Here is a 223,394-nt window from a genome sequence, read left to right as displayed (position 1 = left end):
GAGCGATATGCCAGCTCGCCGGCGTGCGAACCATGCTGCGTATCTGCGCGGGGCAGCGAATATCACACCGCTGCTGCTCAGCCAGGCATTGCCACAATGCCAGTTGCAATACCCGATTTTCCACCATAAATCCCAATTCGGGCAGGTGCAGGTCGTCAGCGTTGAAAGCAACGCGTGCATCATCCCATTCCCAGGTTTCCAACCGACTATAAGGCGCACAGCGCATCTGCTCAACGCCCGACCATGCTCCCAACGACTTTAACAGTGCAACAGAGGCATATCCCAACGCTGACACCCGAATATCCGGTACACCGTCGTCCATAAAGGCAGCGGGGGCAGCCTGCTCCAACACCGCGACCTGAAAACCGTTGCGCGCGAGTCCGAGCGCGACTGCGGCACCGACCATCCCGCCACCGACCACGATGGCATCATACCGTTGATTTATTCCGTTCATCGTGCCTAAATCGACTCAAACTGTGTGACTGATAGGCATAGTGTACTGGATTTTCGACGACCGCGTTGACTCTGCGAAAAAACGCTCAACAAATTTCGCGCGCTGGTCACAACCGCAGCAAAAGATTACAATACGTGCCCCGTCCGTATTTCCGGGCATCTATGATTTGGTAATACGCTTTTTCACCCGCACTGAGTAATGACAAGTCGATGACAAAGAAACTGCACATTAAAACCTGGGGCTGTCAGATGAATGAATACGATTCATCCAAGATGGCTGACCTGCTGGAAAGTACACACGGTTATGAGCTGACCGAGGTGGCCGAAGAGGCTGACGTTCTGCTGCTGAATACCTGTTCTATCCGTGAAAAGGCAGAGGAAAAAGTTTTCCATCAACTTGGCCGCTGGAGAGCGCTGAAACAGAACAATCCCGACCTGATTATTGGTGTGGGCGGTTGTGTTGCTTCTCAGGAAGGCGAGCATATTCGCGAACGCGCCAGCTATGTCGATCTGATTTTTGGCCCACAAACTCTGCACCGCCTGCCAGAAATGATTAACCACGTTCAGGGCACACATAGCCCGGTGGTGGATATCAGCTTCCCGGAAGTTGAAAAATTTGACCGACTGCCGGAACCTCGTGCCGAAGGACCAACGGCATTTGTTTCCATCATGGAAGGCTGCAACAAATACTGCTCATTTTGCGTGGTGCCTTATACGCGCGGTGAAGAAGTCAGCCGCCCTTGTGACGACGTCTTATATGAAATTGCGCAGTTGGCCGCACAAGGGGTACGCGAAGTTAGCCTGTTGGGTCAAAACGTCAACGCCTATCGTGGCGAAAATTTTGATGGCAGCATCTGCTCGTTTGCCGATTTGCTGCGTCTGGTGGCCGCGATAGACGGTATCGACCGCGTGCGCTTTATCACCAGTCACCCGATTGAGTTCACCGACGATATCATCAGCGTCTATGAAGATACGCCAGAGCTGGTGAGTTTCCTTCATCTGCCGGTGCAAAGCGGTTCCGATCGTATTTTGACTATGATGAAACGCCGCCATACTGCGTTGGAATACAAAGCCATTATTCGTAAACTGCGCAGCGCGCGACCGGATATTCATATCAGCTCCGACTTTATTATCGGCTTCCCCGGTGAAACCCAGGAAGATTTTGAACAAACTATGAAACTGATTGGTGACGTCAATTTTGATATGAGCTTTAGCTTTATCTACTCTGCACGTCCGGGGACACCTGCCGCAGACATGGTTGATGATGTCAGCGAAGAAGAGAAAAAGCAGCGCCTGTACATTCTGCAAGAACGTATCAGCCAGCAGGCAATGCAGTTCAGCCGTCGTATGTTAGGCAGCATCCAACGCATTTTGGTGGAAGGAACATCACGTAAAAGCGTAATGGAACTGTCAGGCCGCACGGAAAATAACCGCGTGGTTAATTTCGAAGGCACCCCGGATATGATCGGTAAGTTCGTTGACGTTGAAATTGTCGACGTTCGTCCGAATTCACTGCGCGGAGTGGTTGTCAAAACCGAAGACCAGATGGGCCTGCGCATCAGCGAATCTCCGGCCTCCGTGATTGCACGTACTCGTAAAGAGAATGATATCGGCGTTGGCCTCTACCAACCCTGATGAATGCGCCGCACGGGCGATGTCCTCGCCCGTGCACTTACCTGCTGCACACCATTACATACCCTACATACTTCGAGTTGCAGGACAAAACGTTAACGTTGTGAATAGCGTTTGCGCTGGCCCTTTAGGGCGAGGCTGATTAATGAGTCTCGTAACGCGGCAAGCGAATGAATCCCGATGCGCTTACTCAGGTCAGTGATCCGGGTGAGTGAACGCCGCCAACGCTTCTGCAACTTGAGGTATGCACTGGTCAAGTAAATCAGGACACTTTTTTCTCAGCCATTTGTTCATAACGCACCGGAGACAGATCCCCGTTAGCGGCATGATGCCTGTCTAGGTTGTAGTAGCGGATATACGTCGCCGCCCCATTCCCACTCGAAACGCAACAAAGTGACCCACTGGCCAGAGTCGGATAAAATCACCGTTCTGGCCCTACTGGAGATCCCGTTGCATGCAGGGAAAACATCTGACTCACAAAGAACGGTTCTACATCGAAAAGCGGCGTGGTGATGGGGTTAACCAGGCCACCATCGCCCGGGAACTGGAGCTTCCTCGTTCTATAGCTAAACGACTTAATTTTGATTACATTATTTAAATGAGCTATTCAATTGATTTTAGACGTAAAGTGATATCTACACGGAAAAACGAAGGGTTGAGTATCCGAGAAACAGCGAAGCAATTTCGGATTGGCCCTGCCTCTGTATCGCGTTGGATTAATCAAATAGAGTCAAAAGCATCGACCACGCGTCAGCGAAAGATCGATAAATCCGAGTTGATAAAAGATGTTGAACAATATCCAGATGCTTACCAAAAAGAACGTGCAGAGCGTTTTGGCGTTTGTCAGAAGGCCATTTGGCAAGCGCTTAAAAAGCTGGGATTGACCTATAAAAAAAACTCTACGTCATCCGAAAGCCGACGAAAACGCCCGGCAGGGATTTCAACAAAAAAAACAACAGTATGAAAAAGAAGGTAAACCTATTGTTTTTATTGATGAAAGTGGTTTTTCACACGATACCCCACGGACTCACGGCTATTCCCCAAAAGGTCAACGGTGTTTTGGCCTGAAGAACTGGGGAGCTAGGGGAAGAACAAATGTTATCGGCGCTTTATTAGGCACAACGCTGTTTGCTATCGGATTATTTGATATCAATATTAACAGCGATGTTTTCTATGCCTGGGTCACACAAGTCCTTATCCCAGTACTCCCTAAAAACAGTGTAATCATGATGGACAATGCCACTTTTCACAAAAAACATAATATTCAACAAGTCATCATCGATGCAGGGTATATGGTGGAGTATTTGCCTACATATTCGCCAGATCTTAACCCAATTGAGCATAAATGGGCACAAGCAAAAAGCAAAAAGCAAAAAGCAAAAAAAGAGAGATGGGTTGCGATACAGAGAGTTTGTTCTCAGTCCATATGGTGTAATCAAAATTAAGTCGCTTGGCTATACCATCAGCAGGGAACTCAGACGCAATACCGACGCCGCTTTCAACGGGGTCTATTCCTGCAGAAGGGCCGAAACGTTGGCCAGAGGGCGGCGGCAGAAAACACGGCCGGACAGCGTGATTAACCAGCTTGAACCGCACATTCAGGACTTTATCAGAACGGCGCTGTCTACCCACACCTCACCTGAGGTCATCAGTGGGCGCCTGGTCCTGGAATTTGGCCTGTCCGTCAGCAAGAACTCGCTCTATCGCTATATCCAGCAGGAGCGCCGGGCCGGCGGTGAGCTGTATCAGCAGCTCCCTCATCGGGGTAAACGGTATAACTATCAGACCGATGAGAACAAACGCGGTCCTATTCCCAACCGTGTTGGCATTGAGCAGCGGCCGGCCGTTGCTGACCTCAAGCAGGAACCCGGGCATTTCGAGATTGACACCATCTTTGGCAAAGATCAGAAATCATTCCTGCTGACGGTGGTCGATAAAGCCGTCAAGCTGGTCATCATTCGCAAACTGCCCAACAAGCGAGCAGAGACAGTGGTAGCGGCCTTCAGGGACATCGTTGCCAATACCTTCTGCGAGTTTAAAACCCTGACTGCTGACAACGGTTCTGAATTTTCCCAGCACGGGGAAATTACAAAAGTCACGGGGGCACCGGTCTACTTTGCCCGGCCATATCATTCCTGGGAACGCGGGTTGAATGAGCATACCAACGGGCTGATACGGCGTTTTTACCCGAAGGGAACGGACTTCAATTATGTCACCCATCGCAAGGTTGCAGCACTCGAACACCTGCTCAATACGCGAGGCCGAAAATCGCTGGGTTATCGTTCTCCAAATGAGGTATTTTTAACGCACTTACAGGCGGCATAATGCCCTACCGTTTTGTTGCGTTTCGACTGGGAATGGGGCGCCACATCATGCTCCATGTAAGCCCGTGTTGGCTGGGGTACCAGCAGCAACCATTCATGTTTCAGACTGCCCCAGAAGCGCTCCATCACCGCATTATCCCAGCAGGCACCCACGTCTCCCATACTGCTCCTCAGCCTGTAGCTGCTCAGCAGCGCCTGAAAGCGTTGTCCCGTGTACTGCGCCCCCCTGTCCGTATGCACCACCAGGCCCGGCGGGCGAGTTCGCAGGTTATATGCCTTCATCAGGGCCCCGCAGACCAGCGATGAGGTCACCCGTCTGTCCACCTGCCAGCCCACTATCTGCCGGGAGTACAAATCCATAATAGCCGCCAGATACAGCCAGCCTTCACCGGTCTTCAGATACGTGATGTCACTCGCCCACACCTGATTTGGTCCCGGCGGGTTAAAATTCTGGTTCAGCAGGTTTGGGGCCACCTCTGCACCCGGGCGGGGTTTTGTCGTGACCTTATAAGTCCGGCGCTGTCGGCAGACCAGCACCTCTTCCTGCATGAGTTTCCTCACCTGCCAGCGGCTGATTATGATGCCTTCTCCACAAAGCCTTTTGACCAGCGTCCGGCTTCCTGCTCCCTGCCTGCTGGCGGCGAACAGCGCCTTTAACCTGACCCGGACCTCCACGTCTTTTTGCAGCGGTTCGGCGGGCTTTTTTCGCCATGCATACCAGGCAGAGGCCGTCACACGCATGACCCGACAGAGTGTACGAACGCTGAAGTCAGTGGCATTGTCGAGAATGAACCGGTATTTCACCACATATGTTTCGCGAAGAAGGCACTCGCCTTTTTTAGTATCTCCTTCTCTGCACGTAACTCTTTGTTTTCCTTTTGTAACCGTTTTAACTCTGCACGTTCATCATCGCTGAGTACGCCGTTGCTCTGCTCGCGTGCCAGCGAGACCCATGTATGCAGGGTTTTGTTGCTTATGCCCAGCGATGCTGCTGCCCTGGCTATCGTATAGCCCTGCTCTGTTACCAGGGCAACGGCTTCCTTTTTAAACTCAGGGGTAAATTGTCGTTTATGGTTCACTAAACACCTCCGTTTTGGATGTAAGTTTAGTGTCCTGATTATTCAACCACTACAGTATGACGGGTATGAACATATTGCCACTTGCACCTTTCCCTATTACCGATAAATAATTCAATCATCATCTCGCACTTTATTGTTCTCATCACTCACGATGACGAGCCTTGATATACCAAGAGGAATAATTTGAACGTTACGATAAAAGAGATTGCCCTCGAACCTGCTGATAATAAACGCCTGCTCAACCTGTGCGGCCCCTTTGATAGTAATATCAAACAGTTAGAGCGCCGCCTCGGAATCGAAATCAACCGTCGAGACAATAAATTCAAACTGGTCGGAAAAGGCCTGTGCATTGAGGCGGCGGCAGACATTCTGCAACGTCTCTATGTTGATACCGCCCCCGTGCGTGGCGTGGAAGGGGATATTGACCCCGAGCAGATTCATTTGGCAATCAAAGAATCGGGCGTGCTGGATCAAAGCGCCGAGAGCGTGCCGGATTTTGGCAAGGCGATCAACATTCGTACCAAACGCGGCATCATCAAGCCACGCACGCCGAATCAGGCGCAGTATATCGCCAACATACTCGACCATGATATTACCTTCGGCGTAGGCCCTGCGGGTACGGGGAAAACCTATCTGGCAGTCGCGGCGGCGGTGGATGCGCTCGAGCGTCAGGATATCCGCCGCATTTTGTTAACGCGCCCGGCCGTTGAAGCGGGAGAAAAACTCGGCTTTCTGCCCGGTGATTTGAGCCAAAAGGTCGATCCTTATCTGCGCCCGCTCTACGATGCGTTATTCGAAATGCTGGGGTTTGAGCGCGTGGAAAAACTCATTGAGCGCAACGTGATTGAAGTAGCGCCGTTGGCCTATATGCGCGGTCGCACGCTGAACGACGCCTTCATCATCCTCGATGAGAGTCAGAACACCACGATCGAACAGATGAAGATGTTTTTGACCCGTATTGGCTTCAATTCCAAGGCCGTCATCACCGGCGACATCACCCAGATTGACCTGCCACGCAATATCAAATCGGGGCTACGCCACGCCATCGACGTATTGGCCGATGTGGAAGAGATCAGCTTTAACTTCTTTCACAGTGAAGATGTGGTACGCCATCCTGTGGTCGCACGCATCGTCAACGCCTATGAAGCCTGGGAAGAAGCCGACCAGAAACGTCGTGCCGCGCAGGCAGAAGAGCGTAAACGCGAAGCACAAGCCGTCAGTACACCCGCCGCGTCAGAGGCTGGTGATAAGCAGGAGTTACAATGAGTCAGGTTATTCTCGATTTACAGATCCCCAGCGACAATACAACAGGACTGCCGAGCGAACAGGATTTTCAGCGTTGGCTGGAGGCGGTACTGCCGCAGTTTCAGCCAGAAGCGGAAGTGACCATTCGTATCGTCGATGAAGCGGAAAGCCATGAGCTGAATCACACCTATCGCGGCAAAGACAAACCCACCAACGTGCTCTCTTTTCCCTTTGAAGCACCGCCGGAAGTCGAACTGCCGTTATTGGGCGATCTGATCATTTGCCGCCAGGTGGTGGAACAGGAAGCCATTGAACAGCAATTAACCGCAGACGCTCACTGGGCACATATGGTGATACACGGTTGCCTGCATCTGCTGGGTTATGATCATATCGAGGACGACGAAGCGGAAGAGATGGAAGCGTTGGAAACCGAGATCATGCAGCAAATGGGTTATGCGGACCCTTATCTGTCCGAAAAAGAGTAAGCCGATACACCAGCAAGTTGAAGTATCGCGGGTATATTCTGTTATGATGAAAAATGCAGTAGATTACGATAAGCCTCGGTATTTTTCTTGATGGCGCACTTTTCGCTATGATGCCGTCTTCGTCATCATAGCGTAACGGCGTTATGGTTAAAAATAACGCCACGCGCGGTTATCACCGTGCACCTTTATATCAACCCGCCCGCGCGCCTGATGGTCTTACAGCGCATGCCCCTTTTGCGTAGTTGATGATGATTGACTAACCAGAGATACAGTAAATAAAACGCCATGAGCGACGACCATTCTCAAAACAGCGATAGCCCCAGTCCCAAGAAAGGATTCTTCTCACTGATCTTTAACCAGCTTTTTCATGGTGAACCCAAGGATCGTAGTGACCTCCTCGCCTTTATCCGTGATTCCGAACAAAACGATCTGATCGATCAAGACACCCGCGACATGCTCGAAGGCGTAATGGATATCGGGGAGCAACGCGTACGGGATATCATGATACTCCGTTCACAGATGATCACACTGAAACACAATCAAACGCTGGAAGAGTGTTTGGATGTGATTATCGAATCAGCGCATTCGCGTTTTCCGGTGATCAGCGAAGATAAGGATCACATTGAAGGCATCCTGATGGCCAAGGATCTGCTGCCGTTTATGCGCAGCGATGCTGAGCCATTTAGCATGGAACAGGTGCTGCGTCCCGCGGTCGTGGTGCCAGAAAGCAAACGCGTGGATCGCATGCTGCACGAGTTTCGTTCGCTGCGTTACCACATGGCTATCGTCATCGATGAGTTTGGCGGTGTTTCTGGTCTGGTCACCATTGAAGATATTCTTGAGCTGATCGTTGGCGAAATTGAAGATGAGTACGACTACGAAGAAGATCGCGATATCCGTCAACTGAACCGACACACCTATACCGTGCGTGCGTTAACACTGATTGAAGATTTCAATGAGGCGTTTGGCACCCAGTTCAGCGATGAAGAAGTGGACACCATCGGCGGGCTGGTGATGCAGGCCTTCGGCCATCTGCCAGCGCGTGGTGAAACCATCGACATCAACGGTTACCTGTTCAAAGTTGCCATGGCGGACAGCCGACGTATCATTCAGACTCATGTCAGAATTCCTGACGAGGCGCCTCAACCAACACTGGAACCTTAATTCGACAATGTCTGTCATGTCTGTTTTACGACGCCAACGGGTGCGCATCGTGTTGGCGCTGTTCTGCGGTGCCTGGGGCACCCTGGCGTTTTCACCGTTTGATTTCTGGCCTGCCGCGCTGGTTTCGCTGTGCGGATTGCAAGCCCTGACGTTGAACAGAACCTGGCGGCAATCCTCCGCCATTGGTTTTAGCTGGGGCTTTGGCCTGTTTGGCAGCGGCGTGAACTGGGTGTACGTCAGCATCGCCGAGTTCGGTGGCATGCCGGAAGCCGTTAACGTGTTTCTGGTGGTGCTGCTGGCGCTCTATTTGTCGCTTTACCCCGCGCTCTTCTCAGGACTGTTAACACGTATATGGCCGCGAACGACGCTGGTGCGTCTGATCGTGGTCGCGCCAGTCCTGTGGCAGTTCACTGAGTGGTTGCGCGGTTGGGTACTCACCGGCTTTCCCTGGCTGCAATTTGGCTACAGCCAGATTGACGGCCCGCTACAAGGCCTGGCTCCACTGCTTGGGGTTGATGGTATCACCCTCTTGTTGGTCATCGTTGCCGGTCTGCTGGTGTTCGGTACCACACGGCGCAAAACTATCCCGCTTTACTGCGCCATTGCGCTGCTGCTGCTTCCCTGGCCGTTGAAGTTTATCCACTGGTTTACGCCTCAACCCGAGCGCGCGGTGAACGTTGCATTGGTGCAAGGCAATATTGCTCAGGCCCAAAAATGGGATCCCAACGCGCTGCAACAGATTCTGAATATCTACCGCGACGCCACGCTGCCTTATCTGGATAAAGCACCGATCGTTATCTGGCCAGAATCGGCCATCCCTGATATAGAAACGCGTCAGCAAGACTACTTGCAGTACATCGACGACTTGCTGCGTGCACACAACAGCAGTCTGGTCACCGGCGTTGTGGATGCTCGCCGCCGCACAAACGAGCAGGTTGACTTCTACAACAGCATTATCGTGCTGGGTGGCAGCGAACCGTACCGTTATCCCAGCACCAATCGCTACAACAAGAATCATCTGGTGCCGTTTGGTGAGTTTGTTCCGCTGGAAACGCTGCTCCGCCCGTTAGCGCCGTTCTTCGATCTGCCGATGTCTTCGTTCAGCCGTGGTCCTTACCAACAGCCTCAGCTCACGGTCAACGGCATACGGATGACTGCCACGGTGTGCTATGAAATTATTCTCGGTCAACAAGTACGCGATAATTTCCTGCCTGATACCGATATGCTGCTGACCATTTCAAACGATGCCTGGTTTGGTCGTTCTATCGGCCCATGGCAACATTTCCAGATGGCACGCATGCGTGCTCTGGAGTTAGGGCGTCCACTGCTGCGTGCGACCAACAATGGCGTGACTGCCGTTATCGGCCCGCAGGGTGAGATCAGTGCCGAACTGCCGCAGTTTACGCGCAAAGTGCTGCTTACCAAGGTGACACCGACCAAGGGCATCACCCCTTATGCCCGCTTTGGCGCCTGGCCAATGTGGATCATTCTCGCCGTACTGGCCGGTATAGCCTGCGCCACTCGCCTGCGGCGTTAACGTGACCACCGGCAGGCACGGCCTGCCGGTTTCTCATCAATCCCCACCATACCTTTGTGTAATATAGCTAAGCGACATTATTTTGATAACAGCCAGCTATGCTTCTTTGCCACATATCAGGGCATCGGCTGTAATCATTTTTAAGTCGGTTGGCTATACCTACCATCTCCCATTTTCACAATTGGCACATTATTTGCTTTTTTATTGAATAACAGAGTGTAACGGGATGATTCCGTTGTTTGTTCTCTGAAAACCAGCGAAAAAGCACCCTAATGGGGCAATTAGCGCACCAAAATAGTGCTAAATGATTTTAGTGCAGTGATTTAGTGCAGTTGAGTTCTCAAAAGACAAACAAATTTATTTCATTTTGTTCACAATCGGCTATTTTTTAAAGATAAAGGCAAGTACTCGCTCTTTTATGGTGCATACCCTGTCTCATCCGAGAGAGCGCTCTATCGACATGATTGAATTCGCAACCGCCTTAGCGTCATAGCGACTGCCGTCATCACAACAGCAAAGGAGTTACAACATGCAAATGCGTAAACTGGCACTGTCACTGCTTCTGATTGGTACAGCCGCAAGCAGCCTGGCTCATGCAGAAGAATTAACGGGGACGCTCAAAAAAATCAAAGACAATGGCGTCATCGTTGTAGGCCACCGTGAGTCTTCCGTGCCATTTTCCTACTATGACAACCAGCAGAAAGTAGTTGGTTACTCTCAGGATTATTCGAACAAAATTGTCGATGCGGTGAAAGCGAAAATTGGCGTTGCCGATCTTCAGGTCAAACTGATCCCGATCACGTCTCAGAACCGTATCCCGTTGCTGCAAAACGACACCTTTGATTTTGAATGTGGTTCCACCACCAACAACTTGGAACGCCAGCAGCAAGCGGCTTTCTCCAATACCATCTTTATCGTCGGTACGCGTCTGCTGACTAAAAAAGACTCCGGTATTAAAGACTTCCCGGATCTGGCAGGCAAAACCGTGGTTGTTACCTCCGGCACCACCTCTGAGAAATTGCTGAATAAGCTGAACGAAGAGAAAAAACTGGATATGCGTATCATCAGTGCCAAAGACCATGGCGATGCCTTCCGCACCATGGAAACCGGCCGTGCCGTTGCCTTTATGATGGATGATGCGTTGCTGGCTGGTGAACGCGCCAAAGCCAAACAACAGGGCGACTGGGTGATCGTCGGTACTGCACAATCCGAAGAAGCTTATGGCTGTATGCTGCGCAAAGACGACCCGCAGTTCAAAAAACTGGTTGATGACACCATCGCGACGTTGCAAACCTCCGGTGAAGCGGAAAAATCCTTTGATCGCTGGTTCAAACAGCCAATTCCGCCTAAAGATCTCAACATGAACTTCGATTTGTCAGCAGATATGAAGGCGCTGTTCAAAGCCCCTAACGATAAAGCATTAAACTAACAACAAGTGAAAACAAGGGCAGACAGCTTGCCCTCGATTGTTGACTCGTGGCTGGACAGACAGGCGTCAGACGGTCGTTCCCCGTCTGGCGTCCCGGCCCACACGGTGGAATCTCAGGTGTTGATTAACCGCACTGCCCTTTCACCAATGGATTATCGCCACTCATCAATCTTCAGGGTAGCTCTGCTACCCTTTTTTTACCGGAGTTTGCTATGTCTATAGATTGGAACTGGGGTATTTTTTTACAAGCCGCCCCATTCGGTAATACCACTTATCTTGGGTGGATTTGGTCTGGGTTACAGGTCACTGTGGCTTTGTCCATTTGCGCCTGGATCATTGCATTCGTTGTCGGCTCTGTTTTCGGCATTTTGCGCACCGTACCCAACCGGTTTCTGTCAGGTCTCGGCACCTGCTATGTGGAAATGTTCCGTAACGTTCCGCTTATCGTCCAATTTTTTGCCTGGTATCTGGTGGTTCCCGAATTACTGCCGCAAAATATCGGCATGTGGTTTAAAGCGGAGCTGGATCCCAACATTCAGTTTTTCTTCTCCTCCATGGTCTGCTTGGGTCTGTTTACCGCGGCTCGCGTCTGCGAGCAGGTTCGCGCAGGTATCCAATCACTGCCGCGCGGTCAGAAAGCCGCTGCACTTGCCATGGGGCTGACGCTGCCGCAGACCTACCGTTACGTTCTGCTGCCCAATGCGTATCGTATTATCGTACCGCCCCTGACGTCTGAAATGCTCAACATGGTGAAAAACTCAGCCATCGCCTCGACTATCGGGCTGGTAGACATGGCGGCACAGGCGAACAAGTTGCTGGATTACTCTGCGCACGCCTATGAGTCGTTTACCGCCATCACGCTGGCGTATGTCGCGATTAACGCCATTATCATGCTGATTATGCAAGTGGTTGAGAAAAAGACCCGTTTGCCCGGCAATATGGGGAGTAAATAATGTACGAATTTGACTGGAGCTCAATTGCGCCAAGCATGCCCTACCTGCTGCAAGGGCTAGTGGTCACACTGAAAATCACGGTGATTGCCGTGGTGTTTGGCATCCTGTGGGGAACCATTCTGGCGGTAATGAGGCTGTCACCTATCGCCCCGATTCGCTGGTTTGCCAAAGGCTATGTCAACATCTTCCGTTCCATCCCGTTGGTGATGGTATTGCTGTGGTTCTACCTTGTGGTTCCTAGCTTATTACAAAATGTGCTTGGGCTATCACCAAAAACGGATATTCGTCTGATCTCCGCTATGGTAGCCTTTTCGCTGTTTGAAGCCGCCTACTACTCTGAAATTATCCGTGCGGGCATACTCAGCATTTCACGCGGACAATCATCCGCTGCGTTGGCGCTCGGCATGACACAGTGGCAATCCATGAAGCTGGTGATCCTGCCGCAGGCGTTTCGCGCCATGGTCCCATTGCTCCTGACGCAAGGGATCGTTCTGTTTCAGGACACCTCGATGGTGTACGTCCTGAGCCTGGCTGACTTCTTCCGCACCGCGTCAACCATTGGCGAGCGTGACGGAACCCAGGTGGAAATGGTGCTGTTTGCCGGGTTGGTTTATTTCGTTATCAGCATTAGCGCATCAATGCTGGTCAGTTACCTGAAAAGAAGGACTGTTCGATGATTACTCTAAAAAACGTTTCCAAATGGTATGGTCACTTTCAGGTGCTCTCCGATTGTTCAACAGAAGTGAAGAAAGGTGAAGTGGTCGTGGTATGTGGGCCATCAGGCTCGGGGAAATCCACGTTGATCAAAACCGTTAACGTCCTTGAACCCGTGCAGCAAGGTCAGATTTACGTTAACGGCATCTCGGTTAACGACAAGAAAACCAATCTGGCGCAATTGCGTTCCAAAGTGGGCATGGTGTTTCAACATTTTGAACTGTTTCCCCACCTTTCCATCATTGAGAACCTGACGTTGGCGCAGGTGAAAGTGCTTAAGCGTGACAAAGAGGCCGCGCGTGAAAAGGCCACCAAGTTGCTCAATCGCGTGGGGTTGTCCGCGCACGCTAACAAGTTTCCCGGCCAGCTTTCCGGCGGGCAGCAGCAGCGTGTCGCCATTGCGCGCGCACTCTGCATGGATCCGGTAGCCATGCTGTTTGATGAACCGACTTCTGCGCTCGATCCGGAAATGATCAACGAAGTACTGGATGTCATGGTTGAGTTGGCGCACGAAGGCATGACGATGATGGTCGTTACCCACGAAATGGGCTTTGCGCGCAAAGTAGCACACCGCGTCATCTTCATGGATGAAGGCAAGATAGTGGAAGATACGCCAAAAGACGAGTTCTTTAACAATCCTAAATCCGATCGTGCCAAAGATTTTCTGGCGAAGATCCTGCACTAAACCATCATCCAGCATCGCGACATCAGGCGCTGCGTCTCTCGTTCCCGCGCAAGCGGGAACGTACTTCTCTTAAGCTACCCCGTCAGGGCTGAAAAGGTTGACGCTGAAACTGATCGTGCTCGCACTTCGGGCAACGAGGCAGCACTTCCGGCGTATAAAATGCCACATGGTGATGGCAGTTTTCGCACACCAAATTTCCCAATCCGACCACTTCACCACTGTGGTAAACGCCGTGATGGCTGACATCTTTAAACAGCGCTTGCCATTCCAGCTGGGTTTTATCCGTGATATCCACCAACTCTTGCCACAGACTCTCCTTGATGACACGCAGAAACACGCTATCGGATAAATCCTCTTCCTAGCTGTCCGTGTAACGCTGAGCAAATTCAGCCAAATCGCGCTCTACGGACTGAATAATGTCTTCGCGTTCGCGGTGGGTGAGGTCTTCGCTGTCGTGCAAGCTCTCTCTGGCGTGTTGAAGCATCTGCGTCAGATCGCGTTCACCGGCGCTTAAACGCGTCATGATGGAAGACATCAGCGCACGATAATGCCGAGCTTTCTTGTTCATGGTGCCTATATGAACGCATCCCGTTTGCAAAGCATTCGTGGTGTTGACATTGACGGTAGGTTGCAGCTCTATATTCGGCCTTGTTGCAGCCGCTGCTGCGGGCATCGATGAGATTCGCTGACTCACACCTCATTCTACTGGCGAGCTTTGTAGTGGTTGAATAATCAGGACACTAAACTTACATCCAAAACGGAGGTGTTTAGTGAACCATAAACGACAATTTACCCCTGAGTTTAAAAAGGAAGCCGTTGCCCTGGTAACAGAGCAGGGCTATACGATAGCCAGGGCAGCAGCATCGCTGGGCATAAGCAACAAAACCCTGCATACATGGGTCTCGCTGGCACGCGAGCAGAGCAACGGCGTACTCAGCGATGATGAACGTGCAGAGTTAAAACGGTTACAAAAGGAAAACAAAGAGTTACGTACAGAGAAGGAGATACTAAAAAAGGCGAGTGCCTTCTTCGCGAAACATATGTGGTGAGATACCGGTTCATTCTCGACAATGCCACTGACTTCAGCGTTCGTACACTCTGTCGGGTCATGCGTGTGACGGCCTCTGCCTGGTATGCATGGCGAAAAAAGCCCGCCGAACCGCTGCAAAAAGACGTGGAGGTCCGGGTCAGGTTAAAGGCGCTGTTCGCCGCCAGCAGACAGGGAGCAGTAAGCCGGACGCTGGTCAAAAGTCTTCGTGGAGAAGGCATCATAATCAGCCGCTGGCGGGTGAGGAAACTCATGCAGGAAGAGGGGCTGGTCTGCCGACAGCGCCGGACTTATAAGGTCACGACAAAACCCCGCCCGGGTGCAGAGGTGACCCCAAACCTGCTGAACCAGAATTTTAACCCGCCGGGGCCAAATCAGGTGTGGGCGAGTGACATCACGTATCTGAAGACCGGTGAAGGCTGGCTGTATCTGGCGGCTATTATGGATTTGTACTCCCGGCAGATAGTGGGCTGGCAGGTGGACAGACGGATGACCTCATCGCTGGTCTGCGTGGCCCTGATGAAGGCATATAACCTGCGAACTCCCCCGCCGGGCCTGGTGGTGCATACGGACAGTGGGGCGCAGTACACGGGACAACGCTTTCAGGCGCTGCTGAGCAGCTACAGGCTGAGGAGCAGTATGGGAGACGTGGGTGCCTGCTGGGATAATGCGGTGATGGAGCGCTTCTGGGGCAGTTTGAAACATGAATGGTTGCTGCTGGTACCCCAGCCAACACGGGCTTACATGGAGCAGGATGTGGCGACGTATATCCGCTACTACAACCTACACAGGCATCATGCCGCTAACGGGGATCTGTCTCCGGTGCGTTATGAACAAATGGCTGAGAAAAAAGTGTCCTGATTTACTTGACCAGTGCACTTTAAGCTCAACACCCCATTCAGGTTTAGTGAGTCACGGTCTTACCTGTCGTTGTCATCACTACGGCTGCCCTAGCAACCTTTCAGCATTCACCCTTCTATTAAAAGAGTTAATGTTTTGCCAGTATCTGTCGTTCAGAACGGCCTGACACTGACGTGTTTTTTGTCGTAAGTTCGGCTATGTGCCACCAGGGCCCACACCGTGCGCGCTATCTTGTTAGCCATCCCCACCACCGCAACGCTGGTTGTCCGTCTTTTCAGCAGCTCCGTAACCCACGGGTTCGGCTCTTTCGCCAGCAGCGTCGCAGCACTGGCTCCGTGGATAAACAGCGTCCGCAGATAAGCAACGCCGCGTTTACTGATGCCCAGAAGCCTCACTTTGCCGCCGGTGCCTGTTTGCTTTGGCACCAAGCCGATGTAGGCTGCGAACTCCCGTCCTGATCGGAAGGCTCCCGCATCTCCCATGATGGTAACTGCTGCGGTGGCAACCAGTGGGCCAACACCTGGAATGTCCATAATCCGCCGACAGACCTCATTCTGTTTCGCCCAAGTGGCAAGCTGTTTTTCGATACCCTCTATCTGCATATCCAGGTCATTGAGGCGCCGATGCTGGTCTTCAAACTGGTAGATCAGGAACGGTGGCAGTTTTTCCTTAAGTCGCTCAAGCACCTCTGGCATCGCCTTGTCCAGTGACGCCCGGCCTTTACGCACAGTTTCGCCGAACTCCAACAGCAATACGTGCAGCGCGTTGATTTGCGCGGTGCGGAACTTCACTAACTGGCGGCGCATTTTGTGCAGCGACAGTACTGCCTGCTGTTCCTCAGTTTTGACGGCAACGGCTTTAGCTGGCTGCTGGACCGCCATCCAGATAGCACGGGCATCCATCACGTCATTTTTATTGCCCATCACGAAGGCCTTGACGAATTTGCCCTGGAGTAGTCTGACCTTATGCCCCAGTTTTTCCAGCTCCCGCGCCCAGTACTGGGAACCGCCGCAAGCTTCCATGCCAATCAGGCAAGGCTCCCGATTGCTGAAGTATTCCAGCAGCGCGTCGCGCTTTATCTGTTTATCGATGACTTCACCGGTATGTTCATTAATGAAGTGAACCTGCATCAGATGTTTTGCGATATCGACGCCAACAGGGGTATATTTCATGTCGTGGATCCTCCAGTTATCAGGGAGCTTTATGCATCCCGTGTTGGGCACAATGATGCCGGAAGTCTGCGAGGATCCACACCTTACCTGCCGAACCCTTCGCTGCTCTCAAATGTGTGGGATGCGTTCATCTCATTCTCCTGATTACGCGGATTGATTAACATTGACGGGGCAATGACGATACCTGTTTAGCTATCCCTCTCTATTTTAGACGGTTTTAAACACTATTCTTGCTCATCACTTCGCTTTGCCCCACTTTTTACCAACTTTGCGGCTTGCATCCGTATACCCTGAATAATTCGAGTTGCAGCAAGGCGGCAAGGGAAAGACAAATTTGTCTGGAACCAATTTGAACAGCGCCTGCGCTGGCCCGTAGGGTGAACCTCAGGGATGAGTTTCATTCATCCTGAATCGCCTACTCAGGTAAGTGATTCGAGTGACAAATCTGCCGGGAGCAGATTTGAATGCCGCGTGCGGCCGCCTCGTAAGCGGTGAGGCCCAAGGATGGGCTGAATAACGCGTGTAGCCAACGCACCTGCAACGTGAAGTATGACGGGTATAAATCGGCGCTTAGGGTGCAGAGACGGTTGTTGCCAGCGCTGCTTATCAGCTATGCTATGCGGATCATTATGATGAATCGGAATACGCTACGGGTGTAGCGCTTCTTTACTCAATAGGACCCCTGGCTGCCATGCAAGAGCAATACCGCCCAGAAGAGATAGAAACTCGCGTCCAGCTTCACTGGCAAGAAAACAAAACGTTTAAAGTGACCGAAGAGCCCGGCAAGGAAAAGTACTACTGCCTTTCCATGCTCCCCTACCCTTCTGGCCGCCTACACATGGGGCACGTACGTAATTACACCATCGGTGACGTTATTTCCCGCTACCAACGTATGTTGGGGAAAAACGTCCTGCAACCGATCGGGTGGGACGCTTTCGGCTTGCCGGCGGAAGGCGCTGCGGTAAAAAACAACACCGCACCGGCCCCCTGGACCTATGCCAACATTGATTACATGAAAAACCAGTTGAAGCTGTTGGGCTTTGGCTATGACTGGGATCGTGAAGTCGCCACCTGCAAACCCGATTACTACCGCTGGGAACAGTGGTTCTTCACCAAGCTGTATGAAAAAGGTTTGGTCTACAAAAAGACCTCAGCGGTGAACTGGTGCCCGAACGATCAGACGGTGCTGGCCAACGAACAGGTTATCGATGGCTGCTGCTGGCGCTGTGACAGCAAAGTAGAGCGCAAAGAGATCCCGCAGTGGTTTATAAAAATCACCGATTACGCCGATCAGTTGCTCAACGATCTGGACACGCTGGAAAGCTGGCCGGAGCAGATCAAAACCATGCAGCGCAACTGGATTGGCCGCTCTGAAGGGGTGGAAATCACCTTTGACGTGGCAGACAGCGCTGACAAGTTGACCGTCTACACCACGCGTCCGGATACCTTTATCGGTGCCACCTATGTCGCTGTAGCTGCGGCACATCCGCTAGCGCTGCGCGCCGCCGCCACTAACCCGGCGTTGACCGCGTTTATCGATGAATGCCGCAACACCAAAGTTGCCGAAGCAGATATGGCGACCATGGAGAAAAAGGGCATGGCAACAGGCCTGTTCGTGGTGCATCCACTGACCGGCGACAAACTGCCCGTGTGGGCAGCCAACTTCGTGCTGATGGATTACGGCACTAGCGCGGTGATGGCCGTTCCGGGCCACGACCAACGCGACTGGGAATTTGCCACAAAATATCAGTTAACGATCAAACCCGTTATCCTGAACCTGGACGGCAGCGAACCCGATATCTCAGCACAAGCCATGACCGAGAAAGGCGCCCTGTTCAACTCAGGCGAATTCAGCGGTCTGGATCACGAGGCGGGCTTTAACGCCATTGCTGACAAGCTGGTCGCACTCGGCGTTGGCGCACGCAAAGTCAACTATCGCCTACGCGATTGGGGTGTTTCCCGTCAGCGTTACTGGGGTGCACCGATCCCGATGGTGACGTTGGAAGATGGCACTGTTATCCCGACACCCGAAGATCAACTGCCGGTGATTCTGCCGGAAGACGTGGTGATGGATGGCATTACCAGCCCCATCAAGGCCGAACCCTACTGGGCGAAAACCACCGTCAACGGTCAGCCTGCGCTGCGTGAAACAGATACCTTCGATACCTTTATGGAATCCTCCTGGTACTACGCGCGTTACACCTGCCCACAATACGATCAGGGTATGCTCGATCCGGCGGCGGCCAACTACTGGCTGCCGGTCGATCAATATGTAGGCGGCATCGAACACGCCATCATGCACCTGATGTATTTCCGTTTCTTCCACAAGCTGATGCGTGATGCTGGTCTTGTCACCTCCGATGAACCCGCCAAGCGTTTGTTGTGTCAGGGTATGGTGCTGGCTGATGCCTTCTATTACACCGGCAACAACGGCGAACGTATCTGGGTATCACCGTCTGACGTCAACGTGGAACGCGATGACAAAGGGCGCATCCTGAAAGCCTTCGATGCAGAAGGTCGCGAAATGGTGTATGCCGGGATGAGCAAGATGTCGAAATCGAAGAACAACGGTATCGACCCGCAGGTGATGGTAGAGAAATACGGTGCCGACACCGTGCGTCTGTTCATGATGTTCGCCTCTCCGGCAGAAATGACGCTGGAATGGCAGGAATCAGGCGTTGAAGGGGCTAACCGCTTTCTCAAACGCGTGTGGAAACAGGTGTACGACCACACGGAGAAAGGCGCTACCCATGCGCTGGATGTGACCTCGCTGACGGAAGGCCAAAAAGCACTGCGTCGCGATCTGCATAAAACCATCGCTAAAGTCACCGATGATATTGGTCGCCGCCAGACGTTCAACACGGCTATCGCCGCCGTGATGGAACTGATGAACAAGCTGGCCAAAGCGCCGCAACAGAGCGAGCAGGATCGCGCGCTGACCCAGGAAGCACTGTTGGCCGTGGTGCGCATGCTGTATCCGTTCACACCGCACGCCTGCTTCACGCTGTGGCAGGCGCTGGGCGGCAATGGCGATATCGACACGGCTCCGTGGCCTATCGCCGATGAAGAAGCCATGGTGGAAGACTCCAAGCTGGTCGTGGTGCAAGTGAACGGCAAGGTGCGCGGTAGAATTACCGTTGCCGCCGATGCCACGCAAGAGCAGGTTCAGGCACGTGCCGCACAGAAACATCTGGTGGCAAAATACCTGGAAGGCGTTACAGTACGTAAAGTCATTTACGTTCCGGGCAAACTGCTTAACCTGGTTGTCGGTTAAGCCAAGGAGGCACTATGCGACATCGTTTATTCACGTTGTTGCTGGGGTTGGCGGTGTTGGTCACCGCCGGCTGCGGTTTTCATCTGCGTGGCACCACACAACTGCCGAGCGAATTGAAGGTATTAACGCTGACCAGTAACGATCCCTTTGGTCCGTTGACCCGAGCCATTCGCGATCAGTTGCGTGCCAGTGATGTACGAATCGAAGAAAACGCTGCGCGTCAGGATATCGCGTCCCTGCGTATTCTCGACGCCACGGAAACCAGAGACACTGTCTCTATTTTCCAGGATGGGACCACCGCAGAGTATCAGTTGGTACTGACCGTTCATGCGCAGCTACTGCTGCCGGGTGAGGATATTTATCCACTCTCGGTCACGGTGTTCCGCACCTTCTTTGATAACCCGCTCGCCGCGTTGGCAAAAGACGCCGAGCAGGACATTATACGTAAGGAGATGCGCCGTCAGGCTGCCGAGCAGTTAGTGCGTAAACTTGTGACCATCAATGGCAGTGATGAGGTGAAAAAACGTCAGCAACGTGCCGCCGCCATTAGCGCTAACAACGGGCGTTCATGATCCGTATCTATCCGGAACAGCTTGCCGCGCAGCTCAATGAAGGGCTGCGCGCTTGCTATCTGCTGTTTGGCAACGACCCACTGTTGTTGCAGGAAAGTCTGGATACGCTGCGCCATCGCGCGCGTGAGCAGGGCTTCACCGAGCATTTCAGCTTCACACTCGATCAAAGCACCGATTGGGATGCTATTTTCAGCGTTTGTCAGGCACTCAGCCTGTTCGCTTCTCGGCAGAGCCTGTTGCTGCAACTGCCGGAAAACGGCCCCAACGCGGCCATGGCAGAAAATCTGGTCAAATTGGCTGGGCTGCTGCATCAGGACGCCTTGCCTATTCTACGCGGCAGCAAACTTACCAAAGCGCAAGAAAACAGCGCCTGGTATAAATCTCTGTCACAAAACGGCGTAATCATCAACTGTTTAACACCAGAACAGGCGCAATTACCGCGCTGGGTGGCGCAACGCGCCAAGCAATGCAAACTGCAACTGGATGATGCCGCCACGCAACTGCTGTGTTACTGCTATGAAGGCAATCTTCTGGCGTTGATGCAGGCGCTGGAACGTCTGTCACTGCTCTATCCTGACGGCAAGCTCACGCTGCCACGGGTTGAGCAGGCGGTAAACGATGCCGCACATTTCACGCCGTTTCACTGGCTGGATGCCGTGCTGGCAGGTAAAAGCAAACGCGCCTGGCATGTGTTGCAACAGTTACAAGCAGAAGACAGCGAACCCGTGATTCTGCTACGCACACTGCAACGTGAATTGACGCTGTTGGTAACCTTACAACGCAACATGGCGACGACACCGTTACGCACCCTGTTTGATCAGCATAAGGTGTGGCAAAATCGACGTACTCTGCTCACTCAGGCACTTCAACGGCTCAATGGACGCCAGTTGCAACAGGCTATGCACCTGCTGACGCGATTGGAACTGACGCTCAAACAGGATTATGGCCAATCCATCTGGCCAGAAATGCAAACGCTGACACTGTTATTGTGCGGCAAAGCGCTTGCGCCGGGAATGGTCAACGCCGATGACTAGCGCAACACCCGCTAAATTGATCGCCTATTTCGGCGGCACTTTTGACCCGATTCATTATGGCCATGTACGCCCAGTCACCGCGTTGGCGGATGAAATAGGCGTAACGCGCATCACGCTGATGCCCAATAACGTACCGCCCCATCGCGAACAACCAGAAGCCACCGCGCAACAGCGAAAACGCATGGTGGAACTCGCCATCGCCGAGACGCCGTTATTCAGCGTGGATGACCGTGAATTGCAGCGTGTGACACCGTCCTACACTATCGATACGCTGGAAACGCTCCGTGGCGAAATGGGCGATGACCAGCCGTTAGCGTTTATCATCGGACAGGATTCGCTGCTCACCTTGCACACCTGGCATCGTGGGCGCGATCTGCTCAACGTCTGTCATCTGCTAGTCTGCGCCCGCCCTGGTTACCGCACCACGCTGGACACGCCAGAGCAGCATGCGTGGCTGGAAGCGCACAGCGCTGGACATGCAGCCGCCCTCCACGCGCAACCGCACGGATTGATCTATCTGGCGCATACGCCGCTGGTCACCGTTTCTGCCACCGATATTCGCCAGCGCCGCCAAAAGGGTGAACCCTGTGACGACTTGGTTCCACCTGCAGTGCTGCATTTTATGGATGCTCACGACTTATACCGTTAACCCGCTTCTCACGTACCACTCTTTCACCGGGCATGCTATACTCCGCCGCTGATTTTTCAATCCAGTAAAAAACCGTAAAACGCATTGTCTACGCCACCAAATGGGTCGTTAATACCCTGAAACACCAGCGGGGCGTCACGCATAAACACGCAATCTTTTTTATCCCGCCGGAGCACATTTCTCCGGATGAACCGCCAGGCAGGAGGAACCTTTGCAAGGCCAAGCACTCCAAAATTTTGTTATTGATAAAATAGATGATTTAAAAGGCCAGGATATCGTTGCGCTGAACGTGCGTGGCAAATACAGCATTACCGACTGAATGATTATCTGCACCGGGACATCCAGCCGTCACGTCTCTTCTATCGCCGACCATGTGGTACAAGCCTCGCGCGCCGCTGGGATGATCCCGCTGGGAGTGGAAGGGCAGCAAAGTGCAGACTGGGTGCAGACAGGTTTTTCAGATTATCTGCGGCGTTTTCCCAAAGATATGCCCTTAGAGCTCACGGAGATCCCTGCCGGTAAACGGGGGAAGAATGCGGATATCAAACGCATTCTCGAGCGAGAAGGTGAACTGATGCTGGCAGCAGTGGGCAAAGGTAACCATATTGTGACGTTGGATATTCCCGGTACACCGTGGGAAACCCCGCAGCTTGCCAGCCAGTTGGAACGCTGGAAGCAGGACGGGCGCGACGTCAGCCTGCTGATTGGCGGCCCAGAAGGGCTGGCCCCCGCGTGCAAAGCGGCAGCGGAGCAAAGCTGGTCGCTGTCACCGTTAACGCTGCCGCACCCGCTGGTGCGCGTATTGGTGGCCGAGAGCCTGTATCGGGCGTGGAGCATCACCACCAATCACCCTTACCATAGAGAGTAAGACTGTACGATGAAACACACGAAATAGTTGCCGGATGAAAACAGAACATAAACCCTTTCGTGATTATTCGGCGGAATCAGCCCTTTTCGTACGTCGTGCTTTAGTGGCGTTCATCGGCATTTTGCTGCTTTCCGGCGTGCTGGTGACCAATCTGTACCATTTACAAGTGGTGCGCGTTGATGACTACCGCACACGTTCAAACGCAAACCGCATCAAACTGGTGCCCATCGCGCCCAGCCGCGGCATTATTTACGATCGCAACGGTATTCCACTGGCGCTCAACCGTATCATTTACCAGCTTGAACTGGTGCCAGACAAAGTTGATAACCTGCAAGATACGTTGGCTGCGCTGAAACCCATCGTCAATCTCACTGATGATGATCTGGAAAACTTCGAGAAAGAACGTAAACGCTCACGCCGCTTCACCTCCATTCCAGTCAAAACCGCCCTAAGCGACGTTGATGTTGCCCGTTTTGCCGTCAACCAGTACCGTTTTCCCGGTGTGGAAGTCAAAGGTTATCAACGCCGTTATTACCCGTATGGTTCAGCCCTCACCCATGTCCTCGGATACGTCTCAAAAATCAACGATAAATACGTAGAGCGACTGAGCAAAGAAGAAAAAATTGCCGATTACGCCGCCACGCGCGACATTGGCAAACTGGGTATTGAGCTCTATTACGAAGATATTTTGCACGGTAAACCCGGTTATGAAGAGGTGGAAGTCAATAACCGTGGACGTGTTATCCGTCAGTTACACGAGCAGCCACCGCAGGCAGGCCAGGACATCTACCTCACTATCGATCTCAACCTGCAAATCTACGTTGAAAAACTGCTGGAAGGCAGCCGGGCTGCGGTGGTGATTATCGATCCACGCGATGGTGGCCTGCGCGCACTGGTTTCCACGCCGAGTTACGATCCCAACCTGTTCGTTGATGGTATCTCGACCAAAGATTATCGCGCACTGCTTAATGATCCCAACAAGCCGCTGATCAACCGTGCCACGCAAGGGCTGTATCCTCCGGCTTCAACGGTGAAACCCTATATTGCCGCCTCTGCGTTAAGCGCCAATGTCATTACGCCCACCACCTCGCTGTTCGATCCCGGCTGGTGGCAGCTGCCGGGTTCAGAAAAACGGTTCCGCGACTGGAAAAAATGGGGCCATGGCCGCTTGAATGTGACCAAATCGCTGGAAGAATCTGCGGATACCTTCTTTTATCAGGTCGCTTATGACATGGGTATCGATCGCCTGGCTGAATGGATGAACAAGTTCGGCTACGGCGAATACACCGGTATCGACCTGGCGGAAGAGCGTTCCGGAAATATGCCCACGCGCGAATGGAAGCAAAAACGCTTCAAACGCCCTTGGTATCAAGGGGATACCATTCCGGTCGGCATCGGCCAAGGCTACTGGATTGCCACGCCGATTCAAATGGCGAAAGCACTGACGACGCTTATCAACGATGGCAACGTGAAAACCCCGCATTTGCTTTATATCGCGCGCAATAGCGGCGTCATTGTACCTTATCGTCAACAAGAAGCGTCGCGGCTTAGCGATGTGCGCGCCAGCTATTGGGAAATCGCCAAAGACGGGATGTACGGGGTTGCTAACCGTCAGAACGGTACTGCGCATAAATTTTTCGCCGATGCGCCGTATAAGATCGCGGCAAAAACCGGTACAGCGCAGGTATTTGGCCTGAAAGAAAATGAGACCTACAATGCACATAAAATCGCCGAACACCTGCGCGACCACAAACTGCTGACGGCATTTGCCCCCTATAACAATCCCAAGATTGCCATCTCAATCGTTTTGGAGAATGGCGGCGCTGGCCCTGCGATCAGCGCCTTGGTACGCCAAATGCTCGACCACATTATTCTGGGCGATAACAACACCGAATTGCCCGATGCGCCACCGAGCGCACCCGGTTCTGAAAGCGAGTAACCGCCGCCATGACTGAAAGCCAACAAAAAAGGTCGATCTGGACCAAGACTCATATCGACCTACCCTTCCTGCTCTGTATTCTGGTGCTGCTGGGGTACAGTTTATTCGTGATGTGGAGCGCCAGCGGCCAGGACATCGGCATGATGGAGCGTAAAGCGGCACAGATAGCCATTGGGCTTGCCGTGATGATCGTCATGGCGCAAATTCCGCCGCGCGTTTACGAAGGCTGGGCACCCTATCTCTATATCGTGTGTGTCATTCTGCTGATCATGGTGGATGTGTTCGGCCAGATCAGTAAGGGCGCACAGCGCTGGCTCGATCTTGGCTTTGTGCGTTTTCAGCCGTCAGAAATTGCCAAAATTGCCGTGCCGCTAATGGTGGCTCGTTTTATCAACCGTGATATGTGCCCACCGTCGCTGAAAAATACCGGGATTGCTCTGGTATTAATCTTTTTGCCGACCCTGCTGGTGGCGGCACAACCCGATCTGGGCACGTCGATTCTGGTCGCGGCATCCGGCCTGTTTGTGCTTTTTCTCGCGGGTATGAGCTGGCGGCTGATCGCCGTGGCGCTGGTGTTGCTTGCAGCGTTTATTCCCGTGCTCTGGTTCTTCCTGATGCACGATTACCAACGCGCCCGTGTGATGATGCTGCTCGATCCAGAAAGCGATCCGCTGGGTGCAGGCTACCATATTATTCAGTCCAAGATTGCTATCGGCTCCGGAGGCTTGTCGGGTAAAGGGTGGTTACAAGGCACCCAGTCACAGCTCGAATTTCTGCCAGAACGCCATACCGACTTTATTTTTGCCGTACTGGCAGAGGAGTTGGGATTGATTGGGGTGCTGATTCTGATCGCCATGTATCTGTTTGTCATCATGCGCGGCCTGGTCATTGCCGCCAATGCCCAGACCTCGTTTGGCCGAGTGATGGTCGGCGGCCTGATTCTCATTCTGTTTGTCTATGTTTTTGTTAACATCGGTATGGTGAGTGGCATATTGCCCGTGGTTGGGGTACCGCTCCCGCTTATCAGTTACGGCGGCTCGGCGTTGGTGGTGTTGATGGCAGGATTTGGCATCGTGATGTCAATCCACACGCACCGTAAGATGCTCTCGAAAAACTTATAAAATGAGGTAAACACATGCGTAAGGACTGGCTTTGGATCGGCATCGTCACCTTGATGCTTGCAGCCTGTACCACCACGGAAGCCCCGCGAGCACCGATCACGCCGACCACGGCTTATAACGGTCCGGTGGAAGAGATTGGCGGAGCCGAGCCGCGCTATGAGCCCTATAATCCGAGCACGTTGCAGGATTACACCATCAAGGGCAAAACCTACAAGGTTGTCCAGAATGCGCAGAACTTCTCCGAGGTCGGTCTGGCAACCTGGTATGGCGCTGAAGCCAACGGTAATCGTACCTCTATCGGCGAAATCTTCGATCCCAATGCCATTACCGCTGCGCACCCGACGCTGCCATTACCCAGCTATGTCCGCGTGACAAACCTGAGCAACGGCCGCCGTTTGGTGGTGCGCGTGAACGATCGCGGCCCGTATACTCCGGGCAGAATCATCGATCTGTCCAAGGCGGCTGGCGATCGCCTCAATATATCCAATAACACCAAAGTGAAAGTTGAAGCGATTGTGGTAGCGCCGGATGGCACGCTGTCCGGGCCAGGCACCATTGGGACCGCCGTTGCCAAACAGAGTTTCGCCTTGCCCGATCGCCCCAACCTCGGTGCCAGCGGATTGGGTACGCCGATGATGGAAACCAGCGCGCCGACAGCCATTGCCAGCAGGCCCGTCAACAACAGTGCTCTCAGCGAACACATTAACGGCGACATGCCCGCCAGCAGCACCAGTGCACGCCAAAGCGGGTTTTTGGGTGCCCCGACGGCCCTGCGTTCTGGCGTATTGGAAGATACCCATGCCGCTACGCCCACAACCAGCGAACCTGCAGCCACGACAGCGCTCCCACTTGCTGTGACCCCCGCAGCGACACCCCTTGGCAACAGTAACGGACGCTATCTGGTGCAAGTTGGGGCGTTGAGCGACCCACAGCGCGCGCAAACCTGGCTGAAGAGCCTGAGCGAACGTTTCCGCGTGACGGGGAAAGTGACGCCTAGCAACGGGTTGTATCGCGTTCAGCTTGGCCCTTTTCAAAACCGCCAACAGGCCACTGACCTTCAGCAACGTTTGGCAACAGAAGCGCAGCAGCACGCCTTTATCACAGCGGCAGACGCGCAATAATCCTCTCTCGCCACTGTCCGCCACCTGTTAACGTGCGAACATGGGGTTGTTACGCCATTCTGCTTTAGCAAAATCACGTAACGGAATGTCTGGTGCCGCGCTATAACGCATCTGCTATAGTACTGCTCGTTTTTAACTTCACTCAACGGATGTTGTAGTTCCAATCATGAATATTGTTATCACGTCTCGTTTCACCTTAGGTACAGCGCTGGGCACGCTGCTTGCCGTCAGCGTTGCCACAACGGCCCATGCGGAAGACGTCAATCTCAAGACGATGATCCCCGGCGTACCACAAATCGACGCCGAGTCGTACATCCTGATTGATTACAACTCTGACAAAGTGTTGGCGGAAATGAATGCCGATGCGCGCCGGGATCCCGCCAGCCTGACCAAAATGATGACCAGTTATGTTATCGGACAGGCACTGAAATCCGGCAAGATCACGCAGAATGACATCGTGACCGTCGGTAAAGACGCCTGGGCAACCGGCAACCCAACCTTTCAGGGATCGTCGCTGATGTTCCTGAAACCGGGCGATCGCGTACCGGTCTCACAACTCAGCCGTGGCATCATTCTGCAATCGGGTAATGATGCCTGCGTTGCGATGGCAGACTACGTGGCGGGTAGCCAGGGTGCCTTCGTTAGCCTGATGAATAACTATGTGAAAGCATTGGGTTTGCAGAACACCACGTTCCAGACCGTGCACGGCCTGGATGCGCCGGGGCAGCACAGCTCCGCGCGCGATATGGCGCTGATTGGTCAGGCACTGATTCGCGATGTGCCGGATGAGTACGCCATTTATAAAGAAAGAGAGTTCACCTTTAACAACATCAAGCAGACCAACCGTAATGGCCTGCTGTGGGACAGCAGCCTGGCCGTCGACGGCATCAAAACCGGCCACACCAATGCGGCAGGTTACAATCTGGTTGCCTCGGCCACTGAAGGTCAAATGCGTTTGATCTCAGTAGTGATGGGCGGACGCACCTTCAAAGGCCGCGAAACCGAGAGCAAAAAATTGCTCACCTGGGGTTTCCGTTTCTTTGAAACCGTTGCACCGCTGAAAGCGGGCAAAGAGTTTGCGTCTGAGCCCGTCTGGTTCGGTGACAGCGACAGAGTGTCCCTGAGCGTGGAAAAAGATGCCTACCTCACCATTCCGCGCGGCCGGATGAAAGATCTGAAAGCCAGCTACGTGCTCAATAACACGGAACTGCACGCACCGCTGAGCAAGAACCAGGTGGTCGGCACCATCAACTTCCAGTTGGATGGTAAAACCATTGAGCAGCGTCCGCTGGTCGTAATGAATGAAGTGAAAGAAGGGGGCATTTTTGGTCGCCTGTTTGACTACATTCGCCTGATACTCCATCGCTGGTTGGGCTAAGCCCTTGGGTTAGCCATTTTTGGCCCCATATTCAGAGATGATAACTCCCGCTGCGGCGGGAGTTATACTTTATGTTGAACCAAACGCTATCAAACAGCGACGATCAGCATGGGCACCGATCCATCTGGAGAACACATGAAAACCAAACTCAATGAACTGCTCGAATTTCCCTGCTCATTCACCTACCGGGTGATGGGACACGCGCAGCCAGAATTGGTAGACCGCGTTGTCGAAGTGGTGCAACGCCATGCGCCGGGCGACTATAGCCCACAGGTCAAACCGAGCAGCAAAGGTAATTACCATTCGGTTTCCATCACCATTACCGCCACGCACATTGAGCAAGTCGAGACGCTCTATGAAGAGCTGGGCGCTATCGATATCGTGCGCGTCGTGCTGTAAGGGCATGCCCCTGCCCGGCCGGATAATCGCGGGAAAATGTGTTTCAGTGCTGTTCGCTAGCGCTTACCGCGACTATAATCGGCTCCATTGTTTTCCTTAACCTGAAGATCACGATGTTGCTACAGGATAAGATCATCGTACGTCAGCTTGGCGTACAACCCTATGAGCCAGTCTCATTGGCGATGCATCAGTTTACCGATTCGCGTGACACACAGAGCGCTGATGAGCTTTGGTTGGTGCAGCACCCTCCCGTTTTTACTCAAGGCCAGGCAGGCAAGGCAGAGCATCTGCTCACTACAGGCGATATTCCGGTGATCCAAAGCGATCGCGGCGGTCAGGTGACCTATCATGGGCCGGGTCAGCAAGTGATGTATGTGCTGGTGGATTTAAAGCGCAGAAAAGTGGGTGTGCGAGAGCTGGTCACCGCAATTGAAAATACCGTGGTCGGTACGCTGGCTCAGTGCGGCATCGTCGCTCATGCCCGCGCCGATGCGCCAGGTGTGTATGTGCAAGAATCAAAAATCTGTTCACTCGGTCTGCGTATTCGCAAAGGCTGCTCTTTTCATGGACTGGCACTTAACATCAACATGGACCTGACGCCGTTCTTGCGCATTAACCCGTGCGGCTATGCGGGTATGGTGATGACACAGGTCAGCCAGCAAGCACCCGCTGTGACAGTGGCAGATGTAGCACCAGTATTGATAACCACCTTTATGCAACAGCTTGGTTACACGCAACAAGCGCCGCTGGTATGGGATTGGGCCACTCAGGGTGCGCCTACACCGCGCAATAGATTGGCGTGAGAAAGCGCCATTGGTTTTATGCCTATCGGCGCCAAATCACATTCCGTTTACATTATTTATGCATTTGTGCGACGTAAAGGCTGAATGTCAGACAGCAATGATGGTATAATTTTTTATAGTTTTTAAAAAAAAGTTTAATTGGAAACATAATCCATTGAATCATAGATTTTAAATCATGATTCAACCTGTGATTCAGAACTGGAACCTGGCTATCATGAGTAAACCGATTCAGATGGAACGCGGCGTTAAATACCGCGATGCAGACAAAATGGCACTCATCCCGGTACGCACCGTCGTCACTGAGCGGCAGGAGCTACTGCGTAAACCTGAATGGATGAAAATCAAGTTACCTGCCGATTCCAGCCGTATTCAGGGCATCAAGGAGGCCATGCGCAAAAACGGCCTGCATTCCGTCTGTGAAGAGGCCTCCTGCCCGAATCTGGCCGAATGTTTCAACCACCGCACGGCAACCTTTATGATTCTGGGTGCCATTTGTACCCGCCGTTGCCCGTTCTGCGACGTGGCACACGGCCGCCCGGTGACTCCCGATGCCAATGAGCCTGAGAAACTGGCGCAAACTATCCATGACATGGGGTTGCGCTACGTGGTTATCACCTCCGTTGACCGGGATGACCTGCGCGACGGCGGCGCACAGCACTTCGCTGACTGCATCGCCGCTATTCGCCGTAAAAATCCGCATATTCGCATTGAGACGCTGGTGCCCGACTTCCGCGGCCGTATGGATAAAGCGTTGGATATCCTGAACGTGACGCCGCCGGACGTGTTCAACCACAATCTGGAAAACGTACCGCGCCTCTACCGTCAGGTGCGTCCTGGTGCTAACTACGAGTGGTCATTGAAGCTGCTTGAGAACTTCAAAGCCATGCATCCTGAAATCCAGACCAAATCCGGCCTGATGGTTGGGCTGGGGGAAACAAACGCAGAGATCGTTGAAGTAATGCGTGACCTGCGCCGCCACGGCGTCACCATGTTGACGTTAGGGCAATATTTGCAGCCGAGCCGTCATCACCTGCCGGTGAAACGTTATGTGAGCCCGGAAGAGTTTGACGAGATGAAAGCCGAAGCGATGGCGATGGGCTTTACCCACGCAGCCTGCGGCCCGTTTGTGCGTTCGTCGTATCACGCCGATCTGCAAGCAAAAGGCATTGAGGTCAAGTAAGCGCCTCGCCCCATTCCCAGTCGAAACGCAACAAAACGGTAGGGCATTATGCCGCCTGTAAGTGCGTTAAAAATACCTCATTTGGAGAACGATAATCCAGCGATTTTCGGCCTCGCGTATTGAGCAGGTGTTCGAGTGCTGCAACCTTGCGATGGGTGACATAATTGAAGTCCGTTCCCTTCGGGTAAAAACGCCATATCAGCCCGTTGGTATGCTCATTCAACCCGCGTTCCCAGGAATGATATGGCCGGGCAAAGTAGACCGGTGCCCCCGTGACTTTTGTAATTTCCCCGTGCTGGGAAAATTCAGAACCGTTGTCAGCAGTCAGGGTTTTAAACTCGCAGAAGGTATTGGCAACGATGTCCCTGAAGGCCGCTACCACTGTCTCTGCTCGCTTGTTGGGCAGTTTGCGAATGATGACCAGCTTGACGGCTTTATCGACCACCGTCAGCAGGAATGATTTCTGATCTTTGCCAAAGATGGTGTCAATCTCGAAATGCCCGGGTTCCTGTTTGAGGTCAGCAACGGCCGGCCGCTGCTCAATGCCAACTGTAGTGGCATACTGAATTTGGCCACCTAAGTAGAGGTGATATGCTTACCTCATAATTTTTATAGGTGCCAAAATGAGTAAAATAATTACTGCTGAATTTAAATGTGAAACCGCCAAATTAGTCCTTGACCAAAATTATACCTACCAGGAAGCCGCGAAAGCCATGAACGTCAGTCTTTCAGCGATTAGCCGGTGGGTAAGAGCCCTTCGTTTAGAACGTCAAGGGAAAACATCGCCTGGTCTGCCATTAACACCTGAACAAATTGAGTTCAGAGAAATGAAGAAAAAAATCCACCGACTGGAAATGGAGAATTCCATCTTAAAAAAGGCTACTGCGCTCTTAATGTCCTACTCACTGAAAAATTCTCGGTAGTTGAAAAGCTAAGAGCGCTTTATCCAGTGAAAGCGGGCTTTGTTGAATAATTTAACCGTTTGATTTACATCTTCTTTAGTTAGAATGCATTTACAGAGAATGTATTTTGTTAGAACGACAAATCAAATAGTTAGCACAATAAAAAGCATTCCGAGAGGAAAAATTAGTCGTTGAAATTTTATAATGCTTATATAAATTAGTATCTTAAATTATTCAACAAAGCCGTGAAAGCGTTGTGTCGTATTTTTAATGTTCACCGAAGCAGTTATCGCTATTGGTGTCGACCTAAGGAGCCAGATATTGAGCGGACGATAAAACGTAGCCTGGTCAGCGAAGCGTGGAACGTTAGTGGCGGGTCTGCGGGCGCAAGGACTATCGCCACGATGGTTACCAATACACACGACGTGAAACTTGGGCGGTGGTTAGCGGGTAAGTTGATGAAAGAATTAACCCTCGTTAGTTGCCAAACAAGAAAACATCAATACAACCGCGGTGGAAATGAACGTATTGATATTCCAAATCTGCTCAATAGGCAGTTCGCTGTTACCAAGCCTGACCAGGTTTGGTGCGGCGGTGTAACCTATATTTGGACAGGCGCCCGATGGGCGTATCTGGCGGTGGTATTAGATTTATTTGCCCGAAAACCCGTGGGTTGGGCAATGTCGTTTTCGCCAGATTCAGAATTAACAGCCAAAGCACTACAAATGGCTTGGGAACTGCGTGGGCATCCCAAACAAGTCATGTTTCATAGTGACCAAGGAAGCCATTACACCAGTCGTCAGCATAGGCAGGCATTGTGGCGTTATCAGATGACCCAAAGTATGAGTCGCAGAGGAAATTGTTGGGATAATAGTCCGATGGAGCGATTCTTCCGTAGTCTGAAGACTGAATGGGTGCCAACGACTGGCTACCAAAGCTTTAGTACTGCTCAATCATCCATTATTCGCTACATAACCCATTATTATAGCGATGTCAGACCTCACTGGTATAACGGTGGGTTAACACCAAATGAATCAGAACGGCTGTTCCATCAACAGTCAGGTAGGGTGGCCAAATTTAGTTGACCACTACACAGGGGGCAAAGGGTGACAGCCACCTTCTGCAGTGAGCGTGACCGGCAGCATCGCCGGAGCGCCTGATGGTGCAGCGAGCAGCCCCTGCTGATAAAGACGCCGCCAGTTGAACAGCAGGTTGTCATTGATGTTATTTTCGCGGGCCAGCTGTGCCACGCTGACGCCGGGCTGCATCGACTGCTCCACCAGGGATATTTTGAAGTCACGGGGGAAGTTGGGGCGACGTGGCCGACTGCGGGGTGCGGGTGTCTCAGCCGGCTCCGGTGCTGCGGGCAGAACGGCGGCTTTACGTGATGCCGGCCGGTAAAGACGCTTCTCCAGACTCCGGGCGCTGATCCTGGCCGGCAGGGGCCAGGGCAGCCCGGCCTTACTGAAGCGAGCGAACAGCTCACATACTGTGGTTTTGGGAATGCCGAGCCGTCTGCCTGCCTCAATACGCGGCAGCTTTTCATCAAAATGGAGGCGGAGTGCTTCAAGGATCCATGTCCGGTGTTTCATGGGATAGTGTCCATTAAAAAATGATGGACACTATTTTCCCGGAACGGACGGTCACAGGACAGACGGTTCAGATGAGACGCTTACAATCGGGTGGTATATTGGGGCAATAGTCGTTGCCCCAATATACCCGTCATACTTCACGTTACAGGTGTGTTGGCTGCGTTCGCTCACCTGAATCACTTACCTGAGTAAGCTCATCGGGACTCCTTCTCTTGCCGTCTTGCTGTAACTCTAATTATTTAGGGCATACTCTTTTTAACTGTGCCACGGGCGAACCCGTGGCAATCGCTTAGATATCCATATCCAGAATGGCTGCACTCAGCCCTTTGCCGTGCATATCCAGCGCCAGTGAGCGGGTAACACCGCCACCCAGTGCGCCATATATGACAAAGTTCAGCGCGCCAATGGCGGGCAGTTCGTAGCGAACGACGTCACCGGTAACGATATCGGCAAACCAGGCTTTAACTTTTTCCGCAGTAACGGCCGTTTTGATTTTCTCAAAATATTCCGCACGATAAGCAATCAGCGAGATATTCGACGTATTGCCTTTGTCACCAGTGCGGGAGTGGGCGATTTCACGTAGTTTCATTATTTGATCTCCAGGTAGTTAACCGCTGGGGTAACGAAAGCGCGCGCCAGCAGGGTGGAATCCATGGCCAGAATCTCTTTAACGCCTTTATTGACGCCACCGCCACCCGCAGGGCCGTTGGTGTACAGCGTTTCCACTTCGTTGCCCACTTTCACTGCCTGTGCGCGAGTGGCACAGCGAGCGGCCACGCGTGCGCGCACTTCATAAGGCTCGCTGCGTTGAGAACGTTCTGCGCCGTGCAGCGCGTCTACGCCAATCAAATCGAAACGCACTTCTGACGGTGCGAAACCGCATATAGCTAAACGACTTAATTTTGATTACATTATTTAAATGAGCTATTCAATTGATTTTAGACGTAAAGTGATATCTACACGGAAAAACGAAGGGTTGAGTATCCGAGAAACAGCGAAGCAATTTCGGATTGGCCCTGCCTCTGTATCGCGTTGGATTAATCAAATAGAGTCAAAAGCATCGAGGCTTTGTTGAATAATTTAACCGTTTGATTTACATCTTCTTTAGTTAGAATGCATTTACAGAGAATGTATTTTGTTAGAACGACAAATCAAATAGTTAGCACAATAAAAAGCATTCCGAGAGGAAAAATTAGTCGTTGAAATTTTATAATGCTTATATAAATCAGTATCTTAAATTATTCAACAAAGCCAAGCATCGACCACGCGTCAGCGAAAGATCGATAAATCCGAGTTGATAAAAGATGTTGAACAATATCCAGATGCTTACCAAAAAGAACGTGCAGAGCGTTTTGGCGTTTGTCAGAAGGCCATTTGGCAAGCGCTTAAAAAGCTGGGATTGACCTATAAAAAAAACTCTACGTCATCCGAAAGCCGACGAAAACGCCCGGCAGGGATTTCAACAAAAAAAACAACAGTATGAAAAAGAAGGTAAACCTATTGTTTTTATTTATGAAAGTGGTTTTTCACACGATGCCGCACGGACTCACGGCTATTCCCCAAAAGGTCAACGGTGTTTTGGCCTGAAGAACTGGGGAACTAGGGGAAGAACAAATGTTATCGGCGCTTTATTAGGCACAACGCTGTTTGCTATCGGATTATTTGATATCAATATTAACAGCGATGTTTTCTATGCCTGGGTCACACAAGTCCTTATCCCAGTACTCCCTAAAAACAGTGTAATCATGATGGACAATGCCACTTTTCACAAAAAACATAATATTCAACAAGTCATCATCGATGCAGGGTATATGGTGGAGTATTTGCCTACATATTCGCCAGATCTTAACCCAATTGAGCATAAATGGGCACAAGCAAAAAGCAAAAAAAGAGAGATGGGTTGCGATACAGAGAGTTTGTTCTCAGTCCATATGGTGTAATCAAAATTGAGACTGTAAAATAATCTGTGTAAATGGCATTTTGAGGAAAACCTTCAAAGGATAACAAAATGCCTATCAGCAACGAACTTATTGACCAACTGCTTCAAGATTGTCACTCCCCTCAGGATCTGCTGGGTGAATCAGGCCTACTCAAGGTGCTGACTAAAAGACTGGCGGAACGGGTTCTTGAAGCTGAGATGGAGATGCACCTTGGGTATGCTAAGCATGACCCGGCTGGTAATCATTCAGGCAACTCACGCAATGGCAAGACATCCAAGAGCGTACGTAGCCAAAATGGGGAGATCGAGCTCGATATTCCGCGCGACCGCAACAGTACCTTCGAGCCGACACTGATCGGTAAGCACGAAAAACAGCTTAACGGCTTCGATGACCGCATTATTTCTCTCTATTCCAGAGGGTTATCAACCCGTGATATTCAGGCACACTTTAAAGAAGTCTACGGGGTCGATGTTTCCGCTGGCTTCATTTCTCAAGTGACCAATGCTGTGATGGATGAAGTTAAGCGCTGGCAGCAACGGCCGCTGGATGCGCTTTATCCCATTGTTTACCTTGACTGTATTGTTGTCAAAAGCCAGGACGGCGGAGCCGTGGCCAACAAGTCTGTTTATCTGGCCCTCGGCGTCAACGGCCAGGGCGAAAAAGAGCTGCTGGGGCTATGGATAGCCAAAACTGAGGGGGCCAAGTTCTGGTTATCTGTGATGACAGAACTGAAAAATCGTGGGCTAAAGGACATCTTCGTCGCCTGCTGCGATGGCCTGAAAGGCTTTCCTGATGCCATTGAAGCTGTTTACCCGCATACGCGGGTACAGCTCTGCATTGTGCATCAGGTGCGGAACTCGCTGCGCTACGTCGGCTGGAAAGAGCGTAAGGCCGTTGCTGCTGACCTGCGCACCATCTATAGTTCCGCAACGCTAGAGGGCGCTGAAGAGGCCCTGGATGCCTTCGCGGCCAAATGGGATGAACAGTTCCCGACGATCAGCCCGTCGTGGAGAAATAATTGGGAACGTCTCATCGTCATTTTTGACTTTCCGCCGGAGATCCGCAAGGTTATCTACACCACCAACGCGATAGAGTCGTTAAATGCTTCATTGCGCAAGATAACGAAAACGCGACGAATATTTCCAACGGATGACTCGGTGATAAAATTACTCTATCTAGCCTTGCATAATATCTCTGCTAAATGGACCTTGCCAATCAGAGACTGGAAACCTGCTATGAGCCAATTCATGTTGATGTATGGAGAACGAATCTCCGGTTAAGCAATGGAGCCATTTACACAAAATTCTTTACAGACTCTCAAAATTAAGTCGCTTGGCTATACCACGGTTTTGATGATAAAGCGCGTGTTTAACCTGTCGCTCCGGGCATTACAGGGCTTTGTCGACTCGGTTTTTACACTGATGAGCGGCTTTGTTGAATAAATCAGAATTAGCCGACAGGATGACTCCCTCTGCTACACCTGTTATCCTATCCTGACGCTGTGTGGCATACCCAACAACGTCATACGGTTCAGCGCTTTGACCATCGCTATGGCTTCACCTACTTGAGCCTCATAGTCACGCAGGCTCAGATGGCCACCCAGCAAAGTTTTTATGCGGAACATCGCTGTTTCTGCCACTGAACGCCGGTGATAACCCACTTTCTTTTTCCACATATCATTACTCCCGCTCAGACGCTGATTCGCCACCGCATGGTTACGTTCATGGTACTTGTCCGGCCAGTATTTGGCTCCGCTTCGCGGCGGGATAAGGGGCCTGATTTTCTTTCTTAGCAACGCATCGTGGCAGTAACGGGCGTCATAAGCACCGTCTGCTGACACTTCCCTGATTTTTCGGTGGGTTTGGTTAATCAGGCCCGGCAGTGCCTGCGCATCTGTCGTTCCGCTGAGCGATAAGTCGGCACAGATAATCTCATGCGTCGCACTGTCTGCTGCCAGATGAAGCTTGCGCCACACTCTTCGTCTGTCAGCCCCATGCTGCCTGACTTTCCATTCACCTTCGCCAAAGACCTTCAGACCGGTACTGTCGATGACCAGATGCGAGATTTCACCACGCGTTGGCGTTTTTATGCTGATACTGACGGTTTTTGCCCGCCGACTGACCAGAGAGTAGTCCGGGCAGCGCAGTGGCAGGCTCATCAGTGTAAAAACCGAGTCGACAAAGCCCTGTAATGCCCGGAGCGACAGGTTAAACACGCGCTTTATCATCAAAACCGTGGTAACAGCCATATCGGTGTAGTAAAGCGGCCGACCGCGACCTTCAGGCGAAGAACTGTCAGTCCATGCAGCGATGGCCGACTCATCAAGTCAGACCGTCAGGGAGCAGCGTTGTCTGAGTGCTTTGTTGTAGGTGGGCCAGTTGGTGATTTTAAACTTTTGCTTTGCCATGGGGAGCTGCTATCGGGAGCGATGATAGTGGCTTTGTTGAATAATTTAAGATACTGATTTATATAAGCATTATAAAATTTCAACGACTAATTTTTCCTCTCGGAATGCTTTTTATTGTGCTAACTATTTGATTTGTCGTTCTAACAAAATACATTCTCTGTAAATGCATTCTAACTAAAGAAGATGTAAATCAAACGGTTAAATTATTCAACAAAGCCGATGATAGTGCTTTGATCCGGCGATCCCCTGAAAGTTCGATTTATTCAACAAAGCCACAATAAAATAAAAAGCAGTTTATCTAATGGGGTTGGGATAAATCCTTTCTGCCCTGCACCCATCTGTCGCTCGTGATCTTTTCGATTCTTTTTCCGATAAATCAAATAACAAGCTGAAAATTCAGCGGCTAAATTTTTCAATTCTTCGACTGATAATCCAATGATTGCTTTACATAAACGATTATCTCGTAACAACCGCTCTTTGTTGATCATTTCAAACCTTTATTCTCTAAGTTAAACCTCTTTTTATTCTCAATAGCCTGACAAAAAATGCAAGTCTCTATTCAGCAACTAGTTTAATGTACGCGGTTCTGCCAACCTGTCTGGAAAAAGGTATCAAAATCATCACCAATATGGGTTCTGCCAACCCAACGGCAGCGGGCCAGCGCGTGCTGGAGATCGCCAAAGAACTGGGCGCCACACAGCTGAAAATTGCCGTGGTCACCGGTGATGACGTACGCGATGTATTGATTCAACAAGATGCGCGTCTGGATGAAATCGGCCAGCCAGTTTCTACCTGCGGTAAAGAGATCCTTTGCGCCAATGGCCCATTCCCAGTCGAAACGCAACAAAACGGTAGGGCATTATGCCGCCTGTAAGTGCGTTAAAAATACCTCATTTGGAGAACGATAACCCAGCGATTTTCGGCCTCGCGTATTGAGCAGGTGTTCGAGTGCTGCAACCTTGCGATGGGTGACATAATTGAAGTCCGTTCCCTTCGGGTAAAAACGCCGTATCAGCCCGTTGGTATGCTCATTCAACCCGCGTTCCCAGGAATGATATGGCCGGGCAAAGTAGACCGGTGCCCCCGTGACTTTTGTAATTTCCCCGTGCTGGGAAAATTCAGAACCGTTGTCAGCAGTCAGGGTTTTAAACTCGCAGAAGGTATTGGCAACGATGTCCCTGAAGGCCGCTACCACTGTCTCTGCTCGCTTGTTGGGCAGTTTGCGAATGATGACCAGCTTGACGGCTTTATCGACCACCGTCAGCAGGAATGATTTCTGATCTTTGCCAAAGATGGTGTCAATCTCGAAATGCCCGGGTTCCTGCTTGAGGTCAGCAACGGCCGGCCGCTGCTCAATGCCAACACGGTTGGGAATAGGACCGCGTTTGTTCTCATCGGTCTGATAGTTATACCGTTTACCCCGATGAGGGAGCTGCTGATACAGCTCACCGCCGGCCCGGCGCTCCTGCTGGATATAGCGATAGAGCGAGTTCTTGCTGACGGACAGGCCAAATTCCAGGACCAGGCGCCCACTGATGACCTCAGGTGAGGTGTGGGTAGACAGCGCCGTTCTGATAAAGTCCTGAATGTGCGGTTCAAGCTGGTTAATCACGCTGTCCGGCCGTGTTTTCTGCCGCCGCCCTCTGGCCAACGTTTCGGCCCTTCTGCAGGAATAGACCCCGTTGAAAGCGGCGTCGGTATTGCGTCTGAGTTCCCTGCTGATGGTAGAACGAGGAAGCTCCAGTTCCCGGGCGATGGTGGCCTGGTTAACCCCATCACCACGCCGCTTTTCGATGTAGAACCGTTCTTTAAACTAGTTGCTGAATAGAGACTTGCATTTTTTGTCAGGCTATTGAGAATAAAAAGAGGTTTAACTTAGAGAATAAAGGTTTGAAATGATCAACAAAGAGCGGTTGTTACGAGATAATCGTTTATGTAAAGCAATCATTGGATTATCAGTCGAAGAATTGAAAAATTTAGCCGCTGAATTTTCAGCTTGTTATTTGATTTATCGGAAAAAGAATCGAAAAGATCACGAGCGGCAGATGGGTGCAGGGCAGAAAGGATTTATCCCAACCCCATTAGATAAACTGCTTTTTATTTTATTGTATTTAAAATGTTATCCGACCTATGATTTGCAAGGACTTCTTTTTGGTTTAGATAGAACACGGGTATGTCGCTGGGTAAAAATATTATTGCCGGTTTTAGAGATGACCTTGGGGCGAGAATGTGTTTTGCCCGCTCGTCAAATTCGCTCTGCTGAGGAATTTTTTCGCGCCTTTCCTGGAGTTAAAGACGTCTTTATTGATGGGACAGAGCGACCTGTCCAAAAGCCTAAGAATCTGCGTCGGCGAAAAAAAATGTATTCGGGAAAGAAAAGACAGACCACTCGAAAAGGGCTTATTATGACTGACGAAACAAGGCAAATTGGATTTATCCCCATGAGCAAAAATGGGCGCCGTCACGATAAACGCTTACTCGATAAAGTCGATATAATTCGCCATATTCCTCCTGAGGTAACCATCTGGGCAGATACCGGTTTTCAAGGTATAGATAAACAGCATCCTAATACACAAATCCCAAAAAAAGGAACTCGAAAAAGACCTTTATCGCCTGAACAAAAACAAGAAAATAAAATAATCTCGGGCATCCGTATTACAGTTGAACACGCCATCGCGGGTATCAAGCGCCTCGGTTGCATGACCCAAATTTTACGGAATCGTAGACCCTTTATTGATGATACCTTCTTACTCCTTAGCGCCGGTCTTTGGAATTTCCATCTCAGAACAGCATAAAATTTACTTCAATCACCGAAACACCCTTATTTCACTATTAAGCAACACGCTTTTTGTGAGTCAGATGTTTTCCCTGCATGCAACGGGATCTCCAGTAGGGCCAGAACGGTGATTTTATCCGACTCTGGCCAGTGGGTCACTTTGTTGCATTTCGACTGGGAATGGGGCAATGCCTACATGGGCGCTGATGCCATGGTCAAAGCGCTGCATGACGGTGCGGACATCATTATCGCCGGGCGCGTATCTGACCCGTCTTTGTTCCTGGCACCGATGATGTATAGCTAAACGACTTAATTTTGATTACATTATTTAAATGAGCTATTCAATTGATTTTAGACGTAAAGTGATATCTACACGGAAAAACGAAGGGTTGAGTATCCGAGAAACAGCGAAGCAATTTCGGATTGGCCCTGCCTCTGTATCGCGTTGGATTAATCAAATAGAGTCAAAAGCATCGACCACGCGTCAGCGAAAGATCGATAAATCCGAGTTGATAAAAGATGTTGAACAATATCCAGATGCTTACCAAAAAGAACGTGCAGAGCGTTTTGGCGTTTGTCAGAAGGCCATTTGGCAAGCGCTTAAAAAGCTGGGATTGACCTATAAAAAAAACTCTACGTCATCCGAAAGCCGACGAAAACGCCCGGCAGGGATTTCAACAAAAAAAACAACAGTATGAAAAAGAAGGTAAACCTATTGTTTTTATTGATGAAAGTGGTTTTTCACACGATGCCCCACGGACTCACGGCTATTCCCCAAAAGGTCAACGGTGTTTTGGCCTGAAGAACTGGGGAGCTAGGGGAAGAACAAATGTTATCGGCGCTTTATTAGGCACAACGCTGTTTGCTATCGGATTATTTGATATCAATATTAACAGCGATGTTTTCTATGCCTGGGTTACACAAGTCCTTATCCCAGTACTCCCTAAAAACAGTGTAATCATGATGGACAATGCCACTTTTCACAAAAAACATAATATTCAACAAGTCATCATCGATGCAGGGTATATGGTGGAGTATTTGCCTACATATTCGCCAGATCTTAACCCAATTGAGCATAAATGGGCACAAGCAAAAAGCAAAAAGCAAAAAGCAAAAAAAGAGAGATGGGTTGCGATACAGAGAGTTTGTTCTCAGTCCATATGGTGTAATCAAAATTAAGTCGCTTGGCTATATGAATTCAACTGGGCAGCCGACGATTGGGAACACCTGGGCAAAGGCACGTGCCTTGGTCACCTGCTGGAATGCGCAGGACAGATCACTGGTGGTTACTATGCCGATCCTGGCTTCAAGGATATTCCGCATCTGGAGCGCCTTGGCTTCCCGATCGCGGAAATTGACGAAAACGGCGATGCGGTTATCACCAAAGTTGCCGGTTCTGGCGGCCGGGTTTGCGTGGACACCTGCAAAGAGCAGATGCTGTATGAAATCCACCGTCCGGACAGCTATAGCCAAGCGACATTATTTTGATAACAGCCAGCTATGCTTCTTTGCCGCATATCAGGGCATAGGATGTAATCATTTTTAAGTCGGTTGGCTATAACAGCCATATCGGTGTAGTAAAGCGGCCGACCACGACCTTCAGGCGAAGAACTGTCAGTCCATGCAGCGATGGCCGACTCATCAAGCCAGACCGTCAGGGAGCCGCGTTGTCTGAGTGCTTTGTTGTAGGTGGGCCAGTTGGTGATTTTAAACTTTTGCTTTGCCATGGGGAGCTGCTATCGGGAGCGATGATAGTGCTTTGATCCGGCGATCCCCTGAAAGTTCGATTTATTCAACAAAGCCTTGGTCATGATGAAAAATAATAGGGTGGCAATGGTGAGCACCCCGATTAATGCTAACATACAGCACTCCTCTACTTATTATTGTGCGCAGTTGATAATGCATGCTGATTTAACGATTATGTTAAAAATTATCGTTTTTTTATAACAAACATGAAAATCAACGCCTAACCCAGAACAGATATTGTTGGCTGCGCTATTTTTATCATTTGGAATTGGTTCAGACTAACTCATAATTGCAATGGATTCATTTGAAAACCGAATGGGTTTATTCTATTTGCAGATAAAATAAATAGACATAAATTACCCATGTATGGGTAACTGATTGTTTTGAAATGGTATCAAAGAATAATTTGCGATAGGCGTGGGTGAGGTGTTGTGATTTTGCTTCAAAATGTAGCAATTGCATCTTTTATCTGAAGACCAAATAAGATTAAATAATTATGGCAGTAATCATAAAAACAAAATAAGTCGCTTGATTGAAATAAAGTTTGTTAATTTTTAACCGATGTGTAAGGTCTATTTCAGATAGAGGTGTTATGAACTTATCCATTAAACAATTGAGGGCATTTATTGCGCTCACGGAAACTGAAAACTTTACCCGGGCAGCGCAGAAAATAAACTTGTCGCAGCCTGCCTTTAGCGCGTTGATCGCGACATTGGAAGATGAGGTGGGATATCGTCTTTTTGACCGTGACACGCGCAAGGTACAGTTAAACGGAAATGGCATTCACTTTATTGATATTGCTCGTCGACTCATTCAGTCGCATGATGATGCCGTCGTGGAGATTAAGTCGTATGCCACCGGATACGAAGGCAAAATTGTATTGGCAGTGTTGCCCTCAATGGCGGTGGAATGGTTGCCGCAGGTGCTGGCACAGCATCATCGCGCACATCCTGATATCAAGGTTGAACTGTTGGATACGCAGTGGGATCGTTGCCTAAAAGACATTCTGGATGGGCGCGCGGATCTGGCATTAACCGCAGGTCAGCCTTCTCCGGGCACGTTCAGCTCCCGAATGCTGTTTGCCGATGAGTTTTTCCTGATTTGCCATCGCAATCACCCTCTGGCACAGCGTCAAAGCGTTGACGTTGCCGAACTGGCAAAGCACGCCTTTGTGGGCTTCTCTCAGGGGACCAGCATCCGTCAGTACACCGATCAACTGATGGCGCCGCACATTTTTAACTACGTGCTTTAAGTGCGTCAACTGACCACCATGATGGGGCTGGTCGCGGCCAACTATGGGGTGAGCATTGTGACTGGCCTGACGCTGTTTCAGTTTCAGCACAAAGATATCGCGATTGTGCCGTTTCGCGATCTGTCGCTACAGCGTGGCATCTATCTGGTGACCGACAAAGAGCGGCAGTTGTCGCAATGTGCCAAAGAGTTCTATGAATTTCTGCTGGAAAAAGCGGAGAGTTTCACCCCGCGCTCAGTATCCTGACGCTTTGTTAAAAAACGGCCCACAGGGCATGGGCTGGAAGAGGAAACCTTCAGGTTTTTTTCTCCGGCCAGTCATCTTCTTTATCCCACTCGGCGTTGTTGTCTCTGTAAGGCGGCAGTTCCGGTTTATTCTTGAGAAAGCGTTTATGGTCAAGGCGGCTCAGTTCTTTCATGCCGTTAATCACCATGCCAACCAGAATAATCAGAATCACCCACCAGTAATCAGCCAGCCACGACATGTTCAATCCTCATCAATATTCATGATAAAGCGGGAAAAAATATCAGGCAGGTGCGGGCGTAACCAAGCATCTCCCGCGATATCTTCATGTTGCCAGGCTTCCAGAATAACCTCTGGTGTCAACTGTTGCGCCGCCGGTCTGGCCAAGGGGTGGTAGCTGATGTGCCAGAGTTCTATCGCTACGCCGCCGCGGTCGTGGGCAAAGGGGCGGTAAAAATCGAACTGCGCCATATGCGCAGTAAGCCAGTCGTTCAGTTCAGCAAAATAACCGTCCGCCTGATATTCCCACGGCTCCAGTTGCAGACGGGTCCCCTGAGGCAGGCGTGACGGATCGTAGATATCAAGCTCAGTGCCCCAGTGATGGCGGCTGGCGCCCGGCAGGGCCGACCAGCGCAATATCGCGGCACAGCGTTCCGCCACAGAAAGCGCTGTTGCCACCAGCGGCTGGCTGTTTTTATCCAGCAACGGGCGCTCGCTGTTGAATTTTTGATTCCAGATGTGGCGCTGGCGGGCAAAGTCACGAAAGGTGCTGGCGGGCTGTAGCTGAAAGCCATCGCGCGCAGCCGCCTGCTGTAAGCCAGTAAAGGCGGTGAGAGCGGCCGGTTGCAGGCTGTGTGTCTCACCGAGCGGGACAAGGTGCTCACGGGTTTTCCCCGTGAGCATGGCGTGCGTCATCATGCGATGAGCTGCTCCATAATGCGTTGATAAATGCGGCTCAGTAATTGCAGGTCGGCGGCGCTGACGCACTCGTCCACTTTGTGGATGGTGGCGTTTACCGGGCCAAGCTCTACCACCTGTGCGCCCATCTGCGCGATAAAGCGCCCATCCGACGTGCCACCATTGGTCAGCAACTCCGGGGTGATTTCGCTGTAATGCTCAACGGAGGTCACCACGGCATCGACCAGATCCCCTGGCGGGGTTAAAAAGGGTTGGCCGGAGAGGTTCCAGTTCAGCGTGTAGTTAAGCTGGTGGCGATCCAGCAGGGCGGCGACGCGCGCTTTAATCATGTCGTCCGTCAACTCCGTGCTAAAGCGGAAATTAAACTGCACAAACAGCTCGCCGGGGATCACGTTATTGCTGCCAGTGCCCGCATTAATGTTGGCAATTTGCATGCTGGTGGGGGGGAAGAAGGCATTACCCTGATCCCATTCGGTGCTGACCAGCTCATTCAGGGCTTCCATAGCGCGATGCACCGGGTTGTCGGCCAGATGCGGATAGGCCACGTGGCCCTGAACCCCGTGTACGGTCAGATTGGCAGTGATAGAGCCACGACGCCCGTTTTTTAACACGTCGCCCAGTTTGGTGGTGCTGGAGGGTTCACCCACCAGACAGTAATCCAGACGCTCATTACGTGCCATTAACGCCTCAACCACCTTCACCGTGCCGTTTACCGCACTGGCTTCTTCATCTGAGGTGATCAAAAACGCCAGGCGGCCCTGATGATGGGGATTAGCCTGTACAAATCGCTCGGCGGCCACCACCATGGCGGCAACTGACCCTTTCATGTCTGCCGCGCCGCGCCCATACAAAAAGCCATCGCGCAGGGTAGGTTCAAACGGTGGGTGCTGCCAGCGGCTGGCATCACCGCTCGGAACCACATCGGTATGCCCGGCAAACGCCAGCGTTTTGCCTTCACCGCGCCATGCCCAGACATTTTCGGTATCGCCGAAATCCATTTTTTCAATGGTAAAGCCCACCGCTTTCAGGCGTTCAATCAGCAGTGCCTGACACCCTTCATCGCGCGGGCTGAGCGATGGGCGTTTAATCAATTGTTGTGCAAGTTCTAAAACGGGGCAGGACATCTCACTCTTTCTCCGCGGTAAAGGCGTGGTAACTTTCGGCAGTGAAGCCTAACAGGGCACGCTCGCCGCTCACCAGTAGCGGGCGTTTGATCAAGGCTGGATGCGCCAGCAGCAGGGCGCAGGCGCTTTCAGCATCGGTGACAGCGGCGCGCTCAGCGTCACTTAACTGGCGCCAGGTGGTTCCGCGCGTATTGAGCAACGGTTGCCAATCGCCGATAAGACGGATAAAGGCGGTTAACTGCGCATGCTCCAACCCATCGCCACGGTAATCATGAAACTGATAGGCAATCTGATGCGCTTCCAGCCAGCGTCGTGCTTTTTTGATCGTATCGCAGTTTTTGATACCGTACATCATCAGCGTCATGGTGATAACAGTCCTTTCTCATCGGGAGGCCATTAAGGCGGCAGGTGAAGGTGTCAGCATGCCGAAAAATGGCCGGGAGATCCACCGATGCAATCTGCTCAGAATGGGATCGTGTTCGCTTTTTATTCGACAGGAAAACGTTTCGCTGGTTAAAAAGTGGGCGTATACTGGCCGCAGTTAATCACCAGGGGTGACATGATGATAGAAGTAGAAGTGCGTCACTGGAAAGACTTCATTAAACTAGTTGCTGAATAGAGACTTGCATTTTTTGTCAGGCTATTGAGAATAAAAAGAGGTTTAACTTAGAGAATAAAGGTTTGAAATGATCAACAAAGAGCGGTTGTTACGAGATAATCGTTTATGTAAAGCAATCATTGGATTATCAGTCGAAGAATTGAAAAATTTAGCCGCTGAATTTTCAGCTTGTTATTTGATTTATCGGAAAAAGAATCGAAAAGATCACGAGCGACAGATGGGTGCAGGGCAGAAAGGATTTATCCCGAGTCTGTAAAGAATTTTGTGTAAATGGCTCCATTGCTTAACCGGAGATTCGTTCTCCATACATCAACATGAATTGGCTCATAGCAGGTTTCCAGTCTCTGATTGGCAAGGTCCATTTAGCAGAGATATTATGCAAGGCTAGATAGAGTAATTTTATCACCGAGTCATCCGTTGGAAATATTCGTCGCGTTTTCGTTATCTTGCGCAATGAAGCATTTAACGACTCTATCGCGTTGGTGGTGTAGATAACCTTGCGGATCTCCGGCGGAAAGTCAAAAATGACGATGAGACGTTCCCAATTATTTCTCCACGACGGGCTGATCGTCGGGAACTGTTCATCCCATTTGGCCGCGAAGGCATCCAGGGCCTCTTCAGCGCCCTCTAGCGTTGCGGAACTATAGATGGTGCGCAGGTCAGCAGCAACGGCCTTACGCTCTTTCCAGCCGACGTAGCGCAGCGAGTTCCGCACCTGATGCACAATGCAGAGCTGTACCCGCGTATGCGGGTAAACAGCTTCAATGGCATCAGGAAAGCCTTTCAGGCCATCGCAGCAGGCGACGAAGATGTCCTTTAGCCCACGATTTTTCAGTTCTGTCATCACAGATAACCAGAACTTGGCCCCCTCAGTTTTGGCTATCCATAGCCCCAGCAGCTCTTTTTCGCCCTGGCCGTTGACGCCGAGGGCCAGATAAACAGACTTGTTGGCCACGGCTCCGCCGTCCTGGCTTTTGACAACAATACAGTCAAGGTAAACAATGGGATAAAGCGCATCCAGCGGCCGTTGCTGCCAGCGCTTAACTTCATCCATCACAGCATTGGTCACTTGAGAAATGAAGCCAGCGGAAACATCGACCCCGTAGACTTCTTTAAAGTGTGCCTGAATATCACGGGTTGATAACCCTCTGGAATAGAGAGAAATAATGCGGTCATCGAAGCCGTTAAGCTGTTTTTCGTGCTTACCGATCAGTGTCGGCTCGAAGGTACTGTTGCGGTCGCGCGGAATATCGAGCTCGATCTCCCCATTTTGGCTACGTACGCTCTTGGATGTCTTGCCATTGCGTGAGTTGCCTGAATGATTACCAGCCGGGTCATGCTTAGCATACCCAAGGTGCATCTCCATCTCAGCTTCAAGAACCCGTTCCGCCAGTCTTTTAGTCAGCACCTTGAGTAGGCCTGATTCACCCAGCAGATCCTGAGGGGAGTGACAATCTTGAAGCAGTTGGTCAATAAGTTCGTTGCTGATAGGCATTTTGTTATCCTTTGAAGGTTTTCCTCAAAATGCCATTTACACAGATTATTTTACAGTCTCTTTATCCCAACCCCATTAGATAAACTGCTTTTTATTTTATTGTATTTAAAATGTTATCCGACCTATGATTTGCAAGGACTTCTTTTTGGTTTAGATAGAACACGGGTATGTCGCTGGGTAAAAATATTATTGCCGGTTTTAGAGATGACCGTGGGGCGAGAATGTGTTTTGCCCGCTCGTCAAATTCGCTCTGCTGAGGAATTTTTTCGCGCCTTTCCTGGAGTTAAAGACGTCTTTATTGATGGGACAGAGCGACCTGTCCAAAAGCCTAAGAATCTGCGTCGGCGAAAAAAATGTATTCGGGAAAGAAAAGACAGACCACTCGAAAAGGGCTTATTATGACTGACGAAACAAGGCAAATTGGATTTATCCCCATGAGCAAAAATGGGCGCCGTCACGATAAACGCTTACTCGATAAAGTCGATATAATTCGCCATATTTCTCCTGAGGTAACCATCTGGGCAGATACCGGTTTTCAAGGTATAGATAAACAGCATCCTAATACACAAATCCCAAAAAGGGAACTCGAAAAAGACCTTTATCGCCTGAACAAAAACAAGAAAATAAAATAATCTCGGGCATCCGTATTACAGTTGAAGACGCCATCGCGGGTATCAAGCGCCTCGGTTGCATGACCCAAATTTTACGGAATCGTAGACCCTTTATTGATGATACCTTCTTACTCCTTAGCGCCGGTCTTTGGAATTTCCATGGCTTTGTTGAATAAATCAGAATTAGCCGACAGGATGACTCCCTCTGCTACAACTGTTATCCTATCCTGACGCTGTGTGGCATACCCAACAACGTCATACGGTTCAGCGCTTTGACCATCGCTATGGCTTCACCTAGTCGAGCCTCATAGTCACGCAGGCTCAGATGGCCACCCAGCAAAGTTTTTATGCGGAACATCGCTGTTTCTGCCACTGAACGCCGGTGATAACCCACTTTCTTTTTCCACATATCATTACTCCCGCTCAGACGCTGATTCGCCACCGCATGGTTACGTTCATGGTACTTGTCCGGCCAGTATTTGGCTCCGCTTCGCGGCGGGATAAGGGGCCTGATTTTCTTTCTTAGCAACGCATCGTGGCAGTAACGGGCGTCATAAGCACCGTCTGCTGACACTTCCCTGATTTTTCGGTGGGTTTGGCTAATCAGGCCCGGCAGTGCCTGCGCATCTGTCGTTCCGCTGAGCGATAAGTCGGCACAGATAATCTCATGCGTCGCACTGTCTGCTGCCAGATGAAGCTTGCGCCACACTCTTCGTCTGTCAGCCCCATGCTGCCTGACTTTCCATTCACCTTCGCCAAAGACCTTCAGACCGGTACTGTCGATGACCAGATGCGAGATTTCACCACGCGTTGGCGTTTTTATGCTGATACTGACGGTTTTTGCCCGCCGACTGACCAGAGAGTAGTCCGGGCAGCGCAGTGGCAGGCTCATCAGTGTAAAAACCGAGTCGGCAAAGCCCTGTAATGCCCGGAGCGACAGGTTAAACACGCGCTTTATCATCAAAACCGTGGTAACAGCCATATCGGTGTAGTAAAGCGGCCGACCACGACCTTCAGGCGAAGAACTGTCAGTCCATGCAGCGATGGCCGACTCATCAAGCCAGACCGTCAGGGAGCCGCGTTGTCTGAGTGCTTTGTTGTAGGTGGGCCAGTTGGTGATTTTAAACTTTTGCTTTGCCATGGGGAGCTGCTATCGGGAGCGATGATAGTGCTTTGATCCGGCGATCCCCTGAAAGTTCGATTTATTCAACAAAGCCCAGGAAATTGTGATTTAAAACAATGATGGGGCTTTGTTGAATAATTTAAGATACTGATTTATATAAGCATTATAAAATTTCAACGACTAATTTTTCCTCTCGGAATGCTTTTTATTGTGCTAACTATTTGATTTGTCGTTCTAACAAAATACATTCTCTGTAAATGCATTCTAACTAAAGAAGATGTAAATCAAACGGTTAAATTATTCAACAAAGCCCAATGATGGCTGAGTTTATGAATATATATCAATTAGTTATTTTTTAGTGCGTAATCTGCCGCAGCAATGGAATGCAGATAGCTAGTATCAAAAAGAGGAGTTTTTGGATCAGATTGATGGATTAAAAGGGGAATTTCGGTGCAGCCCAGAATTACGCCCTCAGCACCTTGCTGGGCCAGTTGATCGATGATGGTGCCAAAATGCCCCATTCCCAGTCGAAACGCAACAAAACGGTAGGGCATTATGCCGCCTGTAAGTGCGTTAAAAATACCTCATTTGGAGAACGATAACCCAGCGATTTTCTGCCTCGCGTATTGAGCAGGTGTTCGAGTGCTGCAACCTTGCGATGGGTGACATAATTGAAGTCCGTTCCCTTCGGGTAAAAACGCCGTATCAGCCCGTTGGTATGCTCATTCAACCCGCGTTCCCAGGAATGATATGGCCGGGCAAAGTAGACCGGTGCCCCCGTGACTTTTGTAATTTCCCCGTGCTGGGAAAATTCAGAACCGTTGTCAGCAGTCAGGGTTTTAAACTCGCAGAAGGTATTGGCAACGATGTCCCTGAAGGCCGCTACCACTGTCTCTGCTCGCTTGTTGGGCAGTTTGCGAATGATGACCAGCTTGACGGCTTTATCGACCACCGTCAGCAGGAATGATTTCTGATCTTTGCCAAAGATGGTGTCAATCTCGAAATGACCGGGTTCCTGCTTGAGGTCAGCAACGGCCGGCCGCTGCTCAATGCCAACACGGTTGGGAATAGGACCGCGTTTGTTCTCATCGGTCTGATAGTTATACCGTTTACCCCGATGAGGGAGCTGCTGATAAAGCTCACCGCCGGCCCGGCGCTCCTGCTGGATATAGCGATAGAGCGAGTTCTTGCTGACGGACAGGCCAAATTCCAGGACCAGGCGCCCACTGATGACCTCAGGTGAGGTGTGGGTAGACAGCGCCGTTCTGATAAAGTCCTGAATGTGCGGTTCAAGCTGGTTAATCACGCTGTCCGGCCGTGTTTTCTGCCGCCGCCCTCTGGCCAACGTTTCGGCCCTTCTGCAGGAATAGACCCCGTTGAAAGCGGCGTCGGTATTGCGTCTGAGTTCCCTGCTGATGGTAGAACGAGGAAGCTCCAGTTCCCGGGCGATGGTGGCCTGGTTAACCCCATCACCACGCCGCTTTTCGATGTAGAACCGTTCTTTGTGAGTCAGATGTTTTCCCTGCATGCAACGGGATCTCCAGTAGGGCCAGAACGGTGATTTTATCCGACTCTGGCCAGTGGGTCACTTTGTTGCGTTTCGAGTGGGAATGGGGCCAATGGCTTTGTTGAATAAATCGAACTTTCAGGGGATCGCCGGATCAAAGCACTATCATCGCTCCCGATAGCAGCTCCCCATGGGCTTTGTTGAATAATTTAAGATACTGATTTATATAAGCATTATAAAATTTCAACGACTAATTTTTCCTCTCGGAATGCTTTTTATTGTGCTAACTATTTGATTTGTCGTTCTAACAAAATACATTCTCTGTAAATGCATTCTAACTAAAGAAGATGTAAATCAAACGGTTAAATTATTCAACAAAGCCCCTCCCCATGGCAAAGCAAAAGTTTAAAATCACCAACTGGCCCACCTACAACAAAGCACTCAGACAACGCGGCTCCCTGACGGTCTGGCTTGATGAGTCGGCCATCGCTGCATGGACTGACAGTAAGCGTGTTGCTTAATAGTGAAATAAGGGTGTTTCGGTGATTGAAGTAAATTTTACGCTGTTCTGAGATGGAAATTCCAAAGACCGGCGCTAAGGAGTAAGAAGGTATCATCAATAAAGGGTCTACGATTCCGTAAAATTTGGGTCATGCAACCGAGGCGCTTGATACCCGCGATGGCGTCTTCAACTGTAATACGGATGCCCGAGATTATTTTATTTTCTTGTTTTTGTTCAGGCGATAAAGGTCTTTTTCGAGTTCCTTTTTTTGGGATTTGTGTATTAGGATGCTGTTTATCTATACCTTGAAAACCGGTATCTGCCCAGATGGTTACCTCAGGAGGAATATGGCGAATTATATCGACTTTATCGGGTAAGCGTTTATCGTGACGGCGCCCATTTTTGCTCATGGGGATAAATCCAATTTGCCTTGTTTCGTCAGTCATAATAAGCCCTTTTCGAGTGGTCTGTCTTTTCTTTCCCGAATACATTTTTTTTCGCCGACGCAGATTCTTAGGCTTTTGGACAGGTCGCTCTGTCCCATCAATAAAGACGTCTTTAACTCCAGGAAAGGCGCGAAAAAATTCCTCAGCAGAGCGAATTTGACGAGCGGGCAAAACACATTCTCGCCCCAAGGTCATCTCTAAAACCGGCAATAATATTTTTACCCAGCGACATACCCGTGTTCTATCTAAACCAAAAAGAAGTCCTTGCAAATCATAGGTCGGATAACATTTTAAATACAATAAAATAAAAAGCAGTTTATCTAATGGGGTTGGGATAAATCCTTTCTGCCCTGCACCCATCTGCCGCTCGTGATCTTTTCGATTCTTTTTCCGATAAATCAAATAACAAGCTGAAAATTCAGCGGCTAAATTTTTCAATTCTTCGACTGATAATCCAATGATTGCTTTACATAAACGATTATCTCGTAACAACCGCTCTTTGTTGATCATTTCAAACCTTTATTCTCTAAGTTAAACCTCTTTTTATTCTCAATAGCCTGACAAAAAATGCAAGTCTCTATTCAGCAACTAGTTTAGTGCTTCGCCTGAAGGTCGTGGTCGGCCGCTTTACTACACCGATATGGCTGTTATAGCCAAGCGACATTATTTTGATAACAGCCAGCTATGCTTCTTTGCCGCATATCAGGGCATAGGATGTAATCATTTTTAAGTCGGTTGGCTATACCACGGTTTTGATGATAAAGCGCGTGTTTAACCTGTCGCTCCGGGCATTACAGGGCTTTGTCGACTCGGTTTTTACACTGATGAGCCTGCCACTGCGCTGCCCGGACTACTCTCTGGTCAGTCGGCGGGCAAAAACCGTCAGTATCAGCATAAAAACGCCAACGCGTGGTGAAATCTCGCATCTGGTCATCGACAGTACCGGTCTGAAGGTCTTTGGCGAAGGTGAATGGAAAGTCAGGCAGCATGGGGCTGACAGACGAAGAGTGTGGCGCAAGCTTCATCTGGCAGCAGACAGTGCGACGCATGAGATTATCTGTGCCGACTTATCGCTCAGCGGAACGACAGATGCGCAGGCACTGCCGGGCCTGATTAACCAAACCCACCGAAAAATCAGGGAAGTGTCAGCAGACGGTGCTTATGACGCCCGTTACTGCCACGATGCGTTGCTAAGAAAGAAAATCAGGCCCCTTATCCCGCCGCGAAGCGGAGCCAAATACTGGCCGGACAAGTACCATGAACGTAACCATGCGGTGGCGAATCAGCGTCTGAGCGGGAGTAATGATATGTGGAAAAAGAAAGTGGGTTATCACCGGCGTTCAGTGGCAGAAACAGCGATGTTCCGCATAAAAACTTTGCTGGGTGGCCATCTGAGCCTGCGTGACTATGAGGCTCAAGTAGGTGAAGCCATAGCGATGGTCAAAGCGCTGAACCGTATGACGTTGTTGGGTATGCCACACAGCGTCAGGATAGGATAACAGGTGTAGCAGAGGGAGTCATCCTGTCGGCTAATTCTGATTTATTCAACAAAGCCGTGCCAAATGCTTGCCGTGAACGGTCATCCAATATGCCGCGGCACAGTTCTTCGTAAATGACTCGGTTGATCTCGTCGCGTTGATCGGGTTGCGGAACTATGACATCGATGCCGTGGCGCTCTCGTAAGCGGCCACGGTAGAAATCCTGCTCCATGGTATAGCGAGTACCCAATAAGCCGACGCGCGTCATGCCATGCAGTTTCAGACTATAGCTAAACGACTTAATTTTGATTACATTATTTAAATGAGCTATTCAATTGATTTTAGACGTAAAGTGATATCTACACGGAAAAACGAAGGGTTGAGTATCCGAGAAACAGCGAAGCAATTTCGGATTGGCCCTGCCTCTGTATCGCGTTGGATTAATCAAATAGAGTCAAAAGCATCGACCACGCGTCAGCGAAAGATCGATAAATCCGAGTTGATAAAAGATGTTGAACAATATCCAGATGCTTACCAAAAAGAACGTGCAGAGCGTTTTGGCGTTTGTCAGAAGGCCATTTGGCAAGCGCTTAAAAGCTGGGATTGACCTATAAAAAAAACTCTACGTCATCCGAAAGCCGACGAAAACGCCCGGCAGGGATTTCAACAAAAAAAACAACAGTATGAAAAAGAAGGTAAACCTATTGTTTTTATTGATGAAAGTGGTTTTTCACACGATACCCCACGGACTCACGGCTATTCCCCAAAAGGTCAACGGTGTTTTGGCCTGAAGAACTGGGGAGCTAGGGGAAGAACAAATGTTATCGGCGCTTTATTAGGCACAACGCTGTTTGCTATCGGATTATTTGATATCAATATTAACAGCGATGTTTTCTATGCCTGGGTCACACAAGTCCTTATCCCAGTACTCCCTAAAAACAGTGTAATCATGATGGACAATGCCACTTTTCACAAAAAACATAATATTCAACAAGTCATCATCGATGCAGGGTATATGGTGGAGTATTTGCCTACATATTCGCCAGATCTTAACCCAATTGAGCATAAATGGGCACAAGCAAAAAGCAAAAAAAGAGAGATGGGTTGCGATACAGAGAGTTTGTTCTCAGTCCATATGGTGTAATCAAAATTAAGTCGCTTGGCTATATCAGCAGTGGCATCGGCGATATGCAATACCGGTAGTTGGCAGGCGTTTTCTGCCGGGTCAGCCACCTTGTGCATGGTGTTGGTACAGATGACGATCGCTTCTGCGCCTGCCCGACGTAGCCCGAGGGCAATGTCAGAAAGCTGTTGCGCAGCCGGCTCCCATGCGCCTTGCGCCTGGAGTTGCTCGATATAGCCAAGCGACATTATTTTGATAACAGCCAGCTATGCTTCTTTGCCGCATATCAGGGCATAGGATGTAATCATTTTTAAGTCGGTTGGCTATATCATGAAAGTCTACGCTGTGCAGTATCAGTTTCGATGAGTGTAAGCCGCCCAGACGCTGCTGAATGCGTTCGTTAATGAGACGGTAGTAGGGCACGGTGGATTCCCAACTCATGCCGCCGATCAATCCAAGGGTTTTCATCGTTAGTTTATCCTGAGGGTCATTTACGGTTGCCCGACACAGTGTGTGGGGAGAAAACGGTAACAAAGGTGTCTCATTTCAAACTATTGGTAAATCGGAGCGTATATTTAGCGATTTTCATCACTTTTTATCCAAGTTCAACTGGACAAATGCGTTACTAATTGCTGTACTGTACCGGGCACACGTTTTGTGTCTTTCATTCATGTTTAAAGGTAAGTTTGATGTCTAAGATTAAAGGTAGCGTTAAGTGGTTCAATGAGTCCAAAGGTTTTGGTTTCATCACTCCGGAAGACGGCAGCAAAGATGTATTCGTACATTTCTCTGCAATCATGAGCAATGGCTTCAAAACTCTGGCTGAAGGTCAGCGAGTAGAGTTTGAAATCACTGACGGTGCTAAAGGCACATCTGCGGCTAACGTTATCGCTATTTAATAATACCGATTTCTTGAAAACCCGCCTATGGCGGGTTTTTTTTATCCTGTTTTCAGGACACCAGCCAGTTGACCAGTGCGAATGCCAGCGCCGTCATGGGCAGTGAGCCTACTAGATTACACAGAATGTTAATGGCTGCCGCTGAGAGTTGACCCTGGTTGATAAACAGAAATGTCTCTGCCGAGAAGGTGGAAAATGTGGTTAACCCGCCACACAGCCCAGTGGTTATCAGCAGCTTCCAATGTGGCGGTACTTCCGCATGACGGGAAAAGTAGGCGAGGGCGCCACCAATGACAAAAGCGCCGATCAGGTTTGCCATCAGCGTACCCAGTGGCAGTACTGACACTGCCGTTGTGTTATAGCGCATTCCCAATACCCACCGGGCAACGCTTCCCGCTCCGCCGCCGATAAATACGGCCAGAAACATCATCCACATAATGACCTCGTGTTGTGCATTATTTTACGTCGAAAGTGATTCAGAGCGGGCAGACTCCTACGCGCCTGCTCTGAGGCGTACGTAGGCATCATCAGCCCAAAAGGCGGTTAGGGAGGAATGCCATCTCCATATGACAAAAACAGTGTAGCGGCTATACCCGTCATACTTCAAGTTGCAGATGCGTTGGCTGCACGCGTTATTCGGTCCATCCCTGGGCTTCACCGCTTACGAGGCCGCCGCACGCGGCGTTCAAATCTGCTCCCAGCAGATTTGTCACCAGAATCAATGACTTGAGTAAGCGCATCGGGATGAATGAACCTCATCCCTGAGGTTCACCCTGCGGACCAGCGCAGGCGCTGTTCAAAACGTAAACGTGTTGTCCTGCAACTCGAATTATTTAGGGTATAGACGTATCAGGAGTAGGGTCTAATTTTGTTACAAATGGATTTTGTGTTCGCTCTGTAGTAAGCATAAATAAACAATATCGGTATTTTTTCGCTGGTATTCCAGTATTCGTAATCAGGTAGGTGTGTGATGGAAGGTATTAGCATTGCCAAGCTGTTGGTGATTGGCGCACTGATTGTTTTACTGTTCGGCACCAATAAACTGCGCTCATTGGGCGGTGACTTGGGGGCAGCAATTAAAGGCTTCAAGAAAGCGATGAATGGCGATCAGTCAGTGAAACCGACCACCGCAGGGGATGATGCAGAACCTGCCGGTGAAATTCCTCATAACAAGGACTAATCACTGTAATCAAAAAGGGCAGCCCATTGGGCTGCCCTTTTGATGAGGTATACGAGTAACAGGGGCAATGTGTAACTAAATATTGTTACGCACGAGGCCCCATTCCCAGTCGAAATGCAACAAAGTGACCCACTGGCCAAACCCGGATAAAATCACCGTTCTGGCCCTACTGGAGATCCCGTTGCATGCAGGGAAAACATCTGACTCACAAAGAGCGGTTCTACATCGAAAAACGGCGTGGTGATGGGGTTAACCAGGCCACCATCGCCCGGGAACTGGAGCTTCCTCGTTCTACCATCAGCAGGGAACTCAGACGCAATACCGACGCCGCTTTCAACGGGGTCTATTCCTGCAGAAGGGCCGAAACGTTGGCCAGAGGGCGGCGGCAGAAAACTCGGCCGGACAGCGTGATTAACCAGCTTGAACCGCACATTCAGGACTTTATCAGAACGGCGCTGTCTACCCACACCTCACCTGAGGTCATCAGTGGGAGCCTGGTCCTGGAATTTGGCCTGTCCGTCAGCAAGAACTCGCTCTATCGCTATATCCAGCAGGAGCGCCGGGCCGGCGGTGAGCTGTATCAGCAGTTCCCTCATCGGGGTAAACGGTATAACTATCAGACCGATGAGAACAAACGCGGTCCTATTCCCAACCGTGTTGGCATTGAGCAGCGGCCGGCCGTTGCTGACCTCAAGCAGGAACCCGGGCATTTCGAGATTGACACCATCTTTGGCAAAGATCAGAAATCATTCCTGCTGACGGTGGTCGATAAAGCCGTCAAGCTGGTCATCATTCGCAAACTGCCCAACAAGCGAGCAGAGACAGTGGTAGCGGCCTTCAGGGACATCGTTGCCAATACCTTCTGCGAGTTTAAAACCCTGACTGCTGACAACGGTTCTGAATTTTCCCAGCACGGGGAAATTACAAAAGTCACGGGGGCACCGGTCTACTTTGCCCGGCCATATCATTCCTGGGAACGCGGGTTGAATGAGCATACCAACGGGCTGATACGGCGTTTTTACCCGAAGGGAACGGACTTCAATTATGTCACCCATCGCAAGGTTGCAGCACTCGAACACCTGCTCAATACGCGAGGGAGAAAATGCCTGGGCTATCGCTCTCCAAATGAGGTATTTTTAACGCACTTACAGGCGGCATAATGGCCTACCATTTTGTTGCGTTTCGACTGGGAATGGGGCTAGTGGACTACGGATATATCGTCGAACGGTCTCGCGGGAGCATGAAAGCTGCCGCGCGATGGCGCGGATGGACATGCCTTGACGGTGTAAAACGTGAATCTCCACTCTCGTATCCAATGTCATCATTGGCAGTGCCTTAAAACTGCCATTTTTACCCTAGGTGGGTCAGATTTACATCGGTAGCGACATATACCCGCGACCTGTTTGGTTTGGATTAGACCGATTGACCGGCCTGCTGCACACGGCGGCGACGCGCATAATACCGGCCCCACAGCAGGCCCAGCGTGGCTGCAATCAGCGAGCCCAACAGCACCCCTAGCTTGGCCGCACCCAGCAGTTGCGGATCGTCGAAGGCCAGCATGGCGATAAAGATCGACATGGTAAAACCGATACCGGCGAGCAGCCCTATCAAAAACACACCGCGCCAGGACACGTCTGCCGGTAGCTGGCACCCGCCAAAGCGTACCATTAGCCAGCTAACACCCACTACGCCCAGCAACTTACCGGCTACCAGTGCAAGCGTAACGCCCATCATCACGCCGAGTGGCCCCGCGCCCGACAGATCAATGCCATTCACGCTCACCCCCGCGTTCGCCAAGGCAAACAGCGGCATCACGCCATACGCCACCCAAGGGTGCAACGCCCTCTGCACACGGGTGACAGGCGGCAGCACTTCACGCTGAGCATGGAGTAACTGCTTAAGCGGTGCAGCCAACTGCTCCACAGCGTGTGTATCCTGCTTGTGCATCAGATCGCGCACAATGTGAGAAACACGCTCCAAGGGGCGCTCTTTCATCACCCGCACGGAGGCTACCGGGGTGATCAGCCCCAAGACGACGCCCGCTAATGTCGGATGCGCTCCCGTGAGCAAAAAGCCCAACCAGACGATGATGCCGGGAATGACATAGGCCCACGCCGATCCAATACCAATCTTCTGTAGCCCAAACACCAGCAATACGCCCACCAGTACGGGGAGCAAGCCGTGGTATTCAAGCCCACCGGAGTAGAAGAACGCGATAATCAAGACGGCAATAATGTCATCGATAATGGCTAGCGCCAGCAAAAACACCCGCACATTGCCGGGAATGCCTTTCCCCAACAGTGCCAGCACACCGACGGCAAACGCGATATCCGTTGCCGTCGGCACCGCCCAGCCTTGTTGCTGCAATGGCGCGCTGTTCAAACTCAGATAGATCAGCGCGGGTACTATCACGCCGCCCACGGCGGCAGCGATCGGAAGCATAGCTTGCCGCAGGCTGCTCAGCGCACCTTCGTGAATTTCACGACGGATCTCCATGCCGACCACTAAGAAGAACAGGGTCATAAAGGCGTCGTTGATCCAGAAATGCAGTGAATGCGCGATTTCCGTGTTGCCAATGCTAAAAGAGATCGGTAGATGCCACAGCGCATGGTAGCTTTCCGCCCACGGCGAGTTGGCCCAAACCAATGCCGTAGCAGCAGCCACAAGCAGCACAATGCCGCTTACCGCTTCAATATGGAGAAAACGTTCAAGGGTGGCGAAAGCACGTTCCGCCAAACGCTGAGCACGAGGAATGCCCTGCGGGGACAGGTGTCGATTCATGGTTGTTATCACTCCGCGTGGCGGCCCGACCAACGCACAAACCTGTTTCACCACAACATGTGGCTAACACCCGTCACCTTTTTACCGACAATGTTGGATGAGTTCAAGTGTTTTACATTGATTTACAGGCTATTTATTAAGAAGATTCCACCATTTCCGGCACCGGCGACAGGGGAAGTTGAACCGTAAAACAGGCTCCCCCTTCTGGCCGATTTGCTGCACTGATCTCCCCGTGATGAAGCATCACGATCGCACGACAAATCGCTAATCCCATCCCTACGCCCGGAATGGAGGACTCCTCATTGCCCCGGGTGAATTTCTCAAAAATATGCTGTTCGCTGCCCGAGGTGATTCCGGGGCCATCGTCCCATACCTCGATCCTGATTTTCCCCGGCAACGCACGAGCACGAATGCCTATCGCCCGCGTTCTGCCCGCGTATTTCAATGCGTTTTCCAGCAAAGTTCGCGAATACCCGTTCCAGCAGCGCACCATCGGCCTGAAGCAACACTATCTCCTGCGGCAGATCCAATTGCACCGCTTCGGCGGGCAGAAGTGCTTCAAGGGATTTCAGCGCGCCGCCAATCACCTCATCCAGCGCGACCCAATCGGTTTGCAGACGGAAGCCTTCTCCTTCAATAAACTAGTTGCTGAATAGAGACTTGCATTTTTTGTCAGGCTATTGAGAATAAAAAGAGGTTTAACTTAGAGAATAAAGGTTTGAAATGATCAACAAAGAGCGGTTGTTACGAGATAATCGTTTATGTAAAGCAATCATTGGATTATCAGTCGAAGAATTGAAAAATTTAGCCGCTGAATTTTCAGCTTGTTATTTGATTTATCGGAAAAAGAATCGAAAAGATCACGAGCGGCAGATGGGTGCAGGGCAGAAAGGATTTATCCCAACCCCATTAGATAAACTGCTTTTTATTTTATTGTATTTAAAATGTTATCCGACCTATGATTTGCAAGGACTTCTTTTTGGTTTAGATAGAACACGGGTATGTCGCTGGGTAAAAATATTATTGCCGGTTTTAGAGATGACCTTGGGGCGAGAATGTGTTTTGCCCGCTCGTCAAATTCGCTCTGCTGAGGAATTTTTTCGCGCCTTTCCTGGAGTTAAAGACGTCTTTATTGATGGGACAGAGCGACCTGTCCAAAAGCCTAAGAATCTGCGTCGGCGAAAAAAAATGTATTCGGGAAAGAAAAGACAGACCACTCGAAAAGCGCTTATTATGACTGACGAAACAAGGCAAATTGGATTTATCCCCATGAGCAAAAATGGGCGCCGTCACGATAAACGCTTACTCGATAAAGTCGATATAATTCGCCATATTCCTCCTGAGGTAACCATCTGGGCAGATACCGGTTTTCAAGGTATAGATAAACAGCATCCTAATACACAAATCCCAAAAAAAGGAACTCGAAAAAGACCTTTATCGCCTGAACAAAAACAAGAAAATAAAATAATCTCGGGCATCCGTATTACAGTTGAACACGCCATCGCGGGTATCAAGCGCCTCGGTTGCATGACCCAAATTTTACGGAATCGTAGACCCTTTATTGATGATACCTTCTTACTCCTTAGCGCCGGTCTTTGGAATTTCCATCTCAGAACAGCGTAAAATTTACTTCAATCACCGAAACACCCTTATTTTACTATTAAGCAACACGCTTAATACGAGCCATATCCAGCATGTTGTTCACCAGGCGAATGGTACTCAGCGTTTGCAGGCGAAGGGCACCGGCTTGCGGCGCGTGCGGCGATCCTTCCGTAGACAGATCGAGCAGCAGGATCTCCGCCTGACCAAACAACACCGTCAACGGTGTGCGCAGATCGTGAGACAGCGCAGCCAGTAAGGAATTACGCAGCTCTTCCCGCTCCGCCACCAGACGTGACTGCTGTTCACGCCGCGTCAGTGCCAGACGCAGCAGCGCACCGGAAATCAGCATGACAAAGGTCTCCAGCAGCCGCTGCTGTTCAGGGATCAACAGGTGGCGCAGGTTGCTTGGCTCAATAATCAGCAACCCTAAGGTGTCCTCGGAAGAGAGTAACGGCAGCACTTTATAAGGCACGCCGGGCAGCGTATCCGTTCCTGCGCCCGCCACATGCCCTTTCTCAAAGCTCCATTTAACGATGGCAGGATCGGGAATGGTATGCAGCAAGCGTTCAGTTGGCGCGATCAGTTTTCCCTGCGCGTCTGGTAGCCAGATTTCACAGCGGGCAAACAGTGCGCTGCCCATAACACGCTGGCAGACCGGCGCAATGTCATTCGGGGCTCGCACCCGGCTCAGCCCGTCGGCCATTTCGTACAGGTAGCGCACACCCGCCGTCAGGTTACCGGTGATCGCGCCCACGGTTAGCATTACCGCAAAGGTCACCAGATACTGCGCATCGCTGACGGCAAAAGTGCCTTCCGGCGCGACAAAAAACAGATCGAACGCCACGATATTGAGTATTGCCGCCACCACCGAGGGCAAACGGCCAAAACCAATGGCAATCAGCACCACGCCCAATAAATAGACCATCACCAGATTGATCGGCGAAAAGTCGGGCAAAATCCACTTGCTCACCAGCGTAATCAACGCGCACAGCGCAGTTGCCGCCAGACAGCCGCGCGCTTTCTGTCGCAGCTTATCCGGGCTGAGGTGCGTGTCTATGCGCGGTGCCGCATGCACGTCTGGCGCATCATCCAGGGCGACAATCATCAAGTCGAGATCCGGCCCAAGGCGGCTTAGCCGTCGCGCAAAGCGATTTGGCAACGCCCAACGCCGCCGCGGCGGCCTTCCCACAATGATCTTGCCGAGGTTATGCGCCCCATTCCCAGTCGAAACGCAACAAAACGGTAGGGCATTATGCCGCCTGTAAGTGCGTTAAAAATACCTCATTTGGAGAACGATAACCCAGCGATTTTCGGCCTCGCGTATTGAGCAGGTGTTCGAGTGCTGCAACCTTGCGATGGGTGACATAATTGAAGTCCGTTCCCTTCGGGTAAAAACGCCGTATCAGCCCGTTGGTATGCTCATTCAACCCGCGTTCCCAGGAATGATATGGCCGGGCAAAGTAGACCGGTGCCCCCGTGACTTTTGTAATTTCCCCGTGCTGGGAAAATTCAGAACCGTTGTCAGCAGTCAGGGTTTTAAACTCGCAGAAGGTATTGGCAACGATGTCCCTGAAGGCCGCTACCACTGTCTCTGCTCGCTTGTTGGGCAGTTTGCGAATGATGACCAGCTTGACGGCTTTATCGACCACCGTCAGCAGGAATGATTTCTGATCTTTGCCAAAGATGGTGTCAATCTCGAAATGCCCGGGTTCCTGCTTGAGGTCAGCAACGGCCGGCCGCTGCTCAATGCCAACACGGTTGGGAATAGGACCGCGTTTGTTCTCATCGGTCTGATAGTTATACCGTTTACCCCGATGAGGGAGCTGCTGATACAGCTCACCGCCGGCCCGGCGCTCCTGCTGGATATAGCGATAGAGCGAGTTCTTGCTGACGGACAGGCCAAATTCCAGGACCAGGCGCCCACTGATGACCTCAGGTGAGGTGTGGGTAGACAGCGCCGTTCTGATAACGTCCTGAATGTGCGGTTCAAGCTGGTTAATCACGCTGTCCGGCCGAGTTTTCTGCCGCCGCCCTCTGGCCAACGTTTCGGCCCTTCTGCAGGAATAGACCCCGTTGAAAGCGGCGTCGGTATAGCCAAGCGACTTAATTTTGATTACACCATATGGACTGAGAACAAACTCTCTGTATCGCAACCCATCTCTCTTTTTTTGCTTTTTGCTTGTGCCCATTTATGCTCAATTGGGTTAAGATCTGGCGAATATGTAGGCAAATATAGCCAACCGACTTAAAAATGATTACAGCCGATGCCCTGATATATGGCAAAGAAGCATAGCTGGCTGTTATCAAAATAATGTCGCTTAGCTATACTCCACCATATACCCTGCATCGATGATGACTTGTTGAATATTATGTTTTTTGTGAAAAGTGGCATTGTCCATCATGATTACACTGTTTTTAGGGAGTACTGGGATAAGGACTTGTGTGACCCAGGCATAGAAAACATCGCTGTTAATATTGATATCAAATAATCCGATAGCAAACAGCGTTGTGCCTAATAAAGCGCCGATAACATTTGTTCTTCCCCTAGCTCCCCAGTTCTTCAGGCCAAAACACCGTTGACCTTTTGGGGAATAGCCGTGAGTCCGTGGGGCATCGTGTGAAAAACCACTTTCATCAATAAAAACAATAGGTTTACCTTCTTTTTCATACTGTTGTTTTTTTTGTTGAAATCCCTGCCGGGCGTTTTCGTCGGCTTTCGGATGACGTAGAGTTTTTTTTATAGGTCAATCCCAGCTTTTTAAGCGCTTGCCAAATGGCCTTCTGACAAACGCCAAAACGCTCTGCACGTTCTTTTTGGTAAGCATCTGGATATTGTTCAACATCTTTTATCAACTCGGATTTATCGATCTTTCGCTGACGCGTGGTCGATGCTTTTGACTCTATTTGATTAATCCAACGCGATACAGAGGCAGGGCCAATCCGAAATTGCTTCGCTGTTTCTCGGATACTCAACCCTTCGTTTTTCCGTGTAGATATCACTTTACGTCTAAAATCAATTGAATAGCTCATTTAAATAATGTAATCAAAATTAAGTCGTTTAGCTATATCTGTGCCGACTTATCGCTCAGCGGAACGACAGATGCGCAGGCACTGCCGGGCCTGATTAACCAAACCCACCGAAAAATCAGGGAAGTGTCAGCAGACGGTGCTTATGACGCCCGTTACTGCCACGATGCGTTGCTAAGAAAGAAAATCAGGCCCCTTATCCCGCCGCGAAGCGGAGCCAAATACTGGCCGGACAAGTACCATGAACGTAACCATGCGGTGGCGAATCAGCGTCTGAGCGGGAGTAATGATATGTGGAAAAAGAAAGTGGGTTATCACCGGCGTTCAGTGGCAGAAACAGCGATGTTCCGCATAAAAACTTTGCTGGGTGGCCATCTGAGCCTGCGTGACTATGAGGCTCAAGTAGGTGAAGCCATAGCGATGGTCAAAGCGCTGAACCGTATGACGTTGTTGGGTATGCCACACAGCGTCAGGATAGGATAACAGGTGTAGCAGAGGGAGTCATCCTGTCGGCTAATTCTGATTTATTCAACAAAGCCCATTTTAAATACAATAAAATAAAAAGCAGTTTATCTAATGGGGTTGGGATAAAGAGACTGTAAAATAATCTGTGTAAATGGCATTTTGAGGAAAACCTTCAAAGGATAACAAAATGCCTATCAGCAACGAACTTATTGACCAACTGCTTCAAGATTGTCACTCCCCTCAGGATCTGCTGGGTGAATCAGGCCTACTCAAGGTGCTGACTAAAAGACTGGCGGAACGGGTTCTTGAAGCTGAGATGGAGATGCACCTTGGGTATGCTAAGCATGACCCGGCTGGTAATAATTCAGGCAACTCCCGCAATGGCAAGACATCCAAGAGCGTACGTAGCCAAAATGGGGAGATCGAGCTCGATATTCCGCGCGACCGCAACAGTACCTTCGAGCCGACACTGATCGGTAAGCACGAAAAACAGCTTAACGGCTTCGATGACCGCATTATTTCTCTCTATTCCAGAGGGTTATCAACCCGTGATATTCAGGCACACTTTAAAGAAGTCTACGGGGTCGATGTTTCCGCTGGCTTCATTTCTCAAGTGACCAATGCTGTGATGGATGAAGTTAAGCGCTGGCAGCAACGGCCGCTGGATGCGCTTTATCCCATTGTTTACCTTGACTGTATTGTTGTCAAAAGCCAGGACGGCGGAGCCGTGGCCAACAAGTCTGTTTATCTGGCCCTCGGCGTCAACGGCCAGGGCGAAAAAGAGCTGCTGGGGCTATGGATAGCCAAAACTGAGGGGGCCAAGTTCTGGTTATCTGTGATGACAGAACTGAAAAATCGTGGGCTAAAGGACATCTTCGTCGCCTGCTGCGATGGCCTGAAAGGCTTTCCTGATGCCATTGAAGCTGTTTACCCGCATACGCGGGTACAGCTCTGCATTGTGCATCAGGTGCGGAACTCGCTGCGCTACGTCGGCTGGAAAGAGCGTAAGGCCGTTGCTGCTGACCTGCGCACCATCTATAGTTCCGCAACGCTAGAGGGCGCTGAAGAGGCCCTGGATGCCTTCGCGGCCAAATGGGATGAACAGTTCCCGACGATCAGCCCGTCGTGGAGAAATAATTGGGAACGTCTCATCGTCATTTTTGACTTTCCGCCGGAGATCCGCAAGGTTATCTACACCACCAACGCGATAGAGTCGTTAAATGCTTCATTGCGCAAGATAACGAAAACGCGACGAATATTTCCAACGGATGACTCGGTGATAAAATTACTCTATCTAGCCTTGCATAATATCTCTGCTAAATGGACCTTGCCAATCAGAGACTGGAAACCTGCTATGAGCCAATTCATGTTGATGTATGGAGAACGAATCTCCGGTTAAGCAATGGAGCCATTTACACAAAATTCTTTACAGACTCGGGATAAATCCTTGCTGCCCTGCACCCATCTGCCGCTCGTGATCTTTTCGATTCTTTTTCCGATAAATCAAATAACAAGCTGAAAATTCAGCGGCTAAATTTTTCAATTCTTCGACTGATAATCCAATGATTGCTTTACATAAACGATTATCTCGTAACAACCGCTCTTTGTTGATCATTTCAAACCTTTATTCTCTAAGTTAAACCTCTTTTTATTCTCAATAGCCTGACAAAAAATGCAAGTCTCTATTCAGCAACTAGTTTAATGATTCGCGCCGCGCCATTGACGCAATAATGCAGCGGCAAGAATAACCGGCGTTAAAGCGGCCAGCGACGCGAATACATATAGCTAAACGACTTAATTTTGATTACATTATTTAAATGAGCTATTCAATTGATTTTAGACGTAAAGTGATATCTACACGGAAAAACGAAGGGTTGAGTATCCGAGAAACAGCGAAGCAATTTCGGATTGGCCCTGCCTCTGTATCGAGTTGGATTAATCAAATAGAGTCAAAAGCATCGACCACGCGTCAGCGAAAGATCGATAAATCCGAGTTGATAAAAGATGTTGAACAATATCCAGATGCTTACCAAAAAGAACGTGCAGAGCGTTTTGGCGTTTGTCAGAAGCCCCATTCCCAGTCTAAATGCAACAAAGTGACCCACTGGCCAGACCCGGATAAAATCACCGTTCTGGCCCTACTGGAGATCCCGTTGCATGCAGGGAAAACATCTGACTCACAAAGAGCGGTTCTACATCGAAAAACGGCGTGGTGATGGGGTTAACCAGGCCACCATCGCCCGGGAACTGGAGCTTCCTCGTTCTACCATCAGCAGGGAACTCAGACGCAATACCGACGCCGCTTTCAACGGGGTCTATTCCTGCAGAAGGGCCGAAACGTTGGCCAGAGGGCGGCGGCAGAAAACACGGCCGGACAGCGTGATTAACCAGCTTGAACCGCACATTCAGGACTTTATCAGAACGGCGCTGTCTACCCACACCTCACCTGAGGTCATCAGTGGGCGCCTGGTCCTGGAATTTGGCCTGTCCGTCAGCAAGAACTCGCTCTATCGCTATATCCTGCAGGAGCGCCGGGCCGGCGGTGAGCTGTATCAGCAGCTCCCTCATCGGGGTAAACGGTATAACTATCAGACCGATGAGAACAAACGCGGTCCTATTCCCAACCGTGTTGGCATTGAGCAGCGGCCGGCCGTTGCTGACCTCAAGCAGGAACCCGGGCATTTCGAGATTGACACCATCTTTGGCAAAGATCAGAAATCATTCCTGCTGACGGTGGTCGATAAAGCCGTCAAGCTGGTCATCATTCGCAAACTGCCCAACAAGCGAGCAGAGACAGTGGTAGCGGCCTTCAGGGACATCGTTGCCAATACCTTCTGCGAGTTTAAAACCCTGACTGCTGACAACGGTTCTGAATTTTCCCAGCACGGGGAAATTACAAAAGTCACGGGGGCACCGGTCTACTTTGCCCGGCCATATCATTCCTGGGAACGCGGGTTGAATGAGCATACCAACGGGCTGATACGGCGTTTTTACCCGAAGGGAACGGACTTCAATTATGTCACCCATCGCAAGGTTGCAGCACTCGAACACCTGCTCAATACGCGAGGCAGAAAATCGCTGGGTTATCGTTCTCCAAATGAGGTATTTTTAACGCACTTACAGGCGGCATAATGCCCTACCGTTTTGTTGCGTTTCGACTGGGAATGGGGCTCCTGTTCTCCGTGGATAAAATGCACCACCGCTGGCGTCAATGCAGATTCAGGCAACGAGGCAAAACGGCCGCTAAAGGAGATAACCGTACCGGCAATCGTCGGGTCCACCTTGAGCGCTTCCAGAGACATGATGGTCCCCTGCGAAAACCCAACCAGCACGGTATGTGCAGCATCGACTCCAACCTTATCCTGCCAATGGCGCACCGTTGACAGAAATCCCGGTATCGCCGCATCAACGCGCGCCTGAAGGTTCTCTTCGGTCACCCCTTGCACGGAGAACCACTGACGCCCGGCGCCCCATTCGGTGCTTTCTGGCCCATTGAGACTGACAACACAGGCATCCGCCAGGGCATCGGCGAAATAACGCCCCAGTGCCGCCATGCCGTTGGCGCTGTCGCCAACACCGTGAAACAGCAGGACCAAACGCTGCGCCTGCTCCGGTTGTTGTACTGTAATTGCATCGCTCATGATATATCCCGTTTTGTCTTGGTATTCCAGCATGATACCCCTGCGGCTATCGCGTGCTATCGGGATTTATTGAACAAGTCATTCCATTATTTCCAATGACACGCCCTCACCTCGTTCACCCGATAGGCAGGAAAGAAAAAAGAGAAATACCATGCTGACACGGTGATCAACCTGTCACAACGGTATCAAAATGCGGCGACAAGGGGCAATAATTGTTGCTGAGTCAACGGGGCCAGGCGCAATGTTGTCGGCGCGGTTGGGTTAACCCAGGCGATTTCGGCAATTTCAGCCGCCGGAGTTACGCTACTCACCCCCTGCACCCGGTACACATCGGCTTCAACAACATACCCAGGCTCATTGACCGCGTGATCGGAAAAATGACCAAGATACGTCAGATCCGCTATCGCAATCTGAATCGACAATTCTTCTTTCCAGTTCGCGCACCAGCGCCTGCTCTGGCGTTTCACCGGGTTCCATTCCCCCCCCCCCCCCCGGTTGCATAAATGCCGTTGTGCCCTGTTTGCGAACCAGCAGGCAGGCACCTGTCGCATCGGTGATCACGGCAGCGGCAATGCGAATCACACGGAACGTCTACATCACTGTCTCACCCTACCTGACGAAATGCAGGCGTCCACTTATGCGGCGGCGGAGTATAGGTGGCGAAAACGCGCAGGATATCCTCAATGCTGTCGGAAAACGTGAGCATATCGGCATAGGTTTGCTTCATAAAACCCTGACTGACCATCGTCTCATTCATGGTTTTCAACGGGTCAAAATAGCCGTTAACATTGAGAAAGGCGCAGGGTTTGTCATGAATCCCCAATTGCGCCCAGGTCCACTGTTCAAAAATCTCTTCCAGCGTCCCAGGACCGCCCGGCATCGCGATAAAACTATCGGTAATCTGCGCCATTTTGGCTTTACGTTCATGCATGTTTTCCACCACATGCAGCGTGGTCAGGCCCGGATGAGAAAGCTCTTGATCGGCCAGCAAGCGCGGCATGACACCAATCACCTTGCCGCCCTGTGCCAGCGCCGCATCCGCGACCGCGCCCATCAACCCGACGCGGCCACCGCCGTAAACAATCGCAATACCGGCCTGCGCCAGAGTTTTTCCCGTAACGCGCGCCGCATCAATAAAGGCAGTATCACTTCCCGCACTCGAACCGCAAAAAATTCCCATCACCATAATATGTCGCTCTTCTCCATATCGATTACTACGTATGCCGGCAGACAGGTCCATTCCGCCAAGGCATTTATTTATTCAATCTGAAACCACCCGGTTGCGTCCAGCGTTGCCAACGCGCACAGGTTGCTGCATCAAGCTCGGCAAGAGCCTGAGCCGTCTCCTCACGCCAGCGTTGTAACAGCGCTTTTTTACCGCTTAATGAAAACCGCGTCACCCCACGCTCTGGATCGTGCGGATAGGCATCGAGCAAACGCAACGCAGGCAGCGGCAGCCCGGAGCGTGCCAGCAGGTAGGTCAACGCGGCAAAGGTAGGCTCCATGCCACGATGTGCAAAAGCGAACCCGGACAGACTGCGCCACTCGGTGTCATCGAGTATAGAACGATCGGATACCGGTAGTTGCAACGGCAGTGCCAGAGGGATAATGCGACGCAAGGCTGTCCATTCCTGAGCAAGACGCCGTTCGGCGCGACTGACCAGTTGCCGGCCTGCTTCACTAATAGGCAAAACCGCCATCGCGCTATAGCAGCCACTGCTCGCCTCGCGATGGCTGCCAATGCGCACCAGTTGAAACCCGCAGGCCTGCCAGAACGCCCACAGATCAGGCTGATAGCCAAAGCTGACTGACAGAAAATCAATACCCTCATCGCTCGCGGTGTCTCGTTGTGCGGCAATCAGTGCATGACCAACCCCACTGCGCCGCTGCTCTGCGACAACCGCAATACGGCTGATACGCCGCGAACGTAAACACGGGGCTTGCCACTCATCACCGTGCGCTGCCAATGATTGTGCCACCAGATTGCCGCGTGTGCGACGACGACCCGCCCACACCTCGTGCGCTAACGCGGGTGACAGACCGCCTTCATCAACCCACCAGGCTACACCGCACAGCGCCTCGCCCCGTTGAGCACCGTAGAGATGCATGCCGGGCGCATCCAGCAAGCGCCGCAAATCAAGCGGTGAGGTGCGGTAATGCGCGCTGCACAACAAGGCATAATACCAATGCAAACCTGCCGGTTCGCTCAACCACGCTGTCGTCAGACATTTCGTCACGACAGCAGGCACTCTCGCATCCCCCAGATTCAGGGTATCGACATCGGTAACCGTGTCACGAAAAAGCAGAGCATGATCCAGAAAACGCTCCAGCGGATCGTCTGCGGCCCAGCGCAGTGGTTGATCCAACGTCAGCATGTCGCACTGTGGCAGCGAGGCACAAAATTTCAGCAAAAAACCACGCCCAGTGCCTTCATACCCTTGCACCGTAGTGAGCATCAATACGCGAGGGAAGTAGCTTACCAGCGCCTGCAACTCTGGCGCAGGGATCGCCGCCGCCTCATCAATCAACAGCCAGTCGAGCTGTGGCGCAGATGACGATTGGCAATGTGCGAGCAAGGCATCCGGGGAGTAAAACGGCAATTCAGCCCCAGCGTATTGCAGCAACTGAACGGCAGTATCGCGGGAAGGTGATGTCGTCCAACAGACGCCAGAACACTGCGCGGCCAGCATCCCCGCCAACGTCGATTTACCGCGCCCACGCGCAGCGGTAATCACATAGACGCCCGGTGCCGCAGTCTGTAGACGGGTCAGCAATGCCTGCTGCTGTGGAGTTGGATCACCGCTGGCAGGGTGCCACGGTGCACGAGGAGCCAGCGGTTTTATAGCGCCCTCTTCCCCCTGCCGCCACAGCGTGATTTCCTCATTCGCCAGCAGTTGTTGCTGAAAATGCGTAATGAAATTCGGTGTGGCTATCGCCTGCGATTGCTCACTCCAGCGCAAACTATCGGCATCGGGCTGTTGTGCCCACGCCTGCCAGGGCGGGACCAGCAACAGTAGCCAACTGCCTGCACGCAACGTGCCAGCCACGATCGCCAGCGCTTCCACATCTAGTCCGATGCGGGCATCAAAGACAGCATGCTGATACTCCTGGCCCAGCAGCCTTCGCGCTTTACTAAAGGGTATGCTGTCAGGTTGCATGCCCCCCAGCCAAAGCCAATCCCCCGGTGCCTGTCGGCACAGCGCTTCCGCCTGCCTTTGCACCCAATTTGCCTCGCCGCTGACAACCAGCAGGCGGCGCACACCGACATGCCGCAACAGCGTAGGGTCGCCGTTCGCGTCAGCACTGAGCAGGTTTGGGGTGAGGAGCTCAGACATGCCAATACTGCTCTCAGGATTTGCCAATCAACAACGAGAGCAGACCTGCCGCAATCAATGGGCCCACCGGCACGCCGCGGAATAACGCGACACCAGCCACAGTGCCAATCAGCAATCCCGACACCACGGAAGGTTGATTGCTCATCAGAGAAACACCGCGGCCACCGAGCCAGGAAACCGCAACGCCCACCGCAATCGCTACCAGCGATTTCCAGTTGAGGAATGCTTGAAAGAAGTCATGGGCGCTGATTTTCGCACTGGCTATCGGGGCCATCACGCCGATGGTCAAAATCAGTATCCCGATGCTCAATCCATATTTTTCCACCAACGGGAAATACCCATTGAGCGGCGTCAAGCGTACCGCCAGCAGCGCCAACATCGCCCAGGTGACCGTCATGTTGTGGCTGATAATACCAAGTCCCGCAAGGCCAAGCAGGATCAGAAGCGTGGGATCGAAAGAAGTCATGAGGAAGGGGTTTCCTGGCTTTGTTGAATAATTTAAGATACTGATTTATATAAGCATTATAAAATTTCAACGACTAATTTTTCCTCTCGGAATGCTTTTTATTGTGCTAACTATTTGATTTGTCGTTCTAACAAAATACATTCTCTGTAAATGCATTCTAACTAAAGAAGATGTAAATCAAACGGTTAAATTATTCAACAAAGCCGGGTTTCCTGCCATGCTGAAATCAAGATAACGGTTTCATTCAAGACTCAGATGATAGCATTGTTTTGGTACGGCTAATTAGCACAATACTCACATTGGTAAGGGTAAACGGCCATTCTCCGCTTAACGCAGATAATGGCAGGCAACGGCACGCACGCAACGCTTAACACGAAAACGATTGCGCGTTTAGTCCTATTTTACGCCAAGGCGGTGTGCAACTTCTTCATAGGCTTCAATCAAACCACCCAGACTTTGACGGAAACGGTCTTTGTCCATCTTGTTCAGGGTTTGCTTGTCCCACAGGCGGCTGCCGTCCGGAGAGAACTCATCACCCAGCACCACTTCACCTTTGAACAAGCCGAATTCCAGTTTGAAATCCACCAGAATCAAGCCAGCGTCATCAAACAGCTTGCTCAGCACCTCGTTGGCTTTGTAGCTCAATGCTTTCATGCGCGCCAGGTGGGTTTCATTCACCCAACCGAAGGTTTTGCAGTAAGACTCGTTCACCATCGGATCGTGCAGGGCATCATTTTTAAGGAACAGGTCAAACAGCGGCGGGTTCAGGGTAATGCCCTCTTCCACACCCAGGCGTTTCACCAAAGAACCAGCCGCACGGTTACGTACCACGCACTCTACCGGTACCATCTCCAGTTTTTTCACCAGCACTTCGTTGTCGGACAGCAACTTGACCATTTGCGTCGGGATGCCCGCCTCTTCCAGTTTACTCATGATGAAATGGTTGAACTTGTTGTTCACCATGCCTTTACGATCAAACTGTTCAATGCGCGCGCCATCACCGGCTGACGTATCATTGCGAAACTCCAGCACCAACAGATCGGGATCTTCAGTGGTGTAGACCGTTTTCGCTTTTCCGCGATACAACTCAGCTAGCTTTTGCATCTTTTATTACTCCACACAGTTGTGGGCCACCGACAACGGGCCCGATGATTTAATACTGATATACCCTAAATAATTCACGTTGCAGGTGCGTTGGCTTCGCTCACTCACTCGAATCACTTACCTGAGTAAGCTCATCGGGATTCACTCCCTTGCCACCTTCCTGCAACGCGAATTATTTAGGGTATATATAACAAAATACCGGCATGCGCCGGGCCGAATAAAGAAGGGCCGGATATGACCGGCCCTTCTTTTTAGTGACTGAGAGCCGCCTGGAAGACGGCGACGAGCGCGTCGTTTTTCGACTGGCTGAGCGTATGCCCTTTCGCGTAGATAAACTGCAACGTACTGCGGTTACCCAGATCGCCAACCTGCAATTTATAATCGCCGTTGGCCAATTCAGGGTCTTTCGCCCCCAGACGTTCCCAAGTGCTGCTGCCCGGTGCCTTGTAGGTCACCGCGATAGAGCCTTGCGGACGGCTGCGATCGTTCACTTTCATGCCGACTTTTTCCAGCGCCGCAGGAAGTCGATCCCAGACCACCGAATAAGGACCACGCACCACCAGCAACGGCAGGCCGCTATCATCCGCACCGCTCAGTACGTCCAGCGTACCAACGGCACGATTGACCTGCGCATTCTCACGCGCAGCCGCCTGTTTCTCCAACGCATCTGACAGAGCATTGGCCATCAGGCTGGTATAACGTTGCACCTGAAGCGCTTCTGCCACTGGCGTATTTTGCACTTCAAGGCCGAGCAGTTTCACCACAACCGCGACCTGATACCCTTGAGGTTGAACGGAGATCTGATAACGTGCGCGGTACGGCACACTTTCATCGTCTCGCGGCCAGAAGATCCAATCGGTGGTCAGCGTCTGCGAGGCATCCTGACGGCTGGCAATCACATAGCCCTTGTCCTGAATGATCTGCACCACCTGCGGCCACAAACGGTTCGCCTGCGCGCTGTTTTCGATCAGCAAGGTAGCCGTATCACCGGAAATTTGCGTGCGCGATCCGCTTAACAACGCCAATGGCTGGAGAGGAGGACGAATATCTAACGCTTTACCCAGTTCACCGGTTGATGCGGCTGCCGGGATCTCGTAATCCCCATTTTGCACCGGAAGGATCATTCCTGCCGGTGCCACTAACGTCCTCGGTTGTGGCGCTTTCAAATACGACTCATCGCCGCTGACCTGACGTTTGTGACGCTGATCGCTGGAACAGGCTGCTAACAGCATAACCAGCGACAAACCAACCACTTTTGCCACCATGGACTTTTGCACTGAAGAAGTCATCAAATCTCCCTAAGGGTTACTGCAAACCAGCTTGCTTCAATGCGCGCTCCATCACTGCCCGACCGGCGTCAGTCAGCGGCGTCATCGGCAAGCGAAGCGTATCGGTCGCCATCAATCCTAATGCCTTGCATGCCCATTTCACAGGGATCGGATTAGGTTCAACAAATAATTTCTGATGCAGTGGCATCAGGCGCTGATTCAAACGGCGCGCCGCAGCGAAATCACCTTGTGCAGCCAGGGCGCACAGCTGCGCCATTTCCCGTGCTACAATGTTCGCCGTCACGGAAATCACGCCGCGACCACCGAGTTGCATAAAATCCAGACTGCTGGCGTCATCACCGCTCAGCAAAATGAATTTATCATCAACCAACTCTTGGATCTGACTCACACGACTTAAGTTCCCGGTGGCTTCTTTCACCGCAACAATATTTTTTACTTCGGAAAGACGGGCGATGGTTTCCGGCAGCATGTCACAACCGGTACGCGAGGGTACGTTATACAGAATCTGCGGTAAATCGGTGTGCTCAGCGATCGCTTTAAAATGCTGGAACAACCCTTCCTGCGTTGGGCGGTTGTAGTAAGGGGTTACCGTCAGGCAGCCCACCACGCCCGTACCGTGAAAGCGTTTGGTCAGAGAGATGGCTTCCGACGTTGCATTAGCACCCGTGCCCGCGATCACCGGGATACGTCCGTCTGCCAGTTCCAGCGTCATCATCACCACGTCGCCGTGTTCATCATGGCTCAACGTGGCAGACTCTCCGGTGGTTCCGACGGACACTATCGCCGCGGTACCGCTATCAACATGATAATCAACAAGTTTTTTTAAGCTTGCACGATCGAAGGCACCGTTGTCGTCCATCGGCGTTACCAGTGCAACAATACTTCCCGTAAACATTCGCCATCCCCTCCAAAAACAAGTTCTTCATGGTACTTTTGACTTCACTGCAAAAGCAAGCGTGCAACCGCGTTGTCGGCGTCTGACATGCGGTTTTTTTCTTTCTGCATGCCGCGACTGACGGCGGCGCGGGAAAACGCACGCAGAACAAACTCAAAATTGCCCCAGACAATTTTTTGTGTTTACCATGTTACTCTCAACCCGATGCAGAGGAAGCAAGATTTTGCCGAGCCAACAAGAACACTCTCTGGTTATCACCGCCCTCGGCGTCGATCGTCCCGGGATTGTGAACGCCATCACACGTCACGTCAGTAGCTGTGGCTGTAACATTGAAGATAGTCGTCTTGCGATGCTGGGCAAAGAGTTCACGTTCATCATGCTGCTGTCGGGAAGTTGGAACGCCATCACGCTTATCGAATCCACGCTGCCGCTCAAAGGGGCAGAAATGGAATTGTTGATCGTGATGAAGCGTACGGAGTCTCAGGCTCGCCCACCAATGCCCTCGACGGTGTGGGTCAAGGTTGAACTGGCAGATTCCCCGCATATCATTGAACGCTTTACCGCGCTGTTTGACGCCCATCACATGAACATTGCGGAGCTGGTTTCAAAAACGCAGCACGCCACCAGCGGACATCCGTCAACGCTATATATTCAAATCACTGCACACAGCCCTGAAACGCTAAATGGCGCAATTATTGAGCCAGCCTTTCATCAGCTATGTACAGAACTGCACGCACAAGGCAGTATTAGCGTCGTGAACTATCCACAGCATGAAGAGAAAGATGGAGAGTAGTGATGAACACACTGAAAGCCGGTGATACCGCACCGAAATTTAGCTTGCCCGACCAGGATGGCGAACAAGTAAATTTAACCGACTTCCAGGGACAAAAAGTGTTGGTCTATTTTTACCCTAAAGCGATGACGCCGGGATGTACCGTGCAAGCCTGCGGTTTGCGCGACAACATGGACGATCTGAAGAAACATGGCGTGGAAGTACTGGGTATCAGCACCGACAAACCGGAAAAACTGTCTCGCTTTGCGGAAAAAGAGTTGCTGAACTTTACGTTGTTGTCCGACGAAGATCATCAGATCTCACAAGCCTTCGGCGTGTGGGGCGAAAAGACATTCATGGGAAAAACCTACGACGGTATTCACCGTATCAGCTTTTTGATTGGTGAAGACGGTAAAGTGGCGCACGTGTTTGATGATTTCAAAACCAGCGATCACCACGATATCGTACTGAACTATCTGAAGAGCGCCTGATAGCGTGTCAGGTATCCACCGACACTGTTAAGGTGTGGTGTTTTTGCGTTACTCTGATTTATGTTGCGCGCAACCTTGTGCATGCTATTTTTTGCACGGTGCGCTGTTATGCTGCACTTTTCCCGCATTCCACTTTGCATGCTCCCTCCGCGCTGGCTAAGATAGGCGTTAATCGCTTTTACCGTGCAGTCGAGAAGGTCCCATTCATGGTCTTCAATTGGTTAGGTGCTGAACGTCCTCGCATTAGCCCTCCGGCAGACAAGACGTTTCTGCGTGGATTGAGAGTAAAGAAAACCCTGACTGCGCTGCTGTTCAGCGCAATGTTGGGCGGCGTCGCGGCTCCCGTGGTTGCAGATATGCAGGATCAGCTTCCCGATATGGGAACCACTGCGGGCGGTACTCTCAGTATCAATCAAGAAATTGCCATGGGTGACTTCTACCTGCGGCAAATGCGCGGTGGTGCACCGCTGATTGACGATCGTCTGCTGGTACAATACATCAACCAACTGGGCCAACGGTTAGTAAAAAGCGCCAACTCAGTACGCACGCCTTTTCACTTCTTCATTATTCGCAACGATGAGCTGAACGCCTTTGCCTTCTTCGGTGGCAATGTGGTCATCCATTCTGCCTTGTTCCGCTACGCGGAAAATGAAAGCGAACTGGCCTCGGTGCTGGCGCATGAAATCTCGCACGTCACTCAACGCCATCTGGCGCGCGCCATGGAATCACAACAGCGCAGCGCCCCATTAACCTGGGTGGGTGCATTGGGTTCTATTCTGCTAGCAATGGCAAACCCGCAGGTGGGTATGACCGCACTGAGCGGCACGTTGGCGGGCGCGCAACAGGGAATTATCAGCTTCACGCAGTCCAACGAACAGGAAGCCGATCGTATTGGTCTGCAAGTGTTGCAGCGGGCCAGGTTTGATCCACAGGCTATGCCTAACTTTATGCAAAAACTGGCCGATCAATCACGCTATGCCACTAAACCGCCGGAAATGCTGTTGACCCACCCGTTGCCGGAGAGCCGTCTGGCCGATGCCCGTAACCGTGCCAACCAGATGCGCCCGGCGCCGACCCAATCCTCACAGGATTTTCTGTTTGCCAAGATGCGCGCACTGACAATGTACAGCACCGCGTATAAGGCCACCGCTGATGAGACCATTGATAACTGGCTAAAAGGCAATGTGCGCGAGCAGCTTGCCGCACAGTACGGAAAAGCGGTGCGCGCGTATGAAGAGAAGAAATATGACTATGCCCGCGCCGTGCTTCAGCCGCTGCTGGATAAAACCCCGGAAAGCCCCTGGTTTCTCGATCTGATGACGGATATCGAGTTGGCGCAAAATAAAGCCGCACTGGCCATCGCGCGCTTACAAAAAGCGCCGGGTGCCCAGAACAACCCGGTACTGCAATTGAACCTGGCAAACGCCTATGTCACAGGCGGTCAGGCCGCCGCAGCCAGCCGCCTGCTTTATCGTTATACCTACGCCAATCCGGGCGATCCCAACGGCTGGTCGCTGCTGGCGCAGGCCTCCGCCGCACAGGGCATGCGCGCCGAAGAGCTTGCCGCGCGCGGAGAGGAGCTGGCGTTATCCGGAAAATTGGATCAGGCCATCGGGCTGTTCAGCAATGCCAGTTCGCTGAGTAAACTCGGCAGCCTGGAGCAGGCGCGCTATGATGCCCGCATTGACCAGTTACGCCAGTTACAGCAACGTTTCCGTCAGTTTGAGAAATCTTGATATACCGCAAGGAACAGCCCATGTCCCACGATATCGTTATTTATCACAACCCGCGCTGCTCCAAAAGCCGTGAAACGCTGGCGCTGTTGCAGCAACACGGCGTTACGCCGCGCGTGGTGCTCTATCTGGATACACCACTGGATGCCGCACAGGTTCGCCAACTGTTATCACAGTTAGGCTTTAGCAGCGCACGTGAATTAATGCGCCAGAAAGAAGATCTGTACCGCGAATTAAATCTGTCGGATGCAACGCTGAGTGAAACACAGCTGATTGCGGCACTGGTTGAACACCCCAAGCTGATGGAGCGCCCAATTGTGGTCAACGGTGAGCGGGCTCGTATCGGCCGCCCACCGGAGCAAGTGCTGGAGCTGTTATAGCCCCAGAATCTCTTTGACGAAGGGGATAGTCAGTTTACGCTGGGCGGTAATCGAGGCGTGATCGAGCTGATCGAGCGTCATAAACAGCGTGCGCATTTCGCGATCGAGCCGCTTTAGCAAAAAGCGGCTCACGTCTTCCGGCAGTTCAAAGCCACGCAGGCGAGCGCGCAACTGTAACGCCTCGCCTTTCTCTTCATCAGAGAGCGGCTGCAACTTATAAATCTGTCCCCAATCCAGACGAGAGGCCAAATCAGGCAGATGCAAATTAAGCTGACGCGGTGGGCGATCGCCGGTGATCAACAGCCGGGTGTGCCCCCCTTCCTGAATGCGGTTGTAGAGGTTGAACATCGCCATTTCCCAGGCATTATCGCCCGCAATGGATTCGATATTGTCGATACAGACCAGCGCGAGTTGCTCCATGCCGTCAAGGACTTCAGGCACAAAATAGGCGCGTTTGTCTAACGGCACATAGCCCGCCGCATCGCCCTGACGTGATAACGCTGCACAGGCGGCATGCAGCAGATGGCTGCGCCCTCCCCCTTCCCGCGACCAGAAGTACATATAGCTACCGTGCTCTTGTTGCAACACGTTGTGAAGGGCAGCCAGAAGTGACGCGTTTTCTCCCGGGTAGAAACTGGCAAAGGTTTCGTCATCAGGCAAAGAAAGTGGCAGTGAAAGCTGTGCCGGCGTGTTCAGAAGCACCTCATGTTCAATTCGGCGGGAAAACGGACTGAGTTTACCACAGAAAGCGAGCCCTGTTGATAGTACATCAACCGGGCTCTCGGCCTGATTATCCGGCGTTTTTGATATAGGGCTTGATAGCACCCGCCGCCAGCAGGTCTTTTTCCTGTCCGTTAATCCGTGCCGTTGCCGCATTGATCGAAAAGTCACATCACCGCGCTGGCAAAAATCATTGGTCTTTTGTGCAAGCAAGGTGGATGAACGAAAGGAGCTGTATTCCCGACCACTCAGGTTTTCATTCATCGTGTTCATACCAAACGTCGCAAACGCCAGCGTGAATTTCCCGCTTACGCCCTCGGTGTTGGTTAACGTCACCGTCACCCGCAGATCAGCCACTTCACCGATTTTGTCGGTGTCGACAACAAAGTGATTTTCACATTTGAATGCACCACCGTTGCCGCCGAAAAAGGTCGATTCATCTTTCAATACCAATGCGGGCAATGTCTGACGATTTTCCTGACGCGCACGGCTATCGTTAACGCAGTGCGCCGTATACCTGGACTTCGTCTCGTCACTACGTCCCCGACTGCGGTACTCCCAGGCTTTCAGGCAGTCAGTGGTGACACCTTAGCCATTGTAGTAGATCCAGGAAAGATATCTTGCCGCCCGCGATGCGCCTTTCTCATCAGCCTCAGTGAATAATCTCAGCGCCTTATCATAATCAACGCGAATCTCTTCGCCGGTGTAATACATTTCGGCCAGATTGATAATCGCATCGTTATTACCCTGCTGCGCAGCACGTTCAAACCAAACGACAGCCTCTTGCGGTGCCTTATCCACACCCCAGCGTCCTTTAAGGTAAGCCAACGCGAGAATATTCTGCGATTCCGGTTCGCCGCCCTCTGCCGCGCGGCGAAACCAGCGTATCGCCTCAACGTCTTTATCTTTGATCGAGGAGTAACCAAAATTATAGAAATGGCCGGCGTAGAAATTGACTTTGGGATCGCCTTGCTGCGCCCAACGCTTTGCTAGCCGTAACGTGTCGCTTTTGCTCAAACCGAGGAGGCTGAATATGCGGCGCGTTTGGTCATCGGCCGTATTTAAGTAACGGGAAACATATTTCAGGATCGGCGCACGCATCTCCGCATCGGTTTCCGCCTTTGCTTTGGCTTCATAGACGGTGTGCCCAAGCTTGCTGGCGATTTTGATATCAATATCTGCGGCGTTAATCTTTTCCAGCAGTTGGCTGGCCCGGGCGTTATCCTGCGGCACGCCGATGCCATATTGATAAAAATACCCGGCGTTATAACAACCATAATCGCCACTCAGCGCGCAGGCTTGCTGATAATAGTCGATAGCCTGTTGGATATTTTTGGGAACGGAAACGCCAAACTCGTAGACAAATCCTAATACAGAGAGTGCATAAGGGTCCTGACGTTTAGCCAAATCGGTGAGGGCGGTCAGCGCCGCGTTATCCTGCTGTTCGAGACGATCGGCGTCATCAGCCTCTTGGGCAAAAGCAGAGCACGAGAAACCCAGTAACAACGCCAACGTTGTTTTCTTCATGATTAACAATCCCTTGCCATATTTTTTCTGTTTCCGGGGATAATACCATCCCCGGAAACCAGAGCAATGCGAAATTTATGACGCGCGCGAGGTCTCCTCGGCATCATCAGCGGCATCCAGCACCACTTCTTCGCTTCTGAAGCGGTTGATCAGCGCGAACAGCAGGCTTAACGCAATGCCCACCACGGTGGCTAACGCCATGCCTTTCAATTCAGCAGCACCCAGATGCACTTTCGCCCCGCTCACCCCAATGATCAGGATAACCGAGGTCAGAATCAGGTTTTGTGCCTTGTTGTAATCCACTTTGGATTCGATAAGCACACGAATACCGGAAGCACCGATTACACCGTACAGCAGCAGAGAAACACCGCCCATGACCGGCACCGGCACCGCCTGAATCGCGGCCGCCAGCTTGCCCACGCAGGAGAGCAGAATGGCGAGTATTGCCGCACCGCCAATCACCCAGGTGCTGTAGACCTTGGTGATGGCCAGCACACCAATATTTTCGCCGTAAGTGGTATTCGGCGTAGAACCGAAGAAACCGGAGATCATGGTAGAAAGACCGTTGGCAAACATCGAGCGGTGCAAGCCAGGATCGCGCATCAGATCTTTTTTCACGATATTGGCGGTAACCACCAGGTGACCCACGTGCTCTGCAATCACCACCAACGCCGCAGGTAGAATGGTCAGAATCGCAAAACACTCAAAGCGCGGCGAATAGAAGGTCGGCAGTGCAAACCAGTGCGCCTGAGCGATAGGCGCGAAATCCACAACGCCCATGGCAAACGATAAGCCATAACCCACCAGCACGCCGATCAGGATCGGAATGATAGCCAGAAAACCACGAAACAACACAGAGCCCAGCACGGTAACGCCTAAGGTCACCAGCGAAATAATCACGGTTTTGCTATCCACTGACACGCCGTCCGCAGGCAGCAGACCGGCCATGCCCGCGGCAACCCCGGCCAATTCCAGACCGATGACCGCAACAATCGCCCCCATCGCCGCTGGGGGGAAAATCACATCCAGCCAGCCAGTGCCAGCGCGTTGCACAATCAGCGCCACCACGCAAAACAGCACGCCGCACATGATAAAGCCGCCCAGCGCCACTTCATATCCCAGCGGCAGCAGCAACAGTACCGGAGAAATAAAAGCAAAACTGGAGCCCAGATATGCCGGGATTTTGCCCTTACAGATAAATAGATAGAGCAACGTGCCAATGCCGTTGAACAACAGCACGGTCGCAGGGTTGATTTTGAACAGAATCGGCACCAACACCGTCGCGCCGAACATGGCAAACAGGTGCTGGAAGCTCAGCGGGATTGTTTGTAGCAAGGGGGGTCGTTCACTCACCCCGATGGCGCGACGAGTCATCGTTTATATCCTCTGTAAAAGTCACTTGATGTTGTGGTTAGCCGGTTTGTCCAGCATCGTTATCACAGCCCAGCCGCCCCCTTGCGTCACCGGGTAGGGAAGCGAGGCTGATTATAAAAATCGTGCGAAATATGAGTGAAAAACCGTCATACGCGTTGCACCGCGAAACCGGCGCAAAAAAAAGCCGACTTACTCAGTCGGCTGATACGGCTTATTTAGTACCAAAGAGCTTATCGCCCGCGTCACCAAGACCCGGCATGATGTAGCCATGCTCGTTGAGCCCTTTGTCGACCGAGGCGGTATACAGCTCAACGTCAGGGTGCGCTTTTTCCAGCGCGGCAATCCCTTCCGGTGACGCCACCAGCACCAATACCTTGATGCTCTGGCAACCAGCTTTCTTCAGCAGATCGATAGTGGCAATCATCGAACCACCGGTTGCCAGCATGGGATCCACCACCAGCGCCATACGTTCATCAATGTTGGAGATCAGCTTCTGGAAGTAAGGCACTGGCTCCAGCGTCTCTTCATTGCGGTACATACCCACTACGCTGATACGCGCACTCGGTACGTTTTCCAGTACGCCTTCCATCATACCCAGACCGGCACGCAGGATCGGCACCACAGTAATTTTTTTGCCTTTGATCTGATCGACTTCCACCGGACCGCACCAGCCTTCGATAGTCACTTTTTCAGTGACCAGATCGGCCGTGGCTTCATAGGTCAATAAGCTGCCGACTTCGGATGCCAGTTCACGAAAGCGTTTTGTACTTATATCGTTTTCACGCATCAGGCCAAGCTTATGTTTGACGAGCGGGTGTTTAACCTCGACGACCTTCATTCTATTCCCCCTATAGAAAGTGGACGGATATCCTCACGACGCAGAATCGGTGCGCCGAGGGCGGACATGGCAGCCCATCATAAAAAAAATCGCGGGATTATACCGCTTTTTTGCTTAAGCGCTACAGGTTATAGCCTGATCCAGATCAACCGGGCAGGGAAATTCTCATTGAACAGGAAAAATGCAAAGCAGGCAACACACCACTCGCAAACGATTGCTCTCGCTGTTAGAATTAGCGCGCTTCGATAGGGGTAGATCCACCAGGCTGGATATGCTCGCTATCTCACCACCAATTGTATTCTCCGTGGGGACTCCGCAGTGACCGACAAAACCTCTCTTAGCTACAAAGACGCAGGCGTGGATATTGATGCTGGTAACGCATTGGTAGACCGTATTAAAGGCGTAGTGAAACAAACCCGCCGTCCTGAAGTGATGGGCGGTCTGGGCGGTTTCGGTGCCCTGTGCGCCTTGCCCCAAAAATACCGTGAACCAGTTCTGGTTTCCGGTACTGACGGGGTCGGCACCAAGCTGCGTCTTGCCATGGATCTGAAACGCCACGACACCATCGGTATCGATGTGGTGGCCATGTGTGTCAATGACCTGTTAGTTCAAGGAGCCGAGCCGCTGTTCTTTCTGGATTACTACGCCACGGGGAAACTGGATGTCGATACCGCCGCCAGCGTGATCACCGGTATCGCCGAAGGCTGCAAGCAGTCAGGCTGTGCGCTGGTCGGCGGTGAAACCGCTGAAATGCCCGGCATGTACCACGGTGAAGATTACGACGTTGCGGGCTTTTGCGTCGGTGTTGTTGAAAAATCAGAGATCATCGACGGAAGTAAGGTGCAGGCAGGTGATACCCTGATAGCACTGGCAGCCAGTTGCCCGCACTCTAACGGCTATTCGCTGGTACGTAAGATTCTTGAGGTAAGCAAAACCGATCCGGAACAGACGACGCTTGAAGGAAAATCGTTGGCCGATCATCTGCTGGCCCCGACCAAAATCTACGTCAAATCTATTCTGGCGCTGATTGAAAAAGTGGATGTCCACGCGATTGCTCACCTGACCGGTGGCGGTTTCTGGGAAAATATCCCGCGCGTGTTGCCGGAAGGCATGCAAGCCAACATTGATGAATCCAGCTGGCAGTGGCCCGCCGTGTTCAACTGGCTGCAACAGACGGGCAACGTCAGCCGTCACGAAATGTACCGTACTTTTAACTGCGGTGTGGGTATGATTATCGCACTGCCTGCTGAACAGGCAGAGGAAGCCGTGGCATTCCTCAATAGCCAGGGTGAAACCGCATGGAAAATTGGCGTTATTCAACCCGCTAACGCCGGAGACGCAGTGGTCATTAATTAATGAAAAACATCGTTGTCTTGCTCTCAGGTCAAGGAAGCAACTTGCAGGCGTTGATTGACGCCTGCGCGCGCAAGCGCGTCAAAGCGAATATTGCTGCCGTGTTCAGCAACAATCCAGAAGCCTATGGTCTGGTGCTGGCGCAAGAAGCCGACATTCCGGCTCATGTCATCGACCCGCAAGGGTTTGCTGACCGAGCCGCCTTTGACGCCGCAATGGCAGAAGAGATGGCGCAATACCAGCCGGACCTGGTGGTACTGGCAGGTTATATGCGCATCCTCAGCCCGGAGTTCGTTGCGCTGTTTGCAGGCAAAATGCTGAACATCCACCCTTCCCTACTGCCCAAGTACCCGGGCCTGCACACCCACCGTAAAGCGCTGGAAAAGGGCGATAAGGAACATGGCACCTCGGTTCACTTCGTGACTGACGAACTGGATGGCGGCCCTCTGATTCTGCAAGCAAAGGTCCCGGTGTTTAGTGATGATACGGAAGAAGTGCTCGCCGCTCGGGTACAAACCCAGGAACACACCATCTATCCACTGGTGGTGAACTGGTTTGCAGAAGGGCGTCTTAAAATGCGCGAGGGCGAAGCCTGGCTTGACGGCGTGCGTATTCCCAAACACGGCTATGCTGCCGAATAGCGGAAATCTCCATTGACGTTCAGGCGGTAGAACCGTGCCGCCCTGAAAGTTCCCATTGAACGACACTTTATTTACAAAATTATTACCATCTTAATGATATAAAAAAACATTATCTTTTTGTGGCACTTTCCGCGCCTTAGCATTATTGACAATCACTCTCATACTCATTAACTTCCCCTGCTCGATTTTATGCAGAGGGCGAATATGCGTGCGTTATTCCTGACCAAAGCGTTATAGCCAACCGACTTAAAAATGATTACAGCCGATGCCCTGATATGTGGCAAAGAAGCATAGCTGGCTGTTATCAAAATAATGTCGCTTAGCTATACTGGTCATGCTGCTGTTGGCGAACACCACCGCCTGGGGAAAGACCGTTACCGACCTGCTGGGGCGCCAGGTAGCGATTCCCGATAATCCTTCACGTCTTTTTCTTGGCGAAAGCCGTTTGCTCTATACCCTTGCGTTGTTAGAACCCGGCAACCCGGCACAGCGAGTGGTAGGCTGGCCCGGAGATTTGGCGCGTTACGATGCGCAAAGCTGGGAAAAATACACCGCTGCGTTTCCTGCCATTGCACAGATCCCGCGTCTTGGCGATGGCGGTCCACGCACACTGAATGCCGAAGCCATTCTGCCGTTAAAGCCCGATCTGGTCATCCTGCCGCGCCTGGCTAAAACTTCGACGGAAGATGAGGCGCTACAGCAAACGCTTGAACGCGCAGGCATCCCGGTGATTTATGTCGATCTGCGCGTCGAACTGTTGAAAAACACCCTGCCCAGCATCCGTTTACTTGGCGAGGTGCTGAACCGCACGGAGCGTGCTGACGCGTTCAGCGCGTTTTATCAGCAGCATATGGATGCCATTTCGCAACGACTGGCACACTATCACGGGCAAAAGCCTATCGTGATGTTGCACCTGCATCTGGGTCGCCGCGATACCTGCTGTACCACGGCGGTCGGTGGCAATCTCGGTGAACTGTTATAGCTAAGCGACATTATTTTGATAACAGCCAGCTATGCTTCTTTGCCACATATCAGGGCATCGGCTGTAATCATTTTTAAGTCGGTTGGCTATAACCTTTGCGGGTGGCGATAACATTGCGGCCGACAGCATTCAGCGCGTCTACGGTGAACTCAACCCGGAAAAAGTGCTGGCAGCCAACCCGGATGTCTACATCGCCACCGGCATGGCGGGGCCAGAAGGAAAACGGTTTTCAACGCTGATGCTGGGCCCGGACGTTTCCGATCAGCAAGCGCAAAACAGTTTTACCACCCTGCTACAACACGAACCCATTCTTTCACACCTGCGTGCCGTGCAGCAGGGGCGCGCCTGGAGTATGTGGCACAACTTCTACCTAAGCCCGTATCACGTGGTGATGGTGGAGATGTTTGCCAAAGCGCTTTACCCCGATCTGTTTGCCGATCTGCAACCGCAAGACACCTTAAAACAACTCTACCAACAATTCTTACCTATTGAATTTTCAGGGACATTCTGGAGTCACATCGCACATGAACGCTAATTTTATCCGTCGCGGCTGGCCACTTATCGCGTTGTTGCCACTGGGTTCGCACGCTGCCTCCTCGAGCGCGCAGGAAGATATAGCTAAGCGACATTATTTTGATAACAGCCAGCTATGCTTCTTTGCCACATATCAGGGCATCGGCTGTAATCATTTTTAAGTCGGTTGGCTATACCGTCGTGGTCACCCAATCTGACCGCGCCGCCGCCGATACAGACAGCAGCTATAGCTAAACGACTTAATTTTGATTACATTATTTAAATGAGCTATTCAATTGATTTTAGACGTAAAGTGATATCTACACGGAAAAACGAAGGGTTGAGTATCCGAGAAACAGCGAAGCAATTTCGGATTGGCCCTGCCTCTGTATCGCGTTGGATTAATCAAATAGAGTCAAAAGCATCGACCACGCGTCAGCGAAAGAGCGATAAATCCGAGTTGATAAAAGATGTTGAACAATATCCAGATGCTTACCAAAAAGAACGTGCAGAGCGTTTTGGCGTTTGTCAGAAGGCCATTTGGCAAGCGCTTAAAAAGCTGGGATTGACCTATAAAAAAAACTCTACGTCATCCGAAAGCCGACGAAAACGCCCGGCAGGGATTTCAACAAAAAAAACAACAGTATGAAAAAGAAGGTAAACCTATTGTTTTTATTGATGAAAGTGGTTTTTCACACGATGCCCCACGGACTCACGGCTATTCCCCAAAAGGTCAACGGTGTTTTGGCCTGAAGAACTGGGGAGCTAGGGGAAGAACAAATGTTATCGGCGCTTTATTAGGCACAACGCTGTTTGCTATCGGATTATTTGATATCAATATTAACAGCGATGTTTTCTATGCCTGGGTCACACAAGTCCTTATCCCAGTACTCCCTAAAAACAGTGTAATCATGATGGACAATGCCACTTTTCACAGAAAACATAATATTCAACAAGTCATCATCGATGCAGGGTATATGGTGGAGTATTTGCCTACATATTCGCCAGATCTTAACCCAATTGAGCATAAATGGGCACAAGCAAAAAGCAAAAAGCAAAAAAAGAGAGATGGGTTGCGATACAGAGAGTTTGTTCTCAGTCCATATGGTGTAATCAAAATTAAGTCGCTTGGCTATACCTTCTTACTCCTTAGCGCCGGTCTTTGGAATTTCCATCTCAGAACAGCGTAAAATTTACTTCAATCACCGAAACACCCTTATTTCATTATTAAGCAACACGCTTTTTGTTCGCAGAACCACCGTTTGCGGGGGATGTGGGGGGAAAGGACCGCGCCCTTATCGTTAAGATCAAAGGGCGCGGCATGGTGCGATTAAAAATCTACGCTGGCACGCAGCAGTACCTGACGTGGTTCACCCACCGCCACGCGCAGGTTGTTGCCGCTGGACGGGTAGTAGGTTTTATCAAACAGGTTCTTCACGTTCATCTGCCATTTCACCTTGTAGCAGTTAAACGGCACGGTATAGGCTACAAAAGCGTCAGCAACGGTGTAATCATCGAGGTATAGCCAAGCGACTTAATTTTGATTACACCATATGGACTGAGAACAAACTCTCTGTATCGCAACCCATCTCTCTTTTTTTGCTTTTTGCTTGTGCCCATTTATGCTCAATTGGGTTAAGATCTGGCGAATATGTAGGCAAATACTCCACCATATACCCTGCATCGATGATGACTTGTTGAATATTATGTTTTTTGTGAAAAGTGGCATTGTCCATCATGATTACACTGTTTTTAGGGAGTACTGGGATAAGGACTTGTGTGACCCAGGCATAGAAAACATCGCTGTTAATATTGATATCAAATAATCCGATAGCAAACAGCGTTGTGCCTAATAAAGCGCCGATAACATTTGTTCTTCCCCTAGCTCCCCAGTTCTTCAGGCCAAAACACCGTTGACCTTTTGGGGAATAGCCGTGAGTCCGTGGGGCATCGTGTGAAAAACCACTTTCATCAATAAAAACAATAGGTTTACCTTCTTTTTCATACTGTTGTTTTTTTTGTTGAAATCCCTGCCGGGCGTTTTCGTCGGCTTTCGGATGACGTAGAGTTTTTTTTATAGGTCAATCCCAGCTTTTTAAGCGCTTGCCAAATGGCCTTCTGACAAACGCCAAAACGCTCTGCACGTTCTTTTTGGTAAGCATCTGGATATTGTTCAACATCTTTTATCAACTCGGATTTATCGATCTTTCGCTGACGCGTGGTCGATGCTTTTGACTCTATTTGATTAATCCAACGCGATACAGAGGCAGGGCCAATCCGAAATTGCTTCGCTGTTTCTCGGATACTCAACCCTTCGTTTTTCCGTGTAGATATCACTTTACGTCTAAAATCAATTGAATAGCTCATTTAAATAATGTAATCAAAATTAAGTCGTTTAGCTATAGAAGCTGTTGGCCGCATCTCCCGCACGGCGACCGACGTAGAGTGCACCGGCACCTGCGCGCAGGTCGTCTCCGGCATGCCATCCAAGCGACCCGAAATCTTGCGTCAGGAACAGCGCGGCAGTGTGGCGAGCGGCGTTAGTCATTTCGTTACCGTTATTTTTCGGATCGGCCGCCACGCGCGCATCAGTAAAGGCGTAGCTACCGATCAGGCTCAGGGAATCGGTGAGCTTACCGGCCATATACAGCTCAATACCTTGCGAGCGCACTTTGCCTGAGGTGCGTGTCACTGTTTCAGTGCCGATGGTTTCATCCACCATCACGTTACGTTTCACAATATCGAACAGTGCCAGGTTAGCGGTGATACGGTCCGGCAGATCGATTTTGGTGCCCACTTCATAAGAATGGCCCAGTTCAGGAGGAAGTGCGCCGATTTGAGTGGCAATAGACGAATTGGTTTTGAACGATTCGCTTTAGCTGGCGTAGAGCGAACTGTTCGGTGTCAGGCTGTAGATAACGCCGGTGCGCGGTACAATGCGGTGGTAGGAACCGTCGGTGTTGGCGACAAATGGGCGGCCTTTGCCTGCCATGACATCAAAGCTGTCGTAGCGTAACCCGCCCAGCAACTGCCAGCGTTCGTTCAGGCGCAGGGTGTCTTGCACGAAAAAGCCGGTGCTGTCGATATTTTCACGCTGGTCGCTGTCTTTGGCGCTGACCGTGGTGGAGGCGGGCAGGGTGCCGTAGACCGGGTTGTAAATGTTGAAACCTGAAGTTGCTGTGCCACGGATCATGTCGCCACGGAAGGTACGATCGGCTTCATAATCAACACCAAACAGCAGTTGATGGTTGATGCGTCCCCAGTCTACGTCGCCATTCAGGGTCAGTTGGACGATTTGCGCCTGGCTGCGTGCGTCTGCCGTTAAGCGTGTTGCTTAATAGTGAAATAAGGGTGTTTCGGTGAGGCTTTGTTGAATAAATCGAACTTTCAGGGGATCGCCGGATCAAAGCACTATCATCGCTCCCGATAGCAGCTCCCCATGGCAAAGCAAAAGTTTAAAATCACCAACTGGCCCACCTACAACAAAGCACTCAGACAACGCGGCTCCCTGACGGTCTGGCTTGATGAGTCGGCCATCGCTGCATGGACTGACAGTTCTTCGCCTGAAGGTCGTGGTCGGCCGCTTTGCTACACCGATATGGCTGTTACCACGGTTTTGATGATAAAGCGCGTGTTTAACCTGTCGCTCCGGGCATTACAGGGCTTTGTCGACTCGGTTTTTACACTGATGAGCCTGCCACTGCGCTGCCCGGACTACTCTCTGGTCAGTCGGCGGGCAAAAACCGTCAGTATCAGCATAAAAACGCCAACGCGTGGTGAAATCTCGCATCTGGTCATCGACAGTACCGGTCTGAAGGTCTTTGGCGAAGGTGAATGGAAAGTCAGGCAGCATGGGGCTGACAGACGAAGAGTGTGGCGCAAGCTTCATCTGGCAGCAGACAGTGCGACGCATGAGATTATCTGTGCCGACTTATCGCTCAGCGGAACGACAGATGCGCAGGCACTGCCGGGCCTGATTAACCAAACCCACCGAAAAATCAGGGAAGTGTCAGCAGACGGTGCTTATGACGCCCGTTACTGCCACGATGCTTTGCTAAGAAAGAAAATCAGGCCCCTTATCCCGCCGCGAAGCGGAGCCAAATACTGGCCGGACAAGTACCATGAGCGTAACCATGCGGTGGCGAATCAGCGTCTGAGCGGGAGTAATGATATGTGGAAAAAGAAAGTGGGTTATCACCGGCGTTCAGTGGCAGAAACAGCGATGTTCCGCATAAAAACTTTGCTGGGTGGCCATCTGAGCCTGCGTGACTATGAGGCTCAACTAGGTGAAGCCATAGCGATGGTCAAAGCGCTGAACCGTATGACGTTGTTGGGTATGCCACACAGCGTCAGGATAGGATAACAGGTGTAGCAGAGGGAGTCATCCTGTCGGCTAATTCTGATTTATTCAACAAAGCCATGGAAATTCCAAAGACGGGCGCTAAGGAGTAAGAAGGTATCATCAATAAAGGGTCTACGATTCCGTAAAATTTGGGTCATGCAACCGAGGCGCTTGATACCCGCAATGGCGTGTTCAACTGTAATACGGATGCCCGAGATTATTTTATTTTCTTGTTTTTGTTCAGGTGATAAAGGTCTTTTTCGAGTTCCTTTTTTTGGGATTTGTGTATTAGGATGCTGTTTATCTATACCTTGAAAACCGGTATCTGCCCAGATGGTTACCTCAGGAGGAATATGGCGAATTATATCGACTTTATCGAGTAAGCGTTTATCGTGACGGCGCCCATTTTTGCTCATGGGGATAAATCCAATTTGCCTTGTTTCGTCAGTCATAATAAGCCCTTTTCGAGTGGTCTGTCTTTTCTTTCCCGAATACATTTTTTTTCGCCGACGCAGATTCTTAGGCTTTTGGACAGGTCGCTCTGTCCCATCAATAAAGACGTCTTTAACTCCAGGAAAGGCGCGAAAAAATTCCTCAGCAGAGCGAATTTGACGAGCGGGCAAAACACATTCTCGCCCCAAGGTCATCTCTAAAACCGGCAATAATATTTTTACCCAGCGACATACCCGTGTTCTATCTAAACCAAAAAGAAGTCCTTGCAAATCATAGGTCGGATAACATTTTAAATACAATAAAATAAAAAGCAGTTTATCTAATGGGAGTCTGTAAAGAATTTCGTGTAAATGGCTCCATCGCTTAACCGGAAATCCGATCTCCATACATCAACATGAATTGGCTCATAGCCGGTTTCAAGTCTCTGATTGGTAGGGTCCATTTAGCCGAGATATTATGCAAGGCTAGATAGAATAATTTTAGCACCGAGTCATCCGTTGGAAATATTCGTCGCGTTTTCGTTATCTTGCGCAATGAAGCATTTAACGACTCTATCGCGTTGGTGGTGTAGATAACCTTGCGGATCTCCGGCGGAAAATCAAAAATGACGATGAGACGTTCCCAATTATTTCTCCACGATGGGCTGATCGTCGGGAACTGCTCATCCCATTTGGCCGCGAAGGCATCCAGGGCCTCTTCAGCGCCCTCTAGCGTTGCGGAACTATAGATAGTGCGCAGGTCAGCAGCAACGGCTTTACGCTCTTTCCAGCCGACGTAGCGCAGCGAGTTCCGCACCTGATGCACGATGCAGAGCTGTACCCGCGTATGCGGGTAAACAGCTTCAATGGCATCAGGAAAGCCCTTCAGGCCATCGCAGCAGGCGATGAAGATGTCCTGTAGCCCACGATTTTTCAGTTCTGTCATTACAGATAACCAGAACTTGGCCCCCTCGGTTTTGGCTATCCATAGCCCCAGCAGCTCTTTTTCGCCCTGGCCGTTGATGCCTAGAGCAAAGTAAACAGACTTGTTGGTCACGGCTCCGCCGTCCTGGCTTTTGACCACAATACAGTCAAGGTAAACAATGGGATAAAACGCATCCAGCGGCCGTTGCTGCCAGCGCTTAACGTCATCCATCACGGCATTGGTCACTTGAGAAATGAAGCCAGCGGAAACATCAACCCCGTAGACTTCTTTAAAGTGAGCCTGAATATCACGGGTTGATAGCCCTCTGGAATAGAGAGGAATAATGCGGTCATCGAAGCCGTTAAGCTGCTTTTCGTGCTTACCGATCAGTGTCGGCTCGAAGGTACTGTTGCGGTAGCGCGGAATATCGAGCTCGAGCGCCCCATTTTGGCTACGTACGCTCTTGGATGTCTTGCCATTGCGGGAGTTGCCTGAATGATTACCAGCCGGGTCATGCTTAGCATACCCAAGGTGTATCTCCATCTCAGCTTGAAGAACCCGTTCCGCCAGTCTTTTAGTCAGCTCCTTGAGTAGGCCTGATTCACCCAGAAGCTCCTGAGGGGAGTGGCAATCCTGAAGCAGTTGGTCAATAAGTTCGTTGCTGATAGGCATTTTTTGTCCTCTGAAGGTTTTCCTCAAAATGCCACTTACACAGATCTTTTTACACTCTCTCTAATGGGGTTGGGATAAATCCTTTCTGCCCTGCACCCATCTGCCGCTCGTGATCTTTTCGATTCTTTTTCCGATAAATCAAATAACAAGCTGAAAATTCAGCGGCTAAATTTTTCAATTCTTCGACTGATAATCCAATGATTGCTTTACATAAACGATTATCTCGTAACAACCGCTCTTTGTTGATCATTTCAAACCTTTATTCTCTAAGTTAAACCTCTTTTTATTCTCAATAGCCTGACAAAAAATGCAAGTCTCTATTCAGCAACTAGTTTAAAGCACGCTATACTCATCGTGTTGCCATGTGGCAAACAGGTAATGGGAGGAAACATGTCTGGCACGAGCAATATCGTGCGTTTACGGCCTCTGGAACGAGAGGATCTCAATTTTGTCCATCAGTTGGATAACAATGCCAGCGTGATGCGTTATTGGTTTGAAGAGCCCTATGAAGCCTTTGTGGAATTGTGCGATCTCTACGACAAGCACATTCACGACCAAAGCGAGCGGCGCTTTATCATCGAGTTTGAAAAAAATCGGGTAGGTCTGGTCGAGTTGGTGGAAATCAACCATATCCATTGCCGCGCTGAATTCCAGATTATTATCGACCCTGCCTATCAGGGGCGTGGTTATGCCAGTGCCGCCGCCAAGCTGGCAATGGATTATGGGTTTTCCGTACTGAACCTGTACAAGCTGTACCTGATTGTGGATAAAGAGAACACCAAGGCTATCCACATTTATGCCAAGCTGGGCTTTGAAGTCGAAGCCGAATTGCGCCACGAGTTTTTCATCAACGGCGAATACCGCAATACCATTCGCATGTGCATTTTTCAGCACCAGTATATGGAACGGTATAAAGCGAATGCGGCGTCAGAAAAACCGTCACCGGAAGCCGATATTACACGCTAACAGGTTAATTATCTAAATCTTCGATTTAAAGCCGATTGTCGTGATTCAGGATCGTCGGCTATTCCCCCGATCATCACCTGCCGACGTTTATATCACGTTGACAGAAAGAACACCTAAGCCTTCCACTTACAACACATGCCGTTGAGACGACGTTAGCCTTGCATCGGGAAAATAACATATTACTGCTCAAAAAACACCATTCATCAAACAAGAACGCTTTATGATTCACCACTCTCTGCCATAAAAATTACTATTAAAACTCAACGAAGGAGATAAGCATGTCATTAATTCCAAATGCCAATAATCGCTATTCTTTACTGACCGACCCGGTTAGCACAACTCGCCACGCAGATAAGAAAAGTGATAACAATCTCATAAAGCAACTCAGCAGGGTAAAATCATCAGCAGATAAAACTATCTCTATATCTAACAAAGCGGGGAATATGGAAATAGATATACATTATCCCAAGAAAAGAGACTGTAAAATAATCTGTGTAAATGGCATTTTGAGGAAAACCTTCAAAGGATAACAAAATGCCTATCAGCAACGAACTTATTGACCAACTGCTTCAAGATTGTCACTCCCCTCAGGATCTGCTGGGTGAATCAGGCCTACTCAAGGTGCTGACTAAAAGACTGGCGGAACGGGTTCTTGAAGCTGAGATGGAGATGCACCTTGGGTATGCTAAGCATGACCCGGCTGGTAATCATTCAGGCAACTCACGCAATGGCAAGACATCCAAGAGCGTACGTAGCCAAAATGGGGAGATCGAGCTCGATATTCCGCGCGACCGCAACAGTACCTTCGAGCCGACACTGATCGGTAAGCACGAAAAACAGCTTAACGGCTTCGATGACCGCATTATTTCTCTCTATTCCAGAGGGTTATCAACCCGTGATATTCAGGCACACTTTAAAGAAGTCTACGGGGTCGATGTTTCCGCTGGCTTCATTTCTCAAGTGACCAATGCTGTGATGGATGAAGTTAAGCGCTGGCAGCAACGGCCGCTGGATGCGCTTTATCCCATTGTTTACCTTGACTGTATTGTTGTCAAAAGCCAGGACGGCGGAGCCGTGGCCAACAAGTCTGTTTATCTGGCCCTCGGCGTCAACGGCCAGGGCGAAAAAGAGCTGCTGGGGCTATGGATAGCCAAAACTGAGGGGGCCAAGTTCTGGTTATCTGTGATGACAGAACTGAAAAATCGTGGGCTAAAGGACATCTTCGTCGCCTGCTGCGATGGCCTGAAAGGCTTTCCTGATGCCATTGAAGCTGTTTACCCGCATACGCGGGTACAGCTCTGCATTGTGCATCAGGTGCGGAACTCGCTGCGCTACGTCGGCTGGAAAGAGCGTAAGGCCGTTGCTGCTGACCTGCGCACCATCTATAGTTCCGCAACGCTAGAGGGCGCTGAAGAGGCCCTGGATGCCTTCGCGGCCAAATGGGATGAACAGTTCCCGACGATCAGCCCGTCGTGGAGAAATAATTGGGAACGTCTCATCGTCATTTTTGACTTTCCGCCGGAGATCCGCAAGGTTATCTACACCACCAACGCGATAGAGTCGTTAAATGCTTCATTGCGCAAGATAACGAAAACGCGACGAATATTTCCAACGGATGACTCGGTGATAAAATTACTCTATCTAGCCTTGCATAATATCTCTGCTAAATGGACCTTGCCAATCAGAGACTGGAAACCTGCTATGAGCCAATTCATGTTGATGTATGGAGAACGAATCTCCGGTTAAGCAATGGAGCCATTTACACAAAATTCTTTACAGACTCCAAGAAAAAATTTTGCATACCGCAACTCTTTTCAATATCGAAACAAAACAAGATAACCCTCACCCCAGAAAACTGTAAAGGCATCATACTAACCTCCTCCAAAGACCCAAATAACAAAATGGGGATCAATATAAATCTTATCACCGATCAACCTTCCGATTGACGCCATTACCCGGTTAAATAACGCCATCCCCATAACGCGTATTTATTTTGTGGATGGTGCCATGACCCAAGGATAATTAGGCTGTGTCCCTTAATTGCTTGAGCTATAGTATCCATCTGTTTCTAAGACACTTTGGATTATGGCTCGCTACGATCTTTCTGATGAAGCATGGGCAATCATTGAGCCCTTGTTACCAACCGTTTTGACATCTCCGCAGGCAGGCCGGCCATGGGCAGAACATCGCAAAATCGTCAACGGCATGTTCTGGATACTGTGTTCAGGTGCCCCATGGCGTGATTTACCTGAACGTTACGGCCCATGGAAAACCGTTTATAACCGTTTCAATAGATGGTCAAAGTCTGGAGTTATTAACATTATTTTTAATTGGTTACTTTCATTTCTTGATGCTCATGGACTTGTTGACTGGCCAGCCACTGCGCTGGATGGCAGCAATATCCGTGCGCTCAAATGTGCGGCTGGCGCTCAAAAAAACATCCCGATATTACCAACGATAACAGCCTGGGTCGCTCACGAGGTGGTTATGGCACCAAAATCCACATGGCGACTGACGGAAGCGGCATCCTGCTAAATATCGTACTGAGTGCTGGGCAGGCTCACGAAAGCCTGTTCGCGTTACGATTCCTGGACGGCATTGGCGTGCAACGGCAGAACGGTAGCATGAAGCGTCGTGGTCATGCGGTACTGGCTGACAAAGCCTACTCTGGCAATGCACTCCGTAACGAGTTGAAAAGAAAAGGGATAAGAGCGGTTATTCCCCGAAAATCAAATGAAAAACTGGCTTCAGATGGACGCTCACAACTTTATCGTGATGCTTATCGCCGTCGCAACGTTGTAGAAAGATGTTTTGGCCGTTTAAAGGAATATAGACGGATTGCCACACGTTATGAAAAAACGGCAAGAAACTATCTAGCAATGGTGAAACTGGGCTGCATCCGCTTGTTTTACGCCCGGTTACGTAATTAAGGGACACAGCCTAGTCCCTACAACAGAGCCAATGGCGCCAACATATAGCCAAGCGACATTATTTTGATAACAGCCAGCTATGCTTCTTTGCCGCATATCAGGGCATAGGATGTAATCATTTTTAAGTCGGTTGGCTATATCAACGGCTAGACTACCCTGAGAATTGCCGAAACAACGCTTTACCGCTTAACAGCCGCAGTCCCAGCCAACCGCCGCACAGCGACAGTAGCAAGGCGGCACTGAGTGGCAGTGCCCCCCACATCACCACATTAGGCTCCCAGGGAAAATCAAACACTTTGCGTTGTAACAGCCACAGCGCCACTTCCGCACCAATGGCGGCCGCTACCCCCGACATCAGCCCCAACGCAGCAAACTCGCACCACAAGGTGCCACGCAGCAAGCGACGTCCGGCCCCCAACGTGCGATACACCATCAACTCCTGACGCCGCTGACGCATGCCAACCTGAATTTGCGCCAACAGCAGCAGTATGCCGCAGAACAAGACCAGCACCACCATCACTTCCAGCGCACGACTCACCTGCTGCAATACCTGACCAATCTGGCGCAGCATCGTGCCCACATCCAGTACACTGACCGTGGGAAATTGGCGGTTAAGCTGCACGATAAGTTTGTCATCACCGTCGTGGCGGAAACTGGTCAGCAGCGATTGCGGCTGTGCATCCAACGCACCGGGCGGGAAAATAAAGAAGAAGTTCGGCCGCAGGCTCTCCCAATCCACGCGCCGGAAGCTGGTCACCGTGGCGCTATAGCCAACCGACTTAAAAATGATTACATCCTATGCCCTGATATGCGGCAAAGAAGCATAGCTGGCTGTTATCAAAATAATGTCGCTTGGCTATAAAAGGCTGCGTGTCGCCGGTGAAGGTCAGGGTATCGCCGATAGTGATCCCCATCTCCTGCGCCTCATTCGTTTCCATCGAGACTTCCCCCGCTTTCGGCGCTTGCCCGGCCGTCAACACGTTGTGATCGGGTAGGCCCTCCATCCACGTCAGGTTCAGTTCGCGGTTAACAGTATTAGCACCCGGATCGTTCTCATGGATACGCTCGGTCGCGACCTGACCGTTAATAGCCGTCAAGCGCGCACGAATGATCGGATAAAACGCCTCCGGTTTCACCGCGTGCTGTTCAAGGAACGTTTTCAATGGTGCCGCCTGAGGTGGCGCGTTATTCAGCAAGAAAAAGTTAGGGCTTTCCGGCGGCAACTGAAGCTGCCAGCGCTCCAACAGATCGCCGCGCATCACCAGCAGCAACGCCAGCAACATAAACGACAGAGAAAACGCCGCCAGTTGGCTCAGGGTGGACCACGGCTGACGCAACAGTCGATTAACCGCCAGACGCAGCGGCAAATGCTTGACCGTCAGGCGACGCAACACCAACAACCCACCCCAGCCTACAACGCCCAGCAACAGCGCCAGCACGGCCGTGCCACCGAGCAATGCCCACAGCAACATGCCGCCGCCAGAGAGCAGTGCCAAGCCGGCCACCACAATCAGCGCCACGGCGGGCAGATAGTATAGCCAACCGACTTAAAAATGATTACATCCTATGCCCTGATATGCGGCAAAGAAGCATAGCTGGCTGTTATCAAAATAATGTCGCTTGGCTATAACGCAACGGCCAGACGTTCGCCGTGATATCCTGACGCAGCACCCGCAACGGCTGGGTCGCCAGCAGCAGGCGATAAGGACGTAGCTCCACCAGCAGCGAAATCACCACCAGCGATCCCAATGCCCATACCCACGGCCACAGCCCCGCTGCAGGCAACGCGGTGGGCAGCACCGGCGCTAACAAACGCGTGAGTATCGCTTCAAAACCTAACCCCTCCAGGCTGCCGCACACGCCAGCCAACTCCAGCACCGACACCCATTGCCCGACAATCAAACGCCGCAGTGCTCGTTTGTCCGCGCCCAGCGTTTTGAGTACCGCCACCAAATCGTAGAGGCTGCGGCAATAGTGCCCCATGGCAACAGCCACCGCCGCGACGGATAACAGCAGTGTCAACAGCGCCGACAGCAGTAAAAATTGCTGCGAGCGTTGCAAGGACTTACTCAATGCCCCGTCGCTGTCTTCCATGCCATACCAGCGCTGATCCGGTTTCAGCAACGGTTTGATAAAATCGCTGAACAGCGTGATACGCGCGTCATCACCGGCAAACATATAGCGCCAGGTAATGCGTCCACCCGGCTGTATCGCACCGGTTTTTTCCACATCGGCGCTGCTCATCAACACGCGCGGGGCGGTATCAAACGGATTAAACCCTTCGTCCGGCTCCTGAATCAGTTCCCCGGCGATTCGCAGCGTAGTATCGCCAACATCGAGGTTATCCCCGACCTTCAATCCCAGTAATGCCAGCAGTCGCGGAGCCACCAATACCGAGCCAGGAACCGGATGACGCGCGCCAACTGGGCCTGTTCGCCCGCATAGGTCATGGTCATGAATGACACCTGGCGACTGACCGTCAACCCTTGTTGCTGTGCCGTTTTCAACCAATCTTCATCCACCGGACGTGCAGCGCGCAGCACGCGATCGCCCGCCAGAAAATCACGGCTCTGCTGGCTTAGCCCTTTCTCCATGCGATCGCTGATATTGCCCAACGCCAGCACACACGCCACCGCCAGCGTTAACGCCAGCCACACGATCAGCAGCGACGGGGATCGCCACTACCGCCAAAACCAGCGCCAGATCATGCCACCTCCTGCAATTTGCCGTCCAACAGGTGCAAACGCCGTTCGCAGCGTGCAGCCAACTGCTCATCGTGGGTAACCAGGATCAGCGTGGTGGCGTAATCCCGATTTAGAGAAAACAGCAGATCCACAATACGTTCGCCGGTTTTACGATCCAGATTGCCGGTCGGTTCATCCGCAAACAGCACTCTGGGCCGCCCGCTAAAGGCACGCGCGATGGCGACACGCTGTTGCTCACCGCCGGATAGCTGCGCGGGCAAATGGTGCAAACGCTCGCCCAGACCCAATTGACGTAACAACTGTTCTGCCTGCGCACGGCTTTGTGCATCACTTTCACCGCGTAGCAATGCAGGCAACTGCACATTTTCCAACGCATTTAGCGTCGGCACTAACATAAATGCCTGAAACACAAATCCGACATCGCGGGCACGCAGCGCAGCACGCCCATATTCATCCAAGGCACCCAACGATTCGCCGAGCAGTTTGACATCACCTTCACTGCCGTCATCCAGCCCAGCGAGTATTCCCAGCAGCGTTGATTTGCCCGAACCGGACTCACCGATCAGTGCAATCGACTGCGCGGGTTTGACAACCAGCTCAACTCCGGTGAGGATGGAAAGCCGATGTTCACCCTGACCGACGTGCTTACTTAAATGATGAACTTCCAGAATATTTTCCGCCGACGCGGTGGCTGCCGAAGAGACGTCATTCAAAGACATATCTACATCCTTTTGCTGCTGGGATTACTCAGCGCCCGCGCCTTTGCGGCGGAAACGCTCCTGGTATTGGGAGACAGCCTGAGCGCGGGCTATCGCATGCCCGCCGCTTCCGCCTGGCCCGCCCTGCTCAATGAGCAATGGCAAAAAGCGAGCCCTGACGGCATCACAATCGTCAACGCAAGCATCAGCGGCGATACCGCATCACAAGGGCTGGCGCGCTTACCGGCACTGCTGCAACAACATCAACCACGCTGGGTGCTGATTGAAATGGGCGGTAATGATGGCCTGCGCGGCTTGCCACCACCGACCATCGAACAGGACCTGACCACCATCATCAATCAGGTGAAAACGGCTAACGCGCAGCCCTTGCTGATGCAAATCCGCCTGCCTGCCAACTACGGTCAGCGCTATACCAACACGTTCAGCGCTATTTACCCGCGACTGGCGCAGCAATTTTCCATCCCGCTGGTGCCGTTCTTTATGGAACAGGTTTATCTTAAGCCGGAATGGATGCAAGACGATGGTATCCATCCCACGCGCGAAGCGCAGCCGTTCATTGCCGACTGGATGGCAAAACAGCTTAAACCGTTAGTGAACCTGTGACCGCTTATTTGCGTCTTATTGCTAGTTAACCATGACTCTTGAAAAATAGGGCTTTTTACTTAGGTAAAGTTATGCAAAAAACGGTTTTGATTACCGGTTGCTCCAGCGGTATTGGCTTGATTGCGGCAGTAGACCTACGTCAGCGCGGCTATCGGGTGTTAGCCGCCTGCCGCCGCGCCGAGGATGTGCAACGCATGAACACGCTGGGACTTGAAGGGATCGCACTGGATTTAGACGATCCCGACAGCGTGGATGCCGCGGCTGAGCAGGTTATCGCATTGACTGGCAATCGACTGTACGGGCTGTTTAATAACGCTGGCTACGGGGTTTATGGCCCATTGAACACCATTTCGCGTCAGCAACTCGAACAACAGTTTGCCAGCAACCTGTTAGGCACGCACCAACTGACGCAGCGCTTGCTGCCCGCCATGCTGCCGCACGGCGAAGGACGTATTATCCAGACCAGTTCCGTGATGGGGTTTGTCGCCACCCCGGGACGCGGTGCCTACGCGGCCAGCAAATATGCGCTGGAAGCCTGGTCCGACACGCTGCGTATGGAACTGCACGGCAGCGGGTTGCTGGTCAGCCTGATCGAACCCGGCCCTATCGCCACGCGCTTTACCGATAATGTATCGCAAATGCAGGCAGAGGCGCCTGTCACCAATCCCGGTATCGCCCGGCGTTTTACCCTACCGCCCGAAGCGATACTTCCCAAATTGCGTCATGCGCTGGAAAGCCCGCGCCCCAAACTGCGCTACCCGGTAACGCTGGTGGCACATGAGCTTACCGTACTGCGCCGCCTGCTACCAGCCCGCTGGTTGGATGGGATATTGCGTACCCGTTCTTGATTAACGGCATATACTATTGACCCATAGCCATCACGATTCCGCACACAACACGGCGGAACGATGAACGTTACAACTGCTTGAAATGGCGTTATTCGCCCCCATTTATCCTTGAAACGGATGAGAGAGACTGCCATGCTAGACCCTAATGCCAACACCGCCCATTACGCGAGCGTGATGGATGTTAACGAGACCAACCTGCACCAGTTGTTGGAACAATCCATGCAACTGCCGGTGCTGTTTTATTTCTGGTCAGAACGCAGTCAACACTGCCAGGCACTCACGCCGGTGCTGCACAAGCTGGCACAGGAGTATGCCGGTCAGTTTATTCTGGCCCAGGTCGATTGTGATGCCGAGCAGCGCGTTGCGGCGCAGTTTGGTCTGCGCGCCATTCCGACGGTTTATCTGTTTAAAGACGGCCAGCCGCTGGACGGTTTCCAAGGTCCGCAGCCTGAAGAAGCGATCCGCGAACTGCTGCAACGGGTGTTGCCGCGTGAAGAAGAGCTGAAAGTGGCAGAAGCGCAGCAGCGTATTCAGGAAGGCGATCTCCCGGCGGCGCTGACGCTGTTGAAAGACGCCTGGCAGTTAAGCCAGCAGCGCAGCGATATCTGCCTGATGCTGGCCGAAGTGCAGATTCAACTGAACCGCAGCGACGATGCGCAAGCGGTACTGGACACCATCCCGTTGCAGGATCAGGATACGCGTTATCACAGTCTGGTGGCACAGATTGAATTGCTCAAGCAAGCCGCCGACACGCCAGAGATCCAGCAGTTACAACAACAGCTTGCTGCCGACCCCACCAACGCGGAACTGGCAGTGAAACTGGCGTTGCAGTTGCATCAGGTGGGACGTAACGAAGAAGCGCTGGAAAGCCTGATGGTGATGCTGAAAAAAGATCTGGCTGCCGCCGACGGCAACGCACGAAAAACCATGATGGATATTCTGGCGGCGCTGGGCACCGGCGATGCGCTCGCGTCGCGTTATCGTCGTCAGCTTTACGCGTTATTGTATTAATTCGCGTTGTTGTATGCGGTTTTAAGGTCTTGACCTCCCCCCGTGTCCAATGGTGCTGGGCAAACGGGGTCGAGGGGTGTGGGGACTGCACACCCCTCGTAGGGCGCGTGCTAAGCAAGTCGCTGAGAAACACTGTGCAATTTGCGCACGAAAACATCCCCGTTCCTCACATAAATCGCCATTGGACGCGGGGCCCCCAGAAAATCAAAAACAAAACACGTTACACTTTTAATCCAGCGTTTCCACCACTGTGATCCAGCCATGTCCGCCATACGGTGACCAACCGTTCAGCCAGCGGCGCAGCATGTTCATAGCCAGCATGGCAACCACTTCCTGATGGGTTTGCAGGCTATAGCGCGTCACATTAAACGAAATCGCCTCAGCAAAGGTGCCCTGCGGAGTGTGCAATGCAAGGGACAAACGATCGTCCTGACGATCGCTCACCACCAGCGCCAGCAAAGACTGATGCTCGTCAGCCAGGCGGTTTGCTACTTCTGCCAGCACGGTCAACGAAGCAAACGGCGTTTGCGCCCACAGCGCACCACCATTAAGCGGCACCTGTGCGGCGTTCAGTTGCCAATGGAGCAGGCCAGCGGTAAATGACTCCCCGACGGTCAACGTCAAATCTTTCTCAGTCAAACGGGCTTTGTTGAATAATTTAACCGTTTGATTTACATCTTCTTTAGTTAGAATGCATTTACAGAGAATGTATTTTGTTAGAACGACAAATCAAATAGTTAGCACAATAAAAAGCATTCCGAGAGGAAAAATTAGTCGTTGAAATTTTATAATGCTTATATAAATCAGTATCTTAAATTATTCAACAAAGCCAGTCAAACGCTGTGCCAGTTGGGCCGGCAACCCTTGAGTTCCTTCGAACAAGGCGTTTTCACACGCCACTGCGCGTACCGTCTCCCATGCGGATTCCATTGCGGCTCGCTACGACGCCGGGCCGATCAGCTTCAGTTCAATGATCGGCATGGAAGAACGATAGCCCAGCACCACCCCCTCCGGCAGCGGCAGGCTGTCGAGCTGGTCTGCCAAATCACTCTCTGAGCGACCAAAGGTGGTCAAGCGCAGACACAGCGGTGCAGATGCCACAGAAAAACGCTCACGCAGACGCGGCACAATCTGCTCATCCACCATCCGTTTAAATTCGGACGGTACGCCGGGCGTAAAGAACATCAAGCAACGGTTCAGCGGAGTCTGTAAAGAATTTTGTGTAAATGGCTCCATTGCTTAACCGGAGATTCGTTCTCCATACATCAACATGAATTGGCTCATAGCAGGTTTCCAGTCTCTGATTGGCAAGGTCCATTTAGCAGAGATATTATGCAAGGCTAGATAGAGTAATTTTATCACCGAGTCATCCGTTGGAAATATTCGTCGCGTTTTCGTTATCTTGCGCAATGAAGCATTTAACGACTCTATCGCGTTGGTGGTGTAGATAACCTTGCGGATCTCCGGCGGAAAGTCAAAAATGACGATGAGACGTTCCCAATTATTTCTCCACGACGGGCTGATCGTCGGGAACTGCTCATCCCATTTGGCCGCGAAGGCATCCAGGGCCTCTTCAGCGCCCTCTAGCGTTGCGGAACTATAGATGGTGCGCAGGTCAGCAGCAACGGCCTTACGCTCTTTCCAGCCGACGTAGCGCAGCGAGCTCCGCACCTGATGCACAATGCAGAGCTGTACCCGCGTATGCGGGTAAACAGCTTCAATGGCATCAGGAAAGCCTTTCAGGCCATCGCAGCAGGCGACGAAGATGTCCTTTAGCCCACGATTTTTCAGTTCTGTCATCACAGATAACCAGAACTTGGCCCCCTCAGTTTTGGCTATCCATAGCCCCAGCAGCTCTTTTTCGCCCTGGCCGTTGACGCCGAGGGCCAGATAAACAGACTTGTTGGCCACGGCTCCGCCGTCCTGGCTTTTGACAACAATACAGTCAAGGTAAACAATGGGATAAAGCGCATCCAGCGGCCGTTGCTGCCAGCGCTTAACTTCATCCATCACAGCATTGGTCACTTGAGAAATGAAGCCAGCGGAAACATCGACCCCGTAGACTTCTTTAAAGTGTGCCTGAATATCACGGGTTGATAACCCTCTGGAATAGAGAGAAATAATGCGGTCATCGAAGCCGTTAAGCTGTTTTTCGTTCTTACCGATCAGTGTCGGCTCGAAGGTATAGCTAAACGACTTAATTTTGATTACATTATTTAAATGAGCTATTCAATTGATTTTAGACGTAAAGTGATATCTACACGGAAAAACGAAGGGTTGAGTATCCGAGAAACAGCGAAGCAATTTCGGATTGGCCCTGCCTCTGTATCGCGTTGGATTAATCAAATAGAGTCAAAAGCATCGACCACGCGTCAGCGAAAGATCGATAAATCCGAGTTGATAAAAGATGTTGAACAATATCCAGATGCTTACCAAAAAGAACGTGCAGAGCGTTTTGGCGTTTGTCAGAAGGCCATTTGGCAAGCGCTTAAAAAGCTGGGATTGACCTATAAAAAAAACTCTACGTCATCCGAAAGCCGACGAAAACGCCCGGCAGGGATTTCAACAAAAAAAACAACAGTATGAAAAAGAAGGTAAACCTATTGTTTTTATTGATGAAAGTGGTTTTTCACACGATGCCCCACGGACTCACGGCTATTCCCCAAAAGGTCAACGGTGTTTTGGCCTGAAGAACTGGGGAGCTAGGGGAAGAACAAATGTTATCGGCGCTTTATTAGGCACAACGCTGTTTGCTATCGGATTATTTGATATCAATATTAACAGCGATGTTTTCTATGCCTGGGTCACACAAGTCCTTATCCCAGTACTCCCTAAAAACAGTGTAATCATGATGGACAATGCCACTTTTCACAAAAAACATAATATTCAACAAGTCATCATCGATGCAGGGTATATGGTGGAGTATTTGCCTACATATTCGCCAGATCTTAACCCAATTGAGCATAAATGGGCACAAGCAAAAAGCAAAAAGCAAAAAAAGAGAGATGGGTTGCGATACAGAGAGTTTGTTCTCAGTCCATATGGTGTAATCAAAATTAAGTCGCTTGGCTATACTGTTGCGGTCGCGCGGAATATCGAGCTCGATCTCCCCATTTTGGCTACGTACGCTCTTGGATGTCTTGCCATTGCGGGAGTTGCCTGAATGATTACCTGCCGGGTCATGCTTAGCATACCCAAGGTGCATCTCCATCTCAGCTTCAAGAACCCGTTCCGCCAGTCTTTTAGTCAGCACCTTGAGTAGGCCTGATTCACCCAGCATATCCTGAGGGGAGTGACAATCTTGAAGCAGTTGGTCAATAAGTTCGTTGCTGATAGGCATTTTGTTATCCTTTGAAGGTTTTCCTCAAAATGCCATTTACACAGATTATTTTACAGTCTCGTTCAGCGTTAACATAAACCCGCACGCTGTCCCTATCGGGTTATCCACCACCTCAGCACTGGCCGGAATTTGCGCCTGTTTACGGTTGCTCGGCGCCATTACACGCCCGCGCTCAGTGAAAAATGCCTCCATGCGCGCAATCCACTCAGGGTGTTCTACCAGCCCTTCGCCCACCGCCGTTACGGCCGCCAACGCGCTCAGATCGTCACTTGTGGGCCCCAGGCCGCCGTTCACAATCAGCACATCGGCAATCTGGCTACGTTGCGTCAGCGCCGCCACCAATTCTTCCAGCTTGTCACCGACCGTCATTCGGCTGGTCATCGGGAGGCCTTGTTCAAACAGGTAATCCGCCAACCAGGACGCGTTTGTATCCAGAATCTGTCCGTGGAGCACTTCGTCTCCGGTACACAACATCTCCACCCTCAGCATGTGCTACTCCTGTGTTTTTCTTTCACTGTAAAAATTCCCTCACAGAAAGACAATCGCTGCGCTCATCGCCGCCCACTTTTTGTGAAAGCGCCTAAATCGTAACACCAGCTTTACAGTCGTCGTAACGGCGTTTTGACATACTTTACCGAATACTCTAGTCTGCGCTGCCATAAGAAAAAGAGATAGCATCACACTCAGGAGAAAGGGTGAAAAATCGTACATTTGGCAGCATATTTATCGTTGCGGGCACCACCATTGGCGCAGGTATGCTCGCCATGCCGTTGGCAACCTCCGGCGTGGGTTTCAGCGTGACCTTCGCTATCTTGTTGAGCCTGTGGCTGTTGATGTGCTACAGCGCGTTATTACTGGTCGAAGTCTATCAATATCAGCCGTCCCATACCGGTTTGGGCACGCTGGCTAAAATTTATCTGGGTCAGTGGGGCCAATGGCTCACCGGCTTTAGCATGCTGTTTTTGATGTATGCCCTCACCGCCGCCTATATCAGTGGCGCAGGCGAACTTCTGGCAAGCAGCCTGCACCAGTGGAGTGGCTACGCGCTTCCATCCTCTGCGGGTATCCTGCTGTTTACCCTGTTAGCAGGCAGCGTGGTATGCATCGGCACCACATCGGTAGATTTCTTTAACCGTCTGCTGTTTAGCGGAAAATTGCTAATGCTGCTGGTCATGCTGGGGATGATGATTCCGCACGTCGAAAAACAGAACCTGCTGACGCTCCCGCTGCAACAAGGGCTCACGCTCTCCTCACTGCCTGTGGTGCTGACGTCGTTTGGCTTTCACGGCAGCATTCCCAGCATTGTGCATTATATGGGGGGAGACAGTCGCAAGCTGCGCCGTATCTTTATCATCGGCAGCGCCATCCCGCTATTTGTATATCTGTTCTGGCAATTGGCAACGCTTGGCGCGCTGAGTGGCAACACCTTCACGGCGATCCTGGCGCAGCAAGCCGGTCTAAATGGGTTGATGCAAGCGATCCGAACGTTGGTTGCCTCCCCGCACGTAGAAGTTGCGGTCCACCTTTTTGCCGATCTGGCGCTGGCAACCTCCTTCCTTGGCGTAGCGCTTGGCCTGTTTGACTATCTTGCCGATTTGTTCAAACGCAAGAACACGGCGCGTGGACGACTACAAACCGGTGCACTGACGTTTCTGCCACCGCTTATTTTTGCGCTGTTCTATCCGCAAGGATTTGTCATGGCGCTGGGTTATGCCGCCATTGCGCTCGCAGTGCTGGCGTTGTTAATTCCGGCGTTGCTCAGTTGGCGCGTGCGGCAACACCATCAGGTAGGTAGAGCGACGCCAGGCGGTACACCGGCGCTACTGCTGGTGTTTTTATGCGGTATTGGCATTATTGCCATCCAATGCACCATGGCGAGTGGCTGGCTACCAACGGTCGGCTGATCGCCTATCCCAGTAGGGCTTACTGACGCCCCACAAAAACGGGTGCCGCTGCTGCGGACACCCGTTTTTTATCACGCTACGCGTTGGCTTAGAAATTAAAGCCTGCGCCCAGGTAGAACGTATCGGCCACTTTGTTATCAGAGCGGCCGCTTTCACCACCGATATTCATATAACGGTAGCCAAGATCCAGGTTCAGCGGACGCAATACCTGCCAGCGCACGCCACCTTTTGCTTCTACATAGTGATCGATATGGCTGGAGAACGCATCCGGCGCATAATACCCTTCACCATACAGGGATAAATAACGGTTGATCGGGAACTGCAACCCACCGCCCAGCGCCACACCATAACCATCGGTCGCGTGTTGCTGGTTCAAATAGAGCGCTTTGCCGGCCACAGTCAGTGATACCGCGCCCAACGGCAACGTATAGCCCAGGCCGAAACCGTACACGTCATTGTTATCTTTACCATGACCGTAACTGACGTTAGCACCGAGACCAGGAACGCCCAGACCAAAGCCCGCGCTCGCGCCCGCATAGTCATCGCCCGCTTCCCCGGAAAGGCTAATAGCCTGAGCCGTCGCTGTTGCCAGCAGCAAGCTGCCTGCCAGGGCAATCGCAATCTTTTTCATTGTGTTTATCCTTAAATCGATCATTAAACGCTATACCCTAAATAATTCGCGTTGCAGGAAGGCAGCAAGCGCTGACCCGCAGGGATGAGGTTCATCCATCCCCATGCGCTTACTCAGGTAAGTGGTTCGAGTGAGCGAGCGCAGCCAACGCACCTGCAACGTGAAGTATGACGGTATACAAGCAAGACATCGCATCTGAGGAATTTTACCTGAATCAGTCCCGGTGACCAGCAACAAATTGCATTAATATCATCAACGAACGTGTAAAAAAGCGGCTTAATTCGCGCCATTGCGGTAGATTTTTTCCGCCCATGCCTGCACCTGCACCCGCGCAATTTTGATGCCACCGCCGTGTAATTCGGTGGGCAAAGCGTAGTAGGCGACCGGACGTTGAAAGCCCGCCAACTGCGGCGTGAGCCAGTCGCGGATCGCCGTGAGCGTCACCTCAGGGGAGACGTCGATCACGGCCACCGGGCGCTGACCAAATTCGGCATCCGACACCGGCACCACATATAGCCAAGCGACATTATTTTGATAACAGCCAGCTATGCTTCTTTGCCGCATATCAGGGCATAGGATGTAATCATTTTTAAGTCGGTTGGCTATACGCTTGTTTAACCTTCGGGTGTGCCAGCAGCAGCGCTTCAATATTTTCCGGCTGGATACCTTCATCACCGCTGAAGAACTGATTGTCCAAACGCCCCAGCACGTGCCACTCATGGTGTTGGAATACGCCACTGTCGCGCGTATGAAACCAACCGTCGCTGTCAGTGAGCGGCAGCAATGTACCATCACGCCAGTACCCTGCAGCCATGCTGTCACCGCGCAGCAGAATCTCCCCATCCTGCACGGCGATTTCTCGCGCCAGCAAAGGAAGACCGACGCCAGCTTGGCCATCGGCCCGCTTGGCACAGACCGTAGAGGCCATTTCCGTCATGCCATAGCCGCACCAGCAGCGAATGCCGCGCGCCTCGGCCTGCTGAGTCAGTTCTAGCGGAATCGCCGCACCGCCGAGCAATACCGCGCTTAACGAATCTGGCAAAGTGCCTTGCGCCAACAACCGCCACAACTGCGTCGGCACCAGTGAGGCATACGAGCAATCCTGCAACGCGTGCTCGAGCGGTTGTGCACTGCGCAGCACCAGTCGCGCCCCCACCGTCAACCAGCGCCAGACAATGCCCTGCCCGGATACGTGAAATAAGGGCAACGACAGCAGCCAACTGTCCTGCGCCGTAAAGGCCATCAGTTCAATCACCCCTTGCGCACTGGCAATATGTGCGGAGAACGCATGCACCACGGCCTTCGGCAGCCCGCTGGAACCGGAGGTCAGTGTCAGTGTGGCAAGGCGTGAGGCTTGCCATGCAGGGGGTTGCCGTTCTGACGGCGTCTCATCGGTAACCTTGTCGGGGTAATGAAGCATATTGCATGACAGCGGAAAATCAGCATCGGACGGTGCGACAGAAAGAAAATGCGCCACGCCAAGCGAGGGTAGCAACGTAGACAGCAGCGCCGCTGGCAATTGCGGATTCAGCGGCAACACCCGCGCTCCGCATTGCAGCAACGCCAGATATAGCTAAACGACTTAATTTTGATTACATTATTTAAATGAGCTATTCAATTGATTTTAGACGTAAAGTGATATCTACACGGAAAAACGAAGGGTTGAGTATCCGAGAAACAGCGAAGCAATTTCGGATTGGCCCTGCCTCTGTATCGCGTTGGATTAATCAAATAGAGTCAAAAGCATCGACCACGCGTCAGCGAAAGATCGATAAATCCGAGTTGATAAAAGATGTTGAACAATATCCAGATGCTTACCAAAAAGAACGTGCAGAGCGTTTTGGCGTTTGTCAGAAGGCCATTTGGCAAGCGCTTAAAAAGCTGGGATTGACCTATAAAAAAAACGCTACGTCATCCGAAAGCCGACGAAAACGCCCGGCAGGGATTTCAACAAAAAAAACAACAGTATGAAAAAGAAGGTAAACCTATTGTTTTTATTGATGAAAGTGGTTTTTCACACGATGCCCCACGGACTCACGGCTATTCCCCAAAAGGTCAACGGTGTTTTGGCCTGAAGAACTGGGGAGCTAGGGGAAGAACAAATGTTATCGGCGCTTTATTAGGCACAACGCTGTTTGCTATCGGATTATTTGATATCAATATTAACAGCGATGTTTTCTATGCCTGGGTCACACAAGTCCTTATCCCAGTACTCCCTAAAAACAGTGTAATCATGATGGACAATGCCACTTTTCACAAAAAACATAATATTCAACAAGTCATCATCGATGCAGGGTATATGGTGGAGTATTTGCCTACATATTCGCCAGATCTTAACCCAATTGAGCATAAATGGGCACAAGCAAAAAGCAAAAAAAGAGAGATGGGTTGCGATACAGAGAGTTTGTTCTCAGTCCATATGGTGTAATCAAAATTAAGTCGCTTGGCTATAGCTCAATAGCATCGCGGCACTGTTTTTCCCACGCAGTGCCACGATATCGTCAGGGTTGACCCCTTGCCGGGAAAAATCGGCGGCAAGGGCAGCGCAATGTGATGCCAGCCGTTGCCAGCTCCATGACTGCGCTTCCACCGTCAGCGCCAACGCCTGCGGTTTACGCGCGGCCCAATATCGCCAGGGCCAGTCCGTTATGCCTGCCATACCTTATCCAGTGATTCCAACGATTGCAGCGGCAGCACACTGTCCGGCCAGGCGCGCACCACCTGTCCCTGCATCAGATCCAGCGTGGCTTTGTTGAATAATTTAAGATACTGATTTATATAAGCATTATAAAATTTCAACGACTAATTTTTCCTCTCGGAATGCTTTTTATTGTGCTAACTATTTGATTTGTCGTTCTAACAAAATACATTCTCTGTAAATGCATTCTAACTAAAGAAGATGTAAATCAAACGGTTAAATTATTCAACAAAGCCATCCAGCGTATCCAGACCGGGAACCACATTCGGCGTCAACCACTGTGCGATATAGCTAAACGACTTAATTTTGATTACATTATTTAAATGAGCTATTCAATTGATTTTAGACGTAAAGTGATATCTACACGGAAAAACGAAGGGTTGAGTATCCGAGAAACAGCGAAGCAATTTCGGATTGGCCCTGCCTCTGTATCGCGTTGGATTAATCAAATAGAGTCAAAAGCATCGACCACGCGTCAGCGAAAGATCGATAAATCCGAGTTGATAAAAGATGTTGAACAATATCCAGATGCTTACCAAAAAGAACGTGCAGAGCGTTTTGGCGTTTGTCAGAAGGCCATTTGGCAAGCGCTTAAAAAGCTGGGATTGACCTATAAAAAAAACTCTACGTCATCCGAAAGCCGACGAAAACGCCCGGCAGGGATTTCAACAAAAAAAACAACAGTATGAAAAAGAAGGTAAACCTATTGTTTTTATTGATGAAAGTGGTTTTTCACACGATGCCCCACGGACTCACGGCTATTCCCCAAAAGGTCAACGGTGTTTTGGCCTGAAGAACTGGGGAGCTAGGGGAAGAACAAATGTTATCGGCGCTTTATTAGGCACAACGCTGTTTGCTATCGGATTATTTGATATCAATATTAACAGCGATGTTTTCTATGCCTGGGTCACACAAGTCCTTATCCCAGTACTCCCTAAAAACAGTGTAATCATGATGGACAATGCCACTTTTCACAAAAAACATAATATTCAACAAATCATCATCGATGCAGGGTATATGGTGGAGTATTTGGGCTTTGTTGAATAATTTAACCGTTTGATTTACATCTTCTTTAGTTAGAATGCATTTACAGAGAATGTATTTTGTTAGAACGACAAATCAAATAGTTAGCACAATAAAAAGCATTCCGAGAGGAAAAATTAGTCGTTGAAATTTTATAATGCTTATATAAATCAGTATCTTAAATTATTCAACAAAGCCGAGTATTTGCCTACATATTCGCCAGATCTTAACCCAATTGAGCATAAATGGGCACAAGCAAAAAGCAAAAAAAGAGAGATGGGTTGCGATACAGAGAGTTTGTTCTCAGTCCATATGGTGTAATCAAAATTAAGTCGCTTGGCTATACGTGCCAATTGCGTCAGCCCCAAACTCGACTCAATAAACTAGTTGCTGAATAGAGACTTGCATTTTTTGTCAGGCTATTGAGAATAAAAAGAGGTTTAACTTAGAGAATAAAGGTTTGAAATGATCAACAAAGAGCGGTTGTTACGAGATAATCGTTTATGTAAAGCAATCATTGGATTATCAGTCGAAGAATTGAAAAATTTAGCCGCTGAATTTTCAGCTTGTTATTTGATTTATCGGCAAAAGAATCGAAAAGATCACGAGCGGCAGATGGGTGCAGGGCAGCAAGGATTTATCCCAACCCCATTAGATAAACTGCTTTTTATTTTATTGTATTTAAAATGTTATCCGACCTATGATTTGCAAGGACTTCTTTTTGGTTTAGATAGAACACGGGTATGTCGCTGGGTAAAAATATTATTGCCGGTTTTAGAGATGACCTTGGGGCGAGAATGTGTTTTGCCCGCTCGTCAAATTCGCTCTGCTGAGGAATTTTTTCGCGCCTTTCCTGGAGTTAAAGACGTCTTTATTGATGGGACAGAGCGACCTGTCCAAAAGCCTAAGAATCTGCGTCGGCGAAAAAAAATGTATTCGGGAAAGAAAAGACAGACCACTCGAAAAGGGCTTATTATGACTGACGAAACAAGGCAAATTGGATTTATCCCCATGAGCAAAAATGGGCGCCGTCACGATAAACGCTTACTCGATAAAGTCGATATAATTCGCCATATTCCTCCTGAGGTAACCATCTGGGCAGATACCGGTTTTCAAGGTATAGATAAACAGCATCCTAATACACAAATCCCAAAAAAAGGAACTCGAAAAAGACCTTTATCGCCTGAACAAAAACAAGAAAATAAAATAATCTCGGGCATCCGTATTACAGTTGAACACGCCATCGCGGGTATCAAGCGCCTCGGTTGCATGACCCAAATTTTACGGAATCGTAGACCCTTTATTGAGAGACTGTAAAATAATCTGTGTAAATGGCATTTTGAGGAAAACCTTCAAAGGATAACAAAATGCCTATCAGCAACGAACTTATTGACCAACTGCTTCAAGATTGTCACTCCCCTCAGGAGCTTCTGGGTGAATCAGGCCTACTCAAGGTGCTGACTAAAAGACTGGCGGAACGGGTTCTTGAAGCTGAGATGGAGATGCACCTTGGGTATGCTAAGCATGACCCGGCTGGTAATCATTCAGGCAACTCCCGCAATGGCAAGACATCCAAGAGCGTACGTAGCCAAAATGGGGAGATCGAGCTCGATATTCCGCGCGACCGCAACAGTATAGCCAAGCGACATTATTTTGATAACAGCCAGCTATGCTTCTTTGCCGCATATCAGGGCATAGGATGTAATCATTTTTAAGTCGGTTGGCTATATCACAACAACAGCGCCAACTGAACGGGCAGGATTACAAAACGCTCTCCCTGGCGGCGCTGTGTGGCGCGTTGGAATTCTACGATTTCATCATTTTCGTGTTTTTCGCAGCGGTAATTGGCGAACTGTTTTTCCCGCCTGATATTCCTGAGTGGCTGCGCCAGTTGCAAACTTTCGGTATTTTTGCCGCAGGCTACCTGGCCCGCCCGTTGGGGGGCATCATCATGGCCCACTTTGGCGATCAGGTGGGACGTAAAAAGATGTTCAGCCTGAGTATCTTTCTGATGGCGGTGCCTACGCTCGCCATGGGGATGCTGCTGACCTATGAAAATATGGGGATCGCTGCGCCGGTATTGCTGCTGTTGATGCGCATTTTACAGGGTGCCGCGATTGGTGGCGAAGTGCCGGGAGCCTGGGTATTTGTCTCTGAACACGTGCCGCGTTCTCGGATTGGGCTGGCGTGTGGCATTCTGACGGCCGGGCTGACGCTCGGTATTCTGCTTGGTTCTGCGATTGCGACACTGCTCAATAGTACATTAACGCCGCAGCAGATTGTCGGCGGTGGCTGGCGTATCCCCTTCTTCCTCGGCGGTATCTTTGGTTTCTTCGCCATGTATAGCCAACCGACTTAAAAATGATTACATCCTATGCCCTGATATGCGGCAAAGAAGCATAGCTGGCTGTTATCAAAATAATGTCGCTTGGCTATACCTTCGAGCCGACACTGATCGGTAAGAACGAAAAACAGCTTAACGGCTTCGATGACCGCATTATTTATCTCTATTCCAGAGGGTTATCAACCCGTGATATTCAGGCACACTTTAAAGAAGTCTACGGGGTCGATGTTTCCGCTGGCTTCATTTCTCAAGTGACCAATGCTGTGATGGATGAAGTTAAGCGCTGGCAGCAACGGCCGCTGGATGCGCTTTATCCCATTGTTTACCTTGACTGTATTGTTGTCAAAAGCCAGGACGGCGGAGCCGTGGCCAACAAGTCTGTTTATCTGGCCCTCGGCGTCAACGGCCAGGGCGAAAAAGAGCTGCTGGGGCTATGGATAGCCAAAACTGAGGGGGCCAAGTTCTGGTTATCTGTGATGACAGAACTGAAAAATCGTGGGCTAAAGGACATCTTCGTCGCCTGCTGCGATGGCCTGAAAGGCTTTCCTGATGCCATTGAAGCTGTTTACCCGCATACGCGGGTACAGCTCTGCATTGTGCATCAGGTGCGGAACTCGCTGCGCTACGTCGGCTGGAAAGAGCGTAAGGCCGTTGCTGCTGACCTGCGCACCATCTATAGTTCCGCAACGCTAGAGGGCGCTGAAGAGGCCCTGGATGCCTTCGCGGCCAAATGGGATGAGCAGTTCCCGACGATCAGCCCGTCGTGGAGAAATAATTGGGAACGTCTCATCGTCATTTTTGACTTTCCGCCGGAGATCCGCAAGGTTATCTACACCACCAACGCGATAGAGTCGTTAAATGCTTCATTGCGCAAGATATAGCCAAGCGACTTAATTTTGATTACACCATATGGACTGAGAACAAACTCTCTGTATCGCAACCCATCTCTCTTTTTTTGCTTTTTGCTTGTGCCCATTTATGCTCAATTGGGTTAAGATCTGGCGAATATGTAGGCAAATACTCCACCATATACCCTGCATCGATGATGACTTGTTGAATATTATGTTTTTTGTGAAAAGTGGCATTGTCCATCATGATTACACTGTTTTTAGGGAGTACTGGGATAAGGACTTGTGTGACCCAGGCATAGAAAACATCGCTGTTAATATTGATATCAAATAATCCGATAGCAAACAGCGTTGTGCCTAATAAAGCGCCGATAACATTTGTTCTTCCCCTAGCTCCCCAGTTCTTCAGGCCAAAACACCGTTGACCTTTTGGGGAATAGCCGTGAGTCCGTGGGGCATCGTGTGAAAAACCACTTTCATCAATAAAAACAATAGGTTTACCTTCTTTTTCATACTGTTGTTTTTTTTGTTGAAATCCCTGCCGGGCGTTTTCGTCGGCTTTCGGATGACGTAGAGTTTTTTTTATAGGTCAATCCCAGCTTTTTAAGCGCTTGCCAAATGGCCTTCTGACAAACGCCAAAACGCTCTGCACGTTCTTTTTGGTAAGCATCTGGATATTGTTCAAGGCTTTGTTGAATAATTTAACATGCTGATTTACATAATTATTATAACACTTCAACAACTAAGTTTTCCAGCCGTAATGCTTTTTATTGTGCTAACTACTTGATTTGTCGTTCTAACAAAATACAGTCTCTGTACATGCATTCTACCTAAAGAAGATGTAAATCAAACGGTTAAATTATTCAACAAAGCCATTGTTCAACATCTTTTATCAACTCGGATTTATCGATCTTTCGCTGACGCGTGGTCGATGCTTTTGACTCTATTTGATTAATCCAACGCGATACAGAGGCAGGGCCAATCCGAAATTGCTTCGCTGTTTCTCGGATACTCAACCCTTCGTTTTTCCGTGTAGATATCACTTTACGTCTAAAATCAATTGAATAGCTCATTTAAATAATGTAATCAAAATTAAGTCGTTTAGCTATATGCGGCAAAGAAGCATAGCTGGCTGTTATCAAAATAATGTCGCTTGGCTATAACGAAAACGCGACGAATATTTCCAACGGATGACTCGGTGATAAAATTACTCTATCTAGCCTTGCATAATATCTCTGCTAAATGGACCTTGCCAATCAGAGACTGGAAACCTGCTATGAGCCAATTCATGTTGATGTATGGAGAACGAATCTCCGGTTAAGCAATGGAGCCATTTACACAAAATTCTTTACAGACTCTTTATTGATGATAACTTCTTACTCCTTAGCGCCGGTCTTTGGAATTTCCATCTCAGAACAGCGTAAAATTTACTTCAATCACCGAAACACCCTTATTTCACTATTAAGCAACACGCTTAATGCTGGAACTGATTACCGCCGTCAAACCGGCCTGATGCGCTTCACGCACCAATTGCTCGCAACGTGCCAGACTGCCCACCAGCGTCGGTTTGATGATGATCGCGCTTACGCCAGGTTCCGCCTGCACGCGAAAATCGGCCTCACGCACGCTCTCATCCCAGGCGATAGCAATACCGGTGTCACGCGCAAAAGCGCGGGATTCTTCACGGGTTTTGCACGGTTCTTCAAGAAACGCAATGCGTGAACGCAGTTCTGGTGCCACATAGCGCGCAAAGCCATCGCCTTTGACGCGCGTCCAACTGCGGTTGGCATCCAGACACAGCGTCAAATCCGGCAGCGCTTCCAGCAGCACATTGACTATCATGCCGTCACGCACCGCTTCGTATAGCCCAACCTTGATTTTCGCCACTTTGCCCCATTCCCAGTCGAAACGCAACAAAACGGTAGGGCATTATGCCGCCTGTAAGTGCGTTAAAAATACCTCATTTGGAGAACGATAACCCAGCGATTTTCGGCCTCGCGTATTGAGCAGGTGTTCGAGTGCTGCAACCTTGCGATGGGTGACATAATTGAAGTCCGTTCCCTTCGGGTAAAAACGCCGTATCAGCCCGTTGGTATGCTCATTCAACCCGCGTTCCCAGGAATGATATGGCCGGGCAAAGTAGACCGGTGCCCCCGTGACTTTTGTAATTTCCCCGTGCTGGGAAAATTCAGAACCGTTGTCAGCAGTCAGGGTTTTAAACTCGCAAAAGGTATTGGCAACGATGTCCCTGAAGGCCGCTACCACTGTCTCTGCTCGCTTGTTGGGCAGTTTGCGAATGATGACCAGCTTGACGGCTTTATCGACCACCGTCAGCAGGAATGATTTCTGATCTTTGCCAAAGATGGTGTCAATCTCGAAATGCCCGGGTTCCTGCTTGAGGTCAGCAACGGCCGGCCGCTGCTCAATGCCAACACGGTTGGGAATAGGACCGCGTTTGTTCTCATCGGTCTGATAGTTATACCGTTTACCCCGATGAGGGAGCTGCTGATACAGCTCACCGCCGGCCCGGCGCTCCTGCTGGATATAGCGATAGAGCGAGTTCTTGCTGACGGACAGGCCAAATTCCAGGACCAGGCGCCCACTGATGACCTCAGGTGAGGTGTGGGTAGACAGCGCCGTTCTGATAACGTCCTGAATGTGCGGTTCAAGCTGGTTAATCACGCTGTCCGGCCGTGTTTTCTGCCGCCGCCCTCTGGCCAACGTTTCGGCCCTTCTGCAGGAATAGACCCCGTTGAAAGCGGCGTCGGTATTGCGTCTGAGTTCCCTGCTGATGGTAGAACGAGGAAGCTCCAGTTCCCGGGCGATGGTGGCCTGGTTAACCCCATCACCACGCCGCTTTTCGATGTAGAACCGTTCTTTGTGAGTCAGATGTTTTCCCTGCATGCAACGGGATCTCCAGTAGGGCCAGAACGGTGATTTTATCCGACTCTGGCCAGTGGGTCACTTTGTTGCGTTTCGAGTGGGAATGGGGCGTGGGCATCGTGTGAAAAACCACTTTTATCAATAAAAACAATAGGTTTACCTTCTTTTTCATACTGTTGTTTTTTTTGTTGAAATCCCTGCCGGGCGTTTTCGTCGGCTTTCGGATGACGTAGAGTTTTTTTTATAGGTCAATCCCAGCTTTTTAAGCGCTTGCCAAATGGCCTTCTGACAAACGCCAAAACGCTCTGCACGTTCTTTTTGGTAAGCATCTGGATATTGTTCAACATCTTTTATCAACTCGGATTTATCGATCTTTCGCTGACGCGTGGTCGATGCTTTTGACTCTATAGCCAAGCGACATTATTTTGATAACAGCCAGCTATGCTTCTTTGCCGCATATCAGGGCATAGGATGTAATCATTTTTAAGTCGGTTGGCTATATTTGATTAATCCAACGCGATACAGAGGCAGGGCCAATCCGAAATTGCTTCGCTGTTTCTCGGATACTCAACCCTTCGTTTTTCCGTGTAGATATCACTTTACGTCTAAAATCAATTGAATAGCTCATTTAAATAATGTAATCAAAATTAAGTCGTTTAGCTATACTGGAGAGCCTGTTGCATGCAGGGAAAACATCTGACTCAGAAAGAACGGTTCTACATCGAAAAGCGGCGTGGTGAAGGTGTCAACCAAGCTACCATCGCCAGAGAGCTTGCTCTGCCTCGCTCGACCATCAGTAGGGAACTCAGACGCAATACTGACCCTACTTTCAATGGTGTCTACTGATGTAGAAGGGCGGACACTCTGGCCCGGGAACGCCGTCATAAGCCTCTAAGCGTGTTGCTTAATAGTGAAATAAGGGTGTTTCGGTGATTGAAGTAAATTTTACGCTGTTCTGAGATGGAAATTCCAAAGACCGGCGCTAAGGAGTAAGAAGGTATCATCAATAAAGGGTCTACGATTCCGTAAAATTTGGGTCATGCAACCGAGGCGCTTGATACCCGCGATGGCGTGTTCAACTGTAATACGGATGCCCGAGATTATTTTATTTTCTTGTTTTTGTTCAGGCGATAAAGGTCTTTTTCGAGTTCCTTTTTTTGGGATTTGTGTATTAGGATGCTGTTTATCTATACCTTGAAAACCGGTATCTGCCCAGATGGTTACCTCAGGAGGAATATGGCGAATTATATCGACTTTATCGAGTAAGCGTTTATCGTGACCGCGCCCATTTTTGCTCATGGGGATAAATCCAATTTGCCTTGTTTCGTCAGTCATAATAAGCCCTTTTCGAGTGGTCTGTCTTTTCTTTCCCGAATACATTTTTTTTCGCCGACGCAGATTCTTAGGCTTTTGGACAGGTCGCTCTGTCCCATCAATAAAGACGTCTTTAACTCCAGGAAAGGCGCGAAAAAATTCCTCAGCAGAGCGAATTTGACGAGCGGGCAAAACACATTCTCGCCCCAAGGTCATCTCTAAAACCGGCAATAATATTTTTACCCAGCGACATACCCGTGTTCTATCTAAACCAAAAAGAAGTCCTTGCAAATCATAGGTCGGATAACATTTTAAATACAATAAAATAAAAAGCAGTTTATCTAATGGGGTTGGGATAAATCCTTTCTGCCCTGCACCCATCTGCCGCTCGTGATCTTTTCGATTCTTTTTCCGATAAATCAAATAACAAGCTGAAAATTCAGCGGCTAAATTTTTCAATTCTTCGACTGATAATCCAATGATTGCTTTACATAAACGATTATCTCGTAACAACCGCTCTTTGTTGATCATTTCAAACCTTTATTCTCTAAGTTAAACCTCTTTTTATTCTCAATAGCCTGACAAAAAATGCAAGTCTCTATTCAGCAACTAGTTTTCTGCCAAACAATGCTTTTTACCAGTTGGAGCCACACATTCAGAACTTCATCAGGCAGGCGCTTTCCACTCACTCTTCACGGCTTTGTTGAATAAATCAGAATTAGCCGACAGGATGACTCCCTCTGTTACACCTGTTATCCTATCCTGACGCTGTGTGGCATACCCAACAACGTCATACGGTTCAGCGCTTTGACCATCGCTATGGCTTCACCTACTTGAGCCTCATAGTCACGCAGGCTCAGATGGCCACCCAGCAAAGTTTTTATGCGGAACATCGCTGTTTCTGCCACTGAACGCCGGTGATAACCCACTTTCTTTTTCCACATATCATTACTCCCGCTCAGACGCTGATTCGCCACCGCATGGTTACGTTCATGGTACTTGTCCGGCCAGTATTTGGCTCCGCTTCGCGGCGGGATAAGGGGCCTGATTTTCTTTCTTAGCAACGCATCGTGGCAGTAACGGGCGTCATAAGCACCGTCTGCTGACACTTCCCTGATTTTTCGGTGGGTTTGGCTAATCAGGCCCGGCAGTGCCTGCGCATCTGTCGTTCCGCTGAGCGATAAGTCGGCACAGATAATCTCATGCGTCGCACTGTCTGCTGCCAGATGAAGCTTGCGCCACACTCTTCGTCTGTCAGCCCCATGCTGCCTGACTTTCCATTCACCTTCGCCAAAGACCTTCAGACCGGTACTGTCGATGACCAGATGCGAGATTTCACCACGCGTTGGCGTTTTTATGCTGATACTGACGGTTTTTGCCCGCCGACTGACCAGAGAGTAGTCCGGGCAGCGCAGTGGCAGGCTCATCAGTGTAAAAACCGAGTCGACAAAGCCCTGTAATGCCCGGAGCGACAGGTTAAACACGCGCTTTATCATCAAAACCGTGGTAACAGCCATATCGGTGTAGTAAAGCGGCCGACCACGACCTTCAGGCGAAGCACTGTCAGTCCATGCAGCGATGGCCGACTCATCAAGCCAGACCGTCAGGGAGCCGCGTTGTCTGAGTGCTTTGTTGTAGGTGGGCCAGTTGGTGATTTTAAACTTTTGCTTTGCCATGGGGAGCTGCTATCGGGAGCGATGATAGTGCTTTGATCCGGCGATCCCCTGAAAGTTCGATTTATTCAACAAAGCCACTCTTCACCTGAAATCATCAGTGGCCGTTTGCACCTGGAATTCGGTATATCTGTCAGCAAGAATACGCTATATCGCTATATCCTGCAGGAGAGACAGGCTGGCGGGGAGCTATATCAGCAACTTCCTCATCGGGGAAAACGTTACAGGTACAATGCCGAAAACCTCAAATCAGGCCCTATTCCCAACCGTGTTGGTATTGAGTATCGCCCAGCTCAAGCCGAGCTTAAACAGGAGCCTGGCCACTTCGAAATTGACACTATTTTTGGCAAAGACCAGAAGTCATTCTTGTTAACCATCGTAGATAATGCATTGAAAACCGTCATCATTCGCAAACTGCCTAATAAGCGTGCGGAGACTGTGGTTGCTGCTTTCAGGGACATTGAAGCTAATACCTTTTGCAAGTTTAAGACCCTAACAGCTGATAACGGCCCTGAATTCGCTCTGCACGAGCAAATTACTCAAATCACAGGGGCGCAGGTCTACTTTGCCCATCCTTATCATTCCTGGGAGAGGGGCTTGAATGAGCACACCAACGGGCTGATACGACGTTTTTACCCAAAGGGAACAGACTTCAGTCAGGTCAGTCATCGTAAGATTGCCGAACTCGAACACATACTCAATACAAGGGGCAGAAAATCGCTGGGCTATCGTTCTCCCAATGAGGTATTTTTAACGCACTTACTGGTGGCATAAGCCTCTACCGTTTTGTTGCGTTTCGAGTGGGAATGGGGCATCGGCATCCGCCTGCAGTGAGGCCTCACTGAACAAATTCACCTTGAGACTTAGCTGGTTGCCCTGACGAATGACTTCAACGCGCGGTAAAAAGAGGTAGTCAGCCGATTCTTCCCCATCCGCAGTGGTACGCTCAAAACCGTTGAGGCCCCAGACACGCACATCTGACGCACTGCGATAACATTGAAAAAACCTTATGCATCAATGGCATGACGAAAACCGCGCACGATACCACACACAGCAGCCTCTTCCGGCTCCTGCCGGTGCTGCCAGTAAAACTGGGGATAAACGGGCTGGGTGGCCAACCAGGGCAACAGTGATGGCTCACTCTCTTCTGCCGCCGCGACATCCATGGACAAAGAGACGAAGAGTTGTCGGCTTCCCGGCAATGCTGGCTGCGGTTCACGCAATACCTGCTGCATACGACGCAACAAGTGAGAAAGTTGTTTCACCCTTACCCCAAAGCTCAAACGTAAAGCACGGGATTATATGGCAAAAAGCGGATGGCGTGAGACAGGCTTACGTGCTATCTACGGTCAAATCATTGTAAACAATCACAACAGCAAATGGGTGCCGTGCATTACAGATGCTATCGCTCAATAATTAATCGCATCAATCGACAAAAGCGCCGAACACAACGCGGTAAAATAGCGTTGCTATCATCATTTATTTCCCAATTTCCGATCCTTTAGCCGGTTTTTACCAGCTTTTTTTTGCCCCTATGCTTACGACCTCCTGAGGTTCCCCTCTCACTATTGGCGAATATCACAGCAAAAAGGGTTAACTGTTCCGATTAATATTAGAAGTTACACTACGGGGTTAAGGAAGTTTCGATTCAGTGAGGAAGTTATGATAAAAAGGGAGCCGGACAAAAAGAAGGTGGTGCGTGGAACATGGGCAAAGTAACGCGAGAAGCGCAAGACCAAATCAAGAGCGCGGAGACAAAAGAGACCGCTCGAGAGTGTAAAAAGATCTGTGTAAATGGCATTTTGAGGAAAACCTTCAGAGGACAAAAAATGCCTATCAGCAACGAACTTATTGACCAACTGCTTCAGAATTGCCACTCCCCTCAGGAGCTTCTGGGTGAATCAGGCCTACTCAAGGTGCTGACTAAAAGACTGGCGGAACGGGTTCTTCAAGCTGAGATGGAGATACACCTTGGGTATGCTAAGCATGACCCGGCTGGTAATAATTCAGGCAACTCCCGCAATGGCAAGACATCCAAGAGCGTACGTAGCCAAAATGGGGAGATCGAGCTCGATATTCCGCGCGACCGCAACAGTACCTTCGAGCCGACACTGATCGGTAAGCACGAAAAGCAGCTTAACGGCTTCGATGACCGCATTATTTCTCTCTATTCCAGAGGAATATCAACCCGTGATATTCAGGCTCACTTTAAAGAAGTCTACGGGGTCGATGTTTCCGCTGGCTTCATTTCTCAAGTGACCAATGCCGTGATGGATGACGTTAAGCGCTGGCAGCAACGGCCGCTGGATGCGTTTTATCCCATTGTTTACCTTGACTGTATTGTGGTCAAAAGCCAGGACGGCGGAGCCGTGACCAACAAGTCTGTTTACTTGGCTCTAGGCATCAACGGCCAGGGCGAAAAAGAGCTGCTGGGGCTATGGATAGCCAAAACCGAGGGGGCCAAGTTCTGGTTATCTGTAATGACAGAACTGAAAAATCGTGGGCTACAGGACATCTTCATCGCCTGCTGCGATGGCCTGAAGGGCTTTCCTGATGCCATTGAAGCTGTTTACCCGCATACGCGGGTACAGCTCTGCATCGTGCATCAGGTGCGGAACTCGCTGCGCTACGTCGGCTGGAAAGAGCGTAAAGCCGTTGCTGCTGACCTGCGCACTATCTATAGTTCCGCAACGCTAGAGGGCGCTGAAGAGGCCCTGGATGCCTTCGCGGCCAAATGGGATGAGCAGTTCCCGACGATCAGTCCATCGTGGAGAAATAATTGGGAACGTCTCATCGTCATTTTTGACTTTCCGCCGGAGATCCGCAAGGTTATCTACACCACCAACGCGATAGAGTCGTTAAATGCTTCATTGCGCAAGATAACGAAAACGCGACGAATATTTCCAACGGATGACTCGGTGCTAAAATTATTCTATCTAGCCTTGCATAATATCTCGGCTAAATGGACCCTACCAATCAGAGACTGGAAACCGGCTATGAGCCAATTCATGTTGATGTATGGAGATCGGATTTCCGGTTAAGCGATGGAGCCATTTACACGAAATTCTTTACAGACTCGACCGCTCAAGGCCCAGGTTGTCCTTATTTGTTGCTGGCTGAGGTCAATGCATTTCATTCTCTCATCTTACGCTCTGCCAAGTAGGAACTGTTATCATGCCTGCGAGTCTGCTTCGCTACCTTACCCTGTTCGCCCTGCTGCTACTGCTGACAACCGGCACGCTGAGCTACAATATCGTGAACAACTGGTTGGCAGAGAAAAAGGCTACGCTCAACACCCTCGCGCTCGGGATGCAAAAGCGCATCGATACCTATCGCTTCTTTACCTACCAAATCTATAGCAATCTGAACAACGATGCCGCCGCAGGCGGAGAAGATAGCGTCAATGCCATCAGTTTGCTGCCGGATGTGTTCTATGTGGAAAAAAACGGCCAGAAAACCGATGCGCTCATCTTTGGTCAGCACGATAAATCAACGCTGAGCGCGGTGCACAAGATTTCACGTTATCTTGATATACTGTGGGGTGCTGAGAGCGATATCTACTCCATGTACTACCTTAACGGTGTAGATAACAGCCTGAGTATGATTTCCACGCAGATACTGAAAGACATTTCCGCACAGTTTCGCGGCAGCTATATCACAGCGATTGCCGAAGCCCGGCGCACAGAGATGCTGCAACAGTCAAACGCGCTCGATGAACGCGAGAGCTTCTCTCCCATCCGCAAGCTGCGCTTTTACAATGACTACTATTTTACGCTGCGCACCACGTTCAACCAGCCGGGCCATCTGGCAACCATCATTGCCTTTGATTTGCCCATCAACGATCTGATCCCACATACGCTGTCGCGCGACAATTTCATCCTGCGCGCAGACACCGTGGGCACCAGCAGTGAAGCATTCACCAACAACGAAGATACCACCCGTGTTCAGTTAAACGGTTCACTGCTAGAGGTAGCCGCACCGCTGGTTAATGCGCCGGTCAACATCGTTTATCAGTTACCTCTGCGGCAATTCGCAGCCGATATGGCGCGTAATAATATCTGGTTGCTGCTGTTGAATCTGGCGCTGTTGGCGCTGGCCCTCACTGGGTTCTACCTGTGGCGTCAGCCTAACCGTGATGCGCGCGACGATCCCTCACCGCGTTTGCGCAAACAGCAGGCGCTTTATCAAGAGATCGTTAAACGCATCCCGATTGGCATTCTGGTCTATGATTTTTCTGCTAACCGCGTGGTGGTACAAAATGCCATTGCCGAGCACCTGTTGCCCCATTTAAGTTTGGAGAAAATCGCCGCGATGGCGCGCGAGCATCAGGGCGTGGTACAGGCAACCATCAACAACGAGATGTACGAGATTTTGCAGTTCAGTCACCCGCAAATGCCAGAGCACAATCTGTTTCTGATTCGCGAGCAGGATAAAGAAATCCTGGTGCATAAAAAGATGCAATTGGCACAACGCGAATACGATAAAAACGTGCTGGCGCGCCAACGGCTGTTAACCCATCTTCGCCAGGAGCTGCATACGCCAATGCAGGCCTTGCAGCAACATTTACGGTCCGTGGCACAAACCGTGGACGACGATGTGCGCGCCAAATTATTACGTAAAGCCTCGGATGAAACAGCGCAAACCATCGCGCTACTGGATAATATTGCGCTCCATGACCGGCTCGACAGCGACACATGGCAACCAGACGTGGTGCCGTTTTCTCCCCTAGCAATGATGGATAGCTTGCTGCTTGCCAGCCTGCCGCGTCTTTCCCAAAAAGGATTGCATCTGTTTCATCACTACCGCTTAGAGCCGCAACGTTTGTATGTGGGCGACATGGCGATGCTGCAAAAAGCGCTGCTGCTGTTGCTCGATTACGCTATCACCAATACGGATTACGGCAAGATAACCTTCACGCTGGAAGCAGATGCCCAGCAGGCGGACAAAATCGCTATCCGACTCAGCGATACCGGCACCCGCATGTCAGCAGCAGAACTGGATAATCTGCGCCACCCCTGGATAACGGCACCATCGGCAGATCGCTCCCAACAGAATTCTGGTTTTGCGCTGTTTCTGTGCCATCAACTTGCAAGCAAACTTGGCGGCGATCTGAGTATCTCCTGCAAACAAGACCTCGGCACGCACTACCACTTAACGGTCACGCTGCCCGCCAGCGCTAACAGCGGGGATGAAGACGAAAAACTGTTGGAAGACATGACGGTGCTGTTAGACATCACCGCCAATGAGGTACGGCAGATCGTACAGCATCTGCTCTCCAGTTGGGGGGCCGAATGCGTCAACGCCGATGAGCGTCAAATGCCTCAGGAGTTCGATCTGCGTATTGTCGATGATGAAGCAAAAATGGCGGATAACACGCTGCTGGTGAACGGTGAGGATACCGAGGTGACCTTATTGGCACCGCGTCGATTACGTACCAATTATAATATTAATCAGCTACTGCAAGATGCATTGTTGGCGTTGATTGAGCAACAATTTGAGGTCGCTACGCACGATGCTGCGCCGACGGATATTCAAGAATACGCCCGACAACTAAAAGCCAGCGACTATTTTTCGCTGTTCGTTGAAACGGTACCCGATGACATGGTCAAACTGTATACTGATGCAGAAACAGGCGACTTTTCAACGCTGGCACAAACGGCGCATCGACTTAAGGGTGTGTTTGCCATGCTAAATCTGCACCCTGGCAAACAATTGTGTGAACAACTTGAGCGGCATATTACCGAACAGGAGAGCGAAGAAATCAAACACGATATTGATGAGATCGACGAACTTGTCAGTGTATTATTGCAGCCTAATGGCCAACAAGACGAGTAAATAAAACGATGAGTAATTTAAACGTAATTATCGCTGACGACCATCCGATTGTCCTTTTTGGCATTAAAAAATCGCTTGAACAAATTGAGTGGGTTAACGTGGTGGGTGAGTTTGAAGACTCAACAGCACTGATCAATCATCTGCCGAAACTGGATGCCAAAGTATTAATTACCGATTTATCCATGCCTGGTGATAAATACGGTGATGGCATCACGCTGATCAGATACATCAAACGCCATTTCCCCCATCTGGCAATCATTGTGCTGACCATGAACAACAATCCCGCCATTTTGAGTGCGGTGTTGGACCTTGATATCGAAGGCATTGTATTGAAGCAAGGGGCACCAACCGACTTGCCCAAAGCGCTGGCTGCCTTGCAAAAGGGCAAGAAATTCACCCCGGACAGCGTTGCCAAGGTGCTGGAAAAAATCGGCGCCAGCGGTTACGGCGACAAGCGCCTGTCACCGAAAGAGAGTGAAGTGCTGCGCCTGTTTGCAGAAGGCTTTCTGGTGACGGAGATTGCTAAAAAGCTGAACCGCAGCATCAAGACCATCAGCAGCCAGAAAAAATCTGCCATGACCAAGCTGGGTGTTGATAACGATATTGTCCTGCTGAAATACCTCTCTTCCATCAACGGTGCCGAACCGGGAGAAAGTGCATAAGCACTCAGCCCTCCCTTTCATGCGATCGATCCGTCGTTCCTGCTGAGCCAGGAACGACGAACATCACCGTAAACACGCTTACGTCGCGCTACCCCGCTTTTCACGCACATGAAGACTGTACTGCGACAAACACTGTTGCAACACATCCAGCGTAACCGGTTTCGATAAACAGTTGTCCATCCCCGCAGCCAAACAACGTTGTCGTTCTTCCGCGAGCGCGTTGGCGGTGACACCAATGACGGGCGCGTCCCAGCAATGTGCGCGCAAGGTACGGGTCAACGTATAGCCATCCATATTCGGCATGTTGACATCGGTCAGCACGATATCCGCCGTTTGCTTCGCCAGCGCGCTTAGTGCATCCACGCCATCATTAGCGGTAATGACCTGATAACCCAATGACCCAAGCTGATCGGCGAGCAAACGACGGTTGATCGGATGATCGTCCACCACCAGTATCAAGATGTCGCTATTGTCCACCAGGTTATAGTGCGATTGGGCGCGAGTATTCAGCTCGGCCAGGGTTTCCTCTTCACCCTCTTTATTACGGCACAAGCGTTCCAGCAGCGCCGGTAAATCCGGCAATCCGGCGGTGCTGATAACCCAGTGCCCTGCCTCACTCTCCTGTGTGCTGCCGATGTGCACGTGACTGAACAACACGCTCCAGCGCGAAAGCGGCGGCGTAGCCTGCGGATAATCGCTGATGACAATGTCATCTTCCTGCACAGCCTGGTCAGAATAGCGGGTAGCAGAGAGGCCATATTGATGCAGCAAACTGAGCGCGTTGTGCTCAAGACTGGCATTACGCATCCGCAGCCAGCAGGTTTTCTGCCGAAGCGCATCGCTGACCGTCGGGACAACGTAATGTGCCTGATAGAGCGGAATACGAATGCCAAACTGACTGCCCAGCCCGGGTTCAGATATCAGCGACATGTCGCCATCCATCAGATTCACCAGCTTTTCGCAGATGGCCAACCCCAATCCGGTTCCCTGAAAATGGCGCTGAACGCCGCTACCCGCCTGGAAAAAGGGATCGAACAGCTTGAGCGCTTCGCGGGGATTAATCCCCACGCCAGTATCACGTACCCAAAACTCGAGATAGCCGTCGGTGCAACACACCTGAAAGATGATACAGCCGGTATCGGTAAATTTAATCGCATTGCTCACCAGATTAGAGAGTACCTGCTGCAAGCGTACCGGATCACCCGACAAGGTTGCCGGCACCGACGGATCGATAAAGCAGTAGAGCGTCAGGTTTTTTCGTACTACCAGAGGCAGATAGTTGCTGGTGATATGGCTAACCACTTCCTGTGGAGTAAAAATAGCCGGTTCGATTTTAAGCTGTTCCGACTCTATCTTGGAAAAGTCGAGAATATCACTGATGATTTTGAGCAGCAGCGCTGAGGAGTTCTGCATCGCCGCCGCTAATCGATTAGCATCTTTCGACAGGCTTTTGGTACGGAGCAAATCCAGATTACCGATAATCCCGTACAGCGGTGTGCGCAGTTCATGGCTGACCGTAGCCAAAAACATCGATTTTGACTGGCTTGCCTGTTCAGCGGCATTGGCCATTTCTTGCAGAGACTCTTCCATTTTCACCCGTGAGCTCACATCGGAGAGCACGCAAATGGCCACATTTTCATTGCGATAGCGCGAATGAACGAAACTGATTTGCAGATGGTGGTTCCGGCTGGTGACCACATCGACATATTTTGATTGCTGTTCACAGATAATGCGCGTGATCTTGAGCCGATCTTCATGGGTTAACAAATTCAGGTAGTTATGCGCCAGTTCGTTACTTAGCAGGTTAGTGCCGTCACTGATGCGCAAAATACAAATGCCTACGGGCGCAGAAGCCACGATCTTACGGTTAAACTGTTCGTTCTCTTCCAGTTGAAACGCATTAATCTGCGCGGGTAGAAACATCTTGCGTTCGAACGTCCAGGCGAGAATAAACAGCACCAGCGCAGAGAGCAGATTTAACAACACGATGTTGATAATCAGCGCGTTTAACTGCGACAGCAGCACGCTAAACGGCATGAAATAGACGATATTAAAAGTGGTTGGCGGTAAGGCTTTCTTCAGGATAATTTCGTCGTAACCGTCCACATAACCAAAATAAGTACGATCGTTCGGATAGCTGGACGTCAACGATCCGTTGCGCTCTTTATCGGTAAATTGCAGCAACGGTTGATTAAACTGATCGAGCAGTTTGGCACCGACCGTAAATTTGCCCGCAGCGACAAAATCATCCAGACGAATGGTTTGCTCGATACCAATCAGGGTTTCCAGACGATCCCCTTTATAAATCGGTGTAATGGCATACAGATAGCCAATATCGGGATCGGAGGCCGGGGTTATCCAATACACCGTTTCATCGCGCCATTCGCCCTGCGTCGCATGCTTTTTATCGGCAAACCGTTCTTGCAGGTTCTGCAACAAATTATCGCGATCCAGCGCCTGATTACGGATACCAAAATCCATCATGCACTGCCAGGCGCCATCGACAAAAAACACCCGGTTCAGATCGTATACCGTGGAGAAGTTATCCTGCCAATCGGTAAAAAATGCGCTGACTGCATCCAACTGCCCTTTTTGGCTCTGGTAGATCGTCTGGCAGTCGGCACCTGCGGTTAAAGGATAGAGCGAAAGCAGCGGTGTGCGCAGGATATTCGCGGCAGGCGGCGTGGCGTGCGCGGGCGCCATGTTGACATGGCTGACAGCCACGTAGCGTAGTTCCCGCACGATGTCCGTGGTGCGACGAATATACTCCTGCGACTGATCGTAGCTATGGTTATATTCCAGGCGTAACTCAGCTTCTTTATCGTTAAGTACCTTGCTGAAATAGAATATGGAAATCAGCGCCCCCAGCATCCATAATATCATCGCCAGCACCCTGAACAGGTAGCGGGAAATTTTCAGCGTCGTGTGAAATGAAGCGAGGTATTTCAAAGTTATTCCATCAAGTAGGTAAATGGTTGCAGGGGAAAGGCTTGTCGATACAGTACCGAGAGCGCATAAAAAAAGCCAGCATCTGAGGTGCTGGCTTTTGTTTCATCGATGTAGCTCGCGATTATTCGTCGTCAGCCACTTCGTCGTCGGTTTCAGCATCATCAATGCCGTCTTCTTCTTCCGCGACTTCACCCGGCGCCGTTGCCACGCTGTCGAGTTCTTCATCTTCGACCGGCTCAGCAACGCGTTGCAGCCCTACCACGTTTTCGTCTTCCGCGGTGCGGATAAGCGTCACGCCCTGGGTGTTACGGCCTACGATGCTGACCTCAGAGACACGGGTGCGCACCAACGTACCAGCATCGGTGATCATCATGATCTGATCCAACTCATCGACCTGCACCGCACCAACAACCTGACCGTTACGCTCGCTCACTTTGATAGAGATAACGCCCTTAGTCGCACGGGATTTGGTCGGGTATTCACTCACCGCAGTACGCTTACCGAAGCCGTTTTGCGTGACGGTAAGGATATCGCCTTCACCGCGCGGCACGATCAGAGACACCACGCGATCGTCACCCTGAAGGTTGATACCGCGAACACCGGTAGCGGTACGTCCCATAGCACGCACTGCCGCTTCGGAGAAGCGCACCACCTTGCCTTCGGCAGAGAACAGCATCACTTCGTTCTCACCGTCCGTCAAATCAACGCCGATCAGCTCGTCGCCCTCATTGAGGTTAACGGCAATAATCCCTTTCGAACGTGGATTGCTAAACTCGGTCAGCGCAGTTTTCTTCACCGTACCGCTGGCAGTCGCCATAAACACGTTTTGGCCTTCTTCGTATTCACGCACCGGCAGAATCGCAGTAATGCGCTCTTCCGGCTCCAACGGCAACAGGTTGACGATAGGACGCCCACGCGCACCGCGGCTCGCTTCCGGCAGTTGGTAGACCTTCATCCAGTAGAGGCGGCCACGGCTGGAGAAGCAGAGGATCGTGTCATGGGTGTTAGCCACCAGCAGACGGTCGATAAAATCTTCTTCCTTGATACGTGCCGCTGACTTGCCTTTGCCCCCACGACGCTGCGCTTCATAATCGCTCAGCGGTTGGTATTTGACATAGCCCTGATGGGACAGCGTGACCACCACATCTTCCTGATTGATCAGGTCTTCGATATTGATGTCAGCGCTGTTAGCCGTAATTTCAGTGCGACGCGCATCACTGTACTGTGCCTTGATGGCTTCCAGCTCTTCACGAATGACTTCCATCAAACGCTCAGGGCTGATCAGAATGCGCAGCAATTCGGCAATCTGCAACAGCAACTCTTTGTATTCATCCAGCAGTTTTTCGTGTTCCAGACCGGTCAGTTTTTGCAAACGCAGATCCAGAATCGCCTGAGCCTGCTGCTCGGTCAGATGGTATTTACCTTCACGAATCCCGAATTCCGGCTCCAGCCAGTCCGGACGCGCAGCATCGTTACCGGCACGTTCCAGCATCGCCGCAACGTTGCCCAGATCCCACGCACGCGCAATCAATGCCGCCTTGGCTTCCGCCGGGTTTGGCGCATTGCGAATCGCTTCAATGATCGGGTCGATGTTTGCCAGCGCAACCGCCAGCCCTTCCAAAATATGGGCACGTTCGCGCGCTTTACGCAGTTCAAAAATGGTTCTGCGCGTCACCACTTCACGACGGTGGCGAACAAAGGCAACCAGAATATCCTTGAGCGGCATGATCTTCGGCTGGCCCTGATGCAGTGCCACCATGTTAATGCCGAACGAGACCTGAAGCTGAGTCAGCGAGTAGAGGTTATTCAGTACCACTTCACCTACGGTATCGCGTTTGATCTCAATCACGATACGCATGCCGTCTTTATCAGATTCATCGCGCAATGCGCTGATGCCTTCAACGCGTTTCTCTTTCACAAACTCGGCGATTTTTTCAATCAGACGCGCTTTGTTCACCTGATAGGGAATCTCATGCACGATAATAGTCTCACGACCATTTTTATCGTCCACTTCCACTTCGGCGCGTGCGCGGATGTAAATTTTGCCGCGGCCGGTGCGGTAGGCTTCTTCAATGCCGCGTCTGCCGTTGATGATCGCGGCGGTCGGGAAATCCGGCCCTTTAATATGCGACATCAACCCTTCCAGGCTGATGTTTTCATCTTCGATATACGCCAGACAGCCGTCGATCACTTCAGTCAGGTTATGGGGCGGAATGTTGGTCGCCATCCCCACGGCAATACCGGAAGAACCGTTTACCAGCAGGTTAGGAATACGCGTCGGCATTACATCGGGGATCTGTTCTGTGCCATCGTAGTTGGGCACAAAATCGACCGTTTCTTTTTCCAGATCCGACAGCAGCTCGTGGGCGATTTTCGACATGCGGATTTCGGTATAACGCATGGCCGCAGCCGAGTCGCCGTCTATCGACCCGAAGTTGCCCTGACCATCGACCAGCATATAGCGCAGGGAAAAAGGTTGCGCCATACGCACGATGGTTTCATACACGGCGGAATCACCGTGCGGGTGGTATTTACCGATAACGTCGCCGACCACACGGGCCGATTTTTTATAGGGTTTGTTCCAGTCATTTCCCAGCACGCTCATCGCGTACAGCACGCGCCGGTGCACGGGTTTCAAGCCGTCACGAACATCAGGCAAGGCACGCCCGACAATAACGGACATGGCATAGTCCAGATAGGAGTTTTTCAACTCATCTTCGATATTGACCGGTGTTATTTCTCTGGCAAGGTCGCTCATGGAGCCGCTATCCCTCTATTAATGCATCAACCCGAGTTCAAAAGGTGGAAAATGATAGCACAAAACCCATCTCACAGGGAAAATACGCGCACGAGTAATGACGCTTTTCTTTCATTCACTGCCTTTTCCGTCGCCGTGGCAAAAAGGAGAATCGCTACTATAGCCAACCGACTTAAAAATGATTACATCCTATGCCCTGATATGCGGCAAAGAAGCATAGCTGGCTGTTATCAAAATAATGTCGCTTGGCTATACATCCTGCCTACACCCGATATACTCACCGCAGATGAGAATAACAAAAGGTTGTATACCGCATGAACGCAGAAACACAGACACAGAATGTCGATCATGATGAAATTGCCAAGTTTGAAGCCGTCGCCTCGCGCTGGTGGGATCTGGAAGGCGAGTTCAAACCGCTGCACCGCATCAACCCGCTGCGACTTGACTACATTGCGCGCCGCGCCGATGGGCTGTTTGGCAAGCAGGTGCTGGATGTCGGCTGCGGCGGCGGCATTCTGGCTGAGAGCATGGCGCGCGAAGGGGCAGAGGTGACCGGATTGGACATGGGTGCCGAACCGTTGCAGGTTGCCCGACTGCACGCGCTCGAGAGCGGCGTCAGCGTGCAGTATGTGCAGGAAACCGTGGAGTCTCACGCGGCGGCACGCGCCGGGCGCTATGACGTGGTGACCTGTATGGAGATGCTGGAACATGTGCCCGATCCGCAATCAGTGGTGCGCGCCTGTGCCGCATTGGCCAAACCCGGTGGACACGTGTTCTTCTCTACCATCAACCGTAATACCAAAGCCTGGTTGTTGATGATTTTCGGCGCCGAATATGTGCTAAAAATGGTGCCTAAAGGCACCCATGACGCGAAAAAATTTATTCGCCCGGCAGAGTTGCTGGACTGGGTGGACGGCACCGCACTGGCAGAACAGCACATCACCGGTCTGCACTATAACCCGCTGCGCGATCGTTTTACGCTGGGCCCTAATGTGGACGTGAACTATATGCTGCATACGCAGCGCGATGCTGAATAAGCCAGCGTTGGCTGGCTTCACCGCTTGCCTTTGCAACGCAGATTGGTGATATCGTCGCCAATCTGCCATTCCCTCTACCGTCATAACCTTAGACGCTGATCAAATCAAGAATTTTCTGTGCGCGGAAAAAAGCGGCAACCGATCAATTTTTTATTTTTTTATCCCCATCCATTGACAAAAGTTAAGGCCGCAACGCTACAGGCGTTTAGCCACTGTGTAACAATTCCTCCCCATGTTATCCACAATTTCAGTGTATTTTGTTCACTTGCAATAGCCGAAAATTCTCACTATCTTGTTATCATTCTAAACTAAACCCCCTATATGTAGTGTTTCCTCCACACACCGCAGCACTAGACTGTCGTGTGCGTTTTCGATCGGGGAAAACACTATTGCAATAGGAAAAACGGATAGGTACTACACCACATGAACCAGAGTCTGCTAGTAACCAAACGCGATGGCAGCAAAGAACGCATCAATCTGGACAAGATTCACCGGGTGATTACCTGGGCAGCAGAAGGCCTGCACAATGTGTCAGTGTCTCAAGTCGAGCTGCGCTCCCACATTCAGTTTTATGACGGCATCAAAACCGCCGATATTCATGAAACCATTATTAAAGCTGCCGCCGATCTGATTTCACGCGACAGCCCGGACTACCAATATCTGGCCGCACGTTTGGCCATTTTCCACTTGCGCAAAAAAGCGTACGGCCAGTTTGAGCCGCCGACGTTGTTCGATCACGTCACCAAAATGGTGGAACAGGGCAAATACGATACCCACTTATTGCAGGACTACACGCCAGAAGAGTTCGCTCAGATGGACGCTTTCATCGATCACTGGCGCGACATGACCTTCTCTTACGCTGCGGTCAAGCAGTTGGAAGGGAAGTATCTGGTGCAAAACCGCGTCACCGGTGACATCTACGAAAGCGCCCAGTTCCTGTATGTACTGGTGGCAGCCTGTCTGTTCTCCGGTTATGCGCGCGAAACGCGTCTGGATTACGTCAAACGCTTCTATGACGCGATTTCGACCTTCAAGATTTCGCTACCAACGCCGATCATGTCCGGCGTGCGTACCCCGACCCGCCAGTTCAGTTCCTGCGTGTTGATCGAGTGCGGCGACAGCCTGGATTCCATCAACGCCACCTCCAGCGCTATCGTGAAATACGTTTCACAGCGTGCCGGTATCGGCATTAACGCCGGTCGTATCCGTGCGCTGGGTAGCCCGATTCGCGGTGGTGAAGCGTTCCATACCGGCTGTATTCCGTTTTATAAACATTTCCAGACCGCGGTGAAATCCTGCTCACAGGGCGGCGTGCGCGGCGGTGCGGCAACGCTGTTTTACCCGCTGTGGCATCTGGAAGTGGAAAGCCTGCTGGTGTTGAAAAACAACCGTGGCGTGGAAGGCAACCGCGTGCGTCACCTCGATTACGGCGTGCAGTTGAACAAGCTGATGTATCAGCGCCTGGTCAAAGGGCAAGAAATCACCCTGTTCAGCCCCTCTGACGTGCCCGGCCTGTATGACGCGTTTTTCGCCGATCAGGACGAGTTCGAACGCTTATATCAGCAGTATGAAAAAGATGACAGCATCCGCAAAAAATCCATGAAAGCGGTCGATCTGTTCTCGCTGATGATGCAAGAGCGCGCCTCTACAGGCCGTATCTACATTCAACACGTCGATCACTGCAACACCCACAGCCCGTTTGAACCGACCATCGCACCGGTGCGTCAGTCCAACCTGTGTCTGGAAATTGCGCTGCCAACCCATCCTCTGGAAGACGTCAACGATGAAAAAGGCGAGATCGCGCTCTGCACCCTCTCCGCGTTCAACCTTGGCGCATTGAATAGCCTGGATGATTTGGAAGATCTGGCGCGCCTGGCAGTCCGTACGCTGGACGCCCTGTTGGACTATCAGGATTATCCGATTCTGGCGGCCAAACGCGGGGCCATGGGCCGCCGCACACTCGGCATCGGTGTTATCAACTTTGCCTACTATCTGGCGAAAAACGGTGTGCGCTACTCCGACGGCAGCGCCAACAATCTGACGCACAAAACCTTTGAAGCCATTCAGTACTACCTGCTGCAAGCCTCAAACGAACTGGCGCGTGAACAGGGTGCCTGCCCGTGGTTTGACCAAACAACCTATGCCCGTGGCGTGCTGCCTATTGACACTTACAAGCGCGATCTGGACGGTATTTGCAGCGAACCGCTGCATTATGATTGGGAAGCACTGCGCGACAGTATCAAAACACACGGTCTGCGTAACTCCACGCTCTCTGCGCTGATGCCGTCGGAAACCTCGTCACAAATTTCCAACGCCACCAACGGGATTGAACCACCGCGCGGAAATATCAGTATCAAGGCGTCAAAAGACGGTATTCTGCGCCAGGTGGTGCCGGATTATGAAACCCTGAAGGATGCCTACGAGTTACTGTGGGAAATGCCGAACAACGACGGCTATCTGCAACTTGTTGGACTGATGCAGAAGTTTGTCGATCAGGCTATTTCTGCCAACACCAACTACGATCCGGCGCGCTTCCCGTCAGGAAAAGTGCCGATGAAACAGTTGCTGACTGACTTGCTCACCGCCTATAAATTCGGGTTGAAAACGCTGTATTATCAAAACACCCGTGACGGCGCGGAAGACGTTCAGGAAGATATACTGACCGACGCACAGGATGACGGCTGCGAAGGCGGTGCCTGCAAAATTTAAACCGTTTCCCGCATAGGATATTGTTTACGTAAGTTTTTTTCAGGATGCGGTCAAACGCCTCCTGTCCCTTTTTGGAGATACAGCCCTATGGCTTATACCACCTTCTCACAGAATAAAAACGATCAGCTTCTGGAACCCATGTTCTTTGGTCAATCCGTTAACGTAGCGCGTTACGATCAGCAAAAATATGAGATATTCGAGAAGCTGATCGAAAAACAGCTCTCTTTTTTCTGGCGTCCGGAAGAGGTGGATGTGTCTCGCGATCGCATCGACTATCAGGCGCTGCCGGAACATGAAAAGCACATTTTCATCAGCAATCTGAAATACCAAACGCTGCTGGACTCCATTCAAGGACGCAGCCCTAACGTCGCATTATTACCGCTGATCTCCATCCCTGAATTGGAAACCTGGATAGAAACCTGGGCATTTTCAGAAACCATCCACTCCCGTTCCTATACCCATATCATCCGCAATATTGTCAACGATCCGGCACTGGTGTTCGATGATATCGTCACCAATGAAGAGATTCTGAAACGTGCAAAAGACATCTCTGCTTTCTATGACGATCTGATCGAACTGACCAGCTATTACCATCTGCTGGGAGAAGGCACGCATCAGGTGAACGGTAAAACCGTCACAGTGAATCTGCATGCCTTGAAAAAACAGCTCTATCTGTGCCTGATGAGCGTCAACGCATTGGAAGCCATTCGTTTTTATGTCAGTTTCGCCTGCTCATTCGCCTTTGCCGAACGTGAACTGATGGAAGGCAATGCCAAAATAATCAAACTGATCGCCCGCGATGAAGCGCTGCACCTGACCGGCACCCAGCATATGCTGAATCTGATGCGCTCTGGCCAGGACGATCCGGAAATGGCGCAAATCGCCGAAGAGTGCCAGCAGGAATGCTACGACCTGTTTGTGCTGGCGGCACAGCAGGAGAAAGAGTGGGCGGAATACCTGTTCCGTGATGGTTCGATGATTGGCCTGAACAAAGACATTCTCTGTCAGTACGTTGAATACATCACCAATATCCGCATGCAGGCGGTTGGGTTGCCATTGCCCTTCCAAACGCGCACTAACCCAATTCCGTGGATTAATGCCTGGCTGGTCTCTGACAACGTGCAGGTTGCTCCGCAAGAAGTGGAAGTGAGTTCTTATCTGGTCGGCCAAATTGATTCTGAAATCAATGCCGATGACCTGAGTGACTTCCAGCTCTAGGCCAATGAGCACTTCAACCATCACACTGCGCGTCTCGGGCGCGCAGCTTGACAACAACGACAGCGCCACCTCATTACTCGACGTGCTGGAACAATACCGCGTGCCGGTGGAATATCAGTGCCGTTCGGGCTATTGCGGCGCCTGTCGCTTACGGCTGGTGAAAGGCCGCGTCGCCTATCGTCAAGCACCCCTTGCCTGTTTACAGCAAGACGAAATCTTGCCCTGCTGCTGCATGCCAGTAAATGATATTGAGTTAGAGCTCTGAGCGTTCGGCATGCACAGTGCAATGCCAAAATGTGGCATGCCGCCACGCTGATAACCCCATGTTCTCGTCGCCCCCATGCCTTGCTCACGCCTGAGCCATCGCGTTATATTTTTAGAATAAATGCACACCCTGCGCAATTTCTTGCTCACTTGTTGGCATAAATCACTTTTTGCGAAATGTTTGCAGATGATTCACGAGGTCTGCGCAATGTCTTGCTCAACGTTGGCATCATCGGCCGTGCGAATAACTAAATCCCCATAAAAAACATAACATTAAAGAAATGACACTGTTTTTGCGCGTTGCCCGAACGACTATTAATCCCGTTCAACAACCAGGCGAAACACGACGCCAACACCAACAAACGGGAAACCTCCGTGAGCACGGAACGGCGACATATCATCGGCAATCAGGAGGTATGATGTTCAGGGGCTTTGTTGAATAATTTAACCGTTTGATTTACATCTTCTTTAGTTAGAATGCATTTACAGAGAATGTATTTTGTTAGAACGACAAATCAAATAGTTAGCACAATAAAAAGCATTCCGAGAGGAAAAATTAGTCGTTGAAATTTTATAATGCTTATATAAATCAGTATCTTAAATTATTCAACAAAGCCATGTTCAGGTATCTGATTATATTTATCGGGCTTAGCCTTTCTCTGGTGGCCTGCTCCAGCCCACATGTTAAATGGAGTTACGGTCACGGCAGTAATATTGATGAGCTTGTGATCACCAAGGTTGTCTTTAATAGGGAATCAGCAATGGGAAACGCCGTCAAAACAGGCGATAACGATACCTGCACGGTAACCATCCACCAACATCAATCGTGTCGGGGTCATCAACCGTCAAGGTTGATGGTATGCCATCGGCCCGGCAAGGCGATCCTCTGGCTCCGCACGGACACAGCCGAACTATCAGCGCCGGTTCATCCAGCGTCTTTACTGACGGCAAGCCCGCCGCGCGCACAGGGGACACCGTTAGCTGTGGCAGCGTATTGATTGGCGGGGGAAGTGTCACTATCGGTTGATAGGGTTTGGGGCATACAGACTTTTAGGGACGCGTTAGTTCACCGATAATATTTATTCAGGTATAGGTAACGGCAAAGGGTAATAAAGGTACTTTAAATGGCGTTAAGGATGAATCGGCTGGTTGTGCTAGGACTTACCTGTTTCCTATTGTCGGCTTGTGATAGCAATACCCCTGACGCCGCTGAGCAATACGCGTTAGGAAACGCTTATGATGATGGCGGCATACGAGATATTGATTGGCTTTGTTGAATAATTTAACCGTTTGATTTACATCTTCTTTAGTTAGAATGCATTTACAGAGAATGTATTTTGTTAGAACGACAAATCAAATAGTTAGCACAATAAAAAGCATTCCGAGAGGAAAAATTAGTCGTTGAAATTTTATAATGCTTATATAAATCAGTATCTTAAATTATTCAACAAAGCCATATTGATTATGAAAAAGCCAAATACTGGTATGAGAAAGCTTCTGCGCAAGGAAATCTGGATGCCATGAGGGCGCTTGGCTTTATGTATGAAAAGGGCAAGGTGATGGAGGTCAATTACACGAAAGCCATTAGAATCTACACAGAAGCGGCTGAAAAAGGTGATTATCACTCCCATATCAATTTATGGTGGATGTACTCTCAAGGGCTTGGTGTGGAAAAAAACAGCACTATTGCAGCGCAATGGCCTCAAAAGGGCTTTGTTGAATAATTTAAGATACTGATTTATATAAGCATTATAAAATTTCAACGACTAATTTTTCCTCTCGGAATGCTTTTTATTGTGCTAACTATTTGATTTGTCGTTCTAACAAAATACATTCTCTGTAAATGCATTCTAACTAAAGAAGATGTAAATCAAACGGTTAAATTATTCAACAAAGCCCCTCAAAAGGCCAGGAAGCTGGAGGCGGCAGGAAAAGCAGACTAGGGCGAAATTGTCCCCGCCATCACGGCAGAGTCTGTAAAGAATTTCGTGTAAATGGCTCCATCGCTTAACCGGAAATCCGATCTCCATACATCAACATGAATTGGCCCATAGCCGGTTTCCAGTCTCTGATTGGTAGGGTCCATTTAGCCGAGATATTATGCAAGGCTAGATAGAATAATTTTAGCACCGAGTCATCCGTTGGAAATATTCGTCGCGTTTTCGTTATCTTGCGCAATGAAGCATTTAACGACTCTATCGCGTTGGTGGTGTAGATAACCTTGCGGATCTCCGGCGGAAAATCAAAAATGACGATGAGACGTTCCCAATTATTTCTCCACGATGGACTGATCGTCGGGAACTGCTCATCCCATTTGGCCGCGAAGGCATCCAGGGCCTCTTCAGCGCCCTCTAGCGTTGCGGAACTATAGATAGTGCGGAGGTCAGCAGCAACGGCTTTACGCTCTTTCCAGCCGACGTAGCGCAGCGAGTTCCGCACCTGATGCACGATGCAGAGCTGTACCCGCGCATGCGGGTAAACAGCTTCAATGGCATCAAGAAAGCCCTTCAGGCCATCGCAGCAGGCGATGAAGATGTCCTGTAGCCCACGATTTTTCAGTTCTGTCATTACAGATAACCAGAACTTGGCCCCCTCGGTTTTGGCTATCCATAGCCCCAGCAGCTCTTTTTCGCCCTGGCCGTTGATGCCTAGAGCCAAGTAAACAGACTTGTTGGTCACGGCTCCGCCGTCCTGGCTTTTGACCACAATACAGTCAAGGTAAACAATGGGATAAAACGCATCCAGCGGCCGTTGCTGCCAGCGCTTAACGTCATCCATCACGGCATTGGTCACTTGAGAAATGAAGCCAGCGGAAACATCAACCCCGTAGACTTCTTTAAAGTGAGCCTGAATATCACGGGTTGATAGCCCTCTGGAATAGAGAGAAATAATGCGGTCATCGAAGCCGTTAAGCTGCTTTTCGTGCTTACCGATCAGTGTCGGCTCGAAGGTATAGCCAAGCGACATTATTTTGATAACAGCCAGCTATGCTTCTTTGCCGCATATCAGGGCATAGGATGTAATCATTTTTAAGTCGGTTGGCTATACTGTTGCGGTCGCGCGGAATATCGAGCTCGATCTCCCCATTTTGGCTACGTACGCTCTTGGATGTCTTGCCATTGCGGGAGTTGCCTGAATTATTATAGCTAAACGACTTAATTTTGATTACATTATTTAAATGAGCTATTCAATTGATTTTAGACGTAAAGTGATATCTACACGGAAAAACGAAGGGTTGAGTATCCGAGAAACAGCGAAGCAATTTCGGATTGGCCCTGCCTCTGTATCGCGTTGGATTAATCAAATAGAGTCAAAAGCATCGACCACGCGTCAGCGAAAGATCGATAAATCCGAGTTGATAAAAGATGTTGAACAATATCCAGATGCTTACCAAAAAGAACGTGCAGAGCGTTTTGGCGTTTGTCAGAAGGCCATTTGGCAAGCGCTTAAAAAGCTGGGATTGACCTATAAAAAAAACTCTACGTCATCCGAAAGCCGACGAAAACGCCCGGCAGGGATTTCAACAAAAAAAACAACAGTATGAAAAAGAAGGTAAACATATTGTTTTTATTGATGAAAGTGGTTTTTCACACGATGCCCCACGGACTCACGGCTATTCCCCAAAAGGTCAACGGTGTTTTGGCCTGAAGAACTGGGGAGCTAGGGGAAGAACAAATGTTATCGGCGCTTTATTAGGCACAACGCTGTTTGCTATCGGATTATTTGATATCAATATTAACAGCGATGTTTTCTATGCCTGGGTCACACAAGTCCTTATCCCAGTACTCCCTAAAAACAGTGTAATCATGATGGACAATGCCACTTTTCACAAAAAACATAATATTCAACAAGTCATCATCGATGCAGGGTATATGGTGGAGTATTTGCCTACATATTCGCCAGATCTTAACCCAATTGAGCATAAATGGGCACAAGCAAAAAGCAAAAAAAGAGAGATGGGTTGCGATACAGAGAGTTTGTTCTCAGTCCATATGGTGTAATCAAAATTAAGTCGCTTGGCTATACCAGCCGGGTCATGCTTAGCATACCCAAGGTGTATCTCCATCTCAGCTTGAAGAACCCGTTCCGCCAGTCTTTTAGTCAGCTCCTTGAGTAGGCCTGATTCACCCAGAAGCTCCTGAGGGGAGTGGCAATCCTGAAGCAGTTGGTCAATAAGTTCGTTGCTGATAGGCATTTTTTGTCCTCTGAAGGTTTTCCTCAAAATGCCATTTACACAGATCTTTTTACACTCTCTCACGGCAGGGGCATAACAACAGCAAATAGTTTAGTCAGTATATTATTTCCAATTTGTATTTATCAGCGTAAATATAATAAATTTAAAAGGTTTATCTCACTCTATTATTTAAACCCTTTTTTAGGATAAAAACGGTCTAAATCCCCGCATAATTTTACTTATATACTGAGCTAGCCTCAATCGTGCTGTTACGGCAGTTATTCTTGTCTGCACTGTCCGCAGCGGAAAGAAGGACCACATTGTTATACCCGTCATACTTCACGTTGCAGGTGTGTTTGCTGCGTTCGTTCACCCGAATCACTTACCAGTGTAAGCTCATCGGGATGAATGAACCTCATCCCTGAGGTTCACCCTACGGGCCAGCACAGGTGCTGTTCAAATTTGTTCCAGACAAATTTGTCATTCACTTGCCGCCGTCCTGCAACTCGAATTATTTAGGGTATATAATTCTTATAATAGGGACGATAATGAAATTTTCAGATCTGAATATCGCCACGCGCCTTGCGATTGGCGCTATCATCAGCCTGCTTATCCTGATTATTTTTGGTATATTGGCCTTTGGTGGGCTTAAGAACCTATCCCAATAGGATTTTATTCCAGACAATGATGCCGCAGGTAAAATGCAGCATCGCCTCATAATTTTCGACTTTCTTCTCCCAGCGAGTCAGAACCCGACGAAAGCGATTCATCCAGCTGTGCGTTCTCTCCACTACCCAGCGGTGAGCTTTAAAATCCGTGTTTTTGATGGCTTCCGACTCCTCTTTCCTTGACTGGATATGAGGTTCGTAACGACGACTTTTCAGACAGGCCTCCAGCCATCCGGCTTCATAGCCTTTGTCCAGACAGAGGCGGAGCTTTCTGCCGCGTCTGCCCGTCTGAAGGGCGTCGAGAGTATCAGCAACCAGCTTTATGTCGTGGGTATTTGCCCCTTAGACAACCAGAGAGAGGGGAAGCCCGTTCGCATCGGTCATCAGGCTACGCTTTACACCCTGTTTCCCCCGGTCTGTGGGATTCCGTCCTGTTTTTTTGAGCCTGCCAGCGGTGACTTCGTCATACAACCATCCATCGACAGCAATGACCAGTCGATAGCATCCAGCTGCTCGCAGGCCAGCAACCCGTTCTGCCAGAACCGTTCAAAAACTCCTGCATCCCGCCAGTCCTGGAAGCGGCGGTGAGCGGAGCTTGACGAGCATATCCCGGTGGCATTCAGGGCATTCCACTGGCAACCCGTTCTGAGCACAAAGAGAATGGCGTTCATTGCGGCACGATTATCAACCCGCCTGCGATGCGTACCCAGCGGATGGTGGGTTTTGTGTTCCGGGAGCAACGGAACCATTTTCCCCCAGAGTTCATCGCTGATCTGCCACTTATTGATTGCCATACTTCCCTCAGAAATTGCCATTACTTATTAACTGACAATTCCTTTTGGGATAGGTTCTAAAAGCTTCCATGAGCACATCGACGCCGTAGTAAAGAAAAATTACCCTACCGTGATGCTCTCCAACAATGTTATGAGCAGTTTAAATAACGTATTTATTAGCCAATCCGCATTCTTTGCCCTGACCGCAGAAAATGATGAAAATAACATCAACACGACGGTTGAACAAATCAAAAAAGACCGCAGTGTTATCGTTAAACATATTACGACGCTCAGCAACTCAGTACAGGACGACGCTGAACTCACAGCTGCGTTAAATACCATCAAGCAGGATTATAGCAAGTTTGCCGACGCCAGCGATGCGCTGCTGAATCTGGCGAAAAACCGCCAGGACATACGCCATCAGGCCCTTGAAGTCACCTGGCCTCTGGGCACTGCGCTCAAAAAAGATATCTCACAGTTCATCAGCAAAGCCGAATATCGCATGTGGCAAGCGGACCAAACGGTGAATCAAAGTTACAGCAGTATTCGCATCGTACTGCTGTGCATTATTCTTGCTGGCGTCGTTATCAGTCTGACGCTGTCCTTCGTGACGGCGCGCAGCGTGGTACTGCCCTTGCAGCAAGCGGTGTCATTGGCAGAGTCCGTTGCACAAGGCAAACTGACCGTTCGATTGCTCATCAGCGTAAAGATGAGACAGGCATTTTATTGAATGCGCTGAACACGATGACCGCCAATCTCCAGCATCTCGTCGGGCAACTGCGCGATAGCGCACACAGCATTGCTTCCGCTACCGCACAGATTGCGGCCGGTAACCTGGATCTGTCTGGCCGCACCGAAGAGCATGCCAGTTCTCTGGAAGAGACGGCCGCATCAATAAGCGTGTTGCTTAATAGTGAAATAAGGGTGTTTCGGTGATTGAAGTAAATTTTACGCTGTTCTGAGATGGAAATTCCAAAGACCGGCGCTAAGGAGTAAGAAGGTATCATCAATAAAGGGTCTACGATTCCGTAAAATTTGGGTCATGCAACCGAGGCGCTTGATACCCGCGATGGCGTGTTCAACTGTAATACGGATGCCCGAGATTATTTTATTTTCTTGTTTTTGTTCAGGCGATAAAGGTCTTTTTCGAGTTCCTTTTTTTGGGATTTGTGTATTAGGATGCTGTTTATCTATACCTTGAAAACCGGTATCTGCCCAGATGGTTACCTCAGGAGGAATATGGCGAATTATATCGACTTTATCGAGTAAGCGTTTATCGTGACCGCGCCCATTTTTGCTCATGGGGATAAATCCAATTTGCCTTGTTTCGTCAGTCATAATAAGCCCTTTTCGAGTGGTCTGTCTTTTCTTTCCCGAATACATTTTTTTTCGCCGACGCAGATTCTTAGGCTTTTGGACAGGTCGCTCTGTCCCATCAATAAAGACGTCTTTAACTCCAGGAAAGGCGCGAAAAAATTCCTCAGCAGAGCGAATTTGACGAGCGGGCAAAACACATTCTCGCCCCAAGGTCATCTCTAAAACCGGCAATAATATTTTTACCCAGCGACATACCCGTGTTCTATCTAAACCAAAAAGAAGTCCTTGCAAATCATAGGTCGGATAACATTTTAAATACAATAAAATAAAAAGCAGTTTATCTAATGGGGTTGGGATAAATCCTTTCTGCCCTGCACCCATCTGCCGCTCGTGATCTTTTCGATTCTTTTGCCGATAAATCAAATAACAAGCTGAAAATTCAGCGGCTAAATTTTTCAATTCTTCGACTGATAATCCAATGATTGCTTTACATAAACGATTATCTCGTAACAACCGCTCTTTGTTGATCATTTCAAACCTTTATTCTCTAAGTTAAACCTCTTTTTATTCTCAATAGCCTGACAAAAAATGCAAATCTCTATTCAGCAACTAGTTTAATGAACCAACTGGCCGCTACCGTCAAAAACACCGCAGAAAATACCCAACAGGCGAATACGCTGGTGAACGATGCCGCGTTGGAAATGGAAAACAGCGGCAGCAAAATGTCCGATGCCGCCAGCAAAATGCATGAAATCCGTGACTCTGCGAATCACATGGTAGAAATCATCGCCCTGATCGACGGTATTGCTTTCCAAACCAATATATTGGCGCTCAACGCCGCCGTTGAAGCCGCGCGTGCAGGTGAACAGGGTCGCGGGTTTGCTGTGGTTGCCAGCGAAGTGCGTAGTCTCGCGCAGCGTAGCGCCGCCGCGGCAAAAGAGATCAAAGCGCTGTTCGACGATGCCGTGCACACCACACAGCAAGGGATGGAACTGGTGGAAGGTGCCGAAACATCGATGAAAAACCTCAGCGCCAACGCCTCGCACATGAGCAACATTATGGCGGAAATTGCGCACTCCAGCCGGGAACAAAGCGTCGGGATCGATCAGGTCAACATTGGTGTCGGGCAGCTTGATGCGTCAACACAGCAAAATGCATCGCTGGTGGAAGAAGTCTTAGCGGCCGCACAATCGTTGCAAAATCAAGCGCAGCGCCTGACGGATGCCGTCTCCGTGTTTGTCATTACGCCGACTAGCTCAACGACCGTAGCGCCCCCGACAGCAGCAATTAAAACACCGCGACTGGCTGCTGCAAGCACCGGTTCCACCACCGTATCCTCAAACGATAACTGGACCACCTTTTAATTAAGCCTCTTGCCGGGGCGTATTCGCGCCCCTGCTTGCCTCACCTCTCGTTTTTGCTATTTTCAGGGCTTTGTTGAATAAATCAGAATTAGCCGACAGGATGACTCCCTCTGCTACACCTGTTATAGCCAAGCGACTTAATTTTGATTACACCATATGGACTGAGAACAAACTCTCTGTATCGCAACCCATCTCTCTTTTTTTGCTTTTTGCTTGTGCCCATTTATGCTCAATTGGGTTAAGATCTGGCGAATATGTAGGCAAATACTCCACCATATACCCTGCATCGATGATGACTTGTTGAATATTATGTTTTTTGTGAAAAGTGGCATTGTCCATCATGATTACACTGTTTTTAGGGAGTACTGGGATAAGGACTTGTGTGACCCAGGCATAGAAAACATCGCTGTTAATATTGATATCAAATAATCCGATAGCAAACAGCGTTGTGCCTAATAAAGCGCCGATAACATTTGTTCTTCCCCTAGCTCCCCAGTTCTTCAGGCCAAAACACCGTTGACCTTTTGGGGAATAGCCGTGAGTCCGTGGGGCATCGTGTGAAAAACCACTTTCATCAATAAAAACAATAGGTTTACCTTCTTTTTCATACTGTTGTTTTTTTTGTTGAAATCCCTGCCGGGCGTTTTCGTCGGCTTTCGGATGACGTAGAGTTTTTTTTATAGGTCAATCCCAGCTTTTTAAGCGCTTGCCAAATGGCCTTCTGACAAACGCCAAAACGCTCTGCACGCTCTTTTTGGTAAGCATCTGGATATTGTTCAACATCTTTTATCAACTCGGATTTATCGATCTTTCGCTGACGCGTGGTCGATGCTTTTGACTCTATTTGATTAATCCAACGCGATACAGAGGCAGGGCCAATCCGAAATTGCTTCGCTGTTTCTCGGATACTCAACCCTTCGTTTTTCCGTGTAGATATCACTTTACGTCTAAAATCAATTGAATAGCTCATTTAAATAATGTAATCAAAATTAAGTCGTTTAGCTATATATGGTGGAGTATTTGCCTACATATTCGCCAGATCTTAACCCAATTGAGCATAAATGGGCACAAGCAAAAAGCAAAAAAAGAGAGATGGGTTGCGATACAGAGAGTTTGTTCTCAGTCCATATGGTGTAATCAAAATTAAGTCGCTTGGCTATAATACGCCAATGACAGCGCGCGATTACGCCTACGAAAAGATAGGCTTTATGCATCGACGGCGCTAAAATAACTTTTTCAGGATGAAGAAAAATATAGTTTTATTTCAATAAATTATTTTTAAAACTACCTTTGGAGGTGAAAACCATGCTGACTGTCATTCCCGTATTGATATTTGTTGCGCTGGTTATTGTATGGTCAGCGATCAAGATCGTGCCGCAAGGTTATCAGTGGACCGTAGAACGCTTTGGCCGCTACACCAAGACGCTGATGCCGGGGTTAAACCTGGTGGTGCCGTTCATGGATCGCATTGGTCGCAAAATCAATATGATGGAGCAGGTGCTTGAGATCCCCTCCCAGGAAGTGATTTCCAAAGATAACGCCAACGTGACGATTGATGCCATCTGCTTTATTCAGGTAGTGGAAGCGCCACGTGCAGCCTATGAGGTCAGTTCGCTCGAATTGGCGATCAAAAACCTGACCATGACCAACATCCGTACCGTGCTGGGCTCGATGGAGCTGGATGAAATGTTGTCGCAGCGTGACAGTATCAACACTCGTTTGCTGCATATTGTTGATGAAGCCACTGGCCCATGGGGGATAAAAATTACCCGTATTGAGATCCGCGACGTGCGCCCCCCCGCCGAATTGATTGCCTCCATGAACGCCCAGATGAAAGCCGAACGAACCAAACGCGCCGATATTCTTGAAGCGGAAGGGGTGCGTCAGGCCGCCATTCTCAAAGCGGAAGGTGAAAAACAATCACAAATTTTGAAAGCCGAAGGGCAACGTCAATCTGCGTTTCTGGAAGCTGAAGCCCGAGAAAGAGCCGCAGAAGCAGAAGCACGCGCCACCCAAATGGTCTCTGACGCCATTGCCTCGGGTAATATTCAGGCCATCAACTACTTTGTGGCACAAAAATATACCGATGCATTGAAAGAGATTGGTTCTGCCGACAACAGCAAAGTTGTCATGATGCCTCTGGATGCCAGCAATCTGATGGGTGCTATCGGCGGTATCGCTGAGTTGATTAAAGATAGCGGAAACGCCCGGAACCAGAATGGACGTTGAACTGCTGGCTGAGAATGCCCACTGGATGTGGCTCTCGCTGGGTGGTTTGCTGCTGGCGGCAGAAATGCTTGGAGCCAGCGGTTATCTACTGTGGAGCGGCGTGTCAGCCGTTATCATCGGCTTATTAACCTGGGTATTACCGTTGCCCTGGGCGTGGCAGGGAACGCTGTTTGCCGTGCTGACCATCATCACCGCGCTGCTGTGGTGGTACTGGTTGCGCAGCCGTTCACGTCGAATAACCGATGCCACACTGTTGAACCAACGCAGTCGGCAACTGATTGGGGTGCGCGCAACTGTCACCGAAGCGGTTGAAGATGGCATCGGCCGCGCCAGAATCGGTGACAGCACCTGGCGGATCAAAGCCGATGAAGTCCTGTCCGTCGGCACAACGGTTGAAGTGATTGCCGTTGATGGCATCACACTACACGTGCGCGCCCTCAAGGTTTAACCGCCCTTCACGACGATCCCCAGCCGTAACAGGGTTGGGGATTTTTCATCCTTATGGCAGTATCCTCGCGCGACATAAGCAGCTAGCATGAACGTTTGTGGTTGATGGAGATAAATCATGACGTTACTGCGCCAACTGGCCACGTGGTTGGGATTAGTTTCCCCGGTCACCTATGCCTATCCCGCACTGGATGTTTCTGTGACAAACGGTGGACACCTGCATTTAGTGGGCAGTATTCATATGGGCAGCCAAGCGATGTCTCCGTTGCCGGAGGTGTTGCTGCAACAACTGCTCCAGTCGACTGCGCTGGTGGTAGAAGCCGATATCTCCGATATAGGATCGCCGTTGCAGGAAGAATACGAGCCCATTTCGCTGGCAGAACGTCTGGACCCAGAACGCTATCAGCAGTTCCAGCAGCACTGTGAAGTGCTGGCGCTTAACCTGAATCGTTTTGCGCATCTTCCCGCCTGGCACGCTGCGCTGACACTCCAGGCGATGCAAGCGCAATCGCTAGGCTTGCGCCCTCAATATGGTATCGATTATCAATTGATTCAGGCCGCCAAAGCGGCAAACATTCCGGTGATTGAGCTTGAAGGACAGCAAGAACAGCTCACCATGCTGCGACAATTGCCGCAAGGGGGTGTAGCATTGTTGGAAGATACGCTGGATCACTGGCACGTTAATGCACGTCTGCTTCAGGTGATGACCGGCTGGTGGCTGGAAGGGCCGCCGGCAAAATCCGCTGCCGCTATTCCGGCGACATTCAGCCACGCCTTGTCCGAAGTATTGATGCGCCAACGCAATACCCGTTGGCGCGATCAGTTACAGGCACTGCCGACCGGACAGTATGTAGTGGCAGTCGGTGCATTGCATCTGTATGGCGACAATAGCCTACCTTCCCTGCTACAACCGGATAGCGCAGCGCGATAACGACGGGATTGACTAAGGAACGAGCACCATGGCACCCGCAGTAAAACTTCTGGAAAAAAATAAGGTCGCTTTCCAACTTCACAGCTACGACCATGACCCAAACGAAACCAATTTTGGCGAAGAAGCCGCACGTAAGCTGGGATTGAATAAAGAGCATGTGTACAAAACCCTGCTGGTAGCGCTGAACGGCGATGCCAAACATTTGGCAGTTGCCATCACGCCAGTCTCCGGGCAGTTAGATTTAAAGAAGGTGGCGCGAGCCTTTGGTGCCAAAAAAGCGGATATGGCCGACCCGATGCTTGCTCAGCGGGTTACGGGTTATCTGGTAGGCGGTATCAGCCCGTTAGGACAGAAAAAATTACTGCCAACCGCCATTGATGAACCCGCACAGCACTTCCCGGTGATTTACGTTTCCGGCGGCAAACGCGGACTGGATATCGGACTCGCGCCCGCCGATTTGGCGAAACTGCTAAAAGCGTCATTTAGTGATATTGCCAAGCGGGATTAGCGAAGGAATTCCAATGCGCTGACTCAAGTCAGTGATTCGGGTGACTGAGTGCGGCCAACGCCGCCACAGCGCAAAGTATGAAGCGTAAAAGAAGCTGATGGCAGAGGACTCCACGGCCAGTGTGTCCCCTGCCACCGCTTCAAAACGGGTAATTAATCGACCTTAGCCCCTTTTTCGACCAACAGCGTTGGCTTGCTTCACGTTGAGGGTCAGGCCTTTGGTTTGCACTTCGGCGTTACGCACGCGGATCCTCTGATCGGCATCGATGCGCACGTTGTCAAAATGGAAACCGCTCAAGGGTGCCTTAGGTACGCCAATGATGTACGCCGCGGCTTTGCTTTTGCCGGTTGATTCCAGGTTCTCGATCGTCACATTGCTAAAATGCGGCGTCTTATATTTATCAAACGGTTGTTTGGCATCGGTATCTGGCGGGTAAATTTGTTCACCCATGGTGAAACCACCTTCTGCCAGCAGCTTATCCACTTCCGCTTGCACGATGGGAGCTGCTTTGTAGTAGCCTGCAAACACCAGCGGAATATCGACATCGACCATTTTGGTATTGCGATAAGTGATGTTTTTCACCTCGCCGCCTTTACCGCGCAGCGTCTTGATACGAATACCGTACATCGAACCTTCGAACTGGTTATTTTCCACCAGTACGTTGTTCACACCACCAGAGGTTTCACTGCCGATAGAAATACCGCGCCCTTGACGCAATACGTTGTTTGCAAGGTAGATATTGTCGACGACGCCTTCAGGGAAGCGCTCATCGGGCTTCTCGGCCTTGATGGCGATATGGTCGTCGTTACAGTCGATAAAGTTATAGCTAAACGACTTAATTTTGATTACATTATTTAAATGAGCTATTCAATTGATTTTAGACGTAAAGTGATATCTACACGGAAAAACGAAGGGTTGAGTATCCGAGAAACAGCGAAGCAATTTCGGATTGGCCCTGCCTCTGTATCGCGTTGGATTAATCAAATAGAGTCAAAAGCATCGACCACGCGTCAGCGAAAGATCGATAAATCCGAGTTGATAAAAGATGTTGAACAATATCCAGATGCTTACCAAAAAGAACGTGCAGAGCGTTTTGGCGTTTGTCAGAAGGCCATTTGGCAAGCGCTTAAAAAGCTGGGATTGACCTATAAAAAAAACTCTACGTCATCCGAAAGCCGACGAAAACGCCCGGCAGGGATTTCAACAAAAAAAACAACAGTATGAAAAAGAAGGTAAACCTATTGTTTTTATTGATGAAAGTGGTTTTTCACACGATGCCCCACGGACTCACGGCTATTCCCCAAAAGGTCAACGGTGTTTTGGCCTGAAGAACTGGGGAGCTAGGGGAAGAACAAATGTTATCGGCGCTTTATTAGGCACAACGCTGTTTGCTATCGGATTATTTGATATCAATATTAACAGCGATGTTTTCTATGCCTGGGTCACACAAGTCCTTATCCCAGTACTCCCTAAAAACAGTGTAATCATGATGGACAATGCCACTTTTCACAAAAAACATAATATTCAACAAGTCATCATCGATGCAGGGTATATGGTGGAGTATTTGCCTACATATTCGCCAGATCTTAACCCAATTGAGCATAAATGGGCACAAGCAAAAAGCAAAAAAAGAGAGATGGGTTGCGATACAGAGAGTTTGTTCTCAGTCCATATGGTGTAATCAAAATTAAGTCGCTTGGCTATATTGGTGATACGAATGTTCTGACTGTCCATAGGATCGATGGCATCGGTGTTTGGTGCATGCCAGGGCGACAGAATTTTTGTATTGTTGACGTTAACGTCATGCGCGTAACGCATCACCACGTGGAAACTCGGCGAGTGCGTCAGGGTAACGCCGTCCACCAACACGTTGCTGGAGCGGGTGATATAGATTAAGCGCGGACGGTCGGTACCGCCTTTCTTGCCCGTAGCGCGAATATTGGCACGCCAGCGTTCCCACCATACGGCACCTTGGCCATCAATAGTACCTTCACCGGTGATAGCGACGTTCTTGGCATCAGCAACACTGATAAACGGCAACCAGCCATTTTCCGCCTCGGCGTATTTGGTCTGCTCCGTGGCACGATAGGCCGCTTCTTCTGTCGACGCCACAATGGTGGCATTCTTCGCCAGGTTCAGACGCACATTACTTTTCAGGAACAGTGGGTTGACCAGATAGTTACCTTCCGGCACCAATACCGTACCGCCGCTTGCGGCCGCACAATCATCGATAGCGCGTTGGAATGAATCCGTATTCAATGCAATTTGCAGGCGATGGCCTTCCGCGCCATATTGCGTGACATCACACACACCTTGCCATTATCGGTAAAAGTGACAACGGCAGGTAAGGCTGCGACACCCGCCTGAGAACTGACCGCAATACATGCGCCAAGCAATGACAAAACAAACCCCTTCTTCATTCCAACACTCTATATTGAAAAGGTGTTTTAATAAAAAATTAAAAGATTTTCAATAAAAAACGACAGAACACGTTTGTGGAGTCTGTAAAGAATTTTGTGTAAATGGCTCCATTGCTTAACCGGAGATTCGTTCTCCATACATCAACATGAATTGGCTCATAGCAGGTTTCCAGTCTCTAAACTAGTTGCTGAATAGAGACTTGCATTTTTTGTCAGGCTATTGAGAATAAAAAGAGGTTTAACTTAGAGAATAAAGGTTTGAAATGATCAACAAAGAGCGGTTGTTACGAGATAATCGTTTATGTAAAGCAATCATTGGATTATCAGTCGAAGAATTGAAAAATTTAGCCGCTGAATTTTCAGCTTGTTATTTGATTTATCGGAAAAAGAATCGAAAAGATCACGAGCGGCAGATGGGTGCAGGGCAGAAAGGATTTATCCCAACCCCATTAGATAAACTGCTTTTTATTTTATTGTATTTAAAATGTTATCCGACCTATGATTTGCAAGGACTTCTTTTTGGTTTAGATAGAACACGGGTATGTCGCTGGGTAAAAATATTATTGCCGGTTTTAGAGATGACCTTGGGGCGAGAATGTGTTTTGCCCGCTCGTCAAATTCGCTCTGCTGAGGAATTTTTTCGCGCCTTTCCTGGAGTTAAAGACGTCTTTATTGATGGGACAGAGCGACCTGTCCAAAAGCCTAAGAATCTGCGTCGGCGAAAAAAAATGTATTCGGGAAAGAAAAGACAGACCACTCGAAAAGGGCTTATTATGACTGACGAAACAAGGCAAATTGGATTTATCCCCATGAGCAAAAATGGGCGCCGTCACGATAAACGCTTACTCGATAAAGTCGATATAATTCGCCATATTCCTCCTGAGGTAACCATCTGGGCAGATACCGGTTTTCAAGGTATAGATAAACAGCATCCTAATACACAAATTCCAAAAAAAGGAACTCGAAAAAGACCTTTATCGCCTGAACAAAAACAAGAAAATAAAATAATCTCGGGCATCCGTATTACAGTTGAACACGCCATCGCGGGAGTCTGTAAAGAATTTTGTGTAAATGGCTCCATTGCTTAACCGGAGATTCGTTCTCCATACATCAACATGAATTGGCTCATAGCAGGTTTCCAGTCTCTGATTGGCAAGGTCCATTTAGCAGAGATATTATGCAAGGCTAGATAGAGTAATTTTATCACCGAGTCATCCGTTGGAAATATTCGTCGCGTTTTCGTTATCTTGCGCAATGAAGCATTTAACGACTCTATCGCGTTGGTGGTGTAGATAACCTTGCGGATCTCCGGCGGAAAGTCAAAAATGACGATGAGACGTTCCCAATTATTTCTCCACGATGGGCTGATCGTCGGGAACTGTTAATCCCATTTGGCCGCGAAGGCATCCAGGGCCTCTTCAGCGCCCTCTAGCGTTGCGGAACTATAGATGGTGCGCAGGTCAGCAGCAACGGCCTTACGCTCTTTCCAGCCGACGTAGCGCAGCGAGTTCCGCACCTGATGCACAATGCAGAGCTGTACCCGCGTATGCGGGTAAACAGCTTCAATGGCATCAGGAAAGCCTTTCAGGCCATCGCAGCAGGCGACGAAGATGTCCTTTAGCCCACGATTTTTCAGTTCTGTCATCACAGATAACCAGAACTTGGCCCCCTCAGTTTTGGCTATCCATAGCCCCAGCAGCTCTTTTTCGCCCTGGCCGTTGACGCCGAGGGCCAGATAAACAGACTTGTTGGCCACGGCTCCGCCGTCCTGGCTTTTGACAACAATACAGTCAAGGTAAACAATGGGATAAAGCGCATCCAGCGGCCGTTGCTGCCAGCGCTTAACTTCATCCATCACAGCATTGGTCACTTGAGAAATGAAGCCAGCGGAAACATCGACCCCGTAGACTTCTTTAAAGTGTGCCTGAATATCACGGGTTGATAACCCTCTGGAATAGAGAGAAATAATGCGGTCATCGAAGCCGTTAAGCTGTTTTTCGTGCTTACCGATCAGTGTCGGCTCGAAGGTACTGTTGCGGTCGCGCGGAATATCGAGTTCGATCTCCCCATTTTGGCTACGTACGCTCTTGGATGTCTTGCCATTGCGTGAGTTGCCTGAATGATTACCAGCCGGGTCATGCTTAGCATACCCAAGGTGCATCTCCATCTCAGCTTCAAGAACCCGTTCCGCCAGTCTTTTAGTCAGCACCTTGAGTAGGCCTGATTCACCCAGCAGATCCTGAGGGGAGTGACAATCTTGAAGCAGTTGGTCAATAAGTTCGTTGCTGATAGGCATTTTGTTATCCTTTGAAGGTTTTCCTCAAAATGCCATTTACACAGATTATTTTACAGTCTCCATCGCGGGTATCAAGCGCCTCGGTTGCATGACCCAAATTTTACGGAATCGTAGACCCTTTATTGATGATACCTTCTTACTCCTTAGCGCCGGTCTTTGGAATTTCCATCTCAGAACAGCGTAAAATTTACTTCAATCACCGAAACACCCTTATTTCACTATTAAGCAACACGCTTTCTGATTGGCAAGGTCCATTTAGCAGAGATATTATGCAAGGCTAGATAGAGTAATTTTATCACCGAGTCATCCGTTGGAAATATTCGTCGCGTTTTCGTTATCTTGCGCAATGAAGCATTTAACGACTCTATCGCGTTGGTGGTGTAGATAACCTTGCGGATCTCCGGCGGAAAGTCAAAAATGACGATGAGACGTTCCCAATTATTTCTCCACGACGGGGGCTTTGTTGAATAATTTAACATGCTGATTTACATAATTATTATAACACTTCAACAACTAAGTTTTCCAGCCGTAATGCTTTTTATTGTGCTAACTACTTGATTTGTCGTTCTAACAAAATACAGTCTCTGTACATGCATTCTACCTAAAGAAGATGTAAATCAAACGGTTAAATTATTCAACAAAGCCCACGACGGGCTGATCGTCGGGAACTGCTCATACCATTTGGCCGCGAAGGCATCCAGGGCCTCTTCAGCGCCCTCTAGCGTTGCGGAACTATAGATAGTGCGCAGGTCAGCAGCAACGGCCTTACGCTCTTTCCAGCCGACGTAGCGCAGCGAGTTCCGCACCTGATGCACAATGCAGAGCTGTACCCGCGTATGCGGGTAAACTGCTTCAATGGCATCAGGAAAGCCTTTCAGGCCATCGCAGCAGGCGACGAAGATGTCCTTTAGCCCACGATTTTTCAGTTCTGTCATCACAGATATAGCCAAGCGACATTATTTTGATAACAGCCAGCTATGCTTCTTTGCCGCATATCAGGGCATAGGATGTAATCATTTTTAAGTCGGTTGGCTATAACCAGAACTTGGCCCCCTCAGTTTTGGCTATCCATAGCCCCAGCAGCTCTTTTTCGCCCTGGCCGTTGACGCCGAGGGCCAGATAAACAGACTTGTTGGCCACGGCTCCGCCGTCCTGGCTTTTGACAACAATACAGTCAAGGTAAACAATGGGATAAAGCGCATCCAGCGGCCGTTGCTGCCAGCGCTTAACGTCATCCATCACAGCATTGGTCACTTGAGAAATGAAGCCAGCGGAAACATCGACCCCGTAGACTTCTTTAAAGTGTGCCTGAATATCACGGGTTGATAACCCTCTGGAATAGAGAGAAATAATGCGGTCATCGAAGCCGTTAAGCTGTTTTTCATTCTTACCGATCAGTGTCGGCTCGAAGGTATAGCTAAACGACTTAATTTTGATTACATTATTTAAATGAGCTATTCAATTGATTTTAGACGTAAAGTGATATCTACACGGAAAAACGAAGGGTTGAGTATCCGAGAAACAGCGAAGCAATTTCGGATTGGCCCTGCCTCTGTATCGCGTTGGATTAATCAAATAGAGTCAAAAGCATCGACCACGCGTCAGCGAAAGATCGATAAATCCGAGTTGATAAAAGATGTTGAACAATATCCAGATGCTTACCAAAAAGAACGTGCAGAGCGTTTTGGCGTTTGTCAGAAGGCCATTTGGCAAGCGCTTAAAAAGCTGGGATTGACCTATAAAAAAAACTCTACGTCATCCGAAAGCCGACGAAAACGCCCGGCAGGGATTTCAACAAAAAAAACAACAGTATGAAAAAGAAGGTAAACCTATTGTTTTATTGATGAAAGTGGTTTTTCACACGATGCCCCACGGACTCACGGCTATTCCCCAAAAGGTCAACGGTGTTTTGGCCTGAAGAACTGGGGAGCTAGGGGAAGAACAAATGTTATCGGCGCTTTATTAGGCACAACGCTGTTTGCTATCGGATTATTTGATATCAATATTAACAGCGATGTTTTCTATGCCTGGGTCACACAAGTCCTTATCCCAGTACTCCCTAAAAACAGTGTAATCATGATGGACAATGCCACTTTTCACAAAAAACATAATATTCAACAAGTCATCATCGATGCAGGGTATATGGTGGAGTATTTGCCTACATATTCGCCAGATCTTAACCCAATTGAGCATAAATGGGCACAAGCAAAAAGCAAAAAAAGAGAGATGGGTTGCGATACAGAGAGTTTGTTCTCAGTCCATATGGTGTAATCAAAATTAAGTCGCTTGGCTATACTGTTGCGGTCGCGCGGAATATCGAGCTCGATCTCCCCATTTTGGCTACGTACGCTCTTGGATGTCTTGCCATTGCGGGAGTTGCCTGAATGATTACCTGCCGGGTCATGCTTAGCATACCCAAGGTGCATCTCCATCTCAGCTTCAAGAACCCGTTCCGCCAGTCTTTTAGTCAGCACCTTGAGTAGGCCTGATTCACCCAGCAGATCCTGAGGGGAGTGACAATCTTGAAGCAGTTGGTCAATAAGTTCGTTGCTGATAGGCATTTTGTTATCCTTTGAAGGTTTTCCTCAAAATGCCATTTACACAGATTATTTTACAGTCTCCGTTTGTGATGCTGAGCGCGCTAAAAATGTTATCGCTAATATTTAACTGTTACGTCCATCACAAAAGAGCGACTCACACTCAATGAGCGGCAGATGTAAAAAAAGAGGGCTTGCCAATCCGCAAGCCCTCCTTAATGTTAGCGCGACCATTTTATCAACGGTATTGAATTTCGCCTTTAGGCGCATAGGCCGCTGCATCAAGCGGTGAATGCTGCTCGATATACTGTTTCAACACCTCTGCATCGACAAAACCGGTGTTGACATAGGTCGGCAAGCCATCCAGACGCGGATAACCATCGCCGCCCATCGCGTTGAAGTTCAGTGTGGCCATGCGGTAGGTTTTATCCGCCTGCAACGGTTCACCCTTGATTTTCACCTCCTGCACGCCCTGCCCATCGGCCACCAGGCTGACGTTCAGGAATTGGGCATAGACACCGGAATCCACTTTCTTGTTCGCCACCGCGGCCAGGTATTTCTCAACCTCGCTGCATTTCATATCGACATAGACCAAGGTGTTAGCAAACGGCTGCACTTTCAGTACCGTTTTATAGGTGATATCACCGGGTTAAATGGAATCGCGTATCCCACCGCCGCTCATCACGGCAAAATCCGCATTGGCACGTTCGCGTTGGGCCGATAACAGCAGATGCCCCAGATTGGTTTGATAGAAGCGCACCTGCTTACGATCGCCATCCAGCGTGCCATTGACGCTCCCCACCTTCACTTCCAACTGCGCCTGGCCTTTCTCCTGGAACGGCGTCAGCATTTTCACCACGCCATCATCTTGTTTGATCTCCTGGGTATAATAGACGCGCTCGGTGCCGCCACCGGTCTTCTCCACCTTTTTCTTCAGGTTGACCGGAATAAGTTGGTAATGAGCCAGCGTCAGCGTGCCATTTTTGAACGTGAAATCAGCGCGCCCAACATATTTACCCCATTCGTGAGCCTGCACGATCCAAGTGCCATTTTGCCGGTCCGGCGCACAGAGGGTACCCGGCACATAATCCACCTGTTTCTTGTTTTCACTCGCCATGCAGACCGGATCTTGTGAGTGACCACCCACAATCATGTCCAGATAGCCTGCTGGCTGGCTGCGCGCCATTTCGACATCCCCTGGCGCATTAGGCTGTGTCCCTTAATTGCTTGAGCTATAGTATCCATCTGTTTCTAAGACACTTTGGATTATGGCTCGCTACGATCTTTCTGATGAAGCATGGGCAATCATTGAGCACTTGTTACCAACCGTTTTGACATCTCCGCAGGCAGGCCGGCCATGGACAGAACATCGCAAAATCGTCAACGGCATGTTCTGGATACTGTGTTCAGGTGCCCCATGGCGTGATTTACCTGAACGTTACGGCCCATGGAAAACCGTTTATAACCGTTTCAATAGATGGTCAAAGTCTGGAGTTATTAACATTATTTTTAATAAGTTACTTTCATTTCTTGATGCTCATGGACTTGTTGACTGGTCAGCCATTGCGCTGGATGGCAGCAATATCCGTGCGCTCAAATGTGCGGCTGGCGCTCAAAAAAACATCCCAATATTACCAACGATAACAGCCTGGGTCGCTCACGAGGTGGTTATGACACCAAAATCCACATGGCGACTGACGGAAGCTGCATCCCGCTAAATATCGTACTGAGTGCTGGGGCGCCCCATTCCCACTCGAAACGCAACAAAACGGTAGAGGCTTATGCCACCAGTAAGTGCGTTAAAAATACCTCATTGGGGGAACGATAGCCCAGCGATTTTCTGCGCCTTGTATTGAGTATGTGTTCGAGTTCGGCAATCTTACGATGACTGACCTGACTGAAGTCTGTTCCCTTTGGGTAAAAACGTCGTATCAGCCCGTTGGTGTGCTCATTCAAGCCCCTCTCCCAGGAATGATAAGGATGGGCAAAGTAGACCTGCGCCCCTGTGATTTGAGTAATTTGCTCGTGCAGAGCGAATTCAGGGCCGTTATAGCCAAGCGACTTAATTTTGATTACACCATATGGACTGAGAACAAACTCTCTGTATCGCAACCCATCTCTCTTTTTTTGCTTTTTGCTTTTTGCTTGTGCCCATTTATGCTCAATTGGGTTAAGATCTGGCGAATATGTAGGCAAATACTCCACCATATACCCTGCATCGATGATGACTTGTTGAATATTATGTTTTTTGTGAAAAGTGGCATTGTCCATCATGATTACACTGTTTTTAGGGAGTACTGGGATAAGGACTTGTGTGACCCAGGCATAGAAAACATCGCTGTTAATATTGATATCAAATAATCCGATAGCAAACAGCGTTGTGCCTAATAAAGCGCCGATAACATTTGTTCTTCCCCTAGCTCCCCAGTTCTTCAGGCCAAAACACCGTTGACCTTTTGGGGAATAGCCGTGAGTCCGTGGGGCATCGTGTGAAAAACCACTTTCATCAATAAAAACAATAGGTTTACCTTCTTTTTCATACTGTTGTTTTTTTTGTTGAAATCCCTGCCGGGCGTTTTCGTCGGCTTTCGGATGACGTAGAGTTTTTTTTATAGGTCAATCCCAGCTTTTTAAGCGCTTGCCAAATGGCCTTCTGGGCTTTGTTGAATAATTTAACCGTTTGATTTACATCTTCTTTAGTTAGAATGCATTTACAGAGAATGTATTTTGTTAGAACGACAAATCAAATAGTTAGCACAATAAAAAGCATTCCGAGAGGAAAAATTAGTCGTTGAAATTTTATAATGCTTATATAAATCAGTATCTTACACGTTCTTTTTGGTAAGCATCTGGATATTGTTCAACATCTTTTATCAACTCGGATTTATCGATCTTTCGCTGACGCGTGGTCGATGCTTTTGACTCTATTTGATTAATCCAACGCGATACAGAGGCAGGGCCAATCCGAAATTGCTTCGCTGTTTCTCGGATACTCAACCCTTCGTTTTTCCGTGTAGATATCACTTTACGTCTAAAATCAATTGAATAGCTCATTTAAATAATGTAATCAAAATTAAGTCGTTTAGCTATATCAGCTGTTAGGGTCTTAAACTTGCAAAAGGTATTAGCTTCAATGTCCCTGAAAGCAGCAACCACAGTCTCCGCACGCTTATTAGGCAGTTTGCGAATGATGACGGTTTTCAATGCTTTATCTACGATGGTTAACAAGAATGACTTCTGGTCTTTGCCAAAAATAGTGTCAATTTCGAAGTGGCCAGGCTCCTGTTTAAGCTCGGCTTGAGCTGGGCGATACTCAATACCAACACGGTTGGGAATAGGGCCTGATTTGAGGTTTTCGGCATTGTACCTGTAACGTTTTCCCCGATGAGGAAGTTGCTGATATAGCTCCCCGCCAGCCTGTCTCTCCTGCAGGATATAGCGATATAGCGTATTCTTGCTGACAGATATACCGAATTCCAGGTGCAAACGGCCACTGATGATTTCAGGTGAAGAGTGAGTGGAAAGCGCCTGCCTGATGAAGTTCTGAATGTGTGGCTCCAACGGGTAAAAAGCATTGTTTGGCAGAGGCTTATGACGGCGTTCCCGGGCCAGAATGTCCGCCCTTCTACAGCAGTAGACACCATTGAAAGTAGGGTCGGTATTGCGTCTGAGTTCCCTGCTGATGGTCGAGCGAGGCAGAGCAAGCTCTCTGGCGATGGTAGCTTGGTTGACACCTTCACCACGCCGCTTTTCGATGTAGAACCGTTCTTTCTGAGTCAGATGTTTTCCCTGCATGCAACAGGCTCTCCAGTATGGCCAGAACGGTGATTTTATCCGACTCTGGCAAGTGGGTCACTTTGTTGCGTTTCGAGTGGGAATGGGCCGGCAGGCTCACGAAAGCCTGTTCGCGTTACGACTCCTGGACGGCATTAGCGTGCAACGGCAGAACGGTAGCATGAAGCGTCGTGGTCATGCGGTACTGGCTGACAAAGCCTACTCTGGCAATACACTCAATAACTATTTGAAAAGAAAAGGGATAATAGCGGTTATCCCCCGAAAATCAAATGAAAAACTGGCTTCAGATGGACGCTCACAACTTTATCGTGATGCTTATCGCCGTCGCAACGTTGTAGAAAGATGTTTTGGCCGTTTAAAGGAATATAGACGGATTGCCACACGTTATGAAAAAACGGCAAGAAACTATCTAGCAATGGTGAAACTGGGCTGCATCCGCTTGTTTTACGCCCGGTTACGTAATTAAGGGACACAGCCTAGAGCCGTGCTGACCATCGTCATAGTGCCCCATATGGGTTGCAGCGATAATCACATCGGGTTTTTCGGTGCTACGCAACTGTTCGACCACCGATTTCACTTCCGTCGACGGCTTGCGAAACTCGATATCAGTGAAAAATTCCGGGTTACCCAATTTTGCCGTGTCATCAGTGGTCATGCCGATAACCGCAATCTTGATGCCTTGCTTATCAAACAGTGCATAGGGTTTGAACAGACGTTGCTGTGTACTCTTTTGATAGATGTTGGCAGACAACAGCGGGAATGTTGCCCACTTCTCTTGCTGGCGCAAAACAGAGAGCGGATTATCAAACTCATGGTTACCGAGCGCCATGGCATCATAGCCCACCATATTCATGCCACGAAAATCGGGCTCTGCATCCTGCAAGTCAGATTCCGGCACCCCGGTGTTGATATCCCCACCGGACAGCAACAGCACGCTGCCGCCTTTAGCCTCCATCTCCTGACGAATCTGATCCACCAGCGTTTTCTGCGCAGCCAACCCATATTCGCCGTATTCGTTATGCCAGAAATGGCCGTGGTGATCGTTGGTGTGGAGGATGGTGATGTCATAGGTTTTATCTTTTTCCCACGCCAACGCCCCTGCCGAGGTAAAAACCAGCGACATCGCAATAGCACGTCCTAACGCTTTCGTTGCAAAACGCATGGAAACTCTCCGTTAAGTAAACAACCCCTGTTAAAAGAATGCGATAGCAGCCCTCTGCCCGTCCTGGTCTTAGTCAGGTACGCGCAGGTTGAGATCTCCCTCCAGAATAGCGCACTTTTCCCCAACGCTCGATTTCATTTGCACCCTGTGACCTGTATCACAAGAAAAACCGGCGTTGCGCGCATGAATCACCAGAGAAAGCTGATGAAAATGGTCAGTTCATTTGATTCTGTTGTATTTATGTCATTTACCCCCGCTATTCTAAGGTTTTTAATGCCGAGAAACCGGTACCCCTCAACGCGCAGGATGAAAATGCAGAATAACAGACATGAGAAAGTATCTTCATGACAGCAATAACGTTGGTTTATCAATGCTAATCTGACGAAAGCATCATGAAATCTATGTTAGACTTAGATTCAATGAATAAACGAAGATTTTTACTAGAATATCCTCATTTCCCCAAGCAGGATTTCTTCAAATGAAATAGAATTTGTTCAGAAGTCTGCTCATGAACGTTTTTCAACAATGGCAAAAGGAGTCGGGATGCATGCAACCACACCACTAATATCCACCATTGCCGTAGGGCTGGTCCTCGCGTTCTTGCTGGGGATTCTGGCCAATCGACTGCGCATTTCCCCTTTAGTCGGCTATCTGGTCGCTGGGGTTCTGGTGGGGCCGTTTACCCCAGGTTTCGTCGCGGATACCGCGTTAGCACCTGAATTGGCTGAACTTGGGGTTATTCTGCTGATGTTTGGTGTCGGCCTGCATTTCTCACTGAAAGACCTGATGGCGGTGAAATCCATCGCTATTCCCGGCGCGATTGCACAAATTGCCGTTGCCACGTTGCTGGGTATGGGTCTTTCCTCTCTGCTCGGCTGGAGCCTGGCGAGCGGGCTGGTGTTTGGGCTTTGCTTATCCACCGCCAGTACCGTGGTACTGCTGCGCGCGTTGGAAGAACGGCAACTGATTGACAGCCAGCGAGGACAAATCGCTATTGGTTGGCTGATCGTGGAAGATTTAGCGATGGCTTTGACGCTGGTATTGCTGCCTGCGTTCCGTGACATGATAGGCGCGGAGCATGCCGATACCGGCAAGCTGATTCGTGACCTGGCATGGACCATCGGCAAGGTCGTTGCCTTTATCACACTGATGATTGTGGTGGGTCGCCGCCTGGTACCCTGGGTGCTGGCAAAAAGCGCCGCAACCGGCTCACGGGAGCTGTTTACCCTCGCCGTGTTGGCGATGGCACTCGGTATCGCTTTCGGCGCTGTGAAGCTGTTTGATGTCTCATTCGCGCTGGGCGCCTTCTTTGCCGGTGTGGTGCTGAACGAATCAGAACTCAGTCAACGCGCCGCCCACGATACGCTGCCGCTGCGTGACGCCTTCGCCGTACTGTTTTTTGTTTCGGTGGGCATGCTGTTCGATCCAATGATTCTGGTGAATCAGCCGATGGCCGTCATCATTACGCTGGCCATTATCGTGTTCGGTAAATCGGCTGCCTCGTTTATGTTGGTTCGTCTGTTCGGTCACTCCAAGCGTACCGCGCTGACCATCTCGACCAGTCTGGCGCAGATTGGCGAGTTCGCCTTTATCCTGGCAGGTCTGGGCGTTGTGCTCGGTCTCTTGTCCGAACAGGGGCGCAATCTGGTGCTGGCAGGGGCGATCCTGTCGATTATGATCAACCCGTTGCTCTTTACGCTGCTGGAACGCTATCTGGAGAAAACAGAGACCATTGATGAGCAGATCGTGGAAGAGGCCATCGAAGAAGAGAAGCAGATCCCGGTTGATATGTGCAATCACGCGCTATTGGTCGGTTATGGGCGCGTTGGCAGCCTGATCGGGGCCAAACTGCATCAAGAGGATATTCCTGTTGTGGTTATCGAGAATTCGCGTGCACGGGTAGATGCGCTGCGCGAGCAAGGCATCAAGGCCGTGTTGGGGAATGCCACTAAAGTAGAAATCATGGAGTTGGCGCGGTTGGATTGTGCCCGCTGGCTGCTGCTGACCATTCCTAACGGCTACGAGGCAGGCGAAATCGTTGCGGCAGCGCGTGAAAAACGCCCGGACCTGGAGATCATTGCGCGCGCGCATTATGACGATGAAGTCAGCTATATCACTGAACACGGCGCCAATCAGGTCGTGATGGGTGAAAGCGAAATTGCCAACAGCATGATTACCCTGCTACAGTTTGAGCAGGTAAAGGCTGAAGAATTAAAAGAGTGCCCAATTTAATAGCGATGCGCAGCGGTAGTCCCGCTGCGCCCTTTTATCTGTGCTGTTTTACCTACTCGTCACGCACCAGTGCTTCTAACAAATCAATGTGCCGCGCATCGTCATTTAACGCCGGAATATAAGCAAACCGTTCACCGCCAGCATGCAGAAAAATCTCCCGGTTCTGCTCCTGAATCTCTTCCAACGTTTCCAGACAATCGGCAGCAAATCCCGGGCAAATAACCTGAATGTGTTTGATCCCCTGCGCGGGTAATCCCTTTAACGTTTCATCCGTATAGGGCGTCAACCAGGGTTCACGGCCAAAGCGTGATTGGAAGGTCATTTGCGCCTGCTCCGGTGCCAACCCCAATGCAGCGATCATCGCCTGTGCCGTTGCCTGACAGCCCTGGGGATAATCATCCCCCTCCGTAGCATAACGCACCGGAATGCCATGGAACGATATCACTAAGCGGTCTGGCACACCTTGGCGCGCGAATGACGCTTCCACACGCTGCTTTAGCGCATCGATATAGACCGGGTGCGTTGCATAATCGCGGATAAAACGGATACCGGGTATCTGGCGGCGCGTGCGCAGTGCGTCGGCCAGTCCATCCCATACCGCCCCCGTGGTGGAGCAGGAATATTGTGGGTAGAGCGGCAGCACCACCAGTTGAGTGACGCCTTGCGACAACAGGCTATCTAACGCGGACGGCAAGCTCGGTGAACCATAGCTCATGCCTAGCGCCACCGGAATATCGTCGCCCAAACGCGCGGAGAGCGCGCATTCCTGACGTCGACTGAATGCCAACAACGGGGAACCGCCAACCGTCCAGATGGACTGATACAGTTTGGCGACACGGGGAGAACGAAAAGGCAGGATCACGCCATTCAACAGCGGCCACCAGAGCCAGCGCGGCGTATCCACCACGCGTTTATCACTAAGAAACTGAGCCAGGTAGCGTTTCACCGCCTGCGGCGTCGGGGCTTCGGGCGTCCCCAGATTCACCATCAGTACGCCCACTTTTTGTTGACTCATCGTCTGCCCTCATAAATTTGTTGACTCATCGTCTGCCCTCATAAAAAGGCTGCTCGCCGTACACATGTGGTACACCGGGAAGCGGTTATCGTTACCAGCGCTGAGTGTAGCGAAAATGTTGCCCGGACGGGATAGGAAAAGCGATATTATTACCGATACTTGCCATTGAAGTCGCGAATGGCAGACGATAACGCGGGAAGTCGGCAAAAAAAAACCGGCACACAGGGTACCGGCATTTTCAGGCGACGCAGCGATAGGTTAACCCAGAATGGATTCCAACTCAGCGCGCACTTCTGCTACCTGACGGGTTCCGTCTACTTTGTGGTAGCGGGTATTACCCGCTTTGGCATCTTTCTGGTAGTAGTCCACCAGCGGCGCAGTTTGCTGATGATATTCCACCAGACGTTTACGCACGGTATCTTCATGATCGTCTTTACGGATGGTCAATTCTTCACCCGTAACATCGTCTTTACCTTCAACCTTTGGCGGGTTGTACTTCACATGGTACACACGACCCGATGCCGCATGCACGCGACGGCCAATGATACGATCGACAATCAGTTCGTCAGGCACGGCGAACTCAATAACGTTATCAACCTGAATATCAGCATCTTTCATGGCATCCGCTTGCGGAATGGTGCGAGGAAAGCCATCCAGTAGGAAACCGTTACGGCAATCATACTGGGCGATACGCTCTTTCACCAGGGCAATAACCAATTCATCCGTGACCAGTTTGCCTGCGTCCATGATTTCTTTGGCCTGTTTGCCCAGTTCGGTCCCGGCTTTCACCGCCGCACGCAACATATCACCTGTGGAAATTTGCGGAATGCCATACTTTTCCATAATGAATTGTGCTTGAGTGCCTTTGCCTGCGCCCGGAGCGCCCAGCAGAATAATACGCATTGCGTAAATCCCCTTGCTATGTAGATTTTTAAAATAAATTTGAAAACGCTCAACCATACCATTCCAGAGGCTTATCCTCAAGGAACGGGCTCGCTTCAGCGTGTCGCAAAGCGAAAAAAAACCCGGTTAAAAACCGGGTTTTCGGTAAAGTGTGAGCGGTTATGCACTCAGCAGTTGATTCATACGACGGATAAACTGATTAGGATCTTCCAGCGTGCCGCGTTCTGCCAGCAGCGCCTGTTCCAGCAGCAGTTCAACCCACTCGCCAAACTGTGCATCATCACCAGTGTCTGCGGCACGTTTCACCAACGCATGATCCGGGTTGAGTTCAAAAATATATTTCACTTCCGGCGCATTCTGCCCAGCGGCGGCAAACAGCTTCGCCATCTGCGTGCTCATGTCATTGGCATCGGTGGTGACGATGGCAGGGGTATCGGTCAGGCGATGCGTCAGGCGCACCTCTTTGACGCGCTCACCCAGCAGCGTTTTCACACGCTCAACAAACGGCTCCAGGGATTTTTCCGCCTCTTTGCGCGCTTCATCATCACTGGCATCATCCGCCAGCTTATCCAGAGCTTCATCCGCTTTGCTAACGGACTGGAAGGACTTGCCGTCAAACTCGGTCAGGTAGCTCATCATCCACTCATCGACGCGGTCAGAAAGCAGCAATACTTCGATGCCTTTCTTGCGGAACAACTCCAAATGCGGGCTGCTCTTCGCCGCAGCATAACTGTCGGCAGTGATGTAGTAAATTTTCTCCTGCCCGTCGACCATGCGGCTGACATACTCTTCCAGCGATACCGTCGGTGCAGCACTGTCGCCATGGGTGGAAGCAAAACGCAGAAGTTTGGCAATGGCTTCGCGATTGCCACCGTCTTCCGCAGGCCCTTCTTTCAACACCAGGCCAAACTGTAGCCAGAAGGTTTGGTATTTTTCGGCGTCGTCTTTTGCCAGTTTTTCCAGCATCTGCAACACACGTTTGGTCAGCGCATTGCGCAGATTCTGCGTAACACGGCTGTCTTGCAGGATTTCACGGGAGACGTTGAGCGGCAGATCGTTGGAATCTATCAAGCCACGCACAAAACGCAGGTAGTTCGGCATGAACTGCTCGGCGTCATCCATGATAAACACGCGCTGAACATAGAGTTTCAGGCCATGTTTATGATCGCGGTTCCACATGTCCCACGGTGCCTGAGAAGGGATGTAAAGCAGGCTGGTGTATTCCTGTTTCCCTTCCACACGGTTGTGGCTCCAGCTCAGCGGATCGCTGAAATCGTGGGCAATATGCTTGTAGAATTCTTTGTATTCTTCTTCGGTCACATCCGCTTTGTTACGCGTCCACAGCGCCTGCGCCTTGTTAACCTTCTCCCAAGTGACCGTCGGCTCGCCACCCTCTTCTTCGCTCGGCGTATGGGTTTCAATTTCCACTGGCAGCGCGATGTGATCGGAGTATTTACCGATAATGGAACGCACACGCCACTCATCGAGAAACTCATCTTCCCCTTCGCGCAGGTGCAGGGTTATCTCGGTACCGCCATCGGCCTTGACCACATCCGCCACGGTGTATTCACCTTCACCCGCCGATTCCCAGAACACACCTTCTTCTGCCGCCGCGCCCGCCGCACGGGTACGCACCGTCACTTTATCCGCAACGATAAACGCTGAGTAGAAGCCCACACCGAAATGACCGATGAGTTGGCTGTCTTTGGCCTGATCGGAGCCGATAGACTCTAAAAACGCTTTGGTACCCGATTTGGCAATGGTGCCCAGATTATCGATAACTTCATCGCGGCCCATCCCGATACCGTTGTCTGCGATGGTCAGGGTACGTTGCTCTTTATTGGTGGAAACGCGCACACGCAGTTCTCCATCCCCTTCATAGAGCGCTGGCGAAGATAAGGCGCGAAAACGTAACTTGTCTGCCGCATCAGAGGCGTTGGAGATCAATTCACGCAGGAAAATTTCTTTATTGGAATAAAGTGAATGGATCATCAAGTGCAGCAATTGCTTCACTTCAGATTGAAAACCGCGCGTTTCTTGGCCCTTCATGCTCATTGTCACTTACCTCAATCCTAATAGTTAGTCAGGCTGATAATGTTCAATCCCTGTAGCGGGTATGGGAATGGTGCCGGTATTTCCGGCCAGTAGGCAAAAGGTGGGGATAAGACGAAAGGTTTTCAAGAGCAAAAAACAATTTATCCCCAGCGCGGCGTCAGATGAAGACGACACCGCACCGGAGAAAAGGCTGCACAGCCGCTACAAACGGATGGGATGACGCCCCTCAAGCGAATGGGAAAGCGTGGTGCCATCCACCATTTCAATCTCTCCACCGACCGGCACGCCGTGCGCAATGCGGCTCGCCACCACGCCGTGCTGGGCACACAGCTCAGCAATGTAGTTAGCAGTCGCATCCCCTTCCACCGTCGGATTGGTGGCAAGAATCACTTCTGTCAGGTTTTCCTGCCCTAAGCGCTGTTCCAGCAGATCGAGCCCGATATCATCCGGCCCAATGCCATCCAGCGGCGACAGGTGTCCCATCAACACAAAGTAACGTCCAGAAAACTGTCCAGTCTGCTCAATGGCGTGGATATCTGCGGGGCTTTCCACCACGCAGATCTGGTCCGTTTGCTGACGACGTGGATTGGCACAGATCGCGCACTGTTCCTGCTCGGTAAAGGTGCGGCAATCCACACAGTGGCCGATTTCGGACATGGCACGCGTCAGGGCCTGCGCCAAACGCATACCGCCGCTACGATCGCGTTGCAGGAGTTGAAACGCCATGCGCTGTGCTGATTTCGGCCCCACGCCCGGCAAGCAGCGCAGTGCCTCCATCAATGACTCAAGGAGCGGACTGGTTTGCATCAGAACGGCATCTTTAAGCCCGGCGGTAACTGCATGCCGCTGGAAACTGACTCCATTTTCTCTTTCTGGGTTTCGTCGATGCGGCGCGCTGCATCGTTGAACGCCGCGGCGATCAAGTCTTCCAACATCTCTTTATCGTCTTCCAGCAGGCTGGGATCGATTTCGACACGGCGGCAGTTGTGCGCACCGTTAATGGTCACTTTGACCAGGCCTGCGCCTGATTCACCCGTTACTTCCAGGCTGGCAATCTCTTCCTGCATTTTCTGCATTTTGTCTTGCATCTGCTGGGCCTGTTTCATCAGATTGCCCAAACCACCTTTACCAAACATATGCTTCTCTCTATTGCATGGCTGCAAGAATTGCAGCGGTTAAACGGGGCGGATACTCTCTTCGTCCAGTTCCGCATCAAAGAAACGCCGCAGCGTTTGAATCGTTTTGTCGGTCGTCAGAGACTCGCGCGCTTGCGCCAGTTTCTCTTCATAAATCGTCTGACGCCACTCCAGCGGTGTTAACGTACTGGGATCGTCATCTTCTACCACCACCAGGGTGATGGGCTTTCCATAATGCGCTGCCAATGCATCCATCAACGTTTTTTGTGCCGACGGTGAATTCAGGTGGCGCTGCGATGAGCGTAAATGCAGCGTCACCGTGCCGTCATCCGTGTCGACCTTGAACGCGTTAAGCGCCAATTGCAGAACCAGCTTCGGTAGCGGTAAACGCTGCACCTCTGCCGCCCAGGCATCGCGCGTTTGCGCTTCTTCCGTCAATTTAGCCGCTAACTCCGGCGTTTTCTCGTATTCCAGCACCGTACGCAACGCTTTTGGCGTGGCGATGGTTTCGGTCACGATGGTTTGCTGTTGCTGCGCGCGCCAGCGGTACGCCTCAGGCTTTTTCTGCACCTCGCCGTTCTTGTCAGCCGCCTGACGCTGCTGACTGCGTTCCGTAACCGAGGCAAGACGTTCCAACGCCGATACCGCCGTGCCCGGCCGTGCGCCTTCCTGCGCCGCCGGTTCAGGCTTTTTTGGCGGCGGTGTACCCTGCCGCTGCAATAACTGGCTGCGCGCCTGTAACAGTTGCGAAGTAGCGTCCGGCAGCGGTGCAGCGGGAGCAACAGGTTCCTGCGGCGCCGCTACCGGCGATGACGGTGCGGCCGCAGGGGATGACGGTGCGCTGGGCGAAACGGTCTGACGCGCAGGCGCAATATGCGCTGGCGGTGCGCTAATAGCCACTGGCACGGATGCCACGGGAGCAATCACAGCCTGCGGGTGAAACGCCAAGGCTCTTAGCAGCGTCATTTCAACGCCCATACGCCTGTCTGGCGCATAGGATAATTCTTTTCGTCCCACCAACAACGTCTGATAGTAGAGTTGCACGTCGGCAGGCGGTACGGTACTCGCCAGATCGCGCAAGCGCGACGCAATTGGGGAATCTTCCGGTCCGAGCGCCGTGGGCAGCAACTGTACCATCGCGATACGATGCAATAGCGTAAGCATCTCAACCAACAGCGCTTCCCACTCAACGCCACGCGACGCGGCCTGCTGAAGCAACGCCATGGTCTGCTCACCGTTGGCATTGACGATAGCTTCAATCAGCGCCAGCGGTTGTTCATCATCCAACGTGCCCAGCATGCGTGCGACCGCGTCGGTCAATACCGCTCCCTGCCCCATGGCAATCGCCTGATCGGTCAGGCTCAGCGCATCGCGCAGGCTGCCCTCTGCCGCACGCGCCAGCAGTTGCAGGGCGCGCGGTTCAGTCGCAATCGCTTCGGCTTGCAGCACCTGCTCAAGGTGCTGACGGATTTGCTCCACATCCAGCGCTTTGAGATGAAATTGTAGGCAGCGAGAAAGAATGGTGACCGGCAACTTCTGAGGATCGGTGGTCGCCAGCAGGAATTTAACGTGCTCGGGGGGCTCTTCCAGCGTTTTTAACAGCGCATTGAAGCTGTGGCGGGACAGCATGTGCACTTCATCGATCAGGTAGACTTTGAACCGACCGCGCGCTGGGGCATATTGCACGTTATCCAGCAGTTCGCGGGTGTCTTCTACCTTGGTGCGCGAAGCGGCATCAATCTCGATCAGGTCAACAAAACGCCCTTGTTCAATTTCCCGGCAATTCGCACACTGCCCACAGGGCGTGGCGGTAATCCCGCTCTCACAGTTCAGTCCTTTCGCCAACAGGCGAGCGATACTGGTTTTTCCCACGCCACGCGTGCCGGAAAACAGATAGGCGTGATGAACCCGCCCCATCGAGAGACCATTGGCCAATGCGGTCAGCACATGTTCTTGACCGACAACATCAGCGAAAGATTGAGGACGCCACTTACGGGCCAGTACCTGATAGCTCATCAATACCGCAACGGTTGTGTGATTGAGGAGGCCATGCTAACACAGTCTCGCCGGACACGGCGAGACTGTTTATCAGGATAGCCAACAGATTTACGGCGGAAAAAAGGCAGGATCAATGGCCTGGGAAATTCACCAGACTGTAGCAGTTGATACCGAGGTTATTCAAACGCTGCTCGCCGCCCAGATCGAACAGATTAATGATAAATGCCGCATCGGTGACGTCTCCGCCCAAACGGCGAATCAGCTTAACCGTGGCTTCAATGGTGCCACCGGTGGCCAGCAGATCGTCGATCACCAAGACTTTGTCGCCAGCGTTGATGGCGTCAGTGTGAATTTCCAGGCTGTCAGTGCCGTATTCCAATTCATAGCTTTCTGAGATCGTCGGACGTGGCAGCTTGCCAGGTTTACGCACCGGCACAAAACCCACGCCCAACGCCAGTGCCACCGGGGCACCGAACAGAAAACCGCGCGCTTCCGTGCCTACCACTTTTGTTACGCCAGTGTCACGAAAACGGTTTGCAAGCATCTCAATACTGGTTGCATACGCAACGGGCGTTTCCAGCAGGCTAGTGACATCACGGAACAAGATCCCCGGTTTGGGATAATCGGGAATGCTTTTAATGCTGTTTTTGATTAATTCTGACTGCTGTGCGGTTACGCTCATCATCTTTTGCCTGATAGTACGCTTTAAAAATCTTACCCATGACCGCTGATGCTCCTTGCCTCTCATCGATATTGAGAGATAACCGGATGCGAACGGCACACGAAAACGCTCAAATCTAGTCAAACTGACGATCAAATGCAACAGCCCACGGTGGGTTTTATTGTCGCGGATCAACAACCGGCAGGCGCAGCATAAAGGTGAGCAAGACCGCCATTATCGTTAACAGCAGCACTCTGAACCATACCATATCCACCAGCCACAGCGAAATGGCGAAAGTCAGCACGATCATTATCACCGCTTTGCCTTTCGCCCCCGGCGGCAACGCCCGATGATCCTGCCAGTGACGCAAATAGGGACCAAACCAGGAACGGTAGAGCAACCAGGCATGAAAACGCGGTGAGGAACGGGCAAAGCACCATGCAGCCAGCAGCAGGAAAGGGGTCGTCGGCAACAGCGGCAATACAACGCCTAACGCCGCCAACACAACCGCTAACCATCCCAATACCACCAACCCGATACGATATATCACTGCGTATCCTCTTCACGTTACGCCCTGGCACTCTAGCATCCCGCCTTTTCCTGACGTTAGTTAAGATGCGATCATCTTTCTCTCCCACAAGCAAAAGGCTTGTGCCTGCTGACAATCCCGTGCAAGCTTGGTTTTATCATTTCATTATGTGGGTCAATCCGTGAACCGCCACCACTTTCTTCAGGCGTTGGAACATCAACTGGTCCTGTTGGCTCAGGCGGTCGCTCCGCTGGCAGACAGGCCGTTGGCATATTCCCGTTTTGACAAACAGCTGTTTCACTCACATGGTACGCGTTTGCGCGATTATCTGAGTGAAGTTGAGCAAAATTTTCAGTCCTTGCGCCATCTGGTAGCAGAAAACCGTACCGAACGCGTCGCGTTCATGACGGAAAAACTGGTCGCGCAGATCGGCGCGTTACAGCGGGAACTCTCCACACAAGCGTTACGTCGTCAGGAAGAGAAGACGCCGATCGCGATTGCCAGCGATCTGTATCAAAAGCTGGCAGAGCACCAGGACTATGAACGACGGCTGAATCTGATGATTCAGGACCGGGAAAGCCAACTCGACAGAGCAACAACGCTGAGCGCGCAGCAACAATTGCAACGAGAGGTAGCCACGCTGGAAGGCCGCTTGGCGCGCTGTCGTCAGGCGCTGGCGCGTTTAGAGCGTCAGGTGGAAAGGCGTGAGCAAGGGCTGTAACCGCAACCAAATGACCTAACGCATGTCGCTGGAAAACGCCCCGCCAGAGGTAAAACTGGCAGTAGACCTGATTATGCTGCTGGAAGAGAGCGATATCGCGCCTAATGTGGTGCTGGCTGCTCTAGAGATTGTGCGACGTGACTATGAATCCAAGGCGTATGCGATAGCCAGACCTGAACCTGACAACGGATGACCCTACTCTCACCGTCATTCCCGCGAAGGCGGGAGTTTTATACCGAAAAAACGCGTTGATTCTCACCGAGATCCTCGGCTTTCGCCGAGGATGACGAGGGGCAAAGCGGTTTTGTTATCAGACGGATGACCCCGCTTACGCCGTTTCACCTGCCGCGTTACCGCCCAACGCGCGGTTTATCTCCTGCACTTCACTGCCCTGTTTGTTATGCAGTTAGACTTCAAGCTGATTAAACGCGATATCAATATTATTTTCCCGACACAGCCTGTCGACACTGCGGTTTAACTCATCCACCGTATAGCTGCGATCGCGCAGTTCCCGCACATAGAGCCGCAGTTCGTGATCCAAAGAGCTGGCACCAAAAGCCAGGAAAAATACCTGCGGTTCAGGATCGGTCATCACGCGGCTGTTCTCATGCGCCGCCTGCAACAACACCGCTTTCACCTTGTCCAGATCGGAGCCGTAGGCCACGCCAATTTTAATCAGCACGCGCGTGATGGTGTCAGACAGTGACCAGTTGATCAGTCGCTCGGTCACAAAAGCCTTTATTGGGAATAATCAATTCGTTGCGATCGAAATCCGTAATGGTGGTGGCGCGGATTCGAATTTTACTGACCGAACCGGAATAGGTGCCAATGGTGATGGTATCGCCAATGCGTACCGGGCGTTCGAACAGAATGATCAGGCCGGAAATAAAGTTGGCGAAAATCTCCTGCAAGCCGAACCCTAACCCCACCAACAACGCCGTGACCAGCCACTGTAACTTGTCCCATGACACCCCAATCGAACTGAGCGACGTCGTGGTGCCCACCGCCATGATCAGGTAGCTCAGCATGGTAGTAATGGCGTAAGAGGTCCCCTGGCGCAATTGCAAACGCGACAACACCAGCACCTCCAGCAAGCCCGGCAAGTTGCGCATTAACACATAGGCCACCACTGCGACGATGATCGACAGCATCAGATTGCCCAGCGTCACCGCCTGCAATACGGCATTGCCAGCCACGGTGGCGTTGTAATGCCACAGCGTAATGCTGTCGAGGTAGGACATCACCGTCACCAAATCTGACCAAATCCAGTAGAGCACGCCAGAAAAAATCAGCAACAGCACCATGGTGGTCAAACGCAACGATTGCTGACCAATCTGATCCAGCGCCAACGGCGGCTCTGGTGCTGGTTCGCTGACCTCTGCGCCTTCTTTATTCAGGTTCTGACGCCGCGCCACTGCACGACGGTATGCCAATCGACGTGCCGCCACGCTCAAACCACGAATCGTGGTGAGATAGACCAGGTTCCACACCAGCAACAAATACAGGCTTTCCACCCAGCGCCCCAGCAGTCGCAGCGTGGTGTAGAAGTAGCAGCACACCATCAAGCCCAGCAGTACCAACGGCAGGATCGCGATCACGGTAATCACAATCAGCCGGATCGTGTGCGTTTCTTTTTCCCGCCAACTGTCACGACAGAGCGGGAATACCAGAAGGCGCAGTCTCCTGACGTACCCGATCGATGGCATCCAGAGACTCAAGCGTGTGGGTGAGATCCTGCTGCGTCAGTTTATCGACTTCCGTCAGGTTTTTCTGTTTGCCAAGCGCGTCCAGCGGCGCCTGAATCTCACTGCGCGTGGGAATATCATTACTGGTCGCAGCCTGTGCAACAGTAGAAAATCCAATGGAAAATAGCACTAAAAGGGCAACGCTGCGGGAAACAATCGATATAATACGCGGGAAATCAAGGCCGCGAGAAAGAGACTTGCAGTACATGATACGTCGTCAGGCATAAAAACAATGTCGAAGAATATCACGGTTCTGCACGCTAACGCACGGAGCAAACCTGACGAAAAAGTAACGATTCATTATAACGGACAGTGTGTTATAACAGATTGAATCTTATTCGGCGTTTTCTTGTACAGGCGTGGTAAGCGGCAACCTGAGCGCCGGGCTGAAACGCAGCATATCAACAAAGCTGTCTACCAAGGTTGGCGCCTCCTGGTGGATATCAAAGCTCTCGGGCAAAAACAGCCAATTCTCCAGAATACCGGAGAAATAGGCGCGCAAGGTCACAGCGGCACGACGCAAATGCAGATCGGACGGCAGGAAACCTAATTGAATACTGTGATTGAGGCTATCCTCAATCTGTTCATAGCAGGAGAAATAGAGCGCCTTGCGTGCGTTATACGACGGTAACATTTCACCGACAAACTCACACTTATGGAAATTGATCTCCATAATCGAGCGCCACTGGGTGTCGGTCGTCGTCAAACGCAGCATATAGATCAGTAGCTCACGCATCACATGCAGTGGATTATCAGGGAATTTTGCCTGATACTCAGATTCGAAATCGTTGATTTTCGTCTCGGACAACGCCCATATTGCATCAAACAACTCAGCCTTGTTTTTGAAGTGCCAATAAATCGCACCGCGCGTGACGCCTGCCGCGGCAGCGATACCCGCCAGCGACGTGGCGGAGACGCCGAACTCGGAGAAGAGGCGTAAGGCCGTATCAATAATGTGTTGTCGTGTTTCCTGGGCCTGCTGTTTGGTTTTTCGTGCCATAGCGCTGTTTTTTAAGGGAAGCATGATTTACATACATTCGCGAATGTATGTAACATAACACGCTTGCAGGATTATCCCAGCAATGGGTTTTAGGGCTTGTGATCCATTGGTCAAATTCAAATCGGACACTTGAGGTTTATTTATGAACAAAAACAGAAGGCTTATGCCTCTGGCGGCAGTCCTGATGCTTTCTGGCGGCTTAGCGCTCACAGGGTGTGATAATAAAAATGAAGGTCAGCAACAAGGCGGCGGACAGCAAGCGCCTGAAGTCGGCATTGTGACCCTCAAAACACAACCGTTGAACGTGATCACCGAACTTCCAGGGCGCACTAACGCATTCCGCATTGCCGAGGTTCGGCCTCAGGTGAGCGGTATTATTCAGAAGCGCCACTTCGTCGAAGGGAGCGACGTGAAAGCGGGCACTTCTCTGTACCAGATTGATCCGGCAACCTATCAGGCGGCTTACAACAGCGCGAAAGGGTCGTTGGCACAAGCACAGGCTCAGGCAGAAATCGCCCGTTTGACCGTGAACCGTTACAAACCGCTGGTTGGCACTAATTATGTCAGCAAGCAGGATTACGATCAGGCATTAGCCACACAGCGCCAGGCAGAAGCCAGCGTACAAGCAGCACAAGCCTCTGTGGATTCTGCGCTCATCAACCTGAACTACACCAAAGTACTCTCCCCGATTTCAGGCCGTGTTGGTAAATCAACGGTAACCGAAGGGGCGTTGGTGGCTTCTGGTCAGGCGACGGCGTTGACCAGCGTTCAGCAACTCGATCCGATCTATGTGGATGTGACGCAATCCAGTAATGACTATTTGCGACTGAAGCGTGAGCTGGAACAAGGCACGTTGAAACAAGTAGGTGGCAAAGCGACCGTGCGTCTGTTGCTGAATAACGGCACTGAGTATGCGCAAAACGGTACGCTGGAATTCTCTGATGTCACGGTAGATGAAACCACGGGCTCTATCACCCTGCGCGCTATCTTCCCTAACCCGCAACACGATTTGCTGCCGGGCATGTTTGTGCGTGCACGCCTCGATTCAGGCGTGAACAATGACGCGCTGCTAGTGCCGCAACAAGGCGTGACCCGCAATCCGCGCGGTGAAGCCACCGCCATGGTTGTTGGTGAAGGTGACAAGGTTGAAGCACGCACGCTCACGACGGCCCAGGCTATCGGCAGCAATTGGCTGGTGACCTCCGGCCTTAAAGCAGGCGATCGTCTTATCGTGACTGGGTTGCAGAAAATCAGACCGGGCGCGCCCGTCAAAGCAAAAGAGACGCCACCTGGGTATGGTGAAGAAAAACCTGCGCAGTCTGAACCCGCGAAGTCTTAACAGGAGCCTGTAATTCATGGCTAAGTTTTTTATTGATCGTCCCATCTTTGCATGGGTGCTCGCCATTATGGTGATGATGGCGGGGGCGTTGGCAATTATCAAGTTGCCTATCGCCCAATATCCTACCATTGCACCACCGGCCATTGAAATAACGGCGAACTACCCGGGCGCGGATGCTTCTACACTGCAAGACTCCGTGACGCAGGTTATCGAACAGAACATGAACGGTATCGATAACCTGCTCTACATGGCATCCAGCAGTGATTCATCGGGTACCGTTCAGATTACGCTGACGTTTGACTCGAAAGCGGATCCGGACATTGCTCAGGTCCAGGTACAGAACAAACTGCAACTGGCGATGCCGCTGTTGCCGCAGGAAGTGCAGCAACAGGGCGTAAGCGTAAAGAAATCGAGCAGTAGCTTCCTGATGGTAGCTGGCTTTATTTCTGAAGGCGGCTCACTGACGCAGCAGGATATCGCTGACTACGTGGCAGCGAACATCAAAGATCTGCTCAGCCGTACCAACGGTGTCGGTGACGTGCAGTTGTTTGGTGCCCAATACGCCATGCGTATCTGGTTGGATCCGAACAAGCTCAATAGCTTCCAGATGACCACTGGCGATGTGGTGGCTGCCATCAAAGTGCAGAACAACCAAATTGCCTCCGGACAACTGGGGGGGACACCGCCGCTGCCGGGGCAGAAGCTTAACGCATCGATCATTGCCCAGACGCGACTGAAATCTGCCGATGAGTTCTCCAACATTCTGTTGCGCGTCAACGCTGACGGTTCGCAGGTACGCCTGCGTGATGTCGCCCGCGTAGAGTTGGGTGGTGAAGACTACAGCGTTATTGCACGCTACAACGGGCAGGCAGCCGCGGGGGTCGGTATCAAGCTGGCAACCGGTGCGAATGCGCTGGATACCGCTTCCGCCGTTAAAGCCGAGTTGGTTAAGCTACAGCAGTTCTTCCCGGCTGGATTGAAAGTGGTTTATCCCTACGACACCACACCGTTCGTTAAGATCTCGATTAACGAAGTGGTAAAAACGCTGGCGGCAGCCATCGTGCTGGTGTTCCTGGTGATGTACCTGTTCCTGCAAAACTTCCGAGCCACGTTGATCCCGACGATCGCGGTGTCGGTGGTGTTGTTAGGCACCTTTGCCATCCTTTCTGCTTTCGGTTACTCGATTAACACCTTAACCATGTTCGCCATGGTACTGGCCATCGGTCTGCTGGTGGATGACGCCATCGTGGTGGTGGAGAACGTCGAGCGCGTAATGATGGAAGAAGGGCTCCCGCCCAAGGAAGCCACCAAGAAATCGATGTCGCAGATTCAGGGCGCGCTGGTTGGTATTGCGCTGGTGCTGTCTGCAGTGTTTATTCCGATGGCGTTCACGGGCGGTTCTACCGGTGCCATTTACCGCCAGTTCTCCATCACCATTGTATCCGCGATGGTGCTGTCGGTACTGGTGGCATTGATTCTGACGCCGGCGCTCTGTCCCACGTTGCTCAAACCGATCGCCAAAGGCGACCATCACGAGAAGACGGGTTTCTTCGGTTGGTTCAACAAACTGTTTGAAAAGAGCACCACCCATTACACCGACAGTGTTGCCAACATTTTGCGCAGCACCGGTCGTTATCTGGTGGTCTACCTGCTGATTGTGGTTGGTCTCGCAGTGCTTTTCATGCGTCTGCCAAGCTCCTTCCTGCCGGAAGAAGACCAGGGCGTGCTCTTGACCATGGTGCAACTCCCTGCCGGTGCAACCCAAGAGAGTACCGAGCGCGTGCTGGAGCGAGTGACCAAGCACTACCTGGAGAATGAGAAAGAGAACGTTAACTCGGTCTTTACCGTTAACGGCTTCGGCTTCTCCGGTCGTGGACAGAACGCCGGTCTGGTCTTCGCCAGTCTGAAAGACTGGGGTGAACGGCCCGGTGCGGCAAACAAGGTCGGTGCCATTGCCGGTCGGGCTAACGCTGCCTTCTCACAAATCAAGGAAGCGATCGTTATCGCCTTTAACGTTCCCGCCATCGTTGAGCTGGGTACCGCAACCGGTTTTGACTTCCAGTTGCTGGATCAGGCGAACCTGGGGCACGAGAAGCTGACCGCAGCGCGTAACCAACTGCTGGGAATGGCCGCACAGCGTCCTGATACCGTGGTCGGTGTACGTCCAAACGGCATGGAAGATACTCCGCAGTTCCGTATCGATATCGATCAGGAAAAAGCGCAGGCGCTGGGGGTATCCCTGTCGGATATCAACGCCACGCTGGCAACCGCGCTGGGCGGCAGCTACGTCAATGACTTTATTGACCGTGGCCGTGTGAAGAAAGTGTATGTGCAGGCTGATGCGCCGTTCCGTATGCTACCAAGCGATATTGAGCGCTGGTATGTGCGCGGCAGCAATAATCAGATGGTGCCGTTCTCTTCCTTCTCACAAAGCCACTGGACGCACGGTTCACCGCGTCTGGAACGCTATAACGGACAGCCGTCTATGCAGATTCAGGGTGAAGCAACGCCAGGTAAGAGTACCGGTGAAGCAATGGCCTTGATGGAAGAGTTCGCCAAACAGTTGCCGGAAGGTATTGGCTACGACTGGACCGGGATGTCTTATCAGGAGCGTCTGTCGGGTAACCAGGCACCGGCCCTGTATGCCATTTCACTGATTGTGGTGTTCCTGTGTCTGGCCGCCCTGTACGAGAGTTGGTCTATCCCCTTCTCTGTCATGCTGGTGGTACCGCTCGGGATTATTGGTGCGCTGCTGGCCGCCACCATGCGCGGATTGGAGAACGGCGTCTACTTCAAGGTAGGGCTACTGACCACCATTGGTCTATCGGCGAAGAACGCGATTCTTATCGTTGAATTCGCCAAAGACCTCATGGAGAAAGAGGGGAAAGGCTTGATGGAGGCGACGCTTGATGCAGTACGTATGCGTCTGCGCCCCATCCTGATGACCTCGTTGGCCTTTATCCTCGGCGTAGTGCCGCTGGTCATCAGCCACGGTGCCGGCTCCGGCGCACAGAACGCCGTAGGTACTGCCGTAATGGGCGGGATGATTACCGCAACGGTGCTGGCAATCTTCTTTGTTCCCGTGTTCTTTGTGGTGGTACGCCGCCGCTTTAGCAATAAAAATGAAGACATTGAACACAGCCATATCGTTGAAAAACCGTAACTGAGTTATTCCCCAAAGGCCGCGCAAGCGGCCTTTTTAAATCAATGGAATCAATGATTTGTCTTCTAATTCATCAGGTTAACCGAAACACTAATCCTATAAACTCCCGGCAAATCCCGATGTTTTGGGCAAAATGTGGATCACGTACTGGATAATTGCAACGTTACAAAACAGCGTGGCAACAGGAACTGAAGATGTCTCAGAGGAGTCATTTTGCAGCGGTCATGCAAAGAGCTTCTGCACCAATAATTGTTGATGCAATTCATTTAGAGGCTCTCCAGTGGATTTAATTTTACTGCGTCGTTAAGGTAGTCTGGCGCAAAGTGTGCGTAGACCATCGTTTGTAAAATGGTAGAGTGCCCGAGGATTTTTTGCAGTGAAATAATATTGCCGCCGTTGATCATAAAGTGGCTGGCGAACGTGTGCCGCATGACGTGTGTAGCCTGGCCATTTGGTAGGTCAGGGACGAGCGCTTTCAGTGTCTTGCGAACGTTATCGTAATTAGCACCCGGGAACAGCTCGCGTCCGTCGCCACTGTCTGTGATTTCTTTATACAGTGCTTCAGAAATAGGCACTGTCCTATCCTTCCCGTTTTTAGTGTTCACGAACGTACACTTGAAAGGGATAACAGCATCCCGCATGAGCGTTGCTGCTTCACTCCACCGCGCCCCGGTGGCGAGGCAGAGACGGGCGACCTTGAGATCGTCCTTCTGTAGAGATGATAAAAACGCAATGATTGAGACTGTAAAATAATCTGTGTAAATGGCATTTTGAGGAAAACCTTCAAAGGATAACAAAATGCCTATCAGCAACGAACTTATTGACCAACTGCTTCAAGATTGTCACTCCCCTCAGGATCTGCTGGGTGAATCAGGCCTACTCAAGGTGCTGACTAAAAGACTGGCGGAACGGGTTCTTGAAGCTGAGATGGAGATGCACCTTGGGTATGCTAAGCATGACCCGGCTGGTAATCATTCAGGCAACTCACGCAATGGCAAGACATCCAAGAGCGTACGTAGCCAAAATGGGGAGATCGAGCTCGATATTCCGCGCGACCGCAACAGTACCTTCGAGCCGACACTGATCGGTAAGCACGAAAAACAGCTTAACGGCTTCGATGACCGCATTATTTCTCTCTATTCCAGAGGGTTATCAACCCGTGATATTCAGGCACACTTTAAAGAAGTCTACGGGGTCGATGTTTCCGCTGGCTTCATTTCTCAAGTGACCAATGCTGTGATGGATGAAGTTAAGCGCTGGCAGCAACGGCCGCTGGATGCGCTTTATCCCATTGTTTACCTTGACTGTATTGTTGTCAAAAGCCAGGACGGCGGAGCCGTGGCCAACAAGTCTGTTTATCTGGCCCTCGGCGTCAACGGCCAGGGCGAAAAAGAGCTGCTGGGGCTATGGATAGCCAAAACTGAGGGGGCCAAGTTCTGGTTATCTGTGATGACAGAACTGAAAAATCGTGGGCTAAAGGACATCTTCGTCGCCTGCTGCGATGGCCTGAAAGGCTTTCCTGATGCCATTGAAGCTGTTTACCCGCATACGCGGGTACAGCTCTGCATTGTGCATCAGGTGCGGAACTCGCTGCGCTACGTCGGCTGGAAAGAGCGTAAGGCCGTTGCTGCTGACCTGCGCACCATCTATAGTTCCGCAACGCTAGAGGGCGCTGAAGAGGCCCTGGATGCCTTCGCGGCCAAATGGGATGAACAGTTCCCGACGATCAGCCCGTCGTGGAGAAATAATTGGGAACGTCTCATCGTCATTTTTGACTTTCCGCCGGAGATCCGCAAGGTTATCTACACCACCAACGCGATAGAGTCGTTAAATGCTTCATTGCGCAAGATAACGAAAACGCGACGAATATTTCCAACGGATGACTCGGTGATAAAATTACTCTATCTAGCCTTGCATAATATCTCTGCTAAATGGACCTTGCCAATCAGAGACTGGAAACCTGCTATGAGCCAATTCATGTTGATGTATGGAGAACGAATCTCCGGTTAAGCAATGGAGCCATTTACACAAAATTCTTTACAGACTCCAATGATTTGCGGTTGCGTCAGGTAGGCCATTTCGCGTGCGCTGCGTTTTATTCGTGTCAGCCCGGTGAGGGGGTGCTCGTTGTGGTAAAGCGCGGCTTCAATGAGCGCGGTGAACACGCCGCTTAACATTGTCTGGTCTTTGTTAATGGTTTCGGGCTTAACCCCTGAGTCGAGTCTTAAGGCGCGATACGTTGCAACGCTGCTACGGTTAACCTGATCGGCGCGGGGATGCCCCATTCTTTCGGAAATATTCATCAACTTTTTGTAAATTGCGACCCCGTCTTTCAGTGTTCTGCCGTGGTGCGCGTACCACAGCTCGATGAGATCGGTTAGTGGTCGTCGGTCGGCAGGTCTCTCTATCCAGTCCTTGTTATGCTGTGTCGCAACTATCCAGCGTTCATATTGTTGCGCCTCAGATTTAGTCAGGAAGGTTTTGCGGATGCGTTTACCGTCCCGCCCCTGCGGACGAACATCAACCCGATACCGTCCTGTATCCAGCTTAGTGATCGTCATTCCATAAATTCCGCTCGTAGCAAATCCCGCCCGTACTCCACTTTTCCATAATGTTTAATGCGGTCAACCAACCTTCTGGACTTTTTGGTGACTCAATGTGATGTCTTGCCCATCATGGGAGAGAGTCGGGGAAATTTGTCCCGCTGCTTCTGATGTCTTATTGCTCATTAGCCACATCATGTATTTTTCAAATCGTGGATGCTGAGTGATTTTGAGCAAAATATCACTGCCAACACTCTCAACCCTGCCTGTTTCGTAATACTTCTGTGTACCTGCGGGAATGCCTGTTAATTCAAAAAATTGAATACGCGTCAGTCCTTCGGCATCCCTGATGGCTCTTATTTTTTTTCCAATATCAGTTGACATGGTAGATATTACCACCCTAAACTCGCTGTTAGGGGTAGAGATATCCACCCCAACCCCAGATGAATCCGGTTAAGTCCGGCGTGATCTTAGAGGATAAGCCATGACAACGAAAAAACCAAAGCCTGCCTTGGTGAAAATGCCAGATTGCCCTGTCGTTTTTTGTTTGCCGTACCCAAAACTGACGCTTTCCGCCTATGCAGGGATCACCGGCCAGACTGTGCGCACAATCCAGCAGCAGGCGAATGAAGGAAAGTTGGTGCTGACAAAGAACAAGCCAGGACGGGAACGTCAGGTAAACATGGTTTACGAGTTCCTGGAGGCATACGCGGAAGCGCAGGAAGCGCTAATGATGAGGACTTGAATAAAATGGTTCACATCACGCCCTGTTGCGAAACAGAGTTTCGAAAAGCCGCCCATCGTCGCAGCAAGTTTGAAGTCATGATGCAGGAGACCACCGCCAATGATTGATTTCACCCTCGTGCTACTCAGCCTGACCCCTGTTGGCTTCATGCTCTATGCATCCTTCGACAGAGAGATAGACAGGATCCGGCAGAAACGCGCCGCCGCCAGACGCAAAGCTTATCGGGCGCGCAAAGAAGACATAGAGCGCCAGGCCCGCCGACGTTTGTAGAGGAAAGGCAATGCACCCGATCTGCGCCACATTGATAAACGAACTAATGCAGGGCTATCAAGCCAAGTTGGCAAACCTCCGCGCTGCGACGGCTTTAGCCCTTGAACTACGGCAGTGGTTAATCAACGACTATGCATACCGCTTGAGTATTGATCTGGAAGATGTATTAGACGATGCCTATGCAACCGGAGATATCGCCAGCGCTAAGCAGATTGATGGCGTTATCCGGCTGTTTTATACCGGTAATGGCATGACAGAGGGCCACCAGAGCCAAAGCGAATATTGATGATGTGGTAAAGAAAATCTGAATCAAGGGGACTCATAAGAAGGGCAAGAAGTAATAAATCAATAAAATATCGCGAGGGTAGAAATGGAATTAATACAGCTAAATGAGCATATTTCATTCCATCGCGGATTCACGATTTGGAAATTACCGCGAAAAAAACCTTATAAGGTGAGACGTTATCAAATAACACGCGGAAGCGATTATTTAGGGTTGGCTTTTTCTTCACTCGAAGCTCGTAGAATAATTGATGAGATTCTTAATCATGCAAAATGAACCCGTAATTAGCGTTGCGCCTTTTCTCAAATATCAGTCACCCGCACCTAAGCATGGCGTTTACGCAACATGCCGTAATGCCGGGTGGTTTGAACATTCTAACGGGCGTCGTTGCTCACCTAAACCACAGCAAGTTTATTTTCATCCACAAAGCAACAAACCTTACATACCGGAACGCAAGCGCCGCAGTTGGTTTGCGCGTCTGATAGGTATTAAGGCGTAGCGCCATGGCTAACACAGAATCCGCCCGCGCCATTGAGATTAAACTAGTTGCTGAATAGAGACTTGCATTTTTTGTCAGGCTATTGAGAATAAAAAGAGGTTTAACTTAGAGAATAAAGGTTTGAAATGATCAACAAAGAGCGGTTGTTACGAGATAATCGTTTATGTAAAGCAATCATTGGATTATCAGTCGAAGAATTGAAAAATTTAGCCGCTGAATTTTCAGCTTGTTATTTGATTTATCGGAAAAAGAATCGAAAAGATCACGAGCGGCAGATGGGTGCAGGGCAGAAAGGATTTATCCCAACCCCATTAGATAAACTGCTTTTTATTTTATTGTATTTAAAATGTTATCCGACCTATGATTTGCAAGGACTTCTTTTTGGTTTAGATAGAACACGGGTATGTCGCTGGGTAAAAATATTATTGCCGGTTTTAGAGATGACCTTGGGGCGAGAATGTGTTTTGCCCGCTCGTCAAATTCGCTCTGCTGAGGAATTTTTTCGCGCCTTTCCTGGAGTTAAAGACGTCTTTATTGATGGGACAGAGCGACCTGTCCAAAAGCCTAAGAATCTGCGTCGGCGAAAAAAAATGTATTCGGGAAAGAAAAGACAGACCACTCGAAAAGGGCTTATTATGACTGACGAAACAAGGCAAATTGGATTTATCCCCATGAGCAAAAATGGGCGCCGTCACGATAAACGCTTACTCGATAAAGTCGATATAATTCGCCATATTCCTCCTGAGGTAACCATCTGGGCAGATACCGGTTTTCAAGGTATAGATAAACAGCATCCTAATACACAAATCCCAAAAAAAGGAACTCGAAAAAGACCTTTATCGCCTGAACAAAAACAAGAAAATAAAATAATCTCGGGCATCCGTATTACAGTTGAACACGCCATCGCGGGTATCAAGCGCCTCGGTTGCATGACCCAAATTTTACGGAATCGTAGACCCTTTATTGATGATACCTTCTTACTCCTTAGCGCCGGTCTTTGGAATTTCCATCTCAGAACAGCATAAAATTTACTTCAATCACCGAAACACCCTTATTTCACTATTAAGCAACACGCTTATTGGCATAAGCGCCAGGGTTGAGGGGGCTTTGTTGAATAATTTAACCGTTTGATTTACATCTTCTTTAGTTAGAATGCATTTACAGAGAATGTATTTTGTTAGAACGACAAATCAAATAGTTAGCACAATAAAAAGCATTCCGAGAGGAAAAATTAGTCGTTGAAATTTTATAATGCTTATATAAATCAGTATCTTAAATTATTCAACAAAGCCGGTTGAGGGGCTAAACCATATTGCAGCGTTACGGGGTAAATTCTTCCCGGCAAATGGTGAAAGGGATATGTGTCGCTTTATCGATGATATGCGCGATAAATACGAACCAGGCTATCACGATAACATTCGCGTTCTGTCTGCCTTGTTTGATTTGGCTGATATTGATAAGGAACGGCAGCACTTGAAATTTAATGAACTGACAACTGACGAGAAAGAAAGGTTGATTAAAGCAATGAATAAACTCAAGGCAGTTGTGAGTTTATTCCCCAAAAATCTAATTTTACCACTGTAATAAATCCGGCTTTTTAAGGCGTAAACCCGCCGGGACTTCTATTACCTGAAAAAAGGAAACCACCATGAGAAATGCAGAAGTTAAACCAATGCGAGGGGCAGATAACAATGCGCTCGTTAGCCTGTTAACCGAAGCGCGCCTGGAAGAAAAAAAAGACCAGCATTTAGCCTTTTCAATTCGCCTTGCTGCCCTGTCTATCCACGCACAGCAAAAAGAGTATTCCGCTGTAGAGGTCATTGAGTTGCTACGCAAAGAGTCAGAACGCTTCGAAAATTCGGCACGGGAGATCATCGCATGAACCACGTAATGATTGACCTTGAAACGTTGGGGACAAATCCTAACGCGCCAATTGCGTCCATCGGCGCGGTGTTCTTCAATCCTCAAACGGGTGAGTTAGGCGAACAGTTCTATTGCCGCGTCGATTTTGTGAACCATATGCAGCGCGGTGCGTCACCGGATGGCGACACGATAAAATGGTGGCTACGTCAATCGCCGGAAGCGCGCGCCGAACTGGTGCGCGATGATAGCTCATCAATATTTGAAGCGCTGGACGACGTTAGATGCTGGCTGCTGGATAACGTCTACGATATAAATTGCCTACAAGTATGGGCAAAAGCCCCGTCTTTTGATTGTGTCATTTTGAGAGCGGCATTTAACCTTGTATTGGGTGATGCGCCTTGGCATTACCGAAATGAGCAGGATGTTAGAACTATTGAGGCGTTAGCGCGTTATCAAGACCTCGACATCCAGATATTTAAAGTGGGTAAGCACCACGCACTGGCGGATGCCGTTAATCAGGCGGCATTAGTTTCTGCTGTCATATCTCGGTTGGCTCAGAACCAAGGCAGTGCCTTATGATCCGCCCGTTCCTCAAATGGGCGGGGGGTAAAACCCGCGTCCTGCCTGAGTTACTCCAGCATTTGCCGAAAGGTGATTGCCTTATAGAGCCATTCGTTGGCGGTGCGTCTGCATTCCTGAATACGGATTATCCCCGCTATGTACTGGCTGATATCAATGCTGATTTGATTAATTGTTATCGTGTTGCGACTACTGAAACGGAAGCGTTAATTTCAGTGGCAAAGGCTTTATTTCAGCATAGCAACAGCAAAGATGAATATTCGGTACTCCGCCGCAGTTTCAACTGTCAGCGCAATACGGGGAGCGGCACAAGCATAGACCTTGCCGCATTGTTTTTGTATCTGAACAGGCACGGCTATAACGGTATGTGCCGTTATAACAATAACGGGGATTTTAATATCCCATACGGGAAATACAAAAATCCCTATTTTCCTGAACAGGAAATCAGACAGTTTGCAGAAAAAGCCAACGACACTAAAGCTGCTTTTGTCGTAGCAGATTTCCGCAAAACTCTGACAAGCACAGCGATAAACAAAAACAGCGTTATCTATTGCGATCCGCCATACCTGCCTGCCAGTGATACCGCCAATTTCACGCAATATCATCATTCTGCCTTTACGCGTGAACATCACCGCCAACTGGCTAAATACTTAAAGTGTGTGCGTTATGAAACTGACGCAGCAGTGGTTATCTCAAATAGCGACAACCCCGCAACGCGTGAAATTTATCAGCACTACCAATTCCATGAAGTCAGCGTAAGCCGTTCGCTAGGCGCTGCCGTTGCATCGAGAAAAAAGGCCGGGGAAGTGATCGGTGTGCTGAATGTGCGGAGGTTACGCCATGGGTAAAAACGCCATCACTGAGGAGGCTATGTAATGGCCGCCTACTACAACGAGATTGATCCCTTTGCGGCCCAATGGCTGCGTAACCTTATCACCGCCGGCCATATTGCGCCGGGCGATGTCGATGAACGCTCGATCGAGGATGTCACTCCCGATGACTTACAAAACTACATGCAATGCCATTTCTTTGCCGGGATCGGCGTCTGGTCATACTCCCTGCGCCGCGCTGGATGGCCCGACGAAAAACCAGTATGGACAGGCTCATGCCCTTGCCAACCCTTCAGCGCAGCAGGAAAAAAATCAGGATTTGACGACAAGCGCCACCTATGGCCCACATGGTTTCGTCTTATATCTCAGTGCTGTCCTGGAATCGTCTTTGGTGAACAGGTTGCAAGCAAAGACGGCCTTGCTTGGCTCGACCTTGTACGCCTTAACATGGAAACAGCGGAGTACGCCTTCGCGGCTGTTGATTTATGCGCTGCGGGCGTCGGTGCCCCGCACATCCGGCAGCGGCTTTTTTGGGTGGCCGACGGCGAACGCCAGCAACATAAAAAATGCGTATCAGGATTGGGAAAAAGTAATGCGACGGAAAGCGGCTGGCCGTCAATCGAACCTACAGGGCTTTGCTTGTCTGGCAGGGTGGCCGACGCCAACAACCAGCGATCACAAGGGGAGTGGCCCTACAGTGATTCGGCGGGATGGCAAGGATCGGACTTTTGGACGGCTGGACTATGCAACGGAGCAAGGGATAGTGCATCAGCCTATCCGACTAACGGCTTCTGGCGTGATGCAGATTGGCTCTTCTGCCGGGATGGAAAGTGGCGGACAGTTGAACCCGGCACATTCCCGCTGGCTCATGGGATTACCAACCGCGTGGGACGACTGCGCGCCTACGGTAACGCGATAAATGCCGAGGTAGCCACGACTTTTATTTCCGCATACATGGAGTGCGGAGATAATGTCTGAGCAATGGGCCTATGCGTGGAATGCTCCCCGGCCTGCTATTCAAAGCCCATTCCCGACCTATGACGAACTCCACCAGAGAGAAAGGGAAAACGAGGCCTTAGCAGGCGCTCAGGCGTTGTTGCAAAAGCAGGCGATTATCGTCCGTATGGATGTGACGCGTCGGGCCAATCAGCTTGAGAAAGAACAAGGTATTCAGCGGGCCAATGCATTCTTAGCCAAGACCTTTGTCGAGCGCATCTTGCCACGCGTTAACTTAGTTTCCGCCCGCTATCATATCCCGGAAATGACCGCGGACACCGCCCAGCTAATGTGGCGGTTCAATCATCTTCTTGATATGGCGCGGTGCGATATTGAACTGCTCGCCCAGGATATAGCCAGTTTTGTCTGCCTTGAGCTGGGCACAATAAATCAGGAAATGGCGGATTGTGGCGATCTCAAGGTAGCACACGCCTTGTACGTTCGTGCTGGCACTATCACCCAGGCATTCCGCCAAAACGCGCCCCATTGGGACAAGTTGATTTACCGCTTTTTTTGTGAAGATAAAGCGGCTTCCGCCGTTTCTCGCATGATGTCCGATAAGTGGTGGCTGGGCCGCCTGCGCCGCCATGCGAGCGAATGGCGTGAACATCTACAAATTGCACTGAACAACGTCAGCAAGCGCGCCAGCACCTACGCCAGCAAAACGACGATCCTTGAGTGGAAGGAGCAAAAGCGCCGGACGCGCGAATTCCTCAAGTCGATGGAACTGGAAGATGAAGATGGCAACCGCATTAGCCTGATCGATAAGTATTGGGGCAGTGTGGCTAACCCGGCCATTCGCCGCACCGAAATGATGGTACGTACCCGTGGCTTTGAAAATATCTGCAATGGCCTGGGCTACATGGCGGAGTTTTACACGCTAACGGCCCCGTCAAAGTTCCACGCCACCACGATCCACGGACACCGTAACCGCAAGTGGAACGGCAGCAGTCCGGCTGATACTCAGCGCTATTTGCGCCGCGTGTGGGAGAAAGCACGCGCCAAACTGCACCGCGAAGATCTGCGTATTTTTGGCATTCGCGTGGCTGAACCGCACCACGATGGCACACCCCACTGGCACATGCTGTTTTTCATGCGTCCCGGCGAGGCTGATCGGGTGCGGGAAATCCTGCGGGATTACGCCTTTGAGGAAGATGGCGAGGAGCTTATCACCACCAAAGCACGTAAGGCCCGATTCCATGCGGAAGCCATCGATCCGGAAAAAGGCTCCGCTACAGGCTATGTGGCCAAGTACATTTCGAAAAATATCGATGGTTACGCCCTGGACGACGAACTTGATGACGAAAGCGGCAAGCCGATGAAGGAGGCGGCGGCCGCTGCTGCTGCCTGGTCGGCGCGCTGGCGTATCCGACAGTTTCAGTTTGTTGGCGGTGCTCCGGTGACCGTTTACCGCGAACTGCGTCGCATGGCCGATCATGATACGGCTATGGGGTTAAGCGTGGACTTTGCTGCGGTGCATGATGCGGCGGACGTGGGCGATTGGGCTGGGTACATCAATGCCCAGGGCGGGCCATTCGTTCGTCGCGACGAATTGGTTGTCCGTACCTGGTACGAGGTCAGCGAGGACGTTAACCCTTTTGGGGAGGAGGTGATCAGGGTGAAAGGGGTGTTTTCTCCATCCGTGGGCATGGATACGCCGATTTTAACCCGTGTGACACAGTGGAAGATTGTGCCAAAGTTGGCCGCCGATCAGGCGGCTGGGGTTAGCGACGCGAACGCGTCGCCTAGGAGTTCTGTCAATAACTGTACGGTGCAGCAAAAAATTAACAAATCAGTGCGATCGCAAGGGGATAACAGATCGCCGGGAGAACTTGAAAAAGCCTGGACTGGCAAAGTGGAAGCAGAGCGAAATGCTACCGCCCGCATCTACCGTGAAGTCGCTACGCAGTGGGAGCGAGAGCAGCGATCAATTACCCGTAAAGAAACACCGGGAGAGGCCATGTTGTCACGCGGTCTGACACCGCTGGAATACCAGCTAGATACGTTTGCCTCATCAATCGGCCTGTCTGTTACCGAAACACAACTAAAAGCGTTGACGGCGGGGGCGGTTCTGCTGGTTGAGGGCACGCGCTATCGGGCCAGAAAAGATGGTGTGCTTTATATCGTCGGCACGCCTGAAAAACCGAACAAACAAGAGGGCGCGCTCTTACAGCGCCTGAAGGAACAGTTCGGACGGCAAAAGGTACTCAAGCGCCTAATTGACCGTCATTGCCTGCCGGCAGAAGAAACACCTGATGATCCGATTGTTTGGAGCGTCCCTTATGCCCGCTAAATACCGTGTTCGTCGGCCTCAAACCAGCCGGAATGCACAGACAGAAATGTCTGTTCTGGCCAACGCATCGAGCACAGTCAGAAATGACGTCGCTGAAGCACAGTTAAAAACATCTATGTGGTACCACAGGGGGATAAATGAGCTATCTGGGAAGCAAGGCGGCATCTGGCGCGTATCAGAAAATCATTGCCAATATGCCGCCGCATGATACTTACATTGAAACTCATCTGGGCAGTGGCGCAGTGATGTTCCATAAACCGCAAGCATTGCGGAACTATGGCGCAGATTTGGATGAAACCGCGCGTACACAGACGTTGCAGCGTTGGAAAGACCGTGGAATTAAGCCGCCTAGCCTTGATTTTTTTCACGGTGATGCAGTCTATTTTCTGGAAAGCCTGAAACAGAACGGGTCGATAACTGGTGTGCCAGCTTTTACCAAACAGGGGAGGGTGCTGGTCTATTGCGATCCGCCTTATATGCCTGAGACTCGCACCAGTCGCGCCCGCTACCGTTATGAATATATAGCCAAGCGACATTATTTTGATAACAGCCAGCTATGCTTCTTTGCCGCATATCAGGGCATAGGATGTAATCATTTTTAAGTCGGTTGGCTATACCGTTGCCGATCATGGACGCTTGTTGGCCTGCCTTATGGGCCTGCCGGAAAACGTCAGCGTAATTCGGTCTGGTTATCCATCACCGTTTTACGACGAGACGTTAACAGGCTGGCGCAGTATGGAATTTCAGGTCATGACGCGCGGCGGTGTCCGTACGGAAAAAATCTGGATGAACTACCCTGACGGTGCGGCGTACAGTGCGGCTTTTGCGGGAAAAGACTATATCGATCGGCAACGCATCAAGCGCAAGGCGGAACGGTGGAAATCCAAATATGCCGCGTTGCCCCCGGCGGAACGGCTGGCGATCATGACTGCGCTCAATGAAGTAGATGGATAATAAACGGGTGTTTTATCTATTTTGCTGTCGAAATCACTATAAAATCGGCAGCTAGGTGATTTTGTTGTTCAAATCACCCTTAAAATGAGCAACAAAAGCATCAAATGAACCTGCTTTGATAGCCTGCATGGTTTTAGGTTATCATTTATACATAACGAATGCGCCGCTACCACCATCAATAGACCACATGAGGTTAAAATGAAAACCAGAGCTAAACAAATGGCTACGCAGGCAATCGTTGCAGCCCTGACCGCCTCGCTGGCCCCAGTGCCCTCCAAGAGCACGATCCTTCCAACAAACGCCGTCGAAGTTCAGAGTGACGACAGACTTGCACCCACACTGACCTTTACCCTTGAGAGTGAGGAAATTTTCTTGCCGCTTTCTGAGGCAACAACTTACCTGCAAAGTCTTAACGCTCATAAACGCAGATTACTGAACGAAGTGATAGCTGAACGTGAAGCCAGAGGCGAGGGGGCGCTATTTTCAAAACCAGCAAGTATGGTGAAAGTGGTCGAGAGCAACATCGCCCAGTGTCGCCGTGTTAAAGATGCAATACGTATTGCATTGAAAACGGAAAATTTGGCGGCCCACTTCCCTGATGTTGCCGAGCGCGAAAATTTTAAAGCAGAACTTGTTAGGTTCGGGAAGGCGATAGCGACCTCTGAGTCTCTGGCGAGCAATATATTGTCAGCAATGGCGCAAAGTTTACCCCCAAAGAAAACCTGCCAACCTGAAGGCATGCCATCCGCTGATGAAGTAAAAGCCATGATCATTGCGGAGCATAAAAAATTGGGGCTTTCCGCGCCGGTGTTTTCATCATGACGGCAAGTGTTTCTGTGCATGACGATACCGAACACCCGGAGTTAGCAATAGCATATGCCAGACTGCTGCAACATTGGAAAAGAACATCAATATTACCCTCAGTCTTGGGTCGCGATGGAATGTGGGAGCTCAACAATCGCACCTGTGATTCTCAGATCCACAAAATACACATCCGTCTTCCTGACGAAACGCCTTGGAAAGGCAGCAAGGCACAGATAGATCGCGTATCCAATCACTACCTTGTGTACGTTGAGCATTGGCTTGACGGTGATCAGTACCAGGTAATCAGCATTATGTCACCCAACGCCCATGAGCTGGCGCCCACATCTTTTCTGGCTGAATTAGAAAGAAGAGCAGAAGAATTTCAATCATCCCTGTGATCATTTTGCCTCGATTCATACAATGACGGGCATAGCCCCCCAAAGACACCGCCGTTACTGGCGTTTTTTTTTGCTTCTCGATATGACAATTCTCACTGCACAATGCCGCACAATTTTGCACAAATTTTTTGATGCTATTTTTACCCTTTGCGCCCTGTGTCGGCGCGGTTTGGGCTGAGATCTGCACGTGCACAAAAACACGCAGGTTTGCTGCGCGCAGGTGACGGGGGGAGAGCCCCCGCGAAAGGGGGTGGGTAGGGTCGGCTTGATCCCTCAATATGCTGATGGATTTCCGCCGTGCTGCGTGATTGTTTCGCGTTTGGAGAGACCGCGCGCAGACTCACACCATCGCCTCACAGCGTGGCGTTGAGGCGCATTTGTGCGTGGGTGTTTTATAGGGGAAATGCGGGTACTTCAGCGGGCTTGCGCTATCGCTGGCGTCAATACTTTTGAAGGAAAACCGCCACAGGGCGCGGCGGTGAAGTGGGTGATTATTCAGCCTTCAGCAAGGCGTAAGGGTTGAAGCGGATCACTTCCATACCCAGCCAGTCATTCACATGCTTCAACGCTTCCATGACCGGCATCAGTTCGTTGATGGCAAACACCCGCGCCGCTTTTTCAACGTCACCGAATGAGCCATTGCCCTCCGGCATGGCCCCCATCAGTTGCGGCGGCACACGGTGCGCGGCAAGAATATCGTCCCGAGTGACAGACTTGATATTCAGGAATTCATCCTTGGCCGATATCTGACTGAACGGGATGATTTGTACCCCCTTCTCTCCCCCGCCAGGCGCGTGCAATAGCAGGTTTTTAAAAGCCCCTTTGCCGCGCGCGTCGGTCAGCGTCTTTTTCACGTTCTCCATGCTCTTGTCATCAACCTGCGATGCACCGATGTAGATGATGCACCCGGCGTGCGATCCATTGTCGTAGTAGAGTTTGCGGAACATGTCGGCGGAGTGTGACAAGCTGGCCGACAGCATGGCCCCGATGTACTCCGGCATGCCGTAGATTTCCTGATGAATATCCGGGTTGATCACATGGCACACGCTGCCGGTATCAAACTGATGTTCGTCTTTCCACTGGCGGATAAACCAATAGGTTTCCAGGTCACTGCCACGCCGGGTGTACTTGGCCGGGACATGGCGCAATGACAGCACACCGCCGAGGCGGTTGATCCTGCGCTCAAGGTAGCCATTGCCAAATACGAACCAGTCCAGCACAAAGGCGGAGAACGCCTGCCGCGATAACAACGGGTGCGGAATAAAACACCCGGTCAGCGCATTGCGTTTGAAATAAAGCGCTGACTGATGCCAGGACGCGCTACCGAATGAACGCGCCAGCCCGTACCAGTCAATCGGGGTTTCGTAATAACGCCCGTTATCCGCGCAATACATGTTGTCCAGCAGGTCATAGCTGTCACGCACCGGATAAGGGCCGTCGAACGTGAACGCGCTTAAACCGGGTTCGCTTTTCAGTGCGGTAGCAACGTCCGGTTGCGTGGCCGTGTCGGACATGGCTGTGCTGGCCGTCCGTGTGTAGTGCTGTTTCTTGCCCATCAGAACTCCATAGCAAAACCGCCGCCGCCGAATTCCTGGCCGAGCGGTTCATTGATGATTGATAGCATGGTTGACCAGGCCAGATCGCCGTGATTTGAACCGCGCGTGCGGTCAGAGTCATAGGTAATAATGCCGCCGGGGGTGGTGATGCGGCGCACAGTGTTAAAGGCTTTGATAAGGGCTTGTTCGCTGCGGTCATACTCCCAGCGCCCCGCGCGGATCACCTGCAACATCTTCAACACCAACGCGCGTTTTGACGACACCGACATCAGGTAACAGACAGCCGCCGGAAAGAACTTTTTCACCAACTGCCAGACCGCTTCCCCGATGCCGGTGCCGTCAATGGCAATGTGCTGTACGTTGTATTTGAAGGTCAGCGCCTCGATCACTTTGGCTTGTTCTTCAAACTCAAGCCCGCGTATCTGCTGGGTTTCGATGGTGCGGAATTTTCCCCCGGCTACCAGTGGCGGCACGGTCACAGTAATGCCACCGCTGTCACCGTTACCGCTGCCGCCGTTGGCGTCATAACCAATCCACACCCCGCGATCGGCCATGGGGCGGGAAGCAAACGACTTCCAGTCCGGCCACTCGTCGTAACCGTCTGCGCCGCAACTGAACAGCAGGTTAAGGTTAAAGGCGCTCTCCCCATCACGCACGAAGTCACAGCAATACAGATTCTGATATTCGTCCGGGCTCTTCTCATCCTTGATTTCTTCAATATCGGTGTATTCCCAGCCGTGATCGATAACGTCTTGCAAGGTAACAATCTGCCGCCAGGTTTTATCGGGGCACAGCAAGCCGCTGTTAAGTGCTTTCCAGGACACATCAAATTCAGCTTTTTGTGCTTTGCTGCGTTTTTCATTCCAGCGTGCGCCGGTCCAGAACGGGTAGGCCTCATGGGTTTCACTGGAGGGGGTAGAAAAATAGGTGCGGGTGAGTCCTTTCAGGGTTGCCATGGCCCCGGCGACACTGCTCAGGTTGGCAAAGTTGCTTGTCCAGAAGAATTCATCAAAGAACAGGTTGCCGGTATAAGACTGTGCGCTAGCAGCAGCGGTGCCGAGAAAATGCAACTCCGCACCGTTACTCAATACAATTTTATCGCCGCCTTTTAATTCAACATCGACCTCTTGCGCCGCCTGTTGAATAAAGCCCCGGAACTGAAGCGCCTGGCGGCGTGACGCCGACAAAAAGATTTGGTTGCGCTGATAGCCGTATTTCACATCATCACGCAGCGCTTGCAACAGGGCTTCACGGGCAAAATACCAGGTTGCGCCAATCTGGCGCGACTTCAGGATCATCCGGTTACGGCGTGCGCGCTCTGCGTACCACCCCGTTTGATGCCAGGCCAGCGAACCCAATATCTTTTCACGCAATGCGGCGATCTGCGCTTCTGAAAAATGGTTCTTGGCCTTGCGCTGGCGCGGTTTCTTGCCGCCTGCGGCGTCTGCTGGCTGGCCGTCGCTCAGCGTTTTCAACTGCCGCGTTAGGGCGTCCATTTCTTTCAGGTCGCCGCCGGTCTTATTCGGCTTTTGCGCAAGCTGGCACAGGCGTGTATCGATGGATTGGCTAACACGCTGGATGGTCGGCGTTTCGTCCCATTCGTCGCGTTTCTTCCAGGCATACACCGTGTTTTGATTGATACCCATCAGGCGCGAGATTTCCGCCGGTGGGTAACCCTGCCAGTAAAGTTGTTTTGCTCTTAGCCTTACAAAAGCGTCCTGGATCATGCGCTTTCCCCCTTTGCCGGGAAGATTACCGCGCGCGCGATCCTGTCTGCGCTGCCTTTCGGGTCTGGCGCGTCGGCGACAACAAAACCGCGTTGAGACAGCACGTTACGCTCTGCCATCATGATGCCACTGACACCACATGACAGGACAAACAGGCATGAGCGCAACAACCAAACCCGCCCGTAAGAAATTCCGGGTCGCTGTCTCCGGCTCGACCGTTGACGGGCGCGAAATCAGCCCCGAACACTTGCGCGACGCCGCCGCCAGTTACCGCACTGATGTGTATGGCGCACGCGTCAACGTAGAGCACTACCTTTCGATGCTACCCAATAGTGAATTTGGCGCGATGGGGGATGTGACCGCGTTAAGCACGGAAGATATTAGTGAGGGGCCGCTTGCCGGACGCACCGCACTCTATGCGGAAATCGAACCTTCAGCGCGCATGAAGCAACTGACGGATGAAGGCAAAAAGGTGTACTCCAGTATTGAGTTACATCCTCAGTTTGCGCTCAACGGCAAGGCCTATGTTGTGGGGCTTGCCATGACCGACACCCCGGCCAGCCTTGGCACTGAGCGCCTCAAGTTTGCCACCCAGCAACGCGCCCAAATCCAGGCATTCAACCAGCAGCAAGGTGAAGCGCCGCTGTTTTCTGACGCCCTTGAGGCGGACATCGTTGAACTTGCCAGCCAGCACAGCGATGAGGGGAAGCAGTGGTTTTCCCGCATGATGCAGGTCATTGGCAAGGGCCGTAAATCTGACAGCGAACAATTCACCCAGGTACGTGAAGTGGTGGAGAACGTCGCGCAATCCCATGCTGACCTGCTGGATAAATTCAACGATCTGACGACGCAGCGCCAGCAGGACGGCCAGAACATTCAGAAGCTGAATACCGAGCTTGCCGCGCTCAGGCAAACGCTGGCGACACAGGATCACAGTTTCACCCAACGCCCAGCAGCCCCCGGAGCAACCAGCGGCGCACAGTTGGCCGATTTTTAAGCCCCGTTAAGCGAGAAAAGCGAACATGGAAAATAACACCCGTAAACTTTACAACGAATACCGCGCCCGTCAGGCACAGCTTAACGGTGTGCAGCCTGGTGATCTTGCGGCAACCTTCAGTGTTGAACCGTCGGTGCAGCAGCGCCTTGAACAAGCCGCCATGGAAAGTGACGACTTCCTGAAACAAATTAATGTGTTTGGTGTTAAAGCACAGGAAGGGCAAAAGATTCTGATCGGCAGCAAAGGGCCGATTGCCAACACCAACAGCAGCAGCGACGGCACCTCACGCCGTAACCCGGTAGATAACCATTCCAAAGAGCCGAGCAAATACCATTGCCGTCAGATTAACTACGATTCAGCGGTTAATTATGCCCAGCTTGATGCCTGGTCACAGCAGCCTAACTTTCAGGCGCTTATCAGTCAGGCGAATGCGCGGCAAATCGGCCTTGACCGCATCATGATCGGTTTTAACGGCACCGCCTACGCTGAAAAATCTGATCGGGCGGCCCATCCGTTATTGCAGGATTGCGGCATTGGCTGGTTGCAAAAAATCCGCAATGAGGCGAACCATCGTATTATCAAAAATGTCACGCTCACCTCGCGTGATGAGGATAACAAGGTGATCGCCAAAGGCACCTACGGCAACATCGATACTGCCGTTTTTGATGCCAAAAACAGCCTGTTGGACTCCTGGCACCGCAAGGCACCTGACCTTGTCGTCATCATGGCGTCTGATCTGCTGACCGCAAGCAACTTCCCCAAACTCAACGCGCTGAGCCAGAGCAACCCCAACACCGAATTGCTGGCCGGTCAGTTGATTGTCAGTCAGGAGCGTGTCGGCGGATTACCCACCTTCCTCGCACCTTATTTCCCGTCGGGTGGGGTGTTAATCACCTCCTTCAAAAATCTGTCGCTTTACTACCAGTTGGGTGGTCTGCGCCGCAGCATGATTGAAGAGCCGCATTACAACCGTATTGCGACCTACCAGTCTTCTAACGATGACTTTGTGGTCGAGGATTACGGCAAGACGGCCTTTATCGACGGTATCCAGTTTGCCAAGGCGAAGGCAGAAGGCGCTAGCGAGATGAAGGTAGAAGGCGCTGGTGAATAATGCACGGCGGGGGAAACCCCGCCCTAACGGGAGATAACGCGATGCTGACACCAGCGCAGCGACATTTTCAGCGAGTAATGGCCGAACGGCGCGGGCAGGTTGATGAGCAATCGGACATCGCACGCACGGCCCATGAAGAGATATTGCACCGCCTGCGCCTTGATATGGCGTCACTGAGCCGGGTGCAGTCGGACGTCACCAAAGCCGACATGAAGAAAGCCATGCTGCCCGCCTATGCGGGCTGGATTGACGGCACGATCGAGGGTGACAGTGGGCGTCAGGATGAAGTGATCGCCACCTTGATGGTATGGGCGGTTGACTGTCAGGACAACGCACTGGCGCTGAAGCTGGGGCGCTATGTGGTGAGGCATGGCCTGTCTTTGCCTGCCGACCGGTTCCGCCGCGATGCGGTCACCGTATTGGTTGAGGAAATGAGTAACCCGGTGCTGGCACTGGCAACCACCGACGCAGAGGCCGACCTGAGCGGCTATACCGCGCCGCTGGATGAGGTCGCGGAAATTGTCACCGGCAAAGATATGCCCGATGAAGTGCGCGCCAAGCTGTGCAAAGCCCGTGCGTTCTCGCGTCGCGCAACCCGCGATGCCGAAACCAAGGGCGAAGTGCTGAAGTTGTTCCGTGAGGCTATCAGCCTCAACCCTAACGCCGGGGTGAAAAAAGAGATCGCCGGGCTGGCACGTGAGCTTAAGACGCTGATGCCCGCCGGTGATCAAACGGCTACGGATGACGCAGGCCAGGAGGACGCCACGGTAACCGATACCGTTGATGCCTCCCGCATCGCGCCAACGGCAGCCAGTGAAAACACGGCGGCGGCCAAACGCACCACGGTGCGTAAAGGTACGCGCAAAACGGCAACGGGGAAAACACCCCGGCCAGGTAAAACCACCAAACAGCATTAACGACTTCGGCCCCGTCCGACAGGCGGCGCGCGCGGTTTCCTGCCCGTTACGGTCTTTTGACCGCGCGCCCACCGCCTGACTTTTGGGAGATGTGATCATGAGCCTGGTAGCACAAAAACGCGTTACCCCTGCGGACAGTGACGTGCCAGACATTGACGATGGCGAGGCCAGCGTGAGCGCCGGTGATTTCTGGCCGCCTATCCTGCTGCGTGAATTGCGTCTTGCGGTGCGTATCACGGGCGGTATTACCACCACGCGCCTGATGCATGTTGCTACAGAAGCGGTGATCCACGTTACCGATCAACTGGCTGACTGGCAGCACGTGCAGGTATCCGCCGGTTATCCCACGTTGCAGGCCGTACCAGCGCGTGAGGTCAATAGCGAAAACGTGAAGGTATACCGCTACAAGAATGCGGTTTACGCCCTCAGTCGTGCGGCATTGTTAGAGCGTCATCGCGATGTGGATACCACGCCAAAAGGTGACAAGGAAACGGACACCTTCGAAAAGCAGGTTGACGATCTGTGGCGTGATGCGCGCTGGAGCATTGCCGATATTCGCGATGCGCAACGACTGTTTGCCGAGTTGTGCTGATGAGGGTTAACGCGCTTCAGGGTGACACGGTGGATCTGCTGTGTTACCGCCATTACGGCACGTCGCAAGGGGTTACCGAGCAGGTGATTGCCGCCAATCCGGGCCTGAGCCGTCAGATTTTCCTTAACGCCGGTCAGGCGGTGGAGTTGCCGGACATTACCCGCAAAGCAGAACAGGAAACGGTGCAGTTATGGGATTAAGTGATTTGCAACGCCTGAATGACTGGGTGACCTTCGCCATGTCAGCCATGGTCACCGGTATAGGCGTGATGACCGTCAGTGAAAAAGTGGCGCTCGCTGGCCTGATTGTCGGTGTGATCACCGCCTGGCGCGCCTGGCTGTTCCGGCGTCGTATCGAGCAGGCACAACGCCGCCGTAATGATTTGATTGAGCAGATATTACGCCAGGCTGAACACCGCAGCATGACAGAGTCAGAACGCCGTGCCGTTGCCATTTTGCATCAGGGAGACGTTGACGATGAAAGCCATTGTTAAACGTTGCTCTATCGCCCTGATTGTTGCACTCGGCGTCACGCTCACCCCTGGCGCTTTGCGCACCTCGCCGGAAGCGCAGCAAAAAACCGCCCGTTGGGAAGATTGCCGCCAGTCGGCCTATTACTGCCCGGCGGGTGTGCTGACGGTGGGGATTGGCGCTACCGGCAAGGTGCAAAAACGCGAGTACAGCAACGAAGAGATTGCACGACGCTGGGTGAACGATATGCAGCGGGCAGAAAACTGCATCAACAGCAGTTTTGAGGGGCAAGCCATGCCGCAATCGCCCTTTGATGCAATGACCGATGCGGCGTTCAACGTCGGGTGTACCGGCCTGATGTGGTTTACCAACGCGCAGGGCAGCAAGCAGCGCACCACGATGTGGAAACATGCGCAGGCGCATGAGTGGGTCGCGATGTGCGGCCGGTTAACCGACTTTGTTAACAGCGGCGGCCAGCGCTCCACGGGTCTGGTGGATCGCCGTACCGACTTCAAAGCCTGGTGCCTGCGCGATGTGAGTACCACGCCATGAAGCGGGTTGCCGAGCTTGGCGTGTTGCTGGCATTGGCCGTTGCCGGTTTGCTGTGGCAGACCTACCAGCGCGGCATTGATAGCGCCACCCGTGAGGCGTTGATGACCCGCGCTAACCGGCAGAGGGCAGTCCTGGCAGAAGTGCGGGCGCTGAGTACCGACACGCAAAAGAGGCTGGCCGAGATACGCGCCCGTGACCAACAACGCAATGCACAAGGGGAAGAACGCCGTGAACAGATGGGCTCTGCTATGCAAGCCGATACGTGCGCTAACACTGTTGTGCCTGCTGCTGTCAGCGACAGCCTGCAACAACGTGCCGCACTCCACCGCGGGAAGCATCGTGGCGGAGCCGATACTGGAAAGCCTGACCAACCCGACGCCGACACCCGCACTGCGCACGCCGGTGACCTGGGGCGGGATCGCACTGTGGAGTGATCAGTTGCGTGACGCGCTGGACACCTGCAACGACGACAAAGCCGCTATCGGCGATCTGTATCTGCGCCGGTTACAGCGTATCAATGCCGCAGCGCAAAGCGCCCACTAGGAGAACACCATGCTGAAAATTGATTCATTGCGCGATGCGCTGACCACGGCTAACACCTGGTGCCGTGCCAATCCTGAAGGGTTTACCGTCTTTGTTGAAGAGGGCGGCATTGAAACCACGGGTGAAACACCGTCCTTTGTCTATCGCTATTCACTGGTGCTGTTTGTGATGAATTTCACCGGCGACATTGACGATGTTGTTTTGCCGCTGATGGCCTGGCTATGGCAAAACCAGCCTGATTTGCTGCTTAACCCGGAAAAAAACCGTGATGTGAAATTCACTACGCTTATCAACAACGACGACAGCGCCGATGTGCTCTTTGAAATCCCGGTACGGGAACGGGTAAAAGTCGTGCGTGCCGATGATGGCACCTTGAACGCTGAGCACTTACCGGAACCCCGTCCGAGACGAGGTAGTAGCGAATGGGATGCGGTACTTCAGGATGTGAAACGGAGCGATCCGGTATGACAGATAACCGCTTTCACGCACTGGATGCCGTCTTTGATGACATGCTTTCCGGGGTATCTGCCGCTGGCCGCCAGAAAACAGCGCGCCAGATAGGCCAGGCGCTGCGCCGTAGCCAGCAACAACGCATCAAAGCACAGCAAAACCCCGACGGATCCGCCTATCCGACTCGCCGCCGCAAGGTATTGCGTGCCCAGCAAGGGATCTCGTTTGTCTGGCAAGGCCAGGTGCGCCACCTGAAAAACTGGCACGGCGCGCGCGGCAAGTATGGCCGCACCCTGACCGGTTTTGATACTGAGCGCAACGATATTCGCACCTTCTACCGCAGTGACATTGAGCGTTATATCGACATCAACACCCAGGCGGTACGGCGCACAACCACCCAAAAAGCCCCTATGTTTCAGCGCCTGCGCGGTTATCGCTTTCTGAAGATGCGCGCGGATAGCAACGGGGTGCGCGTCGGCTTTGACGGCGTTGCCGCCCGTATCGCACGGGTACACCAGTTCGGCCAGCACGATCAGATTGGCCCCGGCACCTTTGCCAAATACCCGGTGCGTGAATTGCTGGGCCTGTCACCCGCCGACCGACAGGTGATTGAACACGCCGCGATCAACAGCCTAGGGAATGCCGCCCGATGAGTGCCGAATTAATGCGCCTGCTGGCGAATATCTTACGTGTTGGCGTGGTAGCGGAAGTGAACCCGGAAACCTGGCGCGTGCGTGTCAAAAGCGGCGAGTTGCTCACCGACTGGTTACGCTGGAATACCCAACGCGCCGGTGCGTTCAAGGTCTGGATCCCGCCGTCGATTGGCGAGCAGGTCTGGTTAGGGTGTCTCGGCGGTAACCCGGAAACCGCCGTCATTATCGGCAGCCTGTACAGCGACGAGAACCCCGCGCCGGGTAGCAGTCTGCAAGAGATTGTCATTACCGCGCCGGACGGTGCCCGCTTTCGCTATGACGCTGCCGCCGGTGCACTGGAAGCCGTCGGCATGAAAACCGCACGGGTGAGCGCAGCAACCCGTATTACCCTGGATACGCCGGAAGTGATTTGCACCAACAAGCTGACGACCGGCACGCTGGAAGTACAAAAAGGCGGAGAAATGCGCGGCAGCATTGCACACAGCGGCGGTGCGTTTACCTCCAACGGCGTGCAGATTGACAATCACGGGCATGGCGCAGTGCAGCGCGGTGGCAGTTGGACGGAGGGCACCCAATGAGCGCGCGTTATACCGGCATGAACCCCGACGGCGTTGGCGTGCTGACGGATACCGATCAGCTATGGCATTCCGTGCGCGACATTCTCACCACGCCGCTGGCGTCTCGCATCATGCGCCGTGAATACGGCAGTCTGGTGCCTGATTTGCTGGATGCGCCGCAGAACGCCACAACACGACTGCAATTGATGAGCGCGTGCGTGATTGCCCTGGCGCGCTGGGAGTCGCGGATCGCGCTGAATGCAGTCGATATCCGGTTTTCACCCACGGGCGCAACAGAGGTGGAACTGTCCGGCCTGATCACCGAAAGCATGCAAACCGTGCGCACCACAGTGCCGCTCAAGGGGGCATCCAATGGCAACCGTTGACCTGTCGCAACTGCCCCAACCGCAGATCATTGAAACGCTAGATTTTGAAGTGATCCTTCAGGAGGTTAACGCGGTGATGATTGCGGCGTTTCCGGTGGAGCAACGCGCCTCAGTGGCGGCCGCGCTTGAACGGGAATCCGAGCCGTTAAACGTGATCGCGCAGGTCATCGCCTACCGTGAAATGATGTTGCGCCAGCGGATTAACGAAGGGGCGGCGGCGTGCATGCTCAGCCACGCGGTGTCCTCGGATCTGGATAATCTGGCGGTGAATCTTGACACCCAACGCCTGACCATCACCGAAGCCACTGATACTGCTGATGCGGTGATGGAAAGCGACAGCGCATTCCGTCTGCGCGCGCAATCTGCCTTTGAAGGGTTAAGCGTGGCGGGCCCGACCGGTGCCTATGAATTTTTTGCCAAGAGTGTGAGCGGCCAGGTGGCCGACGCTAAAGCAATCAGCCCGTCACCGGCCACGGTAGTGGTATCCGTTCTCTCGACGCAAGGGGATGGCAGTGCGTCAGACGGGTTGCTGACACAGGTTAACGCGGCGCTCTCTGCGGAAGATAAACGCCCGGTGGCTGATCGGCTGACGGTACAGAGCGCAGAGATCATCAGCTACGCGATAAACGCGCGGCTCTACCTCTACCCCGGCTCGGGCTCGGAGCCCATCACCCATGCCGCACAGGATTCACTGCGTGACTGGGTGAGTAACCAGGGCAAGATTGGGCGTGATGTGGCCCGCTCCGCGATAATGGCCGCCTTGCATGTGCAAGGTGTTCAGCGCGTTGAAATCATCACGCCTGCACAGGACATGGTGATCGGTGACACTCAGGCGGCGTATTGCACGGGTTTCACCCTGCTGGAAGGGGGCACGGATGAATAACGATCTGTTGCCCCCCTCTGCCAGTGCCTTTATGCGCCATGCCGCAGCGGCCAGCCACATCCTGACGGAAATGGCGGTCGATCTGAATACCTTGTGGGATGCGGAGAAATGCCCGCTAGATCTGCTGCCCTTTCTGGCCTGGGCGTTGTCTGTTGACCGCTGGGATAAACGCTGGTCAGAGCAAACCAAGCGACAAGTGATTAAGTCTGCCTGGTTGATACACCGCCAGAAAGGCACCATTGCCGCGCTGCGCCGGGTGGTCGAGCCGTTTGGTTACTTGCTGCGCGTGATCGAATGGTGGCAAACCGGCGGCGTGCCGGGAACCTTTCACCTTGATATCGGTGTGCAAGACAGCGGTATTACTGAAGAAACCTTTTTAGAGATTGAGCGGCTGATTGCTGACGCCAAGCCGCTTAGCCGTCACTTGCTGGGACTCAATATCACGTTGGATACGCAAGGTGCGGCCTATGTCGCGGCCAGCGTTTACGACGGCAATGATTTGACCGTATACCCCTATTTCCCTGAAACCATCACCGTGTTTTCACCGGACTGCATCGGTGCAGGCATTCACGTGATTGATACGATGAGCGTAACCGTATGAGTACAAAATTTTTTGCCCTGTTAACCAACATTGGCGCGGCCAGGCTGGCAAACGCGACAGCGATCGGATCACGTCTGGATATCACCCATATGGCCGTCGGTGACGGCGGCGGCGTATTACCGACGCCAAACCCGGCACAGACCACGCTGATTAACGAGAAACGCCGTGCGGCCATCAATAGCCTGCGCGTCGATCCCGACAACGCCAATCAGATTATTGCCGAGCAGGTGATCCCGGAAAACGAAGGGGGTTTCTGGATCCGTGAACTCGGTCTGTTTGATGCCGAGGGAAATCTGATTGCGGTTGCCAACTGTGCCGAAACCTATAAGCCGCAGTTGCAGGAAGGCAGCGGACGCATTCAGACCGTGCGCATGATTTTGATTGTCTCCAGCACAGAAACGGTATCACTCAAGATTGATCCGGCGGTAGTGCTGGCAACGCGTGGCTATGTGGATGAGGCCATCGCTACCCATGAAAAAAGCCGTAAACACCCGGATGCCACGTTGAAAGAAAAAGGTCTGGTGCAACTGAGCAGTGCCACCGATAGCGCCAGCGAAACGCTGGCCGCCACGCCCAAAGCCGTGAAAGCGGCGAACGATAATGCCAATGGGCGCGTACCGTCTGGACGCACGGTAAATGGTAAAGCGCTGTCGGCAGATATTGCGCTGGGCGCTGCTGATGTTGGGGCGTATACCAAGGCGGAAACCGACACGAAAGTCAATGCGGCTACTGATGCGGCCAATAATGCCGCGACGGCTGCTGCCAGTGCCAACGATAACGCTGATAGCCGTGTACCCGCACGGCGCAAGGTGAACGGCAAGGCGCTGAACGCAGATATCACGCTGGCTGCTGGCGATGTCGGGGCATACTCCAAGGCGGAAACCAACACCGAATTAGAGAAGAAGGTAGATACCACTCAGTTGCAGAAGTCGCAAGATGACACAACAGCGGGCGCATTGGTTATCAATGGTGGGCATGGACTTGGTGCAAATGCTCGCCCTCGTGCTGCTGGTGCAACTGGCGGCGCTGCGGGTTGCGGGTTCTTTAGCTATCAAGCTAACAACGCCGATAATCCCTTTGGTGGCACGGGAGCATCGGGGATTCATGTGCAGGAGTCCACAACCTACGGTTGGGATTTGCTCGGGCGTGATGGTGGTGGCATGGATTTCAGGCTGCGCCAGATAAATAACGGCGTTGCAAGTGCATGGTCTACGCTGTGGACAAGCGCAAATCTTGTTAAGCAATCAAGCGCATTTGACGGAACAACGGGTTCTGTGATGCTTAACGGCGCGTGGGGCTGGGGCGGTAATGGTCAAGCCGTTAATTATAATGAAGCCACATTGTTAGCTTGGTTTAGAAGCGCCAGCACAGGAAGCCGTGTTTTTAGAAATGAATCAGGCGCGAACCCGTACAGCAAAAGGTATTCTCCTTCATTCATAATTAGATCCGGTGACACATGGGCTGCAATGTCTATTGGGTATGCCGTCTCTGGGGACTCAGGCGGAATTGTTGTTACCTCCGGGAACGTTCTTGGTACTGCAACCATCAGCCAAGAATTGTGGACAAACCAAAACCTACCAAACCCTATATCAGCATCGGAGTTTGCAGGTATTCCGCTCCCGTTCCCTGGGGCTGTTGCTCCATCGGGTTTTCTGAAATGCAACGGACAGGCGTTTGATAAAACAACCTATCCGATTCTCGCGGAGCTCTACCCATCCGGTCATTTACCTGACCTGCGCGGCGAATTTATTCGTGGCTGGGATGATGGGCGCAAGGTTGATACCGGACGAGCGTTGCTGTCATCTCAGGGCGATGCGATTAGAAACATCACAGCCACCAGGAACGGCGTTGCGGAATGGTCCGACGGCGAAGACATGGGGGCATTCTCAACAGTATTTAAACATGAAACCCAACTCGCTAAGGGATCCGGTTTTTGCCAATGGGGTAGCCTGACTTTTGACGCATCAAAGGTTGTCCCTACGGCAGCAGAAAATCGCCCACGCAATATTGCCTTTAACTACATTGTGAGAGCAGCATAATGAGCAACTATTCCACTGATATTGAGACTGCCGAATTAGGCGAAAACGGACTCAGCAAAAAAGCTGGCTGGATCACTGTCTATCATGTCAATCAATACACTGGTGAATACCAAAGCGCGAGCATGGAATACCTCATGCTCGGTGTAGGCCTTCCCGCACACAGTTACCCCGATAAGCCAGAGTTACCGCCTGCTGGGCAAGCTCTACGTCGCACGGTGGATGGCAAGTCGTGGGAGTTCTTGCCAGATTATCGCGGACAAACGGTTTACAGCACGGAAACGCGACAGGAGCAGACGGTTACTCAATTCGGCGAACTGCCGGATAATGTCACGCCGCTGAAGCCAGAAAGTGAGTTTGATACGTGGGACGGTAAAAAGTGGGTGACAGACACGCAAGCCCAGCAAGCGGCAGAATCACACGCTGCGCAGCAGGCAGCGCAACAAGCGTTAACCTCACGCCTTGCCGTGGCGAATGCGCGTATTCTGACATTGAGTGATGCGCTGGATCTGGATATGGCAACTGACGAAGAGAAAGCAGCGTTAACGAAATGGAAAACCTACCGGGTGATGTTGAACCGTATTGATGTCAGTACTGCGCCTGATATTGACTGGCCGCCTGTGCCACAGAAGTAATATTCCGCACGTAAAAGCCCGCCACACTCGGCGGGCTCTGTTTATCGAGTACAGTTATTTTTATCTATGCTTCAGCACGGTCAATACCGACTGTGCTGGCCATCAAAATAACCCTTTCACCGCGTTCACCGCATCGTTAGCGCTACTGCGTGCATTGTCCATCAGATCGCTGAATGACGAGGATTGCAGCCGCTCGCGCAAATCTTCATCACAGCGCTGAAAGCTCAGCGAAAACGCTATCTTTTTCGCCTTGCCATAGCGGTCAAGTTCGGTGCGCGTTGTCTGCATGCCGGTGAGCACATACATGCCATAAATCTGCCCGGTGCCCTCAATCAACGGCCAGGGGCGGCCGCTGTACGCCTGGGTATTCAGAGCGGTTAATGACAGCTCGCCGCCGGTGATTTCCGGGTACAGAACGCCGTCCAGCGTGATCTGATCTTCCCCCGCGCCGATGTACTGCCACTTTGCCGAGCGGTTAATACGCTCATTTTTAACGTGCCGCCATTGCTTTGACTGGCGTAGCTGCTGGTGTGGCAAGGTTTTCAGTTCAAACACAAACAGCCCGTAAACCATCATCATGGTGACTTTCTCCAGTTAATCCGCGTCTCTGAAACTGCCGCGCTTCATCCGCTCAAAGCGCGCCAATTCAGCGTTAAGTTTTTCACTGACAATGCGCCCGATTTCGCGCGCGTCCTGCCGCTCTGCGCCGTGCAGATGGACATGGATTTCAGGCGGGAGCGCGCCCACTGCGGAAGGTAACGCCGGTGCGCGGTTGACGGGGGCCACCGGGGGAAGCGCTGCCTGAAGCACGGGTTGCGATGCGGCAACCACCACGGGGCGCGAGGCGATCGCCGCAATATCAGCATTAGGTTGCATTGCCAATGTGGCGGGGCTGGCACCGGTTTTAACCGTTGGCAGGCTGGCAAGCCGGGATCCCTGCCACTCACCCCGCACCGCCAGTGCGCGCGGCAGGTTTTTAAAGATGATATCGCCGGGGCCGATCTTCTTCGTGTTGTCAGCTGTCGCTTTGGTGTTGCTGTCAATATTCTGCAACCGCCGCATTGTGCCGTTATCACCGGTTAGCGGCGGTTTGTATCCGGGGGGGAGAGGGGGCCCAACAAACGGACTATTTCCGTCTGGTTTGGGTGACCCGTTCCAGCCCTTTTGCACCATTTTTTTCTGCTGCGGATCCCATTCCCACATAACGGGATCCTTCTTCAGGCTTTCCGCCTTGATGCGCGCCGCTTCCAAACCGGACGGGATAAGGTCGAGTTTTTCCAGTACCCAGCCGATCCCCTCCATCAGTTTTTGCAACGGCCACAACAACACAGTGAGTGCGGCACCTAACACCCGGCCAAAGGTTTCACCGGCTGACGTGCATTTTTCCAATGCCTGACGGCTGCTATCCACCGGTGTGAACAGTTTCATAAACCCGTCCCACACTCGGCTAACCGCATCACCAATGGCACCGAAAACCAGCGTCAGGGTAAAAAACGCATCGCGGAACGGCGCAAGCTGCTGCATGATGCCGCTGAACATACCGCTGAAAAAGGCTTTGATAGGCTCCCAGTTACGCCAGATAAGCACACCGACACCGACGAACGCGGCACCAATCAGCCCTATCGGGCTTAACAGCGCCGACAGCGCACCACCCAGCAGGGACACCGCACCGGTGATAATGCCCCCTATCGCAGGCAAACCGGTGAGCCGCAACAACAGACCGCCAATGCCTTTACCCAGCGACGCCAACGCCGAAAGCGGTGAGGTGAATACAGAAAACAGCATGCCGCGCACCGGTGCCAACAGCGCAGGCAACCGGGAAAAGCCGCCCGATAGCGTTTTCATTATCTGCGACCAGTCGCCAACGCGCGCCATTGAACCGCCCGCCACGCCGCCCAGCGTTTGAAACATCGTGATCGCGCCGCCAATGCCGCGCCCACCGGTCAATAACGTAAAACCTAATTGCAGCTTTGCCAGCGGCCCCAGCAATAAACCCGTAGCGAGCGAGGTGGCCCCAATAGCCGCCGTCAAGGCTAAAGCACTGCCGCCAACAATCAGCAGTGTCTGTGTCAGCTTGGGGTTTTCTTTGGCCCATAGCATCATGCGGTTAATAACTTCACTCAGGCCTTGGGAGAGTTGGCGCAATGGCCCATCAATCGTCTCTGCTATTTGAATGCGAAACCCTTCCCAGGCGCTATCCAGTTCTTTTAGATCGCCACCCAGGTTATCAGCCATCACCTTGGCGGCTTTTTTTGCTTCACCGCTGGCGTTTTTCAGTTCTTCCAGCAATTTCTGTAATTCACCCTTTCCGGCTGACATCACCAACGCCTGAAATGATTTTGCGGCTTCTTCACCGGCAATATCTTTAAAGAAGGAGAGTTTATCGGTATCGCCGTACTGACTGATTTTTTTGTATAGGTCAGTAAGAACCACTTCGGCAGGTCGCATTTTTCCTGCTGTGTCAGCGACTTCTACTCCCAACTCTTTAAGTGCATTTTTTGCCTTGCCAGTGGGTGCAGCAAGACGTGAAAAAGTAGTCTGTAAGCCCGTACCGGCAAGACTTCCGCGCAGGCCCACATTAGCCATAACGCCGATCATGGCTGTGGTCTGTTCTACGCTGACGCCAAGATTAGAAAGACCCGTACCGGCGTATTTCATCGCCTCACCGATATTCCGTAAGTCGGTATTGGTACGAGTGAAAGCGCCGGTTAGCACGTCACTGACGCGATCCATTTCTTTAGGATCAAGGCGGAACTGAGAAAGAATATTTGAGCTAATATCGGCGGACTCGCCTAAACCCATACCGCCGGCCAGCGCCATATTGAGCACGCCAGGCAAGGCCGCCTGGATAGCCTGTGGGGTAAAACCGGACATGGCAAGGAACGCCTGGCCGCTGGCCGCGTCGCGGGTGGTAAAGGCCGTTTCTGCACCGAGTTTTTTCGCCTGGGCCCGCAAGGCTGACAGTTGCCGATCGTTCTTATCCAGCCGCGTGAGCGCCTGGACGCGTGACATTTCCTCATCAAAGCCCACCGCAGGCGCTAGGAACTGCCCGCCCATATAACCGCCCGCCGTTGCACCCGCTACCGCCATGGTGCCGCCATTACGCCTCTTTTGCGCGGTCTGCTGCATGCGGTCATAGCGTGCGCGCGCCTGCGTTACCGCGGCCAGTTGCCGCCGCTCTCGCTCTAACGTTTTATTGTATTGTTCAGTGCGCCGGATGGCGCTTTGAATGGTGGCCGTGCTTCCTGTCAGCGATACGCCATGACCGCGCAACGCCTGCGCGCTGGCACGCAATTTAACCATTTCCTGATCGCGCGTCGCATTAAGGCGTTCCATTTTCGCCGCCAGGGCGGCCATCTGTTCGCGCTGTTTGTCTGTCAGTACGGTGCCGTTGCGTTGGGCCTTGTTGAGTCCGTCCAGAGAACGGCCCGCCTCATCAATCTGACGCGAGGTTTTTTGCACGCTGTCGCGCAGGCGGTTAAAGGTTTTTGACTGCTTGTCCAGATCGTTAATGGCGGACTGGGTTTTCTTGAGGGATTCAGTCAGACCGCCCGCACTCTGGCGGGCGGCATTGACCGGGCGGGTTAAACGGTCTATCGCGCTGAACGCAACGCGGATATCAAGGCTTTTCATCGTCACTGGCTCCACTGCGGATAGCCGCCCGTTCGCGCCAGGCTATCACCTCGCCCAGATCCATGCTGAAGAGTTCAGAGGGCGGCCAGTTAAAAACAACGGCAATATCGGCGACCAGATCGTCAATCTGGTCAAACAGCAGCAGGGTTATGCTGTCTCCGTCTCCGCCTCGCTCGCTTCGCCAGGCACCGGCGGTACCAAAAAAGGCGTCAACGTCTCCGCCAGTTGGAAAAAATCGCGGGTATCCATGGCGTTGATTTCTGCCAGCTTCAGCCTGGGAGACGTGACACGGGTTAACAGCGTGGTGACTGAATCCGCATCCATATTCAGCACATTGACCAGACGCAGGCCACGCAGTGAACCGGCCTGTTTGATCTCGTCGGTAATGGCGACGCGGGTGATTTTATCGGCATCCCGTACAATCGGGGTGAGCAGTGTTACGGCGTTATCGTTTTTCTTACTCATCGTTCTGTTCTCCAGGCGGCCAGAGTGACCGCCATCAGTGCGGTTAATCAGCTACCGAGGCCCAGCGCAGAGGTAATGCGATCCGGGTAAATGTTTTTGCCGTCTTTCTTGTAGATAAAGTTCAGCAAATCAATTTCGATAATCGGTTGATCGTCAATCGACAGTTTGTAGTAGGTGTTCTTCAGCGCGTAGGTGACAGCGGTGTCATCACCTTGTTTGGCTTCTCCGCTGTCAATTTCAGTCACACGCCCGCGCATTTCCACTTCCACTAACAGGCTTTCCCCGTCGGTGTAATATTCACCGGCAAAGCGCAAACGGGTTTCATCAATACCGCCGCCGTATTCCTGCAACAGCGTCTTGACCATACCGCCAACCACCATTGATGCATCCAGCGCGCCACCCTCCAGACCGAGATCGACGGCCGCCGATCCAATCATGCCGCCGCCCTGAAAATCTTCCGTCTTGCGGGTCAGTTTGGGCAGCGTGACAGACGTCACTTTACCGATTTGGTTATTGCCGTTCACAAAGACGGTGAACAGGCGCAATTTATGCGGGATTGCCATTATTCACCTCCCAGCGATGAAAACGCGCGGGCAAAGTAGTCATCCGTGAAGGTCTGGTACAGCGTCAAATCTTCCAGCGGCGGCACGGGCGTGTATTTATAGCGCACGCGGACTTGACCCTGACGCAACCCCGTTGTGGGGTTGTCCTCAATGTCAAACCAGCAAGCCGCGCCGATCAGTTGCCCTTTTGTCACCAATGAACGGAGTTTGCCTGAAATACCGCTGACCACGTCTTTTACGTTAGCCGGGGTAAGGGGTTCATCCACGCTTTCAAACTGCGCTTCCGCAACACTGTCCGCGAGAATTTGCGCCGTGCGGGTATACACTTCAAAGCGGTATTTACTGGTGTCCGTGGTGCGGTTGCCCCAAAACCGAAAACCGTTGCGCTTGATAAGCGTAGTGACCTCTTTGCTGTTCAGCGCGTTGGCGTCGCTATCTTCTGCCTGCAATGACCAGAACACATCACGGGAAATGCCCAGCACGTTATTCACCGGCACGTTGGACAGTGACTTATGCCAGCCCTGATCGTTGTCGATGGCCGAACGCAAACCGCAGGCATACGCCGGGGCCGGAAAGGTTTCATTCTCACCGGTCAGCGGGTTATAGGCGATAAAGTCCGGCCAAATCAGCATTAACTCGCGATAGGCAAATTTCGCACGATAGGCGATAGCCTCCGCCATTGTGGTGCAGCCATGGCACCCGGCATAAACAAAGGCCCGCAGGTTCTGCGCAATGCCGCACAGTGCTGCGGTCACTTCCTCAGCGTCATAGTCGGGAACGGCCAGCACGCGCGGGCGGTAGTCCACTTTTGCCTCAGCTGTCAGCAAGGCATACATACCGGTGTAGCTGCCGTCAGCCAGCGTGCCGCCGATAATCAATTGCGATTGCGTCTTTTCGCCGTCTTCCGTTGCTGCCGCGACACGCACCACAATGACTTTGGGGCTGGTCTGGTCAGAAATGGCTTTCAGCGTTTTGTACAGGGAGCCGGTTTTACCCGCCTTACCAAGTACCGCATTAACCCGTGTCAGTAGCACGGGGGTATTCAGGGGAAAGGTATCCGGGTCTGCATCATCCGCCACACACACCACGCCAACCACACTGGAATCAATGTCATTGATTGCGGTAACGAGGTCGGTATTTTCGCGAACGCGGGCACCGTGGAAACGTGTCTCGGACATGTTAACCACCATTACGTTGTTGAGTTCGCGGTGATAATCCCCCATGTTTGGCGGCGACTCACGCCGTTTGCGGTCTGACAAGCGGGCGACAACAAAAAGCCATTTTTCCCCGCTCGCGCGCGTGAAATCATGCGACAAAACACGGGGGCGATATGGCACTTTCAGGATTGGCAGACACGTTGACCAGCAAGGTCACGGATTTCAACAACACCCTTACCGATGCGGTAAAAGTCCCGGCGTTTAACGTGATGCTGGGCGGAAAATCGCTTACAGCATTAAGCGACCGTCTAATGTCGCTCTCTCTTACCGATAATCGCGGGTTTGATGCTGACCAGGTGACGATCTCACTCGATGACACCGACGGTCTGCTTGGTCTGCCCTCACGTGGGGCAGAGATTGCGCTGTCCATTGGCTGGATGGGTGAACCGTTGATTTACAAGGGGCTGTATACCGTTGATGAGATAGCCCATGAAGGCCCACCGGATGTACTTAACATCACGGCACGCAGCGCCGATTTTCGTGATGAATTTAACGTTAAGCGTGAGGTGTCCTGGCACGATGTGACCGTTGAGCGTGTGGTGTCTGCTATCGCGCACCGTTACGGGCTGAAAGCGCAAATCAGCGACATGCTGATGAGCATTGAGATTGACCACGCCGATCAGACACAAGAAAGCGATATGTCGTTTTTAACCCGCATGGCCGAAATGTTAGGCGCGATTGCCACGGTTAAAAATGGGGCGCTGTTATTTATTCTGCCTGGCGGCGGGGTAACGGCATCCGGTAAAGCGCTGCCATCATTCAGTATTACCCGCAGCAGCGGTGACGGGCACCGCTTTCGCATTGCGGATCGTGATGCTTACACCGGCGTGCGCGCCTACTGGCTGGATCTTAACTTTGGCAAAAAAAAGAAAGTCAGTGTAAAACGGCGCAAAACCCAGGCCAAACCGAAAAAGGAGAAAAGCAGCAGCCGTGAGGGCGAATACATGGAAGGGGCCGACGGCAACGTGTATGTGCTGCGTAAAACCTATCAAAATGAAACCGCCACCAAACGTGCAGCGGCGGCAAAATGGCAACAGCTTCAACGGGGTGCCGCCGAGTTCTCTATCACCCTGGCGCGTGGCCGCGCTGACCTGTACCCGGAAATGCACGGTACCGTCACCGGCTTTAAAGCAGAGATTGATAATCAGGAATGGATTATTTCACGCGCGGAGCATGTGATTGACGGCAGCGGTTTTACCACGCGTCTGGAGCTGGAAGCGAAAATATCTGACTGGATTGCAGAAAGTGAATAGAATAACCGTGAGTTCAACTCCCGCAGGGGAGCATATTATGTTCAGATGTCCATTTTGCGGCGCTATGGCCCGCACCCGTACCAGTCGTAAAATCACAGATATGACAATCCGGCAATATCACCAGTGCCAGAATCTGGAATGTAGCCGATCATTCACCACGCTTAACAGCGTGGAAAGGGAGGTAACCAAGCGTGCAGGTACAGCGCCGTTGCCGCCTGACTTTATCCCGCAGGATGCGTTTCCGGCGTCGCACTATGGGCGCGATCAGTTAAATTTGGCGCTTTGATCTTTAACCCCCGCAACGGCGTACAAGGCCCCAAAATTGGGCCCTTGATTATTCGATGTGGACGTTATTTGGGTAAGCGCCCCATGTAGGACGTCTTCCGGAATTTATGGTTTCGTTGTAGGCCGCAAACCAACGAATCACATAACACCATTTAATTAATTGATTTTTTTTAATTAATTACTTGTTATCGACGGGGTTGGTTTGAATAAAATGAAGTTAGTGCGCCCTGTCACCATTGATAGTGTCCACTTAAATTTAAGTGGACACTATCACAGCTTGGTTTTTTTCATGGGTTGTCATAATTCCTCTACAAAACAATGAATTAGAATAGTGCGTAGTGAACCATCGCATACACCATATCAGTCAACGATTCAAGACGTCCTACATGGGGTGCTTACTTATTTGGACACTGAGAAATAAGGACTGTAACAATACGGATTTGAAATGTGGTCAATTATAGGGCAACAATAAATAAAAAACCATATTAATCAATGTTTTATGCGTATTATAAAGGCCGCTCAAGCGGCCTTTTTTTTGCCCGCCTGCTTTGACCACCACCCTACTCCCACTGCGTCCCCCCAGACACAAGAGGGTTGATCTTGTGCACGAAGAAGCGCACAATAAGTTATGTTATAACATAACAATGGGGTTTTTAATGAAAGCGAATATCCACCCGCACTACCGTACCGTAGCCTTTCACGATACCAGTGCTGATGCGTATTTTATGGTTGGCTCAACCATCCAGACAGACCGCACCATCGAACGGGACGGCGTAACCTATCCCTATGTCACGATTGATGTATCGTCAGCATCGCATCCCTATTACACCGGAAAACAAAAAGAGTATGCCAAAGAAGGAAGTACGGCACGGTTTAACAAGCGTTTTGGCCATTTTTTAAAATAGCGAAATATGTAATTTCCAGCGGGAGGAAGTATGCAGGTTCTCAGTTCATTACGTTCGGCAAAAACACGCCATAAAGATTGTAAGGTTGTGCGCCGGCACGGGCGGGTTTATGTTATTTGTAAGACAAATCCACGTTTTAAGGCCGTGCAAGGCAGAAAGAAAAAACGCTGACAATGGCAGCAGCGCACCGTTCAAGCCCTAGACCTGCCCAGGGCTTTTTATTACATATCAATGTGTTAATAAAAGCCCACTCCCAACCACTCACGCCATTAATTTCCTTTCTGCGGGTGATGATAAAGCCAGCCAAGTAACCTTTATAAGATAATTCTCGCTCAAATTTGTAAGATAATTTAATAAAGTAATATTATGAAACACAGTATCACTTATTATATATATCGGCTATACAGCACGTCTATCTGATTAAATAGGGTCAAAAACCTTACTTATTTTTTGCAATAATCTGTGATTCTTTTGCTATAGTTAGCGTATGGGTGGTGCGGCATGCCGTGTAATCCGTACTTTCCATCAGGATAAATGTGAGCTTATTTCATCACTTAACCCAAGGAGTTACCAACTGTTGTCAGGGTTTTCTATTACGTTCCATCAGCGTTGCGGGTTTCACAGGCAGGCTGAGGTAATGTGGAATAACAGCATGACGGAGTGAACGATATGGATGAGTACTCACCGAAACATTATGATATTGCCCAACTCCGATTCTTGTGTGAAAATCTCTGTGACGAAAGCATCGCCACATTGGGGTATAGCAGCCATGGCTGGGTCAATGACCCAACATCTGCGATCAATCTCCAATTAAATGAATTGATTGAGCATATAGCTACATTTATTCTGACATTTAAAATAAAATACCCCGATGAAGACGAGCTTTCAAAACGGGTCGAGCAGTATTTAGATGACACCTATGCGTTGTTCAGTAACTATGGGATTAATGGTGCCGAACTGCAACGTTGGCAACGTTCTAAAGCCGCGTTATTAGAAATGTTCTCACAGGATAACGTCTGTTCATCTGCTAAATCTTAAGCAATAGATGCTTTTATATTAATTAACCACCAGGTGCTGGTATTGTTTTGATAAAGGTCGCCATGAAAAAAATTGATTATTTGATGCGCTTACGCAAGTGTACAACTATTGACACGCTTGAACGCGTTATCGAGAAGAACAAGTATGAGTTGTCTAGCGATGAGCTGGAAATGTTTTATTCTGCCGCTGATCATCGTTTAGCCGAGCTAACGATGAACAAGCTTTACGACAAGGTCCCTACCGCCGTTTGGAAATACGTCCGCTAAAGCATGGTGTTTATATACCCTAAATAATTCGAGTTGCTGGAAGGCGGAAAATGAGGGAATCCCGATGAACATACTCAAGTTGTGATTCCGGGGCGTGACATCACTAACGCAGACATTAATTGAAGCATGACAGCTATATACCTAAATGATTTAGGGTGAATATCTTACGCCAGCCTCATCGCTGGCGTTTTTATTCTTGCCAAGCCATTTGCTTACGCAAATATCACAATTGTAAATCACATGCATTGATCTCAATATAAATTTCTTACATTGCCTTTTTTTGGTGCAACGCTTTACCCTAAATAATTCGAGTTGCAGGACAACGCGCTAACGTTTTGAACAACGCGTGCGCTGCCCCTTTAGGATGAGATTCATTTATGAATCGCGTAACGCAACCAGTGAGTGAATTCCGATGAACTGATAAAAGTCAGTGATTCAAGTGAGCGAACGCCGTCAACACACCGGCAATGTGAAGTATGACGGGTATATTTTACTGGCGTGAAATCCGTCAACTTATCCCAAATCGACAATATCTTGTCACGTTTACCGTCATCATGTTTTTGAAATAATGACGTCACAGTGCTTATCCACACACGCGTTAATACCAATAAGGCACATCATCAGCAACGGGATATCATCAATAAACGTATTCAATACGCAGAACAGAAAGAAAAGAATGAGAATAAAAAAGCGCGGAAAATAAAAATGACGATGACGATGAATAAAAAGGGTGGAGGCCCTGCCAGCTGCATCCCGGCACACACGTCTCCTGCTGCGGCTGCTTCCTTCCGGACCTGACCGAGTCCACAGGGTAATGTTGCGGGAGAACCGACAGGGCCTCCATTGATTCATTTGCTCTGCGTGGTACATAGCATGGGCATTATCGGGTATGCACACCTCAATTGCAAGTTGACCACAGCCGACCGTTGTTTTCTTATTCGATTTCAGTTTCTCGACCGGCGAAACGCCCGTTTGCAAGCCCGTACACCTGTGCCACTATACCCTAAATAATTTGCGTTGCAGGAAGGCGGCAATTGAAGCCGTCCCAATGCGCTGACTCAGGTAAGTGATTCGGGTGTGTGAACGCAGCCAACGCACCTGCAACGTGAAGCATGACGGGTATATGTTGATTCGTCGTAGTATTAACAGGAGTAGCGATGGAGCAAGACAACTTTCGCCAGCGCGTTTTTCATATTGTAGCCGCCATCCCTTGGGGCAAAGTTACCACCTACGGGGAAGTGGCCCGCCTGGCGGGTTCCGCACGCGCTGCCCGCCAGGTCGGCGGCGTATTAAAAAAGCTGCCCGAAGGCAGCTCGCTTCCCTGGCATCGGGTAATAAATCGTCATGGTGAAATTTCGCTGACTGGCCCGGATTGCATTCGACAACGCTAAGCGCTCAGGGCCGAAGGGATAACCTTTACGCGTCAGGGCAGCATCGATCTCGCTCGCTATGGCTGGCAGTGCGAAACGCCATGAGAGCCATGAGGTGTTATCCCTCAGTGTTTAGCGGTGTATGGGCACTGGGGGTCAATAAGCCGCCCTGCGAGTGCGTTGGCAGCGCCACTGACTCCACGTGTCAATACCGATTGAATTCTGACCCACCCTGCCAAAGTAAAACTGACCCACCCCCTGGCTTTGTTGAATAATTTAACCGTTTGATTTACATCTTCTTTAGTTAGAATGCATTTACAGAGAATGTATTTTGTTAGAACGACAAATCAAATAGTTAGCACAATAAAAAGCATTCCGAGAGGAAAAATTAGTCGTTGAAATTTTATAATGCTTATATAAATCAGTATCTTAAATTATTCAACAAAGCCGAGTATTTGCCTACATATTCGCCAGATCTTAACCCAATTGAGCATAAATGGGCACAAGCAAAAAGCAAAAAAAGAGAGATGGGTTGCGATACAGAGAGTTTGTTCTCAGTCCATATGGTGTAATCAAAATTAAGTCGCTTGGCTATACATGGAGCAGGATGTGGCGACGTATATGCCCCATTCCCAGTCGAAACGCAACAAAACGGTAGGGCATTATGCCGCCTGTAAGTGCGTTAAAAATACCTCATTTGGAGAACGATAACCCAGCGATTTTCGGCCTCGCGTATTGAGCAGGTGTTCGAGTGCTGCAACCTTGCGATGGGTGACATAATTGAAGTCCGTTCCCTTCGGGTAAAAACGCCGTATCAGCCCGTTGGTATGCTCATTCAACCCGCGTTCCCAGGAATGATATGGCCGGGCAAAGTAGACCGGTGCCCCCGTGACTTTTGTAATTTCCCCGTGCTGGGAAAATTCAGAACCGTTGTCAGCAGTCAGGGTTTTAAACTCGCAGAAGGTATTGGCAACGATGTCCCTGAAGGCCGCTACCACTGTCTCTGCTCGCTTGTTGGGCAGTTTGCGAATGATGACCAGCTTGGCGGCTTTATCGACCACCGTCAGCAGGAATGATTTCTGATCTTTGCCAAAGATGGTGTCAATCTCGAAATGCCCGGGTTCCTGCTTGAGGTCAGCAACGGCCGGCCGCTGCTCAATGCCAACACGGTTGGGAATAGGACCGCGTTTGTTCTCATCGGTCTGATAGTTATACCGTTTACCCCGATGAGGGAGCTGCTGATACAGCTCACCGCCGGCCCGGCGCTCCTGCTGGATATAGCGATAGAGCGAGTTCTTGCTGACGGACAGGCCAAATTCCAGGACCAGGCGCCCACTGATGACCTCAGGTGAGGTGTGGGTAGACAGCGCCGTTATGATAAAGTCCTGAATGTGCGGTTCAAGCTGGTTAATCACGCTGTCCGGCCGTGTTTTCTGCCGCCGCCCTCTGGCCAACGTTTCGGCCCTTCTGCAGGAATAGACCCCGTTGAAAGCGGCGTCGGTATTGCGTCTGAGTTCCCTGCTGATGGTAGAACGAGGAAGCTCCAGTTCCCGGGCGATGGTGGCCTGGTTAACCCCATCACCACGCCGCTTTTCGATGTAGAACCGTTCTTTGTGAGTCAGATGTTTTCCCTGCATGCAACGGGATCTCCAGTAGGGCCAGAACGGTGATTTTATCCGACTCTGGCCAGTGGGTCACTTTGTTGCGTTTCGAGTGGGAATGGGGCTATCCGCTACTACAACCTAGACAGGCATCATGCCGCTAACGGGGATCTGTCTCCGGTGCGTTATGAACAAATGGCTGAGAAAAAAGTGTCCTGATTTACTTGACCAGTGCAGTTTTCCCTTGACGTTCTAAACGAAGGGCTCTTACCCACCGGCTAATCGCTGAAAGACTGACGTTCATGGCTTTCGCGGCTTCCTGGTAGGTATAATTTTGGTCAAGGACTAATTTGGCGGTTTCACATTTAAATTCAGCAGTAATTATTTTACTCATTTTGGCACCTATAAAAATTATGAGGTAAGCATATCACCTCTACTTAGGTGGCCAAATTCAGTATGCCACTACAGGGATGCAAGTCGCCACCATCGACCACTCTATGTGGTTCCACCGCCCTTTCCGCCTCGACGACTGGCTGCTCTACACCGTGGAGAGCACATCGGCTTCAGGTGCCCGTGGCTTTGTTCGTGGCCAGTTCTACACTCAGGACGGGACGCTGGTCGCTTCCACGGTACAAGAAGGGGTCATGCGGCGGCATGCTGCGCCTTAAAACAGCAAGAACGTTCCCTTATTCCTAAGCAAAAAAAACGCGGGCCAAGGCCCGCGTTTTTTATATCGTGCAGAAATTACTGGTTGTAAGCATTTTCGCCGTGGCTGTTAACATCC

General features: G+C 51.0%; 239 protein-coding genes, 1 other RNA gene, 48 pseudogenes and 1 riboswitch (2 of these 289 running past the window's edge). Of the genes and pseudogenes, 165 read left to right on the top strand and 123 right to left on the bottom strand.

Going from position 1 to position 223,394, the window contains the following annotated elements; genetic code table 11:
- Nucleotides 1-454: the 5' portion of a 3-demethoxyubiquinol 3-hydroxylase gene (gene ubiF / locus ACQGXV_RS24970; RefSeq protein WP_440863537.1), read on the bottom strand. The gene continues 728 nt to the left of window position 1, outside the view; 454 of the gene's 1,182 nt are visible here — the first part of the coding sequence; its start codon is at nt 452-454; its stop codon lies off the left edge, out of view.
- Nucleotides 455-663: 209 nt separating this feature from the next.
- On the opposite strand from ubiF, the gene miaB reads away from it, so the two are divergent.
- Nucleotides 664-2,088, top strand: coding sequence for a tRNA (N6-isopentenyl adenosine(37)-C2)-methylthiotransferase MiaB (gene miaB, locus ACQGXV_RS24965; protein ID WP_440863536.1), 1,425 nt, complete (start codon nt 664-666; stop codon nt 2,086-2,088).
- Between the two features lie 259 nt (nt 2,089-2,347).
- Here miaB and ACQGXV_RS24960 read toward each other — a convergent pair whose 3' ends face one another.
- Nucleotides 2,348-2,440 carry a hypothetical protein gene (locus ACQGXV_RS24960; RefSeq protein WP_440867432.1) on the bottom strand — a complete coding sequence of 31 codons (93 nt, stop codon included), beginning with the start codon at nt 2,438-2,440 and terminating at the stop codon, nt 2,348-2,350.
- A 99-nt stretch (nt 2,441-2,539) separates the two neighbouring features.
- Here ACQGXV_RS24960 and ACQGXV_RS24955 point away from each other — a divergent pair, with 99 nt between their 5' ends.
- From ACQGXV_RS24955 to ACQGXV_RS24940, 4 genes are read left to right on the top strand one after another with little or no spacing between them, the layout of a single operon-like run.
- The gene (locus ACQGXV_RS24955; RefSeq protein ID WP_440863535.1) at nt 2,540-2,683 is read left to right on the top strand and encodes a hypothetical protein; all 144 of its coding nucleotides are present in this window, start codon (nt 2,540-2,542) and stop codon (nt 2,681-2,683) included.
- Nucleotides 2,684-3,049 carry an IS630 transposase-related protein gene (locus ACQGXV_RS24950; protein WP_440862584.1) on the top strand — a complete coding sequence of 122 codons (366 nt, stop codon included), beginning with the start codon at nt 2,684-2,686 and terminating at the stop codon, nt 3,047-3,049.
- Entirely contained in the window at nt 2,973-3,530 is a 558-nt protein-coding gene (locus tag ACQGXV_RS24945; protein ID WP_440867280.1) for an IS630 family transposase, read from the top strand. Before ACQGXV_RS24950 ends, ACQGXV_RS24945 begins: the two co-directional genes overlap by 77 nt.
- A complete protein-coding gene (locus ACQGXV_RS24940; RefSeq protein ID WP_440863534.1) occupies nt 3,481-4,410 on the top strand; it encodes an IS30 family transposase in 930 nt (309 codons plus the stop codon). Before ACQGXV_RS24945 ends, ACQGXV_RS24940 begins: the two co-directional genes overlap by 50 nt.
- On the opposite strand, the gene ACQGXV_RS24935 is transcribed toward ACQGXV_RS24940, so the two are convergent.
- Both ACQGXV_RS24935 and ACQGXV_RS24930 read right to left on the bottom strand, forming a co-directional pair.
- Nucleotides 4,362-5,213 carry an IS3 family transposase gene (locus ACQGXV_RS24935; RefSeq protein WP_440863533.1) on the bottom strand — a complete coding sequence of 284 codons (852 nt, stop codon included), beginning with the start codon at nt 5,211-5,213 and terminating at the stop codon, nt 4,362-4,364. The two genes, ACQGXV_RS24940 and ACQGXV_RS24935, sit on opposite strands and share 49 nt — an antisense overlap.
- Entirely contained in the window at nt 5,210-5,488 is a 279-nt protein-coding gene (locus ACQGXV_RS24930) for a transposase (RefSeq protein WP_440863532.1), read from the bottom strand. Before ACQGXV_RS24930 ends, ACQGXV_RS24935 begins: the two co-directional genes overlap by 4 nt.
- A gap of 183 nt (nt 5,489-5,671) precedes the next feature.
- Between ACQGXV_RS24930 and ACQGXV_RS24925 the strand changes: the two genes are divergently transcribed.
- The 8 genes from ACQGXV_RS24925 to ACQGXV_RS24890 all read left to right on the top strand — a co-directional run bounded on the left by ACQGXV_RS24925 (nt 5,672) and on the right by ACQGXV_RS24890 (nt 13,700).
- Nucleotides 5,672-6,754: a PhoH family protein gene (locus ACQGXV_RS24925; protein ID WP_440863531.1), complete on the top strand. Its 1,083-nt coding sequence runs from the start codon at nt 5,672-5,674 to the stop codon at nt 6,752-6,754.
- The gene (ybeY, locus tag ACQGXV_RS24920) at nt 6,751-7,218 is read left to right on the top strand and encodes an rRNA maturation RNase YbeY (RefSeq protein WP_440863530.1); all 468 of its coding nucleotides are present in this window, start codon (nt 6,751-6,753) and stop codon (nt 7,216-7,218) included. Before ACQGXV_RS24925 ends, ybeY begins: the two co-directional genes overlap by 4 nt.
- Before the next feature lie 285 nt (nt 7,219-7,503).
- Nucleotides 7,504-8,382: a CNNM family magnesium/cobalt transport protein CorC gene (corC, locus tag ACQGXV_RS24915; RefSeq protein WP_440863529.1), complete on the top strand. Its 879-nt coding sequence runs from the start codon at nt 7,504-7,506 to the stop codon at nt 8,380-8,382.
- A gap of 7 nt (nt 8,383-8,389) precedes the next feature.
- Entirely contained in the window at nt 8,390-9,919 is a 1,530-nt protein-coding gene (gene lnt, locus ACQGXV_RS24910) for an apolipoprotein N-acyltransferase (protein WP_440867600.1), read from the top strand.
- 529 nt (nt 9,920-10,448) lie between these two features.
- Nucleotides 10,449-11,348 (top strand): amino acid ABC transporter substrate-binding protein, encoded by a 900-nt coding sequence (locus ACQGXV_RS24905; protein ID WP_440863528.1) that lies wholly within the window; start codon nt 10,449-10,451, stop codon nt 11,346-11,348.
- A 212-nt stretch (nt 11,349-11,560) separates the two neighbouring features.
- A complete protein-coding gene (locus ACQGXV_RS24900; protein ID WP_440863527.1) occupies nt 11,561-12,301 on the top strand; it encodes an amino acid ABC transporter permease in 741 nt (246 codons plus the stop codon).
- Nucleotides 12,301-12,978 carry a glutamate/aspartate ABC transporter permease GltK gene (gene gltK / locus ACQGXV_RS24895; protein ID WP_440863526.1) on the top strand — a complete coding sequence of 226 codons (678 nt, stop codon included), beginning with the start codon at nt 12,301-12,303 and terminating at the stop codon, nt 12,976-12,978. Before ACQGXV_RS24900 ends, gltK begins: the two co-directional genes overlap by 1 nt.
- Nucleotides 12,975-13,700 carry an amino acid ABC transporter ATP-binding protein gene (locus ACQGXV_RS24890; RefSeq protein ID WP_440863525.1) on the top strand — a complete coding sequence of 242 codons (726 nt, stop codon included), beginning with the start codon at nt 12,975-12,977 and terminating at the stop codon, nt 13,698-13,700. The genes gltK and ACQGXV_RS24890 overlap by 4 nt, the downstream gene beginning before the upstream one ends.
- 82 nt (nt 13,701-13,782) lie before the next feature.
- Here ACQGXV_RS24890 and ACQGXV_RS24885 read toward each other — a convergent pair.
- A pseudogene (locus ACQGXV_RS24885) lies at nt 13,783-14,268 on the bottom strand (zinc ribbon-containing protein).
- Nucleotides 14,269-14,470: 202 nt separating this feature from the next.
- On the opposite strand from ACQGXV_RS24885, the gene ACQGXV_RS24880 reads away from it, so the two are divergent.
- Nucleotides 14,471-14,749 (top strand): transposase, encoded by a 279-nt coding sequence (locus ACQGXV_RS24880; protein ID WP_440863524.1) that lies wholly within the window; start codon nt 14,471-14,473, stop codon nt 14,747-14,749.
- Nucleotides 14,743-15,609, top strand: coding sequence for an IS3 family transposase (locus tag ACQGXV_RS24875; RefSeq protein ID WP_440863523.1), 867 nt, complete (start codon nt 14,743-14,745; stop codon nt 15,607-15,609). Before ACQGXV_RS24880 ends, ACQGXV_RS24875 begins: the two co-directional genes overlap by 7 nt.
- Nucleotides 15,610-15,761: 152 nt before the next feature.
- On the opposite strand, the gene ACQGXV_RS24870 is transcribed toward ACQGXV_RS24875, so the two are convergent.
- Complete coding sequence (locus tag ACQGXV_RS24870; RefSeq protein ID WP_440863522.1) at nt 15,762-16,781, bottom strand: IS110 family transposase; 1,020 nt, start codon at nt 16,779-16,781, stop codon at nt 15,762-15,764.
- A gap of 691 nt (nt 16,782-17,472) precedes the next feature.
- On the opposite strand from ACQGXV_RS24870, the gene leuS reads away from it, so the two are divergent.
- The 12 genes from leuS (at nt 17,473) to lipA (ending at nt 31,119) form a co-directional block, all read left to right on the top strand.
- The gene (leuS, locus tag ACQGXV_RS24865) at nt 17,473-20,055 is read left to right on the top strand and encodes a leucine--tRNA ligase (RefSeq protein ID WP_440863521.1); all 2,583 of its coding nucleotides are present in this window, start codon (nt 17,473-17,475) and stop codon (nt 20,053-20,055) included.
- Nucleotides 20,056-20,069: 14 nt separating this feature from the next.
- Entirely contained in the window at nt 20,070-20,627 is a 558-nt protein-coding gene (gene lptE, locus ACQGXV_RS24860) for an LPS assembly lipoprotein LptE (RefSeq protein WP_440863520.1), read from the top strand.
- A complete protein-coding gene (gene holA / locus ACQGXV_RS24855) occupies nt 20,624-21,661 on the top strand; it encodes a DNA polymerase III subunit delta (protein ID WP_440863519.1) in 1,038 nt (345 codons plus the stop codon). The genes lptE and holA overlap by 4 nt, the downstream gene beginning before the upstream one ends.
- Nucleotides 21,654-22,310: a nicotinate-nucleotide adenylyltransferase gene (nadD, locus tag ACQGXV_RS24850; RefSeq protein ID WP_440863518.1), complete on the top strand. Its 657-nt coding sequence runs from the start codon at nt 21,654-21,656 to the stop codon at nt 22,308-22,310. Before holA ends, nadD begins: the two co-directional genes overlap by 8 nt.
- Before the next feature lie 319 nt (nt 22,311-22,629).
- The gene (gene rlmH, locus ACQGXV_RS24845; protein WP_440863517.1) at nt 22,630-23,178 is read left to right on the top strand and encodes a 23S rRNA (pseudouridine(1915)-N(3))-methyltransferase RlmH; all 549 of its coding nucleotides are present in this window, start codon (nt 22,630-22,632) and stop codon (nt 23,176-23,178) included.
- A gap of 34 nt (nt 23,179-23,212) precedes the next feature.
- Nucleotides 23,213-25,117 carry a peptidoglycan DD-transpeptidase MrdA gene (mrdA, locus tag ACQGXV_RS24840; protein WP_440863516.1) on the top strand — a complete coding sequence of 635 codons (1,905 nt, stop codon included), beginning with the start codon at nt 23,213-23,215 and terminating at the stop codon, nt 25,115-25,117.
- Between the two features lie 8 nt (nt 25,118-25,125).
- On the top strand, nt 25,126-26,238 hold the full coding sequence (gene mrdB / locus ACQGXV_RS24835; RefSeq protein WP_440863515.1) for a peptidoglycan glycosyltransferase MrdB: 1,113 nt from the start codon (nt 25,126-25,128) through the stop codon (nt 26,236-26,238).
- A gap of 14 nt (nt 26,239-26,252) precedes the next feature.
- A complete protein-coding gene (rlpA, locus tag ACQGXV_RS24830) occupies nt 26,253-27,359 on the top strand; it encodes an endolytic peptidoglycan transglycosylase RlpA (protein WP_440863514.1) in 1,107 nt (368 codons plus the stop codon).
- A 166-nt stretch (nt 27,360-27,525) separates the two neighbouring features.
- The gene (gene dacA, locus ACQGXV_RS24825; protein WP_440863513.1) at nt 27,526-28,737 is read left to right on the top strand and encodes a D-alanyl-D-alanine carboxypeptidase DacA; all 1,212 of its coding nucleotides are present in this window, start codon (nt 27,526-27,528) and stop codon (nt 28,735-28,737) included.
- 135 nt (nt 28,738-28,872) lie between these two features.
- On the top strand, nt 28,873-29,136 hold the full coding sequence (gene ybeD / locus ACQGXV_RS24820; protein WP_252319101.1) for a DUF493 family protein YbeD: 264 nt from the start codon (nt 28,873-28,875) through the stop codon (nt 29,134-29,136).
- Nucleotides 29,137-29,243: 107 nt separating this feature from the next.
- A complete protein-coding gene (gene lipB / locus ACQGXV_RS24815; RefSeq protein WP_440867599.1) occupies nt 29,244-29,939 on the top strand; it encodes a lipoyl(octanoyl) transferase LipB in 696 nt (231 codons plus the stop codon).
- A 214-nt stretch (nt 29,940-30,153) separates the two neighbouring features.
- Nucleotides 30,154-31,119, top strand: a complete 966-nt coding sequence (gene lipA / locus ACQGXV_RS24810) for a lipoyl synthase (protein WP_440867598.1) — start codon at nt 30,154-30,156, stop codon at nt 31,117-31,119.
- Between the two features lie 46 nt (nt 31,120-31,165).
- On the opposite strand, the gene ACQGXV_RS24805 is transcribed toward lipA, so the two are convergent.
- Complete coding sequence (locus ACQGXV_RS24805; RefSeq protein ID WP_440867597.1) at nt 31,166-31,687, bottom strand: IS30 family transposase; 522 nt, start codon at nt 31,685-31,687, stop codon at nt 31,166-31,168.
- A 55-nt stretch (nt 31,688-31,742) separates the two neighbouring features.
- Here ACQGXV_RS24805 and ACQGXV_RS24800 point away from each other — a divergent pair.
- Together ACQGXV_RS24800 and ACQGXV_RS24795 are read left to right on the top strand one after the other, a co-directional pair.
- A pseudogene (locus ACQGXV_RS24800) lies at nt 31,743-32,071 on the top strand (transposase); the annotation flags it as partial.
- 192 nt (nt 32,072-32,263) lie between these two features.
- A pseudogene (locus ACQGXV_RS24795) lies at nt 32,264-33,106 on the top strand (IS3 family transposase); the annotation flags it as partial.
- A gap of 33 nt (nt 33,107-33,139) precedes the next feature.
- On the opposite strand, the pseudogene tnpA reads toward ACQGXV_RS24795, so the two are convergent.
- The 3 genes and pseudogenes from tnpA to ACQGXV_RS24780 form a co-directional block, all read right to left on the bottom strand.
- Nucleotides 33,140-33,613 (bottom strand): annotated as a pseudogene (tnpA, locus tag ACQGXV_RS24790) (IS66-like element accessory protein TnpA); the annotation flags it as partial.
- A 289-nt stretch (nt 33,614-33,902) separates the two neighbouring features.
- Entirely contained in the window at nt 33,903-34,202 is a 300-nt protein-coding gene (locus ACQGXV_RS24785; protein WP_440863512.1) for an AtuA-related protein, read from the bottom strand.
- Nucleotides 34,202-34,474 (bottom strand): acyclic terpene utilization AtuA family protein, encoded by a 273-nt coding sequence (locus ACQGXV_RS24780; RefSeq protein WP_440863511.1) that lies wholly within the window; start codon nt 34,472-34,474, stop codon nt 34,202-34,204. The genes ACQGXV_RS24785 and ACQGXV_RS24780 overlap by 1 nt, the downstream gene beginning before the upstream one ends.
- Nucleotides 34,475-34,532: 58 nt before the next feature.
- Between ACQGXV_RS24780 and ACQGXV_RS24775 the strand changes: the two genes are divergently transcribed.
- From ACQGXV_RS24775 to ACQGXV_RS24760, 4 genes are all read left to right on the top strand, one after another.
- Nucleotides 34,533-34,688: a helix-turn-helix domain-containing protein gene (locus ACQGXV_RS24775; RefSeq protein WP_440863510.1), complete on the top strand. Its 156-nt coding sequence runs from the start codon at nt 34,533-34,535 to the stop codon at nt 34,686-34,688.
- A 162-nt stretch (nt 34,689-34,850) separates the two neighbouring features.
- Entirely contained in the window at nt 34,851-35,096 is a 246-nt protein-coding gene (locus ACQGXV_RS24770; RefSeq protein WP_440867596.1) for an IS630 transposase-related protein, read from the top strand.
- A complete protein-coding gene (locus ACQGXV_RS24765; RefSeq protein ID WP_440867595.1) occupies nt 35,020-35,553 on the top strand; it encodes an IS630 family transposase in 534 nt (177 codons plus the stop codon). Before ACQGXV_RS24770 ends, ACQGXV_RS24765 begins: the two co-directional genes overlap by 77 nt.
- A 68-nt stretch (nt 35,554-35,621) precedes the next feature.
- Nucleotides 35,622-36,833 carry an IS256 family transposase gene (locus tag ACQGXV_RS24760; protein WP_440862551.1) on the top strand — a complete coding sequence of 404 codons (1,212 nt, stop codon included), beginning with the start codon at nt 35,622-35,624 and terminating at the stop codon, nt 36,831-36,833.
- 203 nt (nt 36,834-37,036) lie between these two features.
- Here the strand turns inward: ACQGXV_RS24760 and ACQGXV_RS24755 are convergent.
- Both ACQGXV_RS24755 and ACQGXV_RS24750 read right to left on the bottom strand, forming a co-directional pair.
- A pseudogene (locus ACQGXV_RS24755) lies at nt 37,037-37,960 on the bottom strand (IS5 family transposase).
- Nucleotides 37,961-38,223: 263 nt separating this feature from the next.
- Nucleotides 38,224-38,448 (bottom strand): hypothetical protein, encoded by a 225-nt coding sequence (locus ACQGXV_RS24750; protein WP_440863508.1) that lies wholly within the window; start codon nt 38,446-38,448, stop codon nt 38,224-38,226.
- 86 nt (nt 38,449-38,534) lie between these two features.
- On the opposite strand from ACQGXV_RS24750, the gene ACQGXV_RS24745 reads away from it, so the two are divergent.
- Nucleotides 38,535-38,834, top strand: a complete 300-nt coding sequence (locus ACQGXV_RS24745) for an acyclic terpene utilization AtuA family protein (protein ID WP_440863506.1) — start codon at nt 38,535-38,537, stop codon at nt 38,832-38,834.
- Here the strand turns inward: ACQGXV_RS24745 and ACQGXV_RS24740 are convergent.
- Nucleotides 38,820-39,761: pseudogene (locus ACQGXV_RS24740) on the bottom strand (IS30 family transposase); the annotation flags it as partial. The gene ACQGXV_RS24745 and the pseudogene ACQGXV_RS24740 overlap by 15 nt on opposite strands.
- 94 nt (nt 39,762-39,855) lie before the next feature.
- On the opposite strand from ACQGXV_RS24740, the gene ACQGXV_RS24735 reads away from it, so the two are divergent.
- The 5 genes from ACQGXV_RS24735 to ACQGXV_RS24715 all read left to right on the top strand — a co-directional run bounded on the left by ACQGXV_RS24735 (nt 39,856) and on the right by ACQGXV_RS24715 (nt 42,224).
- Entirely contained in the window at nt 39,856-40,755 is a 900-nt protein-coding gene (locus tag ACQGXV_RS24735; RefSeq protein ID WP_440862939.1) for a transposase family protein, read from the top strand.
- A gap of 108 nt (nt 40,756-40,863) precedes the next feature.
- A complete protein-coding gene (locus ACQGXV_RS24730; RefSeq protein WP_440863505.1) occupies nt 40,864-41,040 on the top strand; it encodes an acyclic terpene utilization AtuA family protein in 177 nt (58 codons plus the stop codon).
- Nucleotides 41,041-41,068: 28 nt separating this feature from the next.
- Nucleotides 41,069-41,434 carry an IS630 transposase-related protein gene (locus tag ACQGXV_RS24725; protein WP_440862584.1) on the top strand — a complete coding sequence of 122 codons (366 nt, stop codon included), beginning with the start codon at nt 41,069-41,071 and terminating at the stop codon, nt 41,432-41,434.
- A complete protein-coding gene (locus tag ACQGXV_RS24720) occupies nt 41,358-41,915 on the top strand; it encodes an IS630 family transposase (RefSeq protein WP_440867452.1) in 558 nt (185 codons plus the stop codon). Before ACQGXV_RS24725 ends, ACQGXV_RS24720 begins: the two co-directional genes overlap by 77 nt.
- Nucleotides 41,916-41,963: 48 nt before the next feature.
- Entirely contained in the window at nt 41,964-42,224 is a 261-nt protein-coding gene (locus ACQGXV_RS24715; protein WP_440867594.1) for an acyclic terpene utilization AtuA family protein, read from the top strand.
- Nucleotides 42,225-42,295: 71 nt separating this feature from the next.
- On the opposite strand, the pseudogene ACQGXV_RS24710 reads toward ACQGXV_RS24715, so the two are convergent.
- Nucleotides 42,296-42,463: pseudogene (locus ACQGXV_RS24710) on the bottom strand (transposase); the annotation flags it as partial.
- 611 nt (nt 42,464-43,074) lie between these two features.
- Here ACQGXV_RS24710 and ACQGXV_RS24705 point away from each other — a divergent pair.
- Both ACQGXV_RS24705 and ACQGXV_RS24700 read left to right on the top strand, forming a co-directional pair.
- Nucleotides 43,075-43,734: a LysR family transcriptional regulator gene (locus ACQGXV_RS24705; protein ID WP_440863504.1), complete on the top strand. Its 660-nt coding sequence runs from the start codon at nt 43,075-43,077 to the stop codon at nt 43,732-43,734.
- On the top strand, nt 43,735-43,980 hold the full coding sequence (locus ACQGXV_RS24700; RefSeq protein ID WP_440863503.1) for a LysR substrate-binding domain-containing protein: 246 nt from the start codon (nt 43,735-43,737) through the stop codon (nt 43,978-43,980). It begins immediately after the preceding gene.
- Nucleotides 43,981-44,029: 49 nt separating this feature from the next.
- Here the strand turns inward: ACQGXV_RS24700 and ACQGXV_RS24695 are convergent, their stop codons facing one another.
- Genes ACQGXV_RS24695 through ACQGXV_RS24680 form a run of 4 tightly spaced genes read right to left on the bottom strand, consistent with a single transcriptional unit; the run spans nt 44,030 to nt 46,383 of the window.
- Entirely contained in the window at nt 44,030-44,218 is a 189-nt protein-coding gene (locus tag ACQGXV_RS24695) for a YpfN family protein (RefSeq protein WP_440863502.1), read from the bottom strand.
- 2 nt (nt 44,219-44,220) lie between these two features.
- Nucleotides 44,221-44,895 carry a M15 family metallopeptidase gene (locus ACQGXV_RS24690; RefSeq protein WP_440863501.1) on the bottom strand — a complete coding sequence of 225 codons (675 nt, stop codon included), beginning with the start codon at nt 44,893-44,895 and terminating at the stop codon, nt 44,221-44,223.
- A complete protein-coding gene (gene dapE, locus ACQGXV_RS24685; RefSeq protein WP_440863500.1) occupies nt 44,892-46,019 on the bottom strand; it encodes a succinyl-diaminopimelate desuccinylase in 1,128 nt (375 codons plus the stop codon). Before dapE ends, ACQGXV_RS24690 begins: the two co-directional genes overlap by 4 nt.
- 1 nt (nt 46,020) lies before the next feature.
- Nucleotides 46,021-46,383: an ArsC family reductase gene (locus ACQGXV_RS24680; protein WP_440863499.1), complete on the bottom strand. Its 363-nt coding sequence runs from the start codon at nt 46,381-46,383 to the stop codon at nt 46,021-46,023.
- Nucleotides 46,384-46,705: 322 nt separating this feature from the next.
- Between ACQGXV_RS24680 and ACQGXV_RS24675 the strand changes: the two genes are divergently transcribed.
- Nucleotides 46,706-46,894: a hypothetical protein gene (locus ACQGXV_RS24675; protein WP_440863498.1), complete on the top strand. Its 189-nt coding sequence runs from the start codon at nt 46,706-46,708 to the stop codon at nt 46,892-46,894.
- Nucleotides 46,895-46,921: 27 nt separating this feature from the next.
- On the opposite strand, the gene ACQGXV_RS24670 is transcribed toward ACQGXV_RS24675, so the two are convergent.
- Entirely contained in the window at nt 46,922-48,133 is a 1,212-nt protein-coding gene (locus tag ACQGXV_RS24670) for an IS256 family transposase (protein ID WP_440862551.1), read from the bottom strand.
- Between the two features lie 63 nt (nt 48,134-48,196).
- Between ACQGXV_RS24670 and ACQGXV_RS24665 the strand changes: the two genes are divergently transcribed.
- From ACQGXV_RS24665 to ACQGXV_RS24655, 3 genes and pseudogenes are all read left to right on the top strand, one after another.
- Nucleotides 48,197-48,535, top strand: a complete 339-nt coding sequence (locus ACQGXV_RS24665) for a helix-turn-helix domain-containing protein (RefSeq protein ID WP_440867593.1) — start codon at nt 48,197-48,199, stop codon at nt 48,533-48,535.
- Nucleotides 48,487-48,765 (top strand): transposase family protein, encoded by a 279-nt coding sequence (locus ACQGXV_RS24660; RefSeq protein WP_440863496.1) that lies wholly within the window; start codon nt 48,487-48,489, stop codon nt 48,763-48,765. The genes ACQGXV_RS24665 and ACQGXV_RS24660 overlap by 49 nt, the downstream gene beginning before the upstream one ends.
- Nucleotides 48,762-48,815, top strand: a pseudogene (locus ACQGXV_RS24655) (hypothetical protein); the annotation flags it as partial. The gene ACQGXV_RS24660 and the pseudogene ACQGXV_RS24655, both read left to right, overlap by 4 nt.
- A 146-nt stretch (nt 48,816-48,961) precedes the next feature.
- On the opposite strand, the gene ACQGXV_RS24650 reads toward ACQGXV_RS24655, so the two are convergent.
- The 3 genes and pseudogenes from ACQGXV_RS24650 to ACQGXV_RS24640 all read right to left on the bottom strand — a co-directional run bounded on the left by ACQGXV_RS24650 (nt 48,962) and on the right by ACQGXV_RS24640 (nt 51,395).
- Complete coding sequence (locus ACQGXV_RS24650) at nt 48,962-49,885, bottom strand: IS5 family transposase (RefSeq protein ID WP_440863495.1); 924 nt, start codon at nt 49,883-49,885, stop codon at nt 48,962-48,964.
- Nucleotides 49,886-50,211: 326 nt separating this feature from the next.
- Nucleotides 50,212-50,370, bottom strand: a pseudogene (locus ACQGXV_RS24645) (aspartate racemase); the annotation flags it as partial.
- 50 nt (nt 50,371-50,420) lie between these two features.
- Nucleotides 50,421-51,395: an IS30 family transposase gene (locus ACQGXV_RS24640; protein WP_440862690.1), complete on the bottom strand. Its 975-nt coding sequence runs from the start codon at nt 51,393-51,395 to the stop codon at nt 50,421-50,423.
- Between the two features lie 368 nt (nt 51,396-51,763).
- Here ACQGXV_RS24640 and ACQGXV_RS24635 point away from each other — a divergent pair.
- A pseudogene (locus ACQGXV_RS24635) lies at nt 51,764-51,880 on the top strand (IS5/IS1182 family transposase); the annotation flags it as partial.
- Nucleotides 51,881-51,932: 52 nt separating this feature from the next.
- On the opposite strand, the gene ACQGXV_RS24630 reads toward ACQGXV_RS24635, so the two are convergent.
- Nucleotides 51,933-52,832: a transposase family protein gene (locus tag ACQGXV_RS24630; RefSeq protein WP_440863493.1), complete on the bottom strand. Its 900-nt coding sequence runs from the start codon at nt 52,830-52,832 to the stop codon at nt 51,933-51,935.
- Nucleotides 52,833-53,062: 230 nt separating this feature from the next.
- Here ACQGXV_RS24630 and ACQGXV_RS24625 point away from each other — a divergent pair.
- Nucleotides 53,063-53,821, top strand: a pseudogene (locus tag ACQGXV_RS24625) (IS5 family transposase); the annotation flags it as partial.
- Here the strand turns inward: ACQGXV_RS24625 and ACQGXV_RS24620 are convergent.
- On the bottom strand, nt 53,808-54,068 hold the full coding sequence (locus tag ACQGXV_RS24620; RefSeq protein ID WP_440863492.1) for an aspartate/glutamate racemase family protein: 261 nt from the start codon (nt 54,066-54,068) through the stop codon (nt 53,808-53,810). The pseudogene ACQGXV_RS24625 and the gene ACQGXV_RS24620 sit on opposite strands and share 14 nt — an antisense overlap.
- A gap of 54 nt (nt 54,069-54,122) precedes the next feature.
- Between ACQGXV_RS24620 and ACQGXV_RS24615 the strand changes: the two genes are divergently transcribed.
- Both ACQGXV_RS24615 and ACQGXV_RS24610 read left to right on the top strand, forming a co-directional pair.
- Complete coding sequence (locus ACQGXV_RS24615) at nt 54,123-54,407, top strand: IS630 transposase-related protein (RefSeq protein ID WP_440863490.1); 285 nt, start codon at nt 54,123-54,125, stop codon at nt 54,405-54,407.
- Nucleotides 54,408-54,410: 3 nt separating this feature from the next.
- Nucleotides 54,411-54,944, top strand: a complete 534-nt coding sequence (locus tag ACQGXV_RS24610) for an IS630 family transposase (protein ID WP_440867179.1) — start codon at nt 54,411-54,413, stop codon at nt 54,942-54,944.
- A gap of 29 nt (nt 54,945-54,973) precedes the next feature.
- Here ACQGXV_RS24610 and ACQGXV_RS24605 read toward each other — a convergent pair.
- Nucleotides 54,974-55,391 (bottom strand): annotated as a pseudogene (locus ACQGXV_RS24605) (aspartate/glutamate racemase family protein); the annotation flags it as partial.
- Nucleotides 55,392-55,612: 221 nt separating this feature from the next.
- Between ACQGXV_RS24605 and cspE the strand changes: the two are divergent.
- Nucleotides 55,613-55,822 (top strand): transcription antiterminator/RNA stability regulator CspE, encoded by a 210-nt coding sequence (cspE, locus tag ACQGXV_RS24600; RefSeq protein ID WP_440863489.1) that lies wholly within the window; start codon nt 55,613-55,615, stop codon nt 55,820-55,822.
- A 52-nt stretch (nt 55,823-55,874) separates the two neighbouring features.
- Here cspE and crcB read toward each other — a convergent pair whose 3' ends face one another.
- Nucleotides 55,875-56,258 (bottom strand): fluoride efflux transporter CrcB, encoded by a 384-nt coding sequence (crcB, locus tag ACQGXV_RS24595; RefSeq protein ID WP_440863488.1) that lies wholly within the window; start codon nt 56,256-56,258, stop codon nt 55,875-55,877.
- 75 nt (nt 56,259-56,333) lie between these two features.
- A riboswitch (Fluoride riboswitch) is annotated at nt 56,334-56,395 on the bottom strand.
- Between the two features lie 397 nt (nt 56,396-56,792).
- On the opposite strand from crcB, the gene tatE reads away from it, so the two are divergent.
- Together tatE and ACQGXV_RS24585 are read left to right on the top strand one after the other, a co-directional pair.
- Nucleotides 56,793-57,002 (top strand): twin-arginine translocase subunit TatE, encoded by a 210-nt coding sequence (gene tatE, locus ACQGXV_RS24590; RefSeq protein ID WP_440867592.1) that lies wholly within the window; start codon nt 56,793-56,795, stop codon nt 57,000-57,002.
- A 185-nt stretch (nt 57,003-57,187) separates the two neighbouring features.
- On the top strand, nt 57,188-58,162 hold the full coding sequence (locus ACQGXV_RS24585; RefSeq protein ID WP_440863487.1) for an IS30 family transposase: 975 nt from the start codon (nt 57,188-57,190) through the stop codon (nt 58,160-58,162).
- A 33-nt stretch (nt 58,163-58,195) separates the two neighbouring features.
- On the opposite strand, the pseudogene ACQGXV_RS24580 reads toward ACQGXV_RS24585, so the two are convergent.
- The 3 genes and pseudogenes from ACQGXV_RS24580 to ACQGXV_RS24570 all read right to left on the bottom strand — a co-directional run.
- Nucleotides 58,196-58,327 (bottom strand): annotated as a pseudogene (locus tag ACQGXV_RS24580) (helix-turn-helix domain-containing protein); the annotation flags it as partial.
- 88 nt (nt 58,328-58,415) lie between these two features.
- The gene (gene nhaA, locus ACQGXV_RS24575) at nt 58,416-59,783 is read right to left on the bottom strand and encodes a Na+/H+ antiporter NhaA (protein ID WP_440863486.1); all 1,368 of its coding nucleotides are present in this window, start codon (nt 59,781-59,783) and stop codon (nt 58,416-58,418) included.
- Nucleotides 59,784-59,919: 136 nt separating this feature from the next.
- On the bottom strand, nt 59,920-60,276 hold the full coding sequence (locus ACQGXV_RS24570) for an ATP-binding protein (RefSeq protein ID WP_440863485.1): 357 nt from the start codon (nt 60,274-60,276) through the stop codon (nt 59,920-59,922).
- On the opposite strand from ACQGXV_RS24570, the gene ACQGXV_RS24565 reads away from it, so the two are divergent.
- The gene (locus ACQGXV_RS24565) at nt 60,194-60,439 is read left to right on the top strand and encodes a hypothetical protein (RefSeq protein ID WP_440867838.1); all 246 of its coding nucleotides are present in this window, start codon (nt 60,194-60,196) and stop codon (nt 60,437-60,439) included. The two genes, ACQGXV_RS24570 and ACQGXV_RS24565, sit on opposite strands and share 83 nt — an antisense overlap.
- Nucleotides 60,440-60,506: 67 nt before the next feature.
- A complete protein-coding gene (locus tag ACQGXV_RS24560; protein WP_440863484.1) occupies nt 60,507-61,406 on the top strand; it encodes a transposase family protein in 900 nt (299 codons plus the stop codon).
- 49 nt (nt 61,407-61,455) lie between these two features.
- Here the strand turns inward: ACQGXV_RS24560 and ACQGXV_RS24555 are convergent.
- From ACQGXV_RS24555 to ACQGXV_RS24535, 5 genes and pseudogenes are all read right to left on the bottom strand, one after another.
- A pseudogene (locus tag ACQGXV_RS24555) lies at nt 61,456-62,595 on the bottom strand (DUF4118 domain-containing protein); the annotation flags it as partial.
- 40 nt (nt 62,596-62,635) lie between these two features.
- Entirely contained in the window at nt 62,636-63,538 is a 903-nt protein-coding gene (locus ACQGXV_RS24550; protein ID WP_440863483.1) for an IS30 family transposase, read from the bottom strand.
- Nucleotides 63,499-63,615, bottom strand: a complete 117-nt coding sequence (locus ACQGXV_RS24545) for a hypothetical protein (RefSeq protein WP_440863482.1) — start codon at nt 63,613-63,615, stop codon at nt 63,499-63,501. Before ACQGXV_RS24545 ends, ACQGXV_RS24550 begins: the two co-directional genes overlap by 40 nt.
- An 88-nt stretch (nt 63,616-63,703) precedes the next feature.
- Nucleotides 63,704-64,024: a transposase gene (locus ACQGXV_RS24540; protein ID WP_440867591.1), complete on the bottom strand. Its 321-nt coding sequence runs from the start codon at nt 64,022-64,024 to the stop codon at nt 63,704-63,706.
- 25 nt (nt 64,025-64,049) lie between these two features.
- Entirely contained in the window at nt 64,050-64,415 is a 366-nt protein-coding gene (locus ACQGXV_RS24535; protein WP_440862584.1) for an IS630 transposase-related protein, read from the bottom strand.
- Nucleotides 64,416-64,436: 21 nt separating this feature from the next.
- On the opposite strand from ACQGXV_RS24535, the pseudogene ACQGXV_RS24530 reads away from it, so the two are divergent.
- Nucleotides 64,437-64,895 (top strand): annotated as a pseudogene (locus ACQGXV_RS24530) (IS5 family transposase); the annotation flags it as partial.
- A gap of 169 nt (nt 64,896-65,064) precedes the next feature.
- The gene (locus ACQGXV_RS24525) at nt 65,065-66,276 is read left to right on the top strand and encodes an IS256 family transposase (RefSeq protein WP_440863481.1); all 1,212 of its coding nucleotides are present in this window, start codon (nt 65,065-65,067) and stop codon (nt 66,274-66,276) included.
- 27 nt (nt 66,277-66,303) lie between these two features.
- On the opposite strand, the gene ACQGXV_RS24520 is transcribed toward ACQGXV_RS24525, so the two are convergent.
- Nucleotides 66,304-66,492 (bottom strand): hypothetical protein, encoded by a 189-nt coding sequence (locus ACQGXV_RS24520; RefSeq protein ID WP_440863480.1) that lies wholly within the window; start codon nt 66,490-66,492, stop codon nt 66,304-66,306.
- A 202-nt stretch (nt 66,493-66,694) separates the two neighbouring features.
- On the opposite strand from ACQGXV_RS24520, the gene ACQGXV_RS24515 reads away from it, so the two are divergent.
- On the top strand, nt 66,695-67,093 hold the full coding sequence (locus ACQGXV_RS24515; protein WP_440863479.1) for an IS630 transposase-related protein: 399 nt from the start codon (nt 66,695-66,697) through the stop codon (nt 67,091-67,093).
- The gene (locus tag ACQGXV_RS24510) at nt 67,035-68,009 is read left to right on the top strand and encodes an IS30 family transposase (protein ID WP_440863132.1); all 975 of its coding nucleotides are present in this window, start codon (nt 67,035-67,037) and stop codon (nt 68,007-68,009) included. The genes ACQGXV_RS24515 and ACQGXV_RS24510 overlap by 59 nt, the downstream gene beginning before the upstream one ends.
- Here ACQGXV_RS24510 and ypfH read toward each other — a convergent pair.
- From ypfH to dapA, 9 genes and pseudogenes are all read right to left on the bottom strand, one after another.
- On the bottom strand, nt 67,961-68,551 hold the full coding sequence (gene ypfH / locus ACQGXV_RS24505) for an esterase (RefSeq protein ID WP_440863477.1): 591 nt from the start codon (nt 68,549-68,551) through the stop codon (nt 67,961-67,963). The two genes, ACQGXV_RS24510 and ypfH, sit on opposite strands and share 49 nt — an antisense overlap.
- A gap of 152 nt (nt 68,552-68,703) precedes the next feature.
- Nucleotides 68,704-68,985, bottom strand: coding sequence for an NUDIX hydrolase (locus ACQGXV_RS24500; RefSeq protein WP_440867837.1), 282 nt, complete (start codon nt 68,983-68,985; stop codon nt 68,704-68,706).
- Nucleotides 68,986-69,007: 22 nt separating this feature from the next.
- A pseudogene (locus tag ACQGXV_RS24495) lies at nt 69,008-69,079 on the bottom strand (NUDIX hydrolase); the annotation flags it as partial.
- Between the two features lie 43 nt (nt 69,080-69,122).
- On the bottom strand, nt 69,123-69,707 hold the full coding sequence (locus ACQGXV_RS24490; RefSeq protein ID WP_440867590.1) for a TIGR00730 family Rossman fold protein: 585 nt from the start codon (nt 69,705-69,707) through the stop codon (nt 69,123-69,125).
- Nucleotides 69,708-69,771: 64 nt separating this feature from the next.
- Complete coding sequence (locus ACQGXV_RS24485; protein ID WP_440863476.1) at nt 69,772-71,853, bottom strand: tRNA(Met) cytidine acetyltransferase TmcA; 2,082 nt, start codon at nt 71,851-71,853, stop codon at nt 69,772-69,774.
- A 13-nt stretch (nt 71,854-71,866) separates the two neighbouring features.
- Nucleotides 71,867-72,319 carry a DUF441 domain-containing protein gene (locus ACQGXV_RS24480; RefSeq protein ID WP_440863474.1) on the bottom strand — a complete coding sequence of 151 codons (453 nt, stop codon included), beginning with the start codon at nt 72,317-72,319 and terminating at the stop codon, nt 71,867-71,869.
- A 396-nt stretch (nt 72,320-72,715) separates the two neighbouring features.
- A complete protein-coding gene (gene purC / locus ACQGXV_RS24475; protein WP_440863472.1) occupies nt 72,716-73,423 on the bottom strand; it encodes a phosphoribosylaminoimidazolesuccinocarboxamide synthase in 708 nt (235 codons plus the stop codon).
- Nucleotides 73,424-73,674: 251 nt separating this feature from the next.
- Nucleotides 73,675-74,712 (bottom strand): outer membrane protein assembly factor BamC, encoded by a 1,038-nt coding sequence (gene bamC / locus ACQGXV_RS24470; RefSeq protein WP_440867589.1) that lies wholly within the window; start codon nt 74,710-74,712, stop codon nt 73,675-73,677.
- A 16-nt stretch (nt 74,713-74,728) separates the two neighbouring features.
- On the bottom strand, nt 74,729-75,607 hold the full coding sequence (gene dapA / locus ACQGXV_RS24465) for a 4-hydroxy-tetrahydrodipicolinate synthase (protein WP_440863470.1): 879 nt from the start codon (nt 75,605-75,607) through the stop codon (nt 74,729-74,731).
- Nucleotides 75,608-75,794: 187 nt separating this feature from the next.
- Between dapA and ACQGXV_RS24460 the strand changes: the two genes are divergently transcribed.
- The 4 genes from ACQGXV_RS24460 (at nt 75,795) to arsC (ending at nt 78,983) form a co-directional block, all read left to right on the top strand.
- Nucleotides 75,795-76,400, top strand: coding sequence for a glycine cleavage system transcriptional repressor (locus tag ACQGXV_RS24460; RefSeq protein WP_440863469.1), 606 nt, complete (start codon nt 75,795-75,797; stop codon nt 76,398-76,400).
- 2 nt (nt 76,401-76,402) lie between these two features.
- Entirely contained in the window at nt 76,403-76,870 is a 468-nt protein-coding gene (gene bcp, locus ACQGXV_RS24455) for a thioredoxin-dependent thiol peroxidase (protein ID WP_222159957.1), read from the top strand.
- A gap of 320 nt (nt 76,871-77,190) precedes the next feature.
- Nucleotides 77,191-78,606: a beta-barrel assembly-enhancing protease gene (locus ACQGXV_RS24450; protein WP_440867588.1), complete on the top strand. Its 1,416-nt coding sequence runs from the start codon at nt 77,191-77,193 to the stop codon at nt 78,604-78,606.
- A 20-nt stretch (nt 78,607-78,626) separates the two neighbouring features.
- Nucleotides 78,627-78,983, top strand: coding sequence for an arsenate reductase (glutaredoxin) (gene arsC / locus ACQGXV_RS24445; protein ID WP_440863467.1), 357 nt, complete (start codon nt 78,627-78,629; stop codon nt 78,981-78,983).
- Here the strand turns inward: arsC and hda are convergent.
- The 4 genes from hda to upp form a co-directional block, all read right to left on the bottom strand.
- Complete coding sequence (hda, locus tag ACQGXV_RS24440) at nt 78,978-79,685, bottom strand: DnaA inactivator Hda (RefSeq protein ID WP_440867587.1); 708 nt, start codon at nt 79,683-79,685, stop codon at nt 78,978-78,980. The two genes, arsC and hda, sit on opposite strands and share 6 nt — an antisense overlap.
- A 606-nt stretch (nt 79,686-80,291) precedes the next feature.
- Nucleotides 80,292-81,230, bottom strand: a complete 939-nt coding sequence (locus ACQGXV_RS24435; protein ID WP_440863465.1) for a tetratricopeptide repeat protein — start codon at nt 81,228-81,230, stop codon at nt 80,292-80,294.
- Nucleotides 81,231-81,305: 75 nt separating this feature from the next.
- Nucleotides 81,306-82,604 (bottom strand): uracil permease, encoded by a 1,299-nt coding sequence (gene uraA, locus ACQGXV_RS24430; RefSeq protein ID WP_440863464.1) that lies wholly within the window; start codon nt 82,602-82,604, stop codon nt 81,306-81,308.
- A gap of 211 nt (nt 82,605-82,815) precedes the next feature.
- Complete coding sequence (upp, locus tag ACQGXV_RS24425) at nt 82,816-83,442, bottom strand: uracil phosphoribosyltransferase (protein WP_440863462.1); 627 nt, start codon at nt 83,440-83,442, stop codon at nt 82,816-82,818.
- Nucleotides 83,443-83,760: 318 nt separating this feature from the next.
- Between upp and purM the strand changes: the two genes are divergently transcribed.
- The 5 genes and pseudogenes from purM to ACQGXV_RS24400 all read left to right on the top strand — a co-directional run bounded on the left by purM (nt 83,761) and on the right by ACQGXV_RS24400 (nt 88,121).
- Nucleotides 83,761-84,798, top strand: coding sequence for a phosphoribosylformylglycinamidine cyclo-ligase (gene purM, locus ACQGXV_RS24420; protein WP_440863460.1), 1,038 nt, complete (start codon nt 83,761-83,763; stop codon nt 84,796-84,798).
- Nucleotides 84,798-85,436, top strand: a complete 639-nt coding sequence (purN, locus tag ACQGXV_RS24415) for a phosphoribosylglycinamide formyltransferase (RefSeq protein WP_440863458.1) — start codon at nt 84,798-84,800, stop codon at nt 85,434-85,436. Before purM ends, purN begins: the two co-directional genes overlap by 1 nt.
- Nucleotides 85,437-85,770: 334 nt before the next feature.
- A pseudogene (locus ACQGXV_RS24410) lies at nt 85,771-86,953 on the top strand (ABC transporter substrate-binding protein).
- A 261-nt stretch (nt 86,954-87,214) separates the two neighbouring features.
- Nucleotides 87,215-87,580 (top strand): IS630 transposase-related protein, encoded by a 366-nt coding sequence (locus ACQGXV_RS24405; protein ID WP_440863338.1) that lies wholly within the window; start codon nt 87,215-87,217, stop codon nt 87,578-87,580.
- Entirely contained in the window at nt 87,504-88,121 is a 618-nt protein-coding gene (locus ACQGXV_RS24400; RefSeq protein ID WP_440867586.1) for an IS630 family transposase, read from the top strand. Before ACQGXV_RS24405 ends, ACQGXV_RS24400 begins: the two co-directional genes overlap by 77 nt.
- Nucleotides 88,122-88,261: 140 nt before the next feature.
- Here the strand turns inward: ACQGXV_RS24400 and ACQGXV_RS24395 are convergent.
- From ACQGXV_RS24395 to ACQGXV_RS24380, 4 genes and pseudogenes are all read right to left on the bottom strand, one after another.
- Nucleotides 88,262-88,453: pseudogene (locus tag ACQGXV_RS24395) on the bottom strand (hypothetical protein); the annotation flags it as partial.
- 22 nt (nt 88,454-88,475) lie between these two features.
- Nucleotides 88,476-89,009, bottom strand: coding sequence for an IS630 family transposase (locus tag ACQGXV_RS24390; protein ID WP_440862665.1), 534 nt, complete (start codon nt 89,007-89,009; stop codon nt 88,476-88,478).
- The gene (locus tag ACQGXV_RS24385) at nt 88,933-89,298 is read right to left on the bottom strand and encodes an IS630 transposase-related protein (RefSeq protein ID WP_440862584.1); all 366 of its coding nucleotides are present in this window, start codon (nt 89,296-89,298) and stop codon (nt 88,933-88,935) included. The genes ACQGXV_RS24390 and ACQGXV_RS24385 overlap by 77 nt, the downstream gene beginning before the upstream one ends.
- A gap of 34 nt (nt 89,299-89,332) precedes the next feature.
- Nucleotides 89,333-90,253 (bottom strand): annotated as a pseudogene (locus ACQGXV_RS24380) (TonB-dependent siderophore receptor); the annotation flags it as partial.
- A 117-nt stretch (nt 90,254-90,370) separates the two neighbouring features.
- Here ACQGXV_RS24380 and ACQGXV_RS24375 point away from each other — a divergent pair.
- Entirely contained in the window at nt 90,371-91,294 is a 924-nt protein-coding gene (locus tag ACQGXV_RS24375) for an IS5 family transposase (RefSeq protein ID WP_440863456.1), read from the top strand.
- Nucleotides 91,295-91,335: 41 nt separating this feature from the next.
- Here ACQGXV_RS24375 and ACQGXV_RS24370 read toward each other — a convergent pair whose 3' ends face one another.
- From ACQGXV_RS24370 to ACQGXV_RS24360, 3 genes are read right to left on the bottom strand one after another with little or no spacing between them, the layout of a single operon-like run.
- Complete coding sequence (locus ACQGXV_RS24370) at nt 91,336-92,112, bottom strand: transposase family protein (RefSeq protein ID WP_440863455.1); 777 nt, start codon at nt 92,110-92,112, stop codon at nt 91,336-91,338.
- Complete coding sequence (locus ACQGXV_RS24365; RefSeq protein ID WP_440863453.1) at nt 92,090-93,301, bottom strand: IS256 family transposase; 1,212 nt, start codon at nt 93,299-93,301, stop codon at nt 92,090-92,092. The genes ACQGXV_RS24370 and ACQGXV_RS24365 overlap by 23 nt, the downstream gene beginning before the upstream one ends.
- A 49-nt stretch (nt 93,302-93,350) precedes the next feature.
- Complete coding sequence (locus ACQGXV_RS24360) at nt 93,351-93,551, bottom strand: hypothetical protein (protein WP_440863451.1); 201 nt, start codon at nt 93,549-93,551, stop codon at nt 93,351-93,353.
- Between the two features lie 140 nt (nt 93,552-93,691).
- Here ACQGXV_RS24360 and speG point away from each other — a divergent pair, with 140 nt between their 5' ends.
- The 4 genes from speG (at nt 93,692) to ACQGXV_RS24340 (ending at nt 97,197) form a co-directional block, all read left to right on the top strand.
- Nucleotides 93,692-94,267 carry a spermidine N1-acetyltransferase gene (gene speG / locus ACQGXV_RS24355; RefSeq protein WP_440863449.1) on the top strand — a complete coding sequence of 192 codons (576 nt, stop codon included), beginning with the start codon at nt 93,692-93,694 and terminating at the stop codon, nt 94,265-94,267.
- Between the two features lie 278 nt (nt 94,268-94,545).
- A complete protein-coding gene (locus tag ACQGXV_RS24350) occupies nt 94,546-94,797 on the top strand; it encodes a hypothetical protein (RefSeq protein ID WP_440863448.1) in 252 nt (83 codons plus the stop codon).
- A gap of 4 nt (nt 94,798-94,801) precedes the next feature.
- Nucleotides 94,802-96,013: an IS256 family transposase gene (locus tag ACQGXV_RS24345; RefSeq protein WP_440862551.1), complete on the top strand. Its 1,212-nt coding sequence runs from the start codon at nt 94,802-94,804 to the stop codon at nt 96,011-96,013.
- Between the two features lie 339 nt (nt 96,014-96,352).
- Nucleotides 96,353-97,197 (top strand): IS5 family transposase gene (locus ACQGXV_RS24340; protein ID WP_440863446.1). Its coding sequence is split into 2 segments (ribosomal slippage): nt 96,353-96,698 and nt 96,698-97,197, totalling 846 coding nucleotides; the frame shifts between segments, so codons are not numbered across the junction.
- Between the two features lie 151 nt (nt 97,198-97,348).
- Here the strand turns inward: ACQGXV_RS24340 and ACQGXV_RS24335 are convergent.
- Both ACQGXV_RS24335 and ybbA read right to left on the bottom strand, forming a co-directional pair.
- A pseudogene (locus ACQGXV_RS24335) lies at nt 97,349-99,863 on the bottom strand (ABC transporter permease).
- Between the two features lie 38 nt (nt 99,864-99,901).
- Entirely contained in the window at nt 99,902-100,621 is a 720-nt protein-coding gene (gene ybbA / locus ACQGXV_RS24330) for a putative ABC transporter ATP-binding protein YbbA (RefSeq protein ID WP_440863444.1), read from the bottom strand.
- Here ybbA and tesA point away from each other — a divergent pair.
- The 3 genes from tesA to ACQGXV_RS24315 all read left to right on the top strand — a co-directional run bounded on the left by tesA (nt 100,559) and on the right by ACQGXV_RS24315 (nt 103,083).
- Nucleotides 100,559-101,224 carry a multifunctional acyl-CoA thioesterase I/protease I/lysophospholipase L1 gene (tesA, locus tag ACQGXV_RS24325; protein ID WP_440867585.1) on the top strand — a complete coding sequence of 222 codons (666 nt, stop codon included), beginning with the start codon at nt 100,559-100,561 and terminating at the stop codon, nt 101,222-101,224. The genes ybbA and tesA overlap by 63 nt on opposite strands.
- Before the next feature lie 71 nt (nt 101,225-101,295).
- Complete coding sequence (locus ACQGXV_RS24320; RefSeq protein WP_440863442.1) at nt 101,296-102,072, top strand: SDR family oxidoreductase; 777 nt, start codon at nt 101,296-101,298, stop codon at nt 102,070-102,072.
- Between the two features lie 132 nt (nt 102,073-102,204).
- Nucleotides 102,205-103,083 (top strand): co-chaperone YbbN, encoded by an 879-nt coding sequence (locus ACQGXV_RS24315; protein ID WP_440863440.1) that lies wholly within the window; start codon nt 102,205-102,207, stop codon nt 103,081-103,083.
- A gap of 228 nt (nt 103,084-103,311) precedes the next feature.
- Here the strand turns inward: ACQGXV_RS24315 and ACQGXV_RS24310 are convergent, their stop codons facing one another.
- The 3 genes and pseudogenes from ACQGXV_RS24310 to ACQGXV_RS24300 form a co-directional block, all read right to left on the bottom strand.
- Nucleotides 103,312-103,722 (bottom strand): hypothetical protein, encoded by a 411-nt coding sequence (locus ACQGXV_RS24310; RefSeq protein WP_440863439.1) that lies wholly within the window; start codon nt 103,720-103,722, stop codon nt 103,312-103,314.
- A gap of 192 nt (nt 103,723-103,914) precedes the next feature.
- Nucleotides 103,915-104,283 (bottom strand): annotated as a pseudogene (locus ACQGXV_RS24305) (nicotinamide mononucleotide deamidase-related protein YfaY); the annotation flags it as partial.
- 39 nt (nt 104,284-104,322) lie between these two features.
- Nucleotides 104,323-105,267 (bottom strand): annotated as a pseudogene (locus ACQGXV_RS24300) (IS256 family transposase); the annotation flags it as partial.
- Between the two features lie 36 nt (nt 105,268-105,303).
- On the opposite strand from ACQGXV_RS24300, the gene ACQGXV_RS24295 reads away from it, so the two are divergent.
- The gene (locus tag ACQGXV_RS24295) at nt 105,304-105,669 is read left to right on the top strand and encodes an IS630 transposase-related protein (protein ID WP_440862584.1); all 366 of its coding nucleotides are present in this window, start codon (nt 105,304-105,306) and stop codon (nt 105,667-105,669) included.
- A complete protein-coding gene (locus ACQGXV_RS24290) occupies nt 105,593-106,246 on the top strand; it encodes an IS630 family transposase (protein WP_440867584.1) in 654 nt (217 codons plus the stop codon). Before ACQGXV_RS24295 ends, ACQGXV_RS24290 begins: the two co-directional genes overlap by 77 nt.
- On the opposite strand, the pseudogene ACQGXV_RS24285 reads toward ACQGXV_RS24290, so the two are convergent.
- Together ACQGXV_RS24285 and ACQGXV_RS24280 are read right to left on the bottom strand one after the other, a co-directional pair.
- Nucleotides 106,160-106,423, bottom strand: a pseudogene (locus tag ACQGXV_RS24285) (transposase); the annotation flags it as partial. The gene ACQGXV_RS24290 and the pseudogene ACQGXV_RS24285 overlap by 87 nt on opposite strands.
- 57 nt (nt 106,424-106,480) lie before the next feature.
- Nucleotides 106,481-106,912: pseudogene (locus ACQGXV_RS24280) on the bottom strand (molybdopterin-binding protein); the annotation flags it as partial.
- A 206-nt stretch (nt 106,913-107,118) separates the two neighbouring features.
- On the opposite strand from ACQGXV_RS24280, the gene tyrP reads away from it, so the two are divergent.
- A complete protein-coding gene (gene tyrP, locus ACQGXV_RS24275; protein ID WP_440863437.1) occupies nt 107,119-108,327 on the top strand; it encodes a tyrosine transporter TyrP in 1,209 nt (402 codons plus the stop codon).
- An 88-nt stretch (nt 108,328-108,415) separates the two neighbouring features.
- Here the strand turns inward: tyrP and ACQGXV_RS24270 are convergent, their stop codons facing one another.
- Both ACQGXV_RS24270 and ACQGXV_RS24265 read right to left on the bottom strand, forming a co-directional pair.
- Nucleotides 108,416-108,958, bottom strand: coding sequence for a YfaZ family outer membrane protein (locus tag ACQGXV_RS24270; protein WP_440863436.1), 543 nt, complete (start codon nt 108,956-108,958; stop codon nt 108,416-108,418).
- A 276-nt stretch (nt 108,959-109,234) separates the two neighbouring features.
- Nucleotides 109,235-110,528 (bottom strand): annotated as a pseudogene (locus tag ACQGXV_RS24265) (2-succinylbenzoate--CoA ligase); the annotation flags it as partial.
- A gap of 35 nt (nt 110,529-110,563) precedes the next feature.
- Here ACQGXV_RS24265 and ACQGXV_RS24260 point away from each other — a divergent pair.
- Complete coding sequence (locus tag ACQGXV_RS24260; protein ID WP_440863104.1) at nt 110,564-110,929, top strand: IS630 transposase-related protein; 366 nt, start codon at nt 110,564-110,566, stop codon at nt 110,927-110,929.
- A complete protein-coding gene (locus ACQGXV_RS24255; protein ID WP_440862665.1) occupies nt 110,853-111,386 on the top strand; it encodes an IS630 family transposase in 534 nt (177 codons plus the stop codon). Before ACQGXV_RS24260 ends, ACQGXV_RS24255 begins: the two co-directional genes overlap by 77 nt.
- Nucleotides 111,387-111,392: 6 nt before the next feature.
- On the opposite strand, the gene ACQGXV_RS24250 is transcribed toward ACQGXV_RS24255, so the two are convergent.
- Together ACQGXV_RS24250 and ACQGXV_RS24245 are read right to left on the bottom strand one after the other, a co-directional pair.
- Entirely contained in the window at nt 111,393-111,617 is a 225-nt protein-coding gene (locus ACQGXV_RS24250) for an AMP-binding protein (RefSeq protein WP_440863434.1), read from the bottom strand.
- Entirely contained in the window at nt 111,605-111,757 is a 153-nt protein-coding gene (locus ACQGXV_RS24245) for a hypothetical protein (protein WP_440867836.1), read from the bottom strand. Before ACQGXV_RS24245 ends, ACQGXV_RS24250 begins: the two co-directional genes overlap by 13 nt.
- 222 nt (nt 111,758-111,979) lie before the next feature.
- Between ACQGXV_RS24245 and ACQGXV_RS24240 the strand changes: the two genes are divergently transcribed.
- From ACQGXV_RS24240 to ACQGXV_RS24205, 8 genes and pseudogenes are all read left to right on the top strand, one after another.
- Complete coding sequence (locus tag ACQGXV_RS24240; RefSeq protein ID WP_440862584.1) at nt 111,980-112,345, top strand: IS630 transposase-related protein; 366 nt, start codon at nt 111,980-111,982, stop codon at nt 112,343-112,345.
- Nucleotides 112,269-112,703, top strand: coding sequence for a transposase (locus ACQGXV_RS24235; protein WP_440867583.1), 435 nt, complete (start codon nt 112,269-112,271; stop codon nt 112,701-112,703). The genes ACQGXV_RS24240 and ACQGXV_RS24235 overlap by 77 nt, the downstream gene beginning before the upstream one ends.
- Before the next feature lie 120 nt (nt 112,704-112,823).
- Complete coding sequence (locus tag ACQGXV_RS24230; protein ID WP_440863350.1) at nt 112,824-113,000, top strand: transposase; 177 nt, start codon at nt 112,824-112,826, stop codon at nt 112,998-113,000.
- A 144-nt stretch (nt 113,001-113,144) separates the two neighbouring features.
- Nucleotides 113,145-113,996 carry a transposase family protein gene (locus ACQGXV_RS24225; RefSeq protein WP_440863433.1) on the top strand — a complete coding sequence of 284 codons (852 nt, stop codon included), beginning with the start codon at nt 113,145-113,147 and terminating at the stop codon, nt 113,994-113,996.
- Nucleotides 113,997-114,046: 50 nt separating this feature from the next.
- Nucleotides 114,047-114,310 (top strand): annotated as a pseudogene (locus tag ACQGXV_RS24220) (transposase); the annotation flags it as partial.
- Nucleotides 114,311-114,399: 89 nt separating this feature from the next.
- Nucleotides 114,400-115,023, top strand: a pseudogene (locus tag ACQGXV_RS24215) (MFS transporter); the annotation flags it as partial.
- The gene (locus tag ACQGXV_RS24210; RefSeq protein ID WP_440863431.1) at nt 115,004-115,141 is read left to right on the top strand and encodes a hypothetical protein; all 138 of its coding nucleotides are present in this window, start codon (nt 115,004-115,006) and stop codon (nt 115,139-115,141) included. The pseudogene ACQGXV_RS24215 and the gene ACQGXV_RS24210, both read left to right, overlap by 20 nt.
- Nucleotides 115,116-115,901: pseudogene (locus ACQGXV_RS24205) on the top strand (IS256 family transposase); the annotation flags it as partial. The gene ACQGXV_RS24210 and the pseudogene ACQGXV_RS24205, both read left to right, overlap by 26 nt.
- Before the next feature lie 22 nt (nt 115,902-115,923).
- Here the strand turns inward: ACQGXV_RS24205 and ACQGXV_RS24200 are convergent.
- From ACQGXV_RS24200 to ACQGXV_RS24190, 3 genes are all read right to left on the bottom strand, one after another.
- Complete coding sequence (locus ACQGXV_RS24200) at nt 115,924-116,457, bottom strand: IS630 family transposase (RefSeq protein WP_440862665.1); 534 nt, start codon at nt 116,455-116,457, stop codon at nt 115,924-115,926.
- A complete protein-coding gene (locus tag ACQGXV_RS24195) occupies nt 116,381-116,569 on the bottom strand; it encodes an IS630 transposase-related protein (RefSeq protein ID WP_440867582.1) in 189 nt (62 codons plus the stop codon). Before ACQGXV_RS24195 ends, ACQGXV_RS24200 begins: the two co-directional genes overlap by 77 nt.
- A gap of 165 nt (nt 116,570-116,734) precedes the next feature.
- Complete coding sequence (locus tag ACQGXV_RS24190; protein WP_440863429.1) at nt 116,735-116,944, bottom strand: IS630 transposase-related protein; 210 nt, start codon at nt 116,942-116,944, stop codon at nt 116,735-116,737.
- Nucleotides 116,945-117,030: 86 nt separating this feature from the next.
- On the opposite strand from ACQGXV_RS24190, the pseudogene ACQGXV_RS24185 reads away from it, so the two are divergent.
- Nucleotides 117,031-117,192, top strand: a pseudogene (locus ACQGXV_RS24185) (IS256 family transposase); the annotation flags it as partial.
- Nucleotides 117,170-117,295: a hypothetical protein gene (locus ACQGXV_RS24180; RefSeq protein WP_440863428.1), complete on the top strand. Its 126-nt coding sequence runs from the start codon at nt 117,170-117,172 to the stop codon at nt 117,293-117,295. The pseudogene ACQGXV_RS24185 and the gene ACQGXV_RS24180, both read left to right, overlap by 23 nt.
- 49 nt (nt 117,296-117,344) lie before the next feature.
- Here the strand turns inward: ACQGXV_RS24180 and menC are convergent.
- From menC to ACQGXV_RS24160, 4 genes and pseudogenes are all read right to left on the bottom strand, one after another.
- Nucleotides 117,345-117,761 (bottom strand): annotated as a pseudogene (menC, locus tag ACQGXV_RS24175) (o-succinylbenzoate synthase); the annotation flags it as partial.
- Between the two features lie 39 nt (nt 117,762-117,800).
- Nucleotides 117,801-118,775: an IS30 family transposase gene (locus ACQGXV_RS24170; protein ID WP_440862518.1), complete on the bottom strand. Its 975-nt coding sequence runs from the start codon at nt 118,773-118,775 to the stop codon at nt 117,801-117,803.
- A gap of 147 nt (nt 118,776-118,922) precedes the next feature.
- Nucleotides 118,923-119,168, bottom strand: a complete 246-nt coding sequence (locus ACQGXV_RS24165; protein WP_440863426.1) for an IS630 transposase-related protein — start codon at nt 119,166-119,168, stop codon at nt 118,923-118,925.
- A gap of 82 nt (nt 119,169-119,250) precedes the next feature.
- On the bottom strand, nt 119,251-119,382 hold the full coding sequence (locus ACQGXV_RS24160; protein ID WP_440863424.1) for a helix-turn-helix domain-containing protein: 132 nt from the start codon (nt 119,380-119,382) through the stop codon (nt 119,251-119,253).
- A gap of 53 nt (nt 119,383-119,435) precedes the next feature.
- Here ACQGXV_RS24160 and ACQGXV_RS24155 point away from each other — a divergent pair, with 53 nt between their 5' ends.
- Nucleotides 119,436-119,600, top strand: coding sequence for a helix-turn-helix domain-containing protein (locus ACQGXV_RS24155; RefSeq protein WP_440863423.1), 165 nt, complete (start codon nt 119,436-119,438; stop codon nt 119,598-119,600).
- Nucleotides 119,601-119,699: 99 nt separating this feature from the next.
- On the opposite strand, the gene ACQGXV_RS24150 is transcribed toward ACQGXV_RS24155, so the two are convergent.
- Together ACQGXV_RS24150 and ACQGXV_RS24145 are read right to left on the bottom strand one after the other, a co-directional pair.
- Nucleotides 119,700-120,599: a transposase family protein gene (locus ACQGXV_RS24150; protein WP_440862705.1), complete on the bottom strand. Its 900-nt coding sequence runs from the start codon at nt 120,597-120,599 to the stop codon at nt 119,700-119,702.
- Between the two features lie 221 nt (nt 120,600-120,820).
- The gene (locus ACQGXV_RS24145; RefSeq protein ID WP_440863421.1) at nt 120,821-121,744 is read right to left on the bottom strand and encodes an IS5 family transposase; all 924 of its coding nucleotides are present in this window, start codon (nt 121,742-121,744) and stop codon (nt 120,821-120,823) included.
- 48 nt (nt 121,745-121,792) lie between these two features.
- Here ACQGXV_RS24145 and ACQGXV_RS24140 point away from each other — a divergent pair, with 48 nt between their 5' ends.
- Nucleotides 121,793-122,515 carry an IS30 family transposase gene (locus ACQGXV_RS24140; RefSeq protein ID WP_440867581.1) on the top strand — a complete coding sequence of 241 codons (723 nt, stop codon included), beginning with the start codon at nt 121,793-121,795 and terminating at the stop codon, nt 122,513-122,515.
- Between the two features lie 233 nt (nt 122,516-122,748).
- Here ACQGXV_RS24140 and ACQGXV_RS24135 read toward each other — a convergent pair whose 3' ends face one another.
- The gene (locus ACQGXV_RS24135; protein ID WP_440863419.1) at nt 122,749-123,006 is read right to left on the bottom strand and encodes a hypothetical protein; all 258 of its coding nucleotides are present in this window, start codon (nt 123,004-123,006) and stop codon (nt 122,749-122,751) included.
- Nucleotides 123,007-123,570: 564 nt separating this feature from the next.
- On the opposite strand from ACQGXV_RS24135, the gene ACQGXV_RS24130 reads away from it, so the two are divergent.
- The 3 genes from ACQGXV_RS24130 to rcsB all read left to right on the top strand — a co-directional run bounded on the left by ACQGXV_RS24130 (nt 123,571) and on the right by rcsB (nt 128,238).
- Nucleotides 123,571-124,782 (top strand): IS256 family transposase, encoded by a 1,212-nt coding sequence (locus ACQGXV_RS24130; RefSeq protein WP_440863418.1) that lies wholly within the window; start codon nt 123,571-123,573, stop codon nt 124,780-124,782.
- A 133-nt stretch (nt 124,783-124,915) separates the two neighbouring features.
- Nucleotides 124,916-127,576, top strand: coding sequence for a phosphotransferase RcsD (rcsD, locus tag ACQGXV_RS24125; RefSeq protein ID WP_440863416.1), 2,661 nt, complete (start codon nt 124,916-124,918; stop codon nt 127,574-127,576).
- An 8-nt stretch (nt 127,577-127,584) separates the two neighbouring features.
- Nucleotides 127,585-128,238, top strand: coding sequence for a response regulator transcription factor RcsB (gene rcsB / locus ACQGXV_RS24120; RefSeq protein ID WP_440863415.1), 654 nt, complete (start codon nt 127,585-127,587; stop codon nt 128,236-128,238).
- 78 nt (nt 128,239-128,316) lie between these two features.
- Here the strand turns inward: rcsB and rcsC are convergent, their stop codons facing one another.
- Nucleotides 128,317-131,187, bottom strand: coding sequence for a two-component system sensor histidine kinase RcsC (gene rcsC, locus ACQGXV_RS24115; RefSeq protein ID WP_440863413.1), 2,871 nt, complete (start codon nt 131,185-131,187; stop codon nt 128,317-128,319).
- Nucleotides 131,188-131,308: 121 nt separating this feature from the next.
- Entirely contained in the window at nt 131,309-133,945 is a 2,637-nt protein-coding gene (gyrA, locus tag ACQGXV_RS24110; RefSeq protein WP_440863412.1) for a DNA topoisomerase (ATP-hydrolyzing) subunit A, read from the bottom strand.
- A 135-nt stretch (nt 133,946-134,080) separates the two neighbouring features.
- On the opposite strand from gyrA, the gene ACQGXV_RS24105 reads away from it, so the two are divergent.
- From ACQGXV_RS24105 to ACQGXV_RS24075, 7 genes and pseudogenes are all read left to right on the top strand, one after another.
- The gene (locus ACQGXV_RS24105) at nt 134,081-134,263 is read left to right on the top strand and encodes a hypothetical protein (protein WP_440863410.1); all 183 of its coding nucleotides are present in this window, start codon (nt 134,081-134,083) and stop codon (nt 134,261-134,263) included.
- Nucleotides 134,260-134,982 carry a bifunctional 2-polyprenyl-6-hydroxyphenol methylase/3-demethylubiquinol 3-O-methyltransferase UbiG gene (ubiG, locus tag ACQGXV_RS24100; RefSeq protein WP_440863408.1) on the top strand — a complete coding sequence of 241 codons (723 nt, stop codon included), beginning with the start codon at nt 134,260-134,262 and terminating at the stop codon, nt 134,980-134,982. The genes ACQGXV_RS24105 and ubiG overlap by 4 nt, the downstream gene beginning before the upstream one ends.
- Nucleotides 134,983-135,405: 423 nt before the next feature.
- Nucleotides 135,406-137,691 (top strand): class 1a ribonucleoside-diphosphate reductase subunit alpha, encoded by a 2,286-nt coding sequence (nrdA, locus tag ACQGXV_RS24095; protein WP_440863407.1) that lies wholly within the window; start codon nt 135,406-135,408, stop codon nt 137,689-137,691.
- 87 nt (nt 137,692-137,778) lie between these two features.
- Complete coding sequence (gene nrdB, locus ACQGXV_RS24090) at nt 137,779-138,909, top strand: class Ia ribonucleoside-diphosphate reductase subunit beta (RefSeq protein WP_264644966.1); 1,131 nt, start codon at nt 137,779-137,781, stop codon at nt 138,907-138,909.
- Nucleotides 138,910-138,913: 4 nt separating this feature from the next.
- Nucleotides 138,914-139,174: a class I ribonucleotide reductase maintenance protein YfaE gene (gene yfaE, locus ACQGXV_RS24085; protein ID WP_440863406.1), complete on the top strand. Its 261-nt coding sequence runs from the start codon at nt 138,914-138,916 to the stop codon at nt 139,172-139,174.
- 760 nt (nt 139,175-139,934) lie between these two features.
- Nucleotides 139,935-140,200: pseudogene (locus ACQGXV_RS24080) on the top strand (PAAR domain-containing protein).
- A gap of 412 nt (nt 140,201-140,612) precedes the next feature.
- Complete coding sequence (locus ACQGXV_RS24075) at nt 140,613-140,897, top strand: tetratricopeptide repeat protein (RefSeq protein WP_440867580.1); 285 nt, start codon at nt 140,613-140,615, stop codon at nt 140,895-140,897.
- Nucleotides 140,898-141,180: 283 nt separating this feature from the next.
- On the opposite strand, the pseudogene ACQGXV_RS24070 reads toward ACQGXV_RS24075, so the two are convergent.
- Nucleotides 141,181-142,315, bottom strand: a pseudogene (locus ACQGXV_RS24070) (IS256 family transposase); the annotation flags it as partial.
- 36 nt (nt 142,316-142,351) lie between these two features.
- Between ACQGXV_RS24070 and ACQGXV_RS24065 the strand changes: the two are divergent.
- Nucleotides 142,352-142,717: an IS630 transposase-related protein gene (locus tag ACQGXV_RS24065; RefSeq protein ID WP_440862584.1), complete on the top strand. Its 366-nt coding sequence runs from the start codon at nt 142,352-142,354 to the stop codon at nt 142,715-142,717.
- Nucleotides 142,641-143,174, top strand: coding sequence for an IS630 family transposase (locus tag ACQGXV_RS24060; RefSeq protein ID WP_440867579.1), 534 nt, complete (start codon nt 142,641-142,643; stop codon nt 143,172-143,174). The genes ACQGXV_RS24065 and ACQGXV_RS24060 overlap by 77 nt, the downstream gene beginning before the upstream one ends.
- A 23-nt stretch (nt 143,175-143,197) precedes the next feature.
- Here ACQGXV_RS24060 and ACQGXV_RS24055 read toward each other — a convergent pair.
- Nucleotides 143,198-143,368 (bottom strand): annotated as a pseudogene (locus ACQGXV_RS24055) (IS256 family transposase); the annotation flags it as partial.
- 635 nt (nt 143,369-144,003) lie between these two features.
- Nucleotides 144,004-144,809: pseudogene (locus tag ACQGXV_RS24050) on the bottom strand (IS5 family transposase).
- Between the two features lie 109 nt (nt 144,810-144,918).
- Between ACQGXV_RS24050 and ACQGXV_RS24045 the strand changes: the two are divergent.
- Together ACQGXV_RS24045 and ACQGXV_RS24040 are read left to right on the top strand one after the other, a co-directional pair.
- Nucleotides 144,919-145,518, top strand: a complete 600-nt coding sequence (locus tag ACQGXV_RS24045; protein ID WP_440867835.1) for a hypothetical protein — start codon at nt 144,919-144,921, stop codon at nt 145,516-145,518.
- Nucleotides 145,440-145,724, top strand: a complete 285-nt coding sequence (locus ACQGXV_RS24040; RefSeq protein ID WP_440867578.1) for a HAMP domain-containing protein — start codon at nt 145,440-145,442, stop codon at nt 145,722-145,724. The genes ACQGXV_RS24045 and ACQGXV_RS24040 overlap by 79 nt, the downstream gene beginning before the upstream one ends.
- A 12-nt stretch (nt 145,725-145,736) precedes the next feature.
- On the opposite strand, the gene ACQGXV_RS24035 is transcribed toward ACQGXV_RS24040, so the two are convergent.
- On the bottom strand, nt 145,737-146,636 hold the full coding sequence (locus tag ACQGXV_RS24035) for a transposase family protein (RefSeq protein WP_440863405.1): 900 nt from the start codon (nt 146,634-146,636) through the stop codon (nt 145,737-145,739).
- Between the two features lie 86 nt (nt 146,637-146,722).
- On the opposite strand from ACQGXV_RS24035, the gene ACQGXV_RS24030 reads away from it, so the two are divergent.
- The gene (locus tag ACQGXV_RS24030) at nt 146,723-147,469 is read left to right on the top strand and encodes a methyl-accepting chemotaxis protein (RefSeq protein WP_440863404.1); all 747 of its coding nucleotides are present in this window, start codon (nt 146,723-146,725) and stop codon (nt 147,467-147,469) included.
- A 147-nt stretch (nt 147,470-147,616) separates the two neighbouring features.
- Here the strand turns inward: ACQGXV_RS24030 and ACQGXV_RS24025 are convergent, their stop codons facing one another.
- On the bottom strand, nt 147,617-148,150 hold the full coding sequence (locus ACQGXV_RS24025; RefSeq protein ID WP_440862665.1) for an IS630 family transposase: 534 nt from the start codon (nt 148,148-148,150) through the stop codon (nt 147,617-147,619).
- Complete coding sequence (locus ACQGXV_RS24020) at nt 148,074-148,439, bottom strand: IS630 transposase-related protein (RefSeq protein ID WP_440862584.1); 366 nt, start codon at nt 148,437-148,439, stop codon at nt 148,074-148,076. The genes ACQGXV_RS24025 and ACQGXV_RS24020 overlap by 77 nt, the downstream gene beginning before the upstream one ends.
- 38 nt (nt 148,440-148,477) lie before the next feature.
- On the opposite strand from ACQGXV_RS24020, the gene ACQGXV_RS24015 reads away from it, so the two are divergent.
- The 5 genes from ACQGXV_RS24015 (at nt 148,478) to ybaK (ending at nt 151,584) form a co-directional block, all read left to right on the top strand.
- Complete coding sequence (locus ACQGXV_RS24015) at nt 148,478-148,606, top strand: transposase (protein WP_440862618.1); 129 nt, start codon at nt 148,478-148,480, stop codon at nt 148,604-148,606.
- Nucleotides 148,607-148,774: 168 nt separating this feature from the next.
- Nucleotides 148,775-149,698, top strand: coding sequence for an SPFH domain-containing protein (locus tag ACQGXV_RS24010; RefSeq protein WP_440863403.1), 924 nt, complete (start codon nt 148,775-148,777; stop codon nt 149,696-149,698).
- The gene (locus tag ACQGXV_RS24005) at nt 149,688-150,146 is read left to right on the top strand and encodes an NfeD family protein (protein WP_440863402.1); all 459 of its coding nucleotides are present in this window, start codon (nt 149,688-149,690) and stop codon (nt 150,144-150,146) included. Before ACQGXV_RS24010 ends, ACQGXV_RS24005 begins: the two co-directional genes overlap by 11 nt.
- A 114-nt stretch (nt 150,147-150,260) precedes the next feature.
- Nucleotides 150,261-151,076 carry a TraB/GumN family protein gene (locus tag ACQGXV_RS24000; protein WP_440867577.1) on the top strand — a complete coding sequence of 272 codons (816 nt, stop codon included), beginning with the start codon at nt 150,261-150,263 and terminating at the stop codon, nt 151,074-151,076.
- A gap of 28 nt (nt 151,077-151,104) precedes the next feature.
- Complete coding sequence (gene ybaK, locus ACQGXV_RS23995) at nt 151,105-151,584, top strand: Cys-tRNA(Pro)/Cys-tRNA(Cys) deacylase YbaK (protein WP_440863401.1); 480 nt, start codon at nt 151,105-151,107, stop codon at nt 151,582-151,584.
- Between the two features lie 152 nt (nt 151,585-151,736).
- On the opposite strand, the pseudogene ACQGXV_RS23990 reads toward ybaK, so the two are convergent.
- Nucleotides 151,737-152,406, bottom strand: a pseudogene (locus ACQGXV_RS23990) (glycosyl hydrolase family 28 protein); the annotation flags it as partial.
- 36 nt (nt 152,407-152,442) lie between these two features.
- On the opposite strand from ACQGXV_RS23990, the gene ACQGXV_RS23985 reads away from it, so the two are divergent.
- Together ACQGXV_RS23985 and ACQGXV_RS23980 are read left to right on the top strand one after the other, a co-directional pair.
- Entirely contained in the window at nt 152,443-152,808 is a 366-nt protein-coding gene (locus tag ACQGXV_RS23985) for an IS630 transposase-related protein (protein ID WP_440862584.1), read from the top strand.
- Nucleotides 152,732-153,265 carry an IS630 family transposase gene (locus tag ACQGXV_RS23980; protein ID WP_440862665.1) on the top strand — a complete coding sequence of 178 codons (534 nt, stop codon included), beginning with the start codon at nt 152,732-152,734 and terminating at the stop codon, nt 153,263-153,265. Before ACQGXV_RS23985 ends, ACQGXV_RS23980 begins: the two co-directional genes overlap by 77 nt.
- A 23-nt stretch (nt 153,266-153,288) precedes the next feature.
- Here the strand turns inward: ACQGXV_RS23980 and ACQGXV_RS23975 are convergent.
- Nucleotides 153,289-154,004 (bottom strand): annotated as a pseudogene (locus tag ACQGXV_RS23975) (glycoside hydrolase family 28 protein); the annotation flags it as partial.
- Nucleotides 154,005-154,267: 263 nt separating this feature from the next.
- Between ACQGXV_RS23975 and ACQGXV_RS23970 the strand changes: the two are divergent.
- Nucleotides 154,268-155,092 carry a transposase family protein gene (locus ACQGXV_RS23970; protein ID WP_440863400.1) on the top strand — a complete coding sequence of 275 codons (825 nt, stop codon included), beginning with the start codon at nt 154,268-154,270 and terminating at the stop codon, nt 155,090-155,092.
- On the opposite strand, the pseudogene ACQGXV_RS23965 reads toward ACQGXV_RS23970, so the two are convergent.
- A pseudogene (locus ACQGXV_RS23965) lies at nt 155,089-156,300 on the bottom strand (IS256 family transposase). The gene ACQGXV_RS23970 and the pseudogene ACQGXV_RS23965 overlap by 4 nt on opposite strands.
- Here ACQGXV_RS23965 and ACQGXV_RS23960 point away from each other — a divergent pair.
- Nucleotides 156,287-156,484 carry a hypothetical protein gene (locus ACQGXV_RS23960; protein WP_440863399.1) on the top strand — a complete coding sequence of 66 codons (198 nt, stop codon included), beginning with the start codon at nt 156,287-156,289 and terminating at the stop codon, nt 156,482-156,484. The pseudogene ACQGXV_RS23965 and the gene ACQGXV_RS23960 overlap by 14 nt on opposite strands.
- Nucleotides 156,485-156,521: 37 nt before the next feature.
- Here ACQGXV_RS23960 and ACQGXV_RS23955 read toward each other — a convergent pair whose 3' ends face one another.
- Both ACQGXV_RS23955 and ACQGXV_RS23950 read right to left on the bottom strand, forming a co-directional pair.
- Entirely contained in the window at nt 156,522-156,785 is a 264-nt protein-coding gene (locus tag ACQGXV_RS23955; RefSeq protein ID WP_440867576.1) for a transposase, read from the bottom strand.
- Nucleotides 156,786-156,944: 159 nt separating this feature from the next.
- A pseudogene (locus tag ACQGXV_RS23950) lies at nt 156,945-157,713 on the bottom strand (transposase); the annotation flags it as partial.
- A 36-nt stretch (nt 157,714-157,749) separates the two neighbouring features.
- On the opposite strand from ACQGXV_RS23950, the gene ACQGXV_RS23945 reads away from it, so the two are divergent.
- Nucleotides 157,750-158,115 carry an IS630 transposase-related protein gene (locus tag ACQGXV_RS23945; protein WP_440862584.1) on the top strand — a complete coding sequence of 122 codons (366 nt, stop codon included), beginning with the start codon at nt 157,750-157,752 and terminating at the stop codon, nt 158,113-158,115.
- A 24-nt stretch (nt 158,116-158,139) separates the two neighbouring features.
- Nucleotides 158,140-158,571 (top strand): IS630 family transposase, encoded by a 432-nt coding sequence (locus tag ACQGXV_RS23940; RefSeq protein WP_440867233.1) that lies wholly within the window; start codon nt 158,140-158,142, stop codon nt 158,569-158,571.
- Nucleotides 158,572-158,597: 26 nt separating this feature from the next.
- On the opposite strand, the pseudogene ACQGXV_RS23935 reads toward ACQGXV_RS23940, so the two are convergent.
- Together ACQGXV_RS23935 and ACQGXV_RS23930 are read right to left on the bottom strand one after the other, a co-directional pair.
- Nucleotides 158,598-158,861: pseudogene (locus ACQGXV_RS23935) on the bottom strand (transposase); the annotation flags it as partial.
- A gap of 214 nt (nt 158,862-159,075) precedes the next feature.
- Nucleotides 159,076-160,044 (bottom strand): annotated as a pseudogene (locus tag ACQGXV_RS23930) (5'-nucleotidase C-terminal domain-containing protein); the annotation flags it as partial.
- Between the two features lie 61 nt (nt 160,045-160,105).
- Here ACQGXV_RS23930 and ACQGXV_RS23925 point away from each other — a divergent pair.
- Nucleotides 160,106-160,579, top strand: a pseudogene (locus tag ACQGXV_RS23925) (IS5 family transposase); the annotation flags it as partial.
- 37 nt (nt 160,580-160,616) lie between these two features.
- On the opposite strand, the gene ACQGXV_RS23920 reads toward ACQGXV_RS23925, so the two are convergent.
- The 3 genes from ACQGXV_RS23920 to ACQGXV_RS23910 form a co-directional block, all read right to left on the bottom strand.
- Complete coding sequence (locus ACQGXV_RS23920) at nt 160,617-161,450, bottom strand: IS630 family transposase (RefSeq protein ID WP_440867575.1); 834 nt, start codon at nt 161,448-161,450, stop codon at nt 160,617-160,619.
- 204 nt (nt 161,451-161,654) lie between these two features.
- Nucleotides 161,655-161,891, bottom strand: a complete 237-nt coding sequence (locus tag ACQGXV_RS23915; RefSeq protein ID WP_440863398.1) for an IS630 transposase-related protein — start codon at nt 161,889-161,891, stop codon at nt 161,655-161,657.
- Nucleotides 161,892-162,632 carry an IS30 family transposase gene (locus ACQGXV_RS23910; RefSeq protein ID WP_440863397.1) on the bottom strand — a complete coding sequence of 247 codons (741 nt, stop codon included), beginning with the start codon at nt 162,630-162,632 and terminating at the stop codon, nt 161,892-161,894.
- Here ACQGXV_RS23910 and ACQGXV_RS23905 point away from each other — a divergent pair.
- A complete protein-coding gene (locus ACQGXV_RS23905) occupies nt 162,631-163,098 on the top strand; it encodes an IS5 family transposase (RefSeq protein ID WP_440863396.1) in 468 nt (155 codons plus the stop codon). The two genes, ACQGXV_RS23910 and ACQGXV_RS23905, sit on opposite strands and share 2 nt — an antisense overlap.
- Nucleotides 163,099-163,110: 12 nt before the next feature.
- Here the strand turns inward: ACQGXV_RS23905 and ACQGXV_RS23900 are convergent.
- A pseudogene (locus tag ACQGXV_RS23900) lies at nt 163,111-163,794 on the bottom strand (metallophosphoesterase); the annotation flags it as partial.
- Between the two features lie 543 nt (nt 163,795-164,337).
- Between ACQGXV_RS23900 and ybaL the strand changes: the two are divergent.
- Nucleotides 164,338-166,026 (top strand): YbaL family putative K(+) efflux transporter, encoded by a 1,689-nt coding sequence (gene ybaL / locus ACQGXV_RS23895; protein WP_440863395.1) that lies wholly within the window; start codon nt 164,338-164,340, stop codon nt 166,024-166,026.
- Nucleotides 166,027-166,078: 52 nt separating this feature from the next.
- Here ybaL and hemH read toward each other — a convergent pair whose 3' ends face one another.
- The 8 genes from hemH to ACQGXV_RS23855 all read right to left on the bottom strand — a co-directional run bounded on the left by hemH (nt 166,079) and on the right by ACQGXV_RS23855 (nt 174,341).
- On the bottom strand, nt 166,079-167,041 hold the full coding sequence (gene hemH, locus ACQGXV_RS23890) for a ferrochelatase (protein ID WP_440863394.1): 963 nt from the start codon (nt 167,039-167,041) through the stop codon (nt 166,079-166,081).
- A gap of 258 nt (nt 167,042-167,299) precedes the next feature.
- Nucleotides 167,300-167,944 carry an adenylate kinase gene (gene adk, locus ACQGXV_RS23885; protein ID WP_440867574.1) on the bottom strand — a complete coding sequence of 215 codons (645 nt, stop codon included), beginning with the start codon at nt 167,942-167,944 and terminating at the stop codon, nt 167,300-167,302.
- Nucleotides 167,945-168,103: 159 nt separating this feature from the next.
- A complete protein-coding gene (gene htpG, locus ACQGXV_RS23880; RefSeq protein ID WP_440863393.1) occupies nt 168,104-169,993 on the bottom strand; it encodes a molecular chaperone HtpG in 1,890 nt (629 codons plus the stop codon).
- 207 nt (nt 169,994-170,200) lie between these two features.
- Nucleotides 170,201-170,806 carry a recombination mediator RecR gene (recR, locus tag ACQGXV_RS23875; RefSeq protein WP_440863392.1) on the bottom strand — a complete coding sequence of 202 codons (606 nt, stop codon included), beginning with the start codon at nt 170,804-170,806 and terminating at the stop codon, nt 170,201-170,203.
- The gene (locus ACQGXV_RS23870) at nt 170,806-171,135 is read right to left on the bottom strand and encodes a YbaB/EbfC family nucleoid-associated protein (protein ID WP_440863391.1); all 330 of its coding nucleotides are present in this window, start codon (nt 171,133-171,135) and stop codon (nt 170,806-170,808) included. The genes recR and ACQGXV_RS23870 overlap by 1 nt, the downstream gene beginning before the upstream one ends.
- Before the next feature lie 39 nt (nt 171,136-171,174).
- Nucleotides 171,175-173,151, bottom strand: a complete 1,977-nt coding sequence (dnaX, locus tag ACQGXV_RS23865; protein WP_440863390.1) for a DNA polymerase III subunit gamma/tau — start codon at nt 173,149-173,151, stop codon at nt 171,175-171,177.
- 112 nt (nt 173,152-173,263) lie between these two features.
- On the bottom strand, nt 173,264-173,815 hold the full coding sequence (apt, locus tag ACQGXV_RS23860) for an adenine phosphoribosyltransferase (RefSeq protein WP_440867573.1): 552 nt from the start codon (nt 173,813-173,815) through the stop codon (nt 173,264-173,266).
- A gap of 157 nt (nt 173,816-173,972) precedes the next feature.
- Nucleotides 173,973-174,341 (bottom strand): DUF454 family protein, encoded by a 369-nt coding sequence (locus ACQGXV_RS23855; protein WP_440867572.1) that lies wholly within the window; start codon nt 174,339-174,341, stop codon nt 173,973-173,975.
- A gap of 163 nt (nt 174,342-174,504) precedes the next feature.
- On the opposite strand from ACQGXV_RS23855, the gene priC reads away from it, so the two are divergent.
- Together priC and rsmS are read left to right on the top strand one after the other, a co-directional pair.
- Nucleotides 174,505-175,044 (top strand): primosomal replication protein PriC, encoded by a 540-nt coding sequence (gene priC / locus ACQGXV_RS23850; RefSeq protein ID WP_440867571.1) that lies wholly within the window; start codon nt 174,505-174,507, stop codon nt 175,042-175,044.
- Between the two features lie 22 nt (nt 175,045-175,066).
- Nucleotides 175,067-175,237: a pleiotropic regulatory protein RsmS gene (gene rsmS / locus ACQGXV_RS23845; protein ID WP_440863389.1), complete on the top strand. Its 171-nt coding sequence runs from the start codon at nt 175,067-175,069 to the stop codon at nt 175,235-175,237.
- Nucleotides 175,238-175,372: 135 nt separating this feature from the next.
- Here the strand turns inward: rsmS and ACQGXV_RS23840 are convergent.
- From ACQGXV_RS23840 to acrR, 3 genes and pseudogenes are all read right to left on the bottom strand, one after another.
- A pseudogene (locus ACQGXV_RS23840) lies at nt 175,373-176,723 on the bottom strand (mechanosensitive ion channel domain-containing protein); the annotation flags it as partial.
- Nucleotides 176,692-176,919, bottom strand: a complete 228-nt coding sequence (locus ACQGXV_RS23835) for a hypothetical protein (RefSeq protein WP_440863388.1) — start codon at nt 176,917-176,919, stop codon at nt 176,692-176,694. The pseudogene ACQGXV_RS23840 and the gene ACQGXV_RS23835, both read right to left, overlap by 32 nt.
- A 204-nt stretch (nt 176,920-177,123) precedes the next feature.
- Nucleotides 177,124-177,789: a multidrug efflux transporter transcriptional repressor AcrR gene (acrR, locus tag ACQGXV_RS23830; RefSeq protein ID WP_222159905.1), complete on the bottom strand. Its 666-nt coding sequence runs from the start codon at nt 177,787-177,789 to the stop codon at nt 177,124-177,126.
- Nucleotides 177,790-177,931: 142 nt separating this feature from the next.
- On the opposite strand from acrR, the gene ACQGXV_RS23825 reads away from it, so the two are divergent.
- Both ACQGXV_RS23825 and ACQGXV_RS23820 read left to right on the top strand, forming a co-directional pair.
- Nucleotides 177,932-179,128, top strand: coding sequence for an efflux RND transporter periplasmic adaptor subunit (locus ACQGXV_RS23825; RefSeq protein ID WP_440863387.1), 1,197 nt, complete (start codon nt 177,932-177,934; stop codon nt 179,126-179,128).
- A gap of 16 nt (nt 179,129-179,144) precedes the next feature.
- Nucleotides 179,145-182,291, top strand: coding sequence for an efflux RND transporter permease subunit (locus ACQGXV_RS23820; protein WP_440863386.1), 3,147 nt, complete (start codon nt 179,145-179,147; stop codon nt 182,289-182,291).
- A gap of 266 nt (nt 182,292-182,557) precedes the next feature.
- Here ACQGXV_RS23820 and ACQGXV_RS23815 read toward each other — a convergent pair.
- A pseudogene (locus ACQGXV_RS23815) lies at nt 182,558-183,049 on the bottom strand (tyrosine-type recombinase/integrase); the annotation flags it as partial.
- Between the two features lie 40 nt (nt 183,050-183,089).
- Here ACQGXV_RS23815 and ACQGXV_RS23810 point away from each other — a divergent pair.
- Complete coding sequence (locus tag ACQGXV_RS23810; RefSeq protein WP_440862551.1) at nt 183,090-184,301, top strand: IS256 family transposase; 1,212 nt, start codon at nt 183,090-183,092, stop codon at nt 184,299-184,301.
- Here the strand turns inward: ACQGXV_RS23810 and ACQGXV_RS23805 are convergent.
- Together ACQGXV_RS23805 and ACQGXV_RS23800 are read right to left on the bottom strand one after the other, a co-directional pair.
- Nucleotides 184,298-184,852: a phage integrase gene (locus ACQGXV_RS23805; protein ID WP_440863385.1), complete on the bottom strand. Its 555-nt coding sequence runs from the start codon at nt 184,850-184,852 to the stop codon at nt 184,298-184,300. The two genes, ACQGXV_RS23810 and ACQGXV_RS23805, sit on opposite strands and share 4 nt — an antisense overlap.
- 63 nt (nt 184,853-184,915) lie before the next feature.
- The gene (locus ACQGXV_RS23800; protein ID WP_440863384.1) at nt 184,916-185,218 is read right to left on the bottom strand and encodes a helix-turn-helix domain-containing protein; all 303 of its coding nucleotides are present in this window, start codon (nt 185,216-185,218) and stop codon (nt 184,916-184,918) included.
- A 100-nt stretch (nt 185,219-185,318) separates the two neighbouring features.
- Between ACQGXV_RS23800 and ACQGXV_RS23795 the strand changes: the two genes are divergently transcribed.
- The 14 genes and pseudogenes from ACQGXV_RS23795 to ACQGXV_RS23730 all read left to right on the top strand — a co-directional run bounded on the left by ACQGXV_RS23795 (nt 185,319) and on the right by ACQGXV_RS23730 (nt 195,348).
- Nucleotides 185,319-185,579, top strand: coding sequence for a hypothetical protein (locus ACQGXV_RS23795; protein ID WP_440863383.1), 261 nt, complete (start codon nt 185,319-185,321; stop codon nt 185,577-185,579).
- Between the two features lie 99 nt (nt 185,580-185,678).
- Nucleotides 185,679-185,849, top strand: coding sequence for a hypothetical protein (locus ACQGXV_RS23790; protein WP_440863382.1), 171 nt, complete (start codon nt 185,679-185,681; stop codon nt 185,847-185,849).
- 46 nt (nt 185,850-185,895) lie between these two features.
- Nucleotides 185,896-186,135 carry a hypothetical protein gene (locus tag ACQGXV_RS23785; protein WP_440863381.1) on the top strand — a complete coding sequence of 80 codons (240 nt, stop codon included), beginning with the start codon at nt 185,896-185,898 and terminating at the stop codon, nt 186,133-186,135.
- Between the two features lie 84 nt (nt 186,136-186,219).
- Complete coding sequence (locus ACQGXV_RS23780) at nt 186,220-186,408, top strand: DUF4761 domain-containing protein (RefSeq protein ID WP_440863380.1); 189 nt, start codon at nt 186,220-186,222, stop codon at nt 186,406-186,408.
- A gap of 348 nt (nt 186,409-186,756) precedes the next feature.
- The gene (locus ACQGXV_RS23775; RefSeq protein WP_440862939.1) at nt 186,757-187,656 is read left to right on the top strand and encodes a transposase family protein; all 900 of its coding nucleotides are present in this window, start codon (nt 186,757-186,759) and stop codon (nt 187,654-187,656) included.
- A gap of 238 nt (nt 187,657-187,894) precedes the next feature.
- Nucleotides 187,895-188,215 (top strand): DUF5347 family protein, encoded by a 321-nt coding sequence (locus ACQGXV_RS23770; protein WP_440867570.1) that lies wholly within the window; start codon nt 187,895-187,897, stop codon nt 188,213-188,215.
- Between the two features lie 64 nt (nt 188,216-188,279).
- Nucleotides 188,280-188,513, top strand: a complete 234-nt coding sequence (locus ACQGXV_RS23765; RefSeq protein WP_440863379.1) for a DUF2732 family protein — start codon at nt 188,280-188,282, stop codon at nt 188,511-188,513.
- Nucleotides 188,510-189,073, top strand: a complete 564-nt coding sequence (locus tag ACQGXV_RS23760; RefSeq protein WP_440863378.1) for a 3'-5' exonuclease — start codon at nt 188,510-188,512, stop codon at nt 189,071-189,073. Before ACQGXV_RS23765 ends, ACQGXV_RS23760 begins: the two co-directional genes overlap by 4 nt.
- Nucleotides 189,070-189,921 carry a DNA adenine methylase gene (locus ACQGXV_RS23755; protein WP_440863377.1) on the top strand — a complete coding sequence of 284 codons (852 nt, stop codon included), beginning with the start codon at nt 189,070-189,072 and terminating at the stop codon, nt 189,919-189,921. Before ACQGXV_RS23760 ends, ACQGXV_RS23755 begins: the two co-directional genes overlap by 4 nt.
- A gap of 27 nt (nt 189,922-189,948) precedes the next feature.
- Nucleotides 189,949-190,881 carry a DNA cytosine methyltransferase gene (locus ACQGXV_RS23750; protein WP_440863376.1) on the top strand — a complete coding sequence of 311 codons (933 nt, stop codon included), beginning with the start codon at nt 189,949-189,951 and terminating at the stop codon, nt 190,879-190,881.
- Complete coding sequence (locus ACQGXV_RS23745; RefSeq protein ID WP_440863375.1) at nt 190,874-193,192, top strand: replication endonuclease; 2,319 nt, start codon at nt 190,874-190,876, stop codon at nt 193,190-193,192. The genes ACQGXV_RS23750 and ACQGXV_RS23745 overlap by 8 nt, the downstream gene beginning before the upstream one ends.
- A gap of 137 nt (nt 193,193-193,329) precedes the next feature.
- A pseudogene (locus ACQGXV_RS23740) lies at nt 193,330-194,146 on the top strand (DNA adenine methylase).
- A gap of 198 nt (nt 194,147-194,344) precedes the next feature.
- A complete protein-coding gene (locus tag ACQGXV_RS23735) occupies nt 194,345-194,968 on the top strand; it encodes an iron-sulfur cluster assembly scaffold protein SufA (protein ID WP_440863374.1) in 624 nt (207 codons plus the stop codon).
- Nucleotides 194,965-195,348, top strand: coding sequence for a type II toxin-antitoxin system YafO family toxin (locus ACQGXV_RS23730; RefSeq protein WP_440863373.1), 384 nt, complete (start codon nt 194,965-194,967; stop codon nt 195,346-195,348). The genes ACQGXV_RS23735 and ACQGXV_RS23730 overlap by 4 nt, the downstream gene beginning before the upstream one ends.
- Here ACQGXV_RS23730 and ACQGXV_RS23725 read toward each other — a convergent pair.
- From ACQGXV_RS23725 to ACQGXV_RS23710, 4 genes are all read right to left on the bottom strand, one after another.
- Nucleotides 195,260-195,625, bottom strand: coding sequence for a hypothetical protein (locus ACQGXV_RS23725; RefSeq protein ID WP_440867834.1), 366 nt, complete (start codon nt 195,623-195,625; stop codon nt 195,260-195,262). The genes ACQGXV_RS23730 and ACQGXV_RS23725 overlap by 89 nt on opposite strands.
- A gap of 214 nt (nt 195,626-195,839) precedes the next feature.
- Nucleotides 195,840-196,904 (bottom strand): phage portal protein, encoded by a 1,065-nt coding sequence (locus ACQGXV_RS23720; RefSeq protein WP_440863372.1) that lies wholly within the window; start codon nt 196,902-196,904, stop codon nt 195,840-195,842.
- Nucleotides 196,904-198,631 carry a terminase large subunit domain-containing protein gene (locus tag ACQGXV_RS23715; protein ID WP_440863371.1) on the bottom strand — a complete coding sequence of 576 codons (1,728 nt, stop codon included), beginning with the start codon at nt 198,629-198,631 and terminating at the stop codon, nt 196,904-196,906. Before ACQGXV_RS23715 ends, ACQGXV_RS23720 begins: the two co-directional genes overlap by 1 nt.
- Nucleotides 198,628-198,801, bottom strand: a complete 174-nt coding sequence (locus ACQGXV_RS23710; RefSeq protein WP_440863370.1) for a hypothetical protein — start codon at nt 198,799-198,801, stop codon at nt 198,628-198,630. Before ACQGXV_RS23710 ends, ACQGXV_RS23715 begins: the two co-directional genes overlap by 4 nt.
- On the opposite strand from ACQGXV_RS23710, the gene ACQGXV_RS23705 reads away from it, so the two are divergent.
- The 16 genes from ACQGXV_RS23705 (at nt 198,789) to ACQGXV_RS23630 (ending at nt 210,014) form a co-directional block, all read left to right on the top strand.
- A complete protein-coding gene (locus ACQGXV_RS23705; RefSeq protein ID WP_440863369.1) occupies nt 198,789-199,628 on the top strand; it encodes a GPO family capsid scaffolding protein in 840 nt (279 codons plus the stop codon). The two genes, ACQGXV_RS23710 and ACQGXV_RS23705, sit on opposite strands and share 13 nt — an antisense overlap.
- A gap of 25 nt (nt 199,629-199,653) precedes the next feature.
- On the top strand, nt 199,654-200,739 hold the full coding sequence (locus ACQGXV_RS23700) for a phage major capsid protein, P2 family (RefSeq protein WP_440863368.1): 1,086 nt from the start codon (nt 199,654-199,656) through the stop codon (nt 200,737-200,739).
- A gap of 41 nt (nt 200,740-200,780) precedes the next feature.
- Nucleotides 200,781-201,656 carry a phage terminase small subunit gene (gene gpM, locus ACQGXV_RS23695; RefSeq protein ID WP_440863367.1) on the top strand — a complete coding sequence of 292 codons (876 nt, stop codon included), beginning with the start codon at nt 200,781-200,783 and terminating at the stop codon, nt 201,654-201,656.
- Nucleotides 201,657-201,753: 97 nt separating this feature from the next.
- Entirely contained in the window at nt 201,754-202,248 is a 495-nt protein-coding gene (locus ACQGXV_RS23690) for a head completion/stabilization protein (protein ID WP_440863366.1), read from the top strand.
- The gene (locus ACQGXV_RS23685) at nt 202,248-202,448 is read left to right on the top strand and encodes a tail protein X (RefSeq protein WP_195315501.1); all 201 of its coding nucleotides are present in this window, start codon (nt 202,248-202,250) and stop codon (nt 202,446-202,448) included. The genes ACQGXV_RS23690 and ACQGXV_RS23685 overlap by 1 nt, the downstream gene beginning before the upstream one ends.
- Nucleotides 202,439-202,741, top strand: coding sequence for a phage tail protein (locus ACQGXV_RS23680; RefSeq protein ID WP_440863365.1), 303 nt, complete (start codon nt 202,439-202,441; stop codon nt 202,739-202,741). Before ACQGXV_RS23685 ends, ACQGXV_RS23680 begins: the two co-directional genes overlap by 10 nt.
- Nucleotides 202,725-203,270, top strand: coding sequence for a lysozyme (locus tag ACQGXV_RS23675; RefSeq protein ID WP_440867348.1), 546 nt, complete (start codon nt 202,725-202,727; stop codon nt 203,268-203,270). The genes ACQGXV_RS23680 and ACQGXV_RS23675 overlap by 17 nt, the downstream gene beginning before the upstream one ends.
- A gap of 192 nt (nt 203,271-203,462) precedes the next feature.
- Nucleotides 203,463-203,813, top strand: coding sequence for an Rz1-like lysis system protein LysC (lysC, locus tag ACQGXV_RS23670; RefSeq protein ID WP_440863364.1), 351 nt, complete (start codon nt 203,463-203,465; stop codon nt 203,811-203,813).
- Between the two features lie 9 nt (nt 203,814-203,822).
- Nucleotides 203,823-204,281, top strand: coding sequence for a phage tail protein (locus ACQGXV_RS23665; RefSeq protein ID WP_440863363.1), 459 nt, complete (start codon nt 203,823-203,825; stop codon nt 204,279-204,281).
- Complete coding sequence (locus tag ACQGXV_RS23660; protein ID WP_440863362.1) at nt 204,278-204,916, top strand: phage virion morphogenesis protein; 639 nt, start codon at nt 204,278-204,280, stop codon at nt 204,914-204,916. The genes ACQGXV_RS23665 and ACQGXV_RS23660 overlap by 4 nt, the downstream gene beginning before the upstream one ends.
- Nucleotides 204,913-205,494 carry a phage baseplate assembly protein V gene (locus ACQGXV_RS23655; RefSeq protein WP_440863361.1) on the top strand — a complete coding sequence of 194 codons (582 nt, stop codon included), beginning with the start codon at nt 204,913-204,915 and terminating at the stop codon, nt 205,492-205,494. The genes ACQGXV_RS23660 and ACQGXV_RS23655 overlap by 4 nt, the downstream gene beginning before the upstream one ends.
- A complete protein-coding gene (locus ACQGXV_RS23650) occupies nt 205,491-205,859 on the top strand; it encodes a GPW/gp25 family protein (RefSeq protein WP_440863360.1) in 369 nt (122 codons plus the stop codon). Before ACQGXV_RS23655 ends, ACQGXV_RS23650 begins: the two co-directional genes overlap by 4 nt.
- A complete protein-coding gene (locus tag ACQGXV_RS23645; protein ID WP_440863359.1) occupies nt 205,846-206,742 on the top strand; it encodes a baseplate assembly protein in 897 nt (298 codons plus the stop codon). The genes ACQGXV_RS23650 and ACQGXV_RS23645 overlap by 14 nt, the downstream gene beginning before the upstream one ends.
- Entirely contained in the window at nt 206,735-207,343 is a 609-nt protein-coding gene (locus ACQGXV_RS23640; RefSeq protein WP_440863358.1) for a phage tail protein I, read from the top strand. Before ACQGXV_RS23645 ends, ACQGXV_RS23640 begins: the two co-directional genes overlap by 8 nt.
- Nucleotides 207,340-209,382, top strand: coding sequence for a phage tail-collar fiber domain-containing protein (locus ACQGXV_RS23635; RefSeq protein WP_440863357.1), 2,043 nt, complete (start codon nt 207,340-207,342; stop codon nt 209,380-209,382). Before ACQGXV_RS23640 ends, ACQGXV_RS23635 begins: the two co-directional genes overlap by 4 nt.
- Nucleotides 209,382-210,014, top strand: coding sequence for a tail fiber assembly protein (locus ACQGXV_RS23630; RefSeq protein ID WP_440863356.1), 633 nt, complete (start codon nt 209,382-209,384; stop codon nt 210,012-210,014). The genes ACQGXV_RS23635 and ACQGXV_RS23630 overlap by 1 nt, the downstream gene beginning before the upstream one ends.
- A gap of 102 nt (nt 210,015-210,116) precedes the next feature.
- Here ACQGXV_RS23630 and ACQGXV_RS23625 read toward each other — a convergent pair whose 3' ends face one another.
- Genes ACQGXV_RS23625 through ACQGXV_RS23600 form a run of 6 tightly spaced genes read right to left on the bottom strand, consistent with a single transcriptional unit; the run spans nt 210,117 to nt 215,853 of the window.
- Nucleotides 210,117-210,593 (bottom strand): phage tail protein, encoded by a 477-nt coding sequence (locus ACQGXV_RS23625; RefSeq protein WP_440863355.1) that lies wholly within the window; start codon nt 210,591-210,593, stop codon nt 210,117-210,119.
- 15 nt (nt 210,594-210,608) lie between these two features.
- On the bottom strand, nt 210,609-213,647 hold the full coding sequence (locus tag ACQGXV_RS23620) for a phage tail tape measure protein (protein WP_440863354.1): 3,039 nt from the start codon (nt 213,645-213,647) through the stop codon (nt 210,609-210,611).
- The gene (locus tag ACQGXV_RS23615; protein WP_195315513.1) at nt 213,634-213,789 is read right to left on the bottom strand and encodes a GpE family phage tail protein; all 156 of its coding nucleotides are present in this window, start codon (nt 213,787-213,789) and stop codon (nt 213,634-213,636) included. Before ACQGXV_RS23615 ends, ACQGXV_RS23620 begins: the two co-directional genes overlap by 14 nt.
- A 5-nt stretch (nt 213,790-213,794) precedes the next feature.
- A complete protein-coding gene (locus ACQGXV_RS23610) occupies nt 213,795-214,112 on the bottom strand; it encodes a phage tail assembly protein (RefSeq protein WP_440863353.1) in 318 nt (105 codons plus the stop codon).
- 47 nt (nt 214,113-214,159) lie between these two features.
- Nucleotides 214,160-214,675 (bottom strand): phage major tail tube protein, encoded by a 516-nt coding sequence (locus ACQGXV_RS23605; RefSeq protein WP_440863352.1) that lies wholly within the window; start codon nt 214,673-214,675, stop codon nt 214,160-214,162.
- Nucleotides 214,675-215,853: a phage tail sheath subtilisin-like domain-containing protein gene (locus ACQGXV_RS23600; RefSeq protein WP_440867349.1), complete on the bottom strand. Its 1,179-nt coding sequence runs from the start codon at nt 215,851-215,853 to the stop codon at nt 214,675-214,677. Before ACQGXV_RS23600 ends, ACQGXV_RS23605 begins: the two co-directional genes overlap by 1 nt.
- Nucleotides 215,854-216,005: 152 nt before the next feature.
- Between ACQGXV_RS23600 and ACQGXV_RS23595 the strand changes: the two genes are divergently transcribed.
- The 6 genes from ACQGXV_RS23595 to ACQGXV_RS23570 all read left to right on the top strand — a co-directional run bounded on the left by ACQGXV_RS23595 (nt 216,006) and on the right by ACQGXV_RS23570 (nt 219,639).
- A complete protein-coding gene (locus ACQGXV_RS23595) occupies nt 216,006-217,145 on the top strand; it encodes a phage late control D family protein (RefSeq protein WP_440863351.1) in 1,140 nt (379 codons plus the stop codon).
- A 37-nt stretch (nt 217,146-217,182) separates the two neighbouring features.
- Nucleotides 217,183-217,431, top strand: a complete 249-nt coding sequence (locus tag ACQGXV_RS23590; protein ID WP_440867351.1) for an ogr/Delta-like zinc finger family protein — start codon at nt 217,183-217,185, stop codon at nt 217,429-217,431.
- Between the two features lie 655 nt (nt 217,432-218,086).
- Nucleotides 218,087-218,335: a type B 50S ribosomal protein L31 gene (locus tag ACQGXV_RS23585; RefSeq protein WP_222159902.1), complete on the top strand. Its 249-nt coding sequence runs from the start codon at nt 218,087-218,089 to the stop codon at nt 218,333-218,335.
- Between the two features lie 30 nt (nt 218,336-218,365).
- Complete coding sequence (ykgO, locus tag ACQGXV_RS23580; protein WP_195315222.1) at nt 218,366-218,506, top strand: type B 50S ribosomal protein L36; 141 nt, start codon at nt 218,366-218,368, stop codon at nt 218,504-218,506.
- Nucleotides 218,507-219,004: 498 nt separating this feature from the next.
- A complete protein-coding gene (tomB, locus tag ACQGXV_RS23575) occupies nt 219,005-219,373 on the top strand; it encodes an Hha toxicity modulator TomB (protein WP_440867569.1) in 369 nt (122 codons plus the stop codon).
- Nucleotides 219,374-219,435: 62 nt separating this feature from the next.
- Entirely contained in the window at nt 219,436-219,639 is a 204-nt protein-coding gene (locus tag ACQGXV_RS23570; RefSeq protein ID WP_195315224.1) for an HHA domain-containing protein, read from the top strand.
- Nucleotides 219,640-220,376: 737 nt separating this feature from the next.
- Here ACQGXV_RS23570 and ffs read toward each other — a convergent pair.
- Nucleotides 220,377-220,473, bottom strand: an RNA gene (gene ffs / locus ACQGXV_RS23565) — signal recognition particle sRNA small type.
- A gap of 323 nt (nt 220,474-220,796) precedes the next feature.
- Here ffs and ACQGXV_RS23560 point away from each other — a divergent pair.
- Nucleotides 220,797-221,114: pseudogene (locus ACQGXV_RS23560) on the top strand (MGMT family protein).
- Between the two features lie 290 nt (nt 221,115-221,404).
- Complete coding sequence (locus tag ACQGXV_RS23555) at nt 221,405-221,581, top strand: transposase (protein WP_440863350.1); 177 nt, start codon at nt 221,405-221,407, stop codon at nt 221,579-221,581.
- Nucleotides 221,582-221,671: 90 nt separating this feature from the next.
- On the opposite strand, the gene ACQGXV_RS23550 is transcribed toward ACQGXV_RS23555, so the two are convergent.
- Both ACQGXV_RS23550 and ACQGXV_RS23545 read right to left on the bottom strand, forming a co-directional pair.
- A complete protein-coding gene (locus tag ACQGXV_RS23550) occupies nt 221,672-222,646 on the bottom strand; it encodes an IS30 family transposase (protein ID WP_440863349.1) in 975 nt (324 codons plus the stop codon).
- Between the two features lie 199 nt (nt 222,647-222,845).
- Nucleotides 222,846-223,004, bottom strand: a pseudogene (locus tag ACQGXV_RS23545) (transposase); the annotation flags it as partial.
- A 70-nt stretch (nt 223,005-223,074) separates the two neighbouring features.
- Between ACQGXV_RS23545 and ACQGXV_RS23540 the strand changes: the two are divergent.
- Nucleotides 223,075-223,278 (top strand): annotated as a pseudogene (locus ACQGXV_RS23540) (hotdog domain-containing protein); the annotation flags it as partial.
- 76 nt (nt 223,279-223,354) lie between these two features.
- On the opposite strand, the gene amtB reads toward ACQGXV_RS23540, so the two are convergent.
- Nucleotides 223,355-223,394, bottom strand: the 3' portion of a protein-coding gene (gene amtB, locus ACQGXV_RS23535) for an ammonium transporter AmtB (protein WP_440863348.1). 1,253 nt of this gene lie beyond the right edge of the window; 40 of the gene's 1,293 nt are visible here — the last part of the coding sequence; the start codon falls outside the window, past its right edge; it ends in the stop codon at nt 223,355-223,357.

It is taken from the genome of Symbiopectobacterium purcellii (assembly GCF_052050035.1).
Taxonomy (GTDB): domain Bacteria; phylum Pseudomonadota; class Gammaproteobacteria; order Enterobacterales; family Enterobacteriaceae; genus Symbiopectobacterium; species Symbiopectobacterium purcellii_A.
Note: the sequence above shows the minus strand (reverse complement) of the source record. Positions and strands in the feature narration are given on the sequence as shown.

Coding starts and splice junctions, on each gene's coding strand:
- miaB (WP_440863536.1), top strand. CDS start 664: ATGACAAAGAAACTGCACATTAAAACCTGGGGCTGTCAGATGAATGAA.
- ACQGXV_RS24955 (WP_440863535.1), top strand. CDS start 2,540: ATGCAGGGAAAACATCTGACTCACAAAGAACGGTTCTACATCGAAAAG.
- ACQGXV_RS24950 (WP_440862584.1), top strand. CDS start 2,684: ATGAGCTATTCAATTGATTTTAGACGTAAAGTGATATCTACACGGAAA.
- ybeY (WP_440863530.1), top strand. CDS start 6,751: ATGAGTCAGGTTATTCTCGATTTACAGATCCCCAGCGACAATACAACA.
- corC (WP_440863529.1), top strand. CDS start 7,504: ATGAGCGACGACCATTCTCAAAACAGCGATAGCCCCAGTCCCAAGAAA.
- lnt (WP_440867600.1), top strand. CDS start 8,390: ATGTCTGTCATGTCTGTTTTACGACGCCAACGGGTGCGCATCGTGTTG.
- ACQGXV_RS24905 (WP_440863528.1), top strand. CDS start 10,449: ATGCAAATGCGTAAACTGGCACTGTCACTGCTTCTGATTGGTACAGCC.
- ACQGXV_RS24900 (WP_440863527.1), top strand. CDS start 11,561: ATGTCTATAGATTGGAACTGGGGTATTTTTTTACAAGCCGCCCCATTC.
- gltK (WP_440863526.1), top strand. CDS start 12,301: ATGTACGAATTTGACTGGAGCTCAATTGCGCCAAGCATGCCCTACCTG.
- ACQGXV_RS24890 (WP_440863525.1), top strand. CDS start 12,975: ATGATTACTCTAAAAAACGTTTCCAAATGGTATGGTCACTTTCAGGTG.
- ACQGXV_RS24870 (WP_440863522.1), bottom strand. CDS start 16,781: ATGAAATATACCCCTGTTGGCGTCGATATCGCAAAACATCTGATGCAG.
- leuS (WP_440863521.1), top strand. CDS start 17,473: ATGCAAGAGCAATACCGCCCAGAAGAGATAGAAACTCGCGTCCAGCTT.
- lptE (WP_440863520.1), top strand. CDS start 20,070: ATGCGACATCGTTTATTCACGTTGTTGCTGGGGTTGGCGGTGTTGGTC.
- holA (WP_440863519.1), top strand. CDS start 20,624: ATGATCCGTATCTATCCGGAACAGCTTGCCGCGCAGCTCAATGAAGGG.
- nadD (WP_440863518.1), top strand. CDS start 21,654: ATGACTAGCGCAACACCCGCTAAATTGATCGCCTATTTCGGCGGCACT.
- rlmH (WP_440863517.1), top strand. CDS start 22,630: ATGATTATCTGCACCGGGACATCCAGCCGTCACGTCTCTTCTATCGCC.
- mrdA (WP_440863516.1), top strand. CDS start 23,213: ATGAAAACAGAACATAAACCCTTTCGTGATTATTCGGCGGAATCAGCC.
- mrdB (WP_440863515.1), top strand. CDS start 25,126: ATGACTGAAAGCCAACAAAAAAGGTCGATCTGGACCAAGACTCATATC.
- rlpA (WP_440863514.1), top strand. CDS start 26,253: ATGCGTAAGGACTGGCTTTGGATCGGCATCGTCACCTTGATGCTTGCA.
- dacA (WP_440863513.1), top strand. CDS start 27,526: ATGAATATTGTTATCACGTCTCGTTTCACCTTAGGTACAGCGCTGGGC.
- ybeD (WP_252319101.1), top strand. CDS start 28,873: ATGAAAACCAAACTCAATGAACTGCTCGAATTTCCCTGCTCATTCACC.
- lipA (WP_440867598.1), top strand. CDS start 30,154: ATGAGTAAACCGATTCAGATGGAACGCGGCGTTAAATACCGCGATGCA.
- ACQGXV_RS24785 (WP_440863512.1), bottom strand. CDS start 34,202: ATGAAACTACGTGAAATCGCCCACTCCCGCACTGGTGACAAAGGCAAT.
- ACQGXV_RS24775 (WP_440863510.1), top strand. CDS start 34,533: ATGAGCTATTCAATTGATTTTAGACGTAAAGTGATATCTACACGGAAA.
- ACQGXV_RS24760 (WP_440862551.1), top strand. CDS start 35,622: ATGCCTATCAGCAACGAACTTATTGACCAACTGCTTCAAGATTGTCAC.
- ACQGXV_RS24750 (WP_440863508.1), bottom strand. CDS start 38,448: ATGATCAACAAAGAGCGGTTGTTACGAGATAATCGTTTATGTAAAGCA.
- ACQGXV_RS24745 (WP_440863506.1), top strand. CDS start 38,535: ATGTACGCGGTTCTGCCAACCTGTCTGGAAAAAGGTATCAAAATCATC.
- ACQGXV_RS24735 (WP_440862939.1), top strand. CDS start 39,856: ATGATCAACAAAGAGCGGTTGTTACGAGATAATCGTTTATGTAAAGCA.
- ACQGXV_RS24725 (WP_440862584.1), top strand. CDS start 41,069: ATGAGCTATTCAATTGATTTTAGACGTAAAGTGATATCTACACGGAAA.
- ACQGXV_RS24705 (WP_440863504.1), top strand. CDS start 43,075: ATGAACTTATCCATTAAACAATTGAGGGCATTTATTGCGCTCACGGAA.
- ACQGXV_RS24695 (WP_440863502.1), bottom strand. CDS start 44,218: ATGTCGTGGCTGGCTGATTACTGGTGGGTGATTCTGATTATTCTGGTT.
- ACQGXV_RS24690 (WP_440863501.1), bottom strand. CDS start 44,895: ATGATGACGCACGCCATGCTCACGGGGAAAACCCGTGAGCACCTTGTC.
- dapE (WP_440863500.1), bottom strand. CDS start 46,019: ATGTCCTGCCCCGTTTTAGAACTTGCACAACAATTGATTAAACGCCCA.
- ACQGXV_RS24680 (WP_440863499.1), bottom strand. CDS start 46,383: ATGACGCTGATGATGTACGGTATCAAAAACTGCGATACGATCAAAAAA.
- ACQGXV_RS24675 (WP_440863498.1), top strand. CDS start 46,706: ATGATCAACAAAGAGCGGTTGTTACGAGATAATCGTTTATGTAAAGCA.
- ACQGXV_RS24670 (WP_440862551.1), bottom strand. CDS start 48,133: ATGCCTATCAGCAACGAACTTATTGACCAACTGCTTCAAGATTGTCAC.
- ACQGXV_RS24660 (WP_440863496.1), top strand. CDS start 48,487: ATGTATTCGGGAAAGAAAAGACAGACCACTCGAAAAGGGCTTATTATG.
- ACQGXV_RS24650 (WP_440863495.1), bottom strand. CDS start 49,885: ATGGCAAAGCAAAAGTTTAAAATCACCAACTGGCCCACCTACAACAAA.
- ACQGXV_RS24640 (WP_440862690.1), bottom strand. CDS start 51,395: ATGCAGGGAAAACATCTGACTCACAAAGAACGGTTCTACATCGAAAAG.
- ACQGXV_RS24630 (WP_440863493.1), bottom strand. CDS start 52,832: ATGATCAACAAAGAGCGGTTGTTACGAGATAATCGTTTATGTAAAGCA.
- ACQGXV_RS24620 (WP_440863492.1), bottom strand. CDS start 54,068: ATGACGCGCGTCGGCTTATTGGGTACTCGCTATACCATGGAGCAGGAT.
- ACQGXV_RS24615 (WP_440863490.1), top strand. CDS start 54,123: ATGAGCTATTCAATTGATTTTAGACGTAAAGTGATATCTACACGGAAA.
- cspE (WP_440863489.1), top strand. CDS start 55,613: ATGTCTAAGATTAAAGGTAGCGTTAAGTGGTTCAATGAGTCCAAAGGT.
- crcB (WP_440863488.1), bottom strand. CDS start 56,258: ATGTGGATGATGTTTCTGGCCGTATTTATCGGCGGCGGAGCGGGAAGC.
- tatE (WP_440867592.1), top strand. CDS start 56,793: ATGGAAGGTATTAGCATTGCCAAGCTGTTGGTGATTGGCGCACTGATT.
- ACQGXV_RS24585 (WP_440863487.1), top strand. CDS start 57,188: ATGCAGGGAAAACATCTGACTCACAAAGAGCGGTTCTACATCGAAAAA.
- nhaA (WP_440863486.1), bottom strand. CDS start 59,783: ATGAATCGACACCTGTCCCCGCAGGGCATTCCTCGTGCTCAGCGTTTG.
- ACQGXV_RS24565 (WP_440867838.1), top strand. CDS start 60,194: ATGCCTATCGCCCGCGTTCTGCCCGCGTATTTCAATGCGTTTTCCAGC.
- ACQGXV_RS24570 (WP_440863485.1), bottom strand. CDS start 60,276: ATGGTGCGCTGCTGGAACGGGTATTCGCGAACTTTGCTGGAAAACGCA.
- ACQGXV_RS24560 (WP_440863484.1), top strand. CDS start 60,507: ATGATCAACAAAGAGCGGTTGTTACGAGATAATCGTTTATGTAAAGCA.
- ACQGXV_RS24535 (WP_440862584.1), bottom strand. CDS start 64,415: ATGAGCTATTCAATTGATTTTAGACGTAAAGTGATATCTACACGGAAA.
- ACQGXV_RS24525 (WP_440863481.1), top strand. CDS start 65,065: ATGCCTATCAGCAACGAACTTATTGACCAACTGCTTCAAGATTGTCAC.
- ACQGXV_RS24520 (WP_440863480.1), bottom strand. CDS start 66,492: ATGATCAACAAAGAGCGGTTGTTACGAGATAATCGTTTATGTAAAGCA.
- ACQGXV_RS24515 (WP_440863479.1), top strand. CDS start 66,695: ATGAGCTATTCAATTGATTTTAGACGTAAAGTGATATCTACACGGAAA.
- ACQGXV_RS24510 (WP_440863132.1), top strand. CDS start 67,035: ATGCAGGGAAAACATCTGACTCACAAAGAGCGGTTCTACATCGAAAAA.
- ypfH (WP_440863477.1), bottom strand. CDS start 68,551: ATGCTGGAATACCAAGACAAAACGGGATATATCATGAGCGATGCAATT.
- ACQGXV_RS24485 (WP_440863476.1), bottom strand. CDS start 71,853: ATGTCTGAGCTCCTCACCCCAAACCTGCTCAGTGCTGACGCGAACGGC.
- ACQGXV_RS24480 (WP_440863474.1), bottom strand. CDS start 72,319: ATGACTTCTTTCGATCCCACGCTTCTGATCCTGCTTGGCCTTGCGGGA.
- purC (WP_440863472.1), bottom strand. CDS start 73,423: ATGCAAAAGCTAGCTGAGTTGTATCGCGGAAAAGCGAAAACGGTCTAC.
- bamC (WP_440867589.1), bottom strand. CDS start 74,712: ATGACTTCTTCAGTGCAAAAGTCCATGGTGGCAAAAGTGGTTGGTTTG.
- dapA (WP_440863470.1), bottom strand. CDS start 75,607: ATGTTTACGGGAAGTATTGTTGCACTGGTAACGCCGATGGACGACAAC.
- ACQGXV_RS24460 (WP_440863469.1), top strand. CDS start 75,795: ATGTTACTCTCAACCCGATGCAGAGGAAGCAAGATTTTGCCGAGCCAA.
- bcp (WP_222159957.1), top strand. CDS start 76,403: ATGAACACACTGAAAGCCGGTGATACCGCACCGAAATTTAGCTTGCCC.
- ACQGXV_RS24450 (WP_440867588.1), top strand. CDS start 77,191: ATGTTGGGCGGCGTCGCGGCTCCCGTGGTTGCAGATATGCAGGATCAG.
- arsC (WP_440863467.1), top strand. CDS start 78,627: ATGTCCCACGATATCGTTATTTATCACAACCCGCGCTGCTCCAAAAGC.
- ACQGXV_RS24435 (WP_440863465.1), bottom strand. CDS start 81,230: ATGAAGAAAACAACGTTGGCGTTGTTACTGGGTTTCTCGTGCTCTGCT.
- uraA (WP_440863464.1), bottom strand. CDS start 82,604: ATGACTCGTCGCGCCATCGGGGTGAGTGAACGACCCCCCTTGCTACAA.
- upp (WP_440863462.1), bottom strand. CDS start 83,442: ATGAAGGTCGTCGAGGTTAAACACCCGCTCGTCAAACATAAGCTTGGC.
- purN (WP_440863458.1), top strand. CDS start 84,798: ATGAAAAACATCGTTGTCTTGCTCTCAGGTCAAGGAAGCAACTTGCAG.
- ACQGXV_RS24405 (WP_440863338.1), top strand. CDS start 87,215: ATGAGCTATTCAATTGATTTTAGACGTAAAGTGATATCTACACGGAAA.
- ACQGXV_RS24385 (WP_440862584.1), bottom strand. CDS start 89,298: ATGAGCTATTCAATTGATTTTAGACGTAAAGTGATATCTACACGGAAA.
- ACQGXV_RS24375 (WP_440863456.1), top strand. CDS start 90,371: ATGGCAAAGCAAAAGTTTAAAATCACCAACTGGCCCACCTACAACAAA.
- ACQGXV_RS24370 (WP_440863455.1), bottom strand. CDS start 92,112: ATGGAGATCGGATTTCCGGTTAAGCGATGGAGCCATTTACACGAAATT.
- ACQGXV_RS24365 (WP_440863453.1), bottom strand. CDS start 93,301: ATGCCTATCAGCAACGAACTTATTGACCAACTGCTTCAGGATTGCCAC.
- ACQGXV_RS24360 (WP_440863451.1), bottom strand. CDS start 93,551: ATGATCAACAAAGAGCGGTTGTTACGAGATAATCGTTTATGTAAAGCA.
- speG (WP_440863449.1), top strand. CDS start 93,692: ATGTCTGGCACGAGCAATATCGTGCGTTTACGGCCTCTGGAACGAGAG.
- ACQGXV_RS24350 (WP_440863448.1), top strand. CDS start 94,546: ATGTCATTAATTCCAAATGCCAATAATCGCTATTCTTTACTGACCGAC.
- ACQGXV_RS24345 (WP_440862551.1), top strand. CDS start 94,802: ATGCCTATCAGCAACGAACTTATTGACCAACTGCTTCAAGATTGTCAC.
- tesA (WP_440867585.1), top strand. CDS start 100,559: ATGAACTTCCAGAATATTTTCCGCCGACGCGGTGGCTGCCGAAGAGAC.
- ybbA (WP_440863444.1), bottom strand. CDS start 100,621: ATGTCTTTGAATGACGTCTCTTCGGCAGCCACCGCGTCGGCGGAAAAT.
- ACQGXV_RS24320 (WP_440863442.1), top strand. CDS start 101,296: ATGCAAAAAACGGTTTTGATTACCGGTTGCTCCAGCGGTATTGGCTTG.
- ACQGXV_RS24315 (WP_440863440.1), top strand. CDS start 102,205: ATGCTAGACCCTAATGCCAACACCGCCCATTACGCGAGCGTGATGGAT.
- ACQGXV_RS24295 (WP_440862584.1), top strand. CDS start 105,304: ATGAGCTATTCAATTGATTTTAGACGTAAAGTGATATCTACACGGAAA.
- ACQGXV_RS24270 (WP_440863436.1), bottom strand. CDS start 108,958: ATGAAAAAGATTGCGATTGCCCTGGCAGGCAGCTTGCTGCTGGCAACA.
- ACQGXV_RS24260 (WP_440863104.1), top strand. CDS start 110,564: ATGAGCTATTCAATTGATTTTAGACGTAAAGTGATATCTACACGGAAA.
- ACQGXV_RS24250 (WP_440863434.1), bottom strand. CDS start 111,617: ATGGCAGGCATAACGGACTGGCCCTGGCGATATTGGGCCGCGCGTAAA.
- ACQGXV_RS24240 (WP_440862584.1), top strand. CDS start 111,980: ATGAGCTATTCAATTGATTTTAGACGTAAAGTGATATCTACACGGAAA.
- ACQGXV_RS24225 (WP_440863433.1), top strand. CDS start 113,145: ATGATCAACAAAGAGCGGTTGTTACGAGATAATCGTTTATGTAAAGCA.
- ACQGXV_RS24190 (WP_440863429.1), bottom strand. CDS start 116,944: ATGAGCTATTCAATTGATTTTAGACGTAAAGTGATATCTACACGGAAA.
- ACQGXV_RS24180 (WP_440863428.1), top strand. CDS start 117,170: ATGGAGAACGAATCTCCGGTTAAGCAATGGAGCCATTTACACAAAATT.
- ACQGXV_RS24170 (WP_440862518.1), bottom strand. CDS start 118,775: ATGCAGGGAAAACATCTGACTCACAAAGAACGGTTCTACATCGAAAAG.
- ACQGXV_RS24160 (WP_440863424.1), bottom strand. CDS start 119,382: ATGAGCTATTCAATTGATTTTAGACGTAAAGTGATATCTACACGGAAA.
- ACQGXV_RS24155 (WP_440863423.1), top strand. CDS start 119,436: ATGCAGGGAAAACATCTGACTCAGAAAGAACGGTTCTACATCGAAAAG.
- ACQGXV_RS24150 (WP_440862705.1), bottom strand. CDS start 120,599: ATGATCAACAAAGAGCGGTTGTTACGAGATAATCGTTTATGTAAAGCA.
- ACQGXV_RS24145 (WP_440863421.1), bottom strand. CDS start 121,744: ATGGCAAAGCAAAAGTTTAAAATCACCAACTGGCCCACCTACAACAAA.
- ACQGXV_RS24130 (WP_440863418.1), top strand. CDS start 123,571: ATGCCTATCAGCAACGAACTTATTGACCAACTGCTTCAGAATTGCCAC.
- rcsD (WP_440863416.1), top strand. CDS start 124,916: ATGCCTGCGAGTCTGCTTCGCTACCTTACCCTGTTCGCCCTGCTGCTA.
- rcsB (WP_440863415.1), top strand. CDS start 127,585: ATGAGTAATTTAAACGTAATTATCGCTGACGACCATCCGATTGTCCTT.
- gyrA (WP_440863412.1), bottom strand. CDS start 133,945: ATGAGCGACCTTGCCAGAGAAATAACACCGGTCAATATCGAAGATGAG.
- ubiG (WP_440863408.1), top strand. CDS start 134,260: ATGAACGCAGAAACACAGACACAGAATGTCGATCATGATGAAATTGCC.
- nrdA (WP_440863407.1), top strand. CDS start 135,406: ATGAACCAGAGTCTGCTAGTAACCAAACGCGATGGCAGCAAAGAACGC.
- nrdB (WP_264644966.1), top strand. CDS start 137,779: ATGGCTTATACCACCTTCTCACAGAATAAAAACGATCAGCTTCTGGAA.
- yfaE (WP_440863406.1), top strand. CDS start 138,914: ATGAGCACTTCAACCATCACACTGCGCGTCTCGGGCGCGCAGCTTGAC.
- ACQGXV_RS24065 (WP_440862584.1), top strand. CDS start 142,352: ATGAGCTATTCAATTGATTTTAGACGTAAAGTGATATCTACACGGAAA.
- ACQGXV_RS24035 (WP_440863405.1), bottom strand. CDS start 146,636: ATGATCAACAAAGAGCGGTTGTTACGAGATAATCGTTTATGTAAAGCA.
- ACQGXV_RS24030 (WP_440863404.1), top strand. CDS start 146,723: ATGAACCAACTGGCCGCTACCGTCAAAAACACCGCAGAAAATACCCAA.
- ACQGXV_RS24020 (WP_440862584.1), bottom strand. CDS start 148,439: ATGAGCTATTCAATTGATTTTAGACGTAAAGTGATATCTACACGGAAA.
- ACQGXV_RS24015 (WP_440862618.1), top strand. CDS start 148,478: ATGGTGGAGTATTTGCCTACATATTCGCCAGATCTTAACCCAATTGAG.
- ACQGXV_RS24010 (WP_440863403.1), top strand. CDS start 148,775: ATGCTGACTGTCATTCCCGTATTGATATTTGTTGCGCTGGTTATTGTA.
- ACQGXV_RS24005 (WP_440863402.1), top strand. CDS start 149,688: ATGGACGTTGAACTGCTGGCTGAGAATGCCCACTGGATGTGGCTCTCG.
- ybaK (WP_440863401.1), top strand. CDS start 151,105: ATGGCACCCGCAGTAAAACTTCTGGAAAAAAATAAGGTCGCTTTCCAA.
- ACQGXV_RS23985 (WP_440862584.1), top strand. CDS start 152,443: ATGAGCTATTCAATTGATTTTAGACGTAAAGTGATATCTACACGGAAA.
- ACQGXV_RS23970 (WP_440863400.1), top strand. CDS start 154,268: ATGATCAACAAAGAGCGGTTGTTACGAGATAATCGTTTATGTAAAGCA.
- ACQGXV_RS23945 (WP_440862584.1), top strand. CDS start 157,750: ATGAGCTATTCAATTGATTTTAGACGTAAAGTGATATCTACACGGAAA.
- ACQGXV_RS23915 (WP_440863398.1), bottom strand. CDS start 161,891: ATGAGCTATTCAATTGATTTTAGACGTAAAGTGATATCTACACGGAAA.
- ACQGXV_RS23905 (WP_440863396.1), top strand. CDS start 162,631: ATGCAACAGGCTCTCCAGTATGGCCAGAACGGTGATTTTATCCGACTC.
- ACQGXV_RS23910 (WP_440863397.1), bottom strand. CDS start 162,632: ATGCAGGGAAAACATCTGACTCAGAAAGAACGGTTCTACATCGAAAAG.
- ybaL (WP_440863395.1), top strand. CDS start 164,338: ATGCATGCAACCACACCACTAATATCCACCATTGCCGTAGGGCTGGTC.
- hemH (WP_440863394.1), bottom strand. CDS start 167,041: ATGAGTCAACAAAAAGTGGGCGTACTGATGGTGAATCTGGGGACGCCC.
- adk (WP_440867574.1), bottom strand. CDS start 167,944: ATGCGTATTATTCTGCTGGGCGCTCCGGGCGCAGGCAAAGGCACTCAA.
- htpG (WP_440863393.1), bottom strand. CDS start 169,993: ATGAAGGGCCAAGAAACGCGCGGTTTTCAATCTGAAGTGAAGCAATTG.
- recR (WP_440863392.1), bottom strand. CDS start 170,806: ATGCAAACCAGTCCGCTCCTTGAGTCATTGATGGAGGCACTGCGCTGC.
- ACQGXV_RS23870 (WP_440863391.1), bottom strand. CDS start 171,135: ATGTTTGGTAAAGGTGGTTTGGGCAATCTGATGAAACAGGCCCAGCAG.
- dnaX (WP_440863390.1), bottom strand. CDS start 173,151: ATGAGCTATCAGGTACTGGCCCGTAAGTGGCGTCCTCAATCTTTCGCT.
- apt (WP_440867573.1), bottom strand. CDS start 173,815: ATGAGCGTAACCGCACAGCAGTCAGAATTAATCAAAAACAGCATTAAA.
- rsmS (WP_440863389.1), top strand. CDS start 175,067: ATGTCGCTGGAAAACGCCCCGCCAGAGGTAAAACTGGCAGTAGACCTG.
- acrR (WP_222159905.1), bottom strand. CDS start 177,789: ATGGCACGAAAAACCAAACAGCAGGCCCAGGAAACACGACAACACATT.
- ACQGXV_RS23825 (WP_440863387.1), top strand. CDS start 177,932: ATGAACAAAAACAGAAGGCTTATGCCTCTGGCGGCAGTCCTGATGCTT.
- ACQGXV_RS23820 (WP_440863386.1), top strand. CDS start 179,145: ATGGCTAAGTTTTTTATTGATCGTCCCATCTTTGCATGGGTGCTCGCC.
- ACQGXV_RS23810 (WP_440862551.1), top strand. CDS start 183,090: ATGCCTATCAGCAACGAACTTATTGACCAACTGCTTCAAGATTGTCAC.
- ACQGXV_RS23805 (WP_440863385.1), bottom strand. CDS start 184,852: ATGACGATCACTAAGCTGGATACAGGACGGTATCGGGTTGATGTTCGT.
- ACQGXV_RS23800 (WP_440863384.1), bottom strand. CDS start 185,218: ATGTCAACTGATATTGGAAAAAAAATAAGAGCCATCAGGGATGCCGAA.
- ACQGXV_RS23795 (WP_440863383.1), top strand. CDS start 185,319: ATGACAACGAAAAAACCAAAGCCTGCCTTGGTGAAAATGCCAGATTGC.
- ACQGXV_RS23790 (WP_440863382.1), top strand. CDS start 185,679: ATGATTGATTTCACCCTCGTGCTACTCAGCCTGACCCCTGTTGGCTTC.
- ACQGXV_RS23785 (WP_440863381.1), top strand. CDS start 185,896: ATGCAGGGCTATCAAGCCAAGTTGGCAAACCTCCGCGCTGCGACGGCT.
- ACQGXV_RS23780 (WP_440863380.1), top strand. CDS start 186,220: ATGGAATTAATACAGCTAAATGAGCATATTTCATTCCATCGCGGATTC.
- ACQGXV_RS23775 (WP_440862939.1), top strand. CDS start 186,757: ATGATCAACAAAGAGCGGTTGTTACGAGATAATCGTTTATGTAAAGCA.
- ACQGXV_RS23765 (WP_440863379.1), top strand. CDS start 188,280: ATGAGAAATGCAGAAGTTAAACCAATGCGAGGGGCAGATAACAATGCG.
- ACQGXV_RS23760 (WP_440863378.1), top strand. CDS start 188,510: ATGAACCACGTAATGATTGACCTTGAAACGTTGGGGACAAATCCTAAC.
- ACQGXV_RS23755 (WP_440863377.1), top strand. CDS start 189,070: ATGATCCGCCCGTTCCTCAAATGGGCGGGGGGTAAAACCCGCGTCCTG.
- ACQGXV_RS23750 (WP_440863376.1), top strand. CDS start 189,949: ATGGCCGCCTACTACAACGAGATTGATCCCTTTGCGGCCCAATGGCTG.
- ACQGXV_RS23745 (WP_440863375.1), top strand. CDS start 190,874: ATGTCTGAGCAATGGGCCTATGCGTGGAATGCTCCCCGGCCTGCTATT.
- ACQGXV_RS23735 (WP_440863374.1), top strand. CDS start 194,345: ATGAAAACCAGAGCTAAACAAATGGCTACGCAGGCAATCGTTGCAGCC.
- ACQGXV_RS23730 (WP_440863373.1), top strand. CDS start 194,965: ATGACGGCAAGTGTTTCTGTGCATGACGATACCGAACACCCGGAGTTA.
- ACQGXV_RS23720 (WP_440863372.1), bottom strand. CDS start 196,904: ATGGGCAAGAAACAGCACTACACACGGACGGCCAGCACAGCCATGTCC.
- ACQGXV_RS23715 (WP_440863371.1), bottom strand. CDS start 198,631: ATGATCCAGGACGCTTTTGTAAGGCTAAGAGCAAAACAACTTTACTGG.
- ACQGXV_RS23705 (WP_440863369.1), top strand. CDS start 198,789: ATGAGCGCAACAACCAAACCCGCCCGTAAGAAATTCCGGGTCGCTGTC.
- ACQGXV_RS23700 (WP_440863368.1), top strand. CDS start 199,654: ATGGAAAATAACACCCGTAAACTTTACAACGAATACCGCGCCCGTCAG.
- gpM (WP_440863367.1), top strand. CDS start 200,781: ATGCTGACACCAGCGCAGCGACATTTTCAGCGAGTAATGGCCGAACGG.
- ACQGXV_RS23690 (WP_440863366.1), top strand. CDS start 201,754: ATGAGCCTGGTAGCACAAAAACGCGTTACCCCTGCGGACAGTGACGTG.
- ACQGXV_RS23685 (WP_195315501.1), top strand. CDS start 202,248: ATGAGGGTTAACGCGCTTCAGGGTGACACGGTGGATCTGCTGTGTTAC.
- ACQGXV_RS23680 (WP_440863365.1), top strand. CDS start 202,439: ATGGGATTAAGTGATTTGCAACGCCTGAATGACTGGGTGACCTTCGCC.
- ACQGXV_RS23675 (WP_440867348.1), top strand. CDS start 202,725: ATGAAAGCCATTGTTAAACGTTGCTCTATCGCCCTGATTGTTGCACTC.
- ACQGXV_RS23665 (WP_440863363.1), top strand. CDS start 203,823: ATGCTGAAAATTGATTCATTGCGCGATGCGCTGACCACGGCTAACACC.
- ACQGXV_RS23660 (WP_440863362.1), top strand. CDS start 204,278: ATGACAGATAACCGCTTTCACGCACTGGATGCCGTCTTTGATGACATG.
- ACQGXV_RS23655 (WP_440863361.1), top strand. CDS start 204,913: ATGAGTGCCGAATTAATGCGCCTGCTGGCGAATATCTTACGTGTTGGC.
- ACQGXV_RS23650 (WP_440863360.1), top strand. CDS start 205,491: ATGAGCGCGCGTTATACCGGCATGAACCCCGACGGCGTTGGCGTGCTG.
- ACQGXV_RS23645 (WP_440863359.1), top strand. CDS start 205,846: ATGGCAACCGTTGACCTGTCGCAACTGCCCCAACCGCAGATCATTGAA.
- ACQGXV_RS23640 (WP_440863358.1), top strand. CDS start 206,735: ATGAATAACGATCTGTTGCCCCCCTCTGCCAGTGCCTTTATGCGCCAT.
- ACQGXV_RS23635 (WP_440863357.1), top strand. CDS start 207,340: ATGAGTACAAAATTTTTTGCCCTGTTAACCAACATTGGCGCGGCCAGG.
- ACQGXV_RS23630 (WP_440863356.1), top strand. CDS start 209,382: ATGAGCAACTATTCCACTGATATTGAGACTGCCGAATTAGGCGAAAAC.
- ACQGXV_RS23625 (WP_440863355.1), bottom strand. CDS start 210,593: ATGATGATGGTTTACGGGCTGTTTGTGTTTGAACTGAAAACCTTGCCA.
- ACQGXV_RS23620 (WP_440863354.1), bottom strand. CDS start 213,647: ATGAAAAGCCTTGATATCCGCGTTGCGTTCAGCGCGATAGACCGTTTA.
- ACQGXV_RS23610 (WP_440863353.1), bottom strand. CDS start 214,112: ATGAGTAAGAAAAACGATAACGCCGTAACACTGCTCACCCCGATTGTA.
- ACQGXV_RS23605 (WP_440863352.1), bottom strand. CDS start 214,675: ATGGCAATCCCGCATAAATTGCGCCTGTTCACCGTCTTTGTGAACGGC.
- ACQGXV_RS23600 (WP_440867349.1), bottom strand. CDS start 215,853: ATGTCCGAGACACGTTTCCACGGTGCCCGCGTTCGCGAAAATACCGAC.
- ACQGXV_RS23595 (WP_440863351.1), top strand. CDS start 216,006: ATGGCACTTTCAGGATTGGCAGACACGTTGACCAGCAAGGTCACGGAT.
- ACQGXV_RS23590 (WP_440867351.1), top strand. CDS start 217,183: ATGTTCAGATGTCCATTTTGCGGCGCTATGGCCCGCACCCGTACCAGT.
- ACQGXV_RS23585 (WP_222159902.1), top strand. CDS start 218,087: ATGAAAGCGAATATCCACCCGCACTACCGTACCGTAGCCTTTCACGAT.
- ykgO (WP_195315222.1), top strand. CDS start 218,366: ATGCAGGTTCTCAGTTCATTACGTTCGGCAAAAACACGCCATAAAGAT.
- tomB (WP_440867569.1), top strand. CDS start 219,005: ATGGATGAGTACTCACCGAAACATTATGATATTGCCCAACTCCGATTC.
- ACQGXV_RS23570 (WP_195315224.1), top strand. CDS start 219,436: ATGAAAAAAATTGATTATTTGATGCGCTTACGCAAGTGTACAACTATT.
- ACQGXV_RS23550 (WP_440863349.1), bottom strand. CDS start 222,646: ATGCAGGGAAAACATCTGACTCACAAAGAACGGTTCTACATCGAAAAG.